This is a genomic window from Azovibrio restrictus DSM 23866 (assembly GCF_000429665.1).
Lineage (GTDB): Bacteria > Pseudomonadota > Gammaproteobacteria > Burkholderiales > Rhodocyclaceae > Azovibrio > Azovibrio restrictus.
On the sequence record NZ_AUCH01000014.1, the window covers coordinates 1 to 162,781 of the forward strand.

Consider the following 162,781-nt stretch of genomic DNA (forward strand, 5'->3'; position numbering starts at 1 on the left):
CATACGCTCGGATGTAGGCCGCCGGCAGCAACTTCACCGGGATGCCCAGTCGATTGAGCCAGCGCCCCCAGTGGTGGGCGGAGCCGCAGGCTTCCATCACCACCAGCCCAATGCTCCGGTTCTGGAACCAGCGCTCGAACTGGTGTCGGGTCAGCCGCTGCTGCTCGACAAGCTTCCAATTGCCATCTGCAATAGCGATTTGGAATACACTCTTGGCCAGATCCACTGCAACGGTAGTAGCATGCATTTCGGACTCCTTTCGTCGAAACCCGATCCCCATCCCCATGAGCACCGGAGGCGCTTATTCCGCGCCAAAAAGACGGGGGAGTCCATCCCATCAGCCAAGGCAGCTCCCTTTGGTCGTTGGGCGCTGCGCGATAAAGCGTCACGCAGCGCTCCTTACCTACAACGTTGGGGCTTGCATGAATAGGCGTATCTTTCTTGACCTGCCTTCAAAGGCCGATATCTTCGAATACTGGAAGGAACGGCTATTCAAGCATGGCCTACTCATTGACTGGTGCGAACCAAGTTGCTGGGTTTGTGGCTTCTCTTACGGCACTAAGTACGACATCAGGCGCTCGGATGCTAGTTGGGACGAAATTTACGAGTGCTGGGAGCGGATGCCGCTTCAACGGTGCCATATAGTTCCTCGATCGCTTGGTGGAGCCGACACAGTGGAAAATCTATTTCTCATGTGCCGCGAATGCCACGATACCGCGCCGAATACAAACATCCCAGAAATATTCTTTGAATGGTCGCGTTCGCAACACTGGCAAAAGCGAGAACACGCCAAGGTCATTCAAGCGCTGGAAGCGTTCTCCGTTCCCAAACGTGATTACCGGAAATTCATGCGAACCATGGAATCGCCGCTCTTTCAAGAATGGATGCAGGACAAAATCGGCCTTCATTGGCCGCAATCAAACTACGCACCAAGGTCATCTCGTCTTACGCCAGCCACTATCGTCGGGCTTGTCGTGCACTATTTTCGCCAGCAACCGCATGCCCCAACCCGGCGCTCAACCAGATCTGCGCGGAAAGCCGCGCAGGTCGGTTAGCTCAAACCTTGGGCGTCATGAGCAGCTACATCGAGAAAACTGGAAGGGCGCCGGACTTTCGGGTTGCGTACGAGCGGCTGCCTGCGCGGCAGCGCCTCTTTCAGCACATGCGCAGCAACGTGCATTGGGCTGCTGACCACGACCCCACTCGGCAATGGTCTATCTGGCCAGAGTTCGAGTCGGCGAAGCGCGAACCAATTCCTGAGAGCGACGAGCCTCTGGAGCGTAGTACCGCCACCATGTGGGTATTGTTCGACCAGCCAGAATACCGCCGGGATCTGAGGCAGTGGCTGCGCGTAGGTCAGGAGGGGTTCTTCATGGCCGGTGCTGAAAGAATCGCGCATTTCACTGTTCTGGAGCTTCTCGGCAGCGAAGCTGACGCCCAAATGACCTTAGACATCGAAAGTCACCCATGAAGCGCATCATGTACATCGAATGCAAAGCTCGCGGCCTGGACGGGGTTGCCCGCATTGGCTGGGTTGAGTTTTCACGCTCTACGCGTTCGTTCTACTACGGCGGTCGACGATTCGAGAAGACCAAGTCTGGTTACAAGTACAACTGCTTTGACGTTGAGACGGGGGAGAACTACTGGATATCAGGCCCAAAGAAGAACGGCCAAGACAAACTCTACGGGGGCGTCGTCGAAATTGATGAGGACGCAAGGGTTCAGTATTGGAGTGAAATTCGTAATGCCCCTGAGTTGGCACAACTTACCAGGTATCGGTCGTAAGTCGATGCCTAGTATTTCCGTCGAGAGGGACCGTACCATGTGCCAATGCTTCGTAAGCCCCCGGCAACCCCATCTATGAATTGACGCGTTAGACCGCGAAGATGGACACCCGCTCAGCGGCTCGACAAGTCAGGTGAGGCGGCCTATATTGCTCATGTGAGCCGATTGTTCGGATCAAAAGGAGATGTTCATGCCATCCACGAATTCTGCCAGGGGGCTGCAGGACGCTGGGGCTGCTGAGCGGGTTTCTGCGGGTCAGCGCCAGGCTGGGCCGGGGGCCAGTCCCTATGTGCGGTTGTTCCGGGCCACCCCGTTCGAGCGTATCGACATCATCCGCCAGGGGGTTTCGGCGCATGAGGTGGTCGTGACCGGCGAGGCCATGGGAATTCCCAAGGAGCGGATGTTCAGCCTGCTGCGTTTCACGAGGGCCACCGTCAATCGGCGGCTCAAAGGCAGCGAGACTTTGCCCAGCGAGTATTCGGAACGGATCATCGGCTTGCAAAAGCTGATCGGCCAGGTGGAGGTCATGGTGGCCGAGTCCGGCGATCCCACCGGTTTCAACGCGGCGCACTGGGTTGCCGAATGGCTGGAAACGCCGATGCCTGCCCTCAATCAGGCGCGACCGGCTGAGTTCATGGACACCATGGAGGGACAGGAGCTGGTTTCCTCCCTGCTGGACAAGATGCAGTCGGGAGCCTATGCATGATCGAAACCTGGCGCATCGCTACGGATACGCCGGATTACACGTCCGATGATATGACGGGAGCCGGGGCCAAGATGACGGGGGGGCGCTGGAATCGTAAAGGCAACGCCGTGTTGTATACCTCCAGCAGCCGGGCCCTGGCCTGTCTGGAAACTGTGGTGCATTTGCGGGCCGGGGGCCTGCCCCTTAATCGTTATCTGGTGCGGATGGAGATTCCGGAGGAGCTGTGGTCGCAGCGCCTGAGCCTGACTGAAGCGACTGCGCCGGTGGGCTGGGATGCCCTTCCGGTCGGCCAGGTGAGTCTGGATGTTGGCGACCGGTGGCTGGGGGGCGGGGCGAGTTGCTTGCTTGAGGTGCCTTCCATCATCGTGCCGGAGGAATTGAATGTGCTGATCAATCCCGCCCATCCCGACGCCGTCCGGATCAGGGCGGTGAAGGTGCGCCGGTGGCGTTACGACGGCCGGCTGCTGTCCTGAGCGCCTGGTCTTCTGCTGCCGGACTCGGGCCAGCTGTTTTTCGGCGCTGGTGCCACAAAGCAAAACGCCTCCACTCGGGAGGCGTTCTGCTTACCTGTGGCTGATGCCTCTTACAGGATCATCCCCGCGCCCACCGTGTTGTTGTTGCTCTCATCGATGATGATGAAGGCGCCGGTGCTGCGGTTTGCCTTGTAGGGGTCGGCGAACAGGGGGTGGGCGAGCTTGAACTGGACCTGGGCGATGTCGTTCATGGCCAGTTTTTCCGCCGGGAGCTTTTCCTGGGTGTTCACGTCCAGCCGGTGGTCGATGGCGGCCAGTTTGGCTTTCACTTCCCGGGTGGTGTGGCGGATCAGGTAGGTGCGGGCCCGGTCCATGGGGGTTTCGGCCAGCCAGCAGACGGTGGCGCTGATCTGCTTGACCGGGGTGGGGGCCTCGTCGGTCTTGACGATCATGTCGCCCCGGGAGACGTCGATTTCGTCCGCCAGCAGCAGGGTCACCGATTGTTCGGTGATGGCGCTGCCGATGTCCCGGCCGCCCAGCTGCACGGCCTTGACGGTGGTGCTGAGGCCCGAGGGCAGCACGGTGACGGCGTCGCCCACGGCGATGGCGCCGGATTCCACCTGGCCCATGAAGCCCCGGTAGTCGTGCAGTTCCGGGTTGGCGGAGTCCTGGGGCCGGCAGACATACTGGACCGGGAAGCGGAAGGGTTCGGCGTGTTCCGTGTGGGCGGCGGGGGCGGCTTCCAGGATCTGGATCAGGGTGGGGCCGTCGTACCAGGCCAGTGCTTCGCCCCGTTCCACCACCATGTCGCCGTTGAGGGCGGAGAGGGGGATGAAGCGCACGTCTTCAATGCCCTGGCGGGCGGCGAATTCCAGGTAGTCGGCCTTGATCTTCTCGTACACCGCCTGGTCGTAATCCACCAGGTCCATCTTGTTGATGGCCACCAGCAGGTGGGGAATGCCCACCAGGTGGGCCAGGGTGGAGTGGCGCTTGGTCTGGGTCAGCACGCCCTTCCGGGCATCCACCAGGATGATGGCCAGGTTGGCGGTGGAGGCGGCGGTGACCATGTTGCGGGTGTACTGCTCGTGGCCCGGGGCGTCGGCGATGATGTACTTGCGCGTGCCGGTACTGAAGTAGCGGTAGGCCACGTCGATGGTGATGCCCTGTTCCCGCTCGGCCTGCAGGCCGTCGGTGAGGAGTGACAGGTCCACCGCGCCCAGGCCGCGCTTTTGCGAGGTCTTTTCGATGGCGGAGAGGGTGTCGGCCAGGATGGCCTTGGTGTCGTACAGCAGGCGGCCGATCAGGGTGCTCTTGCCGTCATCGACGCTGCCGCAGGTGAGAAAGCGCAGCAGGCCGTGGTCTTCAATGTGTGTAGTCATGGGAGTCGAGAGTCGAGAGTTGGGGAGTCGAGAGTGAGTGGCGTCGTTCTCGACTCTCCACTCATCTCTCTCGACTGCTTCAGTTAGAAATAGCCTTCTTTCTTGCGTTGTTCCATGGAGGCCTCGGAGGTCTGGTCGTCCAGACGGGTGGCACCCCGTTCGGTGATGGTGGTGGTGGCGGTTTCCACCACGATCTTTTCCACCGTGTCGGCATCGGATTCCACCGGGGCGGTGCAGGAGATGTCGCCCACGGTGCGGAAGCGCACCTGCAGCTCGACGATCGCTTCACCGGCCTTGGGCAGGTTGGTGAGCTCGCCGGAAACCAGCGGCACATTCACTGGCACGATGGCGCCGCCGCGGATCACCACGGGCCGCTGGTGGGCGAAGTAGATGCTGGGGAGCTCCAGCTTTTCCCGCTCGATGTACTGCCACACGTCCATTTCCGTCCAGTTGGAAATGGGGAAGGCGCGGATGTTCTCGCCCTTGTGGGCCCGGGCGTTGTAGAGGTTCCACAGCTCGGGGCGCTGGTTCTTCGGGTCCCATTGGCCGAACTCGTCGCGGAAGCTCATGATGCGCTCCTTGGCCCGGGCCTTTTCCTCGTCCCGGCGGGCGCCGCCGATGCAGCAGTCGAAACCGAATTCCTCGATGGCTTCGAGGAGCGTCACCGACTGGTGCTTGTTGCGGGATTCGCCCTCATGCTTCAGCACTACGGTGCCGCGCTTCATGGAATCTTCCACGGAGCGCACGATCAGGCGCTCGCCCAGCTCGGCGGCGCGCTTGTCGCGGAAGGCGACCACTTCCTGGTAGTTGTGGCCGGTGTCGATGTGCATCAGGGGGAAGGGGAACTTGCCGGGGCGAAAGGCTTTTTCGGCGATGCGCAGCATGCAGATGGAGTCCTTGCCGCCGGAGAACAGCAGCACCGGATTGGCGCACTGGCCGGCCACTTCGCGCATGATGTGGATGGCCTCGGCTTCGAGCCAGTCCAGATGGGAAAGGGGTTGTTGCGTCAGGGTCGCGCTCATGGAAATTCAGTCCGACATGGGGATGGAGGGCATTCTACTAGGGGCTTAATAATCGATTAAGAATTCTTTTATATCTTTATAGCGCATCTGGTTATAAAGCCTTCGGGGAGCATCAGGGCGCCGGGTTGCTGTGGCTCAGGTGGATCTGCTCGATGGCGGCTGCCAGTTCCGGGCTGAGCGGCCGGCTGCAGGCTTCCAGGTTTTCTTCCAGTTGGGCCCGGGTGGAAGCCCCAATGATGGCGCTGGTGACGAAGGGGCGGGAGGTCACGAAGGCCAGGGCCAGTTGGGTGGGGCTGAGGCCGTGCTGGCGGGCCAACGCGGCGTAGGCACTCACTGCCAGGGGGACGCCGGGCTTTTCGTAACGCTGGCCGAAATGAGGGAACAGGGTGATCCGCCCCTGGGCCAGGGGGTTGTCCAGGTACTTGCCGGTCAAGTGGCCGAAGCCCAGCACCGAATAGGCGAGCAGGCCTACCTGCTCCCGCCAGCAGACCTCGTCCAGGCCGTATTCGAACTTGCGGTTCAAGAGGCTGTAGGCGTTCTGGGTGGAGGCGATGGCGGGCAGGCCGTGTTCCTTGGCCAGCCGCATGAATTCCATGATGCCCCAGGGATGCTCGTTGGAGACGCCGATGGCGCGCACCTTGCCTTCCTTCACCAGTTCCCCCAGGGCCAGCAGCTGCTCCAGCATGGGGGTGCAGTCCCGTTCCGTATCCGGGTTGAACTGCCACTGGCCGAACATGGGCTGATTGCGTTCCGGCCAGTGCAGCTGGTAGAGGTCGATGTAGTCGGTGCGCAGGCGCTGGAGCGAACCCTCCAGGGCGCTGCGGATGTTGTCCCGGTCCATGGCCCGGGGGCCGCCGCGAATCCAGCCCATGCCCCGGGCGGGGCCGGCCACCTTGGTGGCGAGAATGATCCGCTCCCGGGGCTGGCGCGCCAGCCAGTTGCCGACGATGGTTTCCGTGGCACCGCTGGTTTCCGCCCGGGGCGGCACCGGGTACATCTCGGCGGTATCGATGAAGTTGATGCCCCGGGCCAGGGCCAGGTCCAGCTGGGCATGGGCTTCGGCTTTCGCCGTCTGCTGGCCGAAGGTCATGGTGCCCAGGCAGAGGGAGGGAACGGTCAGGCCGGAAGTGCCGAGGGGACGATGTTGCAGCATGGGAATCTCCAGAAGATGAGGCTGCCAGCCTATGAAAAGCCTGGCCTCGGGGCAATCGGTAATGGCTGTGGTAATGGCTGTAATGGCCGCAGGGCGCTTCAGCCTCGGGGCAGGCGGGCGATGATGGCTTCCACCTGACGCCGGTGGGCCAGGGTGTGGATGGCCACCAGGGCGTGCCAGCCCCGCAGGTCCAGGGGACCGAACCAGGGGTGGGCGTGGCGTCGACCGGAGGCGGGCCGGGCCTGGGCGCTCCAGTCCAGGTAGGCCCGGGCGGCGGCGCGGAACCGTTCGGCCTGCTCGGGGCCGGCGCCGGGGTCGGGTTTCACCTCGGCGATGCGCACTTCCCGGTCGAAATCCTGGTCCCGGGCCAGCGTTCTGGACAGCTGCAGGATGCCGGAATCCACGATGTCCAGATGCTGCAGCACCATGTACACCGACCAGTGCCGGCTGCTGTCCTCCAGCCCGGTCAGTCGCGGCGTCAGCACCTGCCGGCGGCCCTGGTCCGCATCCAGGCGGGCCGCCAGGGCCAGAATCTTGTCCGTTTCGGCGGCGATCCAGCGGTTCAGGGTCGCCGGGGAGAGGCTGGCCCGCAGGGTCTGCAGCACGGCGCTGGAGACCTGGCGTTCCAGCCAGGGCAGGCCGGCACCGGGGCGCTCCAGCTTGATTTGATCGCTCATGGTTTCGTCCGGGGTGAGGAAGGGCATAGGATGCGGTGTCGGCGGGCCGGGCGCAAGTTTGGCGCCATGTTCCGGGTATTTGCCCCCAGGCACGGCCGGCCGGCGCTGCCCTGTCGGCGCCAGGCGCCTCCGGCTACAATGCCAACCCCCTGCGCAACCTGGTCTGCCCCGTGTCCCTCGCCATCCTCTACGTCGACGCCCACCTGCTGGTGGTGGACAAGCCTGCCGGACTCCTGTCCGTGCCCGGGCGGGGGGAGGACAAGCAGGATTGCCTGACGGCCCGGGTCCAGGCCGAGTTTCCCGACGCCCTGGCCGTGCACCGGCTGGACATGGCCACCTCGGGCCTGATGCTCATGGCCCGGGGCAAGGCCATGCAGAGCGCCCTGAGCCGCCTGTTCGAGCAGCGCCGCATGGACAAGGCCTACGAGGCGATGCTGGAGGGAAGGCTGCAGGCCGAGGCGGGGTTTGTGGAACTGCCCCTGATCTGCGACTGGCCCAACCGGCCCCGGCAGATGGTGAGTTTCGAACACGGCAAGCCGTCCCTGTCCGAGTTCCGCCGCCTGGGCCTGGAGGGTGAGGCCAGCCGGGTGCGGCTGATCCCCCACACGGGCCGTTCCCATCAGCTGCGGGTGCATATGCAGGCCATCGGCCACCCCATCCTGGGGGACGAGTTCTACGCCACACCCACGGGTTACGCCGCCGCCCCCCGCCTGCTGCTGCACGCCTGTCACCTGGCTTTTGCACACCCGGCCGACGGGCGCGCCCTGGTCTTCGGCTCGACCGTTCCGTTTTAGGGGTCCGCCCCGGAGGCGGTCGGCCGCGTCGGGATGGGGCCAGGCCCCGGGACGAACTTGATGCTGCGGGCCGGGTCTTAGAAGGGACAGTGGCTTTGCGCCGTTTGGCGCGGTTTCCCGGAAGGGAGGTGCATCATGCTCGACGCTCCTGTTGTTGCCGTCCATATTCCCCCTCTGCTGCGCCAGTATTCCCATGGTCAGGATGCCGTGACCGTGAGTGGAGAAACCGTGGGCGAGGCCCTCGAAGCCCTGGATCACGAATGCCCGGGCATCCTCCATGAACTCCTGGATGGCAAGGGCGGCTTGTCGCCCCGCATGGAGGTATTCCTCGGCGGCCAGCCCCTCGACACACTGACCGGCCTCTCCACCCCCATCGAACTGGAGGAGAGCATCTACCTGATCCGGCATTAGGAGAAAGCAGCCCGGCTTGTCCGGTCTGCTTCTGGTTTCGCGTGATGAGGTGGCGGATTTGCTGCCGGAGGCCGGATGTCCTCAAGTATCCGGAATACGTTAATCCGGCAGGGGAAATGACGATAGAATCCCTGGGACAAAAACCAGGGAAATCTGCATGAAATACCTAGAGGCCTCCGTCGCGCCGGCGAATGTGACACCTTTCTGGCAGCGTCTGCCGCTCTTCTTCCGTTATCCGCTGCACTGGCAGCCCTTGCTCTACATGGCGCTGCTCTCCATCGCCACTCTCCTAGGTTTTGTCCTGCCGATCCCGACTCCCTTTGATCATGTGCTGGTTCATTTCGGCGTCTGGCTGGCTTTCATCCGTTATGCCTACAAAACCCTGGATCAGACTGCTCAGGGTCTGCTGACACCGGATCAACACGAGAACTACGATGCTGCCGAGCGCGTCAATCTGCCCTATAAACAATTTGCCATTCTCGTGGTGGTCAGCTTCGTGCTGGGGCTTGCTGAGTCGGCAGGGGCCCTGGTCTTTGGCGTGACCATGATTTTCGCCATCCTGGCGTTGCCGGCCAGCGTGATGATCCTCTCCATCACCCAGAGTTTCTGGGCCGGGCTTAATCCTTTTGCTGCCCTGGGCATGATGCGCATGATCGGCATGCCCTACCTCGGGTTGTGCGCGTTCCTGTTCCTGCTTTCCGGCAGCCAGCAGATTCTCCTGATGGGGCTGTTGCCGCGGCTTTCCAACTGGTTGCTACTGCCGACCCTGAACTTCGTGTCGATGTATTTCACGCTGATCATGTTCAACATGATGGGTTATGTCATCTACCAGTATCACCACGAACTCGGTGTGCCGATCAGGACCGTTCCTGATGGCAAGCCCGAAAGTGACGGGGATATTGGCCAGTTGATCGGGGAAGGGCGTATCAAGGAGGCGCTGGAGATTGCCTATGAAGCACAGCGCTTGGCACCCGATGATATTGCGGTGAACGACCGCTATCACAAGTTGCTGGTATTGGCGGGCCGTAGTGACCGGATGCTGTCCCACGGCCGGCGTTATCTGGGTTTGCTGCTGAACAAGGAGCGGGGCGAAGAGGCCCTGGCCCTGTATCGGAAATTGACGGAGCAGGACGCAGATTTTGTTCCTGAGCAGCCGGCACATCTGCTGCGCCTGGCCGAAGTGGCCCGTCGGCAAAGGGATTTCTCCCTGGCGCTAGCTTTCATCAGGGGCTTTGACAAGCGCTTCCCGAAGCATGCAGAAATCCCGGCTGTCTATCTTTTTGCCGCCCGGGTGCTGTGCGAGAACCTGCATCAGGATGCGGCAGCCCGGCAGATTCTCTCAGGGCTGCTGGTGAACTACCCCGACCATGCTCTGGCCGGTGAGGCGCGACAACTGCTTGCCGTTCTTGACAGGCTTGCCAGCGCTGCTGCGACGGGTTGAGTTCAGTTGCTGACGATGCTGGCGTTGCGGGCTGCTTCACTGTCTGGAAACTCGGCCTTCAGGCGGTTCAGGGTAGCATCGCACATGGTTCCGTTGCCGGCGCGCCGGAAAGCCTCGGCAACAACGAGCAGCAGGGCCGGGAGCTGCTGTTCCTGGGGGGCTCGACGGGCAAGTACCCGGCTCAGCCGTTCTGCATCGTCAGCATGACCACTACGTGCCAGACGGCGGATTAGCACGATCAATTGGGGGACACTGAAACGAACGGTGGGCTTGGCCAGGCGCAGATACTCGAGAAAGGTCTGGTGAATGAGTTCAGTGCTGCCGGGGTGGGTTTCGGGCAGCGCAAAAATGAGGGCTGCTGCATGGTGATAGTCCTCTTCTGATGGCTCATTGCGTGCCACCTTGTAGAAGCGTCTGAGTACCAGCAGGTCGTGGGGGTGGGCGTCTGCCAGACGACGCAATGCCCGGCGTGCCTCATCAATGCGCAATGCGTTGAGTAGCGTGTCGATGCGGGCCAGCTCTCCGGGCAACGGGTCGGTGCGTTCCTCCTGTTCGGGAGCCTCAACCCGGGCCTTGCTGAAAATCCGCTGGGCCCCGATCAACAGGGCGCCCGTTATGAACCCCCCCAGGTGCGCCATGTAATTGACCGGGCTGCCGTGGCTGAACAGGTACTGGTACAGCTCGTTGATTATCCACAGAGGCAGGATGACGATGGCCGGGGCCCGGAAAAAATCGAAATAGAACAGTACCCAATAGAAAAAGCGGATCTTGCGCATGCCATAGAGCGCCACGAACATTGCCATGACCCCCGAGATGGCACCGGAGGCGCCAATGCCCGGCACTATCCGGCTGGCGTTGAACACCAGATCGAAACCTGCTGCACCGATACCAGCCAGCAGGTAAAAGGCAAGGTAACGACGTTTGCCCAGCGTTTCCTCAACTAGGTAGCCGACGATGAACAGGATCACCATGTTGCCCAGCAGGTGGTCGAAACTGCCGTGCAGGAACATGTGCCCGATCAGGCTGGCCAATGTCGGTTCGGCTGGTTTGAACCCCAGCCGGTTGGTAAGGCTGGCTTGCCGCAAACGGTCGAACTCGTCGCGCTGCTGACGCCAGCGCGGATAGTCCTCCGTATCGGCAAGGACTACTTTGCCGGCCCGCAGGCGTTTCATGAATGCCGCATCTGTTTCCATCATCATCAAGACCTGGGGCCAGTTTTCATGCTCCAGGGCCGTCGATGCCGCCAATGCGTCGCTATTGCGGTGATTTTGCTCGAGATAGTTGATGTAGCCCGGTAGCTCGATAGCGCCCAGGCTCGATTCAGCGTAGTAGTCGAAAGCCGCTGCTTCACGCTTTCCATCCCCACTCTGCAGCCCGAAATAGATCAGGCAGTTGAGCAGGATCAGTAGCAGGGTGACGAGCGGCGGTTTTCGCCAGTCGGGGCGGCGGCCTACGGGAATGATCAGCATGGGCGGATTATGCCATTGGAGATATGGCTGTGGGCATACTCTGTATGAATCAGCGGCCTGTGTCAGCTACTGCACTGCGGCTGGTGGTCGGGATGGGGAGTTGCCCTGGAATCGCAGTCTGTTTCTGTTATTGCTTTTGCACCCTTCTTCCAATTCAAAATGAAATTTTGTGAACGAGTAACTTGGGCTGCGAATAACCTTGCATCCATTCTCGCTTGTTATTCGGTAATTTTTCTCAATCGGAGAGTTGGTCTTGATCCAAGAGCCGTCATCTGAGCATTTGAAGGTCTCGCTGCACAAAGTTTTGGTGCTAAAGAATTTTTCCGCCTGTCTATCCATGCTCGCATAGATGCTTGAAAAGCAGAAAAAATAGGCCACGGCAATCAAATTGGAAAGCAATGGTATGAACAGAAGTGAATCACAAAAATGAACTTTTTTTATGAGAAGGTAAATTCGATTTGCAAGAATGTATAGTGCATAGAAGAATGCATAAGCAATTGAAAATACAAGAAAAAGGCTGACAAAAAATTCGCTCAAAAATAGCGAGGCGACCGAGATGAATGTGACAAAGATCAGATTGGCAAAAAACCATGGTTTGGTCACCTGGATTCCTTCTTGTTTCTGTTGGTTTTTCTAAGTTTTAAATGCAGCTCCAATGTGGAGATTTTTTCGGTATAAGTGGCGTGTCTGGTATGGGGCTTATTTCTTGGGAGGGGGTTTTGTTTTATATATCCGCAGAACGTTCGGTTTGTGTCGAGGGGATATCTCGTCGCGATCTTTTATTGCGTGTTTGACCAAAATTAGACGGCGCGGGTAGCTTTGATTGTTGCGGAATACGAGAGCAAAGACCCTGGTGAATAGGGCGTCTTCTCCTGCTTGGCTGTTTCCATCTTCAACAGTCGCCGGGCCGCGTCTGCGGATGAATCCGTTGCAAGCACGACAGCATAAGGAGCTGGGGTTTTCATGTCCAGCGGGTGAGGCCACATGGAAGGCGCTACCCAGGCGGGATGGGAGGCGGTAGCTGGAAATGAGGGTTTGCCGGGGACCTGGTCTGCGCGCTGTGTTCCCGCTGACCTTCCCGGTGCAAGTGCTAGGCGGCGGCTTCCAGGGCCAGGAGTTCCGTGTCGCTGAACAGGCGGGAGAGGATGATGAAGCAGTAGCCCAGTCCCGCTTCCAGGGAAAAGCTGTCGCCCCGTCCGGGGACCACGTCCAGGGTCAGGTGGCTGTACTGCAGGTAGGTGAACTGGGAGGGGCTGGTGTAGAAGCGGGTGTTTGATATCTGGCCCAGGAGCACGTCCTGGGGGGTGATCTGCAGTTCCCCCTGGCGCAGGCAGAGGGGGGTACTGCCTTCGCAGCAGCCGCCGGACTGGTAGAGCAGTAGGGCCCCGTGTTCGTCCTCCAGGCGCTGGATCAGGGTCAGGGCGGCGGCGGTGGCGCACAGTCGTTCCATGGGCGGGTCTCCAGAAAAAGCGGGTGGGACTAGGCCCACCCGAACCGCAGAAGCAGAGGAAGAAAAGGTGCTGCCTTACATGGCGGCCTGGAAGATGGCCTCGATTTCCGCCTGGGTGGCCCGGCGGGGATTGGTCAGGCCGCAGGCATCCTTCATGGCGTTGGCGGCCAGGGTGGGAATGTCTTCAGCCTTGGCGCCCAGGGTGGTCAGGTTGGCGGGAATGCCCACGTCGGCGCTCAGCTTGCGGATGGCCGCGATGGCGGCCTTGGCGGCGGCTTCGGGGGCCAGGCCGGCGGTGTCCGCTCCCAGGGCCTTGCCGATGTGGCCCAGACGGCTGGCGGCGACCTGGGCGTTGTAGTCCTGCACGTGGGGCAGCAGCACTGCGTTGCAGACCCCGTGGGGCAGGTCGTAGAAGCCGCCCAGCTGGTGGGCCATGGCGTGCACATAGCCCAGGGAGGCGTTGTTGAAGGCCATGCCCGCCAGGAACTGGGCATAGGCCATCTGTTCCCGGGCTTCCATGTCCTGGCCGTCATGGACGGCCCGGCGCAGGTAGGCGGCGATCAGTTCCACCGCCTTCAGGGCGCAGGCGTCGGTGATGGGGGTGGCGGCGATGGAAACATAGGCTTCCACCGCGTGGGTCAGGGCATCCATGCCGGTGGCGGCGGTGAGGCCTTTGGGCATGCCGGCCATCAGTTCCGGGTCGTTGACCGAGAGGATGGGGGTGGTGTGCCGGTCCACGATGGCCATCTTCACGTGCCGGGCTTCGTCGGTGATGATGCAGAAGCGGGTCATCTCGCTGGCGGTGCCGGCGGTGGTGTTGATGGCCACCAGGGGCAGCTGGGGCTTGGCGGACTTGTCCAGCCCTTCGTAGTCGGCGATGGAGCCGCCGTTGGCGGCGCACAGGGCGATGCCCTTGGCGCAGTCGTGGGGGGAGCCGCCGCCCAGGGAGACAACGCAGTCGCAGTTGTCCCGGCGCAGGAGGGCCAGGCCTTCTTCCACGTTGGTGATGGTGGGGTTGGGTTTGGTGCCGTCATAGACGGTGACGGCGACGCCGGCACCGGCCAGCAGGTCGGCCACTTTGCCGACCACGCCCAGGTTGTTGAGGGGCTTGTCGGTGACGATCAGGGCCCGCTTGAAGCCCTTGCTGCGGATGACCTGGACCGCGTCGGCCAGACAGCCGGCGCCCATGAGGTTTTCATTGGGAATGAAGAAGGTGCTCTTTGCCATTGTTGTGTGACTCCCTTGTCGCTGCTCCGGGGAATTCCGGGGCGTGAAGGAATTCCGGACCGCCTGGGCGGTCCGGAACGAAGGTGGATTTCAGAAGAAGCCCAGGGCCTTGGGGCTGTAGCTGACCAGCAGGTTCTTGGTCTGCTGGTAGTGGTCCAGCATCATCTTGTGGGTCTCGCGACCGATGCCGGATTCCTTGTAGCCGCCGAAGGTGGCGTGGGCCGGGTAGGCATGGTAGCAGTTGGTCCACACCCGGCCGGCCTTGATGCCGCGGCCCATGCGGTAGGCGGTGTTGCCGTCCCGGCTCCACACCCCGGCGCCCAGGCCGTAGGGGGTGTCGTTGGCGATTTCCAGGGCTTCGGCTTCGGTCTTGAAGGTGGTCACGGCCAGCACCGGCCCGAAGATTTCCTCCTGGAAGATGCGCATCTTGTTGTGGCCCTTGAACAGGGTGGGCTGGATGTAATAGCCGCCGGCCAGCTCCCCGTCCCGGTGTGCCCGGTCGCCGCCGATCAGGCACTGGGCGCCTTCCTGGCGGCCTACTTCCAGGTAGGACATGATCTTGTTCATCTGCTCCTGGGAAGCCTGGGCCCCCATCATGGTTTCGGTATCCAGGGGGCTGCCCTGCTTGATGGCCTTGACCCGGCCCAGCACCCGTTCCATGAACTGGTCGTAGATGGATTCGTGGATCAGGGCGCGGCTGGGGCAGGTGCACACTTCGCCCTGGTTGAAGGCGAACAGCACCAGGCCTTCGATGGCCTTGTCGAAGAAGTCGTCATCCTGGGCCGCCACGTCGGCGAAGAAGATGTTGGGGGACTTGCCGCCCAGTTCCAGGGTGGCGGGGATCAGGCTCTGGGCGGCAGCCTGGGCGATCACCCGGCCGGTGGCGGTGGAGCCGGTGAAGGCGATCTTGGCGATGCGGCGGCTGGTGGCCAGGGGCATCCCGGCTTCCCGGCCCAGGCCGTTTACGATGTTGAGCACGCCCGGGGGCAGCAGGTCGGCGATCAGCTCGGCCAGCACCAGGATGGAGATGGGGGTGGATTCGGCGGGCTTCAGCACCACGCAGTTACCGGCGCCCAGAGCCGGGGCCAGCTTCCAGGCGGCCATCAGGATGGGGAAGTTCCAGGGGATGATCTGGCCCACGACGCCCAGGGGCTCGTGGAAGTGGTAGGCCACCGTGTGTTCGTCGATTTCCGAGAGGCCGCCTTCCTGGGCCCGCAGGCAGCCGGCGAAGTAGCGGAAGTGGTCCACGGCCAGGGGGATATCGGCGTTCAGGGTTTCCCGGATGGCCTTGCCGTTATCCACGGTTTCCACGTAGGCCAGCATTTCCAGGTTGGCTTCGATGCGGTCGGCGATCTTAAGCAGGATGTTGGCCCGCTCGGCAGCGGAGGTCTTGCCCCACTTGTCGGCGGCGGCGTGGGCGGCATCCAGGGCCAGCTCGATGTCCTCGGCGCCGGAGCGGGCGACCTGGGTGTAGGGCTTGCCGGTGATGGGGGTGAGCACGTCGAAGTACTCGCCGCGTACCGGGGCGACCCACTTGCCGCCGATGAAGTTGTCGTACTTGGCCTTGTATTGGTGCTTGGCGCCGCTGGTGCCGGGCAGGGTGTAAATCATGGGTTTGTCTCCTTGGTTGTTGGGCAGGGATACAGCTGGTGTTCCCTGCCTGACCCTATTCAAGGCCCGTGCCAGCCTGATGTGAATTCGTCATTGGATTGATTTCTCAGTGTTTAATCTGTCACGGGGGAAATTGCTGCAAAGCAGCATCGGCGGGGCCTCTGTGCTGTTCCGGGGCAGGGGTGTCACGGGAGTGTCACGAAATGGAACAGTTGGCTATCCGGGGAGGTTCCGGGGCTTGTATTCAGCGCCGGGCTCCCTATACTCGGCTGCTCATCCCCGTAGCCGGCCCGTCAGAGGCTGGAATCAGAAAGGAGGAGACCATGGTGGCTCAAGTCCGCCCTCAGGAAGCCCTGCTGCGCCAGGCGCGGCGCATCTTCCTGGACCAGTCCGAACTGCCCCCGGGCCTGATCAACGAACGTCTGGCCCGTTCCTGGCAGCGCAGCCGCAACGCCGGCCTGTCCCCGGTGGGCCGTTTCCAGGATGTGCCCCGCCTGGCCGAACCGGCCCTGCGCCAGAACCTGGAGGGGCACCGGGACTTTCTCGCCCACGCCCGGCCGGTCATGGAACATCTGTTTGCCCAGGTGCGCGATTCCCAGAGCATGGTGATCCTGGCCGACCGCAGCGGTCTCTTGGTGCATGCCCTGGGGGACCCGGACTTCCTCTCCAAGGCCGAGCGGGTGGCCCTGACCCCCGGCGCCTTCTGGCAGGAGCAGTACCGGGGCACCAATGCCATCGGCACGGCCCTGGTGGAAGGGGTGCCGGTGGAAATCCGCGGTGCCGAGCATTTCCTCGAACGGAACGGCTTTCTGACCTGCACGGCGGCGCCCATCTTCGATCCTTCTGGCCAGGTGCTGGGGGTGCTCGACATTTCCAGCGACCAGCGCAATCACCACCCCCACACCCGGGGCCTGGTGCGCACGGCGGCCCAGATGATAGAGAACCGGCTGCTGCTGTCCCGCCATGGCCGCAGCCTGCGCCTGCACCTGCACCATCAGCAGGAAGGCATAGGCACCTTCGCCGAGGGCATCCTGGCGGTTTCCGAGGATGGCTGGCTGATCGGCGCCAACCAGGCCGCCCTGGCCCAGCTCGGGCTGGGCCCAGGGGATCTGGGCGCCACTCCCCTGCAGCGCATCTTCGACATCCGTCCCGGCGAGCTGCTGGCCTGGGGGCGGCGCCATCCGGGGCAGGCCCTGCGGGTGGGGCTGCATCGGGGCGGGCAGCTGTTCGTGCAGTTCCAGGGCGACGCGGCCCCCATCCCCGTGGCAGCGGAACCCCGGACCAGCCTGGCCCGGCCGGTGCCCGGGGACGCCCTGAGTCCCCTGGATACCGGCGATGCCCAGCTGGCGGCGGCCATCGCCAAGGCCCGGCGGGTGCTGGACAAGCCCATCCCCCTGGTGCTGCACGGGGAATCCGGGGTGGGCAAGGAGCTGTTCGCCCAGGCCATCCACGCTGCCAGCGCCCGCAAGGATCAGCCCTTCGTGGCGGTCAATTGCGCTGCCCTGCCGGAGCCCCTGATCGAGGCGGAACTGTTCGGCTATGCCCCGGGGGCGTTTACCGGCGCCCGCAAGGAGGGCTCCCTGGGACGTCTGCGCGAGGCCCACGGGGGTACCTTGTTCCTGGACGAGATCGGCGACATGCCCCTGGGGCTCCAGAGCCGCCTGTTGCGGGTGCTGCAGGAACGCCAGGTGACACCCCTGGGAGAAGGGCGGCCGGTGCCCGTGGACTTCGCCCTGATCTGCGCCACCCACCGGCAGTTGCGGGAGGAATCCGAGGCCGGTCGTTTCCGGGCCGACCTCTATTACCGCCTGAACGGTCTGACCCTGAACCTGCCGCCCCTGCGCCAGCGTTCAGACCTGGACCGGGTGGTGGCCCGGATGCTGGCGGAGCTGGCCCCCGGCCAGGGGCTGGAACTGCATCCGGAAGTGGCGGCGGCCTTTGCCGCCTATCACTGGCCGGGCAACCTGCGGCAGCTGGCCAATGGTTTGCGCACGGCGGTGGCGCTCCTGGACGGGGGCGAAGCATGGATAGGCTGGGAGCATCTGCCCGACGATCTGGTGGAGGAGCTGCGGCAGGAGCGGGAAGAAGCGGTGGTGGCGCCGGTAGCGACCCTGGCCACCAGTCTGGCGGATCTGTCCCGGGCGGCCATAGATCGGGTCCTGGCCCAGGAGCGGGGGAATGTTTCGGCGGCGGCCCGGCGTCTGGGGATCAGCCGCAATACCCTGTACCGCAAGCTGCGGCGGGACTAGGTGGGGCTAGGCTGGGGGATGGTTAGCGTTCGACGGGGCAGACGCCGCTGATGATCTGCAGGTCGTTGTCCTGGGCGAAGTTCAGGAGAAAGCGGTAGGCCATGGGTTCCACCACCTGCAGGCGGCCATCCACGAACACGGCCTTTTCCCCGTTGTAATCGCCGGGGCCCACATAGGGGGAGTACTTCATCTTCTTGGAGGCGCCGAAGGCGGACATGACGCCGCAAAGCCGGTCGGCCCAGTCGCTGGGGCGGAATTTCTTTCCCTGGGTGGTGAGGCCGACAATGATGAAGGTGTGAATTTCGGGTTCGCTCATGTTCCTCGTCGCCTTGGCGTGGTGTGGCCCGGAGGCCTCGTTTTTTTGCCCCAGATTCTAGCAGAAAGGCCGTCCTTGTAAGGCATATACAAGGCAGGCCTTTTGTCTTAAACTCGTGCCCTCCCTCCGGGAGCACGGCGGCTCTGGCCGCCATTATTGTTTTCTCGGGGCACCGATTTTTTCCCAATTTGAGGCGATTCCCGATGTCGCATCTGATGAACACCTATGGCCGCCAGCCCGTGGCTTTCACCCATGGCAAGGGCTGCCACCTGACCGACACCGAGGGCAAGGTTTACCTGGATGCCCTGTCCGGCATCGCGGTCAATACCCTGGGCCATGCCCATCCCGCCTTTGTCGCTGCCCTGGCTGAGCAGGCCGGGCGCCTGCTCCATGTTTCCAACATCTACCGGGTACCCCAGCAGGAACAGCTGGCTGATGCCCTGGCCCAGCGCTCCGGCCTGGCAGAAGTGTTCTTCTGCAATTCCGGTTGCGAAGCCAACGAGGCCGCCATCAAGCTGGCCCGCTTCTACGGCCACAAGCGCGGCATCGAGAATCCCACCGTCGTGGTCATGGAAAAGGCCTTCCACGGCCGCACTATGGCGACCCTGTCCGCCACCGGGAACTACAAGGTCCAGGCCGGCTTCGAGCCCCTGGTGTCCGGTTTCCTGCGGGTGCCCTACGGGGACCTGCAGGCCCTGAAGCAGGTGGCCGAACACCATGGCAACGTGGTGGCGGTGATGCTCGAGATCATCCAGGGTGAGGGCGGCATTTACATGGCCTCCAGCGAATACCAGCAGGGGGTCCGCCAGCTTTGCAACGAGCACCAGTGGCTGATGATCTGTGACGAGGTCCAGTGCGGCATGGGCCGTACCGGGGAATGGTTCGGCTACCAGCACGCCGGGATCCTGCCCGACGTGGTGACCCTGGCCAAGGGCCTGGGGTCCGGGGTGCCCGTGGGCGCCTGTCTGGCCGGTGGCCGGGCGGCGGGCCTGTTCGGGCCCGGCAACCACGGTTCCACCTTCGGCGGCAATCCCCTGGCCTGTACCGCGGCCCTGAAGACCATCGAGCTGATCGAGGCCGAAGGCCTGCTGGCCAATGCCGAACGGATCGGCGCCCTGATCCGTTCCGAGCTGGCGGCGGCCCTGAAGGACGTGCCCGGGGTGGTGGAATTCCGGGGCAAGGGCCTGATGCTGGGCATCGAGCTCGACCGTCCCTGCGGCGAGCTGGTGGGCCGGGCCCTGGCCGCGGGCCTGCTCATCAACGTCACCCACGACAAGGTGATCCGCCTCCTGCCCGCCCTGATCTTCGGTGAGGCCGAAGTGCGGGAGCTGGTGGACAAACTCGCGCCCCTGGTGCGCGATTTCCTCAAGGGGTGAACATGGATCTGCGTCATTTTCTCCAGTTCAAGGACTTCTCCCGGGAAGAATTCGACTACCTGTTCGAACGCACCCGCTGGATCAAGGACAAGTTCAAGCGTTACGAGCCCTACCATCCCCTCTTCGATCGCACCCTGGTGATGATCTTCGAGAAGGCCAGCACCCGTACCCGGCTCTCCTTCGAGGCCGGCATGCACCAGCTGGGCGGTTCCGCCATCTACCTGAACACCCGGGATTCCCAGCTGGGCCGGGGCGAGCCGGTGGAAGACGCGGCCCAGGTGATTTCCCGGATGAGCGACATCGTCATGATCCGCACCTTCGAGCAGGACATCATCGAGCGTTTCGCCGCCAATTCCCGGGTGCCCGTGATCAACGGGCTGACCAACGAATACCATCCCTGCCAGATCCTCGCCGACATCTACACCTTCATCGAGCATCGGGGCTCGATCCAGGGCAAGACCGTGGCCTGGGTGGGGGACTCCAACAACATGTGCAACACCTGGCTGCAGGCGGCCGAGGTCCTGGACTTCAACGTCCATGTGTCCACGCCCCCGGGCTACGAGGTGGAGCCGGAGCGGGCCGGCCTCTACGGCACCGACAACTTCGAGCAGTTCGCCGATCCCATGGAAGCCTGCAAGGGCGCCGACCTGGTGACCACCGACGTGTGGACCTCCATGGGCTTCGAGGCCGAGAACGAGGCGCGCATGAAGGCCTTCGCCGACTGGTGCGTGGATGGCGACATGATGCGGGTGGCCGCAGCCGACGCCTTGTTCATGCACTGCCTGCCGGCCCACCGGGGCGAGGAGGTGACCGCCGAGGTGATCGACGGACCCCATTCCGTGGTCTGGGACGAGGCCGAGAACCGCCTGCATGTGCAGAAGGCGTTGATGGAATTCCTGCTGGTGGGACCGGTTGAAACCTGAGAACCTTTACCACAAAGGCACGGAGACCAGAGAGAGAGGTGGATCAATGAAAGCTCTCGGTGTTTTCTCGGTGCCTCTGTGTCTCTGTGGTTAATTTTGTTTTTTTCGGAAGCTGAACATGTCTGATATCAAGAAAGTCGTACTGGCCTATTCCGGCGGCCTGGACACCTCCGTGATCCTGAAGTGGCTGCAGGACACCTATCAATGCGAAGTGGTGACCTTCACCGCCGACCTGGGGCAGGGCGAGGAGCTGGAACCGGCCCGCCAGAAGGCCCTGAAGTTCGGCATCAAGCCCGAGAACATCTTCATCGACGACCTGCGCGAAGAGTTCGTGCGCGACTTCGTCTTCCCCATGTTCCGCGCCAACACCGTCTATGAAGGCGAATACCTGCTGGGCACCTCCATCGCCCGCCCCCTGATCGCCAAGCGCCTGATCGAGATCACCAACCTGACCGGTGCCGATGCCATCTCCCACGGCGCCACCGGCAAGGGCAACGACCAGGTGCGCTTCGAGCTGGGCGCCTACGCCCTCAAGCCCGGCGTCAAGGTCATCGCCCCCTGGCGCGAATGGGACCTGCTGTCCCGGGAAAAGCTGCTGGCCTACGCCGAAAAGCACGGCATCCCCGTGGAAATGAAGCACAAGCAGGGCGGTTCTCCCTACTCCATGGACGCCAACCTGCTGCACATCTCCTACGAAGGCCGTCACCTGGAGAACCCCGCCGCCGAGGCCGAAGAAGACATGTGGCGCTGGACCGTCTCCCCGGAGAAGGCGCCCGATGCTGCCGAATACCTGGACCTGGAATTCGTCCAGGGCGACCTGGTCTCCATCAACGGCCAGAAGATGAAGGCCCACGAACTGCTGGCCAAGCTCAACGAGCTGGGTGGCAAGCACGGCATCGGCCGCCTGGACCTGGTGGAAAACCGCTACGTGGGCATGAAGTCCCGGGGCTGCTACGAAACCCCGGGCGGCACCATCCTGCTCAAGGCCCACCGGGCCATTGAATCCATCACCCTGGACCGGGAAGTCGCCCACCTCAAGGACGACCTCATGCCCCGCTACGCCAGCCTGGTGTACAACGGCTACTGGTGGGCCCCCGAGCGTCGCGCCCTGCAGACCCTGATCGACCACACCCAGCTGAACGTGAATGGCACCGTGCGTCTCAAGCTCTACAAGGGCAACGTCATCGTCGTGGGCCGGGACTCCAAGACCGATTCCCTGTTCGACTCCACCATCGCCACCTTCGAGGACGATGCCGGCGCCTACGACCAGAAGGATGCGGGCGGCTTCATCAAGTTGAACGCCCTGCGCCTGCGCATTGCCGCCAACCTGAAGAATCGCAAGGGTTGATGCATGGAAGGCACCCTGTTCGGGTTCACCGAAGAGCAGATTGGTCACTTCGGGGCAACCTGGGGTATTGGTGCCTTCATCCTGTTCATGCTCTTCATCATCGGCGAGATTGCCTGGAAGTCGAAGGCGGGCAAGACCGGGACCTTCGTCCTGTTCTTCGTCCTGGCCTTCGGCATGGTGGGCTTCATCGCCAAATCCATCATCGAGAAAATTTGGGGTATCTAATGTCTCAGTTCGACAACGTTTCCGTGGTCAAGGCGGCCAATGTCTATTTCGACGGCAAGTGCGTCAGCCACACCGTGATCTTCGCCGACGGCTCCAAGAAGACCGTGGGCGTGATCCTGCCCGCCAGTCTGACCTTCAATACCGGCGAGCCTGAAATCATGGAGACCGTGGCCGGTGCCTGCCGCTACCGCTTGAAGGGTGAAAGCGAGTGGAAGACCTCCGGTGCCGGCGAGTCTTTCAATGTGCCGGGCAATTCCAGCTTCGACATCGAAGTGACGGGCGAGCCCTACCACTACGTTTGCTATTTCGGCTGATTTCCTGCCAGGACCGGGGCGGCGCGGCATCGGTCCGCGGCCGCCTTTTTTCATGCAATGAGATTGGAGATTGACCATGCCTTCCTTTGACTTCACTTCCGAAGCCGACATGGTGGCCCTGAAGAACGCCGTGGACGTGGCGGCGCGCCAGATCGACAACCGCTACGACTTCAAGGGCACCGCCGCCAAGGTGGAAATCGACGAGAAGAACAAGACCATCACCCTGCACGGGGATTCCGAATTCCAGCTCGACCAGATCAAGGACCTGCTTTTCCCGGCCATGGAGAAGAAGGAGAAAGACAGCGTCAAGCGCCTGGACGTCCAGAAGCTCCAGAGCGTTTCCGGCAACAAGGTGAAGCAGGAAATGAAGATCCGCGACGGGATCGACAGCGATCTGGCCAAGAAGATCGTCAAGCTCATCAAGGACGCCAAGCTCAAGGCCCAGGCCTCCATCCAGGGCGATGCGGTGCGGGTGAGCGGCAAGAAGATCGATGAACTGCGCGAGGCCATCACCCTGGTGCGTAGCCAGATCACCGATTTCCCCATCAAGGACGGCAATTACCGGGACTGAGCCGCACTTGCTCCCCGACTCGAGGCGCCTCCAGGGGCGCCTATTTTTTTGTATTGAGCAGCCCGATTTCACGGGCGGTCATGGGGCCGATCATGGTTTGCCAGAGGCCATCGGGGATCTCGGCCTGGCTGGGGCTGGTGGGGGTACGTCCGCCCATGATTTCCGCCTGTTGCTGGGGATACAGGGGGTTTTGCTCCGGCTCCGCGTAGCCATCCGGATAGCGGGGCTGCAGGGTGGCCATGTCGTACTTGTCCGTGGCGCCGAAGGTGTGCAGCAGTTCGTGGCTGATGATCACCGCGTTCTGCCGGTGCTGCTGGCGGCTGGCAAAGGCGTGGATGATGGCGATCTTGCCTTTCTCCAGGCCGGTGGAGTGGGGCAGGGCAGGGGTGCGGTTGGGGTCGTGGTAGAGCACGAACAAGCGGATCAGGGGCTTCATCTTGCCGATGTGGCTGTAATCGCTGGCCCACCAGCGCAGCTTGAGGCTCCAGAGCATGGCTTCCAGCATGCTGGCCGGTAGGGGCGGCAGGGGCGGTTTTTCCTGAATCGTGGGGGCCAGCCAGATGTCGGCCACCTCGTGCCGGCCCTGACCGTAGTCCCCGGCCTGTTCCTGCAGCCACTGCTTGATTTCCTTGAAACTGTCCGGATCGAGATTCCTGAGGTACTGGGCCGTGGCAGGGGAATCGTCGGCGGCGATGGGGTAAATGCCGATGTTCACCGTCCTGTCCCAGCCGGTGGTCCGGTCATGGGACCGCCAGGCCTCCAGGCCCACCGTCGCCAGGATGAACAGCAGGATCAGGATGCGGAATTTGCGGAACATCAGCGCGCCAGACCCTGGACCCAGACGCCGTAGAGCTGGTCGGCCAGCTGGCGCATCACCGGCAGGCGGGCGGGAATGCCGGTCTGCATGGTTTCGGGGCTGTCCACCGAAGGCAGGTGGGCCACGGCGGCGGCTTCCTCGGCCCACTGGTCGCACCAGCAGGCGATCATCTCGGGCAGCATTTCCGTGTGGCACTGCATGCCCAGGTGGGGCCCCAGGGCGAACATCTGGTTGGCGCAGTATTCATTGCCCACCAGGCGGGTGGCGCCCGGGGGAATGCTGAAGGTTTCCCCGTGCCACTGGAACACGGTCAGCTCCCGGTCGGCAAAATCACCGAGCCAGTGGCGGCTCACGGCATCGTCATGGCCCCTGGCACTGGCCCAGCCGATCTCCTTGACCGGGTTCCGGGTCACCTGGCCCCCCAGGGCCTTGCTCATCAGCTGACCTCCCAGGCAGTGCCCGAGGACGGGAATGTTCTTCTCGACCGCATCCTGGATCAGGGCGCAGACCGGGGAAATCCAGGGCAGGTCGTCGTTGACGCTCATGGGACCGCCCATGAAACACAGGCCGCTGTAAGCTTCGGCACTGGCCGGCACCGGGGCGCCTTCGTCCAGGGCAATCAGGGTCCAGGGGATCCGGTGGCTTTCCAGGAATATGGCAAAATAGCCGGGACCTTCAGTAGGGGAGTGGCGAAAAATGGCAACAGGGCGCATGGCAGTGAATCCAGGCAGGTTGGGGAGGCTCGATTGTAGAGCCTGCCTGCTGCTTTTGGGGCTGTGGTCGGGACTGGCCGGGGCCACCAACGTGGGCTTGGCCGGGGTGTTGGGCAGCAAGGCCATCCTGGTGATCGACGGCAGTTCGCCGCGCACCCTGGCCGTGGGCCAGGAGTATGGCGGCGTCAAGCTGCTGGCGGTCCAGGGCGACAGTGTCCAGGTGGAGATCGAGGGCAAGCGCCGCTCCCTGCGGGTAGGCCAGAATGCGGTGGGAGAGGCCTCCAGCGGCAACAGCTCCCTGGTGCTCACCTCCGACAGCCAGGGGCATTTCCAGACTACCGGCAGCATCAACGGCTTCACCATCCGCTTCCTGGTGGATACGGGCGCCACCTCCATTTCCCTGGGGGCCGGCGACGCCAAGCGCATGGGGCTGGATCTGAGCAAGGCGGAGCGGGGCGTGTCCCAGACCGCCAATGGCCAGACCGTGGTGCACCGGGTCAAGCTGGCCACCGTCAAGGTGGGCGACATCGTCATGCATAACGTGGATGGGGTGGTCCATTCCCAGGAAATGCCCTTCGCCCTGCTGGGGATGAGTTTCCTCAACCGGACCGACATGCAGCGGGAAGGTGATACCCTGACCCTGAAAAAGCGCTTCTGAGCGCCGTTGCCGAGTGCCGCAACAAACCCATAAAAGAACAACAGGAGAGAGAAGATGCCCCACCAACAGGAAGCCACCATGCTGCGCCAGGAACTGGAAATGCTCATGGAGGAACGGCAGTTGCTGCTGCGGGTGACGGGGGCGGCCGCAGCCCTGATTGCCAGCCTGGATTCCCGCCGTCTGCCCGTGGGAGCCGTGGAGTCCGCCGACCTGGTGGCCACCACCCTGAATGCCTTGAACGAGGAAACCCTGCAGGACGCCCTGGCGGCTGTGCATGCCCATATGGAGCCGGCCGACGGCAAGCGCGCCTGAGCCATGGATCTGCAGCATCTGCAGGCCTGCCTGCTGGCAGCGCCGGAGTCCGTGCCTTCGGAAGGGGATCAGGGCGCCGGTTTCGAGGGGCTGACGCCCGCCGCCGTCCTGGTACCCCTGGTGCCCCGTCCCGAGGGCTACCAGCTCTTGCTCACCCGCCGCACCGACCATCTGCGCGACCATCCGGGGCAGATCAGCTTTCCCGGCGGCCGGGTGGAGCCGGAGGATGCCTCCCCCGCCCATACGGCCCTGCGCGAGGCCCAGGAGGAGATCGGCCTGGACCCGGGCCTGCCGCGCATCCTGGGCTACCTGCCCACCTACCGCACCGGCACCGGCTTTCATGTCTTTCCCGTGGTGGCGCTGCTGCCGCCGCCCTTTGACCTGAGCCTGGATGCGTTCGAGGTGGCCGAGGCCTTTGAAGTGCCCCTGAGCTTCCTGCTGGACCCGGCCAATCACCACCGGGAGCGTATGCACTACCGGGGCGCCCTGCGGGAATACACGGTGATGCCCTACGGGGAGCGCCGCATCTGGGGCGCCACCGCCGGCATGATCCAGTCCCTCTGGCGCCGGCTGCAGACCCCGGGTGGCCTATGAGCCCGGCCTTTCCTGGCGTTATGATGGAGTCTTTCCATCACCTGACGGGTTGAACTGTCCTGATGAGCCTCTTTTCCCTCATCGTCGTCTTCCTGCTCGAACAGCTGCGCCCCCTGGACTATGCCCGCTGGGTGCTGCGTCCCTTCCATGCCTGGGCGGATTTCCTGGAGCGCCGCTTCAATGCCGGCAGCTACCGCCAGGGCATCCTGGGCTGGTGCCTGGCGGTCCTGCCGCCCCTGGCCCTGGTGGCCGGGGCCTACGCCCTGCTGTACTGGGTCAGCCCCCTGCTGGCCCTGGTGCTCAATGTGCTGGTGCTGTACGCCACCATGGGCTTCCGCCAGTTCAGCCATTTCTATACCGACATCCAGCTCGCCCTGCGCCTGGGGGACCTGGAACGGGCCAGGAGCATCCTGGCCGAGTGGCGGGGCGAGGCGGTGGCGCCCCACGGCCCCAGCGACATCGCCCGGCTGGCCATAGAAACGGCCCTGGCCGCTTCCCATCGCCATGTGTTTGCCGTCCTGCTCTGGTTCGTGCTGCTGCCCGGTCCCCTGGGAGCCCTGCTCTACCGCTTTTCCCACATCCTGGCGGAACACTGGCGCCAGCACGGGGCGGGTGGGGAGTTTGGCAAATTCTCGCAACAATTGTTCGCTATCGTGGACTGGTTGCCGGTCCGCGCCAGCGCTGCTGCATTTGCGGTGGTGGGCAATTTCGAGGATGCTGTCTATTGCTGGCGTAATCAGTCGTCCCGCTGGGATGATCCCGAACTGGGCATCGTCCTGGCCAGCGGGGCCGGCGCCCTGGGGGTCCGTCTCGGTGTTCCCGACATCGAGGCTGAAGCCCTCGCCGAAAGTGGCGAGCTGGGTGTCGGCGAAGCGGCTGACGCGGATTTCATGCAAAGTGCGGTGGGCTTGGTCTGGCGTGCCATCGTGCTATGGTTGCTGATGTTGTTTTTGCTTGGGCTTGCCAGTCTGGTGGGCCGCTGATTCTTAGAAGAGGAGATGTGCATGAGTAAGGATATCGTTGTTCTGAGTGCTGTTCGTTCCGCCGTCGGTGCCTTCAATGGTTCCCTGAAGGACATGGAACCTGCCGAGCTGGGTGGTGTGGTGGTCAAGGAAGCCATCGCCCGCGCCGGTGTCGATCCCAAGCAAGTGACCTTTGCGACCGTGGGTAACTGCATCCCCACCGAGTCCCGCTATCCCTACGTGGCCCGGGTGGCCACCATCCAGGGCGGCATGAGCATGGACTCCGTGGCTTTCGCGGTGAACCGCCTGTGCGGCTCCGCCCAGCAGGCCATCGTCTCTTCCGCCCAGGCCATCATGCTGGGTGATGCCGACTTCGCCGTGGCCGGTGGCGTGGAAGTCATGTCCCGGGGTGCCTACCTGCTGCCCGCCCTGCGTGCCGGTGCCCGCATGGGCGACACCAAGGCCATCGACGCCATGGTGTCCGTGCTGACCGACCCCTTCGGTGTCGGCCACATGGGCATCACCGCTGAAAACCTGGCCACCAAGTGGGGCATCAGCCGCGAAGAGCAGGACGCCTTCGCCCTGGAATCCCAGAAACGCGCCGCCGCTGCCCGGGAAGCCGGTTACTTCAAGGGCCAGATCGTGCCCATCACCTTCCAGACCCGTAAGGGCGACGTGGTGTTCGACACCGACGAGCACCTGAAGCCCGACACCACCCTGGAGTCCCTGGCCAAGATGAAGCCGGCCTTCAAGAAGGACGGTTCCGTCACTGCCGGCAACGCTTCAGGCATCAATGACGCCGCTGCCTTCCTGGTGCTGGCCGATGCTGCCAAGGCTGCTGCGGCCGGCTACAAGCCCATGGCCCGCCTGGTGTCCTACGCCATCGCCGGGGTGCCCAACGATGTCATGGGCGAAGGTCCGATCCCGTCTTCCAAGCTGGCCCTGCAGAAGGCTGGCCTGACCCTGGACCAGATGGACGTGATCGAATCCAACGAAGCCTTTGCCGCCCAGTCCATCGCCGTGGCCAAGGGCCTGGGCCTGGATCCCGCCAAGACCAACGTGAACGGTGGTGCCATCGCCATCGGTCACCCGGTCGGCGCCACCGGCAGCGTCATCGTCACCAAGCTGCTCCATGAAATGCACCGTCGTGGTGCCCGTTACGGCATGGCCACCATGTGTATCGGCGGCGGTCAAGGGATCACCACCATCTACGAACGCCTGTAATCCACCAGGTTTTTTGACCTGCATAAACGGCGCCTATGGGCGCCGTTTTTCATGGGCACGAAATATGCACTCCCTACGCTATGATGTTCGCGCTATGTCGAACGGCGTAATCAGGGAGGGTTGGTTGTGAAAAAGAATTTGCCCGTCACCCAGAAGGAAATCCCATTTCCAGCAGGGCGCTACATCGTTTCCAAGACCGATCTGAAGGGGACGATGACCTATGCCAACGATACCTTCGTTGAGCTGAGCGGCTTTGGCCGGGAGGAACTGGTGGGGCACAACCACAACGTGGTGCGCCATCCGGACATGCCGCCCCAGGCTTTTGCCGATCTGTGGGCCACCGTGAATGCCGGGCTGCCCTGGCAGGGTATCGTCAAGAACCGTTGCAAGAACGGCGATCACTATTGGGTGGATGCCCTGGTGGTACCGGTGCGCAAGAACGATCAGACCACCGGCTACATGTCGGTGCGCACCGCCCCCAGCCGGGAGCAGGTCCGCCAGGCCGAGCAGCTGTATGCCCAGCTCAATGGCAGCGGCCGCAGCCTGCCGGCGCCGCGTCCCCAGCTTTCCCTGCGCACCAAGCTGATCGGTCTGGCGGTGCTCCTGGTCCTGCTGCAGCTCTCTTCCAACTTCCTCGGCCTTTTTGGAGGCAGCAGCAGCCTGGCCACCTGGGTCGGGCACGGGCTGGGGCTCTCCGGCATACTCGCGGGCATGCTGCTGGTCCGCTGGCAGCGCCAGACCCTGGCGGGGGTGGAGCAGGCCACCCGGCTCATGGACCACATCGCCCAGGGGGACCTGACCGACCGGATTCCCAATCACCGCCGGGACGAGCTGGGGCGCATGTACCACGCCATGATCACCATGCAGGCCCACCTGAAGGTGATGCTGGCGGAAATCGCCGAGGCGTCCCAGCGGGTCAAGGGGGACGCCAGCCAGCTGGAAGGGGAGATGGGCACCATCCATGGGGAGTCCACCCAGCAGTCCGAATCCGTGGCCCATATCGCCGCCAATGTGGAGGAACTGAGCACCGCTGCCCGACAGGTGGCGGCCGGGGCCGGGGATACGGCCACGGCGGTGGACGAATCCCGCCGGGTCCTGGCCGAGGCCATGGCGCGCATGCGCGATGGCCGTGCCGCCTCCCGCCAGGTGGTGGAGACGGTGCAGCGGGCCAGCCAGACCATGCATCAGCTGTTCGATTCCATCCACCAGATTGGTGCGGTATCCCGGGGCATCCGGGAGATTTCCGAGCAGACCAACCTGCTGGCCCTGAACGCCGCCATTGAGGCGGCCCGGGCCGGGGAGGCCGGGCGCGGCTTTGCCGTGGTGGCCGATGAGGTGAGGAAGCTGGCCGAGCGGGCCGGCAGCCAGACCAGCGAGATCAGCCGCACCGTGGCGGACATCCAGGCCGTGACCCAGGAGGCCCTGACGGCCATGGAGCAGGCGGGGGCCCAGGTAGGTGACGCGGACCAGGCCATGGACCGCTCCGACGCGGGCCTGGCCCAGGTATCCGAACGTTGCGATGCCATGAGCGTCATGTCCCAGCACATCGCCCAGGCCGCCGCCGAGGAGTCCCAGGCCACGGACGACATCGCCAACCATCTGGCCCGCATCCTGAACGGCATCGAGGGCAACGTGGGGCATCTGCAGAGTGCCCACCAGCGTACCGTGGGCCTGACCCAGGTGGCCGACGAACTGCGGGAGCTGATCGCCTACTTCCGCTTCAAGCAGGGCTGAGGACTGTGCCGTTCTGGTGCATGGCCGATCCGGACGGGTTTGCCTGCACCAGTTCTGTGCGTTTCCCGGGGGCGGTGGCTGGTGGTAATCCAGGATTGTTTGTAAATTATTGAATTTTAAACATTTGTACAGGCTGGCATGGTGCATGCTGTAGTCCTTGTGTTCGCTTCCCAAAACGAGAACGTCCATGGCCTACTACAACGAAATGCACGACGCCGACGGCAGTGTCCGGCCCCACTACCGTCCTTATTCCCACTGGCTGGAAACCACCTCTCCCGAACGTATTGCGAGAAAACGCGCCGAGGCTGACCTGGCCTTCCGGCGGGTGGGCATCACCTTTGCCGTCTATGGGGAGGAGGCCGGCAAGGAACGGCTGATCCCCTTCGACATCATTCCCCGCATCATTCCCGCCGCCGAGTGGAGCGGCATGGCGGCCGGCCTGCGGCAGCGGGTCAAGGCCCTGAACGCCTTCCTGCACGACATCTACCATGACCAGGAAATCCTCAAGGCCGGGCGTCTGCCCGCCGAGCAGGTGCTGAACAACGGCCAGTACCGGCCCGAGATGCAGGGGGTGGATGTGCCCGGACAGATCTACGCCCACATCGCCGGGGTGGACGTGGTGCGCGCCGGGGCAGGGGAGTTCTACGTGCTGGAGGACAACCTGCGGGTGCCGTCCGGGGTCTCCTACATGATCGAGGACCGGAAGATGATGATGCGCCTCTTCCCGGAGCTCTTCGCCCGGCACAAGGTGGCGCCGGTGCAGCACTACCCGGACCTGCTGCTGGACAATCTGCGCGCCGTGGCGCCCCTGGGGGTGACCGATCCCACCTGCGTGGTGCTGACCCCGGGCGCTTACAACAGCGCCTATTTCGAACACACCTTCCTGGCCCAGCAGATGGGCGTCGAGCTGGTGGAAGGCCGGGACCTGTTCGTCAAGGACGACACGGTCTACATGCGCACCACCCAGGGGCCGAAGCGGGTGGACGTGATCTACCGCCGGGTGGATGACGACTTCCTTGACCCGGAAGCCTTCCGGGCCGATTCCATGCTCGGGGTGCCGGGCCTGCTCCGGGCCTACAAGGCGGGCCGGGTGACCCTGGCCAACGCCATCGGCACCGGGGTGGCGGATGACAAGTCCATCTACCCCTACGTGCCGGAGATGATCCGCTTCTACCTGGGCGAGGAACCCATCCTCAACAACGTGCCCACCTACATGTGCAGGAAGCCCGAGGACCTTAAGTACGTGCTCGCTCACCTGCCCGAACTGGTGGTCAAGGAAGTGCACGGGGCCGGCGGCTACGGCATGTTGGTGGGGCCTGCCGCCACAAAGGCCGAGATCGAGCATTTCCGCCAGTTGCTGGAGGCCAAGCCCGAGGGCTACATCGCCCAGCCCACCCTGGCCTTGTCCAACTGTCCCACCTTCGTCGAGAGCGGCGTCGCCCCCCGGCACCTGGACCTGCGTCCCTTCGTGCTCTCGGGCAACGGCATCCAGATGGTCCCCGGCGGTCTGACCCGGGTGGCCCTGCGCGAAGGTTCCCTGGTGGTGAATTCATCCCAGGGCGGCGGCACCAAGGACACCTGGGTGCTGGAAGATTGAGTTGAGAGTGGTGGGTCGAGAGTGGAGAGAGGAGCCCCCGGGTTTTGCTCTCGACTCATCACTCTCTACTCACTAAAGCTTTCAAGAGAAGTCGCGAGTGTTCAGGGATTGGAAGTGGTGAGACGAGGGGGATTCTCTCGACTCACCACTCCCAACTCTCCACTCACCAAGAGGAGAACAACATGCTGAGCCGTACCGCTGACCACCTGTTCTGGATGTCCCGCTACATTGAGCGGGCCGAGAATCTTGCCCGCCTGCTGGATGTGACCTGGCAGATGTCCATGGTGCCCCAGTCCCTGGAGGCCGCCAACCAGAACTGGTATGCCGTGATCGTCCTGAACAGCCTGGAGGAAGCCTTCGCCCGCAAGTACAGCGAGGTGAATGCCGACAACGTGCTGCGCTTCATGGTGAGCGACCCGGACAATCCCGCCTCCCTCTTTTCCTGCCTGCGCATGGGCCGGGAGAATGCCCACGCGGTGCGTGGCACCATCACCGCAGAGATGTGGGAAACCCTGAACTCCACCTGGCTGGAACTGCGGGCCCAGAGCTATGAGCAGCTCACCGCCAACGGCCCCGGGGATTTCTTCGAGTGGGTCAAGATCAAGTCCTCCCTGATCCGGGGGGTCACCATCGGCACCATGCTCCAGGACGAGGCCTACAACTTCATCCGCCTGGGGACCCTGCTGGAACGGGCCGACAACACGGCGCGCATTCTGGACGTCAAGTACCACGTGCTCAAACCCAAGGAGGAGGAGGGCACCAGCGACTTCTACCAGTGGGGCGCCCTGCTGCGCTCCGTGTCCGCCTTCGAGGTGTACCGCAAGACCTACCGGGCCGTGATCAATCCGGACCGGGTGGCGGAACTCCTGATCCTGCAGCCGGACATGCCCCGCTCCCTGCTCTTCTGCCTGAAGGGCGTGGTGAAGAACCTGGAGCTGGTGGCCAATGACCAGTCCGGGGAAACCCTGCGCCGGGCCGGGCAGCTGTTCTGCGAAATCCGCTATGCCCGCATCGAGGACATCCTGGAGCACGGCCTGCACGAATACCTGACCGACTTCATGGACCGCATCTACGACCTGGGCAACGGCATCAGCCGCGACTTCCTCGTGCCGGTGTCCACGCAGACGCAGGAGGCCGCATGACCTATTGCGTTGCCATGCGCCTGGACGCAGGCCTGGTGTTCCTCTCCGATTCCCGCACCAATGCCGGGGTGGATCACATCAACAGCTTCAGGAAGATGCATTTTTTCCAGAAGGAAGGGGATCGGGTCCTGGTGCTGATGACGGCCGGTAACCTCTCCATCAGCCAGTCGGTGGTGAACCTGCTGCGGGAGAAGCTGGAAATCAAGAAGGGCCCCAACCTGCACAAGGTCAAGAACATGTTTGAGGCGGCCCGGCACGTGGGCGACTGCCTGCGCGAGATCCACAATCGGGATGCGGCTGCCCTCAAGGACTTCGGCATCGAATTCAACGCTTCCATCGTCCTGGGGGGGCAGATCAAGGGGGAGGAGCCCCGGGTGTTCATGATCTACGCGGCCGGCAACTTCATCGAGGCCACCAAGGAGACCCCTTATTTCCAGATCGGCGAGTCCAAGTACGGCAAACCCATCATCGACCGGGTGGTGAGCCGCAAGACCGGCCTGGACGAGGCGGCCAAGTGCGCCCTGATTTCCATGGATTCCACCATCCGTTCCAACCTCTCCGTGGGCCTGCCCCTGGACCTGCTGATCTACGAGCGGGATGCCCTGAAGATCGGCCACCATCACGTCATCGACCAGGACAACGCCTACTTCAACCACATCCATTCCCAGTGGGGCCAGAGCCTGCGCCAGGCCTTCGCCGAGTTGCCCGACCCGGACTGGAAGCATTTCAAGTGACGTCCTCCATCATTCACCGCGCTTAGGGAGTTCCTGTGTCCATTCACGTCGCCCTCAATCACGTCACCCACTACAGCTACGACAGGCTGGTGAACCTGGGACCCCAGGTGATCCGCCTGCGGCCCTGTCCCCATTCCCGCACCCGGATCCTGTCCTACAGCCTCAAGGTCACGCCGGAGACCCACTTCATCAACTGGCAGCAGGATCCCCAGTCCAACTGGCTGGCCCGGCTGGTGTTCCCCGAGCCCACCCGGGAATTCCGGGTGGAGGTGGACCTGGTGGCCGAGATGTCGGTGATCAACCCCTTCGACTTCTTTCTGGAGCCCTACGCCGAGAAGATTCCCTTCGCCTACGAGGCCTGGCAGCGCCACGAGCTGGCCCCCTACCTCTACCAGCGCAGCGAGCCCGATTGCGGCCCGCGCTTCCAGGCCTACCTGGATTCCGTCTCCCGGGCGCCCACCCCGAGCGTGGATTTCCTGGTGGTCCTGAACCAGAAGGTGCAGCAGAGCGTTGCCTACACCATCCGCCTGGAGCCCGGGGTGCAGACCCCGGAGGAAACCCTGGAAAAAGGCTCCGGTTCCTGTCGGGATTCCGCCTGGCTGCTGGTGCAGCTCCTGCGCCACCTGGGCCTGGCGGCCCGCTTCGTGTCCGGCTACCTGATCCAGCTCACCGCTGACGTGAAGAGCCTGGACGGCCCTTCGGGCCCCGAGGCCGACTTCACCGACCTGCACGCCTGGTGCGAGGTATACCTGCCCGGCGCCGGCTGGGTGGGGCTGGACCCCACTTCCGGCCTCTTTGCCGGCGAGGGGCACATCCCCCTGGCCTGCACCCCGGAACCTTCTTCTGCGGCACCCATCACCGGGGCGGTGGACCAGTGCGAATGTGAATTCGGCCACACCATGAATGTGACCCGCATCTGGGAAGCGCCCCGGGTCACCAAGCCCTACACCGAGGAAGAGTGGGCCCGGATCGAGGCCCTGGGCCACCGGGTGGACGGGGACCTCTCGGCCATGGACGTGCGCCTCACCATGGGGGGGGAGCCCACCTTCGTCTCCGTGGACGACCCGGACGGGGCCGAGTGGAACACCGACGCCCTGGGGCCGCAAAAGCGCATCCTGGCCGCCGAGCTGTTTCACAAGCTGCGCGACAAGTACGCCCCCCAGGGGCTGATGCACTTCGGCCAGGGCAAGTGGTACCCGGGGGAGCAACTGCCCCGCTGGAGCCTCAACTGCTTCTGGCGCCGGGACGGGGAGCCCCTGTGGCGTAACCCCAGCCTGTACGCCAACGAAAAGCTCGATTACGGGGTCACCGAACTGCACAGCCTGCAGTTCCTGGCCCGGGTGGCGGAAAACCTGGGTCTGGACCCCAAGCATGTTTTCCCCACCTTCGAGGACGTGTTCTATTACCTGTGGCGGGAACGCCGCCTGCCGGCCAACGTGGACCCCTTCGACTCCCGGGTGGATGACCCCCTGGAGCGGGAGCGCCTGCGCAAGGTCTTCGAGCAGGGGCTGAAGCAGACCATAGGTCACGTGTTCCCGGTCATGAAGAACGCCGCTGGCCAGTGGCAGAGCGGCCCCTGGTTCCTGCGCGACGAGCGCTGCTACCTGTTCCCCGGGGATTCCCCCATGGGCTACCGCCTGCCCCTGGATTCCCAGCCCTGGGTGGCCAAGTCCGACTACCCCTACATGCACCAGCCCGACCCGGCCCAGCCTTTCCCGCCCCTGCGTTCCCATGCGGAGATCCGCCGCCAGTTCGTCCGGGCCGGGGGTGACGCCATGGCCGCCCAGCTCAAGGCCGCCCTGGCTGGCGCTTCCGGCAAGGGCGGCGCGGCGACCGGCGCGGCGGATGCCGAACGGGCCCCCCTGCCCAAGGAGTCCGCCGCCTGGATCACCCGGCTGGCCATGTGCGCCCAGCCCCGGGACGGCAAGCTCTACGTCTTCATGCCCCCCACCCAGGCCCTGGACGACTACCTGGAACTGCTGGCCGCCGTGGAGGCCGCCGCCGAGGAGCTCAAGCAGCCGGTGCTGCTGGAAGGTTACGAGCCCCCCTCCGACCCGCGTCTGGCCCACTTCCGCGTCACCCCCGACCCGGGGGTGATCGAGGTGAACATCCACCCCTCCCATTCCTGGGATGAACTGGTGGAGCGCACCACCCACCTCTACGACGCGGCCCACCAGACCCGGCTCACCACCGAGAAGTTCATGGTGGATGGCCGGCATACGGGTACCGGCGGCGGCAACCACTTCGTCCTGGGGGGGCAGACGGCCCTGGATTCCCCCTTCCTGCGCCGGCCCGACCTGCTCAAAAGCCTGATCGCCTACTGGCACAACCACCCCAGCCTCTCCTACCTGTTCTCGGGCCTGTTCATCGGCCCCACCAGCCAGGCGCCCCGGGTGGACGAGGCCAGGAACGACAGCCTCTACGAACTGGAAATCGCCTTCCGCCAGATCCCGGAACCTGGCGCCCATGTGCAGCCCTGGTTGGTGGACCGGGTGCTGCGCAACCTGCTCATCGACGTGACCGGCAACACCCACCGTTCCGAGTTCTGCATCGACAAGCTCTATTCCCCCGACGGCCCCACGGGTCGCCTGGGCCTCCTGGAACTGCGGGCCTTCGAGATGCCGCCCCACGCCCGCATGAGCCTGACTCAGCAGCTCTTGCTCCGCTCCCTGGTGGCCCGCTTCTGGAAGGAACCCTACGACCCGCCCCGGCTGGCCCGCTGGGGTACCGAGCTGCACGACCGCTTCATGCTGCCCCATTTCGTGGAGCAGGACTTCCGCGACGTGATGGAGGAAATGCAGGGAGCCGGCTACCCGATCCAGGCCGAGTGGTTCGCGCCGCATCTGGAATTCCGCTTCCCCAAGTACGGCGATTTTGCCGTCAAGGGCATGGAGTTCGAGCTGCGGCACGCCCTGGAGCCCTGGCATGTGATGGGGGAGGAGGGGGCGCCCGGCGGCACCGTGCGCTATGTGGATTCCTCCGTGGAGCGGGTGCAGGTGAAGATGAACGGCATGGCGCCGGACCGCTACGTGCTCACCTGTAATGGCGTGCCCGTGCCCCTGCAGCCCACCGGCCAGGGCGGCGAGTTCGTCGCCGGGGTGCGCTACCGGGCCTGGCAGCCGGCCTCGGCCCTGCATCCCGGCATCGGGGTCCATGGGCCCCTGGTGTTCGACATCGTCGATACCTGGATGCAGCGTTCCCTGGGCGGTTGCCAGTACCACGTGGCCCACCCGGGGGGGCGCAATTTCGAAACCTTCCCCATCAACGCTTTCGAGGCCGAGAGCCGCCGCCTGGCCCGCTTCTTCCGCTTCGGCCACACCCCGGGCAAGCTGCAGGCGGCGGCACCGACGATGAACGCCGAGCATCCCTTCACCCTGGACCTGCGCCGCCCCTAGGCGCCCGGCTTCAGGATCAGCAGACCGGGAGGGCCGGGTTTACAGGGTAGAATCAGCGCCCTTCGCCCCGCCCTCCCGACTTCCCCCCCGCTCCCGCCATGGCCCGTACCCTCCTTGCCATCTATCCCCGTCCCGGCCATCGCTACGATGAGATGCTGGACGAGGACGGCCGGGTGCGGGAGCACTGGCGCAACCTGTTCATCCACCTGGACGGGGTGGCCCCGGAAACCATGCGCCAGCGCCTGGAGTTCGTGGACCGGCGCATCCAGGAAAACGGGGTGACCTACAACATCTATGCGGACAGCCAGGGCCAGGACCGGCCCTGGGTGCTGGACCCCCTGCCCCTGATCATCCCGGCTGGGGAATGGCAGGCCCTGTCCCGGGCTGTGGCCCAGCGGGCCCGGCTGCTGAACGCCATTCTGGCGGACCTGTACGGGCCCCAGACCCTGCTCGCCGAAGGCCTGCTGCCGCCGGCCCTGGTCTATGGCCAGCACGGTTTTCTCTGGCCCTGCAAGGGCATCCGCCCCCCGGGGGATGTGTTCCTGCACAACTACGCGGTGGATCTGGCCCGTTCCCCGGACGGCCGCTGGTGGGTGATCGCCGACCGCACCCAGGCCCCCTCGGGCGCCGGCTACGCCCTGGAAAACCGGCTGATCGTCTCCCGGGTGTTCCCGGAGCTGTTCCGGGACATGCGGGTGCAGCATCTGGCTTCCTTCTTCCGGGCGCAGCAGGAAAGCCTGGAGTGCTGGGCCCCCACGGACCCGGGCGAGCGGCCCTTCATCGTGCTCCTCACCCCGGGGCCCTACAACGAAACCTACTTCGAGCATGCCTATCTGGCCCGCTACCTGGGCTATCCCCTGGTGGAGGGGCAGGATCTCACTGTGCGGGGCGACACGGTCTACCTGAAGACCCTCACCGGCCTGAAGCGGGTGCATGCCATCCTGCGCCGTCAGGACGATGACTACTGCGATCCCCTGGAGCTGCGCGGCGACTCCGCCCTGGGGGTGCCGGGTCTGCTGATGGCCGTGCGCGCCGGGCGGGTGCTGGTGGCCAATGCTCTGGGCAGCGGCCTCCTGGGTTCCGGGGCCCTGATGGGTTTTTTGCCCGCCATCGCCCGGCGCCTTCTGGGAGAAGAGCTGTCCATGCCCTCGGTAGCCACCTGGTGGTGCGGCGAAAAGCCGGCCCAGAAGTTTGCCCTGGAGCACCTGGACGACCTGGTGATCAAGCCCGCCTATCCCACCCAGCGTTTCGAGCCCCTGTTCGGCCGGGACCTGAAGGGGGCGGCCCGGGCCGAGATGATCCGCCGCATCGAGGCCAGGCCCCACGCCTACGTGGCCCAGGAGCTGGTGAACCTGTCCCAGGCCCCCACCTGGAGCCGCGACCACGAGCGCCGGCTGCTGGCCCGGAGCGTCGGCCTGCGCCTTTACGCGGTGGCCACGCCAGGAGGCTACCAGGTGATGCCGGGCGGCCTGTCCCGGGTTTCCAGCAGCGCCCAGGCCCTGGTGATCTCCATGCAGCGGGGCGGCGCCTCCAAGGACACCTGGGTGCTGGCGGACGGGCCCGTCAATACCTTCAGCCTGCTGAAGCCGGTGCTGGGCACCCCGGACCTGGTGCGGAGCGGCAACAACCTTTCGTCCCGGGTGGTAGAGAACCTGTTCTGGTTCGGCCGCTACACGGAGCGCTTCGACGATACCGCCCGGCTCCTGCGGGTGGCCCTCTCCAGGCTGGTGGATGCGGGGGGCGAGACCACCCCGGAGCTGGAAGCCGTGGTGGAGCTCTGTGTTCTGGCCGGCCTGGTGGCACCTGGCCGGGAGGGCAAGGACGGGGCCTGGGTGCCCGTGGAAAGCCGGCTGCTGGCGGCCATCTTCGATGCCGGGGCGGAGAACAGCCTGGCCGCCGCCATCCGCCGCCTGCTCTGGTCCGCCGCCCAGGTGCGGGAACGCCTCTCGGGGGATCACTGGCATTCCCTCAACCGCCTGCAGCGCAACCTGCAGGCCGGTCAGGGCCGCCGGGAAGACCTGGGCGGGGCCCTGGCCTTCCTGGACCAGGTGCTGCTGGTGTCCTCCTCCCTCACCGGCTTTTCCATGGACAACATGACCCGGGACCACGGCTGGCGTTTCCTGGTGGTGGGGCGCCGCATCGAGCGCCTCTCCTTCCTGGCCCGCACCCTGGGCGCCACCCTGCACCAGTTCTGCAGCCAGGAAGGGCGCGGGCTGGAGTGGCTGCTGGAACTCACCGACAGCATCATCACCTACCGCTCCCGCTATTCCCGCCAGCCGGAGCTCCTGTCCACCCTGGATCTGGTGATCTTCGACGACAGCAATCCCCATGCGGTGATGTTCCAGGTCCAGGAAGTCCTGCGCGACCTGGAGCGCCTGGGCCGGGGGCTGGGGGACATTCCCGGCGAGGCCCTGGCCCGGGAGGCGCGCAGCTTCAGCCAGTTCGACCTGGGCCTGTTCCAGCTGGCGCCCCGGGACGCCTGCGCCCAGCTGGCGGAACAGCTGGCCCGCCTGGCAGCGGCGGGACACGAACTCTCGGACCTGCTGGGCATGCGCTTCTTCACCCACGTGGATGCTGTCACCCACCAGACCCTGGCGATCTGATCATGGCCCGTTACCACGTCCTGCACGAGACCCGCTACACCTACGGCAGCGCCGTTTCCCTGTCCCAGCAGCTGCTGCATCTGGTGCCCCGGCTCAGCCCCTGGCAGACCTGCCTGGACTTCGAACTGGGGCTGGAGCCGGAGCCTTCCTGGCGCCAGCGGGGCGAGGACGCCTTCGGCAACCCGGTGGAATGGCTGGCCTTCTACCAGCCCCATGACAGCCTGCTGGTGCGGGCCGAGATGGAGGTGGAAGTGGTGCCCCATCTGCCCGCCGACCTGGACCAGGGCCCCACCCGGGAGGAACTGGTGCAGCGCCTGGCCTACCGTTCCGAGCCGCCCCCGGCGGCAGACCTGGCGGCCAAGCGTTTCCTGTTCGAATCTCCCCATGTGCGGGTCAAGCATGAACTGGCGGCCTACGCGGCCGACTGCTTCGCCCCCGGCCAGGCCCTGCTGGAATCGGCCCGGCAGCTGATGGAAAAGATCTACACGGAGTTCGAGTTCGACCCGGAGGCCACCACCGTGGCCACCCCGGTCCTGGAGGTGCTGGAACAGAAACGGGGGGTATGCCAGGACTTTGCCCACCTGATGATCGCCTGCCTGCGGGCCCAGGGCATTCCCGCCCGCTACATGAGCGGCTACCTGCTCACCCAGCCGCCCCCGGGGCAGCCGCGCATGGTGGGGGCCGACGCTTCCCATGCCTGGGTGGCGGTCTATGCCCCCGGGGCCTCGGCGCACGACTGGGTGGACTTCGATCCCACCAACAACCTGCTGCCCGACACCCAGCACATCACCCTGGCCTGGGGCCGGGACTTCAACGACGTCTCGCCCATGCGCGGGGTGATCCTGGGGGGCGGCGGCCACGAGCCGGAAGTGGCGGTCACGGTGACGCCCCTGGAAGACTAGCGCTTCACCTGTCCTGATCTGCCCTGACTTTGCCCCTGGCTTGGCCCATGACAGCTGATCCTGCCGATCCCGCTTATGGGGGGGCAAGGATTTTTCATGGCCGGTTTTCCTCGTATGCATAAAATGCCCTGTCCGGCAGGAGTTCGGGCGGGCTGCGGCCCGGCCGCCGGATTCATCCATAAACCTAAAAACCTCACCACAGAGACACAAAGACACAGAGAAGTTCAAAAAAAACAATGGCTTGCATTATCTTCTGCGCTCACCTAGAAAGTGACCTGGCCTTCCAGGACAAGTCTTTGTTTTTCCTCGGCGTCTCTGTGCCTCTGTGGTTTAACTGAGGTTTTAAGGATAAAACCAAGCAGGAACCCGGGCCCGGGGCGGGCAGGGCACAGGGGCTTTGATCCACAGGGGGCTTTGCGCATGACCGGCCGGCTGTGGACGGCGTCCCCGGTGCTCTCTGACCCGGGGCGGGTTCCGGACCAGAAACGCCAGAGGAGCCAACCATGAGCATCAGAGAGCATTACCGGGTACTACCCCAGATCAAGGCCGCCACCACCCCCTGCTACGTGATGGAGAGCATCGACATCGAGTCGGTCACTGCCGATTCCCCGGCCCTGCAGGCCATGACCGACCTGTCCCTGGTGCCTACGGCCACCACCTCGCCGCACTTTCCCCTGGAGCAGGCCAACAGCTCCATGATCCAGCACGGGGTACGGCTCCTGGTGGTGACCGGCGAGAGCGGGCGGATCGTCGGCCTGATCACCTCCACCGACATCCTCGGGGAGAAGCCGGTGCTGGTGGCCCAGCAAAAAGGCGTGCGGCGCGGTGAGCTGACCGTGGCCGACGTGATGGTGCCGGTGGACGCCATCGACATCCTGCCCTTCGAGGACGTGCGCAAGGCCAGCGTGGGCGACGTGGTCGCCACCCTCAAGTCCGCCGGCCGGGCCCATGCCCTGGTAGTGGCCGAGGGGCGGGATGGCCGGCACCTGCTCGGGGGCATCTTCTCCGCTTCCCAGATCGCCCGGCAGCTGGGGCTGCCCATCCAGACCCACGAACTGGCCCGGACCTTTGCCGAGATCGAGGCAGTGATCGCCGGCGTCTGAGTTATTTCGTAGTCATCGGCCGGGGCCCTGGTGCCCCGGTTTGTCATGAGCCCTGGACCCGCCCCGGGGCATGGGTGAGAATGGGTTCATGCCATGATCCAAGCAGAGGAGAACACCATGTCGAATCGCAGCCTGCGGGAAGTGATAGAAGGCCAGCGCCTGGTTTCCGGGACGGAGCAGATGAGTGTGCGTGAAGCCGCCCGCCGCATGGTGGAGCACCGGGTCGGCGCCCTGCCCATCCTGCGGGGCCAGGCGATGGTGGGCATCTTTACCGAACGGGACGTGCTGGCCCGGGTGGTGGTGGCCGGCCTCGATCCGGATCGCACCACGGTGGCCCAGGTGATGACCCACAACCCCCTCTCCATCTCCATCGAAGCCCCCCTGGAGCGGGCCCTGCGCATGATGCGCAGCCACAGCATCCGGCACCTGCCGGTCCTGGAAGGCACCCTGCCCGTGGGGGTGGTCACCACCCGGGATGCCCTGGGCGAGGAATGGGTACGCTTCGAAGCGGAACAGGACCTGGAAGACCAGGTGGCGGCGCTGCTGCGCTGAGGGCGTGCAGCTGCCGGACAGTGGCCTGGTTGTTCCGGGGCTGCAAGGCCGCTGCCCCGGACTTCAGGCCGGAGGACAGTTCCGGCGAGGGCCGGGGGGTTCCGGCGGCAGGACGATGCAGGCCAGATGGAATCCCAGTTTTTCCAGCCGCTGGTGTTCCTCCACGCTGTGTACCAGCCGGGACAAGTCCTTCAGGGGGCGGTGGGCCTGGTCCAGGCACAGCCTGCGCCAGTGCCAGGGCAGGGCCGGGCTGCGGCAGCTCTGGACCAGCAGGGCGAATTGATACTCGGCGGCTTTCCAGGCATCGACGCTGCCGTTCCGGGCCAGCCGCCGCCCTTCTTCCAGGAAGCTGTCGATCAAGCCGGGAGTGTCGGGGAAGAGGGCCAGGCGGATCTGGAACCCCTGCCACAACCAGTGTTCCAGGGGGCCGGTGAAGAGGGGCGGCGTTGCCATGGCAGTTTCCTTGGGCTCAGCTGGCCCGGGCGGCACCGGCTTCCGGCCCGCGGCCCCGGAGCCCCCACCAGAGCAGGGGCAGCAACAGCAGGGCGGCCTGGGCGCCCAGGCCCTGCAGGGTGGGGGCCACCCCCAGCCAGCTGATGTGGGGGAAGCCGGGCAGGTGGATGCTGGCAATCCAGCCGGCTGCCTGGAGTTCGACGATGGCCTGGCCCAGGAAGACCACGGAGAGCAGGTAGAGGAGCAGGGCCGTGCTGCCGAAGAACAGGTGGAAGGGCAGGCGCAGGGCCGCCAGGCGCATGACCAGGTAGAGGCCTGCCAGCAGCACCAGAGCGGTGGCGCAGCCGGCTGCCAGGGCCAGGCCCTGGCCCGGGGCCGAACCGGCCAGGGCCTGGTAGAACAGCACGGTTTCCGCTCCCTCCCGGTACACCGCCAGGCAGGCGGCGCCGCCCAGGGCCAGCAGGGAGCCCGTGCCCAGGGCCTGGTCCATCTGGCTGGCCACCCAGGCCTCCCAGCGCCGGGCTTCCCGCTTGGCGAACAGCCAGCAGCTCACGTAGAACAGCACGGCGGCGGCGGCCAGCATGGTCACCCCTTCCACCACCGCCAGGGGGGCGCCGATGGCCTGCAGGATGCTGCTCACGGCCCAGCCGGTGAGCAGGGACAGGGGAATGGCCAGGACCACCCCGGCATGGATCACCCAGACCTTGTCCGCCGCCCCCGCCCGGCGCAGGTAGGCCGCCAGGGCGCCCACCACCAGCATCGCTTCCACCCCTTCCCGGAGCAGGATCAGCAGGGCCTTGAGGAACACCGAGAGGCTGCCGTCCTGTTCCTGGCCATAGTGTGTTCTCGCCTCTTCCAGCTTGTTCCGCAGCGCCTGCCAGGAGGCTGCCAGCCTGTCCCTGGGCACGCCGCGCATGGCGTTGCCGTTGAGGGCGCCGAACAGGACTTCCAGCTCGGTCTTCAGGCCCGGGTCCTTGATGCCCAGGTCCAGCTCCATGCCGGAGGCTTCGAAGATTTCGAAATAGAGGGCGGAAAATTCTCCCGCCGTGGCCAGGGGCCGGGCCGGGTCATAGGCGCTTACCGCCGCCTCGCCCCGCTCCAGGATGGCATCTATGGTGCCCGGGCCGTCGGTGGCTGCCTGCAGGGGCAGGGCGAAGCACAGGCAGAGGAAAAGCCAGAAGGGGCGCATGGGGTTCCTTTCAGGTGTTTTGGCGGTCCGGGCCGGTATCGGCCATGACCAGGTTGTAGAGGCGGCGGGCGGCCGCCTGCAGGCGGACGGGGGCATCGTCGCAGCCGGGGGCGTAGCGCCAGTCCGTATAGGCGCTGGCCAGGTCGGCCAGGGGGGCGGCCCACAGGGGACGGGCCTGGCCCACCCGGAGGGCGTAGTGGCGGGGGCATTCCCCGGGCCGGGGTCCCAGTCCCCGGGAGGCCAGCAGGCGGCAGAGCCGTTCCCAATGGCGCCGGGGCGGGGGCAGGCGGCGTAGTTCCCGCCAGCGCCCCAGGCCCAGTCCGGCCGCCAGAACCAGGGCGCTGCCCAGGGCCGCCAGGAGCAGCAGCCAGACCCAGGCCAGGCCGCCTCCCTGGCCGCCCAGCAGGGCCTGCTGGGTTTCTCCGTCCAGGCGGAAGATCCAGCGGCCCATGAACCGGCCCAGGTCCGGCCACTGCCAGCCGGTTCCGGGCGCCGCCGCCGGGGCCATGGCCTGGACCTGGAACTGGCCGGCCTGGGGGCCGGGGCCCTGTTCCTGCCGGGCCGGGGCCGCCGGTTTGGGTGGCGCCGCCGGGGCGGGCTGGGGCGCGGCCCGGGGTTTGGCGGCGCTGCCGGCGAAGCGTTCCGGGGCGATCAGATCCACCGGGTCCACCCGCTGCCAGCCCCTGGTTTCGTCCCAGATTTCCACCCAGGCATGGGCATGGCTGCGTTTGACCACCACGTAATCGGTGAGGGCCATCAGCTTGCCGCCCCGGTAGCCGGTCACCAGCCGGGCCGGGATGCCGGCGGCCCGCATCAGATAGACGAAGGTGCCGGCGTAGAGGTCGGCGTTGCCTTCCCGGCTGTCGAACCAGAAGCGGTCCAGGGCATCGGGCCCGGCCTGGAAGTCAAAGCGGTCCCGGAGCTTGTAATCCCCCTGGCCCAGGGGCCCCAGGGCCAGGCGCAGCAGGCGGGTCCGGTCCGGGGCGGCGGCCAGTTCGCGGCCCAGGGCCCGCAGCCGGGGATTACCCTCGGGAGGCAGGGCCAGGGCCCGCTGCCGCACCGGCTCGGCGAGCTGGCCGCCTCCTTCCCAATCCAGGTAGGAGGACAGCTCGTAGCTCATCTCCGTCTCCACCGGCCGGTGCGACAGGACCTGCCAGTCCGGCCCCACGAAGGATTCCGTGGTCAGGCTGGCGGGCAGATCCAGGCCATAGAGCCAGAGGCGCTCGTGGGGAGTGAGGCGGATCTTGTAGCGGACCTCCTGGTTTTTCCGCCGCAGGGTGTCGGTGAATTCCTGGATGCGGCTCCAGCCCTGGCGCATGATGCTCCGCCCCTGGCTCTCGTAGGCCGGGTCCAGCCGCCACTCCTGCCCGTCGAAGTCGTAGTAGACCGGGCCGCGCCAGTAGAGCAGGCTGGTGGGGGGGACCCAGTGCTCGAACTCCGCCACCAGCACCGGCTGGCTTTCCCGCACCCCGGCCTGAGTCTGGCTCTGGCCCGGTTTCAGGCGGGTGGACACCCCCAGCCCCTGGCTGGACTTCTCCACCGAGAGAGACAGGGGCAGGCCGAAGCTCAGGCCGATGTCCCACAGGGGGCCGGGGATGCGGGGGAAGAACAGGAACAGTACCGCGGTCATGGGCAGGGCCAGGCCCAGCCGCCCCAGGTTGCGACGTAGCAGGGACCAGGCCGGCGGGAATGGGGCGGCCGATGCCGGCGCCCCGGCGCCGGGCGCCAGGCTGGCCAGATCCAGTACCACCAGGAACAGCAGGGCCTGGAGCAGCAGCAGGGCCAGCCCCGTGCCCTCGCCCCACTGGAGCAGGCCGATGGCCCCGGCCACCAGGGCTCCGGCAGCCACCCCCACATATTCCCCGGGGCGCCGGGCCTCGGCCCATTTGAGCGCCAGTACCAGGAGCAGGCCGAGGCGCAGGGTGGGACTCTCCAGCCAGCCCCACTGCCAGCCCGCCAGCGCCAGGCTGAGACCCAGGAGACCCAGGCGCAGGGCGGCGCTCCAGGGCCGGGGGGGCAGCCGCCGGCTGACCAGGGCCAGGACCAGGGCCCCCCAGGCCGGCAGGGCCAGGGCGGGCAGCTGGCTGCCCAGGGCCGGGAGCAGGAGCAGCAGGCACCAGCCGGCCAGGGAAAGCCTGGGTAAAGCCAGGTCCGGCAAAGACCGGCGCGGCAGTGGCAGCCCTGTCATCAGCGGCCTCCGTAGAGGTTCCAGACCACCACGTCATCCTGGCTTTCCACCCCGTCTGGCCCCAGGGAGAACAGCTCGTAGGTGTGGGCCTGGCCCGGGTAGCGGTACTGGTAGGGACGGCCCCAGGGGTCCAGGGGCAGCTGCTTCAGGCTGCCTTCCCGGACCAGGGTTTCCAGGCCCTGGGCCGTGTCCGGCAGTTGCGGACGTTCCGGGACCGGCAGCAGCAGGGCGCTGCGCAGGGCACGCAGGTCGTCCCGGGCCTGGCTGTAGGCCAGGTCCCGGGCGTCCGGCAAGCCCTGGGCCAGCCACAGGGCGGCGGCCAGGGTGGTCGCCAGGGGCAGGCCCAGGGCCAGGGTTTCCGCCAGGCTGGGCAGGCGGTGGCTGAGGTTGACGCTGTGCTTGAGGCGGTGGTCGTTCATGGTTGTTCCTTGACGGCCAGGCGCTGGCCCTGGGTGGCTACCGTGAGGCTGGCTTCTTGCAGCAGCACCGGGGGAATCACCGCATCCACCCGGCCCAGGCCCTGGCGTTCGATGTTTTCCAGGATGTCCTGGAGGGCTAGGCGGTACCACAGCCGTACCTTGATCTGATAGGGACCGCCCGGGGCCAGGGGCAGGTGGTAATCGACCCGGTCGGTGGCTCCGGCGGGAATGGGCTTGCGGGGGTAGTGCAGGCGTTCCGCATCGAAGAGGATATGGCGCCGCTCCGGTTCCCCGGCGGTGTTGGTGATCTCCTTGATCCAGATCGGGGCAGCCGGGTCCACCTGCCCGGTGCGGGCATCGAAGGCGCCCTGGTGGAACAGGGACTGGCCCTGCTGGTCCAGCACCTCCACCTCCAGCCACATGTGCCGCTGATCCAGGGGGCCGGTGGGCAGGGCATGGCCGGCACCGACGTTCTTCACCCCCACCTGGAGTTGCAGGCCGCCGGGTTCCGGGTGGGCTGCAAGTCCCAGTTCGGCGGCTTCCCGCAGCAGGGCCAGGATGGCCCCGTGGGTGCGGCCCAGCTCCTGGTTGAACTGCTGCCGGTCGAAGAGCCGGTTGATGCCCGGTGGCGAACCGCCGCGCAGGGCGTTGAGCAGGGGGGCGGGCAGAGAGGTGTCGGCGAGCAGGTAGTTGTTGCCGACGAAACGGTGGGAAACGCTCCTGGCCGGCCGCTCTCCCCGCTTCAGGGCGGCCACGAAGGCGGCCGGGTCCCGGGACATGTGGCAGTCCTGGCACTGGATGCCTTGCCTGGCCCAGGGGGAGCGGCGCCATTCGTCGTAGGTGTCCTGCAGGTTCATGGGCTCCTGGCCGTGGACGCTGGTGGGACGGATTTCCGTGTGGCAGGCGCCGCACAGGGCGCTGTCCTGCATCAGGGGCTGCTCCCGGGCGGCGCGCATGTCCCGGGCGTGGCGGGAGGGGGCGGCGGCCAGCAGGGCCGGGTGGCCGTAGCGGAACACCCCGTTGATGTCCAGCTCCAGGGCCCCGTTGCCCGCCAGGGGCTGGGCGTGATTGACCGTGTGGCAGACGATGCAGGAGGTGCCTTCCTCCAGGGCTTCGGTTTCCTGGACGCTGGTGACCGGGCTGACCAGGCCGGCCAGGGTGCCCAGGGGGTTGTGGCAGGCCTCGCACCAGCGCCCCTTTTCCAGGCCGTGGTGGCGGGCCGCCTGGGAGGCGGATTCGTTTTCCCGCACCGAGCTGTCGTAGATCAGGTCCTTGTCCGATATGGCGTGCAGGGAGGTGGCCCATTCCAGGGTTTCCTGCAGGTGGCATTCGCCGCAGCTGCGGGAATCGGGCACGGCCCGCCAGTTCAGCAGGCGGCCGTCGGGGGTGCTCAGCTCCCCCGGGTAAAAGGGATTGTCGGTGCCGAAGGGCAGACTGTAGTAGGGCATCTGCCGGGCCTGGTCCACCCCCAGGGCCGGACTGGGCGGCAGCAGCCAGGCCAGCAGCAGGAAGGCGCCCAGGGTCAGGCCCAGGAGCAGCAGAAAGCGCAGGGCGGGAATCCGGCTCATGTCCGCTCCTTCCAGGGAAAGTGCAGGAGCAGCAGGCCCAGGCAGGCCAGGGTTGCCCCCTGGTGCAGGTCCAGGAGCAGGTACTGGCTGCCGTAGGGCAGGGTGACCGGCCGGCCGGCCAGGTAGGCCACGGCGGGGAGGGCGATGAGGAGGCCGCTGCCCAGGGCCAGGAGCAGGCTCCAGAGCAGTCCATGGCCCAGGAGCCGATGGCGCGCCACCGGCTCCTGCAAGGCGGCCGGCAGCAGACGCCAGGGCTGCAGCAGCAGGCCCAGGGGTTCCCGGCCGTCCTGGAGGTGGATGACGACGAAGGGCAGGAAGAAGATGCCGGCCAGGACTCCGGCGCTCAGATGGGTGCACAGGGCCACCAGGATCAGGTGGTCATGGGGCGGGGAGAGCCAGAGCACCAGCCCGCTGGCGAGGCAGAGGGCGAGGCTGGCGATGCTGGCCTGGAGCAGGTGCCGGGCGGAGTCCCGGGTGCGCCAGACCAGGGTGGCGCTGGCAGGATTCGATGCTTGCAACATGTTGGTGTACCTCCCTGGATGGAGTCGGTTAAAGGACTTTCCGCCCGGCCGCAGGCGGGTCAGGAAAGAGGGCCTGGGGCGTGGCCGGCGCCGGGAGGGCCCCGCTTGCCGCTCCAGGGCCAGGTCAGGAACGGGTGGAAAGGCATCACGGCTGTTCCGCCCCGTAGCCGGCCAGGGCTTCCAGGCAGCGCTGGCGTTGCCGGGGCCCCCGGCCCGGCGGGCAGCTCCATGCCCCCAGGCGCAGGCCGTACTCCCGGCCCTGGTGTTCCGCTTCCAGCACCTGGCCGGCCAGGCGGGAAAGCCGGGCCTCCAGGTCGCCGCTGGTCCGGGCCAGGTCCAGCCACAGGGTCTGGCCGCCCCGGCCGCCGTCGAAGCTGTTGACCGCCAGTTCTTCACGGCGGCTGAACACCCGCCAGTTGATGCGCCGGGGTGAGTCCCCCGGGGCATAGGGGCGCAGGCCCTGGAAATCGTCGGCTTCCTGGTGCCGGTGGGCCGGGTTCGGGCTCTCCCCGGGCAGGGCAGCCCCGGCTTCGGGCTGGGGATAGGCCCAGACCTGGAGCGGCGGCAGGGGCAGCCGGGCCTGCCAGAACCCCAGGGGGTAGGTGGAGCAGAGCTGCAGCGCGTCAATTTGCCGGCGGCCCCGGGGCGGGCAGGGCAGGCTGAGGCCCAGGCGCCCTGTCTGGTGCTCCGGGCTGGCCGTCTCGTTCAGGTCCAGGGCGGGGCCCAGGAACAGGGGGCGGCCCAGCCTGCCTCGCCCCTGGGCCAGGCGCAGTTGCCGGTGGCTGCGGCCGCTGCCGGGTAGGGGATGGCCGCCCAGTTCCAGCCGGCTGCCGGCAAAGCCGGCCAGGCCCGGGGCCGGCTGCCAGCCCAGCCCGGCCAGATTGCGCCAGCAGGACCAGGCGCCCTGGAGCCACAGGGAGAGAAGCAGGAAGGCCAGGAAGAACACCAGGTTGTTGCCGTAGTTGATGGCCGTGGCCAGCAGGGCCAGAACCGCCAGCAGGCAGCAGGCCCCCGTCAGGGTGGGGCGCAGCCGGGGGCGCATGGGGCGGAATTCCCGGAGCATCAGGGCAGGGGCACGGCGGCCAGCAGTTCGGCGGCGGCCCGCTCCGCTTCCCGGGCATCCCCCAGGCCCAGCCGGTGCAGGGCCACGGCGGGGAAGACTGCCTGCACGTCGCCGGGCAGCACGTGGTCGCGGCCGTCCAGCAGGGCCCAGGCCCGGGCTGCCGCCAGCAGGGCCTGGCTGCCCCGGGGGGACAGGCCGTAGCGCAGGCCGGCCCCGTGCCGGGTGTGTTCGGCCAGGGCCCGGACGTAGGCCAGCAGGGGCTCGGCGGCGTGAATGTCCCGGGCCAGGCGCTGTAGGGCCAGGAGGCGGGTTTCGTCCAGAGCCGGCGCCAGGTTTTCCAGCAGTTCCCGCCGGTCCTCGCCGCGCAGGATTTCCAGTTCTGCCGCCGCATCCGGATAGCCCAGGGAGAGCCGCATCAGGAAGCGGTCCAGCTGGGCCTCGGGCAGGGGGTTGGTGGACATCTGGTCCACCGGGTTCTGGGTGGCGATGACGAAGAAGGGCCGGGGCAGGGGACGGCTGCAGCCGTCGCTGCTCACCTGCTTCTCCTCCATGGCTTCCAGCAGGGCCGACTGGGTCTTGGGTGAAGCCCGGTTGATCTCGTCGGCCAGCAGCACCTGGGTGAAGATGGGGCCCGGATGAAAAACGAAGCCCCCCTTGTCCCGGTCGAATACCGGCGCCCCGGTCAGGTCCCCGGGCAGCATGTCGCTGGTGAATTGCACCCGGTTGAAGCCCAGACCGGTGACCCGGGCCAGGGCGTGGGCCAGCACCGTCTTGCCCATGCCGGGCAGGTCTTCCAGGAGCAGATGGCCGCCGGCCACCAGGCAGGCCAGGGCGAGGCGGACGGCCTCCTCCTTGCCCAGGAGGATCTGCCCCACCCGCTGGCGGGCTGCGTTCAGGTCCGGGTGGGCAGGGAGGGGCGTGTTGGCGGGCTGGGTCATGGGATCTCCGTGGGTGAGGTGGGCGCGGGCGGGGAATGGCTAGTCGCAGGCGCCCGGTCTTGGGGCTTTTCGGCGGGCTGCTGGTCCTTGTCCTGCAGGTGCAGCTGGGCTTCCTTCTGGCGGGCCAGGGCGTCGCTTTCTTCCGGGGTTTCCAGGACCCGGGGGGTGATCAGCAGGACGATCTGGCTGCGGCTGTTTTCCTTGACGGTCTTCTTGAACAGGACGCCCAGGCCGGGGATGTCGCCCAGCAGCGGCACCTTGTCCACCCCGTCGCTGCGGGTCTGGCTGATCATGCCGCCGACCGCCACCGTGAGCCCGTCCCGGGCGTGGGCGGTGACCTGCAGGTTGGCGGTGTTCACCGTGTCGATGGGGAACTGGTACAGGGTGCCGTCGGGCAGGGCCAGGGGCAGCACGGTGGCGCCGGTATTGATCCGGGAGCTGTCCTGGTCGATGGTCAGGGTGACCGAGCGGTCGGCATTGATGCGGGGCAGGATGATCAGGGTCTGGCCCACGTTGCGCTGCTCCGTTTCCACGGTGATGGTGGTGTTGGTGGCGCCCGTGGTGCCCGTGGTGCTGTCCGCCGAGGCCCCGGTCACCAGCACCTGCTCGTCGCCGATGAACAGCCGCGCCGGCTGGTTGTTGGCGGCCACCACCATGGGCGAGGCCAGGACATTCACCTTGTTCTCGCTTTCCAGCAGCTGCAGGCGCAGGCGCAGGTTGTCGCTGACGTACTGCCAGACCATGGTGGGGTCGTCCAGGGCGGCGAAGTTGCCCAGGGTGGCGGCGTTGCGGGGATAGACGGTCTTGCCGCTGCTGTCGGTGATGGCCCCGGAGACGGTGCCGAAGCCCAGGCCCAGGGGGCCGGAAGAGGTCTTCTGGCCGCCCAGGCCGATGTCGAACACGGAGCGGAAGTCGTTGCCCAGCTGCACTTCGATGATCTTCATCTCCAGCAGCACCTGGCGGGGGGGGCGGTCCATTTCCCGGATCAGGGCTTCGATGTCCCGCACGGCGGTATCGTCGCCGCTCCGGAGCAGCAGCAGGTTGTGCTGCTTGTTGTAGGTGATGTGGATGGGCGGGCCGGTGCGCGAGGCGGCGCTGAGCAGGGCGGCGGCGCCCAGGCTGCCGCTGCCGTCGTCGTTCAGGGCGGCGCTCAGGCCGTCCTGGGAGAGGTTGCCCAGCTCCTTGCGCGGATCCGCCTGCTGCTGGGCCGTCGTACTGCCGCCGAAGCTGCGGCTGACGCTGCCTTCCGGGCTGATGCTGGTGTTGAGCCCCTGCAGGCCGCTGCCCTGGCTGTTCGGGTTGTTGCCACTATTGTTGCCGCCGGCACTGCTGCGGTTGCCGCCGCTGCCCGTGCGGTTGCTGGCAGAGCCGCCGCTGGTGCGGCTGGTGCCGCCCAGGCTCACCGGCGGCATTTCCTCCACCGGGTTGCTCAGCAGCACCCGGGTTCCGAACAAGGCCTTGACGGCATGGGCCACGGCCACCACGTTGTGATGCCGGAGCACGTAGCTGCGGGTGATGTCGTCCCGGGTGATGGCCACGTCGCGCTGGTACTCCTCGGCGCTCATCAGCAGGTAGGTGGCGGTCTGGGGGTCGAAGCGGTACCACACCCCGGCGGCCCGACACAGGTTCTTCACCATGCCTTCCACATTCACGTCGCGCAGATAGAGGGAGACCACCTGCTCCGAAACCTTGGCGGTGACCACGATGCTGGTCTTGCCGATCTGGGAAATGAGCCGGGCCGCCTCATCCAGGCGCACCTGGCTCAGGTAGATGTCCCCCGGCCCGGCCTGCTTCTTGAGCGGGGCAGCCAGGGCGGCGGGGGAATGCAGGAAGGTGAGCAGCAGGAAAGGCAGCAGCAGGGAAGAGAACAGTTTCATCCGCGAGGGTTTCCGGTGGGAAAGGACGGCAGGGCGCCGGCAGGGATTCATCGCACCAGCATCCGGAACTGGGGGGCCGCCGAGCCCCGGAGCAGGAGGCCGTCCCGTTCCACGTGCACCGTGTAGGGAATGCCATCGACCACCAGCTCGTCGCCGTCGCGCACGGTGACCACATCCTTGCCGGCCTCCAGTTGGGCGATGCCGCCTTCCGGACCCCGGGCCATGGCGCGGATGCGCAGGTGCCGGTTGATGGCACCGCCGGCCCCGCCCAGGGTGGAGCCGGGACGGTTGCGCAGGCTGCTTTCACGCAGCTGGGGCGAAACCTCGAAGGGGTCCCGCTCGCTGCCGGCCTGGGCCGAGGAAGCCGGCGTCGGGCTGGCGGCCGGGGCAGCTGGAGGCGGGCTGCCCTGGCTGCGGCGGTTCACCTCGTCGGCGTAGCGTTGCAGGGTTTCCAGGTCCTGCTGCATGGCCGGCGGGACCCGGGCCTGGGCCACGGCCAGGCCGGGCAGGGCTGCGAGCAGGGCCGGCAGGATCAGGAGGGCGGGGCGCCGGGGCAGGGAAGAAAGGAACATCGGTGCTCAGGCTCCGGTGGAGACGGCCAGCATGGCCTGGAAAAAGGCGTAATAGACGAAGCCCACGACCCCGCCGATCACCACCGTCAGGGCCGGCTCGATCATGGCGGCCAGGAGCTTCACTCGGGCATCCAGCTCTTTCTGGTAGTGCAGCCCCAGGGATTCCATGACCGTGTCCAGCTGGCCGCTCTTTTCCCCCACGGCGGCCATGTGCCGCACCAGCCGGGGCAGGGCCGGCTGGTCCAGGGCCGAGGCCAGGGTGCGGCCCACCAGCACCTGGTCGGCGGCCCGGGCGAAGGCCCGGGAGAAGCCGGCGTTGGCCACCACCTGGGTGCAGGTGCGCAGGGCTTCCAGCACGGTGAGGCGGCTTTTCACCAGCACCCCGAAGGTCCAGGTGGCCTGGGCCATGGCCGCCGAGGTGATGGCGCCCCCCAGGACCGGCAGGCGCACCACCAGCCGGTCGATCTGGAAACGGGCGGCGGGAATGCGGCGCAGCAGGGGCAGGCTGATGCCCAGGCCGATGACGCCCATGCCGATCAGCCAGCCCCATTGGCCGAGCCAGTCGGCGCTGTCGAGCATGGTCTGGGCGGCCCAGGGAATGGCCTTGCCCCGGCCCGTGAGGAAGGTGGCGAAGCGAGGCACCACCGAGAGCACCAGGAAGGAGATCACGCCGATGGCCGCGAGCAGGACGAAGCCCGGATAGACCAGGGCGGTGATCAGCTGGCGCCGCACCTCGCCGCGCCGTTCCAGGAGCATGGACAGGCGCTCGAACACCGCGTCCAGCTCCCCCGAGGCCTCGCCGGCTTCCAGGAGCTTCCCGGCCAGCCGGTTGAACAGCTCCTTCTCGCTGCTGCAGGCGGCGGACAGACTGCTGCCCCGCTGGATGGCGGCCGCGATGCGGCCCAGGGCATCCACCATGCGCCCCTTGCTGCTCAGGTGGGCACAGGCAGTCAGGGCTTCCAGCAGGGTGTGGCCGGCCCTGAGCATGAGCTGCATTTGGCGGTAGAACAGCACCAGGTCGCCGGTGCCGATGGAGCGCATGCGCGACAGCCAGTGGCCCAGGCGTCCGAGCTGCTCGCGCCAGTTGCCGCCCAGGCGGCCTTCGGCCAGGTGCAGCACCTTCAGGCCCTGGGCCTTGAGGATGCTGCGGGCTTCCGTTTCCCCGGCCGCCTCCAGCTGGCCGCGCAGTTCCTGGCCCTGGGCTCCGAGGCAGAGGTAGGCGTACTGGCTCATGCCCCCACCTCTTGCAGATAGACCCGGGCTTCTTCCAGGCTGGTCTGGCCGGCCAGGACCTTGGCCCGGGCATCGTCGGCCAGGCGCCAGTAGTCCCGGGCCCGGGCCGCCAGTTCCCGTTCCCCAGCTCCGGCGGCGATGGCGGCCGCCAGCTCCGCGTCCACCCACAGGGCTTCGTAGAGGCCGATCCGGCCCCGGTAACCCGAGCCCAGGCAGCGGGGACAGCCCGCCGGCTCCCAGAGCCGCAGCGGCGCATCCGCCGGTTGCTGGAGCAGCTGCCGGGCGGCGGCATCCGCTTCCACCTCCCGGCGGCAGTGGGGGCAGAGCTGGCGCACCAGGCGCTGGGCCAGGATGCCCCGCAGGGTGGCGCCGAGCAGGAAACGCTCGCAGCCGATGTCCTGGAGCCGGGTGATGGCCCCGGGGGCGCTGTTGGTGTGCAGGGTGGACAGCACCATGTGCCCGGTGGTGGCGGCCTTCAAGGCCACGTCGGCGGTGTCCAGGTCGCGGATCTCGCCGACCAGGACCACGTCCGGGTCGTGCCGCAGGAAGGAGCGCAGGGCGCTGGCAAAGCCCACCTTGGCATTGACCTGGACCTGGGAGATGCCGGGAATCACCTGTTCCACCGGGTCCTCGGCGGTGAGGATGTTGAGGCTGTCGGCGTCCAGTTCGCGCAGGGCGCAATAGAGCGTGGTGCTCTTGCCGCTGCCGGTGGGGCCGGTGACCAGCACGATGCCGTGGGGGTGGCCCAGGGCATCCCGCAGGCGTGCCGCCATGGCCGCCGGCAGCCCCAGGGCATCGAGCTTCTGGCGGTTGGGGTCGCTCTTCATCACCCGCAGGGTGAGCCGCTCGCCGAACTTGATGGGGATGGAGGCAACCCGCATTTCCACCGGCTCGCCCCCCTCGCGCACCGGGTAGGCCAGGCCCCCGTCCTGGGGCGCGCGGCTTTCGGCGATGTCCATGCCCGAGAGCACCTTGACCCGGGAAATCAGGGCATCCCCCAGGTCCCGGGCCAGGGGGGCGCCCAGGGCCTCCATGCGGCCATCCACCCGCAGGCGCACCTGCACCCCGTTCTTGATGGCTTCGATGTGAATGTCCGAGGCGCGCCGCAGGCCGGCTTCCCGGACGATGCGCTGGAACAGGCCCACCGGGTCCTCGCCGGCCCCTTCCTGGCTGGCTTCCCGGCCGCGCAGCCGGCGCAGCAGGGCGGCCAGTCCTTCCGGTTCGGCCAGGGCCAGAGGCAGGTTGCCCACCACCCGGCGGGCGGTTTCCACCCCCAGGGCGTCGTCCGGGTTGGCCACCACCAGGTGCAGGCGGCCTTCCGGATCGCTCAGGGGGGCCATGGGATGGCGCTTCAGCAGGGTGGCCGGCAGGCGGCCCAGGGCCCCTTCGTCCACCGGCCAGCTGCCGAGCCGGGCATAGGGCAGGCCGCGCACCTGGGCCAGGGCCAGGTAGAAGGCGGTCTGGGGCAGGGACAGCTCCCCGGCCAGGGCGTCCAGCAGGCTCTGGCGCTGGGCCCGGGCCAGGGGGCGCAGGCGCGCCACCTGGTCATTGTCGAACAGACCGGCCTGCAGGCCGGCCTGGATCAGGGTGGCTTCGGCCAGCTCGCTCATGGGCGGGCTCCCGGGAGCTGGCCGTGCTTCACCAGCCAGGCCAAGCCGTCGGGGTTGCGGGCCAGGGGCTGCACCGTGTCGGCGTCCACCTGGCGCTCCCGGACCAGCTGGGCGAAGGACTGGTCGTAGGTCTGCATGCCGAAGTCGGCCCCGGATTCCATGGCCGAGTAGATCTGGGCCGAGCGGCCGGAGACGATCAGGTTCATCACCGCCGGGGTGCCGCGCAGGATTTCCACCGCCGGTACCCGGCCCCGGCCGTCCAGGCGGGGCAGCAGCTGCTGGGCCACCACGGCCTTCATCACCAGGGACAGGCGCCGCCGGGCCAGTTCCTGCTCTTCCCCGGGGAAGGCGCCGATGAAGCGTTCGGCCGCCCCCACCGCGTCGGCGGTGTGCAGGGTGGAAAACACCAGGTGGCCAGTCTCGGCGGCGGTCAGGGCGGCGCGCATGGTTTCCGTATCGCGCAATTCGCCCACCAGGATCACGTCCGGGTCCTCCCGCAGGGCGGCGCGCACGGCCAGGGCGAAGTCCGGGGTGTCGGTGCCCAGCTCCCGGTGGCTGATGATGCTCTGCCGGGGCCGATGCACGAACTCCACCGGGTCCTCGATGGTGAGGATGTGGCGCCGGCAATGGGCATTGATCTCGTGGATCAGGGTGGCCAGGGTGGTGCTCTTGCCGCTGCCGGTGACCCCGGTGACCAGCACCAGGCCGCTGGGCAGGTAGGCCAGTTCCTTCAATACGGGCGGCAGGTGCAGTTCCCCCAGGCTGGCGAAGCGTTCCGGCAGGTGGCGGGCCACCAGGGCCAGCCGCCCCAGGGTGCGGAACAGGTTGAGGCGGAAGCGCTCCCCCGAGGCCGAGCTGTGGCCCAGGTCGGCGCTGCCGCTGCGGGCGAAATCCGCCTGCCGGGGCGGGTCCAGGAGCTGCGCGGCCACGGCCTCCAGCTGGGCATCCTCCCAGTTCGCCTCGTCGCAGCATTCCAGTTCCCCGTGGCGGCGCCAGTGGGGACGGCTGCCGGCGGCCAGGTGCAGGTCCGAGGCGCCTGCCGCGGGCATCGCGGCGAGCAGGGCCTGGAAACGACTCCAGTGCTGATTGATGCAGGTTTCAGACGGCAAGACGGATCTCCACTTCCAGCCATTGTTTGGGGGTGCTGCTGCCTTGCAGGGGATTGCCGTCCGGGTTGGGCTTGGCGCTTTGGACCTGGATCTGGCTCCACACCGGAGCGGCAATGTGGGTCAGGGACCCCAGACCATCGAGAAACTGCATCAGGCCCCGGTAGCTGGCCCGGGCCTTGAGCCGCAGCAGGGGGCGTTTGTAGGGATTGGCCTGGGCGGCTTCCTTGAGCAGCTCCACGGTGGGAGGGCGGTCCCGGTCCTCTTCCTCCCGGTAGATGTGCTCCAGAGCCACCACTTCCATGTCGCCGCTTTCCGCCAGGCGGGTCAGCTCCGACTTCAGGGCCTGGAGGGATTCCAGATCCTCCAGGGGGATGAAGCGGCCGTTCAGGCGCTGCTGTTCCGCTTCCAGCTGTCCCAGGGAATTGTGCACCCGCTCCAGCTCCTGTCTGGCCTGGCCCGGGTTGAGGCCCCCCAGGTCCAGCACCGCCGGGGGCTTGCCGTCGCTCTTGCCGCTCGTCTTCAGGCGCACGGCCATTTTTTCTTCCTGGTACTGGAGTTTCTGCAGCGCCTGGCGGCCGGGGTACCAGAGCAGCAGGCCGTAGAGCAGGGCCAGGGCGCCGCAGAGGCCACCGACCCAGAAATGGCGCTGCCGGGGAGGCAGGTTCTTCCAGCGGGAACTCAGGGGTTTCATGGCTGGTTTTTCTCCAGGGGATGGGTGCCTTCCAGGTCTTCTTCCACGGGCACCAGCCAGAAGGACACGCCGTAGCCGGGCTTGCCTTCCCGCCCGGGCCTGGCGCTGACGTCGGTGTTGGCCACCCCGTAGCCCTGGTCCTGGGAGACCAGTTCCTGGACCCGCAGGGCGAAGGCCTGGGCGGCGCCATAGTCGGGGGACCAGCCGGTTACCCGGATGCGGTTCATGTCGCTGGTGCCGACCTTGGCGTTGTGCACCGATTCCAGCACCACCTGGTCGCCGACGCCCCGGGCCAGGGTGCGCAGCAGCCGGGGCAGGTGGGCGCCCATGGCTTCGATGGTCTGCAGCCGCTCCACCTCCGTGAGCAGCCGGGCCAGTTGCTGCCGGCCCTGGTCCAGGTCCTTCTTGACCTGCTGCATTTCCTGGTTGAAGCGGATTGTGGTCTGGGCCAGTTCCAGATTTTTCTTCTCGGTGGCCTGGATCGTGGCGAAGTGGGTTTCCAGCTTGTGGATCTGCCAGCGCTGCCAGGCTTCCAGCCCGCCCAGGGCAGCCAGGGTCAGGCAGGGCAGCAGCAGGTGCCAGAAGCCGGGGCGCCGCACCAGGGGCTTGGCCGGCCGGCCTTCGCGGATCAGAGGCAGGGCGGGCTGGCGCTGCCGGAACTGGCCGGCCTGGTGCTGCAGCAGGGCCTGCCAGGTCTGGCCGTAGTCCCGCAACTGGGGGGCGTGGCCGTAACGGGTGCCGATCTGCTCCAGGATGTCCTGCAGGGTCGGTTCGTCCCGTTTTTCCAGGCAGACCAGTTCCAGGTCCTGGATGCCCATGGCCCGCCAGTCCTGGATCAGGCGCCCCAGCCAGTCGGCGGCCAGGGGGCGCTCCAGCCGGCCCTCGCTGCGGGCCGAGGCCACGTGTCCCCGGTGGCGCAGCACCGCCACCACGTCTTCCCCGTGGATTTCCAGGGCCATACGGCTTTCGCTTTCCCCCGGGGTTTCGCTGGCGGCCCAGGCCAGGGGGCTGGCAGCCACCAGGCGCAGGTTGCGCTGGCGGCAGGCTCGTTCCCATTGCTCCCAGGTGCTCAGGCCGGTGGCGCAGGCCAGCCAGACCGGGGTCTGCCCCTCAGCCGGAACGTGGCCGGCCCAGCCGCAGGCCAGGTCGCTTTCCAGCATTTGCAGGCTTTCCTGAACCTTCAGGGCGTCCTCCAGCTGGCTCTGGCTGATCATCTCCAGTTCCAGGGCCACCCGGCCGAAGCTGACGGGATTGCCGGATTGCTCCCGGCGTACCGCCAGTTCCAGCACCACCTGTTCCCGTTGCGCGGCGTCGATCAGGCCCCGGGCCTCCAGCACGGCGCCCAGACTCCAGAGGGCGCCGAATTCCGCCACCACCGGCTCCATCTCGCTGCGCACCAGCTCCCGCATCTGGGCCGCCGGGCGGGGGGATTCCGGGTCCACGGGCAGATCCACCAGGGCTGGCACCACCAGCCGGGACAGGAGCCAGCAGTGGCGGGGCGGGGCCACCCCCTCCTGAAGCAGGTGGGCCAACACCTCGTCCAGGGCATGGCCGAAATCGGTGATTCCCGAACAGACCGGGGGGGAGAGCTGCCATGCCTCGTCCCGGGCGCCTTGTTCCGCCACCACGCCGCTCAGGCCGCCCACGTCCCAGGCCAGGATCAGCAGGCGCTGCCGCAGCAGGGTCCGGAGGCTTGCGCCAGGGGTGCGCTTGCCGGGACTCGCGGCCGCTTTGAGACGGGACCAGAAGGGCATCAGCGGACCTCCAGGACGGCGGCGGGCCGGTCGGCACCGGGATGGAAGGCCACCTGGGCGACGCTCGGGGCGCTGCTGGAGTGGATGTCGCTGCCGTTGAGCAGGACCAGCAGGTGGCGGCCCATGGGCACCAGGTTTGCCGGGTTGCCCGTGCCACAGCTGGAAGTGGGGCCGAAGCTCAGGGTGCAGCTCTCCCCCGGGGCCAGGTCGCTGCTGCAGCTGTTGCCGCTGGTGGTGTAACGCAGCCACTGGGGGCCGGCGGCGCCGTTCTGGAACACCAGCAGGGCGGCCTTGAAGGAGGTAGTGGTAGTAATGGGCGAGCTGCGGCGATTCCTGAGCGTCACGTTCCAGCCATCCAGGCTTAGCTGCCAGTCGGCGGCGACGATGTCCATGCCCTGGTCTGCCTCGGCCGGACTGCTGCCCCCCGTCGTGTTGTCGGCCCCCAGGCTGGTGATGCTGAGGGACTGGCTGCCGGAGCTGTCCACTGCCCAACCGAAGTTCTCTCCGTCGTCGTTCAGGGACTGGTTGCCCCAGCCGTCCCGAAGCTGGCCGTTATGGGCCCGGCCGCGCAGGTAGCTGCCGGCATGGCCCTTGATCAAGGTGGCGTCGCTGCCCCAGCTGACCGAGGCCGGGGTGCCCGTCTGGATGCAGGTGCCGCCGCTGAAGCTGGTGCTGAACACCGGGGTGACGCTGTCCCGCTCCGCCAGGGCCGGGGGTCGGGTGGTGAGGGCCAGCAGGTTCTCGGGCAGCACCCCGTTATCCGCCACGTAGCCCGAGAGCCGGACTTCGCCGCCGTAGGCGGGTCCTTCCAGCCCCAGGATGCTGCGTCGCAGGAGCTCCAGGCGGTTGCGGGTGTCATCCAGACGCACCTGGGCCCGGTCCTCGGCGGCAAAGCTGAAGGCGGCCACGGCGGTGGCGGAGAGGATGGAGACCACCACCAGCAGTTCGATCAGGGTGAAGCCTCGGGCCTGCATGGACTCAGTTGCCGAAGGAGGTGATCACCAGGGCCGGCCCCTGGCGGTTGTTGTAGACGTGGTAGGCGTAGAAGGTGCGGCTGTCGCCCACCTTCAGTTCCTGGTTGATGCGGCCGGCGGCGCTTTCCTCCACGTAGGCGGCCAGGGGCTTGTCGCCGCCGTAATCGAGCACGACCCGCTGGCTCACCCTGGGCAGGGGGGAGATGCCCATCATGCCCATCACCTGCTGCAGGTATTCGGCCTTCTGGGGGCTGGGACCCTGGGCCAGCCTGGCCTGGAAGCGCACCCCCGTGGGGGCGAAGATGGCGCGGCGGCCGTCCGTCATGCGGGAGGCGGGCACCAGTTCCTGGAGCTGCACGCTCCGGTAGCTGTCCCGGGGGTCGCTTTTGCTGGAGGCGGCCGGGGCCGGTTCGGCACTCCAGGCCGGCAGGGGGGCGGCCAGGAGGCCGCAGGCCAGGGCCAGGATCGTCAGGGAGGAGGACAGGGGGCGCGGGTTCATGATCATGGAGGGGTAGGGTTCAAAGGCAGATCACCTGGTCATCCAGGCCGTCCGGGTCGGTGCCGTTGGGCAGGCAGGGGTCATCGGGGTGGGTGCCGCCGTAGCGGCCGTCGGGACCCCAGTAGATCACCCGGGGATGGTTGTTGCTGTCCAGACCCAGGGTCAGGAAGGGCCGGGCGTGGGTGAGGAACTCGTGCTGGCCGGCGTCGTAGCCGGCACTGCTGTCGGGTAGGCTACGCCAGCCCAGGTAGCAGCCGGGCAGGGCGCTGTCGCAGGACTGGTAGCCGTTGTCGGCCGGGGCAAAGCGGGGGCCGCTGGCGAAAGCGGGGATGTTGGCGGCCTTGGTGCCGGTGATCGGGGTGGTACTGCCCAGGTCCACCCAGTGGCGGTTCTGCAGGGGCAGATAGGGGCCGTTCCAGCCCCGGCGCTGTATCGGGTCCCAGTTTTCCAGGTGGCCCAGGGGATGATCGGGGCACAGGGCCGGACGCTGATAGAGCAGGGCCAGGTTGGCCGGGGAGAGGAACCAGGTGTCCCGTTCCCCATCATCGGCGGGCAGGGCCCAGCTGCGCTCGATGGCGCCCCCGGTGCCGCTGCAGGGTTCGGCGCTGGCCAGGGTGAAGGGACCTTCCCCGGGCCAGTAGCCGGTATCGGCCCTGAAACGTTTCAGGGCATCGGCCAGATGGAGCAGTTCCACCCGGGCCAGTTGATCTTCGGTACGCCGGTCCACGTCCCCGTACATGCCCCAGGCCAGCATGGAGACGGCAGCCAGGAGGCTGCAGACGACCAGCAGTTCGATCAGGGTGAAGCCGGAAAAGGCGCAGCAGGACCTGAGGCCCGGCCCGCCCGGGACATGGGTTGCGTACATGAGGTCAGTTCAGGGTCAGGAGCTGAGGTGGCCGGCACCCGGAGGTGCCGGCCGGGGATGGGAGCCCCGCAGGGCTCCCGCGCTATGAACCAGTTGCTTAGGTGCGGCGGACGTTGTCCACTTCACCCAGTTCTTCGTCCTTGGTGTCGCCTGCGCCGTCGATGATGGCCTGGAAGGTGGCCTGACCACCGGCGGTGGAAACGTTCCACAGCACGACGAAGCGGTTGTATTCGTCATTGCTCACGTGACGATAGACGGGCACGTTGGAGAGGGCGCCGATGGTGGTCGGGTTGAACAGGGAAGCATCCGCGCCAACCCCGAAGGCCACCAGTTTGTTGGTGGAACCGGAAGGCAGGCCGGCTCGCTCCGGACCGCCGCTCCACACCATCACGGCGTCGCCGTCGGCCAGGGTGGCATTGGCGGCATAGCCGCAACCATTGGCGGTGGCAGGCCGGAAGATGTTCTGGGCCGTGACGTTGTTGCCCTTGTCGGTGATCGTGGCCTTGATGCTGGCATCAGCACAACCGCCGGCAGCCACGTCTTGCGGGGTGGCTGTGGGGTCCAGCACCCGGGCGGTGGTGATGCCCACGTTTTGCAGCGCGGCCAGGTCGGCTGCAGTCAGGGTGCCTGCAGTGAGGTTGCCGACCAGATCAGTGTTGAGCACGGAAGAGACGGTGGCGCCGGCCAGGGAGTTGGTGGCATTGAACATCAGGGAGTCCCAGTTGTCGGGATAATTCCCGCCGTTCAGCACGCGGAAGGTCTGGATGCCCTTGGAGAGCTCATCCATCATGGCCACGTGGGCAGCGGCGGCGCCCTTGCGGTCGGTATCCTGCAGCATGATGGTGGCGGTGCCGGCGATGGCGGCCAGGATGGCCACGACAACCAGCAGTTCCAGCAGGGTGAAGCCGCCTTCCTTCTTGCTGCGGATGGTTTCGAACTTGCGGCGCAGGGCACGGCCCTTGACGGCGGAAATGTCCAGGGCTTGCAGCTTGGACTTCAGTTCGGCCTTGGACATGGCCATGAGTTTGGTCAACATCAGTACAACTCCTTGCGGATGATGGTTCCGGATTTCCCCTCCGGGAAACTCCTGCACCAGGTTTTTTAACGAAAGGTCCGGCGCCATTGCCGGAAAATTTCGCCGCGACCCCTCGTCGCCAGCCTGTAAATCGTGCTCATCCGCCAGGCTCACCCTGGCCGGAAAAGGTCAGACCACGCCTAGTGGCAGGATGCCGTGGCGGGTGTGTAGTCCACTACGAACCGGTACTGTTTTCCGCAGTGCAGAATGACCTCTTTTTGCCCCCGCCGCAGGATGCGGATTTCCACCCGGATCTCGGCAAACCCGTCGTGGGCAAAGGCTTCCTTGTAAAGGTCGTTCAGCTTGGAAAGTACCTGGGCGTTGGACAGGGCGGCCTTGCTGGCCGCTGCCTTTTCCAAGGTTTCCATAAAGTGTGTGGTGCCTCACAGGTGATGATGTATGGGTGGATGATAATAACTATTATTCGCGTGGTCAACTTTTTGTTGAGTGTTTTTCAGAGAATTTCTCTGAAACTTTCCCCTGGCCCCGCCTCCTCCAGGCAGGGCCAGGGCTGGCCAGCGGCCATATCGTTGGAAGCAGGCGGGGTTCAGCCCCGGCGGGTTTCCCGGGCCAGGGTGGTGAAGAGCTGCAGTCGTTCCGGGTGGATGTGGCCGGCGGCGGCGGCGGCCTGGAGGGCGCAGCCGGGTTCCTGCTGGTGCTGGCAGTTGCGGAAGCGGCACTGGCCCAGGTAGGGCGCGAATTCCGGGAAGGCCTGCTCCAGGTCGCCCTGGTCCAGGTGGCCGAGGCCGAATTCCTGCAGGCCGGGGGAGTCGATGATGTGGCTGTCCCGGTCCAGGTGGTAGAGGGTGGCGTGGGTGGTGGTGTGCTTGCCGGAATCCAGGGCGGCGGAGATTTCCCGGGTGGCGGCCCGGGCTTCGGGGATCAGGGCGTTGATGAGGGTGGATTTGCCCATGCCCGACTGTCCCACCAGAACGCTGGTCTTGCCCTGCAGATGGGGAAGCAGGGGGGCAGCCCCCTGTCTGGCGCTGAGTTCCAGGACCGGGTAGCCCAGCTGGATCAGGGTGGCCAGGCGCTGGCGGGCGGGGCCCAGGCGTTCTTCCAGGTCGCTCTTGTTGAGCACGATCAGGGGGGCAATGCCCTGACTGTCCGCCGCGATCAGGCAGCGGCTCACCAGCAGTTCGGAAAAGGCCGGTTCCGTCGCCACCACCAGGATCAGTTGATCCACGTTGGCAGCAATCAGCTTCTGGCGGATTTCGTTGGAACGGTAGAGCAGGCTGTGCCGGGGCTCCACCAGGTCGATGACCCCCTGTCCCTCGCCGGTTCCCTGAACCTGGACCCGGTCCCCGCAGACCACCTCGCTTTTCTTGCCCCGGGTGTAGCACAACAGGGTTTCCCCGTCCGGGAGTTCAACCCGGTACTGGCGGCCATGGGCGGCGACCACCAGGCCGGTGAGGGGGGCGCTCAAGCGCCGTGCCGGCGGCAGGCCGGATGGAGTTGGGTCGAAGTCATTGTTTGAATTGGTAATACTGTTGATTGAGATAGCGGGCCACGTGGGCTTCCTCGTCCGGGAACCAGCCGGTGTTCATCTGGGCATTGCAGGCGGCCACCCGCTGCAGCAGTTCCAGCTTGTCGCTCAGGACCCGCCCGTCGCGGGTATAGATGCGGGAGCCGTCGCCGCCGTACATGCGCTGGTGGCAGCTGATGCAGTCCTTGTCGTGCAGGGCCTTGCCGGCCGTCGGGTCCCCCTGATCCAGTTCGGGGGCGCCATGGGCCAGCAGGGGAAACAGCAGGGCAGGCAGGATGAGGGTGCGCATGATGGTCTCCTAGGCGGGGGATGGGGGGGCGTGCAAGGGAGCGTGCAAATGGGCGATGCGCTGGGCGGCAGGAGGGTGGGAGTCGTAAAAGAGGGAATGCAGGGGGTCCGGGGTCAGGGTGGCGGCATTGTCCTCGTAAAGTTTCACCAGGGCGGCGCTCAGGTCCTCGGCGGCGGCGAGCCGGGCTGCGTAGGCGTCGGCCTGGAACTCGTGCCGACGGGACAGGGCGCTGAACAGGGGGGTGAGGGGAAAGGTAAACGGCGGTATCACCAGGGCGAACAGCACCAGGGCCAGGGCCGTGTTGCCCTGTTCCAGACCCAGGGCCTGGTAGAACCAGGGGGCCTCCAGCAATTGCCCGAGCAGGGCCAGGAAGACCAGGGACAGGCTGAAGATGCCGATGATCCGCTTGACGATGTGGCGATGGTGGAAGTGCCCCAGCTCATGGGCCAGGACGGCTTCCACCTGGGGCGGGGAGAGCCGTTCCAGCAAGGTGTCGAAGAAGACGATGCGGCGCGCCTTGCCGAAGCCGGTGAAGTAGGCGTTACCGTGGCTGGAGCGGCGGGAGCCGTCCATCACGAACAGTTCCCGGTTGCCGAAATGACCCCGCTGCAGCAGGGCCTGGACCCGCGCCTTCACCTCGCCGTCGGCCAGGGGGGTGAAACGGTTGAAGAGGGGGGCGATCCACAGGGGGTAGGCGAACAGCACCAGCAGGTTGAAACCCATCCACAGCAGCCAGACGTACAGCCACCAGGCCTGTCCCATGGCGTCCATGAGGCTGAGCACGGCAGCCAGCAGGGGGAGGCCGAGGAGGGCGGAGACCAGGGTCTGCTTGATCAGATCGGAGAGGAACAGGGTCGGGGTCATGCGGTTGAAGCCGAAGCGGGCCTCCAGGCGGAACTGCCGGTACAGGTCCAGGGGCAGATCCACCAGGCTGGTGATGATCACCACGCTGGCGATCAGGGCCATGCCGTAATACAGGCCTTCCAGATGGGCGGACCAGAATCCGTGCAGGGCCTGCAGCCCGCCGCCCCAGGTCAGGGCCAGGAGCAGGGCCAGCTCCACCCCCAGGGCCAGCCGCCCCAGCCGGGTCTTGGCCACCGTGTAATCGGCGGCCCGCTGATGAGCGGCCAGGCTGATGTGTTCCCTGAACGCGGCGGGGACCTGATCCCTGTGGCTCCGGACGAAGCGCTCCTGGCGCCAGGACAGCCAGAGGCGCAGAATGGCGGAAAGCCCAAGGGCAAGGAGGAAGGCGACGCTAAAGGTTGGAGTCAGGATGTGGTCCATGAGGATATGACACAATATCGACTTTCAGGTTTCGGGCAATTATATGGCACGTGATGCAACAAACCTCGTCTGGCTGGATATGGAGATGACGGGGCTCAATCCGGATTCCGACCGGATCATCGAACTGGCGATGGTGGTGACCACGTCCACCCTGGACGTGGTGGCGGAGTCCCCCGTCTGGGTGGTGCACCAGCCGGAAGCGGTGCTGGATGCCATGGATGACTGGAACAAGAAGACCCATGGCCGTTCCGGGCTGATCGAGCGGGTGCGGGCGACCCGGCATACGGAAGCCCAGGTGGAAGCCGAGGCGCTGGCCTTCATGCAGCAGTACGTGCCCCAGGTCACCTCGCCCATGTGTGGCAATTCCATCTGTCAGGACCGTCGCTTCATGGCCCGCTACATGCCGGCTCTGGAGGCCTGGTTTCACTACCGGAATCTGGATGTGAGCACCCTCAAGGAACTCTGCAAGCGCTGGACTCCGGCGGTGTACAAGGGTTTCCAGAAAAAGGGGACCCACGTGGCCCTGGCCGACATCTACGAATCCATCGAGGAACTGAAGTACTACCGGGAACACTTTATACGGTGCTAGGCGCCGGGAGGAGAAGCTGAAATGAAGCGCAACATGCGGCGCACACTGGGGCTGGCCCTGCTCGCCGGGCTGGTATTTCCCGCCTATGGGGCTGACGCCAGGTTACAGGCCATCCAGGCAGACCCCGCCGCCGTGCAGGCTGCGGTGGAGGCCGGGCGCAAGGCCTCCTTCTTCTGCGCCAACTGCCATGGGGACAACGGCGTCAGCCGCTTGCCGGAAGTCCCCAACCTGGCCGGCCAGAACCCGGCCTATCTGCTGGAGCAGATCCGCAAGTTCGGCAGCGGTCAGCGCAAGGATGAGTTCATGCAGGGGCTGATCAAGGTCCTGAAGGATGAGGAAAAAATCCAGATCGCCCTGTTCTATGCGGGGCAGCAACCCACCCCGGGGCAGCAGGAAGCCGCTCCGGTGGCCGCCGGCCGGCAGGTCTATGTGAAGCTCTGTGCCCGTTGCCATGGGGACCAGGCCCGGGGTAACGAGACCATCCCCCGCCTGGCCGGGCAGCATCCGGTGTACCTGAACCGCTCCATCACCCGTTACCGGGACAAGACTGGTGAACGGCTGGATCCCCAGATGTCCAGCGCCGTGGCCCCCTTGAAGAACGAGGACATCAAGGCCGTGGCGGCCTACCTCAACACACTGCCCTGATTCGGAGGCTCAATCGGCGCTGCGCCGGTAGAGGCGGAAGCGCTCCTTGCGGTCCCCGGGCCGGTTGCCTTCCCAGACCCGTTGCCAACCCCGGCCCGGCGGATTCAGCTCGGTCCGGGAATGGCCCTGGACCAGCAGCCAGCGGCAATGGGTATGCCCGTCCCCGTCCAGAGGGGTGAAGCGCAGGCGTTCGAAGTAGGCAAAGGAAGCCCGCTGGGCATCCCCCAGATTCAATTCCGCGATGCAGCCCTTCCGGTCTGGCATCTGGGCCGCCAGGGTGGCAGCCAGCTTGCGGTAGCTCTTGCCGTAATCGATCCAGGGCAGCCACAGGGATACGGTCAGCAGCCAGGCCGTGGCCAGTCCTGCGGTCCAGCGGATCAGGCTGCGGTAGGGAGAGCGGGGCAGGCCGGGCAGGGTCCAGATCCACCACAGGCTGACCAGCAGGGCGAGGCCGAAGAAGAAGGGATCGAAGCGGCCCTGGAAACCGGGTTCCAGTTCCACGGCCCGTCGGGCCAGTCGTTCCGGCCAGCCGAAGATCATGGCCGACCAGCCCACCCAGAGCAGGATGGCGAAGACACTGAAAGCCATGCCCGAGAACCAGTCGAAGGCGTTGGCCGCGCCCCGGCGCAGGGACAGGACCCCGGGAGTGGCCAGCAGGGCCAGGGGGGGGAGAAGCAGGATCGCGGTGGTTTCCTTGGCGCTCAGGGTCAGGGGCAGCAGCAGCAGCAGGGCGAGCAGCAGGGTCAGGGGCAGCAGGATGGCCGGGGTCCGCCACTGCCGGCGCTGCTGCCACAGGCTCCAGCCGGCCAGGGGCAGCAAGGGCCAGGAAAACCAGGGCAGCATGCCCAGCAGCCCGTAAAGGTCGCTCAGGTAACGGGGAGGTGTGGCGAACAGGGTCCATTCCCGCAGCAGCCAGGCGTCCAGCCACAGGGGGGCAAGCTTGGCCAGGAGCAGGCCGCAACCCAGGAGCAGGAGGCTGCCGCCGACCAGGCTCAATCCCAGGGGCAGCAGGCTCAGCCGGGGCTGGGCCTGGAGCAGGGCGACAGGCAGGAACAGGACTAGCAGGGGAAGCAGGCCGGCCAGGCCGCAACCCAGCCCGGCCAGGGCCAGGGATGCCATCGCGAGGAGGGCTGCAGCCCCGGGTTTTCTGGTGAGCAGGCTGGCCGCCAGCAACAGCAGACTGACGGCGGCTAGCAGCAGGAGCATGGGCTGGGCCTCGTGGGCCCGCACCAGCAGCCCGAAACTGCCAGCCAGCAGCAGGGGGGAGGCGGCGGCGCTGTCCTGGCCGTAGAGTTCGCGCCCGGTGTAATAGACGGCCGTCAGGGTCAGGGCTGTCCACAGGCCGCTGGCCAGGCGCAGGGCGTCGTGGATGGGCAGCAGCCAGCCGAACAGCTTGCCGGTCAGGGCCGCGCTCCAGTAATACAGCGGTCCGGCCAGGAAGGGCTGGCCCGCCAGGGAGAGGCCCAGGCCATGGCCTGGATCCAGGAAGTCCCGGGCCACGGCCAGGTGGATCACATCCTCGGTCTTCCACGGGTCGTGACCGAACAGTCCGGCCAGGATGTAGAAGGCCAGCAGGCCAGCCAGTGTCCAGCCTGACGGAGGGAGTTTCAGCGTGCGGGGCAGTCCGGGCATGGGGTCGGGAGGTGGGGGAAATCAACAAAAAAGGCAGCCAGGGGCTGCCTTTTTTATGGGATCGGGACGAAGCCTCAGGCAGACTTGCGCAGGGCGCCGAACTTCTGGTTGAACTTCTCGACACGACCGGCGGTGTCCACGATCTTCTGCTTGCCGGTGTAGAAGGGGTGGCAGGCGGCGCAAACTTCCACGTGCAGGGCCTTCTTCATGGTGGACTTGGTGGTGAAGGTGTTGCCGCAGGAGCAGGTCACCTGGATTTCTGCGTAATCGGGGTGGATACCGTTTTTCATGTCTGGGTCCTTGAAAATAGCGGTCGGCGATATTGGCCGACCTTGGAAAGCGCGTGATTATCCCGGAAAAGCCCCGGGAATGCAAAGCTTTATTGCAGTCCGGTCTCAGCCGCGGCGCATGGCGTCGAAGAACTCGTTGTTGCCCTTCGTCGCCTTGATCTTGTCGAGCAGGAATTCCATCGCCTCCAGATCGTCCATGGGGTAGAGCAGCTTGCGCAACACCCACATCTTCTGCAGCACGTCGGGTTTCAGGAGCAGCTCCTCGCGCCGGGTGCCGGAGCGGTTCACATTGATGGCCGGGTACATGCGCTTTTCCGCCATGCGCCGTTCCAGGTGGATTTCCATGTTGCCGGTGCCCTTGAACTCTTCATAGATCACGTCATCCATGCGGGAGCCGGTTTCCACCAGGGCGGTGGCGATGATGGTCAGGGAGCCGCCTTCCTCGATATTGCGGGCAGCACCGAAGAAGCGCTTGGGCTTCTGCAGGGCGTTGGCGTCCACGCCGCCGGTCAGCACCTTGCCGGAGGCGGGCTGCACGGTGTTGTAGGCCCGGGCCAGGCGGGTGATGGAGTCGAGCAGGATGATCACATCCTTCTTCATTTCCACCAGGCGCTTGGCCTTTTCGATCACCATCTCGGCCACCTGGACGTGACGGGTGGCGGGCTCGTCAAAGGTGGAAGCCACCACTTCGCCGCGCACCGTGCGGGTCATTTCCGTCACTTCCTCGGGGCGCTCGTCGATCAGCAGCACGATCAGCACGGCTTCCGGATGGTTGGCGGTGAGGGCGTGGGCGATGTGCTGCAGCATCACGGTCTTGCCGGACTTGGGCGGGGCCACCAGCAGGCCCCGCTGGCCGGCGCCGATGGGGGCGATCATGTCGATCACCCGGCTGGTGATGTTCTCCTCGGCCTTGATTTCCCGTTCGAGTTTCAGGTGACGCGTCGGGTGCAGCGGCGTCAGGTTCTCGAACATCAGCTTGTTCTTGGTGGCTTCCGGCGGTTCCCCGTTGATCTTGTCCAGCTTGGTCAGGGCGGAATAGCGTTCGCCATCCTTGGGGGTGCGGATCTCGCCTTCGATGCTGTCGCCGGTGCGCAGGTTGAAGCGCCGGATCTGGGACGGAGAGACGTAGATGTCGTCCGTGTTCGCCTGGTAGGAGGTATCCGGGGAGCGCAGGAAACCGAAGCCGTCGGAGAGGATTTCCAGGGTGCCGTCGCCGTAGATGGGCTCGCCTTTCTTGGCGTGGGCACGCAGGATGGCGAAGATCAGCTCGTGTTTGCGCAGCCGGTTGGCTGCGTCGATGTTGAAGCCGGCAGCCATTTCAACCAGCTGGCTGACGTGTAACGACTTGAGTTCGGAAAGATGCATGTGCGTTGACGCGAAGGGAAAAGGATGGCGCCGGAGACGCCGGGGAGATTCTGGAAAAGGGAGGGGAACTGCAGACGGGCCTGAATCTGGACTCAGGCCCGCAGGGTAGGGGAATTACAGATTGCTGTCAATGAAAGCGGTCAGCTGGGATTTGGACAGGGCACCGACCTTGGTGGCTTCCACGTTGCCGTTCTTGAAGATCATCAGGGTGGGAATGCCGCGGATGCCGAACTTGGCCGGGGTAACCTGATTGTCGTCGATGTTGACCTTGGCCACTTTCAGCTTGCCGGCGTATTCGGCGGCTACTTCGTCGAGGATGGGGGCGATCATCTTGCAGGGGCCGCACCATTCGGCCCAGTAGTCCACCAGCACCGGTTGCTGGGATTGCAGCACCTCGGTTTCAAAGGTGTCATCGGTAACGTAATGGATGTGCTCGCTCATGGGATTCCTCTTGCGGGTTTGCAGTAGCCGATCCGGCATGGAAAATGCCAACGGGTGTAGGCGGCAATCCTAACCAAAAACCTTGGGTGTGGGAAGCGGAAGGAGGCTTTTTGACGGCTTTCCCTATCGCGGCAGATGTTCTAACATGGCCCGCACTCCAACCATAGTCATAATTTCTAGAGAGGTCAGCCATGCAGGTAAGGGAAATTCTGAGGATCAAGGGGTCCTCCCTGTTCACCACCAGCAGTGAGGCATCCCTGACCGGGGCCGTGGCCATGATGTCCGAACTGGATACGGGCTCCTTGGTCGTGATGGAGGGGGAGCGCATGGTGGGCATGCTGACTTTTCGCGAGGTGCTGGCCGCCATCGCGGCCCACCAGGGTTCCACCGACGGAGTCCGGGTGGGGGAGGTGATGGTCAGGGATCCCGTGACCGTGGCGCCCACGGTGGAGGCCAATGAGCTACGCCGCCTGATGGTGGAAAAGCACATGCGCTATTTGCCTGTCACCGATGGTGGGGAGCTGCTGGGCGTGATTTCCTTCCTGGATGTGGCCAAGGCCGTCCTGGAGGAGCAGAGCTTCGAGAACAGGATGCTCAAGAATTACATCAAGAACTGGCCGGAAGGTTCTGCTGCTGCCTGATCCGGCGGCTGTGGGGATGCACCAAGTGCCGGGCGGCTTCTGGCACGTCCGGCCACCTCTGAGGCAGGTCGGGTGTAGAAGCCTACTGCTTGAGGGCAGGGGAGACTGAGGAAATGTTTCTCTCCCGGGGCTTGGCGGGGCTGCTGACGCGAATGGGGTTGGTGCTGGCCGGGTGACGGGGCTGGTCTTGGTTCAGGGGGATGCGGGCAACTTCCAGCAGGTCCTTGACCACGCCGTGGGCATTGATGAGGGGAATGCGGGCGTCGGCGGCAATGCAGAGCATGCCCAGGCCGGCGGAATCCATGCCCTTGCACTGGTTCAAGTCGATGGCGGCAAGGCTGCCTCCCCGGACCAGGTGCAGGAAATCCCGGCTGAGGGGCAGGGAGAGATGGCCGATCACATCCAGTTGCAGCTTGTCCCCCTGGCGGCGCAGGCTGATGCCGCCGGTCTTGGGGTCCTGGATCACCAGCTCCACTGTTTCCCTGAGGGGGGCGGGGTCGTCATAACGGGTTTCCAGGGCAATGCCAACGCTGATGCCGCCGCTGCGGGGGTTGAGGTGAGTGATGCTGCCGCTCCAGGAGCGGCTGCCCCCTTCGGTGTGCAGCTCCCCTTTGATGCTCTGTCCCTGTTTCAGGCCCCGGCACAGGGCTTCCGGAAGCTGGACTTTGAACCCCCGGCTGGAGACGTCTTCCACCCGCCCCCGCAGCTCCGTGTGGCCGTTTTCCATGACTGCGGCCGGATCGGGGAGCAGGGTTGCCTGCAGGGTGGCACCCGGATGGAAGCGGGTCTGTTGGCGTCGTTCCAGCATGGAAGTCTCCGTTTTGTTACCGAGGTATGATTCTAGAATAATTCTGATGGGCTGCAAGCTGATTTTGCAGATGTCCTGAGCTTTGTTGGCACAGGGGGGCGGGGTAGGGCCGGGCGGGCCTGGCCCCTGTGATAAACTGCGGCCCCTCCGTTCATCTGTCCGGTGCGTCCTGGTGCCGGTTTTTCTCGCAAGGTTCCCATCATGTCCGGTAACACTTTCGGCACCCTGTTCACGGTCACTTCCTTCGGCGAATCCCACGGCCCGGCCATCGGCTGCGTCGTCGATGGCTGCCCTCCCGGGCTGGAGCTGACTGAGGCCGACATCCAGGCCGAACTGGACCGGCGCAAGCCCGGCACCTCTCGCCACGTCACCCAGCGGCGGGAGCCGGATACGGTGGAGATTCTTTCCGGCGTCTTCGAGGGTAAGACCACCGGCACGCCCATCGGCCTCCTGATCCGCAACCAGGACCAGCGCAGCAAGGACTACGGCAACATCGCCAGCACCTTCCGTCCCGGCCATGCCGATTACGGCTACACCCAGAAGTACGGCTTCCGTGACTACCGCGGCGGCGGTCGTTCCTCCGCCCGGGAAACCGCGGTGCGCGTAGCCGCCGGCGCCATCGCCCGCAAGTGGCTGCAGCAGCGCTACGGCATCAGCATCCGGGGCTGGATGAGCCAGCTGGGCCCCATCGAGATTCCCTTCGTGGACGCCGCCGCCATCGACGGCAATGCCTTCTTCGCCCCCAACACCGCCATCGTGCCGGAACTGGAGGTCTACATGGACGCCCTGCGCAAGTCCCTGGATTCGGTCGGCGCCAAGATCACCGTCACCGCTACCGGCGTGCCGCCGGGCTGGGGCGAGCCGGTCTATGACCGCCTGGATGCGGAAATCGCCTACGCCATGATGGGCATCAACGCCGTCAAGGGTGTGGAGATCGGCGCCGGTTTTGCCAGCATCGCCCAGAAGGGCAGCGAGCACGGCGACGAGATGACTCCCGCCGGCTTCCTCTCCAACCACGCCGGCGGCGTTCTCGGCGGCATTTCCACGGGCCAGGACATCGTGGTGAACATGGCCATCAAGCCCACTTCTTCCATCGCCCAGCCGCGCCGTTCGGTGGATGTGCAGGGCAATGCGGTGGAAGTGGCCACCGAAGGCCGCCACGACCCCTGCGTCGGCATCCGCGCCACGCCCATCGCCGAGGCCATGCTGGCCCTGGTGCTGATGGACCATGCCCTGCGCCACCGCGCCCAGTGCGGCGACGTGGTGCCGCCCCTGGCGCCCCTGCCTGCCCGGGGGTGAGGTCCTTGCTGCGCCGCAGGGTCGACCCGCCCGGAAGGGCGGGCCTATACTGGGGCTGCAACCATGACCAAGAGAAAGGATCTCCATGCAAGTTGAGCATCATGATCTGCATCACGAGTTTCCCGAAATGCGCGAAACCATTCTTGAGTTGAAGGGCTGCAATGCCCATTTCGCCCGTCTGTTCGATGCTTACCATAGTTCCACCAACCGGGTGGAGGCCCTGGAGGGGCAGGATGTCCCCGTGGATGACTTCACCATCGAGGCCATGAAGAAGGAGCGGGTCAGGCTGAAAGACGAGCTCTACCAGATGCTGGTGGCTGCCCAGGCGGCCTGAGCGTCCATGTGATCAACAGCAGCGGCCGACCCAGTTCGGCCGTTTTCTTTGGCGGTTCCATGCAATTGCCCTACTGGCGCCTGTCTGGCTACTACTTTTTCTACTTTGCCTTCGTAGGTGCCTTTTCCCCCTATTTCGGGCTTTATCTGCAGTCCCTGTCCTTCTCCGCCTGGGATATCGGCCTGCTCATGTCCCAGATGCAGTTGATGCGCCTGGTCGGCCCTTACCTTTGGGGCTGGCTGGCCGATCAGGGGCACCGGCGCATTACCATCGTGCGCCTGGCCGGGGTCATCAGCCTCTCGGGCTTTCTCGCCTTTTTCTGGCTGGAGCGTCTGGGCAGCATGCTGGTGGCCATGGCGGTCCTGGCTTTTTTCTGGAGTGCCGCCCTGCCGCTGGTGGAAACCCTGACCTTTGACCACCTGCGCGAACAGGCGGCCCGCTATAGCCGCATCCGCCTCTGGGGCTCGGTGGGTTTCATCGTCACCGTGCTGGGCACGGGGGCTCTCCTGGACCGGGTGGCGCCGGGCGGGGTCCTCTGGGTGTGTACCCTGATCCTGGCAGGCATCCTGCTGTTTGCCCTGCTGGTCCCGGAGGCGCCGCCCCGTCCAGGGGCAGAGGATGCGGCGCCGGTGGGCAGCATCCTGGCCCAGCCCCGGGTGCGGGCCTTGCTGGCAGCCTGCTTCACCATGTCTGCCGCCCATGGGGCCTATTACATCTTCTACTCCATTCATCTGGCGGATCATGGCTACAACAAGTCGGAGGTGGGCTTCCTGTGGTCTCTGGGGGTGGCGGCGGAGATCCTCATCTTCGTGTTCATGCCCCGTCTGACCCAGCGTTTCGGCCTGCGCCGGATCCTGCTGCTGAGCTTTGCCGCCGCAGCCCTGCGTTTCCTGCTGATGGGCTGGGGGGTGACCGTTCCGGTACTGGTGGTTCTGGCCCAGTTGCTGCACGCCCTGACCTTCGGTGCCTACCATGCCGCTGCCATTGCTGCCGTGAGTCGCTGGTTTCCAGGCAGCAGCCAGGCTCGGGGGCAGGCGCTTTATTCGAGCATGTCCTTCGGTGCGGGCGGGCTGCTGGGCGGGCTCCTGAGTGCCTGGATCTGGGATCGGGTGGGCGCTGGCTGGACCTATACCTTGAGCGCCCTGTTCGCCTTGGCCGGCTGGTGGCTGGTGTGGCGCTGGGTATGGGAGCGGGATTCCGAGCTGGGGACAGGCTGAGCCCAGGTGCTTCCGGCTTGCCCTCTGCCCGGGGTGCTGTGCCATAATTCAAGGCTTTTCCGGCCCGGGATTCTGCTTATGCCGCAAACCCTTTACGACAAGCTTTGGGATAGTCATGTGGTCCACCAGGAGGCGGACGGCACGGCCCTGATTTATATCGACCGGCACCTGGTGCATGAGGTGACCAGCCCCCAGGCCTTTGAAGGCCTGAAGCTAGCCGGGCGCAAGCCCTGGCGGGTTTCCTCCATCGTTGCCACCGCCGACCACAACACCCCCACCGACCACTGGGACGAGGGGATCAAGGACCCGGTGTCCCGGCAGCAGGTGGAAACCCTGGATGCCAACATCCGCGAGGTGGGGGCGCTGGCCTATTTTCCTTTCAAGGATCTGCGGCAGGGCATCGTGCATGTGGTGGGGCCTGAAAACGGCGCCACCCTGCCTGGCATGACCGTGGTTTGCGGCGATTCCCACACCTCCACCCATGGCGCGTTTGCCTGCATGGCCCACGGCATCGGCACTTCCGAGGTGGAGCACGTGCTGGCTACCCAGTGCCTGATCCAGAAAAAGTCCAAGTCCATGCTGATCCGCGTCGAGGGCCGGCTGGGCAAGGGCGTGACCGCCAAGGACGTGGCCCTGGCCATCATCGGCAGGATCGGTACTGCCGGCGGCACCGGCTATGCCCTGGAGTTTGGCGGTTCCGCCATCCGCGGCCTGTCCATGGAAGGGCGGATGACCCTGTGCAACATGGCCATTGAGGCGGGCGCCCGTCTGGGACTGGTGGCCGTGGATGAAAACACCATCAATTACCTCCGGGACCGTCCTTTCTCTCCCCGTGGTGCGGCCTGGGATCAGGCGGTGGACTATTGGCGCACCCTGCATTCCGACGCGGGGGCCTGTTTCGACTGCACCGTGGATCTGCGGGCCGAGGACATCCTGCCCCAGGTCACCTGGGGGACTTCCCCGGAAATGGTGGTGCCGGTCACGGCTGCGGTGCCGAATCCCGCCAGGGAGGCCGATCCGGTCAAGCGCGAGGGCATGGAGCGGGCCATTCAGTACATGGGGCTGACGCCGGATGCGCCCATTCAGTCCATCAAGATCGACAAGGTCTTCATCGGTTCCTGTACCAATTCCCGTATCGAGGACCTGCGCCAAGCGGCCGCCGTGCTCAAGGGGCGCAAGAAGGCGGACAGCGTCAAGCTGGCCCTGGCGGTGCCGGGTTCCGGTCTGGTCAAACGCCAGGCCGAGGCCGAGGGGCTGGACAAGATTTTCGTGGCGGCGGGCTTTGAATGGCGCGAGCCTGGCTGTTCCATGTGCCTGGCCATGAATGCCGACCGCCTGGAGCCGGGGGAGCGTTGTGCTTCCACCTCCAACCGTAATTTCGAAGGTCGTCAGGGGCCGGGAGGGCGTACCCACCTGGTGAGCCCGGCCATGGCGGCAGCGGCTGCCATCGCCGGCCATTTTGCCGATGTGCGTGACATTCTCTGAACCTCATCATGCTGCGTACCGGATATCTTTTGCTGCTCTGCTCACTGCTGGGGGCCTGCCATACCGCCCAGGGAGTGAAGCAGGATGTGCGCGAGGGGGTCGAGGTGGCGGGTGAGGCTATCCAGAAGGGTGGCGAGTCCGTCGGCAAGGCCTTGCAGAAGGGCGGCGACGCCGTGGGTGAAACCATGAAAAAGGGCGGCGAGGCCGTCAAGAAGGCAGTGGAATAATGGATAAATTCGTCAAATTCGATGGGCTGGTGGCTCCCCTGGACCGCAATAATGTGGACACGGATGCCATCATTCCCAAGCAGTTCCTCAAGTCCATCAAGCGTTCCGGCTTTGGCCCCAACGCCTTCGACGAGTGGCGCTACATGGACCACGGCGAGCCGGGTATGGACAACTCCCAGCGCCCCCTGAATCCCAATTTTGTCCTCAACCAGCAACGCTACCAGGGCGCTTCCATTCTGCTGACCCGCAGCAACTTCGGCTGCGGCTCCAGTCGGGAACATGCCCCCTGGGCCCTGGGGGATTATGGCTTCAAGGTGATCCTGGCCGAATCCTTCGCCGACATCTTCTTCAATAACTGCTTCAAGAACGGCATCCTGCCCCTCGTTCTGCCCAAGGCCGAGATCGACGCCCTGTTCGGTCTTACCGAGTACAGCCCTGGTTTCAAGCTGACCGTGGATCTGGCTCAGCAGCAGGTGGTGCGTCCCGATGGACATGTCATTCCTTTTCAGGTGGACCCCTTCCGCAAGGAGTGCCTGCTGAACGGCTGGGACGACATCGGCCTGACCCTGCGCCATGCGGACAAGATCCGGGAGTTCGAGGATCGCCGCAAGCAGCAGCTGCCCTGGTTGTTCGCCTGATCTGTCATTCATCTGTCGCGGCCTGCCGACTTCGTGTCGGGGCCGCGTTTTTCCGAGAGAGAACATGAGCAAGAAGATTTGTGTGCTGCCGGGTGACGGCATCGGTCCCGAAATCATGGCGGAAGCCGTGCGTGTGCTGGAAGCCCTGAACCTGGGCTTCGAGATGGAAACCGCCCTCTTGGGCGGCTGCGCCGTGGACGCCACCGGCAACCCTTATCCGGAAGCCACCCAGAAACTGGCCCAGGCCGCCGATGCCGTGCTGCTGGGCGCCGTGGGTGGTCCCCAGTGGGACACCCTGCCCCGGGAACAGCGTCCCGAGCGCGGCCTGCTGGGCATCCGCAAGCAACTCAACCTGTTTGCCAACCTGCGCCCCGCCATCCTCTACCCGGAACTGGCCAATGCCTCCACCCTGAAGCCCGAAGTGGTGGCCGGCCTGGACATCCTCATCGTGCGCGAACTGACCGGCGACATCTACTTCGGCCAGCCCCGCGGTATCGAGGAGCGCGAGATCGACGGCCAGAAGCAGCGCTTCGGCTTCAACACCATGCACTACAGCGAATCCGAAATCCGCCGCATCCTGCGCGTGGCCTTCGAGGCCGCCAGGAAGCGCAACAAGAAGCTGTGCTCGGTGGACAAGATGAATGTGCTGGAAACCACCCAGCTGTGGCGCGACATCGCCAACGAACTGGCCCCCGAATACCCGGATGTGGAACTGTCCCACATGCTGGTGGACAACGCCGCCATGCAGCTGGTGCGCAATCCCAAGCAGTTCGACGTGATGGTCACCGGCAACATGTTTGGCGACATCCTTTCCGACGAAGCCTCCATGCTCACCGGCTCCATCGGCATGCTACCCTCCGCCTCCCTGGACGCCAACAACAAGGGCCTCTACGAGCCCTCCCACGGTTCCGCCCCGGACATCGCCGGCAAGGGCGTGGCCAATCCCCTGGCCACCATCCTCTCCGCCGCCATGATGCTGCGCTACACCTTCAATATGGAAGAAGCTGCCGTGAAGGTGGAAAACGCCGTGAAGAAGGTGTTGGCCCAGGGTTATCGCACCGGCGACATCTACGAGCCGGGCACCACCAAGGTGGGCACCCGGCAGATGGGCGACGCCGTCCTGGCCGCCTTGTAATACCGGGAAAACCCCCGGGCGCGGCAGAGGTGGTAAACCCTGCCGCCTGTGATACCGTTACACATTCGTTAAGTTCTTACCCAAGGAAGCAGTGATGAAGCGAGTTGGTCTGGTTGGTTGGCGCGGCATGGTCGGTTCCGTCCTCATGCAGCGCATGGTGGAAGAGGGCGATTTCGCCCACATCGAGCCCGTCTATTTTTCAACCTCCAACGCCGGCGGCAAGGCCCCGGTGTTCGGCGGCAAGGAAGCTGCGGCTCCCCTGCAGGACGCCATGTCCGTGGATGCCCTGAAGACCTGCGACATCATCATCACCTGCCAGGGTGGCGACTACACCAAGGAAGTCTTCCCCAAGCTGCGCGCTGCCGGCTGGAACGGCCACTGGATCGACGCCGCCTCCGCCCTGCGCATGGCCGACGACGCCGTGATCATCCTCGACCCGGTGAACAAGAACGTCATTCAGGATTCCCTGGCCAAGGGCGGCAAGAACTGGATCGGCGGCAACTGTACCGTCTCCCTGATGCTGATGGGCCTGGGCGGGCTGTTCCAGAACGACCTGATCGAGTGGGCCACCTCCATGACCTACCAGGCCGCGTCCGGCGCCGGCGCCCAGAACATGCGCGAGCTGATCGCCCAGATGGGGACCATCCATGCTTCCGTGGCCGACCTGTTGGCCGACCCGTCTTCCGCCATCCTGGAAATCGACCGCAAGGTGGCCGAAACCATCCGTTCCGACGCCTTCCCCAAGAAGAACTTCCGCAACACCCCCCTGGCCGGCAGCCTGATCCCCTGGATCGACGTGCCTGTGGAAAACGGCCAGTCCAAGGAAGAGTGGAAGGGCGGTGCCGAATGCAACAAGATCCTGGGCAAGCCCGCTTTCCGTAGCCAGGGCTCCATTCCCATCGATGGTCTCTGCGTGCGTATCGGCGCCATGCGCTGCCACTCCCAGGCCCTGACCATCAAGCTGAAGAAGGATGTGCCCCTGGACGAGATCAGCGACATGCTGGCCAAGGCCAACCAGTGGGCCAAGGTGGTGCCCAACGAGCGCGAGATTTCCGAGCGTGAGCTGACCCCCGCCGCCGTCACCGGCACCCTGACCGTGCCCGTCGGCCGTCTGCACAAGATGGCCATGGGTCCCGAGTACCTGGCCGCCTTCACCTGCGGCGACCAGCTGCTGTGGGGCGCTGCCGAACCCCTGCGCCGCATGCTGCGCATTCTGCTCGAAGCCTGATCGGGCTGGAAAACAGCTGGCCGGGGAAAATCCCCGGCTTTTTTCTTGTTTTCATTTTTTCCAGGTACCCAAGCAGAATGCGAACGTGCTAAGCTTTCAGAACAAAGGTTAGCTTGCACGGCTAAGTGCATGATGTTATTTTAAAACGTCGATTTCGGCGCTCAGGGTGGCAGCGTGAATAAAAAATACTCCCTTTCCAGCAAGCACAGTGTCATGGCCTTGGCCCTGGCCTCGAGTTTGTCCTTGACTCCCATGTGGGCTGATGCAGCCGGCCTGGGGCGTATCACGGTCTATTCCGCCCTGGGCCAGCCCTTGCGCGCGGAGGTTCAGGTCTCTGCCACCCGGGAGGAACTGCCCGGCATGACGGCGCGCCTGGCTCCCGTGGAATCCTTCCGGCAAGCCGGTGTGGATTACTCCACCAGTCTCCTGCAGCTGCGCTTTGCCGTGGAAAAGCGGGCTGGCGGCACCGTGATCAAGGTGACCTCGGACAAGCCCATCAACGATCCTTTCCTGGACTTTCTGGTCGAGCTGAACTGGCCGGCCGGTCGTCTGGTGCGGGAATACACCTTCCTGCTGGACCCTCCCGAGGTGGCTGCCCAGGCCTCCCGCCGCCAGGCGGTGGTGGAAGCCCGTACCGTACCGGTGCTGCCGGCGGGTACCGAGCAGGGTGAGCTGATCAGCAAGCCCGGCAAACCGGCTCCGGCTGCCAAAACGGGCGGGCGCAGTGCTGACAAGGCGGCGCCCGAGAAAGCCCCGGAGAAACCCGCCGACAAGCCTGCCGAGAAAGCCGAACAGCCTGCCGACGGGGCTGCGGCCAAGCCGGCTCCCAAGGCCACGGGCGCTGCTGGCGAACATGTGGTCAAGCCGGGTGAGACCCTGCGCCGTATCGCCACCGAAAACCTGCCGGCCGGGGTTTCCCTGGAGCAGATGCTGGTGGCCCTGTACCGCAACAACGCGGACGCCTTCAATGGCAAGAACATGAACCGGCTGCGGGCCGGTGCCGTGCTGCAGATGCCCGCCCAGGCCGATGTGGCCGCCATTCCCGAGGAGGAGGCGCGCAAGGTGTTCCGGGCCCAGTCCTCTGACTGGAACAGCTACCGGCGCAAGGTGGCGAGCGCTGCCGAAGGTGCGCCGGTGGCCGAGGAGTCCGGCAGCCGGGCCTCTTCCGGCAAGGTGAGCGCCAAGGTGGAGGAGAAGCTGCCTCCGGCCGAGCAGGGCAAGGATCAGGTCAAGGTGTCCCGCACCAACAAGGCGGCTGCAGGCAAGGGCGGGGCGTCCGAAGAGGACCTGATCGCCAAGGAGAAGGCCCTGAAGGAGTCCCAGGAGCGTCTGGTGGCCCTGGAAAAGAACGTGGCCGAACTGCAGAAGCTCCTGGAAATGAAGAACCAGAGCCTGGCCGAGATGCAGAAGCAGCTTGCCAGGAAGCCCCAGGCCAGTGCTGCCCCGGTTGCTCCCGCTGTGCCCCCGGTCAGCAAGCCCGAAGAAAAGCCGGTAGCCAAGCCCGAGGTCAAGACTGAGGTCAAACCTGAAGCTGCTGCACCCAAGCCCCAGGTGGAGGCCAAGCCCGAAGCAGCGCCCACCCCGGCTCCCGAACCCAAGCCGGAAGTGAAGCCGGAGGCTGCTGCGCCCCAGGAGGCTCCGAAGGCCGATACGCCAGCGGAAGCTGGCGAGGCTGCCAAGCCTGCCGAGGCGGAAGCCCCCAAACCTGTGGAAGCCCCCAAGCCGGAGGCGCCCGCGCCTGCCGCCAAGAAACCTGCCCCGCCGCCGCCTCCGCCGGTGGAGGAGCCCGGCTTCTTCGACGACATGGATCTGCTGCCGGTCGTCGGTGGTGGTGGGGTGCTGGCTGCCCTGCTGGGTTACCTCTTCATCCGCCGCCGCAAGGGCAAGGCCCAGGCCCAGACGGACACCCTGTCCCAGGAGCTGCCCGAGCCCACCTCCACCCTTGGGCCCAACTCGGTCTTCCAGACTGCCGGCGGCCAGAGTGTGGATACCACCCACACCACGCCGCCCACCACTGATTTCAGCCAGGCTGGGCCTGGAGCCATCGATACGGACGAGGTGGACCCGGTCGCCGAGGCTGACGTGTACATGGCCTATGGCCGGGATGCCCAGGCAGAAGAAATCCTCCTGGACGCCCTGCAGAAGGATCCCCAGCGTACGGCCATCCACAGCAAGCTGCTGGAGATTTACGCCAACCGCAAGAGTGTCAAGCAGTTCGAGACCCTGGCGACGGAGCTCTACGCCCAGACCGGTGGTCATGGGCCGGAATGGGACAAGGTTGCCGCCCTGGGGCGGGGTCTTGATCCTTCCAACCCCATCTATGGCGGTGTAGGTGCTGCCGGGGGGGCTGCCCAAGGAGCTGCCGCTGCCCTGGCGGCTGCCGCTGCGGCCGTGCCGACCTTCGATGCCGATGCCACCCTGGTGGTGAAGTCTCCCGACGCCCTGGCGGCCCTGGCGCCCGAACCGGCTCCTGTCTATGAGCCGGAACCGCTGCCTGAGCCCAGCTTCGACTTCGTCACCAAGACCCAGCCCATGGCGGAAGACCCGCTCCTGTCCCTGCCCCAGGAAGAGGAGCCTGCCGATTCCGGCGTGCTGGACTTCGATCTGGGCGGTGCTGCACCCGGGGCTTCGGCTCCGGCAGCCCCCGAAGCCGAAGCGGATGGGTTCGTGGATACCATCACCAATGCCGATCTGGCCGCCGAAGGCGCCCTGGACTTCGATCTGGAGGCTGCGCCCGGGGAAATCTCCGGCCGGGCCGACATGTCCGCCACCATGGTCAATCCCGATGCTGCCCTGGAGGCCATGGACTTCGATCTGGGAACCCAGGTCGAAGCTGCCGATGCCAGCTTTACCCCCGAGGGAACCCTGGTGGATAGCGATGTGGCCCGGATGTCCGGTGCGGAGACCCTGGTAGGGGCCGACTTCAAGGCCGCCGTGACCGCTCCCGAGCCCGTTGCTGCCGCGCCCCAGGAGCCTGGCCTGCTGGACTTCGAATTGAGCGTGCCGGAAACCGTGGCCCCCGCAACCCCCGAATTGCAGGCAGGTCTGCCTGCCGCGAAAGAGGAAGATATGACCAAGACCCAGGTGATGTCCCTGGAGCCTGATGAGGACATGGAGTTCGATGTGCGCCTGACGGATTCCACCATCCTTGGCAATCCCGGTGGTGGCGGCTTCGACCTGTCCGGCATCGATCTGGATCTGGGGAGTGAGGCGGCTGCTTCGGCGCCTGGTGCTGGCGCAGCTGGCGGGGAAGTTCCCGACGCCCGGCGCGAGGAGGTCAATACCAAGCTGGATCTGGCCAAGGCCTACGAGGACATGGGCGATCTGGAAGGCGCCCGGGAATTGCTCGGCGAAGTGCTGAGTGAAGGGGCGCCGGACCAGGTAGCCCAGGCCCGGGCCACCCTGGACCGGTTGAGCGCCTGAACCGTATAATCCGCCCAGCGCAACCATAGCCCCGCAAGGGGCTATGTTCTTTTGAGGCCTGCCTGTTGCTTTCCTTTCTTCATCCTGCTGCCCGTCTGCTGATCTGGCTGCTCCTGGCCGTATTCCTGCAACTGGCTCCCGGGCCGGTCCTGGTGCTGCTCGGGCTGGGCCTGCTGCTCGCCGGAGAGGGCTTGCGCCGGCATTGGTGGCGCCTGTTCAGGCGCACCCGCATCCTGCTGCTCACCCTGTTCCTGGTCTTTGCCTATGGCCTGCCGGGCCCCAGTCCCTGGGGGCTGGAGTGGCTGCCCAGCCATGAGGGGCTGGCCGAGGCCACCCTGCATGTGCTGCGCCTCCTGGTGCTGCTGGGCGGCCTGGCCTGGCTGCTGGTACCGCTGCCCCATCAGGCCCTGATGGGGGGCTTGTGGTTTCTGCTGCGCCCTTTCCAGATCCTGGGGGTGCCCATGGACCGGAGCGTGGTGCGCCTTTCCCTGGTGCTGGAGTACATGGAACAGATGCCGGCCCGGCAGGGCTGGCGCCAATGGCTGGCGCCCCAGCCCGTGGCGGGGGAACTGGCGCCGGTGATCGTGGCCCTGCCGCCCTGGCAGGCCCGGGACTCCGCTTGCCTGCTGCTGTCGGGCGGCATCCTGCTGGCGGGGGGGCTGTCTTGGCTCGCATAGTCCTGGGGTTGGAATACGATGGCCGGCCCTTTCACGGCTGGCAGCGGCAGAAGGCCCTGCCCACCCTGCAGGAATCCCTGGAGCTGGCCCTGGCGCAGATTGCCAACCATCCGGTCAGCACCCAGGTCGCGGGCCGCACCGACACCGGGGTGCATGCGGCCTACCAGGTGGTGCATTTCGATACCACGGCCCAGCGTCCCCTGTCGGCCTGGGTGCGGGGCGTGAATTGCCTGCTGCCGCCGGCCATGGCGGTGCGCTGGGCCCGGGAGGTGGAGGAGGGCTTCCATGCCCGTTACTCGGCCTGCCGGCGCCGTTACCGCTATCTGCTCCTGAACCGGCCCCAGCGTCCGGGGTTGTGGGCCGGTCGGGTGGGCTGGTTTCATCCCCCCCTGGAGCTGCAGCCCATGCAGGAGGCCGCCCAGTGCCTGCTGGGCTGGCATGATTTCTCCGCCTTCCGGGCCGCCGAGTGCCAGGCCAAGACTCCGGTGAAGCTGCTGACCCAGGCCGAGGTGCGCCAGGATGGGGAGCTGTTCATCTTCGAGTTCGAAGCCAATGCCTTCTTGCATCACATGGTGCGCAACCTGGTGGGCAACCTGCTGTTCGTCGGCAAGGGGGCCTGGCCGGCCAGCCACCTGAAGACGGTGCTGGAGAGCTGCGATCGCAGCTGTTCGGCCATGACCTTCACCCCTGATGGCCTGTACTTCCTGGGTCCCCGTTATGATCCCGCTTTCGAGCTTCCCGAGCCCAGCATGCTCTCCCTGTTCTGAGGTCACCATGATCAAGGCCCCCGGGCGTACCCGAATCAAGATTTGCGGCCTGACCCGTCCCGAGGACGTGGACGCCGCCGTGGCGGCAGGGGCCGATGCCATCGGTTTCGTGTTCTATCCCAAAAGTCCCCGCTACGTGACTCCCGAGCAGGCTGCCGCCCTGGTGCGCCGCCTGCCGCCTTTCGTCATGGCCGTGGGGCTTTTTGTTAATGAGACCCCGGCCCGGCTGGCAGCCAGCCTGGAACAGGTGCCCTTGAACCTGCTGCAGTTCCATGGGGACGAAAGCCCGACGGACTGCAGCCGCTGGGGGAGGCCCTACATCCGGGCGGCCCGGGTTCAGCCGGGGCTGGATTTGGTACAATACGCGGCCGATTTCGGCGGGGCCCGGGCCCTGTTGCTGGATGCCTTCGTGGAAGGCTACGGCGGTGGCGGCCATGTCTTCGACTGGCGCCTGATCCCGCCGCAACTGGACCTGCCCGTGATATTGTCCGGCGGCCTGAATCCGGACAACGTGGGCGACGCAGTGCGCCGCGTGCGCCCCGTGGCCGTGGACGTGTCCAGCGGCGTCGAGGCCGCCAAGGGCATCAAGGATCATCAGCGCATGGCCGATTTTGTCGCGGCGGTGCGGGCGGCAGACCAGGGCTGACCTGGCTGCGCAACCTAGGAGTCTTTCCATGCAGAACTACAACCTGCCCGACGACCGAGGCCATTTCGGTCCCTACGGCGGGGTTTTTGTGGCCGAAACCCTGATTGCCGCCCTGGGCGAATTGCAGCGTGCCTACGCCGCCGCCCAGGCGGATCCGGCCTTCCAGGCCGAGTTCGAATACGAACTCAAGCACTACGTGGGCCGTCCCAGCCCCATCTACCACGCCAAGCGCCTGTCCGAGAAGCTGGGCGGCGCCCAGATCTACCTGAAGCGGGAAGACCTGAACCACACCGGCGCCCACAAGGTGAATAACTGCATCGGCCAGGCCCTGCTCGCCAAGCGCATGGGCAAGCCCCGGGTCATCGCCGAGACCGGCGCCGGCCAGCACGGGGTGGCCACCGCCACCGTGGCGGCCCGCTACGGCTTCGAGTGCGTGGTGTATATGGGCTCCGAGGACGTCAAGCGCCAGGCTGCCAACGTCTATCGCATGAAGCTCCTGGGCGCCACCGTGGTGCCCGTGGAGTCCGGCTCCAAGACCCTCAAGGATGCCTTGAACGAAGCCATGCGCGACTGGGTCACCAACATCGAGAACACCTTCTACATCATCGGCACCGTCGCCGGTCCCCATCCTTACCCGGCCATGGTGCGGGATTTCCAGACCGTGATCGGCAAGGAATGCCTGACCCAGATGCCGGAAATGCTGGGACGCCAGCCAGACGCGGTGATTGCTGCCGTGGGCGGCGGCTCCAACGCCATCGGCATCTTCCATCCCTACATTCCGTACGAATCGGTCAAGCTGATCGGCGTCGAGGCGGCCGGGGAGGGCATCGAGACCGGGCGCCACGCCGCGCCCCTGACCGCCAACGCCAAGGTGGGCGTGCTGCACGGCAACCGCACCTACCTGATGCAGGACGAGGACGGCCAGATCATCGAGACCCACTCCATTTCCGCCGGCCTCGATTACCCGGGCGTCGGCCCCGAACACGCCTGGCTGAAAGACAGTGGCCGGGCCGAGTACGTGGCCGCCACCGATGCCGAAGCCCTGCAGGCCTTCCATGACCTGTGCCGCTTCGAGGGCATCATTCCCGCCCTGGAATCCTCCCATGCCCTGGCCCACGCCATGAAGCTGGCGCCCTCCCTGCCCAGGGATCAGGTGCTGCTGGTCAACCTCTCCGGCCGCGGGGACAAGGACATGCATACCGTGGCCGAAAAATCCGGGATCCAATTCTGACCATGTCACGCATCAAGAACACTTTCGACGCCCTTCAGGCCCGCGGCAAGAAGGCCCTGATTCCCTTTGTCACCGCCGGCTTTCCCCGGCTGGATCTGACCGTGCCCGTGATGCACGCCCTGGTGGAAGCAGGCGCCGACATCATCGAACTGGGGGTGCCGTTCTCGGACCCCATGGCCGATGGACCCACCATCCAGCGCTCTTCCGAAAAGGCCCTGGCCAACGGCATGAACCTGCGCAAGGTGCTGGAAGCGGTGGCCAACTTCCGCGCTGACAACAGCGAAACCCCGGTGGTACTGATGGGCTACGCCAACCCCATCGAGGCCATGGGCCTGGAGACCTTTGCCAAGGCGGCCCTGGACGCTGGCGTGGATGGGGTGCTGGTGGTGGATTACCCGCCCGAGGAATCCGAGGCCTTCGCCCGGGCCATGCTCGACCAGTCCATGGACCCCATCTTCCTGCTGGCCCCCACCTCCACCCCGGCCCGTTTCGAGCAGGTGGGCCGGCTGGCCCATGGCTATGTCTACTACGTCTCCCTGAAGGGGGTGACCGGCTCCGGGCAGCTCAACATCGCCGAGGTGGCGGCCCGGATTCCCGAGATCCGCGCCGTTGTCGGCCTGCCCGTGGGGGTCGGCTTCGGCATCCGCGATGCGGCCACGGCCGCCCAGATGGCCCAGGTGGCAGATGCCGTGGTGGTGGGCAGCCGCATCATCGAAGAACTGGAAAAATCCCCGGCCGGCGAGGAGCTGGCCCGGGTGGAAGCCCTGGTGCGCGAACTGCGCCGGGGTGTGGATAGCGTAGGGAGTCCCACATGAGCTGGCTGAACAAGCTTCTGCCCCCCAAGATCAAGCGCGAACAGGGTGCCCAGCGGCGCAGCAACCTGCCCGAAGGGTTGTGGAGCAAGTGCCCGGCCTGCGAGGCGGTGCTCTATGCCACCGACCTGGAAAGCAATCTGCAGGTCTGCCCCAAGTGCGGCCACCATCATCGTCTCAAGGCCCGCCAGCGGCTGGACATCCTGCTGGACCCGGAAGGCCGTCAGGAAATCGGCGCCGAGGTGCTGCCCACCGACAGCCTCAAGTTCAAGGACAGCAAGACCTATCCGGCCCGCCTCAAGGATGCCAGCGAAAGTTCCGGCGAAAGCGACTCCATGGTGGTCATGCAGGGCAGCATAAAGACCCTGCCCGTTGTGGTGGCCTGCTTCGAGTTCGACTTCATGGGCGGGTCCATGGGCTCGGTCCTGGGTGAGCGGTTCGTGCGCGGGGTCCGGGTGGCCCTGGAGCAGAACATCCCCTTCATCTGCATCACCGCCTCCGGCGGCGCCCGCATGCAGGAAGGCCTGTTCTCCCTGATGCAGATGGCCAAGACCACGGCGGCCCTGAGCAAGCTTTCCGAAGCCGGGCTGCCCTTCCTTTCCATCCTCACCGACCCCACCATGGGCGGGGTTTCCGCCTCCTTCGCCTTCGTCGGTGACGTGGTGATCGCCGAGCCCGGCGCCCTGATCGGCTTTGCTGGTCCCCGGGTGATCGAGCAGACCGTGCGGGAAAAACTGCCGGAAGGCTTCCAGCGTTCCGAGTTCCTGCTGGAAAAGGGGGCTGTGGACATGATCGTGGATCGCCGCGAGATGCGCGACCGGGTGGCCCAGCTGCTGGCCCTGCTGCAGAAACTTCCCGCCGCCGCATGACTCAGGCAAGCCCCGGCCAACCCGCCGACCTGGCGGGCTGGCTGCAACATCTGGAAAGCCTGCATCCCCGAGGCCAGGCCGGCATCGAACTGGGTCTGGAGCGGGTCCGTCAGGTGAGCCAGGCCCTGGGGCAGGCCCCCTTCTGCCCGGTGATCACCGTGGCCGGCACCAATGGCAAGGGTTCCACGGTGGCCTACCTGGAATCCATCCTGCACCGGGCCGGCTACCGGGTGGGCTGTTACACCTCTCCCCATCTGCTCCACTACAACGAACGGGTGCGCCTCCAGGGCGTACCGGCCGACGATGCCGCCCTGTGCGCCGCCTTTGCCCAGGTGGAGGCGGCCCGTCAGGCGGCGGGCGTGTTCCTCACCTATTTCGAGTTCGGCACCCTGGCGGCCTGGCAGCTCTTTGCCGCGGCCGGCTGCGAGGTGCTGGTGCTGGAAGTGGGCTTGGGCGGACGCCTGGACGCCGTCAATCTCTATGATCCCGACCTGGCCCTGGTGACCACCGTGGACCTGGATCACCAGGACTGGCTGGGGCCGGACCGGGAATCCATAGGCTTCGAGAAGGCCGGCATTTTCCGGGCCGGCCGGCCGGCCCTGTGCGGCGACGCCGATCCCCCCGCCAGCCTGGTGGCCCATGCGGCCCGGCTGGGGAGCCCGCTGCAACTGATCGGCCGGGATTTCGGTTTCCAGAAGGATGACGAGAACCGGCTCCAGTGGCGCTACTGGGGGCGCCGGGCCGATGGCAGCATGCAGCGCCGCAGCCTGGCCTACCCGGGTCTGCGGGGCGGGGTGCAGCTGAAGAATGCGGCCCTGGTGATTGCTGCCCTGGATGCTCTGGCGAGCCAGCTGCCGGTCTCCATGCAGGCGATCCGGGAGGGGCTGATCCATACGGACATTCCCGGCCGCTTCCAGGTCCTGCCGGGGCGCCCGGCCATCGTCCTGGACGTGGGGCACAACCCCCAGGCCCTGGGGGTGCTGGCCGAAAACCTGGGGGGCATGGGCTTTTTCGACAAGACCTACGCGGTGCTGGGCATGCTGGCGGACAAGGATGTGGCCGGCAGCATGGCCGCCCTGCGGGGCCGGATCAGCCACTGGTTCCTGGCCGACCTGGAAGGCCCCCGGGGGCTCAAGGCCGAGGCCCTGGCGGCCCAAGTGGCGGAGGCGGATCCCGGCGTGTCCTGGAGCTGCCACCCGGACCCGGCCGCGGCCCTTGCTGCGGCGCAGGAACTGGCGGGTGAAAATGATAGAATCCTCGCCTTCGGATCCTTCTACACGGTGGCCGGCGCCCTGCGGGCCCTGGGCAGGGGATGAGTGACGCGGGACGAGGGCCCCGGAGGCCAAGGAAAACCCCAAGCATGATCGACGCTGACGACGTCCAGCTGCAAATCAAGAAAAAGGCCCGCCGCCGCCTGGTGGGGGCCGTGGCCTTTGCCGCCCTGGCCGCCCTGGTGCTGCCCATGGTCATGGACCAGGAGCCCAAGCCCCCGGCCCAGGAGGTGGAAATCCGCATCCCAGGCCAGGATGGCAAGCCCTTCCAGCCCAGTCTGGCGGCTGTGCCCGTGCCCCAGGAAGTTCCGGCGCCCCAGTCGGCACCGGCCGCGGCTCTGCCCGCCGTGGTGCCGCCGCCGGTGCCTGTCCCCGTGACTGCGCCCCAGGCCGACCCTCAGCCCGCCCCCCCGGCCAGGCCCGTGGCCCAGGTGATCGAGACCGTGCCGGCCCGGGCCGAGCCGCCCAAACCGGCGGCAAAGCCGGAGAGCAAACCCGAATCCAAGCCTGAAGCCAAACCCCCGGTGAAGCCGGAGGCGAAGCCTGCCAGCAAACCGGAAAGCAAGCCGGAGCCCAAGCCGGCCAAGGTGGACAACGACGAGGCCAAACGGGCGGCGGCCATCCTGGCGGGCAACGAGCCGGCTGCGGCCGAGCCGGCCGGCAAGGGGCCCCATGTGGTGCTGATCGGGGCCTTTGCCAATGAGGCCAATGTGCAGAACATCAAGACCAAGCTCGGGGAGCTGGGGATCAAGGTCTATACCGAACCCCTGGATTCGCCCCAGGGCAAGAAAACCCGTGTCCGTGCCGGCCCCTTCCCCAGCCGCGAGGCGGCTGACAAGGCCCTCGAGAAAATGAAGCGCATCGGGGTTTCCGGGGTTGTCGCTGCCAAATAATGACCTTCTTCGATTACGGGGTCATCGCCATCGTCGGTGCCTCCCTGCTGCTGGGCCTCTGGCGTGGTGTGGTGGGCGAACTGATCGCCCTGGCCGCCTGGATTCTGGCCTTCTTTGCCGCCCGGGAGTTCGGGCCCCAGCTGGGGCAATCCCTGTTTACCGGTATCAGCGACCCGGCCATCCGCACCCTGGCGGGCTGGGCGGCCGTATTCATCGGCGTCCTGGTGCTCATGTCCCTGGGACGGCTGGCAGCCAGCAGCATGATTCGGGCCCTGGGGCTGGGTTTGTCCGACCGGCTCCTGGGGCTGTTCTTCGGCCTGCTCCGGGGCCTGCTGATCGTACTCATCCTGGTGGCCGTGGGCGGCATGACCGCGGCGCCGAAACAAAACTGGTGGTTGCAGGCCCAGCTGTCCCCGCCCCTGGAAACCGCCGTACTGGCAGCCCGGCCGTGGCTGCCCGAAGATGTGGCGAAACGAATTAAATTCAGATAGTTAGGAAATTGCTATGTGCGGTATTTTGGGTGTAGTCGCAACCACTCCGGTCAACCAGCTGCTCTATGACGGCCTGATGGTGCTGCAGCACCGGGGGCAGGATGCAGCAGGGATCGCCACGGCGGAAGGGCATACCTTCCACCTGCACAAGGGCCCGGGCCTGGTCCGGGACGTGTTCCGCACCCGCAACATGCGGGCCCTGCCGGGCAACTGGGGTATCGGCCACTGCCGTTATCCGACCGCTGGTTCCGCCTGGAACTTCGCCGAGGCCCAGCCCTTCTACGTCAATTCGCCCTTCGGCATCACCCTGGCCCACAACGGCAACCTGACCAATTCCGAGGAATTGAAACGGGTGATGTTCGAGCAGGACCTGCGTCATGTGAACACCAATTCCGATTCGGAGGTGCTCCTGAACGTGCTGGCCCATGAGCTTCAGGCCCATGCCAAGGGTCCCCGGCTGGACCTGGACACCATCTTTGCCGCCGTGGCCGGGGTGCACCGGCGCTGCAAGGGCGCCTACGCGGTGGTCGCCATGATTGCCGGCTATGGCCTCCTGGCCTTCCGGGACCCCTACGGCATTCGTCCCCTGGTGGTGGGCACCAACGAAACCATGGCCGGCACCGAGTACCTGGTGGCTTCCGAATCCGTGACCCTGGATACCCTGGGGTTCCAGGTGATGCGCGACGTGGCCCCCGGCGAAGCCGTGTTCATCGACCTGAACCTGAAGTTCAGCGCCCGCCAGTGCGCCGAAAAGCCCATGCTGGCGCCCTGCATCTTCGAATACGTCTACCTGGCCCGGCCCGATTCCATGATGGACGGGGTGTCCGTCTATGAAACCCGGCTGTCCATGGGGGAATTCCTGGCCGAGAAGGTGAAGAAGTTCATCCCGGTGGAGGAGATCGACGTGGTCATCCCCATCCCCGATTCCAGCCGCCCCTCCGCCATGCAGCTGGCCCAGAAGCTGGGCATTCCCTATCGGGAAGGCTTCGTCAAGAACCGCTACGTGGGCCGCACCTTCATCATGCCCGGCCAGGCCATGCGCAAGAAGTCCGTGCGCCAGAAGCTCAATACCGTGGGCCAGGAATTCAAGGGCAAACGGGTGCTGCTGGTGGATGACTCCATCGTGCGCGGCACCACCAGCCGGGAAATCGTGGAAATGGCCCGGGCTGCCGGGGCCCTGAAGGTGTATTTCGCCTCCGCCGCGCCCCCGGTGCGCTACCCGAACGTGTACGGCATCGACATGCCGACCCGGGCGGAGCTGATCGCCACCGACCGCACCGGCGAGGAAATCGCCCGGGAGATCGGTGCCGACGCTCTGGTGTACCAGGACCTGGAAGCCCTGGAGGCCTCCATCACCGCCCTGAACCCGGACCTGAAGGTGTTCGACACCTCCTGCTTCAACGGCTGCTACATCACCGGCGACGTGACCCCCGAGTACCTGAACCACGTGGAAAACAAGCGCAACGGCAAGGCCAAGTCCAGTGACGAGGACGGCACCGGTTCCCGTCAGATGGTGCTGGGCCTGGCCCCCGACGAGGGGCAGGACTGATGGACACTGAGTACCAGCTGGAAACCCTGGCCGTGCGCGCCGGCCAGGAGCGCAGCCAGTTCGGCGAGCACGCCGAAGCCCTGTACCTGACCTCCAGTTTCGTCTTCGAGAACGCCGCCCAGGCGGCCGCCCGCTTTTCCGGGGCGGAGGCCGGCAATGTCTACGCCCGCTTCTCCAACCCCACGGTGAGCATGTTCCAGCAGCGCCTGGCGGCCCTGGAAGGGGCCGAGGACTGCGTCGCCACGGCGAGCGGCATGTCGGCCATCATGGCCCTGTGCCTGGCCCATCTGAAAGCCGGTGACCACATCGTCGCCTCCAACGGTCTGTTCGGCGCCACCCTGCAGCTGTTCGGCAACATCCTGTCCCGCTGCGGCATCAGCTGCACCACCGTGCCCCAGACCGATCCGTCGGCCTGGGAAGCGGCCATCCGTCCCGAGACCCGGCTCTTTTTCCTGGAGACCCCCTCCAATCCCCTCACCCAGGTGGCAGACATCCGCGCCCTGGCGGAGATCGCCCACCGGCGCGACATCCTGGTGGCGGTGGACAACTGCTTCTGCACCCCCATCCTGCAGCGGCCCCTGGAGCTGGGGGCGGACCTGGTGGTGCATTCGGCCACCAAGTACCTGGATGGTCAGGGCCGGGTCCTGGGGGGCGCTGTGTGCGGCCCGAAGAAATACACCGAGGAAGTGTTCAAGTACCTGCGCACGGCGGGCCCCACCCTGTCGGCCTTCAATGCCTGGGTACTCTTGAAGGGCCTGGAAACCCTGAAGCTGCGCATCGAGGCCCAGTCCGCCAACGCCCTGGCCCTGGCCACCTGGCTGGAAGCCCATCCCCGGGTGAGCCGGGTGTTCTACCCGGGGCTCGCCTCCCATCCCCAGCATGACCTGGCCATGCGCCAGCAGCGCCTGGGCGGGGCCATCGTCAGCTTCGAAGTCCAGGGCAGCCGGGCTGAAGCCTGGCGGGTGGTGGATTCCTGCCGGCTCCTGTCGATCACCGCCAACCTGGGTGACACCAAGACCACCATCACCCATCCGGCCACCACCACCCACGGCCGCATCAGTCCGGAAGCCCGGGCGGATGCGGGCATTTCCGAAGGCCTGCTGCGTATTGCCGTGGGCCTGGAGGCGGTGGAGGACATCAAGGCTGACCTGGAGCGGGGCCTCTCGGCTGCCTGACCCCAGGATGGAGCGCGCCCATGCCCGCCGTTGATGTGGATCGCCTGCAGCCCGGGGTCTTCATCTGCCTGGCGGAGCTGGGCTGGCTCAACCATCCCTTCCTGCTCAACCAGTTCCGCATCGTCAGCGACAAGCAGATCCATGCCCTGCGGGAAATGGGCATCCGCCAGGTGGAGTGGGACCCGGCCCGCAGCAGCGCCGAACCCCTGCCGCAGCCCAGCACCGACGAGGGGGAGCTGGACTTCGGCGGCATGGCCCTGGCGGGCATGCTGGACGAGAAGCGCCAGCGCATCGCCCGGGTCCAGGCCCAGCGGGACCGGCTCGCCCGGCGGGAGCGGGAGTTCGAGCAGGAGGCGGCGTCCGCCTCCGAAGTGTTCAAGGAAATCGCCGCCCGTCCCCAGGAGGCCCACCACAAGGCCCAGGCCATGGTGTCGCGCCTGGTGGATGGCCTGCTCGGGGCCGAGAGTGTCGCCATTCATCTGGTGAACATGAAGGGCAAGGACCACGGCCTGGCCTTCCACGCCCTGAACGTGATGGTGCTCTCCCTGCTCCTGGGGCAGCGCCTCAAGCTTTCCGCCGAGGAGCTCAAGAGCCTGGGCCAGGGGGCCCTGTTCCACGATGCGGGCAAGGCGGAAATCCCGCCCCGCATCCTCCGGGCCGCCAGCCGCACCCCGCCCGAGGAAGAGTTCTACCGGGCCCACGTGGGCTACGGCATCAAGGCCGTGGCGGGCATGAAGAACCTGCTCACCCCGGCCCGCAACATCATCGCCTGCCACCATGAGCAATGGGACGGGGCCGGCTTTCCCAACCGCCTGGCCGGGGAGAAGATTCCCCGCCTGGCCCGCATCGTCGCCATCGCCAACCGTTACGACAACCTCTGCAATCCCTTCGACCTGAAGCAGGCCAGGACGCCTGCCGAGGCCCTGGGGCAGATGTTCCGCCAGGAGGGCGGGCGCTACGACCCGGAGCTGCTGCAGCAGTTCGTCAAGACCCTGGGAGTGTTCCCTCCCGGCAGTTTCGTGCAGCTGGACAACGGCGCCCTGGGCCTGGTGGTGGAGAGCAATGCCGGCGACCTGCTGCATCCTCTGGTGATGCTCTACGACCCGGACGTGCCCCGGAACGAGGCGATCCTGGTGGACCTGCGCGACACGGACCTGAAGGTGGAATCCGCCGTCAGCCCCGCCCGCCTGCCCGTGGATGCCGTCGAATACCTGGCTCCCCGGGGCCGCATCGATTACTACATCGAAGGCAGCAAGTAGGCCTGTCCCGGCCTCAACCCTGTTCCCCTCCGCCGCCCAGGGCCTTGTAGAGCCCGATGGCATTGCGGATTTCCTCCCGCCGCAGTTCCAGCAGGGCGAGTCTGGCCCCGTAGGCCTGGCGCTGGGCGTCCAGCAGTTCCAGGCGGCTGTCCAGCCCGGCCCGGTAACGCAGGGTGGAAAGCTCCCGGCGCCGCTCGGCACTGGCCACGGTCTTTTCCTGCGCCTCGATCTGGCGGCCGAAGGTGGCGCTACCGGCCAGACCGTCCTGCACCTCCCGGAAGGCTCCCTGGATGGCCCGTTCGTATTCGACCACGGCGGCGGTGCGGCGCAGTTCGGCCAGGCGCAGTTCGGCCCGCAGGCGACCGGCGGTGAAGATGGGCTGGGTGATCTGGGGCGTGAAGGCCCAGGTCCTGTGATCGCCCTGGAAGAGCGAGCCGAAGGAGGGGCTGATGGCGCCTACGGAGAGGGTCAGCAGCAGGCGCGGGAAGAAGGCGGCCCGGGCAGCCCCGATATCCGCGTTGGCCGCCCGTAGGGATTGTTCTGCCTGCAGCAGGTCGGGACGTTGCAGCAGCAAGGCCGAGGGCAGTCCGGCTGGCAGTTGGGTGATTACCGGGTGGGCATCCAGCGCCAGGGGGGGCGGCAGTTCCGGGGGCTGGGGCGTGCCTGTCAGCAGGGCCAGGCCATGGCGGGCCTGGGCCAGGGCGCGGCGCCGGCTTTCCAGGTCGGCTTCGGCGGTAGCGACCTGGCCTTCCGCCTGGGCCACGTCCAGGCCGCTGTTCTGCTGGGCCAGTTTCAGCTTGCGCGCCAGTTCCAGGGACTGGCGCCAGTCTTCCAGGGTCAGTTCGGTCAGACGCAGTTGTTCCTCCGCCAGGCGTTCGGCGAAATAGGCCTCGGCCACCGCCCCGATCAGGCTGATACGGGCCGCCCGCAGGCCGTGCTCACTGGCCAGGTAGCGGGCGAAGGCAGCTTCCGAAAGGGCTCCGACGCGACCGAACAGATCCACTTCGAAGGCCGTGATGCCCAGGGCGGCGCTGCGGGAATCGCTGATGCCTGTCTTCGTCTCGGCGTCGGCGGAACTGCGCTGGCGGCTGGCGCCCAGACCTGCTTCCAGGGAAGGCAGCCGGGCGCTGCCCGCCATGTCGTACTGGGCCTGGAGCTGGGCCACCTGGAGCAGGGCCAGGCGCAGGTCGTGGTTGTGTTCCAGGGCCAGGGTGATGAGCTGCTGCAGGCGGGGATCGGGGAACATCTGGCGCCAGCCCAGGGCCGCCGCCGAGGAACTGCTGTCGATGGGGGTCCCGGCGCCAGGCAGGGCAGGCCGGTACTGGGCAGGCAGTCCGGCCTGGGGCTGCGGCAGTTCCGGGATCAGGGAGCAGCCCCAGAGAAGCTGGGAGAGCAAAAGGCCGGCGGCAGCTGCCCGGCGGGTGCATGGGGGGCGCATGTTCACTCCTGGTTCCCGCGCTGCAGCAGGCGTCTGAGGGCGGGAGGCAGGCTCAGGCGTTCCCACAGGCCGAGAACGAAAACGAAGAATATGGGGACAAAAAATATGGCCAGCACCGTGGCGGCCACCATGCCGCCGAACACCCCGGTGCCGATGGCCTGCTGGGTTTCGGCGCTGGCGCCGCTGGCCAGCATCAGGGGCAGCACGCCCAGGGCGAAGGCCAGGGAGGTCATGAGGATGGGGCGCAGGCGTAGCCGGGCAGCGGCGGCGGCCGCCTCCATCAGGTCCATGCCTCGTTCGTGCAGCTGCTTGGCGAACTCGATGATGAGGATGGCGTTCTTGGCCGAGAGGCCGATCACCGTGATCAGGCCCACCTTGAAGAAGACATCATTGGGCATGCCGCGCAGATACACGGCCAGGATCGCGCCGATCAGCCCCAGGGGCACCACCAGCAGCACCGCCAGGGGAATGCTCCAGCTCTCGTACAGGGCCGCCAGGACGAGGAACACCACCAGGATGGAGAGAGCCATCAGCAAGGGAGCCTGGGCCGCCGACTGGCGTTCCTGCAGGGACTGGCCGGTCCACTCCACGGCGAAGCCGGGGGGCAGTCTGGCGGCCAGGCGCTCCATCTCGGCCATGGCTGCGCCGCTGGAGGCGCCGGGAGCGGCACTGCCGGCGATGCGCACCGACGGGTAACCCTGGTAGCGGATCATCTGCAGGGGAATATCGCTCCATTCGGGGGTCACCATTTCCCCGAGGGACACCATGCCGCCGGCGTTGTTGCGCACGTAGAGGCGCAGGATGTCTTCCACCTGCATGCGGGCGCCGGCCTCGGCCTGGATGATCACCTGCTGCATCCGCCCCTCGTTGGGGAAGTCATTGACATAGAGGGAGCCCATGGCCGTAGACAGGGTGTCGCTGATGCTGGCGAAGGAGACCCCCAGGGCCTCGGCCTTTTGCCGGTCGACGTTGAGCTTGACGCTGGTGCCCGGCGGCAGGCCCTCGGGATAGACATCGGTCACCAGCTGGCTTGCCGCAGCCATGGCCAGCAGCTTCTGCTGGGCAGCCATGAGGGCGGCGTAGCCCTGGTTGGCCCGGTCCTGCAGGCGCATGGAAAAGCCGGAAGAGGTGCCCAGCTCTTCGATGGCCGGCGGCATCAGGGTGATCACCATGCCTTCCCGGGTACTGGTCATCGCTTCCTGGGCCGCCGCCACCTCGGCGCCGGCGCTGGCGCCCTGGCGCTCCTTCCAGTCCTTCAAGGTGGTGAAAATGATGGCGGCGTTGGGGCCGGAGCCGGAAAAGCCCCAGCCCATCACTGTCTGCACGGCCTCGATGCCGGGGCGGCCAACGGCGTGCGCCTCGAAACGCTTGACCACATCCAGGGTTCGCTCGGTGGTGGCATCGGAAGGCAGCTGGATGGAGGTGATGAAATATCCCTGGTCTTCCGCGGGCAGGAAGTCCGAAGGCAGGTACCAGAAGGCCAGGATCAGCGTCCCCACGAGGCAGGCGAATACCGCCATGGCCCGGCCACCGCGCCGCACCAGCGCCATCACCCGGCTTTCATAGCGGCCGGTCAGGCGCTCAAAGTTGCGGTTGAACCAGCCGAAGAACCCCCGTTTTTCGTGATGGGACGGGTCCACCGGCTGGAGCAGGGTGGCGCACAGGGCTGGCGTCAGGGTCAGGGCGAGAAAGGCGGAAAAGAGGATGGATACCGCCATGGACAGGGTGAACTGGCGGTAGATGACGCCCACAGAGCCCCCTGCCAGAGCCATGGGAATGAACACGGCGATGAGCACCAGGGTGATGCCGACCACGGCGCCGGAGATTTCCTCCATGGCCTTCAGGGTTGCCTCCCTGGGAGACAATCCTTCCGTGACCATCAAGCGTTCCACGTTTTCCACCACCACGATGGCGTCGTCCACGATGATGCCGATGGCCAGCACCATGCCGAACATGGTCAGCACGTTGATGGAGAACCCGGTCGCCAGCATCACCGTGAAGGTGCCGAGCAGGGCGATGGGCGCCACGATGGCGGGAATGAAGGTGTAGCGCACGTTCTGCAGGAACAGGTACATCACCAGGAACACCAGGACCATGGCTTCCACCAGGGTCTGGGCCACCTTCTCGATGGAAATCTGCACGAAGGGGGCGGTGTCGAAGGGGATGGAATAGCGCATTCCCGGCGGCAGGCTTTTGCTCAGTTCGGCCAGCCGTGCCCGTACTGCGGCGGAGGTCCGCACCGCGTTGGCTCCGGGAGACATCTGCACCCCCAGAGCGGCAGCCACCTGGCCGTTTTCCCGGTTTGATTCCCCGTAGCTCTGGGCCCCCAGGACGACCCGGGCCACATCGCCCAGGACGACCTTGGAGCCATCGGGATTGGCGCGCAGGACGATGGCGGCAAACTGCTCGGGATTGGTGAGTTGGCCATCCACGGTGACCGGGAAAGTGACGCGCTGTCCTGCGATAGTGGGGGCTCCGCCCACCCGCCCCGGGGCGATCTGGGCATTCTGGCGCTGCACGGCGTCGCTCAGGTCGCTCATGGAAAGCTGGTAGGCGATCAGCTTGGCCGGGTCCACCCAGATGCGCATGGCGGCTTCGGAGCCGAACAGCTGCACCCGGCCCACTCCTTCCACCCGCCGCAGCTCATCGACCACGTGCCGGGCCATGTAGTCATTGAGCGTGATCTCGTCGTGGCCGCCGTCTTCGGACTTGAGACTGATGAACATCAGGAAGGAAGAGGCTGCCGATTCGAACCGCAGGCCGTTTTGCCGGACCACGGCAGGCAGGCGCGGCTCCACGGCCGTGATCCGGTTCTGCATGTCCACCTGGGCCAGCTCGGGGTTGGTACCGGGCTTGAAGGTGGCCGTGATCTGGGCTGCGCCGGAGGTATCGGTGGCAGATTCGAAGTAAAGCAGGTTCTTGACGCTGGACAGTTCCCGCTCGATGAGCTCCACAACCGCATCGTTCATGGTCTGGGGCGAGGCTCCCGGGTACACGGCATAGACCGATACCATGGGCGGCGCCACCGTTGGGTAGCGGGCGATGGGCAGCTGGGGAATGGCGATTAGCCCCAGGAGGACGATGAACAGGGCGATGACCCAGGCAAAGATGGGACGCCGCACGAAAAAGGCTGGCAGTTTCATGGCTGCACCACCCGGCCATCCGGCCCCAGGGACCAGGGCTGAGGCGTCACGGTGGCGCCGGGCTGAAGCCGGTCCTGGCCTTCCACCACCACCTGCTCTCCGGCCGTGACGCCGCTGCTGACCAGATACTGGCGCTGCACCAGCTTGCCCAGGGTGACGCTGCGTTGTTCCGCCTTCCCTCCGGGGCCCACCACCCACAGCAGGGGCTGGCCGCTGGCACTGCGCTGCACGGCTTGCTGGGGGACCAGCAGGCCCTGGATTTCACCGCCCTGGGGAACCCGGGCGCGCACGAACATGCCGGGCAGCAGGGTCCGCTGGGGATTGTCCACCCGGATGCGGATCACCACGTCGCCGGTGCCGGCATCCACGTTGATGCCGGAAAACAGGATATGGCCCTGGACCGGGTAGGGCCGGCCCTGGCTGTCGAGGATCTGCACCTGGCCAGCTTTTGCATCGGCAGGAGCGGACTCACCTGCCGACTGGCGGATGGCTTCGAGCATGGAGGCCGGCTGGCGCACATCCACATAGACCTGGTCGATCTGCTGGATGCGGGCCATGGGCGTGGGATCGGTCTGGGCTACCAGCGCTCCTTCGGTGACCAATTCCTCGCCGATGCGTCCGGAAACCGGTGCCCGCACGGTGGCAAAATCCAGGTCCAGCTGGCGCCGGGCCAGGGTCGCTCTGGCCTGGGCCACATCGGCGGCGCTCTGGTTGTACTGGGAAAGGGCGTCATCGTAGAGCTGCTGGCTTACTGCGTCCGCATCCACCAGGGGCTTCAGACGGTCCACCTGCAGTTTGGCCCGGGCTGCGGCGGCTTCCGCCCGTTTCAAGGCCGATGCGGCGCTATCCGCTTCGGCCTTGAACGGGGCCGGATTGATCTGGAACAGGGCTTGCCCGGCCTGGACTTCGGTACCCTGCTCAAAGAGGCGGCGGACCACGATGCCTCCCACCTGGGGCCGGATTTCCGCAGTGCGCAGGGCGCTGACCCGGCCGGGCAGTTCCTCTTCCAGGGTGACCGCCCGGGTTTCCAGGGTGAGGGTGGAGACGGTGGGCGGGGGCAGGTTTTCCGGAGCCGCCTCGGGGGAACAGGCGCTCAGGCCCAGGCCCAGGCTCAGGATGAGGAGGGCGATGGGAATGGGGCGTGCTTGGGGTAAGCTAGTCTTCATTTTGTCTTGTATGGATGGCGGCCCCCGGTCTCGGGGCGGGACGGACTGATGACCGGGCCAGTGTAGGCGGCGATAATTGAAGACCCGTGGTGAGTTTGTGGAGAAATGATGGAGATGGGCCGGGAATTCCGGGTGGGAGCCTGGATGGCAGGACGGCAGGGCGGGGCATGAGTTCTGCCGAGGCTCTGGTACTGATTGCCGAGGATGAGCCGGAGATCGCCGACATCCTGGGGGCCTACCTGGCCCGGGAGGGCTTGCGTTCGGCCCATGCGCTCAATGGCCGGCAGGCCCTGGAGCTGCAGGCACAGCTCAAACCGGACCTGCTGCTCCTGGATGTGCGCATGCCGGTGCTGGATGGCTGGCAGGTGCTGGCCGAGGTGCGCCGCCGCGGCAGCACGCCCATCATCATGATCACCGCCCACGACCAGGATGTGGACAAGCTCTCGGCCCTGCGCATGGGGGCCGATGACTATGTGGTAAAGCCGTTCAACCCGGCCGAGGTGGCGGCTCGGGTCCGGGCGGTGCTGCGCCGCACCCGGGCCCAGGGGGGCGCCGATCAGGGGGGGATGCTGCGGGTGGGCCCCCTGGAGATCGACCTGGAGGCTTTCCGGGTCAGTGTGGACACGGGCAGCGGCCCCCGGCTCCTGGCCCTCACCCTGACCGAATTCCGGCTGCTTGCCCATCTGGCCCGAATGCCGCGCCGGGTGTCTTCCCGGGGGGAGCTGCTGCAGGCCTGCCTGCCCGAGAGCGAGGCCCTGGAGCGGACCGTGGACAGCCACCTGAGCAAGCTGCGGCGCAAGCTGGAGGAGGCCGGTGTCCAGGGTCTGCCGGTCAGCGTGCGCGGGGTCGGTTACTGCCTGGAAGGAGGCTGCTGATGTTTTCCGGCAGTCTCAGCCGGCAGCTGGTCATCTCCATGTCGGCGGTTGCCCTGGGAGTGACCCTGTTCATCCACATCAGCTTCTACATTTTCTATGCCGTGGCCATGGAGGTGAATCCGGCCATGGTGTCCTCCAGCCCTGATGCCTGGCCCCCGACCGGCCCCGAGTGGGGCTGGATGATCGGCGTCACCTTGGTGGGGCTGCTGGGGGCTGTGTATACCGCTTCCAGCCTGGCCCGGCGCATCCTGCAGCCGCTCAATTCGGTGGCCGACAGCGTGCGCCGCCTGGCCCATGGGGATCTGGATGTCCGGGCGGTGGCGGAATCCGGCTCCCTGGGGGAGACCGCCGACCTGGTGCATGATTTCAACACCATGGCCGAGCGCCTGCAGCGCATGAGCAGCGACTTTTCCACCTGGAATGCCGCCATCGCCCACGAACTGCGGACCCCGGTGACCATCCTGCGCGGCCGCCTGCAGGGGCTGGCGGAGGGCGTCTTCGCCCCGGACCCGGTGCAGTTCCACAGCCTGCTCACCCAGGTGGAGGGGCTGTCGCGGCTGATCGAGGACCTGCGGGTGCTGAGCCTGGCGGATAGTGGTCACCTGAGCCTGCAGCTGGAGGCTTGTGATCTGGCCGGGGAGATGCGGCGCGCTGCCAGCCTGCTGGAGCCCGAGCTGAGGGCGGCAGGTTTCCGTCTGCATCTGCAACTGGAAGCCGTGCCGGTGTGCTGCGACGTGACCCGGCTGCGCCAGGTGCTGCTGGCCCTGCTCGACAACACGCGGCGCTATGCCCAGCCCGGGGAGATCACCTTGCGCAGCAAGCCGGCGGAAGGAAGCTTTGTTTTCGAGATCGAGGACGACGGGCCAGGGGTTCCTGCATCCCTGCTCCCCAAGCTCTTTGATGCCTTCTACCGGGGCGAGGATTCCCGCAGCCGTGCTAGCGGCGGCAGCGGTCTGGGGCTGGCGGTGGCCAGGGCGGTGGTGGAGGCTCACGGAGGCCATATCCGCTGTCTGCCTGGCAGTCGGGGCGGCGCCCTGTTTCAGGTGAGCCTGCCCCTGGCGGGCCCGGGTTCTGAATGACAAGGAGCGTCGGATGGAGGCGGCTGAAGTGGACAAGACGGTTCCCCCCTTGATCGCCAGCCTGATGCGGCCCGGCCTGCTGCCCGGCAGCGGGGCGGGGGTGCAGCTCCTGGAAACCCATGTTTCCTGGGTGCTGCTGGCCGGCGAAACGGCCTGGAAGCTGAAGAAGCCGGTGAACCTGGGCTTTCTCGATTTCTCCACCCTGGAACTGCGGCACCAGGCCTGCCAGGAAGAGCTGCGCCTCAACCGGCGCACGGCGCCGGAACTGTACCTGGGGGTGGAGCCCATCACCGGGAGCGAGGCGGCGCCGCGGCTGGGCGGTCCGGGTCCGGTGCTGGAATACGCGGTGCGGATGCGCCGTTTTCCCGATGCCGCCCTGTTATCCACCCGGCTCGACCAGGGGCAGCTGGAGCCGGCTCTGTTCGAAACCCTGGGCCGGCATGTGGCGGCATTTCACGCCGCCGCGCCCCAGGCCAGGCCGGGGCAGGGCTATGGCGACGGGGCCGCGATCCATGGGCCGGTGCGGCAGAACTTTGTCCAGATCCGGGAACGGCTGCAGGCGCCAGCGCTGCTGCAGCAGCTGGCGGCGGTGGAAGCCTGGGCCGAAGCGAGTTTTGCCCGGCTCGCCCCCCTGTGCGCCGAGCGTCTGGCCCGGGGGCGGGTGCGGGAATGCCACGGGGACATGCACCTGGGCAACATGGTGCTCCTGGACGGAGCGCCGCGCCTCTTCGATGCCCTGGAATTCAATCCCGCCCTGCGCTGGACCGACGTGATGGCCGACGTGGCCTTTCTGGTCATGGATCTCCAGGTTCACGGCCAGGCCGGTTACGGCTGGCGCTTCCTCAATGCCTGGCTGGAGCAGAGCGGCGACTACGAAGGCCTGGCCCTGCTGCCCTATTACCTCTGCTACCGGGCCATGGTGCGCGCCAAGGTGGCGGCCATCCGCAGCAGCCAGTGCACAGGCAGCGCCGCCGATGCGGCCCTGGAGGAATGCCGCCGTTACCTGGATCTGGCCCTGGCCTGCACTCGGCCGGGGACGCCCCGGCTGCTGATCACCTGCGGGGTTTCCGGCTCCGGCAAGAGCAGCCAGAGCCTGGGGCTCCTGGAACTGCTGGGCTTGGTACGCCTGCGTGCCGACGTGGAGCGCAAGCGTCTGGCGGGTCTGGCGCCGGAGGCCAGCAGCGCTTCCGCCCTGGGGCAGGGTATCTACGGGGCGGCCATGACCGGGCAGACCTATGCCCGTCTGGAATCCCTGGTCCGCACGGTGAGCGCCGCCGGTTTTCCCGTGCTGGTGGATGCCACCTGCCTGGCCCGGGCCCAGCGGGATCGTTTCCGGGAACTGGCGGCGGCCCTGGAGCTGCCCTTTGCCATCCTCGCGTTCGAGGCGCCCCGGGCCCTGCTGGAAGCCCGGGTGCGCCAGCGGGCCGCCGCCGGCCAGGATGCCTCGGAGGCTGACCTCCAGGTCCTGGTGCGGCAGCTGGAAGCCCGCGAGGCCTTCGCTCCGGAAGAACTGCCCCGGGTCCTGTTCCTGGATTCCAGCCAGCCTCTGGATTGGCAGCGGCTGCTGCCCGAGCTGGAGCGCCTGGGCTAACCCGGCTGGCAGTTCAGTTGGCTGGGGAGCGTGTTAGGCTGCCCCCTTCTCGATGACAAGGAGCAATTCCATGTGGTGGTTTCCCGACTATTGGAGCGGTTACCTGGATTACTGGCAGCGCAGCTGGTGTGAAGTGATGGGGCTCTGGGGCCTGCCCGGGGTTGCCGGGCGTGATCTGGGGACTATGCCCCAGGACTGGCCCCTGGCGGCCTGGCAGCCCTTCCTGGCGGCGCCGACGGCCCAGGCCTGGTGGCCCCGGGTGGAGGCCCGCATCGAACCCCTGGAGGCTCCGGAGGGCGAGGCGGCCCGCCTCTCCATGCGCATCTTCATGCCCTGGGGCGGCGCCCCGGTGTGGGTGGAAGCCCTGGTGGGCCGGGATCAGCCGGCCCCGGCGGCGCTGCTACCGGAGTCGGTGCTGCCTCGCCTGGGGCGGCCCTGAGGTAGGGGCGGCTCAGCCTTCCCGGTCCGGGTAGGGAATGCCCAGGGCCTTCCAGCCTTCCAGGCCCAGTTTCTCCACGGTCTCGATGTTGCGCTCGTAGATGGCCTCCGGGTCCGGATAGGCGGCCACGGCTTTTTCCAGGCTGCTTTCCCGGATCAGGTGCAGGGTGGGGTAGGGGGCCCGGTTGGTGTAGTTGCCCATGTCCTCCGGGTCCGTGTCCTCGAACTGGAAGTCCGGGTGGAAGCTGGCCACCTGGAGGATGCCTTCCAGCTCGTGTTCGGGCACGGCGGCTTCGGCCATGCCCACCATGTCGTTGAAATGGAGGAAGTCGGGGAACAGGGTGGGGTGGATCAGCAGGGTGGTATCCACGGCTTCCGGATCGGCGCTGGCGAGAAAATCCAGTTCCGCGTCCAGCTCCTCCAGGAAGGCGTCCAGGTGGCGGGCCCGGCTCACCACGAAGCGAACCTGGTCCTTCACATAGACGGACTTGGCGAAGGGGCACAGGTTGAGGCCGATCACGGCTTTTTCGAGCCAGATGCGGGTGGCTTCGATGACCTGGGCGTCGGTGGGAGCTGGCATGGGTATGTCCTCTGGCGGGAGCGGCGAATGGGCCGGGAGTATAACCCGGCCCGCCCGCTTCAGCCCCGCAGCCAGCGGCGGCTGGACTGGGAGCGCTGCAGGTCTTCCAGGGTCTGCATGCCCTGGGCTTCGGCCCGGTCCAGGGCGACCAGGAACAGCTGGGCCATGGCATAGACGTCGGCCAGGGCGTGGTGCTGGCCGATGACCGGCAGCTCCAGGGCCCTGACCCAGTCCAGGAGCCCCGCCTGTTCGGTCAGCTCGCCGCCGTACAGGGAGGGCAGCAGCCAGAGCAGGTCCAGCCACGATTCCTGGGCCAGGCTGGGGGCGCCCAGTTTTTCCAGGAAGGCGTTCAGCATGGTGGCCACGAAGGCGCTGTTGTAGGTCACCAGGGGCAGCTTGCCGATCCGCTGGAACAACTGGGCGGTGGCGGCAATGGCGGCCTCCCGGTCGGCCGGATCGAAGGGCAGGTGATGCAGCTGGCCCATGTCCAGACTATCTCCTTCGATGATGGCCACGGCAAAACCGGTGACCTGATCGTGGCGCAGGCTGGTGCCAGTGACATCCACATCCACCAGGGCGAAGGAGACCTTGCCCAGCAGGGTCCGGGGGTCGGGCCGGGGCAGTGCCTGCCAGGTGAGCATGGCTTCCTGGAGGCCCTGGGGCAGGGGGGCGGTGCTGCGAAACAGCCGGGTGCTGAAGATCATCCTGGTTTCCTCGTGGGGGCGGCGTCCGGGATCAGGCCCGGTAGTCCAGGCGCAGGCGCTCCTGCAGCAGCTGGGCCTGGCGGAAGGATTCCTGCAGCACCCGCTGGTCCAGTTCGTTCAGGCTGTAGGGGTCGATCCGGTTCGGGTCCTCGCCGGTTTTGGCCAGCAGCTGACCGCCCATGCGGATGGCCTGGATGAACTCGAAGGCGGCGATGTCGGCCTCGATGAGCTTCGCGTTCCGTTTGAGTTTCTGACCCCCCAGGCGCAGACGCTGGATGGTGTTGGTGGCCCTGACGCCATGCCTCAGGGCGTAGATGCGGGCGATGTCCACGAACAGCCGCACCCCCATGGTCTTCAGGTCCACCGTGTTCTGTTTGGCCTTTTCCGTGTTGAAGCGGGAGAACTTGCCCAGGGGCGGGATGGCCGTCAGGGCGTTCTTGGCCATCATGTGCAGGAAGATGGAGTTTTCCTGGCTCAGTCCGAACAGGTGGTCGCGCAGGGCCTCGGCCAGGCTGGCCTCCCCGTGCAGGGGGCGAAAGTCGAAGAAGATGGAGGCATTGAGCAGGGCTTCCGGGGTCGGGCTCCTGACCCAGCGGGAGAAGCGCTGCTGCCATTCTTCCAGGGTCAGGCACCATTCGGGGTTCCTGGCCATGATGTTGCCCTTGCAGAGGGGAAAACCCACCTGGTCCAGGGACTGGTTGACCTGATCGGCGAAGGCCAGGTACTGCTGGCGCTCCGCTTCCTGCTGTTCCGCACTGCTGGGCACGAAGATCAGGCCGTTGTCCTGGTCCGTGGAGAAGGTCTGCTCCATCCGTCCTTCGGAACCGAAAGCCAGCCAGCAGTAGCTGCCAGGCAGCTCGTGGGCTGCTTCCACCAGGGCCAGGATGCGCTCGGCCACCCGGTCGTTGAGGGAGGAGATCAGGTTGGTGAGCTGTACCGCACCCATGCCCTGCAGGTACATGCCCCGGCCGGATTCGCGGATGGTGGCGACGATGGGGGCCAGGGCGGCCACCGATTCGGCCTGTTCGATGGGGGCGGCCAGGGTGCCGAAGCCGGCCCGCTGGCGCATGAAGATGTCCCGTTCCGAAACCACCCCTAGCAGCAAACCTTCGTCATCGACCACGGGCACGTGGCGGATGCCCCGGGAGGTCATCTCCAGGGCGGCTTCCGCCAGGGTGTGGGTGGCATTCAGGGTGACGGGCCGGGGGCTCATGATCCCGGCCGCCGTCAGGTCCTGGGCGCCGCCCAGGGCCAGGGAGCGGCGTACCAGGTCGGTCTCGGTGATGATGCCCACGGGCCGGCCCTGTTCCACGACTACCACCGAACCCGTCTTCTCCTCGGCCATCAGGGCCTGGACGGCAGCGCAGGATTGCTCGGGCGCCACGCTCAGGGGGGCGCGCCGGAGCAGGCTGCCCAGGGGCAGACAGAGGACCTGTTCGGCCAGATAGCGGGCTTCCCGGTCCCGGGCCTGGCGTTCGCGCAGCTGTTCCAGGCCCCGCCAGGATTCTTCCAGCAGCCAGCGCCAGAGCTGGGGCGACTGCTGCAGGGCTTCCTGGGCCTTGCGGCCCAGCTGCCAGCAGAAGGCGTCGTCAGCCGCCAGGTAGATGTAGGCCGGCGGCCGTTGCCCCAGGGCCCATTCGCTGCCGAACAGGCTGCCCGGTCCGAGCTCGGCTTCCGGCGCCCCCAGGTGGGCGTTTTCCTGGCTGTCGGACATGTGCAGGGCAATCCGGCCCTGCTTGACGATGAACAGGGTGGACAGGTCGCTCCCCAGATCCGGATGGGCCAGGTGAGCGCCCCGGGGATAGAACACCAGCCGGCTGTCCTGGAGCACCAGGGCGAGCAGGGACTCGGGCAGCCCCGCCAGGGGAGGGAGCTGCTTCAGGGTCTCCAGCTCATGGTCGATGATCATTTGCACGTCGCGGTTCATGAACCTGTTCCTCAGGGTGATGGGGCTTGCCGGTACCGTTCCTCAGGGCGTTTCCCGTCCTGGTATGCCGGTATTTTATTGCGCTTTGGTCGTTGTTTTGCTTGATAAATTTTTTGAATGTTTACCATATAAAAATCGTTTATATGAATTTTATATCTGTAAGCAGGCTGTAAGTTCCGGGCTTCGATAATGGGTCACCGGAGATTACCCAAGGTGTTTCCGGGCGTAGCACCCACATATCTAATAATGGAGGAGTACAAATGGACGACAAAAGCGCTGGCTACTGGTCGGCAACCCTCGGGTTGCTCACCAAGATCCTGATCGTCTGGTTCCTGGTCTCGTTCGGCGCCGGCATCCTGTTTGCCGATGCCCTGAACAGCATCCATCTCGGGGGTTATCCCCTGGGCTTCTGGTTTGCCCACCAGGGGTCGATCTACATCTTCATCGCGCTCATCTTCTTCTATGCCAAGAAGATGGGTGACATCGATGAAAAGTTCGACGTACACGAAGACTGAGAGGACCGACCATGGATCTGCAAACTACTACCTACCTGGTGGTCGGTGCCAGCTTCGCGCTGTACATCGGTATCGCCATCTGGGCTCGCGCCGGTTCCACCAGCGAGTTCTATGCTGCCGGCGGCAGCGTGCACCCCGTCACCAACGGCATGGCCACGGCGGCGGACTGGATGTCTGCCGCTTCCTTCATCTCCATGGCCGGTCTGATCGCCAACATGGGGTACGGCGGCGGCCTGTTCCTCATGGGCTGGACCGGGGGTTACGTGCTGCTGGCCATGCTGCTGGCACCCTACCTGCGCAAGTTCGGCAAGTTCACCGTGCCCCAGTTCATCGCTGACCGCTTCTACTCCAAGAGCGCAGCCACTGTGGCTGTGGTCTGCCTGCTGACCGCTTCCACCACCTACATCATCGGCCAGATGACGGGTGTGGGCGTGGCCTTCTCGCGCTTCCTGGGGGTTTCCAGCGATACCGGCATCTACATCGGCCAGGCCATCGTGTTCCTCTACGCCGTGTTCGGCGGCATGAAGGGCATCACCTACACCCAGGTGGCCCAGTACATCGTGTTGATCGCTGCCTACCTGGTGCCGGCCATCTTCATCTCCCTGAACCTGACCGGCAATCCCATCCCGCAGCTGGGCCTGGGTTCCGATCTGTCCGGCAGCGACATCTCCCTGCTGGCCCGTCTGGATCAGGTGGTGACCGACCTGGGCTTTGGCCAATACACGACCACCACGGCTGGCAGCACCCTGAACATGTTCGTGTACACCATGTCCCTGATGATCGGGACTGCGGGTCTGCCCCACGTGATCATGCGCTTCTTCACCGTTCCCAGCGTCAAGGATGCCCGTGCTTCCGCCGGTTGGGCCCTGATCTTCATCGCCCTGCTGTACACCACCGCGCCCGCCGTGGCGGCCATGGCCAAGTACAACCTGCATGCCACCGTGAATACCGCGGTAGCCGGCAAGGGTGACCTGTACGCCGAGGAATCCAGCCTGAAGGTCGAGGATCGTCCCGCCTGGATGGCCCGTTGGGAAAAGACCGGTCTGCTGAAGTTCGAGGACAAGAACGGTGACGGCCGCATCCAGTACTACAACGACAAGACGAAGAGCGCCGATGCCAAGGCCAAGGCCGAAGCTGCCGGCTGGAAGGGCAACGAACTGACGGTGAACGCCGACATCATCGTGCTCGCCAACCCGGAAATCGCCCTGCTGCCCAACTGGGTCATCGCCCTGGTGGCTGCCGGCGGTCTGGCTGCCGCCCTGTCTACCGCTGCCGGTCTGTTGATGGCTATTTCCTCTGCCGTCTCCCATGACCTGGTGAAGGGGGTGTTTGCGCCCGACATCAGCGAGAAGAACGAGCTGCTGGCCGGCAAGATCGCCATGGCCGTGGCCATCGTGATCTCCGGCTACCTGGGTCTGAATCCCCCGGGCTTCGCGGCCGGCACCGTGGCCCTGGCCTTCGGTATCGCTGCCTCCTCCCTGTTCCCGGTCATCATGATGGGCATCTTCTCCAAGAAGATGAACAAGGAAGGCGCCATTGCCGGGATGCTGGCGGGTCTGTTCGTGACCCTGTTCTACGTGTTCGCCCACAAGGGCATCCTGTTCATCAAGGGCACGGAGTTTGTGGACCTGATCGGCGGCCCCAACAGCTTCTTCGGCATCACGCCGGAAGCCTTTGGTGCCATCGGCGCCCTGGTGAACTTCGGTGTGGCCTACGTGGTCTTCAAGATGACCAAGGCGGCCCCCGATCACATCCAGCACCTGGTGGAAAGCGTACGTATTCCCCGGGGTTCCAAGATGGTGGATGGCGCCCACTAAGCGCCTGGCGTCACGGGCCTCAGGCCCGTGACTTCAGCCCGGGCCCGGCATTCTGCCGGGCTCGGGGCTTCAATGAATGCTGACCCTGGAGCACAAAATGGTATTCGACATCAACGTCGCTATGACCTGGATCCTGTTTCTCGCCCTGTTCCCCATTGCCTTCTTCTGGCTGCGGCGGGCCTGGCGGATCTTTGCCCGCCAGGACTTCTCCGAAGTGGGCCTGAAGCGGGGCCTGCCGCCCGCCCATCCGGAAAAATTCGCACCCTACACGGGGGCCTTGAACCTGGTCGGGGGCGTGATCATCGCCTTCAACATCCTGGGGGTCGTCACCGGCTCCTTTGCCTACGATACCTGGAGCGCCATTGCAGGGATCACCATCTGGTGCAAGTTCTTCATGGATTTCATCATCAGCCGCCATGCCCATCCCACGGTCTGGGGGCGCAAGAAGCCGGAAGCGGGCAAGCCTGCACCGGGACTTTAGGCATGAGAATCTGTCGCTGACGGGAGTGTTTCTCCCGATCACGGCGCCTCTGTCCTGTTGGTGACATCAAACAGGCTCTCCCTAAAGACAATTTTATATCTTGGCATCAATCCAACAAATTTCAGGGCAATGAATTAAAAAGGGTTTTATGTGATGTTTATATAAAAAAGGGCTGGTACGCCTGTTGCGATGGATAGGCCGTGTTTAATCCATCCGGAGATTCTCATGGCGTACAAGATCATCGCTTCCCAATGCACGGCCTGCGCAGCTTGCGAGTCCGTCTGTCCCAACCTGGCCATCAATGAAAAAGGTGGCGTCTTCGCCATCACGGCAAGCAAATGCACCGAGTGTGTCGGCCATTTCGATGAAGCCCAGTGCGTCATCGACTGTCCCGCCGACTGCATCGTGATCGACAAGGCTGTTCCCCGCTACGCAGCGGCCTGAACACCTCCAGGGAGATCACCATGCACAGCGTCGTCTGCATCAAGCAGGTGCCGGACTCGGCCCAGATCCGGGTGCACCCGGTCACCAACACCATCATGCGCCAGGGCGTCCCGGCCATCATCAACCCCTACGACCTGTTCGCCCTGGAAGAGGCCCTGCGCCTCAAGGACAGGTTCGGCGGCACGGTCACCGTGGTCACCATGGGCCCGCCCATGGCCGAGGCGGCCTTGCGGAAATGCCTGTCCTACGGGGCCGACGACGCCATTTTGGTGTCCGACCGGGCTTTCGCCGGCTCCGACACCCTGGCCACCTCTTTTGCCCTCACCTCGACCATCAGGAAGATCATGGAAAACATGCCGGTGGACCTGATCTTCACCGGCAAGCAGACCATCGACGGGGATACCGCCCAGGTGGGCCCTGGCATCGCCAAGCGGCTGGATTGCCAGCTGCTCACCTACGTTTCCAAGATCGTGGATGTGGATCTGGAACAGCGGGAAATCCAGGTGGAGCGCCGGGCCGAGGGGGGCGTGCAGTTCCTTAAGACCGCCATGCCCTGCCTGATCACCATGCTCGAAGGCACCAACGAGATGCGCTTCGGCGACCTGGACGACCTGTTCCGGGCTGCCCGCTACGACCTCAAGGTGTGGAACAAGGAGGCCGCCGGCATCGACGACGCCGAGATGATCGGCTTGAAGGGCAGCCCCACCGTGGTCAGCAAGGTGTTCGCACCCCGGCCCCGCAGCCAGCGGGCCGAGATGATCGAGACCCAGGACAACGACCCGAAGAATCTGGCCGTCACCCTGCTGGCCAAGATGTTCACCCAGCATCCCAAACTGGAAAAAGAAATCGCCAAGCGGGCCCGCTGACCTGAACCGAAAGGAGAACAGCATGAGCGAACAAGCGAAAAAACCAGCGCGCAAAAAGGTCGAACTGGACCCGCGCTTCATCAATTACCGGCACGTCTGGGTCTTCGTGGAAAGCGAGCGGGGCGAGGTGCATCCGGTCTCCTGGGAGCTGCTGGGCGAGGGTAGGAAGCTCGCCGACGCCCTGGGCGTGCAGCTCTGCGGCGTGGTCATGGCCGGGCCTGGCGAGCGGGGCCGGGGCATCTGCGCCGAGGCCTTCCACTACGGCGCCGACCAGTGCTACCTGGTGCAGGACCCGGTGCTGACCGACTACCGCAACGAGCCCTACACCAAGGCCCTCACCGACCTGGTGAACACCTACCAGCCGGAAATCCTCATGCTCGGGGCCTCGACCCTGGGCCGGGACCTGGCCGGTTCCGTGGCCACCACCCTGAAGACCGGCCTGGTGGCCGACTGTACCGAACTGGTGATCGACGCCGAGAGCCGCAACCTGGCCTCGACCCGGCCCACCTTCGGCGGCTCCCTGCTGTGCACCATCCTCACCCAGCGGCACCGGCCCCAGATGGCCACCGTGCGGCCCCGGGTGATGGGCATGCCCGAGGCGGACACCAGCCGCAGCGGCCAGATCATCGAGGTGCCGTTTTCCATGCTGGAGACCTCGATCATCACCAAGGTGCTCGAATTCATCCCCGACGATACCCGCGACAAGCCCAACCTGCCCTTCGCCGACATCATCGTTTCCGGCGGCCGGGGCCTGAAGAAGCCGGAGAACTTCCAGCTGGTGTGGGACCTGGCCCAGGTCCTGGGCGCCGAGGTGGGTGGTTCCCGCCCCGTGGTCCAGGCCGGCTGGATCGAGCTGGACCGGCAGGTGGGCCAGTCGGGCAAGACCGTGCGGCCCAAGCTCTACATCGCCGCCGGCATCTCCGGCGCCATCCAGCACCGGGTGGGCATGGACGGGGCCGACGTGATCATCGCCATCAACTCGGACCCGAACGCCCCTATCTTCGACTTCGCCCACTACGGCATCGTCGGCAACGCCATGACCATCCTGCCGGCACTGACCGAAGTCTTCAAATCCCACCTGGCCCAGGCCAGGAAAGCCGGTTGAGAGGAGCACAGACCATGGCTGAAAAATTCGACGTGATCGTGGTGGGGGCCGGCATGGCCGGCAACGCTGCCGCCTACACCCTGGCCCAGGGCGGCCTCAAGGTGCTGCAGATCGAGCGGGGCGAAACCCCGGGCTCGAAGAACGTACAGGGCGCCATCCTCTACTCGGACGCCATCGAGAAGATCATCCCCGACTTCCGCGACGAGGCGCCCCTGGAGCGGCACCTGATCGAGCAGCGGGTCTGGGTGCTGGACGATACCTCCTACATGGGCACCCACTACCGTTCCGAGGACTTCAACAAGCCCCCCTATAACCGCTACACCATCATCCGCGCCCACTTCGACCAGTGGTTCAACAAGAAGGCCAGGGAAGCCGGCGCCCTGACCATCTGCGAAACCACGGTTACCGAGCTGCTGCTCGACGGCAAGAAGGTGGTGGGCGTGCGCACCGACAGGAAGGGCGGCGAAATCTACGCCGACGCGGTGATCCTGGCCGACGGGGTCAATTCCCGCCTGGCGGTGAAGGCCGGTTTCAACAGCGAGATCAAGCCCAAGGACGTGGCCCTGGCAGTCAAGGAAATCCACTTCCTGCCCCAGGAGACCATCGAGGCCCGTTTCAACATCGGCGAGGAAGAGGGCGTGGTGATCGAGATGGCCGGCAAGATCTCGGCCGGCATGATGGGCACCGGCTTTCTCTACACCAACAAGGAGTCGATCACCCTGGGGGTGGGCTGCATGCTCTCCGACTTCAAGGAGCAGCAGGTCACCCCCTACGAGCTGCTGGACCGGATGAAGGCCCATCCTTCCATCGCCCCCCTGATTGCCGGCAGCGAGATGAAGGAATACGCCGCCCACCTGATCCCCGAGGGCGGTTACAACGCCATACCCCAGGTCTATGGGGACGGCTGGCTGATCGCTGGCGACGCGGGCCAGTTCGTGAACGGCATCCACCGGGAAGGCTCCAATCTGGCCATGACCACCGGCATGCTGGCGGCCCGGACCCTGGTGGAACTGAAGGCGGCGGGCAAGCCCTTCAGCGCCGCCAACCTGTCCCGCTACAAGGCCAAGCTGGACGAGAGCTTCGTCATGAAGGACCTGAAGAAGTACCGGCGCATGCCGGACATCTTCCACAACAACAAGCAGTTCTTCACCACCTATCCCGACCTGCTCTCCAAGGCAGCCCAGACCCTGATCCGGGTAGATGGGGTGGACAAGAAGAGCAAGGAAAAGTCCATCAAGCAGAGCTTCATCAATGCCCGTACCCGGCTTGGCCTGATCGGCGACGCCTTCAAGTTCTGGCGCGCTGTCGAGTAAAAGGAGATCCATCATGTTGAAAGTCGAAGAGAAGCTGTTCCAGGACCGCTACCGGGTGGATGCGGGGCGCCCTCACATCAAGATCAAGGATGCCGAGACCTGTACCCACCAATGCAAATCCCAGCAATGCACGGTCTGCTGCCCAGCCGGCTGCTACATCCAGGAAGGCAACGGCAAGGTGGTGTTGATCACCGACGGCTGCCTGGAATGCGGCACCTGCCGCATCATCTGTGACGAGCATCGCAACGTGGATTGGGAATGGCCACGGGGTGGGTTCGGCATCCTGTTCAAATTCGGGTGAGGCGGGCCATGGACGACATCCACTTCTTCCTCGCCCACGCCATCCAGCTGGAGCAGGAATCGGCCCGCCGTTACGAGGAACTGGCGGATGAGATGCAGACCCTGGGGTCCCCGGAAGTGGCCGACTTCTTTCGCCAGATGGCCCATTACTCGCGCCTGCATCTGGCAGACGCCATGGCCCGGGGCGGCTTTCATTACCCGCCCAAGCTGCGTCCCGAGGAATATCGCTGGCCTGACGGCACCAGCCCCGAGGCGGCTGCCTGGGGCGGTGTGGACGCTTTCATGGATGTGGCCGGTGCCCTGGCGCTGGCCCTGGATGGGGAGCAGCGCAGTTGCGTCTTCTACCGGGAGATCGCCGGACAGACCGTTAATCCCAATGTGCGCTTGATGGCGGAGGAGTTTGCCGGGGAAGAGGCCGGGCACGTGGCCCAGCTGGAGGCCAGGATTGCCCGCCTGGCCGCGGACTGAGACAGGGACTCCGCCGGCCTCCGGGCCGGCGGGGGAGGGCTCAGCCGAATTTGAACAGCACGCCGAAGCCGGCCCGGGGATAGTTCCAGTCCACGTTGCCGTGGGTGTCGCAGACCACCCGGCAGGTACCGCATTCCAGGCAGCCGTCGGTGATCAGGCCGATCTTGCCCTCCTCGAAGGACCAGCAGCCGGCCGGACAGCAGACGACGCAGGCCCGGCTGACGCAGCCGTCGTTGCAGACGGATTCGTTCTTGATGCGGATGTGGGGCCGATCCGCATCGACCCGGTAGCGGTTCTGGAACAGCTTTTCTTCGACTTTCATCATGATCTATATCCTTTCCTCAGCGGGTGGCGCGCCACAGGCGGTAGGCATCGCCCAGCAGCCCCAGCAGGCTGCGGCGTTCGCGGAAGGCGTTGAAGATGGCCTTTTCCTTGGTCGCCTTGTCCTGTCCATCCACGGTGAAGAACTCGTGGGCGGCGCCGTTGAGCAGGGCCGGGTAATCGGAGAGGAACTGGCGCTGGCTGTGCAGGGTATCCGGGATGTTGCGGTACTTCTTCAGGTCCTTGAGCACGATGCTGTCCTCCAGCCTGGCCTTGTAGCGGGCCAGGTTGGCGGCGGTGGAAGGCAGGCCCTTCTCCCCCAGTTCCAGCAGGGTTTCGGCGGCAAGGCGACCGCTGGTCATGGCCAGGTTGGAGCCTTCCCGGTGCACGGCGTTCACGAAACCGGCGGAATCCCCCACCAGCAGCCAGCCTTCGCCGTACAGCTCGGGCAGGGCGTGGTAGCCGCCTTCGGGAATGAGGTGGGCGGCGTATTCCCGGGTCTCGCCGCCGGCGATCAGGGGTGCCACGGAAGGATGCTGCTTCAGCTTTTCCAGCAGTTCCGCCGGGGTGGTGTTCTGCGCCTTCATGTCAGAAAGCATGCAGCCGATGCCAAGGGAAATGGAGTCCTTGTTGGTGTAGAGGAAGGCAGTACCGGCCATGCCCTGGCTGATGCTGCCCAGCATCTCGATCACCACACCCTCGCTGCCCTTCAGGTTGAAGCGGGCCTCCACGGTTTCCTTGGGCAGGAAGATGGTTTCCTTCACCGCCAGGGCCACGGCGGCGGGCTTGATGTCATCCCGCAGGCCGGCCCGGCTGGCCACCAGGGAATTGACCCCGTCCGCCAGGATCACGGTGTCGGCGTAGATTTTGCCGTCCTCCCGGTCCACTTCGACGCCGATGACCTTGCCGGCGGCATCCCGCAACAGGGCGATCACCGTCATTTCGCAGATCACCAGGGCGCCGGCCTTCTGCACCTGCTCGGAGAACCACTTGTCGAAACGGGCCCGGATGATGGTGTAGCGGTTGCCCGGCATCTGGTTGAAGCGGTCGGAACGGAAGGTGGTGCCGACGTAGGACTCGTCCTCCATCACCCACATGCGCTGCTCGATGACGGTACGCTCCAGGGGGGCGGAGTCGCGGAAGTCGGGGATGATCTTTTCCAGGGCGTCGGCGTAGAGGATGGCGCCCTGCACGTTCTTGGAGCCGGGATACTCGCCCCGCTCCAGCTGCAGCACCTTCTTGCCGGCCTTGGCCAGGGTGTAGGCAGCGGCATTGCCGGCGGGGCCGGCGCCGACGACGATGACGTCGAATTTTTCGATGTTCTGGGTCATGGGGATTCCTTAGCTGCCTTGGTGCGCCAGGTAGCCGGCGAAGGTGCGGCCCAGGGCCGGCAGCACCTGGTTGCAGTCGCCGACGATGGCGTAGTGGGCGAAGTCGAAAATGGGGGCGTTGGGGTCGTTGTTGATGGCGATGATGCAGTCCGCCCCTTCCATACCCACCCGGTGCTGGATGGCGCCGGAAATGCCGGCGGCGATGTAGAGGGCCGGGCGCACAGTCTTGCCGGTCTGGCCCACCTGGCGGTCGGCGGAGATCCAGCCGGCGTGGATGGCGGCCCGGGAGGCCCCCACTTCGCCGCCCAGGACCTTGGCCAGATCCCACACATGCTTGAAGTTCTCCGCCTTGCCCAGGCCCTTGCCGCCGGAGACGACGATTTCGGCGTAGGGCAGCTGGGGCTTGTCGCGCTGGTCGTCGGGGATGAATTCCAGCACCTTGGTGACGATGTCGGTCTCGATCAGGCCGGCCTCGAAGTCCACGATCAAGCCGGTCCGTTCCGGTTGCGGGTCGGGCATGGGCATCACCCGGTGGCGCACCGTGGCCATCTGGGGCCGGTAGTTGAGGGTGACGATGGTGCACAGCAGGCTGCCGCCGAAGGTGGGGCGGGTGGAGAGCAGGCAGCGGTCTTCCGGATCGATGGCCAGTTCGGTGCAGTCGGCGGTAAGGCCCGTTTTCAGGGTGGTGGCGACGGAACCGGCCAGGTCCCGGCCCAGGGTGGTGGCGCCCAGCAGCAGGATTTCCGGCTTGTGGGCATTGACCAGGTCGGTCAGGGCCCGGGTGAAGGGCACGTTGCGGTACTCGGCCAGCACCGGACTGGCGATACGGTAGCAGCGGTCGGCGCCGTAGGCGAAGGCGGCCTGGCACTGGGCTTCCAGGTCCGGCCCCGGGGCGCCCATGACCACGCCGCACAGCTCCACCCCCAGCTGGTCCGCCAGACGGCGGCCCTGGCCCATCAGCTCCCAGGAGACGGGATGCACATGGCTCCGCTCGCTCTCGACGAAGACCCAGACGCCTCGGTAGGCCAGCAGTTCTTCATCCAGCTTGATCTTGCGCTTCTTGATGGGCTTGTCGGTCTTGGCTTCACTCATGGCGCTCTCCTGCAGTACGGCTAGCCCGCTTGTTGTCGCGGGTTTGATCCAATTGCTTTTTGACCTTGGGGATTTCCACCAGCACCTTGTCCAGCAAGGCCTGGGTGGCGGCTTCCGGGTTGGCGGCGTCGAACTCGATCTGCTGGGCCTTCTGGGCCCGGGGGCTGGGCACGAAGACCCGGCTGACGATGGTGGGGCTGCCCTTCAGGCCCACCTTCTTGATGTCCTCGATGCCAGCGGCGTTGCGGTCCCAGACGCGGACTTCGGCCCGGGCGGCGCGGAACATGTCGGGGGCGCTGCCGAAGCGGATCTCGTTGCTGCCTTCGAGCATGGTGATGAGGGCCGGCAGGCGGGTCTCCAGCACCTGCACCCCGCCCTCGGCGCGGCGCTCGACGCGGATGCTGTTGGCGGCCTGATCCACGCTGACGATGCGGGAGACGTAGGTCAGCAGTTCCAGTTCCAGGCGCTTGGCGATGCCCGGGCCCACCTGGGCGGTGTCGCCGTCGATGGTCTGCTTGCCGGTGAACACCAGGTCCACCGGGGTCTCCTGGTGCAAGGTTTTGATGGCCGAGGCCAGCACGTAGGAGGTGGCCAGGGTGTCGGCCCCGGCGAAGAGCTTGTCGGTCACCAGCACGGCCTCGTCGCAGCCGAAGGAGAGGGCCTTCTTCAGGGCCGGCTCGGCCTGGGGCGGGCCCATGGTCAGCACCGTGACCTTGCCCCCGAACTGGTCCTTGAGGGCCAGGGCGGCCTCGATGGCGAACAGGTCGTAGGGGTTGATGATGGCCGGAACGCCCTGGCGCATGATGGTGTTGGTGACCGGATGCACCCGAATCTGGGCGGAATCCGGCACCTGCTTGATGCAGACGACGATGTGCATGGTGATGAATTTCCTGGAAGGAAAGGGGGGAGTCAGGGTTGAAAGCGGTAGCCGACGCCGATCTCGGTGAGGATGTGCCGGGGCTGGGCCGGATTCTGTTCGATCTTCTGGCGCAGGTGGCCCACGTAGACCCGCAGGTACTGGTGGTTGTCCACCGCGTGGCCGCCCCAGACCTGGAGCAGCAGCTGCCGGTGGGTGAATACCCGGCCGGGATTGGACGCCAGGAAGATCAGCAGGCGGTATTCGATCTGGGTCAGGTGCAGGGCTTCGCCCTTGCGCGTGACCACCCGCTTGACGCAGTCGATGCGGAAATCACCGAACTGGATCACCGGGTCCGCATCGTGGCGTTCCTGATGGCGCCGGCGCAGCAGGGCCCGGACCCGGGCCAGGAGTTCCGAGACCCCGAAGGGCTTGCTGAGGAAATCATCGGCGCCGGCATCCAGGGCCTTCACCTTTTCGGTTTCCTGGGTCCTGGCCGAGAGCACCAGGATGGGGGCCGAGGACCAGGCCCGGAAGTCCTGGATGAAATCCTGGCCGTCCCGGTCCGGCAGGCCCAGGTCGAGGATCAGCAGGGCCGGGCGGATGCTGCCGGCCTGTACCGCCCCGTGCCCTGCCGTGCTGGCCTCGTGGACCGTGTAGCCCTCGCTTTCCAGGGCGATGCAGACGAATTCCCGGATCTGCCAGTCGTCTTCCACCAGGAGGATGGAGTCAGGAGGGGTCATAGCTTGTCATCCAGTTCTGCAGGGTATTGGGCGCGGGCCACGGGCATGCGCAGGGAAAAGCAGGCGCCACCCCCCAGGCGGTTTTCCGCCAGGACCTCGCCGCCGTGGGCTTCGGCAATGGTGCGGGCAATGGCCAGGCCCAGGCCGACGCCCGGGATGCTGGATTCCGGGCAGCCGCGCCGGAACATGCCGAACAGCTCCTCGTTGTCCTGCTCCGGCAGTCCCGGCCCCCAGTCGCAGACCGAGATCACCACCCGGCCCTCGCGCATGCGCACGGACAGTTCTATGGGCGTGTCGGCGGGGGAGTACTTGATGGCGTTCTCCAGCAGGTTCCACAACACCCGTTCCATCAGCACCGCGTCGTAATAGAGGGGCGGCAGGTCCGGTTCGATGTCCAGGGTGATTTCCCTGTCCTTCCACTGGGTCTTGACCTGCTGCAGGGTGACGCCGATGACTTCTTCCACCGGCTGCCAGGCTTCGTTCAGCTCTATGGTGCCCGAGCGCAGCTTGGCCATGTCCAGCAGGTTGGTGACCTGTTGGTTGATGTTCATGGCCTGGGTTCTCAGGGTTTCCAGCAGGGCCTGCTGGCGTTCCGGGGAAATCCTGCCCCGGGCCAGGGTCTCCGCCATGCCCAGCAGTCCCGTGAGCGGGGTGCGCAGGTCATGGGAGAGGGCGGCCAGGATGGAGTTGCGCAGCACCTCGGTGGAATGGCGTACCTCGCTTTGCCGCGCCGCGTCGGCGAAATGGGTGCGTTCCAGGGCCACCGCCGTGAGGGAGGCGATGGTTTCCAGCAGTTCCCGGGTGGCCGCGGAGGCCGCCTGGGGGCCGGAGAGGTCGCAGACCATGATGCCGTGCAACCCGGTGGAGGCAATCAGGGGGACCAGCAGGCGGGTCCCGGTTTCCCCCTGGCCCACCGTCATCAGGGTCTGCTGCCGCTGTTGCAGTGTTTCCCGCAGGGCGCTGGGCAGGGGCGGGCTCAAGGTGGCGCAGTCATCCGGGTCTATGATCCGGACCTGGCATCCCGGGACGGCATCGCCGAGGAAGCGGGCCGTGGTGCTTTCCACCTCTGCCTGGGTCAGGGTGGCGGCCAGGCTGCGGGCCAGTTCATACAGGGCCCGGGACTGGCTTTCCCGGGCCTGCACCTGGCGGGCCGTATTCTTCAGGGAGGCGGTCAGGTGGCCGACCAGGAGGGCCACCACCAGCATCACCCCGGCGGCCAGCAGGTACTGGACCTCGGTGATGGCGAGGGAAAACAGGGGCGGGACGAAGACGTGGGCGTAGAGCAGGGAGGAAACCAGGGCCGCCAGGATCGCTGGTCCCCGACCCAGAACGCTGGCGGTGAGCACGACCAGCAACACGTAGAGCAGTGCCGTGTTGGGCAGGAACGAGGGTTCCTGGATCGGCAGCATCAACAGCGTGGCAATGACGCTGATGAAGAGGACGAACAGGTAGCGATTGAAAGGCAAAGGAGGGGGAGCTCCGCAGGAAAAGCATTTCAATCTTACCGGGACAGGTATAAAAAAGCCCTCAAAAACTTGGGCTTGGCTCAGACCGTGTGCTCGGCGGCCTGGGGGGTGGGCGCGGTCCGGGCCGCCGCTTCCCGTTCGGCCTTGCGCCGGGCTGCGGCTTCTGCCTTTTCCCGGGCCTCCCGGGCCAGGCGCTCCTGGCGGGCCCGGGCCAGCTTGGCGGCGGCTTCGCCGCGCAGTTTCTCCCTTTCCCGGGCTGCCAGGGCGCCTTTGGCGTGCTGGAAGTACTGCACCAGGGGGATGTGGGAAGGGCAGACATAGGCGCAGCAACCGCAGGCGATGCAGTCGGTCAGTCCCAGTCCGACGCTGGCATCCAGGTTGCCGACCCGGATCTGGCCGCTCATTTCCAGGGGCAGCAGCCCCATGGGACAAGCCCGGACGCAGCTGCCGCAGCGGATGCAGTTTTCCTGCGCCTGTTCCCGGGCTTCATGCTGGTCCAGCAGGAGGATGCCGCTGGTGCCCTTGACGATGGGCACTTCCAGATGGGGCAGGCGGATGCCCATCATGGGCCCCCCCATGACCGCCCGGGCAAAGCCGGGGCCAGTGCCGCCGGTAAAAGCCACCAGATCGCTGACCAGGGTGCCCAGGGGCACCCGGTAATTGCCCGGATTGGGACAGCTGCCCCCGTTCAGGGTCAGCAGGCGGCTGATCAGGGGGCGCCCCAGGCAGATGGCTTCATGGACTGCGTGGGCCGTGCCCACGTTATGCACGATCACCCCCACATCGGCGGCGCGGCAATCGGACGGCACTTCCCGGCCGGTGAGCTCGATGATCAGCTGCCGGTCCGAGCCCATGGGGTAGCGGGCCGGCACCGGGCAGATGCGGATATGGGCAAACCGGGCGGCCGCTGCCGTCAGGGCGGCGATGGCTTCGGGCTTGTTGTCCTCCACCCCCACCAGGGCCTGGCTGGCGCCGGTGGCCGCCAGCATCAGCCGGATGCCGGACACGATACCGTCGGCCCCGTCCCGCATCAGCCGGTCGTCGCAGGACAGGTAGGGTTCGCATTCGCTGCCATTGACGATCAGGGTGTCGATCCCGGAACGGTGTCCCAGGTCCAGTTTCACTGCGGCGGGGAAGGTGGCGCCGCCGAGGCCGACGATGCCGGCGGCGGCGACCCGGGCGGCGATTTCCTCCGGCGGCAGCTCGTAGGGGCGCTCGGGCACCTCGGCCGCGCACCACTGCTGCTCGTCATCCGGGACGATGCTGATGGCCTGCACCGGCAGGCCGGACATATGGGGGGCCGGGATTTCCCCGATGCGGACGATGGTGCCGGAGACCGATGCATGCACCGGCGCCGAAATGCGCCCCTGGGCGGCGGCGATGAGTTCTCCCTTGCGGACCTGCTGGCCCACCAGGACCACCGGCCGGGCCGGGGCACCCACGTGCTGGGCCAGGGGCAGATGCACCCGGGGCGGGGTGGGGATGCTGCGGGCGGGCAGGTCGGCCACCGGGCGCTTGTGATCGTCGGGGTGTACGCCCCAGTGCTGGCCGGCAAGGATTTTCTTGAACTGTTGCATGAGCCCCATGGCTGCTTCCCTTCGTGGATATGTCGCATGACCCGGATGCACCAGGTTTTGCAAGCCCCGTGCCATCCCGGCTTTTATGGGGTTTTGGGGGAAAAGTCCTTGTTAAACAATTTGTTGAGGATTGTTTTTTTTATGCCTATTGTGACCAAGGCGACAGAGCCGGGCGGTGGAATCGGAGGGAGAACATGCACAAGGGATGGGGCTGGAGGCTGCTGCTGGGACTCTTTGGGGGACTCTGCCTGTTTGGCTCCGGCATCCGTGCCGGGGAGGCGCCGCCCCTGCTGCTGGCCCAGCGCTACGAGGGCCAGGTGGATCCAGCCCTGTATTGGGTCAGCGAAAAATACGACGGGGTACGGGCCTACTGGGATGGACAGGTGCTCCGCTTTCGCAGCGGCAATCCGGTGCCGGCCCCGGCCTGGTTCCTGGCGGCTCTGCCGGAACATCCCCTGGATGGGGAGCTGTGGCTGGGCAGGGGGCGTTTCCAGGAGCTGGTGGGGCTGGTGCGCCGGGAACAGCCCGTGGATGCGGAGTGGCGCCAGGTGCGCTACATGCTTTTCGAGCTGCCCGGAGCGCCAGGCGGCTTCACGGAACGGCTGCAGGCCCTGGAACGCCTGGTGGCGGCTGCCGGACTGCCTTGGCTGCAGCTGGCGCCCCAGTTCCGGGTGGCCGGCCACGACGCCCTGATGCAGCAGCTGGAAACGGTGCTGGCTGATGGTGGCGAAGGCCTGATGCTGCACCTGGCGGAGGCGCCTTACCTGACGGGGCGCAGTCCGGTCCTGCTCAAGGTGACGCCGGAGCGGGAGGCGGAGGCCCTGGTCATCGCCCATGTGCCGGGCAAGGGGAGATTTCAGGGGCTGCTGGGGGCCCTGCGGGTGCGCAGCCCCGAGGGCAGGGAGTTCCGCATCGGCACGGGCTTCAGCCTGGAGGACAGACGGCAGCCCCCGGCACCGGGCAGCTGGGTGACCTACCGATACCGGGAACTGACCCGGGCAGGGCTGCCCCGCTTTCCCCGTTATCTGCGGCCCTATCAGCCTCTTTAGCAGCCCCTCTAGCCGCCTCGTTGGCTGCCTGCCGCCAGGGGCCGCTGGTCCGCATGAGGCCAGGACCAGCCCAGGCGCGGTAGCAGTGCGGCAAAGTCCGGGGCCAAGGGCGCCTGGAGCGCCAGGGGGGCGCCGCTTTCAGGGTGCTGCAGGCTCATTTCCAGGCAGGCCAGGAGCAGGCGGTGACTGTCGAAATGCTGCTGGAAGAAGCGGTTGTGGATGCCCTTGCCGTGGGTGGCGTCGCCGATGATGGGGTGGGCCAGGTGCTTCATGTGGCGGCGCAGCTGGTGCCGCCGTCCGGTCAGGGGCTCCAGCTCCATCAGGGCGTAGCGGCTGGCCGGGTAGCGGTCCACCTGCACCGGCAGTTCCACCGTGTCCAGGCGCCGGAACCGGGTCAGGGCCGGCTGGGCGGCCTGGCTGCTCTCGGCGCCGCTCCACTCGTAGTCGTCCCGCTGGCGGCTGAGGGGATGGTCGATTTCCCCGGCCAGGGGCGGGTGGCCCCGGACCACGGCCAGATAGCGCTTGCGCACCAGGCCGGTTTCGAACTGGCGGCCCAGGTCCCGGGCGCTGGCCTCGTCCAGGGCAAACAGCAGTACGCCGGAGGTGCCCCGGTCCAGCCGGTGCGCCAGGTGCACCCGCTGGCCGATCTGGTCCCGTACCAGCTGCAGGGCAAAGCGGGTTTCGTGGCGGTCCAGGACGGTGCGGTGGGTGAGCAGGCCGGCGGGCTTGTGCACTGCCACCAGCCATTTGTCCTGGTAGAGGATGTCCAGGGGGGCCGCAGCCTCGGACATCAGGAGAAGAAGCGCAGGCTGACCGGCTCGGGCAGTTCCATGCCGGTGGCCCGGGCCCGCTTGGTGAGTTCCCAGTAGTAGCGGTAGGAGGCCCGGTCGTGCAGCTTGCCGCCGTGCTGGATGGGGCCCCAGTCCGCGTCCTGGGCGGCGCAGAGGATTTCCCCGGCGGCCTCCACTTCGGAAAAGTCCGGACGCATGGCGGCGAGGATGGGCTGAATCTGGTTGGGATGGATGCTCCACATGCGCAGGTAACCGAATTCCTGCCGGGCCCGGCGGGCGTCCGCGTGGATGTAGTCCGTGTCTTTCAGCTCGGTGGTGACATTGTGGGCGGGCACCACGCCACAACCCAGGGCGGCCGCAGCGATCTCGCACTTGGCCCGGGCCACCAGGGGGTGTTCGAACTGGCCGGGGCTTTTCATGGCGCTGCCGGGGATGGCGCCGTGGTGGCCGGAAACGAAGTCCATGAGGCCGAAGTCCAGGCTTTCCACCCCGTCCAGGGCAGCGATTTCCCAGACTTCCCGCAGGGCTCCGTGGGTCTCGATCAGCACGTGCACAGGGATGTTGTGCTTCAGGCCATGGACCGCCTCGGTCTGGCGCAGCACCAGGATCTGCCGGCGCACGTCGTCGGCGCTGCGGGGCTTGGGCAGGGTGATGAAGGGCAGGCGGCTGCCGGCCTGGCCCACCAGGATCTCCAGGTCCTTTTCCCAATGGGGATGGGTGACGTCATGGATGCGGACGCCGACCCGGTTGAAACGGTTTTCCTCGCCCATGATCAGGGCGGCGCACATCTGCGCGTGTTCGGCCTCGGCGCCGGCATGGGCGCCGTCCTCGCAGTCGCAGGTGATGTCGAACACGGGCCCCATTTCCTGCTGCAGGGCCAGGGCCTTGGTGATCAGTTTTTCCGAGCCGGCGTAATGGTCCACGGCGGGGAGGATGGGGAAGGGCTTTTCACCGGCAAACAGCACGTCGTTGGGATGGCGCATGATGCGAACCTCGCAAAGTGAAGGACGATGGAATTCTAATCCGCCTTGCGGGCGGGCAGCGGTGGCAGACCGTTCATGGCGAGGGCCACGGCTTCGGCCATCTTGATGCCGTCCACCCCGGCGGAGAGGATGCCGCCCGCGTAGCCGGCACCCTCGCCAGCCGGGTACAGGCCCCGGGTGTTGATGCTCTGCAGGTCGTCCGGCTTGCGCTTGATGCGCACCGGCGAGGAAGTGCGGGTTTCCACCCCGGTCATCAGGGCGTCGGCCATGTCGTAACCACGGATCTGGCGGCCGAAGGCGGGCAGGGCTTCGCGGATGGCCTGGACCACGAAATCCGGCAGGCAGAGGGACAGGTCCGTCAGGTGTACCCCCGGCTGGTAGGAGGGCTGGACGCTGCCCAGGGCGGTGGAGGGCCGCCCGGCCAGGAAGTCGCCCACCCGCTGGGCCGGAGCCTGGTAGGTGCCGCCGCCGGCGGCGAAGGCTTGTGATTCCCAGTGGCGCTGGAACTCGATGCCGGCCAGGGGATGGCCGGGGAAGTCCGTTTCCGGCGACACATCCACCACCAGGCCGCTGTTGGCATTGCGCTCGGCGCGGGAATACTGGCTCATGCCGTTGGTCACCACCCGGCCGGGCTCGGAGGTCGCCGCCACTACCTGGCCCCCGGGGCACATGCAGAAGCTGTAGGCGGTGCGGCCGTTCCTGGCGTGATGCACCAGCTTGTAGTCGGCAGCGCCCAGGAGCGGGTGGCCGGCAAAGGGGCCAAAGCGGGCCTTGTCGATCAGGGTCTGGGGGTGTTCGATGCGCACCCCGATGGAGAAGGGCTTGGCCTCCATGTAGACGCCCTTTTCATGGAGCATCTGGAAGGTATCCCGGGCGCTGTGGCCCACGGCCAGGACCACGTGTTCGCTGTGCAGGGTCTCGCCGCTGGCCAGGCGTACGCCCTTGACCTGGCGCTGGCCGGCGGCATCGGTGTCGATCAGCACTTCTTCCACCCGGCTTTCGAAGCGGATCTCGGCGCCCAGGGCGAGCATGGTGGCGCGCATGGCTTCCACCATCTTCACCAGGCGGAAGGTGCCGATGTGGGGCTTGCTGATGAAGAGGATTTCCTCCGGGGCCCCGGCCTGGACGAACTCCTCCAGCACCTTGCGGCCCAGGTGGCGCGGGTCCTTGATCTGGCTGTAGAGCTTGCCGTCCGAGAAGGTGCCGGCGCCGCCCTCGCCGAACTGGACGTTGGAATCCGGGTTGAGCTGACCCTGGCGCCACAGGCCCCAGGTGTCCTTGGTGCGTTCCCGGACGATCTTCCCCCGTTCCAGGATGATGGGCTTGAACCCCATCTGGGCCAGCACCAGGCCGGCAAAGAGGCCGCAGGGGCCGGTGCCGATCACGATAGGGCGGCGCTGTTCATCGGCTGCGGCCCGGGTGACGAAACGGTAGGTGGTGTCCGGGGCCGGGCCGATATGGCGGTCGCCCGCATGGCGCTGGAGCAGGGCCGCTTCGTCGCGGACCTCCACGTCCAGGCTGTAGATGAAGAAGATGTGGGTGGACTTGCGCGCATCGTAGGCCCGCCGGAACACCCGGCAGGAGAGCAGCTCTTCCGCGTCGATGCCGAGCCGTTCCAGAACGGCGGCCCTGAGCTCGCTTTCGGGGTGGTCCAGGGGAAGCTTGACTTCGGTGAGGCGCAGCATGGGGAAATCCGTGATTTTTCGGGGGGCGCCTATTCTACGTCAGGCGCCGGGGGAAACAGGCAGCATGAAAAAAGCCGCAGCACAGGCTGCGGCTTTTCGGGGAAGCAGTGGCAGGCTTACTTCAGCATGTCGGCCACGGCGGCGCGCTCGTCTTCCAGTTCCTTCAGGGTGATGGCGATCTTGCCCTTGGAGTATTCATCGATCTCCAGGCCCTTGATCAGGGTGAAGGTGCCGTTCTTGCACTCGCAGGGCAGGCCGAACACCAGGCCTTCGGGGATGCCATAGCCATTGTCGGCGGGGGCGGGGATGCCCATGGTCACCCATTCGGAGGAACCCAGCACCCAGTCGCGGATGTGGTCGATGGCGGCGTTGGCAGCGGAAGCGGCGGAGGACAGGCCCCGGGCGTCGATGATGGCGGCACCACGCTTGCCCACGGTGGGCAGGAACACGTCGTTGTTCCAGGCTGCGTCATTGATGATGGCCTTGACGTTGTCGCCGTTGGAGGTCACGAAGCGGTAGTCGGCGTACATGGAGGGGGAGTGATTGCCCCACACCACCAGCTGCTTCAGGGAGGACACGGGGCGGCCGGACTTCTGGGCCAGCTGGGTCAGGGCCCGGTTGTGGTCCAGGCGCAGCATGCCGTGGTAGTTGTTGGGGTTGGTGCGGCCCACCTTGATGGCGGCAGCGCGGGCGATGTAGGCGTTGGTGTTGCAGGGGTTGCCCACCACCAGGACCTTCACGTCTTCCTTGGCGTTTTCGGCGATGGCCTTGCCCTGGACGGTGAAGATGGCGCCGTTGGCCTGCAGCAGGTCAGCGCGTTCCATGCCGGGGCCGCGGGGACGGGCACCCACCAGCAGGCAGACGTCGGCGTCCTTGAAGGCCACGTTGGGATCGTCGGTGGCGATCATGCCGGCCAGCAGGGGGAAGGCGCAGTCGTCCAGTTCCATCATGACGCCCTGCACGGCCTTCTGGGCCTGGGGCAGGTCGAGGAGTTGCAGGATGACCGGCTGGTCTTTACCCAGCATTTCGCCGGAAGCAATACGGAACAGCAGGCTGTAGCCGATTTGGCCGGCGGCACCGGTCACAGCAACGCGCATGGGGGCTTTGGACATGTAACTTACTCCTGTAGTAAGGACTTGATTTGTTCGGATGATCCCCGGGGGATCGCAGCTGCGCCGGGCGGGCTCGGAGGCGCTGGCGGCACAAGCGGATTATGGTAGGAGTTAGCCCCGGCAGTGTCAATGTGTGATTAGATGTCTTATATAAGATAGCAATAATTGGACGGCGCCCCGGAATTGTGTTGAAATCGCGGCCCATGTCCCGTCCCCCCCTCAAGCCCTCGAACCGCGCACCGATCCGTCAGGCCGCCATTTCGCCGACGTTCAGCCCCCTTTACCGGCAGATCAAGGAGCTGATGGTGCGGGCCCTGGGCGCTGGCGAGTGGGCGCCGGGGGCTGCCATTCCCAGCGAGTCCGAGCTGGCGGTGCGCTTTGGCGTCAGCCAGGGCACCGTGCGCAAGGCCATCGACGAGATGGCGGCCGAGAACCTGCTGGTGCGGCGCCAGGGCAAGGGGACCTTCGTGGCCTCCCACAACGACCCCCGTTCCTTCTACCGTTTCCTGCGCCTCACCCCCGACGATGGCGCCGTGCGCCAGGCCCGCAGCGAGCCCCTGTCCTGCCGTAATGCGGCGGCCACCGATACGGTGGCCCGGGTGCTGCAGCTCCAGGTGGGGGATCCGGTGGTGGTGCTGGAGCGTCTGCTCCGGTTCGACGGGGATCCTGTGGTGCTGGATGAAATCATCCTGCCGGCCGACATCTTCGGCACCCTCACTCTGGACATGCTCAAGCATGCGGACCGTTCCCTCTACAGCGTTTTCGAGAGCCAGTTTGCCGTGCGCATGATCCGGGCCGAAGAGCGGCTGCGGGCGGTGGCGGCCGATGCCCAGGTGGCTTCGCTGCTGGGGGTGGCGGAAGGTGATCCCTTGCTGCTGGTGGAGCGGGTGACTTACACCTACGGTGATCGTCCGGTGGAGTGGCGGCGTGGCCGCTACGCCACAGGCCATTACCATTATTTCAATGAGCTCAGTTAGGCCTGGAGAGCGATATGGGCGCTACAGTGCCGGTGCTTTGAATGTATAATTATGGCTCTTTTTTGTACCACTTCGCGCGGGTTTTCCGCGTCTTCCCCAATCTCCTAGGATGACGTTCATGGCAGAGATGAGCATCAAGAAACAGCGTCCAAAAAACCTGGACCTTACCAGTATCAGATTGCCCCTTCCGGGCAAGGTATCCATTCTTCACCGCGTCAGCGGCGCCGGCATTTTCCTCATGTTGCCCCTGCTGCTCTGGATTTTCCAGGCCAGCGTGACTTCCCCCGAGAGCTTTGAGGCCTTCAAGGCCGTGGCCAGCCATCCCCTGGCCAAGCTGATCCTGGCGGGCCTGATCTGGGCTTACATGCATCACTTCTGTGCCGGTATCCGTTTCCTGCTCCTGGATGTGCACGTGGGCGTCGAGCTGCAATCCGCGCGTCAATCCGCTGCTGTCGTTCTCGCCGTGAGCCTGGTGCTGACTGCTGTTCTGTGGGGGGTTCTCCTGTGGTAAATCGTATCGTTGTCGGGGCCCATTACGGCCTCAAGGACTGGATCGCCCAGCGGGCTACCGCCGTGGTGATGGCCGTTTATACTGCCCTGATCGTGGCGGTGATCCTGGTGGCGCGGCCCGCCGATTTCGAAGCCTGGCGCGCCATCTTCGCCCACGGTTTCATCAAGTTCGCCTCTTTCCTGTTTGCGCTCAGCCTGTTCTATCACGCCTGGATCGGCATGCGTGACCTGTGGATGGATTACATCAAGCCCACGGGTCTGCGTCTGGCCCTGCATGTGCTGACCATCCTGGCCCTGGTGGGTTACGCCGGCTGGGCTGCTTCGATTCTCTGGAGACTGTAAGCGTGAATATTCCTGTCCTCAAGTTTGACGCGGTGATCGTGGGTGCCGGTGGCGCCGGCCTGCGTTCCGCCATTCAATTGTCCGAAGCCGGCCTGAAGACCGCCGTGCTCTCCAAGGTTTTCCCCACCCGCTCCCATACCGTGGCTGCCCAGGGTGGCGTGGCCGCCTCCCTCGGCAACTCCGAGGAAGATCATTGGCGCTGGCACATGTACGATACCGTCAAGGGTTCCGACTGGCTCGGCGACCAGGACGCCATCGAGTTCATGTGCAAGAAGGCCGTGGAAGTGGTGGTCGAGCTCGAACACTACGGCATGCCCTTCGACCGTACCGACAACGGCAAGATCTATCAGCGCCCCTTCGGCGGCCACATGTCCAACTTCGGCGAGAAGCCCGTGCGCCGTTCCTGTGCTGCTGCTGACCGTACCGGTCACGCCATGCTGCACGCCATGTACCAGCGCAACGTCAAGGCCAACACCCAGTTCTTCGTGGAATGGATGGCCCTGGACCTGATCCGTGACAGCGAAGGCCATGTGGTCGGCGTTACCGCCATGGAAATGGAAACCGGCCAGGTGGTGATCTTCCACACCCGTGCCACCATCTTCGCCACCGGCGGTGCCGGTCGCATCTTCCATTCTTCCACCAATGCCTTCATCAACACCGGTGACGGCCTGGGTATGGCTGCCCGCGCCGGCATCCCCCTGGAAGACATGGAATTCTGGCAGTTCCACCCCACCGGCGTGGCCGGTGCCGGCGTGCTGATTACCGAAGGCGTGCGCGGCGAAGGCGGCATCCTGCGGAACAACAGCAAGGAACGCTTCATGGAGCGCTACGCGCCCAACGCCAAGGACCTGGCTTCCCGTGACGTGGTGTCCCGCGCCATGGCCACCGAGATCAAGGAAGGTCGCGGCTGCGGTCCCAACAAGGACTACGTGCTGCTGGACATCACCCACCTGGATCCGGCCACCATCATGAAGCGCCTGCCCGGCATCCGGGAAATCTCCATCCAGTTCGCCGGTGTGGACCCCATCAAGGAACCGATCCCGGTCGTGCCCACCTGCCATTACCAGATGGGCGGCATCCCCACCAACTACGCCGGCCGCGTCATCGTGCCCGACAACGGCAGCTTCGACAACGTGGTGCCCGGCTTCTATGCCGCCGGTGAGTGCGCCTGCGCCTCCGTACACGGGGCCAACCGCCTGGGGACCAACTCCCTCCTGGATCTGCTGGTGTTCGGCAAGTCCGCAGGCGACTCCGCCGTGGAAGACCTCAAGAACGGCAAGGCCCATCGTGACCTGCCCGCCAATGCGGCCGACTACTCCCTGTCCCGCGTGGCCGCCATCGACAGCCGCAAGGGTGGCTCCAGCGTCGCGGAAGCCCGTCTGGCCATTCAGCGCACCATGCAGGATCACGCCGGTGTGTTCCGCTTCAATGACATGCTGAAGAAGGGCGCTGCCCAGATTCTCGAAGTCGAGAAGCAGGTCCTGAACCTGGAAATCAAGGACAAGTCCCAGGTCTGGAACACCGCCCGGATGGAAGCCCTGGAAACCGAGAACCTGATCGAAGTGGCCAAGGCCACCATGATCTCCGCCGAGGCCCGCAAGGAGTCCCGTGGCGCCCACGTGCGCGACGACGCGCCGGATACCCCGGAATTCCCCAATGGCCGTAACGACAAGGAATGGCTGAAGCACACCATCTGGCATCGTGACGGCAACAAGATCGAATACAAGCCGGTCAATCTCAACCCGCTCACGGTTGAGACGGTCGCCCTCAAGACCCGGTCGTACTAATTGGAGTCCAGCATGACGAAACGCACGGTTCAATTCAGCATTTACCGCTACGATCCGGACAAGGACGAGCGTCCCTACATGCAGGACATCTCCGTGGAACTGGATTCCACGGACCGCAAGCTGCTGGACGCCCTGACCAAGTTGAAGGCCCTGGATGACGGCATTTCCTATCGCCGCTCCTGCCGCGAAGGGGTCTGCGGTTCCGACGCCATGAACATCAACGGCAAGAACGGCCTGGCCTGTCTGACCGACATCGACAGCCTGAAGCAGCCCATCGTGCTGCGGCCCCTGCCTGGCCTGCCGGTGATCCGCGACCTGATCGTGGACATGACCCAGTTCTTCAAGCAGTACCACTCCATCAAGCCCTACCTGATCAACAACGATCCGGCCCCGGAGCGCGAGCGTCTCCAGTCTCCGGAAGATCGGGAAGAGCTGAACGGCCTGTACGAGTGCATCCTCTGCGCCTGCTGCTCCACCTCCTGTCCCTCCTTCTGGTGGAACCCGGACAAATTCGTGGGCCCCGCCGGTCTGCTGGCTGCCTACCGCTTCCTGGCCGATACCCGTGACCAGGCCACCAACGAGCGGCTGGACAACCTGGAAGACCCGTACCGCCTGTTCCGTTGCCATACCATCATGAACTGTGTCGATGTCTGCCCCAAGGGTCTGAACCCCACCAAGGCGATCGGCAAGATCAAGGAAATGATGGTCAAGCGGGCGATCTGATGGAACGAGCAGCTTACGAGCGCCTGCGCTGGCGCAGTATCCGCCGGGGTCTGCTGGAGGTGGATATCGCCCTGACCCGCTTCCTGGACGAAGAGTTCGGGAAGCTGTCGGAAGCCGAGCAGCAGGCGTTCGCGGAGCTGGCCGATTATGAAGATCTGGAATTGTGGCATCTGATCAGTGGCCAGGCAGAGTGCGAAGATGCTCGCCTGGCCCCGATCGTCGCCATGTTGCGTAAGAGTTGAGTAAGGTAAGCGCTCTACCCTGAGCGTTTGCCTGCTTGATACTTTTGCTGATGTACCACTTTTTTGCAGTGCAATTCATCACCTGAACAGGGAAGACACTATGACGACCGAACGCAAGGCAACACTGAACATCGAAGGGCAAGGGCCTGTCGAGTTTCCGATCATGACCCCCACCCATGGCAACGACTGTATCGACATTCGTACCCTGGGCGGCAAAACCGGCTTGTTCACTTACGATTCCGGTTTTCTGTCTACTGCCAGCTGCAAGTCCAAGGTCACCTTCATCGACGGTGACAAGGGTGAACTGCTGTACCGTGGTTACCCCATCGAGCAACTGGCCGAGAACTGCAACTTCCTGGAAGTAGCCTACCTGCTTAAGAACGGTGAGCTGCCCAATGCCACCCAGAAGGTGGATTTCGAGAACACCATCAAGAAGCACACGATGGTCCATGACCAGCTGACCCGCTTCTACAACGGCTTCCGCCGTGATGCTCACCCCATGGCCGTGATGACCGGCGTGGTCGGTGCCCTGTCCGCCTTCTACCACGAAGCCATGGACTTCTCCGATGTGGAGCATCGCAACATCAGCTTCAACCGCATCATCGCCAAGCTGCCCACCATCGTGGCCATGGCTTACAAGTACAACACCGGGATGCCCTTCATGTATCCCCGCAACGACCTGGGCTACACCGAGAACTTCATGCACATGATGTTCGGCACCCCCTGCGAGGAATACAAGCCCAACCCCGTGCTGGTCCGCGCCCTGGACATCATCTTCACCCTGCACGCCGATCACGAGCAGAACGCTTCCACCTCCACCGTGCGTCTGGCCGGCTCCTCCGGTGCCAACCCCTTCGCCTGTATCGCTGCCGGTATCGCCTGCCTGTGGGGTCCTGCCCACGGCGGTGCCAACGAGGCCTGCCTGAACATGCTGGAAGAGATCGGTGACGTGTCCCGGGTGCCCGAGTACATCAAGCGTGCCAAGGACAAGAACGATTCCTTCAAGCTCATGGGCTTCGGTCACCGGGTCTACAAGAACTTCGACCCCCGCGCCAAGCTGATGCGCAAGGTCTGCAACGAGGTTCTGACCGAGCTGGGCCTGGAAAACGACCGCCTGTTCAAGCTGGCTATGGAACTGGAAAAGATCGCCCTGGAAGACGAATACTTCGTCGAGAAGAAGCTCTACCCGAACGTGGACTTCTACTCCGGCATCGTGCAGAAGGCCCTGGGCATCCCCACCTCCATGTTCACCTGCATCTTCGCCCTGGCCCGTACCGTGGGCTGGATGACCCAGTGGGAAGAAATGCTCACCGATCCCGAGTACAAGATCGGCCGTCCCCGTCAGCTGTACATCGGCGCTGCCAAGCGCGACGTGGTACCGCTGGCCCAGCGTTAAGCACCCCGGAAAAAAGGCGGCGCCTGCGCCGCCTTTTTTCCAATTCACCCCCGGCCACAAGCCGACCAATTCATAAAACAGAGAACCCATCCCAAAAGGGGACGAGATGATGATGCAGAAGCTCGAATCCACGCTTTTCTTCGGTGGCAATGCGCCTTTCGTCGAAGAGCTTTATGAAAACTATCTGGAAGACCCGGCCTCCGTGCCGGAACAGTGGCGCGCCTACTTCGACAAGCTGGCCCAGCAACCCGGCTACGTGGCCAAGGATGTGCCCCACGCCCCGGTGATCGCCGCCTTTGCCGAACAGGCCAAGCAGGGCGGTTTCCGCCAGGCTGCTCCTGCTGCTGCCGATGACGGCAAGCAGGTTTCCGTGCTGCAACTGATCAACGCTTACCGCTTCCTGGGCAACCGCAAGGCTGAACTGGACCCCCTGAAGCGCCTCGAGCATCCTGCCGTTCCCGAACTGGACCTGTCCCACTACGACCTGTCCAACGCCGACCTGAACCGCAGCTTCAACACCGGCTCCTTCCGCATGGGCGCCGACCACGCCCCCCTGAGCAAGATCCTGGAAGCCGCCAAGGAGACCTATTGCGGCTCCGTGGGCGTGGAATACATGTACCTGACCTCCACCCAGGAAAAGCGCTGGATCCAGGAGCGCCTGGAGCCGATCCGCGCCCGGGCCACCTACAGCAAGGAAGACAAGAAGCGTCTGCTGGAGCGGGTGACCGCGGCCGAGACCCTGGAGCGCTACCTGCACACCAAGTACGTGGGCCAGAAGCGCTTCTCCCTGGAAGGCGGCGAGTCCCTGATCGCCTCCATGGATGAACTGATCCGCGAATCCGGTATCCATGGTGTTCAGGAAGTGGTGATCGGCATGGCCCACCGGGGCCGCCTCAACGTGCTGGTGAACACCCTGGGCAAGAAGCCCTCCATGCTGTTTGCCGAATTCGAAGGCAAGAAGGCCTCCGACCTCTCTGCCGGCGACGTGAAGTACCACATGGGCTACTCCTCCGACGTGGGCACGCCCGGCGGTCCGGTGCACCTGACCCTGGCCTTCAACCCCTCCCACCTGGAAATCATCAACCCGGTGGTCGAAGGCTCCGTCTATGCCCGTCAGCTGCGCTACGGTCCCGACGGCAAGAAGAAGATCATTCCCGTGCTGATCCATGGGGACTCCGCCGTGGCTGGCCAGGGCGTGAACCAGGAAATGCTCAACTTCGCCCAGACCCGGGGCTACGGCACTGGCGGCACCATCCACATCGTGGTGAACAACCAGATCGGCTTCACCACCTCCGATCCTCGCGACTACCGTTCCGGCTACTACTGCACGGAAATCTTCAAGATGGCCGAAGCCCCGATCTTCCACGTCAATGGTGACGACGTGGAAGCCGTGGCCCTGGTGACCAAGCTGGCCGTGGATTACCGCCAGCAGTTCGGCAAGGACGTGGTCATCGACATCTACTGCTACCGCAAGCTGGGCCACAACGAGCAGGACGAGCCCATGGTGACCCAGCCTCTGATGTACAAGAAGGTGCAGGCTCACCCCGGTACCCGCAAGGTCTACGCCGACAAGCTGGTGGCCGAAGGCACCCTGGCTGCCGACGAGCCGGACAACATGATCAAGGAATACCGGGCCCACCTGGACAAGGGTGAGCTGCTGTACAACCCGGTTCTGTCCGACTACAGCCGGACCCACGCTCAGGACTGGAAGCCCTACCTGACCAAGAAGTACATCGAGACCTGCGACACCAAGGTGCCCGCCAAGGAAATCGCCCGTCTGTCCGAGCGGCTGACCGCCCTGCCGGACGGCTTCACCCTGCACAGCCGGGTCAAGAAGATTGTTGAGGACCGGCGCGCCATGGGCGAAGGCAAGCTGCCCTTCGACTGGGGCATGGCCGAGAACCTGGCCTACGCCACCCTGCTCACCGAAGGCTTCGGTGTGCGCCTGTCCGGCGAAGACGTGGGCCGTGGCACCTTCTTCCACCGCCATGCCGCCTTCCACGACCAGAATCGGGCCCACTGGTCCGAGGGGACCTACCATCCCCTGGCCAATCTCCAGGAAAAGCAGGGCCGTTTCCAGTGCTATGACTCCGTGCTCTCCGAAGAGGGGGTGCTGGCCTTCGAATACGGCTACGCCACCGCCGAGCCTAACGAACTGATCATCTGGGAAGCCCAGTTCGGCGACTTCGCCAACGGCGCCCAGGTGGTGATCGACCAGTTCATCTCCTCCGGCGAAGCCAAGTGGGGCCGTGGTTGCGGTCTGGTGATGCTGCTCCCCCATGGCTACGAAGGCCAGGGCCCCGAGCACTCTTCTGCCCGCCTGGAACGTTACATGCAGGCCTGTGCCGAAATGAACATGGAAGTGTGCGTGCCCACCACGCCCTCCCAGATCTACCACCTGCTGCGCCGTCAGGCCGTGCGCAAGCAAAGGAAACCCCTGGTGGTGATGACGCCCAAGTCCCTGCTGCGCCACAAGGACGCCATCTCCTCCATGGACGAGCTGGCCAACGGCGAATTCAAGCGGGTCATCGGCGAAGTGGATGCCATCGACGCCAAGAAGGTCACCCGGGTGGTGCTCTGTTCCGGCAAGATCTACTACGATCTGCTGGCCGCCCGGCGGGAGAAGAAGCTCAACAACATCGCCATCGTGCGTATCGAGCAGCTCTATCCCTTCCCGGAAGAGTCCTTCGCCGCCGAAATGGCCAAGTACCCCAAGGCTACCGAGATCGTCTGGTGCCAGGAAGAGCCCCGCAACCAGGGGGCCTGGTACTGGTTCGCTTCCCGTCAGCACCTGGCCCGCTCCGTCGGTCCCAAGCAACACCTGCTGCTGGTCGCCCGTCCCGCTGCCGCTTCCCCGGCCGTGGGCTACCTGGCCAAGCACAATGAGCAACACAAGGCATTGATCGAGTCCGCCATGGGCAAGATTGACTACTAAAACAAGATACGAGGAGTGAATATGATCATCGAAGTCAAAGTCCCGCAGCTCTCCGAATCCGTTGCCGAAGGCACCCTGGCCTCCTGGAAGAAGAAGGTTGGCGAAGCCGTCGCCCGTGACGAAATCCTGATCGACATCGAAACCGACAAGGTCGTGCTGGAAGTGCCCGCCCCCGATGCCGGCGTGCTGGTGGAAATCATCAAGGCCGATGGCGATACCGTCGTCTCCAATGAGCTGATCGCCAAGATCGACACCGCTGCCGTTGCCGCCGCGGGTGCTGCCGCTCCTGCCGCCGCCGCTGCTGCGCCTGCCGCCGCTCCGGCTCCGGCCGCTGCCGCTCCGGCTGGCACCGCCAGCCCCTCCGCCCGCAAGATTCTGGACGAGAAGGGTATCGCCGCCGCTGACGTGGCCGGCACCGGCCGTGGCGGTCGCGTCACCAAGGAAGACGCCGTGGCCGCCGCCCCCAAGGCTGCTGCCAAGGCCGCCGCGCCTGCCGTGGCCGTGCCCCTGGGCGAACGTGCCGAACAGCGCGTGCCCATGAGCCGCCTGCGCGCCCGCATCGCCGAGCGCCTGCTGCAGTCCAAGAACGAAAACGCCATCCTGACCACGTTCAACGAAGTGAACATGGGACCGATCATGGCGCTGCGTAAGCAGTACGGTGAAAAGTTCGAGAAGACCCACGGCGTGCGCCTGGGCTTCATGGGCTTCTTCGTCAAGGCCGCCTGCGCCGCCCTGGAAAAGTTCCCCATCCTGAACGCTTCCGTTGATGGCAACGACATCGTCTACCACGGCTACATCGACATCGGTATCGCTGTCGGTTCCCCCCGTGGCCTGGTGGTGCCCATCCTGCGCAATGCTTCCGAAATGTCCATCGCCGACATCGAAAAGCAGATCGCCGAGTTCGGCAACAAGGCCAAGGACGGCAAGCTGACCATCGAAGAACTGACCGGTGGCACCTTCTCCATCTCCAATGGCGGTGTGTTCGGCTCCATGCTTTCCACCCCCATCATCAACCCGCCCCAGTCCGCGATCCTCGGCATCCATGCCACCAAGGACCGGGCCGTGGTCGAGAACGGTCAAGTGGTGGTGCGCCCCATCAACTACCTGGCCATGTCCTACGACCACCGCATCATCGACGGCCGTGAAGCCGTGCTGGGTCTGGTGACCATGAAGGAAGCTCTGGAAGATCCCACCCGCCTGCTGCTGGGTGTGTAAAACCTGTCACCACAGAGGCACAGAGACGCAGAGATCAACCCTCTGTGAGCACTCTGTGCCTCTGTGTCTCTGTGGTTAGTTGAGGATTTGATATGTCCAAACAATTCGACGTGCTCGTCATCGGTGGTGGCCCCGGCGGCTACGTGGCGGCCATCCGCGCTGCCCAACTGGGTTTCAACACTGCCTGCTGTGAATCCAATCCCTATGCCGACCCCAAGGGCGAACCCCGCCTGGGCGGCACCTGCCTGAACGTGGGCTGCATCCCCTCCAAGGCCCTGCTGCACACCTCCCACCTGTTCGAGGAAGCTGGTCACGCCTTCGCCGACCAGGGCATCAGCGTGGGCACCCCCAAGATCGACGTGCCCAAGATGATCGCCCGCAAGGCCGACATCGTCACCAAGCTGACCTCCGGCATCAAGGGCCTGTTCAAGAAGAACAAGGTCACCTCCCTGAACGGCCACGGTGCCTTCGTGGGCAAGGAAGGGGACCTGTGGAAGGTCAAGGTTGGCGCCGAGGAAGTGCTGGCCAAGCAGGTCATCGTCGCCACCGGCTCCAAGGCCCGCCACCTGCCCGGCATCGCCGTGGATAACCAGATCGTCTGCGACAACATTGGCGCCCTGGACATCAACGCGGTGCCCAAGAAGCTGGCCATCATCGGCGCCGGCGTCATCGGCCTGGAGATGGGTTCCGTCTGGCGTCGCCTGGGTTCCGAAGTCACCGTGCTGGAAGCCATGCCCGACTTCCTCGCCGCCGCCGACGCGGATCTGGCCAAGGAAGCCCTGAAGCTTCTCACCAAGCAAGGTCTGTCCATCAATATGGGCGTCAAGATCGGTGAGGTGAAGGCCACCAAGAAGGGCGTTTCCATCGCCTACACCGACAAGGATGGCAAGGACACCAAGCTGGATGCCGACCGTCTGATCGTCTCAGTGGGCCGCGTGCCCAACACCGACGGCCTCAATGCCGAAGCCGTGGGCTTGAAGCTCAACGAGCGCGGCATGGTGGAAGTAGACGGCCACTGCAAGACCAACCTGCCTGGCGTCTGGGCCATCGGCGACGTGGTGCGCGGTCCCATGCTGGCTCACAAGGCCATGGAAGAAGCTGTCATGGTCGCCGAAATCATGGCGGGGCAAGCGGGCCACTGCAACTTCGACACCATCCCCTACGTGATCTACACCGCCCCCGAAATGGCCTGGGTGGGCAAGACCGAGCAGCAGCTGAAGGCCGAAGGCGTCGCCTACAAGGCGGGCAAGATCCCCTTCCTGGCCAACGGCCGGGCCCTGGGCATGGGCGCTCCCGAAGGCTTCGTGAAGATGCTGGCCTGCGCCAAGACCGACCGCATCCTGGGGGTGCACATCATCGGTGCCGGTGCCTCCGACCTGGTGGCCGAAGCCGTGGTGGCCATGGAATTTGGCGGTGCTTCCGAAGACCTGGCCCGCATCTGCCATGCTCACCCGACCCTGTCCGAGGTGATGCACGAGGCTGCCCTGGCCTGCGACAAGCGGCCCCTGCACTTCTGATTGCCGGATTCCGGTGCATCAGCCAAAGGCGGGGCAACCCGCCTTTTTCTTTTTGCTGATGGAAAAACAGGGACTTTGAGCTACCATGGGAGTGTGTAGTCCGTTTCACCAGTAGAGGCAAGATCATGGAACTCGCTCGTTTAGGTTTGCAAACCGCCTACGGCAACTCGAATGCCACCACTGCCGGTAATGCCCTCTCCGGTGCGGGTGCGGCCAGCCGCCCCGAGGGTGCCCGTGAAGCTGCGGAGAACGAGAGCGCGGCCCCCCCTGCCAGCACCCGTGTCAGTCTGAGCCCGGCCGGCCAGTCCCGCCTTGCGGCGGAGCAGCAGGCCAGCGCCCAGGTCCAGGCCACGGCGGCCCAGGAATCGGCTGCCGTGCCCCAGAACATTCCGGTGCAACAAAACCAGCAGGCTGCCCAGGGGGGGAACGAGCCCAACTACACGGCAGGCGCCACTCCCACCCAGGCCGCCGCCCAGCCCCTGCAGAGCGCCAGCGTCACCACGCCTACCGGCAGTGCCGTGCCGGCAGCTACTCCTCCCGCCTCCAGTCCTGCTGAAGAAGCCAGCGAACCTGCTGCCACTCCCCAGGTGGTCGGTTCCGGGGCTGCAGCCACGACCCGCGCCAGCCAGTCGCCGGATACCGGCAACAGCTCTGGCTCAGCCCCTGACAGTCAGGCTGCGCCGGTGCGGCAGCAGACCGAGCAGGTGGCCCAGCAGGAGCGGGCCCGCCAGGATGACGCGGCCCGGTCCCGTCAGGATGTCAGTCCCGTGCTGGCCCAAGGCGGGGTGGCCGCTTACCGGGAAGTGTTGTCCATCTGATCTGAGTTGTTCCCCGGGGAGCCGATCTGCGCTCCCATCAAGCTTCGCCGCGACTGCCCTCCAGCAGCGCGGCGAAGTCGTTTTCAGGCATGGGTTTGCCGGTCAGGTAGCCCTGGACCTGGTCGCAGCCGTGGCGCAACAGGTAATCCCGCTGGGCCATGGTTTCCACACCCTCGGCCAGAGTGGATAAGCCCAGGGCCCGGGCCATGTCGATGATGGCCCGGGTGATGGCGGCGTCGTCCTGGTCCGCGGGCAGGTCCTGGATGAAGGAGCGGTCGATCTTGAGCCGGTCCAGGGGGAAGCGTTTCAGGTAGGAGAGGCTGGAGTAGCCGGTGCCGAAGTCGTCGATGGCCAGGCTGACGCCCATGGCTTTGAGGGCCTGCAGTTGCTGGGTGATCCGGGTTTCGTCCTCGGCCAGCACGCTTTCCGTGACTTCGATCTCCAGGAGCTCCGGGGCGATGGCACTCTGCTCCAGGGCCTGGGCCACGCTGCGGGTGATGCTGCCGTTGCGGAATTGCAGGGCCGAGACGTTCACGGCCACCGGCCTTACCGGCAGGCCGGCCTGTTGCCAGCGGGCAATCTGCTGGCAGGCTTGATGCACCACCCAGTCGCCTATGCTTTCGATCAGGCCGCTTTCTTCGGCCACCGGGATGAAGCGGGTCGGAGGAACGGCCCCCAGCTCCGGGCTGGTCCAGCGCAGCAGAGCTTCGCTGCCGGTCAGGGCTCCGCTTTCCAGGTCGAACTGGGGTTGGTAGTGGAGGCTCAGCTGGGATTGGGCCAGGGCCTGGCGCAGCCCCTTTTCCAGCAGCAGGCGTTCGTTGAAGCGCTCGTTGATGGAGGGGGTGAAGAACTGGCAGTTGTTCCGGCCCTGCTGTTTGGCGTGATACATGGCCGCTTCGGCGTTCTTGAGCAGGGTTTCCACATCGTCCCCGTCGCCGGGGAAGAGGGCGATGCCGATGCTGGGGGTCACCGACAGGAGCTGGTTGCCCAGCTGGGCCGGGGCGCCGATGTGGCCGAGGATCCGGCGGGCCATCAGGGCCGCCTGATCGGCGCTGTCCAGGTCGGTGAGCAGAACCGCGAATTCGTCGCCTCCCAGGCGGCTGACCGTGTCCCGGGCGCGGATGCACTGGTGCAGGCGCAGGGCGGTTTCGATCAGGAACTGGTCGCCCACCCCGTGGCCCAGGGAGTCGTTGATGATCTTGAAGCGGTCCAGGTCCAGGCACAGTACGGCCAGCATGTCGCCATCCCGGCGGGCCAGGGGCATGGCCTGCTGCAGGCGTTCTCCCAGCAGGCTCCGGTTGGGCAGGTTGGTGAGCGGGTCATGTTCGGCCAGGTGGCGTACCCGGGCCTCGCTGTCCTTTTGTGCGCTGATGTCCGAGAAGGCGGCGATGTAGTGGGTGGTGCGGCCCAGGGGATCGGTGATCCGGTTGATGTTGAACCAGGCAGGGTAGAAGCTGCCGTCCTTGCGCCGGTTCCAGATTTCTCCGGACCAGGCCAGTTCATGCTCCAGGGCATACCAGATGGCTTCGTAGAATTCCGGGCCGTGGCGTCCGGACTTGAGGAACATGGGGTCCCGTCCCAGCATTTCCTCCTGGGTATAGCCGGCGATGCGGGTGAAGGAGTGGTTGGCCGCCATCACCCGGTTGTCCTTGTCGCACACCAGCATGGCTTCCTGGCCGCTTTCGAAGACATGGGCGGCGAGCCGGGAATGGGCTTCCTGTTCCTTGCGCAGGCTCACGTCCCGCAGGATGGCGCAGCTGTAGCTGTGTCCCTGGTAATCGGCGGGGGCCAGACTGATTTCCAGGGCATATTCCCGCCCCGCCGGGTCCTGGTAGTCGATTTCCACCGACTGCTGCCGGGGCAGGCCGCCCAGTTCCGGCAGTCCCAGTTCGGCCATGCGGGTGCCGGGCAGCTGTTGCCGCTGGAAGAATAGTTCTGCGGTCCGGTTGGCGTAGACAATGCGCTCTTCCTCGTCCAGCAACAGGCAGATGTCGCTGGCATGGTCCATGAGGAACTTGTTGAAGTGGAGCTGCTGGTTACTGGCCTCCAGGGCCTGGTTGCGTTCCGCCAGGGTCTCCTGGTAGCGCTGGAACAGCCCCTTGAACCAGCGTGAATAGAGAGCCGAGAAGGCCAGGGCCAGCAGCGCCGCCAGGGCCAGGATCAGGAGGCTGCCCAGCAGGGACTGCTGCAGCTCCCGGGCCTGGCGCCGGGCCTGTTCTTCCAGGGTCTGGCTGATCTGGTCCAGATGAATGCCGCCCACCAGAATCCAGTTCCACTCGGGAATCACCTGAACGTAGGACATCTTGCGGCTCAACTTCCCGGTGCCCGGGTTGACCCAGTCATAGCGCACCATGCCGCCCCCTTTTTGAGCCTGGGCCAGGATGGCCTGGATGGCAGCCTGTTCCGAGGGGGGCAGGGCGCTGGGGGGCTGGTGCTCGGAGGCGGGCCGGGAGGGGGAGAGCAGGGGCGTGCCATCCCGGGCGAGGATGGCCACATAGCCGTCTTCGCCGAAGCTCAGGGCCCGGACCCGGGCCAGGGCTTCCCGCTGCAGGGTTTCCTCCACCTTGAAAACGTATTCCCCGGTTCCTACCAGCCAGCCGTAGGGGGCAAACACCTGGGCATAGGCGATCTTGTCCTGCATGCCGCTGCGGCCGTTCACGTACCAGCGGTAGCGGGCGAAACCGGCCCCCTCGGGGTTATCCACCGCCCGCAGGAGCTCGCGCATGATCAGGGTGCCCTGGTCATCCTGGTTGTTCAGCAGGGAGCTGCCCTCCCGTTCGGGATTGATGGGCAGCAGGATGCAGTTGCCCTGCAGGTCATCGATGAAGTAGTAGCCCCGGCCTTCCAGAAAGCGGATGGGGCGCAGGCTTTCCGCCAGCAGCCGGCGCAGATCTGCCTCCGGCATGCGCTTCCTGTTGAGCTGGTAGAGCTGTTCCAGCAATTGCAGGGCCTGGTGCACCTGGTCCTGGATCTGTTCCTGGAGCACGCTTTCCGTGCGGGAGCGCATGTGCTGCAGGTAATTGCCCACCTCCTGGACCTGGGCCTGGAGCAGGGCCTCCTGCTGGCGCAACAGCTCGGTTTCCAGGCGGCGGCTTTCCGCCTGCTGGGAGAAATGGCTGGCCACCGTGAAATACACGCCGGGCAGCAAGGTCAGCAGCAGGGCCAGGGCCATCATGCCCCAGCGCTGCAGGCGGGGCAGGCTGCGTTCGTCGATGCGGATGTTCAAGATGGAAGGTGGGAGGGTTTATGACTAAAGTCGTGATCCGAGTATAAACACTTTCAGCTTTCTGCGGAGAGGTTCCGATCTGCTAACATTCTGGCCACTCTGCGAAGGCCCCCCGACTTGGACTCCCCGAATTCCCTCAGCGCCGCATTTTCTCCTTCTGGTTCCCTGGCGACCGCGATCCCCGGCTTCCGGGTGCGCCAGCAGCAGGTGGAAATGGCGGAGCGCATCCTTGATGCGATCCGTCACCAGAAGGTGTTCATCGCCGAGGCGGGCACCGGCACCGGCAAGACCTTCGCCTATCTGGTGCCCGCCCTCTCCGCTGGCGGCAAGGTGATCATCTCCACCGGCACCAAGACCCTCCAGGACCAGCTCTTCAACAAGGATCTGCCCCTGGTGCGGGATGCCCTCAAGGCGCCGGTGCAGGTGGCGCTCCTGAAGGGTCGGGCCAATTACGTCTGCCACTATTACCTGAAGCGGGCGGTGGAGGAGGGGCGTTTTCACAGCCGGGAGGAGGTCAGCCACCTGGCCAAGATCCAGCGCTTCTTCAAGGTCACCCGCACCGGTGACAAGGCCGAATGCGGCGACGTACCCGAGAGTTCGCCGGTCTGGAACGCGGTCACCTCGACCCGGGACAACTGCCTGGGCCAGGAATGCCCGGACCACAAGGACTGCCACGTCATGGCGGCCCGGCGCGAGGCCATGGAGGCGGACCTGGTGGTGGTCAACCACCACCTGTTCTTTGCCGACGTGATGCTGCGCGACGAGGGCATGGCTGAACTGCTGCCGGCCTGCAACACGGTGATCTTCGACGAGGCCCACCAGCTTCCCGAGGTGGCCACCCTGTTCTTCGGGGACAACGTTTCCACCTCCCAGGTCATCGACCTGGCCCGGGATGCCAAGGTGGAAGGCCTGGCTTCGGCCCGGGACTGCCTGGACCTGCAGAACATCCTCCCCGGCCTGGAAAAGGCGGCCAAGGACCTGCGCCTGGCCGTGGGCGTGGACAGCGGCCGTTTCTCGGCCCAGCAGCTGGAGGAAAAACCCGAATTCCTGCCGGCCCTGGAATACCTGCTGCAGCTCCTGGAGCATACCGGCGCCATCCTGGAAACCCAGGCCCAGCGGGCCGAGGGCCTGGAAAAGTGCTGGCAGCGGGCGGTGGAGCTGCGCCAGCACTTCGCCGCCTGGCAGGAAGGCAGCGGTGAGGGCATGGTGCGCTGGGGTGAAGCCTTCAGCCAGTCCCTGCAGCTCAATGCCACCCCCCTGTCGGTGGCCGACATCTTCAAGAAGCAGATGGGCGGGCACCCCCGGGCCTGGGTGTTCACCTCTGCCACCCTGGCGGTGCAGGGGCGCTTCAACCATTACCAGGCGGAGCTGGGCCTGTGGGACGCGGAAACCGGCTTCTGGGAAAGCCCCTTCGATTACGACCGCCAGGCCATCCTCTACGCCCCCCAGGCCATGCCCGAACCCAACTCCTGGGGCTATACCGACGCGGTGGTGGAAGCCGCCCTGCCGGTGCTCAAGGCCTGCGGCGGCGGTGCCTTCTTCCTGTGCACCAGCCTCAGGGCCATGCGCCGCACCCATGAGCTGCTGCAGCAGTTTCTGGAGGAGGAAGGGCTGGAGATGCCCCTGTTCCTCCAGGGAGAGAGCGGCAAGAACGAGCTGCTGGAGCGCTTCCGCCGGGCCGGCAACGGCATTCTGGTGGGCAGCCAGAGTTTCTGGGAAGGGGTGGATGTGCGCGGTGAGGCCCTGTCCCTGGTGGTGATCGACAAGCTGCCTTTCGCGCCCCCCGACGACCCGGTGCTCTCGGCCCGGATCGAGGAGATGAACAAGGCCGGGCGCAACGCCTTCGTGGAATACCAGCTGCCCCGGGCCGTGATCAACGTCAAGCAGGGCGCCGGCCGCCTGATTCGCACCGAGTCGGACCGGGGCGTGCTCATGATCTGCGACCCGCGCATGCTCAACAAACCCTATGGCAAGCGGGTCTGGCGCAGCCTGCCGCCCATGAAGCGCACCCGGGAACTGGCCGTGGTGCTGGACTTCTTCCGGAACCCCGGGAACATGGAACCCTCATGCAAGACCTGATCGCCTCCCTGCCGGGAGACAGCCGCGCGGCGGCGAGCCGCCTCAACCGGGAATGCGTCTGCCTGTCCACCGACCAGAAGCTCCTGCAGGCGGCCCTGGAAGCTGGCGGCGGCCTGGATTACCAGGCCCTGCGCCATACTCATCCCCATCTCTTTTCCGACACCGTGGTGTTCGTGGGCCAGGCCTGCCTGGGGGCCATGGCTGCCCTGGTGGCGGCCATTGAGGCGGTGACGGCGCTGCCCGCTTACCGGGAAGCGGTGCTGGCCTGGGCCCCGCCCATCGCCCGCCACGATCCCGGCCATCCGGGGGTATTCCTGGGCTATGACTTCCACCTGGACCAGGGCGGCCCCCGGCTCATCGAGATCAACACCAACGCCGGTGGCGGCCTGCTCAACACCCGCCTGGCCCTGGCCCAGCGGCAATGCTGCGGCGCCCTGGCGGAGCTGCTCGGCGGTCCCCGGGACGGCCGGGCCGTGGAAGCGGAATTCCTCGCTATGTTCCGGGAAGAGTGGCGCCTGGCCCGGGGCGGGCAGCCCCTGGCGCGGATCGCCATCGTGGACACGGATCCGGCCAGTCAGTACCTGGCCCCCGAGTTCGAGCTGTTCCGCCAGCTCTTTGCCGCCGCTGGCCTGGATGCGGTGATCGCCGATCCCCGGGAACTGAGCTGGGACGGCCGTTGCCTGCAGCACGCCCGGGGCCCCGTGGACCTGGTCTACAACCGGCTCACCGACTTTGCCCTGGCAGAGCCGGGCCAGGAAGCCCTGCGCCAGGCCTGGCTGGCCGATGCGGTGGTGCTCACCCCCCACCCCCGGGCCCACGCCCTGTATGCGGACAAACGCAACCTGATGCTGCTCTCCGACCCGGCCTGGCTGGCCACGGCCGGGGTGCCCGAGGCCCTGCAGCGCACCCTGCTGGCCGGCATTCCCCGCACGGTGCCGGTGGATGCTGCCCAGGCCGACTATTTCTGGCAGAGCCGCAAGTCCTGGTTCTTCAAGCCGGCGGCTGGATTCGGCAGCCGTGCCGCCTACCGGGGCGACAAGCTGACCCGGCGGGTGTTCGAGGAAATCCTGGCCGGCAACTACATCGCCCAGGCCCTGGTGCCCCCTTCGGAGCGCCGCCTGGAAGTGGCCGGCGAGGCCAGGGACCTGAAACTGGATCTGCGCAACTATGTCTACCAGGGCCGGGTGCAGCTGGTGGCGGCCCGGCTCTACCAGGGACAGACCACCAACTTCCGCACCCCCGGAGGCGGTTTCGCCGCTGTTCTGGAAGTGCCGGAAGTGCACAAGGAGGGGGCGTCGCCATGAACCGCAAAACCTTGTTTGAACCACGGAGACATAGAGGGCACAGAGGAAAGGCAAGTGCAGGGCAAGTGGATGAAGCCTTGAAATCCTGCTTTTCTCCCTGCCTGCGGGCTTTCTTGGTAAGGAGTTCAGGATGAAAGTCTTCGGCATCGCCGGCCGTTCCGGTTCCGGCAAGACCACCCTGCTGGAACAGCTGCTGCCCCGCTTCAAGGCCCGGGGGCTGACAGTTTCCATCATCAAGCACACCCACCACGGCTTCGACATCGACAAGCCCGGCAAGGACTCCTGGCGGCACCGGGAGGCCGGGGCCCAGGAGGTGATGCTGGCCTGCAATGCCCGCTGGGCCCTGATGCGGGAGCTGCGCGACGAGCCGGAGCCGGACCTGAACGCCCTGCTGGCGCGCCTGGCCCCCTGTGACCTGGTGCTGGTGGAGGGGTTCAAGCAGGAGCCGGTGCCCAAGCTGGAGGTTTACCGTCCCGCCTGGGGGCAGCCCCCCCTCTACCCGGAACGGGCCGACATCAGCGCCGTGGCCACCGACGCCGTGCTCGACACCCGGCTGCCCTGTCTGCCCCTGAACGAGCCGGAAGTCATCGTCCAGTTCATCATCTCCCATCTGAACCTGCAGGAGTCCCCATGCTGACTTACCCGGAAGCCCTGGAGCGCTTGCTCTCTGCTGTCCTGCCCGTAGACGAGGTGCGCCGCCTGCCCCTGGCCGCCGCGGCCGGGCGGGTGCTGGCCGAGGCCCAGGTGGCCACGGTCAATGTGCCCCCCCTGGACAACTCCGCCATGGACGGTTACGCCCTGCGTCTCGCCGATGTGCCGGCCCCCGGGGTGTGCCTGCCCGTGTCCCAGCGCATTCCTGCCGGCAGCGTCGGCCAGCCCCTGGAACCCGGCAGCGTTGCACGCATCTTCACCGGCGCGCCGGTTCCCCCCGGCGCCGATGCGGTGGTGATGCAGGAGCGCTGCGAACCCTGCGCCGCCGGGGTGCTGATCCAGCACCAGCCCCGGGCCGGGGAAAACATCCGCCGGGCCGGGGAAGACATGGCCGCCGACCGGGAGGTCCTGCCCGCCGGCATCCTGCTGCGGCCCCAGGAGCTGGCCGTGGCCGCCGCCGCCGGTCTGGCCGAACTGCCGGTGCGCCGCCGCCTGCGGGTGGCCCTGTTCTGTACTGGCGACGAACTGCACCTGCCCGGCCAGCCCCTGCCGCCGGGAGGCATCTACAACTCCAACCAGTTCGCCCTGCAGGCCCTGCTGGAAGGCCTGGGCTGCGAGGTGCGCAACCTGGGGTTGGTGCCCGACGCTCTGGACGCCACCCGGGCCGCCCTGCGGGAGGCGGCCCAGGGCAATGACCTGATCCTCACCAGCGGCGGTGTTTCCGTGGGCGAGGAAGATCACGTGAAGCCGGCCGTGGAGGCAGAAGGCAGCCTGGACCTGTGGAAGATCGCCATCAAGCCGGGCAAGCCCCTGGCCTTCGGCCAGGTGCGCAGCGCCACCGGCCAGGCCTGGTTCGTGGGCCTGCCGGGGAACCCGGTGTCTTCCTTCGTCACCTTCCTGATGCTGGTGCGGCCCTTCATCCGCAAGCTCCAGGGCCTGGCTAGTACCGCTCCCGGCAGCTACCGGCTGCCAGCGGGCTTCAGCTGGGAAAAGGACAGCCCCTTGCATGAGTTCCTGCGTGCCCGCCGCAACGGGGCCGGGCAGCTGGAACTTCACGGCCACCAGGGGTCCGGGGTGCTCACCTCCCTGATCCACAGCGAGGGGCTGGTGCTGAAGCCGCCCCACGCCCTGATCCAGCCGGGCGACCCGGTGGAATTTTTCCCCTTCACGGAGTTGCTCGCATGAGTGTGCGCATCCTTTATTTCGCCAGCCTGCGGGAGCATCTGGGCATGGGCAGCGAAGAGCTGGAACTGCCCGAGGGGCTGGGCACGGTGGGGGAACTGCGGGCCTGGCTGACCAGCCAGGGGCGGGAAGCCCTGGCCGCGGTGCCCAACCTGCGCTTTGCCGTGAATCAGGAAATGGCCCGGGCTTCGGACCCGGTGCTGGACGGGGATGAGGTGGCCTTCTTCCCCCCGGTGACCGGAGGCTGACCATGCCGGTACGGGTACAGCAGGAGGATTTCGATCTGTCCTCGGAAGTGGCGCAGCTGCGCGCCGGTGACGCCCGGGTCGGGGCAGTGGCCGCCTTCGTGGGGCTGGTGCGGGACATGAACGAAGGGGCAGGGGTCAGTGAAATGGCCCTGGAGCACTACCCAGGCATGACCGAGAAGGCCCTGGAAGCCATCGTGGCCGAGGCCAGGGGGCGCTGGGACCTGTTCGATGCCTTGGTGGTGCACCGGGTCGGCACCCTGCAGCCCCAGGATCAGATCGTGCTCGTGGCCGTCACCTCGGCCCACCGGGGCGAGGCCTTCGCGGCCTGCGAGTTCATCATGGATTACCTGAAGACCCGGGCCCCGTTCTGGAAGCGGGAAGTCACCCCGGCCGGGGCCCGCTGGGTAGACGCCCGGGAGTCGGACGAAGGGGCGGCGGCGCGCTGGGCCCGGTAGGAAACCGGGCTTAGGGGGTCAGGCTCAGGGGGCCAGGCTCAGGGGGCCAGGCTCAGGGGGCCAGGCTCAGGGGGCCAGGCTCAGGGGCCGGGCCCTGGCCCTCAGCCCGTCTTGAACTTGCTCACTGCCTGATGCAGGGAGCGGGACAGGGTCTGCAGGTGGCGGGCGGCCTCAGCCGTGTTGGTAACCGCATGGGCGCTTTCTTCCGACATCTGGGCGATCTGCTCGATGTTCCGGGCGATCAGGGTGCTGGTCTGGCCCTGTTCCCGGATCGCGTCGGTGATGCCGTTGACCACCTCGGTGACCCGCTGGGAGCCGCTCTGGATCTGGTTGATGGAATCCCCGGCCTGGGTGGCCAGTTCCACCCCCTTGCTCACCTGGGTCACCCCGTCTTCCATGCTGGTCACCGCGTTCCGGGTGCCGCCCTGGATCTTGTTCACCATGGTGGTGATCTCGGTGGTGGACAGGCTGGTGCGCTCCGCCAGCTTCCTCACCTCGTCGGCCACCACGGCAAAGCCGCGCCCCTGTTCCCCGGCCCGGGCCGCCTCGATGGCGGCATTCAGGGCGAGCAGGTTGGTCTGGTCGGCGATTTCCTTGATGGTGTTCACGATGGAGCTGATCTGGTCCGACTGCTGCCCCAGTTCCTCGATGATGCGGGAAGAGGCCTGGACCGATTCGGAAATCTGGCGCATCTCGCTGGCGGCATTGTGGATGATGGCGGCGCCCTGCTGGGAGATGCCGCCCGCTTCCCGGGACAGGTTGCTGGCTTCCCGGGCGTTTTCGGTGACCTGGTCCATGCTGGTCACCATTTCCTCCACCGAGACTGCCATGGAGGAGGCGGCGCTGCTCTGCTGGCGGGCCCGCTCGGCCACCTCCTCGGAGGCGGTGAGCAGCTGGCCGGCGGCGCTGGAAACCTGTTCGGCGTCCTGGATGACTTCGGTGATCATGGCCCGCAGGGTCTGCTGCATGTTCCTCATGCCGGCCAGCAGGCTGTCCGTATCCCCGGGGCGGCAGGCCACCTCGGTGGTCAGGTCCCCGGCGGCGATGCGGCGGGTGATTTCCCGGGCGTAATCCGGTTCGCCGCCCAGGGCGCGGCCCAGGTTGCGGGCAAACAGAGCCAGGGGCACGGCGATCAGGAGGCCGATGCCCAGGCCGACGCCAAGCAGCAGCAGGGCGCTCTTCCTGAACAGGGCATCCACGTCATCCAGGTAGATGCCGGAGCCGACGATCCAGCCCCAGGGAGCGTAGCCCTTGACGTAGGAAATCTTGGCCACCGGCGCTTCGGAGCCGGGCTTGGGCCAGTAGTAATCGACGAAGCCGGCGCCGTTCTTCTTCACCTCGTTGACGAACTCCACGAACAGCAGCTTGCCGTTCGGGTCCTTGGTGGCGGACATGTCCTTGCCCTGTAGCTCCGGTTTGATCGGATGCATCAGCACCCGGGGCTGGTAGTCGTTGACCCAGAAATATTCGACCTTGTCGTAGCGCATGGCGCGCAGGGTATCGAGGGCCAGGGTCTTGGCTTGGGCCTCGTCCAGCTTGCCTTCCTGGACCAGCCGGGCGTGGTGCTCGATCACCGCGTGGGCGGCTTCCACCAGGTTGCGCACCTTTTCTTCCCGGTCGCGCATCAGGTTGGAGCGCTCCATGGAGAGCACCATGCCGAAGAGCATGATCAGGGCCACGACGGTGACCAATATCAAGCCCGTGAGCTTGGCCTTGAGCGTCATCCCTTGTTGCTGCATTTGGGTCCCTCCCGGGGAAAACCTTGATTTCCCGCAATTCTATGGGGAATTTCAATAATTCACCAAAAGTAAACGAGTTGTACCAATGACCGGCGTAAGCTGCCGCCATTTCCTGCAGTTTCCAGGGAGCCCGCTTCCAGCGCAAGGGCTTGCCTCTTTCACGGTTCCCCCTGTGTCCCATTTCCCGGGGCTTCGGGAGCCAGGACGGCCCGGGCCCCGGCTGTAGTGAATTAGGCTATATGTAATAATGGATTGGTCTACACGGAAATGAATTGGCTCCCGATAGGGAAGATGGACGGCTCCACTTAAAATGCATGGATTAGCTGTTTGGCATTGGCTGGGGCAGTTCCGGCCGGGGTTTTCCGGTGGGGCGAGGTGGTGCGATGGTTTCCGGCGGATGCGGGGTCCGTCGCAGGGGGGGATGGACGAGGGGCCGTGGCCGGCGTTGCCTGGCCCACGTCCGGGTGGTGGCTTCATTTTTCAGCAGTTTTTTCCGAGCATGTACAGATGAAATTCCAGCTTCCCGGCGCGAGCTGTTCGTTCAAGGTCTCCGGACCACCGGGCGGGCTGGAATGAGTGCCGAGTGGATCGCCCTGTTCTTGGTGGCCACACTGCTGTTGCTCCTGTCCTGCCGCCTGTTCCGGCGCCGGACCAGCGGCTGGGGCCTGCGGCGTCCTGATTGCCTGTGGCAGAGCCTGCCCCGGGAAGCTTCTCTATTCATGAACAGTGCCCGGCTGGGACTCTGGTGTTACGAGCCGGCCGGGGACGCCATGACCCTGGATGACCGGGCCCGGCAGCTGCTCGGCGCCGCGGAAGACCTGATCAGCAAGGCGGGTCTGCTGGCCCGGGTGCATCCCGAGGATCAGGAAACCTTGCGCCAGGCCTGGGAGAATTGTTGCCGCCAGGGGGGCGCCCTGGCCATGGAGTTCCGCGCTCTGGGGGAGGACGGCCTGTGCCGGCATCTGAGCCTCAGTGCCCACGCCTTGAATCCCCTGAGCTGCCGGGGCTGCCAGGGGCCGGTGATCCGGGGAACCCTGCAGGATGTGAGCGAGCAGCGGCGCCTGGAAAACTCCCTGCGGGAGAGCGAATCCCGCTTTTCCGCGGTGTTCCAGGCCAGCCCCGCCGGTGTCGGTATCAGCCGTCTGGAAGACGGGGTGCTGGTGGATGTGAATCCCGCCTTCCTGGAGATTCTCGGGCTGCCCCGGGAGGAAGTGCTGGGGGTTTCCTCCAGCGACCTGCATCTCTGGGCTTCCCCGGAGGAGCGGCGCTCGGTGATCGAAACCCTCCTGGAAGCGGGGCGCAGCTACAGCGGCGAGCATCGCCTGCGGCGTCGGGACGGGCAGTGGCGCCACCTGCTGGGTTCGGTGGATATCGTCTGTCTGGACGGGGCGCAGCATCTGCTCTGGGTACTCCTGGACGTGACGGAACTGCGCCACAGCGCCGCCCTGATCAACCGTAGCGAGAACCTGACCCAGGCGGTGATGGATTCCCTGCCCGTGGCGGTGGCGGTGCTCGATCGCCTGGGGCACATCCTGCGGGTGAACCGCAAGTGGTCGGAATTCGCCCTGGACAACGGGGCCCCGGGGCGGCTGCAGCAGGGGGAGGGGCTCAATTATTTCGAGATCTGTCTGCGCACCTTTCCCGAGGAGTCGGCCCGGGAGGCCCTGGAGGCCATGCAGGCGGTCCTGGCCGGCAAGGTGGCCGTGGCCAGCATTGAATACCATTGCGAGAACCCCGTGCGGGAACGCTGGTTCCTGCTCCAGGTCTCGGCCCTGGGGAAGGGGGACGAGGGCATCGAAGGGCTGGTCACCATCCATGTGGACATCACCGCCCGGCGCCAGGCCGAGGCGGTGCTGCAGCAGCGGCTGGAACTCCAGTCCCAGCTCGCCAAGGTGGCGGATTCGGTGCCCGGGGTCATCTGCTCCTTCCGGCGCCGGCCCGATGGCCGCTACTGCATGCCCTATGCCCTGCGGGGCCTGAAGGACATCCTGGGGGTGGAGCCCGAAGCCGTGGTGGAGGATTTCGCCCCGGCCCTGGGCATGCTGCATCCCGAGGACCGGCCCCGGGTGATCGATACGGTGGAGGCTTCGGCCCGGGACATGAGCCCCTGGTTCTGCGAGTTCCGGGTGCTGCATCCGGAACACGGCCTGCGCTGGGTGGAGGGGCGCTCCATTCCCTGTGCCGAGGCGGAGGGCGGCGTGCTCTGGCACGGTTTCATCCATGACATCACGGCCCGCAAGCAGGCCAACGAGGAAATCATGCAGTCCAGGGATCAGCTGCGGGCCCTGACCGAGCGCCTGCAAAGCGTGCGGGAGGAAGAGCGCACCCGCATCTCCAGGGAGATTCACGATCAGCTGGGGCAGAATCTCACCATCTTGAAGCTGGACGTCCAGTGCCTGCGCCATGGGCTGCGGCCGGAGCAGGAGGAGCTGGCGGCCAAGGTGGCGGCCATGGGCAGCCTGATCGATGAAACCCTGAAGACCGTGCGCACCATTTCCTGGGACCTGCGCCCGGGCATCCTCGATACCCTGGGCCTGGGGGCCGGCATTGAGTGGCTGGTGGATGATTTTCGCCGGCGCCTGGGCATACGCTGCACGGTGACGGTGCCGGAAGAACGTCTGGAATTGAACGATTGCCTGGCCACCCATCTGTTCCGCATCTGCCAGGAGCTGCTCACCAACGTGGCCCGCCACGCCCGGGCCAGCCGGGTGGAGGTGAGTCTGGCCTGCAATGCCGAAGGGGTGCTCCTGGAAGTCTGTGACAATGGCCTGGGCATGGCCGCCCTGCCGGCCAATGGCCATTCCCTGGGGCTGCTGGGCATCCGGGAGCGGGCGGTCCAGTGCGGTGGTGTGGTCGAAATCGCGACCGTGCCGGAGATCAGCGGCACCCGGGTCCGCGTACAAATTCCCGTAACGGGTGTGGAAAAGGAAACAAGGTGATGAACATTATCGTCGTGGATGACCACCCGGTGGTCCGGCAGGGCATCTGCCTGATCCTGGCGGCGGAGGCAGACATGCAGGTGACCGGACAGGCCGGGTGCATGGACGAGGCCCTGGCCCTGTTGCGGCAGCAGCAGTTCGACGTGGCCGTTCTGGACATCAACCTGCCCGGCCGCAACGGTCTGGAGGCCCTGGCCGACATGCAGCGGGCTTCGCCGGGTCTGCCCATCCTGGTGTTCAGCGTCCATTCGGAAGAGCACCTGGCCATGCGGGCCCTGAAGAACGGGGCCAACGGCTTTCTCAACAAGGAGCATGTGCCCGAGGAGCTGGTCAAGGCCATCCGCAAGCTGGCCCAGGGCGGGACCTATGTGAGTCCCCGGCTGGCCGAGTGGCTGGCCCTGGAGGTCAGCGGCCGGCGCCGCAACCTGCCCCACGAGTGTCTTTCCGACCGGGAATACCAGGTCATGTGCCAGCTCGCATCGGGGAAGTCGGTTTCCCAGGTGGCCGAGAGCCTGCACCGCAGCCCCAACACCATCAGCACCTACCGGGCCCGCATCCTCACCAAGATGGGCATGCGCAACAACGCCGAACTCACCCTGTACGCCATCAACAACCGCTTGGTGAGCAGCCCTTCCGTGTCCTCCGAGTAGGCCCGGACTGTTACAGCGCTTGTAGTGCATTCCATGAGGGCTGTTGAGTCCGGGAGTGACAGGGGAATCAGCGTTGCCCTGCTAGCCCGGCTCATCCATTCGCCATAGATTGTGCACTGACAAAAGACAGACCAGGGTGGTGGTCGTGCAGGACCACCGGTCAGCACTGCCGACGGCTCTGGTTGCCGCTCTGCCCGCCCCCTGGGGACGGGAGAGAACAGTATCTGAAACCCCGCCACAGAGGCAGTGCTGCATCAGGCATGCCGGCAGAGGGCTCCATCTCCCTTGCTTGCCGGCCCCGAACGGGTTTCAGGTCAAAGGAGAGATCGTGGAAGAACTGCCCCTGCTGCGGCGTGGCGCCCTGGTATTTTCAGCCATTGCCCTGCTGACCGGCTCCGTGGTGTATTGGGGCCATGAGACCTACCACCGGGTGGCCAACGAGGATTGGGGGCTGTCCAGCCGCTTCGTCGATTCCGTCGGGTCCCTGCTGATCGTGATCCTGGCCTTCCTGGCCCACTACATCCTGTCGCACCTGTTCTTCCGGGATTTTGTCCTGGGCACCCGGGTCTGGGCCCAGCGCCTGCGCCAGCGGGCCGAAACCCGCCTGTCCCGTTCCCGGGAGCTGGCCGGCCGGGTGGCGGAGGTGGGCAGCGTCGGCGAGATGACCCGCAGCCAGCTGGAGCAGCTGGTGGGGGAAACGGAAGCGGCGGCCTACAACATCATCAGCCAGTGCGAGAAGCTGGACGGCACCATGAACGAGCTGAAGCAGGTGGTGGCCCGGGCGGCGGAGCTGAGCGCCTCCCTGACCGCGAGCACCGAGGCCCGCCTGGCCCACAACCGGGGCATCGTCACCCAGCTGGAGTCCTACATCAGCGAGCGGGCCCAGGAGGCGGAACGGGACCGGCTGCGCACCGAGCAGGTGGTGCGGGAAACCCAATCCTTGAAAGGATTGGTGGACGTGATCCGGGGCATTTCCGGCCAGACCAATCTGCTGGCCCTGAACGCCGCCATCGAGGCGGCTCGGGCCGGTGAAGCCGGGCGGGGGTTCGCGGTGGTGGCGGACGAGGTGCGCAAGCTGTCTGCCGCCGTGGATGACGCCGCCGGCCAGATCCAGGCCGGCATGGGCAGCATGAGCGAGATCATCCAGTCCCACTTCCAGATGCAGCAGGCGGGCCAGCAGGCCGAGGAAGAGCGCCGTTCCCTGGGGGCGATCACGGCCCAGCTGGAAGAGCTGGCCCACGGCATCCAGCAGGCCATAGACGGGGAAGCCAGCGCCGTGCAGCTGGTCTACGACGGGGCGGGGATGCTCGATGAAGCCATCCTCCAGGTCATGGGCAGCATCCAGTTCCAGGACATTACCCGGCAGCAGATCGAGCGCATCCAGCAGGGCATGCTGAAGATGGAGACCCGGGTGGAACAGCTGGTGCGCCAGCTGGAGTCCCTGGAATTCTCCCCGGAGCAGGAAGAGGATTCCCTGGCCCTGGAAGTGGCGGACCTGTACGCCGGTCATGGGCGCCAGTCCCTGGCCGGCTCCAGTGCTGCGGTGGAACTGTTCTAGGAGCCGGCGTGGAGCGTGAATCCAGGGGGGAACCCCTTGTTGTCGCAGCCTCGGGACCGGAGCGTCGTCTGGCCCTGGGCCTGGCCCTGCTTTATCTGGCCTGTGGCCTGGCCTGGGTGGCCCTGGGGCGGGAGCTGCTGGACCAGTGGCTCAATGCCGGGCAAACCCTGTCGGGATTCAAGGACGGGTTCTTCCTGCTCCTCAGCTCCCTGCTGGTCTATGCCCTGTTCCTCTGCCGCCGGGGCGCCTGCAGCCAGCCCCTGCCCGCTGCCGGCGTGGCCCAGGACGAGCGCCGGCAGCGCCTGGCGGCGGCGGTGTTTTCCGCCACCCAGGAAGGCATCGTCATCACCGACCTGGAAGGGCGGGTGGAGGCGGTCAATCCCGCCTTCTGCGCCATTACCGGCTACGAGGAGGCGGAGCTTCTCGGGGAGAACATGCGCATCCTCAAGTCGAACCGCCAGGAGCCGGCCTTCTACCAGGCCATGTGGCAGACCCTGACGCTCACGGGCCACTGGCAGGGGGAAATCTGGAACCGCCGCAAGGATGGGGAAATCTATCCCGAGTGGCTCACCATCAGCACCGTCCGGGACGGGGACGATGCCCCCATCAACTACGTGGGGGTGTTCCTCGACATCTCCCAGATCAAGACTTCCGAACAGCGCCTGCAGCACCTGGCCCAGCATGACCCCCTCACCGGCCTGCCCAACCGGCAGCTGTTCCTGTCCCGCCTGGAGCATGCCCTGGAGCGCAGCGCCCGGCAGCAGGGGGGCGGGGCGGTGCTGATCCTGGACCTGGACCAGTTCAAGCACGTCAACGACAGCCTCGGGCATCCGGCCGGGGACGAGCTGCTGCAGGTGGTGGCCAGCCGCCTGCGCCGCTCCCTGCGGGACCAGGACACCCTGGCCCGCCTGGGGGGCGATGAATTCCTGATCCTGCTGGAAGACCAGCGCGATGCCCAGGGGGCCGCCGTCGTCGCCGACAAACTGCTCCAGGGCCTGGCGCTGCCCTTCCACATCAGCAGCGGCAACGAGGTGTACATGGGGGCCAGCATCGGCATCTGCCTCTATCCCCAGGACGGGGACCATGCCGCCACCCTGATCCAGCATGCGGATTCCGCCCTGTACCAGGCCAAGGCCCTGGGGCGCAACAACTCCTGCTTCTACGACGAGGACCAGACCCGCCGGGCGGATGCCCGCCTGAGCCTGGAGGCGGCCCTGCGCCGGGGCCTGGAAAACGGCGAATTCCGGCTCCACTACCAGCCCCAGGTGGACCTGCTCAACGGCCAGCTGGTGGGGGTCGAGGCCCTGGTGCGCTGGCAGCGCAACGACGGGGTGCTGGTGTGTCCCGACGATTTCATTCCCCTGGCCGAGGAAACCGGGCTGATCCTGCCCCTGGGCGACTGGGTCCTGGAAGAAGCCTGCCGCCAGACCCAGGCCTGGCTCGCCGCCGGCCACGGGCTGGAACGGGTGGCGGTGAACCTCTCGCCCCTGCAGTTCCGCCAGCAGGACCTGGTGGCGCGCATCGAGGCGGCCCTGGCCCGCACCGGCCTGGCCCCGACCCGGCTGGAACTGGAAATCACCGAGAGCATGCTGATGGATGGCGGCCCGGCGGACAGCGACGTGGCGCGCAAGCTGCACGCCCTGGAGCGCCTGGGCATCCGCCTGGCCATTGACGATTTCGGCACCGGCTATTCCTCCCTGGCCTACCTGAAGCGCTTTCCCCTGCATGTGCTGAAGGTGGACCGCAGCTTCGTGCGGGATATCCAGGCGGACCCGGTGAGCCCCAAGATCGTCACCGCCATCCTGGACCTGGGCCGCAACCTGGAGCTGGAGATCATGGCCGAGGGGGTGGAAAACCGGGCCCAGCGGGACTTCCTGCTGGCCCACGGCTGCCGCACCTGCCAGGGTTTCCTGTATTCCCGCCCTATCCCGGCCGGGGAACTGGAGCGCTACTGGCTGCCGGGAGATGCTGCCGGGCGATGATTCCCTGATTGCGGAGTTGAAATGCCGGCTTCCTGTCCCCATCTGGGGTGCAATCCACAGGAAAGGACACCGCCATGCGACTCGACAAGCTCACCACCATCTTCCAGCAGGCCCTGGCCGACGCCCAGAGCCTGGCCATCGGCAACGACCAGCAATTCATCGAACCCCTGCACCTGCTCCTGGCCCTGCTCAACCAGGAGGAGGGCGGCAGCGCTTCCCTGCTGGCCCGGGCCGGGGTCAATGTGCCCGGCCTCAAGCAGGACCTGGACGCCGCCATCAAGCGCCTGCCTCAGGTCTCCGGCCACGGCGGCGACGTGACCATAGGCCGGGACCTGGGCAACCTGCTCAACCTGACCGACAAGGAAGCCCAGAAGCGGGGCGACCAGTTCATCGCCTCGGAAATGTTCCTGCTCGCCCTCTCCGAGGACAAGGGCGAAGCCGCGAAGCTCGCCAAGCAGCACGGCCTCGCCCGGCGTCCCCTGGAAACCGCCATCAACGCCGTGCGCGGCGGCCAGGGGGTGGATAGCCAGGACGCGGAAGCCCAGCGGGAATCCCTGAAGAAGTTCTGCATCGACCTCACCGAACGGGCCCGCCAGGGCAAGCTGGACCCGGTGATCGGCCGGGACGACGAAATCCGCCGGGCCATCCAGATCCTGCAGCGCCGCTCCAAGAACAACCCGGTGCTGATCGGCGAACCCGGCGTGGGCAAGACCGCCATCGTCGAAGGCCTGGCCCAGCGCATCGTCAATGACGAGGTGCCCGAGACCCTGAAGGGCAAGAAGGTGCTGGTGCTGGACATGGCCGGCCTGCTGGCCGGGGCCAAGTACCGGGGCGAGTTCGAGGAACGGCTCAAGGCCGTGTTGAAGGAAATCGCCCAGGAAGAGGGCCGCATCATCCTCTTCATCGACGAAATCCACACCATGGTGGGCGCCGGCAAGGCCGAGGGTGCCATCGACGCGGGCAACATGCTGAAACCCGCCCTGGCCCGGGGCGAGCTGCACTGCATCGGCGCCACCACCCTGGACGAATACCGCAAGTACATCGAGAAGGACGCCGCCCTGGAGCGCCGCTTCCAGAAGGTGCTGGTGGATGAGCCCTCCGTGGAATCCACCATCGCCATCCTGCGCGGCCTGCAGGAGCGTTACGAGTTGCACCACGGCGTGGACATCACCGACCCGGCCATCGTCGCCGCCGCCGAATTGAGCCACCGCTACATCACCGACCGCTTCCTGCCGGACAAGGCCATCGACCTGATCGACGAGGCCGCCGCCCGCATCAAGATGGAAATCGACTCCAAGCCCGAGGTGATGGACAAGCTCGACCGCCGCATCATCCAGCTGAAGATCGAGCGGGAAGCGGTGAAGAAGGAGAAGGACGAAGCTTCCAAGAAGCGCCTCGCCCTGATCGAGGAAGAAATCGCCAAGCTGGCCAAGGAATACTCGGACCTGGAAGAAATCTGGAAGGCCGAGAAGGCCCAGGTCCAGGGCTCCGCCCACATCAAGGAAGAAATCGAGAAGGTGCGCCTGCAGATGGCCGAGCTGCAACGCCAGGGCGCCTTCGACAAGCTGGCCGAACTCCAGTACGGCAAGCTGCCCCAGCTCGAAGCCCAGTTGAAGGCCGCAGAAAAAGCCGGGGACGGGGAGCAGAAGCAGAACAAGCTGCTGCGCACCCAGGTGGGCGCTGAGGAAATCGCCGAAGTGGTGAGCCGCGCCACCGGCATTCCCGTCTCCAAGATGATGCAGGGGGAGCGGGACAAATTGCTGAAGATGGAAGAGCGCCTGCACAACCGGGTGGTGGGCCAGGACGAGGCCGTGCGCCTGGTGTCCGACGCCATCCGCCGCTCCCGCGCCGGTTTGAGCGATCCCAACCGGCCCTACGGCTCCTTCCTGTTCCTGGGTCCCACCGGCGTGGGCAAGACCGAGCTGTGCAAGGCCCTGGCCGAATTCCTGTTCGACAGCGAGGAACACCTGATCCGCATCGACATGAGCGAGTTCATGGAAAAGCACTCCGTGGCCCGCCTGATCGGCGCCCCTCCGGGCTACGTGGGCTATGAAGAAGGCGGCACCCTCACCGAAGCCGTGCGCCGCAAGCCCTACAGCGTCATCCTGCTGGACGAAGTGGAAAAGGCCCACCCGGACGTGTTCAACGTGCTCCTGCAGGTGCTGGACGACGGCCGCATGACCGACGGCCAGGGCCGCACCGTGGACTTCAAGAACACCGTGATCGTCATGACCAGCAACCTGGGTAGCCAGATGATCCAGCAGATGGCCGGCGACGATTATCAACTGGTGAAGCTGGCGGTGATGGGCGAGGTGAAGAGCTACTTCCGCCCCGAGTTCATCAACCGCATCGACGAAGCCGTGGTGTTCCACAGCCTGGACGAAAAGAACATCCGCAACATCGCCAGGATTCAGCTCGGCTACCTGGAAAAGCGGGTGCAGCAGTTGGAAATGCAGCTCCAGGTGGAAGACAGCGCCCTGGACGAACTGGCCAAGGCCGGCTTCGACCCCGTCTTCGGCGCACGCCCCCTGAAGCGCGCCATCCAGCAGTTCATCGAAAACCCCCTGGCCAAGCAGATTCTCGAAGGCAGGTTCGGGCCCAAGGACACCATCCGGGTGAATTGCGAGGGCGGGGTGATGCGGTTTGCGAAGGGGTGATCTGCGACGCAGGTTGTAAATGAAAACAGCAGAAAACGGCGGGCCCTGAAAGAATCAGGCCCGCCGTTTTGGCTTGGGGGACTCGCTTAGTCGGCGACCCAGTTTTCCAGCAGCAAACCCGGCACCCGCTGGAATTCCCGTAGATTATGGGTCACCAGTACCAGCCCCCGGCTGCGGGCCTGGCTGGCGATATGCAGGTCGTTAACGCCAATGGGCGTGCCCTGTTGTTCCAGAACAGCCCGGATGTTGCCATAGTGGGCTGCGGCAGCCATGTCGTAGGGCAGCACTTCCAGGCGGCTGCAGAAGTCCTCGACGACCGCCAGATTGCGGACCGGGTCACTGGGGGTCAAGCGCCAGCAAATCGAAACCCTGCTGCTGGGAGCGGCAGCCTACGACCCTTTGCGGACGTACTGGATTTGGAAAGCAGTCGTTCAGGAACGTACGAATTCAGCGGATGGCAAAAAGCGCAGCTTTTTGACGGCCCGCTGGAATAATTTGTTATGCATTTACTTGCGAGCAATCGCGCCTACGGACGCGCCAGTGGCTTGACCATATCTCTGATAGCACTAATTACCACTTCTGGTTTGTCATTTTGGATGAAGTGTCCGCTATCAACCCATAGCTGTTGAGCGTTTGGATACAGGCGGCCCAAATCAGCTTTCTTTTCGTTGAGGAATTGAGCGCTTTCGGAGTCCGAATCCAATTTTGCGCTCAAGATAACTACTTTTTTATTTGATAGCGCCGGTGAACGTAATACTTGCCCCCCTGTCTCCTTCGCCGCCAATAACTCATTCTCTTGAGAAGAGTTCAAAAATAGCTTCAGAAATTTTGCCCAGACCGGCCAGTTTTCAATTGCTCCAATGCCTTCAAGTTGCGATGGGTGAGAGGAGTCAACCAGAACCATGCCAACAATTTCATCTGGATATTTACGCGAGAAGAGTTGTACATAAAGGCCGCCCAATGAATGCCCAACCAAAACATAGGGCGGATGCAACCCCCTGCTGCGCAGGAGAACTCGCAACTCATCAACTACGGTAGCTCCATCTCGCGGTGAGATTGCTTCACTGCTGTTTCCGTAGCCTGGTCGATTATAGGCAAACACTGTTACGTCTTTTCCTATTTCGGAGAAGACGTTTCTCCAGCTATCCATGGATGCGCCGAGGCCGTTTTCAAAAACTACTACAGGCGCGCTCCGATTAATTTGCGCATACTCAGTTGTCTTATTGTTCACTGTTTCCAAGCTGGCCGAAGGTAACGATGCACATCCCGATAAAGTGCAAAGCAAAATTATTCCAAAAAGAAGTAAAAGGTTGTGCCTCATGCTCATAAACTGGGTCTCAGGTGAGGGCTGCATAACGTTTGAGTTCACCGGACTGCGCGGCTTTTCGCGCAGGTCCGGTGGAATGATGGGATGGACTCCCCCGTCTTTTTGGCGCGGAATAAGCGCCTCCGGTGCTCATGGGGATGGGGATCGGGTTTCGACGAAAGGAGTCCGAAATGCATGCTACTACCGTTGCAGTGGATCTGGCCAAGAGTGTATTCCAAATCGCTATTGCAGATGGCAATTGGAAGCTTGTCGAGCAGCAGCGGCTGACCCGACACCAGTTCGAGCGCTGGTTCCAGAACCGGAGCATTGGGCTGGTGGTGATGGAAGCCTGCGGCTCCGCCCACCACTGGGGGCGCTGGCTCAATCGACTGGGCATCCCGGTGAAGTTGCTGCCGGCGGCCTACATCCGA

General features: G+C 65.7%; 149 protein-coding genes and 2 pseudogenes. 90 read left to right on the plus strand and 61 right to left on the minus strand.

The window, feature by feature from the left end; translation table 11 throughout:
* A pseudogene (locus tag G474_RS23425) lies at positions 1-247 on the minus strand (IS110 family transposase); the annotation flags it as partial.
* Positions 248-422: 175 nt separating this feature from the next.
* Here G474_RS23425 and G474_RS22820 point away from each other — a divergent pair.
* From G474_RS22820 to G474_RS0112015, 5 genes are all read left to right on the plus strand, one after another.
* Positions 423-1,055, plus strand: coding sequence for an HNH endonuclease signature motif containing protein (locus G474_RS22820; RefSeq protein ID WP_169729517.1), 633 nt, complete (start codon positions 423-425; stop codon positions 1,053-1,055).
* A 17-nt stretch (positions 1,056-1,072) separates the two neighbouring features.
* Positions 1,073-1,471, plus strand: a complete 399-nt coding sequence (locus G474_RS0112000; RefSeq protein ID WP_043464287.1) for a hypothetical protein — start codon at positions 1,073-1,075, stop codon at positions 1,469-1,471.
* Positions 1,468-1,785, plus strand: a complete 318-nt coding sequence (locus G474_RS20605) for a hypothetical protein (protein ID WP_043464252.1) — start codon at positions 1,468-1,470, stop codon at positions 1,783-1,785. Before G474_RS0112000 ends, G474_RS20605 begins: the two co-directional genes overlap by 4 nt.
* Positions 1,786-1,969: 184 nt before the next feature.
* The gene (locus G474_RS24160) at positions 1,970-2,491 is read left to right on the plus strand and encodes an antitoxin Xre/MbcA/ParS toxin-binding domain-containing protein (RefSeq protein WP_084513735.1); all 522 of its coding nucleotides are present in this window, start codon (positions 1,970-1,972) and stop codon (positions 2,489-2,491) included.
* Entirely contained in the window at positions 2,488-2,964 is a 477-nt protein-coding gene (locus G474_RS0112015) for an RES family NAD+ phosphorylase (RefSeq protein ID WP_026687189.1), read from the plus strand. The genes G474_RS24160 and G474_RS0112015 overlap by 4 nt, the downstream gene beginning before the upstream one ends.
* Positions 2,965-3,074: 110 nt before the next feature.
* Here the strand turns inward: G474_RS0112015 and G474_RS0112020 are convergent, their stop codons facing one another.
* The 4 genes from G474_RS0112020 to G474_RS0112035 all read right to left on the minus strand — a co-directional run bounded on the left by G474_RS0112020 (position 3,075) and on the right by G474_RS0112035 (position 7,195).
* Positions 3,075-4,343 (minus strand): sulfate adenylyltransferase subunit 1, encoded by a 1,269-nt coding sequence (locus tag G474_RS0112020; RefSeq protein WP_026687190.1) that lies wholly within the window; start codon positions 4,341-4,343, stop codon positions 3,075-3,077.
* Positions 4,344-4,426: 83 nt separating this feature from the next.
* On the minus strand, positions 4,427-5,365 hold the full coding sequence (cysD, locus tag G474_RS0112025; protein WP_043464255.1) for a sulfate adenylyltransferase subunit CysD: 939 nt from the start codon (positions 5,363-5,365) through the stop codon (positions 4,427-4,429).
* A 112-nt stretch (positions 5,366-5,477) separates the two neighbouring features.
* On the minus strand, positions 5,478-6,518 hold the full coding sequence (locus tag G474_RS0112030) for an aldo/keto reductase (RefSeq protein ID WP_342663581.1): 1,041 nt from the start codon (positions 6,516-6,518) through the stop codon (positions 5,478-5,480).
* Positions 6,519-6,616: 98 nt separating this feature from the next.
* Positions 6,617-7,195 carry a DinB family protein gene (locus tag G474_RS0112035; RefSeq protein WP_169729518.1) on the minus strand — a complete coding sequence of 193 codons (579 nt, stop codon included), beginning with the start codon at positions 7,193-7,195 and terminating at the stop codon, positions 6,617-6,619.
* A gap of 170 nt (positions 7,196-7,365) precedes the next feature.
* Here G474_RS0112035 and G474_RS0112040 point away from each other — a divergent pair, with 170 nt between their 5' ends.
* The 3 genes from G474_RS0112040 (at position 7,366) to G474_RS0112050 (ending at position 9,841) form a co-directional block, all read left to right on the plus strand.
* Positions 7,366-7,989: a pseudouridine synthase gene (locus G474_RS0112040; protein WP_245589357.1), complete on the plus strand. Its 624-nt coding sequence runs from the start codon at positions 7,366-7,368 to the stop codon at positions 7,987-7,989.
* A gap of 135 nt (positions 7,990-8,124) precedes the next feature.
* Positions 8,125-8,400: a ubiquitin family protein gene (locus G474_RS20610; protein ID WP_051282251.1), complete on the plus strand. Its 276-nt coding sequence runs from the start codon at positions 8,125-8,127 to the stop codon at positions 8,398-8,400.
* 157 nt (positions 8,401-8,557) lie between these two features.
* Complete coding sequence (locus G474_RS0112050) at positions 8,558-9,841, plus strand: tetratricopeptide repeat protein (RefSeq protein ID WP_026687195.1); 1,284 nt, start codon at positions 8,558-8,560, stop codon at positions 9,839-9,841.
* 2 nt (positions 9,842-9,843) lie between these two features.
* Here G474_RS0112050 and G474_RS0112055 read toward each other — a convergent pair whose 3' ends face one another.
* The 4 genes from G474_RS0112055 to adh all read right to left on the minus strand — a co-directional run bounded on the left by G474_RS0112055 (position 9,844) and on the right by adh (position 15,598).
* Entirely contained in the window at positions 9,844-11,310 is a 1,467-nt protein-coding gene (locus tag G474_RS0112055; RefSeq protein WP_026687196.1) for a rhomboid family intramembrane serine protease, read from the minus strand.
* 1,090 nt (positions 11,311-12,400) lie between these two features.
* Complete coding sequence (locus G474_RS0112060; protein WP_026687197.1) at positions 12,401-12,760, minus strand: DUF779 domain-containing protein; 360 nt, start codon at positions 12,758-12,760, stop codon at positions 12,401-12,403.
* Between the two features lie 75 nt (positions 12,761-12,835).
* Positions 12,836-13,987, minus strand: a complete 1,152-nt coding sequence (gene yiaY / locus G474_RS0112065; protein WP_026687198.1) for an L-threonine dehydrogenase — start codon at positions 13,985-13,987, stop codon at positions 12,836-12,838.
* Between the two features lie 90 nt (positions 13,988-14,077).
* The gene (adh, locus tag G474_RS0112070; protein WP_026687199.1) at positions 14,078-15,598 is read right to left on the minus strand and encodes an aldehyde dehydrogenase; all 1,521 of its coding nucleotides are present in this window, start codon (positions 15,596-15,598) and stop codon (positions 14,078-14,080) included.
* 323 nt (positions 15,599-15,921) lie between these two features.
* Between adh and G474_RS0112075 the strand changes: the two genes are divergently transcribed.
* On the plus strand, positions 15,922-17,847 hold the full coding sequence (locus tag G474_RS0112075) for a sigma-54-dependent Fis family transcriptional regulator (protein ID WP_026687200.1): 1,926 nt from the start codon (positions 15,922-15,924) through the stop codon (positions 17,845-17,847).
* A gap of 22 nt (positions 17,848-17,869) precedes the next feature.
* Here the strand turns inward: G474_RS0112075 and G474_RS0112080 are convergent, their stop codons facing one another.
* Positions 17,870-18,163, minus strand: a complete 294-nt coding sequence (locus tag G474_RS0112080) for a DUF3579 domain-containing protein (protein ID WP_026687201.1) — start codon at positions 18,161-18,163, stop codon at positions 17,870-17,872.
* A gap of 203 nt (positions 18,164-18,366) precedes the next feature.
* On the opposite strand from G474_RS0112080, the gene G474_RS0112085 reads away from it, so the two are divergent.
* The 6 genes from G474_RS0112085 to G474_RS0112110 all read left to right on the plus strand — a co-directional run bounded on the left by G474_RS0112085 (position 18,367) and on the right by G474_RS0112110 (position 22,920).
* Positions 18,367-19,539: an acetylornithine transaminase gene (locus G474_RS0112085; protein WP_026687202.1), complete on the plus strand. Its 1,173-nt coding sequence runs from the start codon at positions 18,367-18,369 to the stop codon at positions 19,537-19,539.
* A gap of 2 nt (positions 19,540-19,541) precedes the next feature.
* Positions 19,542-20,462 carry an ornithine carbamoyltransferase gene (gene argF, locus G474_RS0112090; protein ID WP_043464259.1) on the plus strand — a complete coding sequence of 307 codons (921 nt, stop codon included), beginning with the start codon at positions 19,542-19,544 and terminating at the stop codon, positions 20,460-20,462.
* Between the two features lie 118 nt (positions 20,463-20,580).
* Positions 20,581-21,810, plus strand: a complete 1,230-nt coding sequence (locus tag G474_RS0112095; protein WP_026687204.1) for an argininosuccinate synthase — start codon at positions 20,581-20,583, stop codon at positions 21,808-21,810.
* Positions 21,811-21,813: 3 nt separating this feature from the next.
* The gene (locus tag G474_RS0112100) at positions 21,814-22,035 is read left to right on the plus strand and encodes a DUF2788 domain-containing protein (RefSeq protein WP_211228110.1); all 222 of its coding nucleotides are present in this window, start codon (positions 21,814-21,816) and stop codon (positions 22,033-22,035) included.
* Positions 22,035-22,349, plus strand: a complete 315-nt coding sequence (ppnP, locus tag G474_RS0112105; protein WP_026687206.1) for a pyrimidine/purine nucleoside phosphorylase — start codon at positions 22,035-22,037, stop codon at positions 22,347-22,349. Before G474_RS0112100 ends, ppnP begins: the two co-directional genes overlap by 1 nt.
* A 76-nt stretch (positions 22,350-22,425) precedes the next feature.
* Positions 22,426-22,920, plus strand: coding sequence for a YajQ family cyclic di-GMP-binding protein (locus tag G474_RS0112110; protein ID WP_026687207.1), 495 nt, complete (start codon positions 22,426-22,428; stop codon positions 22,918-22,920).
* 40 nt (positions 22,921-22,960) lie between these two features.
* Here G474_RS0112110 and G474_RS0112115 read toward each other — a convergent pair whose 3' ends face one another.
* Both G474_RS0112115 and G474_RS0112120 read right to left on the minus strand, forming a co-directional pair.
* Positions 22,961-23,737, minus strand: a complete 777-nt coding sequence (locus G474_RS0112115; RefSeq protein WP_026687208.1) for a hypothetical protein — start codon at positions 23,735-23,737, stop codon at positions 22,961-22,963.
* Positions 23,737-24,450, minus strand: a complete 714-nt coding sequence (locus G474_RS0112120) for a type 1 glutamine amidotransferase (RefSeq protein WP_026687209.1) — start codon at positions 24,448-24,450, stop codon at positions 23,737-23,739. The genes G474_RS0112115 and G474_RS0112120 overlap by 1 nt, the downstream gene beginning before the upstream one ends.
* Between G474_RS0112120 and G474_RS0112125 the strand changes: the two genes are divergently transcribed.
* The 14 genes from G474_RS0112125 to G474_RS0112190 all read left to right on the plus strand — a co-directional run bounded on the left by G474_RS0112125 (position 24,449) and on the right by G474_RS0112190 (position 41,962).
* A complete protein-coding gene (locus G474_RS0112125; RefSeq protein WP_026687210.1) occupies positions 24,449-25,108 on the plus strand; it encodes a retropepsin-like aspartic protease family protein in 660 nt (219 codons plus the stop codon). The two genes, G474_RS0112120 and G474_RS0112125, sit on opposite strands and share 2 nt — an antisense overlap.
* Positions 25,109-25,162: 54 nt before the next feature.
* Positions 25,163-25,420, plus strand: coding sequence for a hypothetical protein (locus G474_RS23430; RefSeq protein ID WP_026687211.1), 258 nt, complete (start codon positions 25,163-25,165; stop codon positions 25,418-25,420).
* Positions 25,421-25,423: 3 nt separating this feature from the next.
* Positions 25,424-26,014: a CoA pyrophosphatase gene (locus G474_RS20615; RefSeq protein ID WP_051282252.1), complete on the plus strand. Its 591-nt coding sequence runs from the start codon at positions 25,424-25,426 to the stop codon at positions 26,012-26,014.
* A gap of 62 nt (positions 26,015-26,076) precedes the next feature.
* Positions 26,077-26,997 (plus strand): CobD/CbiB family protein, encoded by a 921-nt coding sequence (locus tag G474_RS0112140; protein ID WP_026687212.1) that lies wholly within the window; start codon positions 26,077-26,079, stop codon positions 26,995-26,997.
* 21 nt (positions 26,998-27,018) lie between these two features.
* The gene (locus G474_RS0112145; protein ID WP_026687213.1) at positions 27,019-28,200 is read left to right on the plus strand and encodes an acetyl-CoA C-acyltransferase family protein; all 1,182 of its coding nucleotides are present in this window, start codon (positions 27,019-27,021) and stop codon (positions 28,198-28,200) included.
* A gap of 126 nt (positions 28,201-28,326) precedes the next feature.
* Positions 28,327-29,934 (plus strand): methyl-accepting chemotaxis protein, encoded by a 1,608-nt coding sequence (locus G474_RS0112150; RefSeq protein ID WP_026687214.1) that lies wholly within the window; start codon positions 28,327-28,329, stop codon positions 29,932-29,934.
* Positions 29,935-30,121: 187 nt separating this feature from the next.
* On the plus strand, positions 30,122-31,531 hold the full coding sequence (locus G474_RS0112155; protein ID WP_026687215.1) for a circularly permuted type 2 ATP-grasp protein: 1,410 nt from the start codon (positions 30,122-30,124) through the stop codon (positions 31,529-31,531).
* Between the two features lie 182 nt (positions 31,532-31,713).
* Positions 31,714-32,673: an alpha-E domain-containing protein gene (locus G474_RS0112160; protein ID WP_026687216.1), complete on the plus strand. Its 960-nt coding sequence runs from the start codon at positions 31,714-31,716 to the stop codon at positions 32,671-32,673.
* Positions 32,670-33,407, plus strand: a complete 738-nt coding sequence (locus G474_RS0112165) for a proteasome-type protease (RefSeq protein ID WP_026687217.1) — start codon at positions 32,670-32,672, stop codon at positions 33,405-33,407. The genes G474_RS0112160 and G474_RS0112165 overlap by 4 nt, the downstream gene beginning before the upstream one ends.
* Before the next feature lie 35 nt (positions 33,408-33,442).
* Positions 33,443-36,802, plus strand: coding sequence for a transglutaminase family protein (locus G474_RS0112170; protein ID WP_026687218.1), 3,360 nt, complete (start codon positions 33,443-33,445; stop codon positions 36,800-36,802).
* Positions 36,803-36,900: 98 nt separating this feature from the next.
* Complete coding sequence (locus G474_RS0112175) at positions 36,901-39,405, plus strand: circularly permuted type 2 ATP-grasp protein (protein WP_051282253.1); 2,505 nt, start codon at positions 36,901-36,903, stop codon at positions 39,403-39,405.
* 2 nt (positions 39,406-39,407) lie between these two features.
* Positions 39,408-40,307: a transglutaminase family protein gene (locus G474_RS0112180; RefSeq protein WP_051282254.1), complete on the plus strand. Its 900-nt coding sequence runs from the start codon at positions 39,408-39,410 to the stop codon at positions 40,305-40,307.
* A gap of 503 nt (positions 40,308-40,810) precedes the next feature.
* Entirely contained in the window at positions 40,811-41,410 is a 600-nt protein-coding gene (locus G474_RS0112185; RefSeq protein WP_026687221.1) for a CBS domain-containing protein, read from the plus strand.
* 117 nt (positions 41,411-41,527) lie between these two features.
* A complete protein-coding gene (locus G474_RS0112190; RefSeq protein ID WP_026687222.1) occupies positions 41,528-41,962 on the plus strand; it encodes a CBS domain-containing protein in 435 nt (144 codons plus the stop codon).
* Between the two features lie 63 nt (positions 41,963-42,025).
* Here the strand turns inward: G474_RS0112190 and G474_RS20620 are convergent, their stop codons facing one another.
* The 23 genes from G474_RS20620 to G474_RS0112305 form a co-directional block, all read right to left on the minus strand.
* Positions 42,026-42,415 (minus strand): hypothetical protein, encoded by a 390-nt coding sequence (locus G474_RS20620; RefSeq protein WP_051282255.1) that lies wholly within the window; start codon positions 42,413-42,415, stop codon positions 42,026-42,028.
* Positions 42,416-42,431: 16 nt separating this feature from the next.
* A complete protein-coding gene (locus tag G474_RS20625) occupies positions 42,432-43,604 on the minus strand; it encodes an FTR1 family iron permease (protein WP_051282256.1) in 1,173 nt (390 codons plus the stop codon).
* Between the two features lie 10 nt (positions 43,605-43,614).
* Positions 43,615-45,792, minus strand: a complete 2,178-nt coding sequence (locus tag G474_RS0112205; protein WP_026687223.1) for a transglutaminase TgpA family protein — start codon at positions 45,790-45,792, stop codon at positions 43,615-43,617.
* Positions 45,792-46,211 carry a type II secretion system protein GspG gene (locus G474_RS22130; protein ID WP_051282257.1) on the minus strand — a complete coding sequence of 140 codons (420 nt, stop codon included), beginning with the start codon at positions 46,209-46,211 and terminating at the stop codon, positions 45,792-45,794. The genes G474_RS0112205 and G474_RS22130 overlap by 1 nt, the downstream gene beginning before the upstream one ends.
* Complete coding sequence (locus G474_RS0112215; protein WP_026687224.1) at positions 46,208-47,779, minus strand: multiheme c-type cytochrome; 1,572 nt, start codon at positions 47,777-47,779, stop codon at positions 46,208-46,210. Before G474_RS0112215 ends, G474_RS22130 begins: the two co-directional genes overlap by 4 nt.
* Positions 47,776-48,300, minus strand: coding sequence for a hypothetical protein (locus G474_RS0112220; protein WP_026687225.1), 525 nt, complete (start codon positions 48,298-48,300; stop codon positions 47,776-47,778). The genes G474_RS0112215 and G474_RS0112220 overlap by 4 nt, the downstream gene beginning before the upstream one ends.
* A gap of 145 nt (positions 48,301-48,445) precedes the next feature.
* Positions 48,446-49,342: a DUF58 domain-containing protein gene (locus tag G474_RS0112225; RefSeq protein ID WP_026687226.1), complete on the minus strand. Its 897-nt coding sequence runs from the start codon at positions 49,340-49,342 to the stop codon at positions 48,446-48,448.
* A gap of 20 nt (positions 49,343-49,362) precedes the next feature.
* Positions 49,363-50,301, minus strand: a complete 939-nt coding sequence (locus G474_RS0112230; RefSeq protein ID WP_051282258.1) for an AAA family ATPase — start codon at positions 50,299-50,301, stop codon at positions 49,363-49,365.
* On the minus strand, positions 50,298-52,178 hold the full coding sequence (locus G474_RS0112235) for a type II secretion system protein GspD (RefSeq protein ID WP_026687228.1): 1,881 nt from the start codon (positions 52,176-52,178) through the stop codon (positions 50,298-50,300). Before G474_RS0112235 ends, G474_RS0112230 begins: the two co-directional genes overlap by 4 nt.
* A gap of 47 nt (positions 52,179-52,225) precedes the next feature.
* Complete coding sequence (locus tag G474_RS0112240; RefSeq protein WP_026687229.1) at positions 52,226-52,750, minus strand: hypothetical protein; 525 nt, start codon at positions 52,748-52,750, stop codon at positions 52,226-52,228.
* A 6-nt stretch (positions 52,751-52,756) separates the two neighbouring features.
* Entirely contained in the window at positions 52,757-53,983 is a 1,227-nt protein-coding gene (locus G474_RS0112245; protein ID WP_026687230.1) for a type II secretion system F family protein, read from the minus strand.
* Complete coding sequence (locus tag G474_RS0112250) at positions 53,980-55,593, minus strand: GspE/PulE family protein (protein WP_026687231.1); 1,614 nt, start codon at positions 55,591-55,593, stop codon at positions 53,980-53,982. Before G474_RS0112250 ends, G474_RS0112245 begins: the two co-directional genes overlap by 4 nt.
* Entirely contained in the window at positions 55,590-56,702 is a 1,113-nt protein-coding gene (locus G474_RS0112255) for a type IV pilus twitching motility protein PilT (RefSeq protein ID WP_051282259.1), read from the minus strand. The genes G474_RS0112250 and G474_RS0112255 overlap by 4 nt, the downstream gene beginning before the upstream one ends.
* Positions 56,692-57,393 (minus strand): hypothetical protein, encoded by a 702-nt coding sequence (locus G474_RS0112260; RefSeq protein ID WP_026687233.1) that lies wholly within the window; start codon positions 57,391-57,393, stop codon positions 56,692-56,694. Before G474_RS0112260 ends, G474_RS0112255 begins: the two co-directional genes overlap by 11 nt.
* On the minus strand, positions 57,390-59,147 hold the full coding sequence (locus G474_RS24435) for a hypothetical protein (protein WP_026687234.1): 1,758 nt from the start codon (positions 59,145-59,147) through the stop codon (positions 57,390-57,392). Before G474_RS24435 ends, G474_RS0112260 begins: the two co-directional genes overlap by 4 nt.
* Entirely contained in the window at positions 59,147-60,121 is a 975-nt protein-coding gene (locus G474_RS0112270; RefSeq protein ID WP_026687235.1) for a prepilin-type N-terminal cleavage/methylation domain-containing protein, read from the minus strand. Before G474_RS0112270 ends, G474_RS24435 begins: the two co-directional genes overlap by 1 nt.
* Positions 60,122-60,125: 4 nt before the next feature.
* Entirely contained in the window at positions 60,126-60,626 is a 501-nt protein-coding gene (locus G474_RS22135; protein WP_051282260.1) for a hypothetical protein, read from the minus strand.
* A 13-nt stretch (positions 60,627-60,639) separates the two neighbouring features.
* The gene (locus tag G474_RS20640) at positions 60,640-61,485 is read right to left on the minus strand and encodes a type IV pilin protein (RefSeq protein ID WP_043464263.1); all 846 of its coding nucleotides are present in this window, start codon (positions 61,483-61,485) and stop codon (positions 60,640-60,642) included.
* 97 nt (positions 61,486-61,582) lie between these two features.
* A complete protein-coding gene (locus G474_RS0112285) occupies positions 61,583-62,521 on the minus strand; it encodes a type II secretion system protein (RefSeq protein ID WP_026687236.1) in 939 nt (312 codons plus the stop codon).
* Between the two features lie 179 nt (positions 62,522-62,700).
* Positions 62,701-62,928, minus strand: a complete 228-nt coding sequence (locus tag G474_RS0112290) for a hypothetical protein (protein ID WP_051282261.1) — start codon at positions 62,926-62,928, stop codon at positions 62,701-62,703.
* A gap of 179 nt (positions 62,929-63,107) precedes the next feature.
* Positions 63,108-63,986, minus strand: coding sequence for a ribosome small subunit-dependent GTPase A (rsgA, locus tag G474_RS0112295; protein WP_026687238.1), 879 nt, complete (start codon positions 63,984-63,986; stop codon positions 63,108-63,110).
* 40 nt (positions 63,987-64,026) lie between these two features.
* Entirely contained in the window at positions 64,027-64,335 is a 309-nt protein-coding gene (locus tag G474_RS0112300) for a c-type cytochrome (protein ID WP_026687239.1), read from the minus strand.
* Between the two features lie 9 nt (positions 64,336-64,344).
* A complete protein-coding gene (locus tag G474_RS0112305; RefSeq protein ID WP_211228111.1) occupies positions 64,345-65,619 on the minus strand; it encodes a M48 family metallopeptidase in 1,275 nt (424 codons plus the stop codon).
* A gap of 43 nt (positions 65,620-65,662) precedes the next feature.
* On the opposite strand from G474_RS0112305, the gene orn reads away from it, so the two are divergent.
* Both orn and G474_RS0112315 read left to right on the plus strand, forming a co-directional pair.
* Positions 65,663-66,208, plus strand: a complete 546-nt coding sequence (gene orn, locus G474_RS0112310; protein WP_026687241.1) for an oligoribonuclease — start codon at positions 65,663-65,665, stop codon at positions 66,206-66,208.
* Between the two features lie 21 nt (positions 66,209-66,229).
* Positions 66,230-66,853: a c-type cytochrome gene (locus tag G474_RS0112315; RefSeq protein WP_026687242.1), complete on the plus strand. Its 624-nt coding sequence runs from the start codon at positions 66,230-66,232 to the stop codon at positions 66,851-66,853.
* A 9-nt stretch (positions 66,854-66,862) separates the two neighbouring features.
* Here G474_RS0112315 and G474_RS20645 read toward each other — a convergent pair whose 3' ends face one another.
* The 4 genes from G474_RS20645 to trxA form a co-directional block, all read right to left on the minus strand.
* Positions 66,863-68,485 (minus strand): ArnT family glycosyltransferase, encoded by a 1,623-nt coding sequence (locus G474_RS20645; protein ID WP_043464266.1) that lies wholly within the window; start codon positions 68,483-68,485, stop codon positions 66,863-66,865.
* A gap of 74 nt (positions 68,486-68,559) precedes the next feature.
* The gene (gene rpmE, locus G474_RS0112325; protein WP_026687243.1) at positions 68,560-68,775 is read right to left on the minus strand and encodes a 50S ribosomal protein L31; all 216 of its coding nucleotides are present in this window, start codon (positions 68,773-68,775) and stop codon (positions 68,560-68,562) included.
* Between the two features lie 105 nt (positions 68,776-68,880).
* Complete coding sequence (gene rho, locus G474_RS0112330) at positions 68,881-70,140, minus strand: transcription termination factor Rho (protein WP_026687244.1); 1,260 nt, start codon at positions 70,138-70,140, stop codon at positions 68,881-68,883.
* A 114-nt stretch (positions 70,141-70,254) separates the two neighbouring features.
* Complete coding sequence (gene trxA, locus G474_RS0112335; RefSeq protein WP_026687245.1) at positions 70,255-70,581, minus strand: thioredoxin TrxA; 327 nt, start codon at positions 70,579-70,581, stop codon at positions 70,255-70,257.
* 191 nt (positions 70,582-70,772) lie between these two features.
* Here trxA and G474_RS0112340 point away from each other — a divergent pair, with 191 nt between their 5' ends.
* A complete protein-coding gene (locus G474_RS0112340; protein WP_026687246.1) occupies positions 70,773-71,222 on the plus strand; it encodes a CBS domain-containing protein in 450 nt (149 codons plus the stop codon).
* A gap of 82 nt (positions 71,223-71,304) precedes the next feature.
* Here G474_RS0112340 and G474_RS22140 read toward each other — a convergent pair whose 3' ends face one another.
* Entirely contained in the window at positions 71,305-72,030 is a 726-nt protein-coding gene (locus G474_RS22140; protein WP_026687247.1) for a PilZ domain-containing protein, read from the minus strand.
* A 201-nt stretch (positions 72,031-72,231) separates the two neighbouring features.
* On the opposite strand from G474_RS22140, the gene aroC reads away from it, so the two are divergent.
* The 21 genes from aroC to G474_RS0112450 all read left to right on the plus strand — a co-directional run bounded on the left by aroC (position 72,232) and on the right by G474_RS0112450 (position 94,656).
* Positions 72,232-73,329, plus strand: a complete 1,098-nt coding sequence (gene aroC, locus G474_RS0112350) for a chorismate synthase (RefSeq protein ID WP_026687248.1) — start codon at positions 72,232-72,234, stop codon at positions 73,327-73,329.
* Between the two features lie 85 nt (positions 73,330-73,414).
* Positions 73,415-73,663, plus strand: coding sequence for an HP1242/YdcH family protein (locus tag G474_RS0112355; RefSeq protein ID WP_026687249.1), 249 nt, complete (start codon positions 73,415-73,417; stop codon positions 73,661-73,663).
* 59 nt (positions 73,664-73,722) lie between these two features.
* The gene (locus G474_RS0112360) at positions 73,723-74,880 is read left to right on the plus strand and encodes an MFS transporter (protein ID WP_026687250.1); all 1,158 of its coding nucleotides are present in this window, start codon (positions 73,723-73,725) and stop codon (positions 74,878-74,880) included.
* Positions 74,881-74,958: 78 nt separating this feature from the next.
* Positions 74,959-76,365 carry a 3-isopropylmalate dehydratase large subunit gene (gene leuC, locus G474_RS0112365; protein WP_026687251.1) on the plus strand — a complete coding sequence of 469 codons (1,407 nt, stop codon included), beginning with the start codon at positions 74,959-74,961 and terminating at the stop codon, positions 76,363-76,365.
* An 8-nt stretch (positions 76,366-76,373) separates the two neighbouring features.
* On the plus strand, positions 76,374-76,592 hold the full coding sequence (locus G474_RS0112370) for an entericidin EcnAB (protein ID WP_245589358.1): 219 nt from the start codon (positions 76,374-76,376) through the stop codon (positions 76,590-76,592).
* Entirely contained in the window at positions 76,592-77,230 is a 639-nt protein-coding gene (gene leuD, locus G474_RS0112375) for a 3-isopropylmalate dehydratase small subunit (protein ID WP_026687253.1), read from the plus strand. The genes G474_RS0112370 and leuD overlap by 1 nt, the downstream gene beginning before the upstream one ends.
* Before the next feature lie 64 nt (positions 77,231-77,294).
* Positions 77,295-78,365, plus strand: coding sequence for a 3-isopropylmalate dehydrogenase (leuB, locus tag G474_RS0112380; RefSeq protein WP_026687254.1), 1,071 nt, complete (start codon positions 77,295-77,297; stop codon positions 78,363-78,365).
* Between the two features lie 94 nt (positions 78,366-78,459).
* On the plus strand, positions 78,460-79,593 hold the full coding sequence (asd, locus tag G474_RS0112385; protein WP_026687255.1) for an aspartate-semialdehyde dehydrogenase: 1,134 nt from the start codon (positions 78,460-78,462) through the stop codon (positions 79,591-79,593).
* A 252-nt stretch (positions 79,594-79,845) separates the two neighbouring features.
* Positions 79,846-83,016, plus strand: coding sequence for a motility hub landmark protein FimV (locus G474_RS0112390; protein ID WP_051282262.1), 3,171 nt, complete (start codon positions 79,846-79,848; stop codon positions 83,014-83,016).
* A 65-nt stretch (positions 83,017-83,081) separates the two neighbouring features.
* The gene (locus G474_RS20655) at positions 83,082-83,693 is read left to right on the plus strand and encodes a hypothetical protein (protein ID WP_051282263.1); all 612 of its coding nucleotides are present in this window, start codon (positions 83,082-83,084) and stop codon (positions 83,691-83,693) included.
* On the plus strand, positions 83,681-84,460 hold the full coding sequence (gene truA, locus G474_RS0112400; protein ID WP_026687257.1) for a tRNA pseudouridine(38-40) synthase TruA: 780 nt from the start codon (positions 83,681-83,683) through the stop codon (positions 84,458-84,460). The genes G474_RS20655 and truA overlap by 13 nt, the downstream gene beginning before the upstream one ends.
* Positions 84,461-84,467: 7 nt before the next feature.
* Positions 84,468-85,106, plus strand: coding sequence for a phosphoribosylanthranilate isomerase (locus tag G474_RS0112405; protein WP_026687258.1), 639 nt, complete (start codon positions 84,468-84,470; stop codon positions 85,104-85,106).
* A gap of 28 nt (positions 85,107-85,134) precedes the next feature.
* The gene (gene trpB, locus G474_RS0112410; protein WP_026687259.1) at positions 85,135-86,337 is read left to right on the plus strand and encodes a tryptophan synthase subunit beta; all 1,203 of its coding nucleotides are present in this window, start codon (positions 85,135-85,137) and stop codon (positions 86,335-86,337) included.
* 2 nt (positions 86,338-86,339) lie between these two features.
* Positions 86,340-87,152 carry a tryptophan synthase subunit alpha gene (gene trpA / locus G474_RS0112415; protein WP_026687260.1) on the plus strand — a complete coding sequence of 271 codons (813 nt, stop codon included), beginning with the start codon at positions 86,340-86,342 and terminating at the stop codon, positions 87,150-87,152.
* Positions 87,149-88,018, plus strand: coding sequence for an acetyl-CoA carboxylase, carboxyltransferase subunit beta (gene accD, locus G474_RS0112420; RefSeq protein ID WP_026687261.1), 870 nt, complete (start codon positions 87,149-87,151; stop codon positions 88,016-88,018). Before trpA ends, accD begins: the two co-directional genes overlap by 4 nt.
* On the plus strand, positions 88,015-89,334 hold the full coding sequence (gene folC / locus G474_RS0112425) for a bifunctional tetrahydrofolate synthase/dihydrofolate synthase (protein WP_043464273.1): 1,320 nt from the start codon (positions 88,015-88,017) through the stop codon (positions 89,332-89,334). Before accD ends, folC begins: the two co-directional genes overlap by 4 nt.
* 44 nt (positions 89,335-89,378) lie before the next feature.
* Entirely contained in the window at positions 89,379-90,182 is an 804-nt protein-coding gene (locus G474_RS24440) for an SPOR domain-containing protein (RefSeq protein ID WP_026687263.1), read from the plus strand.
* On the plus strand, positions 90,182-90,673 hold the full coding sequence (locus G474_RS0112435) for a CvpA family protein (protein ID WP_026687264.1): 492 nt from the start codon (positions 90,182-90,184) through the stop codon (positions 90,671-90,673). Before G474_RS24440 ends, G474_RS0112435 begins: the two co-directional genes overlap by 1 nt.
* Positions 90,674-90,686: 13 nt before the next feature.
* Entirely contained in the window at positions 90,687-92,222 is a 1,536-nt protein-coding gene (gene purF / locus G474_RS0112440; protein ID WP_026687265.1) for an amidophosphoribosyltransferase, read from the plus strand.
* Positions 92,222-93,397, plus strand: a complete 1,176-nt coding sequence (locus G474_RS0112445; RefSeq protein ID WP_026687266.1) for an O-succinylhomoserine sulfhydrylase — start codon at positions 92,222-92,224, stop codon at positions 93,395-93,397. Before purF ends, G474_RS0112445 begins: the two co-directional genes overlap by 1 nt.
* Positions 93,398-93,417: 20 nt before the next feature.
* The gene (locus tag G474_RS0112450; RefSeq protein ID WP_026687267.1) at positions 93,418-94,656 is read left to right on the plus strand and encodes a cyclic di-GMP phosphodiesterase; all 1,239 of its coding nucleotides are present in this window, start codon (positions 93,418-93,420) and stop codon (positions 94,654-94,656) included.
* 13 nt (positions 94,657-94,669) lie between these two features.
* Here the strand turns inward: G474_RS0112450 and G474_RS0112455 are convergent, their stop codons facing one another.
* Genes G474_RS0112455 through G474_RS0112465 form a run of 3 tightly spaced genes read right to left on the minus strand, consistent with a single transcriptional unit; the run spans position 94,670 to position 100,403 of the window.
* Positions 94,670-96,094: an efflux transporter outer membrane subunit gene (locus G474_RS0112455; RefSeq protein ID WP_043464276.1), complete on the minus strand. Its 1,425-nt coding sequence runs from the start codon at positions 96,092-96,094 to the stop codon at positions 94,670-94,672.
* Between the two features lie 2 nt (positions 96,095-96,096).
* Positions 96,097-99,237: a multidrug efflux RND transporter permease subunit gene (locus tag G474_RS20660; protein ID WP_281171729.1), complete on the minus strand. Its 3,141-nt coding sequence runs from the start codon at positions 99,235-99,237 to the stop codon at positions 96,097-96,099.
* Positions 99,234-100,403, minus strand: coding sequence for an efflux RND transporter periplasmic adaptor subunit (locus tag G474_RS0112465; RefSeq protein ID WP_043464278.1), 1,170 nt, complete (start codon positions 100,401-100,403; stop codon positions 99,234-99,236). The genes G474_RS20660 and G474_RS0112465 overlap by 4 nt, the downstream gene beginning before the upstream one ends.
* Positions 100,404-100,570: 167 nt before the next feature.
* On the opposite strand from G474_RS0112465, the gene G474_RS0112470 reads away from it, so the two are divergent.
* The 4 genes from G474_RS0112470 (at position 100,571) to G474_RS0112485 (ending at position 104,387) form a co-directional block, all read left to right on the plus strand.
* Entirely contained in the window at positions 100,571-101,278 is a 708-nt protein-coding gene (locus G474_RS0112470; protein ID WP_026687270.1) for a response regulator, read from the plus strand.
* Positions 101,278-102,357 (plus strand): ATP-binding protein, encoded by a 1,080-nt coding sequence (locus G474_RS0112475; protein WP_026687271.1) that lies wholly within the window; start codon positions 101,278-101,280, stop codon positions 102,355-102,357. The genes G474_RS0112470 and G474_RS0112475 overlap by 1 nt, the downstream gene beginning before the upstream one ends.
* 13 nt (positions 102,358-102,370) lie before the next feature.
* A complete protein-coding gene (locus G474_RS20665) occupies positions 102,371-103,948 on the plus strand; it encodes a bifunctional aminoglycoside phosphotransferase/ATP-binding protein (RefSeq protein ID WP_051282264.1) in 1,578 nt (525 codons plus the stop codon).
* A gap of 70 nt (positions 103,949-104,018) precedes the next feature.
* Positions 104,019-104,387 (plus strand): hypothetical protein, encoded by a 369-nt coding sequence (locus G474_RS0112485; protein ID WP_026687272.1) that lies wholly within the window; start codon positions 104,019-104,021, stop codon positions 104,385-104,387.
* A 12-nt stretch (positions 104,388-104,399) separates the two neighbouring features.
* On the opposite strand, the gene G474_RS0112490 is transcribed toward G474_RS0112485, so the two are convergent.
* From G474_RS0112490 to G474_RS0112500, 3 genes are read right to left on the minus strand one after another with little or no spacing between them, the layout of a single operon-like run.
* Positions 104,400-104,966 (minus strand): DUF1415 domain-containing protein, encoded by a 567-nt coding sequence (locus G474_RS0112490; protein WP_043464280.1) that lies wholly within the window; start codon positions 104,964-104,966, stop codon positions 104,400-104,402.
* Between the two features lie 59 nt (positions 104,967-105,025).
* A complete protein-coding gene (locus G474_RS22145; RefSeq protein WP_051282265.1) occupies positions 105,026-105,670 on the minus strand; it encodes a 3'-5' exonuclease family protein in 645 nt (214 codons plus the stop codon).
* Positions 105,671-105,701: 31 nt separating this feature from the next.
* The gene (locus tag G474_RS0112500; RefSeq protein ID WP_026687274.1) at positions 105,702-107,597 is read right to left on the minus strand and encodes a DUF294 nucleotidyltransferase-like domain-containing protein; all 1,896 of its coding nucleotides are present in this window, start codon (positions 107,595-107,597) and stop codon (positions 105,702-105,704) included.
* A gap of 260 nt (positions 107,598-107,857) precedes the next feature.
* Between G474_RS0112500 and G474_RS0112505 the strand changes: the two genes are divergently transcribed.
* From G474_RS0112505 to G474_RS0112545, 9 genes are all read left to right on the plus strand, one after another.
* Positions 107,858-108,112, plus strand: coding sequence for a DUF4212 domain-containing protein (locus tag G474_RS0112505; protein ID WP_026687275.1), 255 nt, complete (start codon positions 107,858-107,860; stop codon positions 108,110-108,112).
* 11 nt (positions 108,113-108,123) lie between these two features.
* Positions 108,124-109,929 (plus strand): sodium:solute symporter family protein, encoded by a 1,806-nt coding sequence (locus G474_RS0112510; RefSeq protein WP_026687276.1) that lies wholly within the window; start codon positions 108,124-108,126, stop codon positions 109,927-109,929.
* Between the two features lie 97 nt (positions 109,930-110,026).
* On the plus strand, positions 110,027-110,410 hold the full coding sequence (locus G474_RS0112515) for a hypothetical protein (protein WP_026687277.1): 384 nt from the start codon (positions 110,027-110,029) through the stop codon (positions 110,408-110,410).
* Between the two features lie 225 nt (positions 110,411-110,635).
* Positions 110,636-110,854: a 4Fe-4S binding protein gene (locus G474_RS0112520; protein WP_026687278.1), complete on the plus strand. Its 219-nt coding sequence runs from the start codon at positions 110,636-110,638 to the stop codon at positions 110,852-110,854.
* Between the two features lie 20 nt (positions 110,855-110,874).
* Positions 110,875-111,720, plus strand: a complete 846-nt coding sequence (locus tag G474_RS0112525) for an electron transfer flavoprotein subunit beta/FixA family protein (RefSeq protein ID WP_026687279.1) — start codon at positions 110,875-110,877, stop codon at positions 111,718-111,720.
* Positions 111,721-111,742: 22 nt separating this feature from the next.
* Positions 111,743-112,825, plus strand: a complete 1,083-nt coding sequence (locus G474_RS0112530) for an electron transfer flavoprotein subunit alpha/FixB family protein (protein WP_026687280.1) — start codon at positions 111,743-111,745, stop codon at positions 112,823-112,825.
* Between the two features lie 14 nt (positions 112,826-112,839).
* Positions 112,840-114,138: an FAD-dependent oxidoreductase gene (locus G474_RS0112535; RefSeq protein ID WP_026687281.1), complete on the plus strand. Its 1,299-nt coding sequence runs from the start codon at positions 112,840-112,842 to the stop codon at positions 114,136-114,138.
* Positions 114,139-114,151: 13 nt separating this feature from the next.
* Complete coding sequence (locus G474_RS0112540; protein WP_026687282.1) at positions 114,152-114,439, plus strand: ferredoxin family protein; 288 nt, start codon at positions 114,152-114,154, stop codon at positions 114,437-114,439.
* Positions 114,440-114,447: 8 nt separating this feature from the next.
* Positions 114,448-114,906: a ferritin-like domain-containing protein gene (locus tag G474_RS0112545; RefSeq protein WP_026687283.1), complete on the plus strand. Its 459-nt coding sequence runs from the start codon at positions 114,448-114,450 to the stop codon at positions 114,904-114,906.
* Between the two features lie 40 nt (positions 114,907-114,946).
* Here G474_RS0112545 and G474_RS0112550 read toward each other — a convergent pair whose 3' ends face one another.
* The 7 genes from G474_RS0112550 to rsxC form a co-directional block, all read right to left on the minus strand.
* Positions 114,947-115,231, minus strand: coding sequence for a ferredoxin family protein (locus tag G474_RS0112550; protein WP_026687284.1), 285 nt, complete (start codon positions 115,229-115,231; stop codon positions 114,947-114,949).
* Between the two features lie 16 nt (positions 115,232-115,247).
* Positions 115,248-116,558, minus strand: coding sequence for an FAD-dependent oxidoreductase (locus G474_RS0112555; RefSeq protein WP_026687285.1), 1,311 nt, complete (start codon positions 116,556-116,558; stop codon positions 115,248-115,250).
* A gap of 9 nt (positions 116,559-116,567) precedes the next feature.
* Positions 116,568-117,650 carry an electron transfer flavoprotein subunit alpha/FixB family protein gene (locus G474_RS0112560; protein WP_026687286.1) on the minus strand — a complete coding sequence of 361 codons (1,083 nt, stop codon included), beginning with the start codon at positions 117,648-117,650 and terminating at the stop codon, positions 116,568-116,570.
* Positions 117,643-118,527, minus strand: coding sequence for an electron transfer flavoprotein subunit beta/FixA family protein (locus G474_RS0112565; protein ID WP_026687287.1), 885 nt, complete (start codon positions 118,525-118,527; stop codon positions 117,643-117,645). The genes G474_RS0112560 and G474_RS0112565 overlap by 8 nt, the downstream gene beginning before the upstream one ends.
* Positions 118,528-118,559: 32 nt before the next feature.
* On the minus strand, positions 118,560-119,249 hold the full coding sequence (locus tag G474_RS0112570) for a winged helix-turn-helix domain-containing protein (RefSeq protein WP_026687288.1): 690 nt from the start codon (positions 119,247-119,249) through the stop codon (positions 118,560-118,562).
* Positions 119,246-120,715, minus strand: a complete 1,470-nt coding sequence (locus G474_RS0112575) for an ATP-binding protein (RefSeq protein WP_026687289.1) — start codon at positions 120,713-120,715, stop codon at positions 119,246-119,248. Before G474_RS0112575 ends, G474_RS0112570 begins: the two co-directional genes overlap by 4 nt.
* An 80-nt stretch (positions 120,716-120,795) precedes the next feature.
* Positions 120,796-122,301 (minus strand): electron transport complex subunit RsxC, encoded by a 1,506-nt coding sequence (gene rsxC, locus G474_RS0112580; protein ID WP_026687290.1) that lies wholly within the window; start codon positions 122,299-122,301, stop codon positions 120,796-120,798.
* Between the two features lie 185 nt (positions 122,302-122,486).
* Here rsxC and G474_RS0112585 point away from each other — a divergent pair, with 185 nt between their 5' ends.
* On the plus strand, positions 122,487-123,341 hold the full coding sequence (locus G474_RS0112585) for a DNA ligase (protein ID WP_026687291.1): 855 nt from the start codon (positions 122,487-122,489) through the stop codon (positions 123,339-123,341).
* 8 nt (positions 123,342-123,349) lie between these two features.
* On the opposite strand, the gene G474_RS20675 is transcribed toward G474_RS0112585, so the two are convergent.
* The 4 genes from G474_RS20675 to G474_RS0112605 form a co-directional block, all read right to left on the minus strand.
* Positions 123,350-124,132, minus strand: a complete 783-nt coding sequence (locus G474_RS20675; RefSeq protein WP_051282266.1) for a pseudouridine synthase — start codon at positions 124,130-124,132, stop codon at positions 123,350-123,352.
* Complete coding sequence (locus G474_RS0112595) at positions 124,132-125,115, minus strand: HpcH/HpaI aldolase/citrate lyase family protein (protein ID WP_026687292.1); 984 nt, start codon at positions 125,113-125,115, stop codon at positions 124,132-124,134. Before G474_RS0112595 ends, G474_RS20675 begins: the two co-directional genes overlap by 1 nt.
* A 35-nt stretch (positions 125,116-125,150) precedes the next feature.
* On the minus strand, positions 125,151-126,800 hold the full coding sequence (locus tag G474_RS0112600) for an NAD(P)/FAD-dependent oxidoreductase (protein WP_026687293.1): 1,650 nt from the start codon (positions 126,798-126,800) through the stop codon (positions 125,151-125,153).
* Positions 126,801-126,916: 116 nt separating this feature from the next.
* Positions 126,917-127,912, minus strand: a complete 996-nt coding sequence (locus G474_RS0112605; RefSeq protein WP_026687294.1) for a malate dehydrogenase — start codon at positions 127,910-127,912, stop codon at positions 126,917-126,919.
* Positions 127,913-128,115: 203 nt separating this feature from the next.
* On the opposite strand from G474_RS0112605, the gene G474_RS0112610 reads away from it, so the two are divergent.
* The 11 genes from G474_RS0112610 to G474_RS0112660 all read left to right on the plus strand — a co-directional run bounded on the left by G474_RS0112610 (position 128,116) and on the right by G474_RS0112660 (position 140,374).
* Positions 128,116-128,889: a GntR family transcriptional regulator gene (locus tag G474_RS0112610; protein WP_051282267.1), complete on the plus strand. Its 774-nt coding sequence runs from the start codon at positions 128,116-128,118 to the stop codon at positions 128,887-128,889.
* Between the two features lie 118 nt (positions 128,890-129,007).
* Positions 129,008-129,400 carry a succinate dehydrogenase, cytochrome b556 subunit gene (sdhC, locus tag G474_RS0112615; protein WP_026687296.1) on the plus strand — a complete coding sequence of 131 codons (393 nt, stop codon included), beginning with the start codon at positions 129,008-129,010 and terminating at the stop codon, positions 129,398-129,400.
* On the plus strand, positions 129,394-129,741 hold the full coding sequence (gene sdhD / locus G474_RS0112620; protein ID WP_026687297.1) for a succinate dehydrogenase, hydrophobic membrane anchor protein: 348 nt from the start codon (positions 129,394-129,396) through the stop codon (positions 129,739-129,741). The genes sdhC and sdhD overlap by 7 nt, the downstream gene beginning before the upstream one ends.
* Positions 129,742-129,743: 2 nt before the next feature.
* Positions 129,744-131,528 carry a succinate dehydrogenase flavoprotein subunit gene (gene sdhA / locus G474_RS0112625; protein ID WP_026687298.1) on the plus strand — a complete coding sequence of 595 codons (1,785 nt, stop codon included), beginning with the start codon at positions 129,744-129,746 and terminating at the stop codon, positions 131,526-131,528.
* 12 nt (positions 131,529-131,540) lie between these two features.
* Entirely contained in the window at positions 131,541-132,251 is a 711-nt protein-coding gene (locus G474_RS0112630) for a succinate dehydrogenase iron-sulfur subunit (protein ID WP_026687299.1), read from the plus strand.
* Positions 132,251-132,493 carry an FAD assembly factor SdhE gene (locus G474_RS0112635; protein WP_026687300.1) on the plus strand — a complete coding sequence of 81 codons (243 nt, stop codon included), beginning with the start codon at positions 132,251-132,253 and terminating at the stop codon, positions 132,491-132,493. The genes G474_RS0112630 and G474_RS0112635 overlap by 1 nt, the downstream gene beginning before the upstream one ends.
* Positions 132,494-132,593: 100 nt before the next feature.
* Positions 132,594-133,889, plus strand: a complete 1,296-nt coding sequence (gene gltA, locus G474_RS0112640; protein ID WP_026687301.1) for a citrate synthase — start codon at positions 132,594-132,596, stop codon at positions 133,887-133,889.
* Between the two features lie 109 nt (positions 133,890-133,998).
* Positions 133,999-136,824, plus strand: a complete 2,826-nt coding sequence (locus tag G474_RS0112645) for a 2-oxoglutarate dehydrogenase E1 component (RefSeq protein WP_026687302.1) — start codon at positions 133,999-134,001, stop codon at positions 136,822-136,824.
* Between the two features lie 21 nt (positions 136,825-136,845).
* The gene (gene odhB / locus G474_RS0112650) at positions 136,846-138,039 is read left to right on the plus strand and encodes a 2-oxoglutarate dehydrogenase complex dihydrolipoyllysine-residue succinyltransferase (protein WP_026687303.1); all 1,194 of its coding nucleotides are present in this window, start codon (positions 136,846-136,848) and stop codon (positions 138,037-138,039) included.
* Positions 138,040-138,131: 92 nt separating this feature from the next.
* The gene (gene lpdA, locus G474_RS0112655) at positions 138,132-139,556 is read left to right on the plus strand and encodes a dihydrolipoyl dehydrogenase (protein ID WP_026687304.1); all 1,425 of its coding nucleotides are present in this window, start codon (positions 138,132-138,134) and stop codon (positions 139,554-139,556) included.
* Between the two features lie 125 nt (positions 139,557-139,681).
* Positions 139,682-140,374 (plus strand): hypothetical protein, encoded by a 693-nt coding sequence (locus tag G474_RS0112660; RefSeq protein WP_156919250.1) that lies wholly within the window; start codon positions 139,682-139,684, stop codon positions 140,372-140,374.
* Positions 140,375-140,411: 37 nt separating this feature from the next.
* Here G474_RS0112660 and G474_RS22150 read toward each other — a convergent pair whose 3' ends face one another.
* On the minus strand, positions 140,412-143,600 hold the full coding sequence (locus tag G474_RS22150) for a bifunctional diguanylate cyclase/phosphodiesterase (protein WP_051282268.1): 3,189 nt from the start codon (positions 143,598-143,600) through the stop codon (positions 140,412-140,414).
* A 117-nt stretch (positions 143,601-143,717) separates the two neighbouring features.
* On the opposite strand from G474_RS22150, the gene yoaA reads away from it, so the two are divergent.
* From yoaA to moaE, 6 genes are all read left to right on the plus strand, one after another.
* A complete protein-coding gene (gene yoaA / locus G474_RS20685) occupies positions 143,718-145,679 on the plus strand; it encodes a DNA repair helicase YoaA (RefSeq protein WP_043464284.1) in 1,962 nt (653 codons plus the stop codon).
* Positions 145,667-146,983 carry a hypothetical protein gene (locus G474_RS23435; protein WP_026687306.1) on the plus strand — a complete coding sequence of 439 codons (1,317 nt, stop codon included), beginning with the start codon at positions 145,667-145,669 and terminating at the stop codon, positions 146,981-146,983. The genes yoaA and G474_RS23435 overlap by 13 nt, the downstream gene beginning before the upstream one ends.
* A 130-nt stretch (positions 146,984-147,113) precedes the next feature.
* Complete coding sequence (gene mobB, locus G474_RS0112680) at positions 147,114-147,620, plus strand: molybdopterin-guanine dinucleotide biosynthesis protein B (RefSeq protein WP_026687307.1); 507 nt, start codon at positions 147,114-147,116, stop codon at positions 147,618-147,620.
* Entirely contained in the window at positions 147,614-148,819 is a 1,206-nt protein-coding gene (locus G474_RS0112685; RefSeq protein WP_026687308.1) for a molybdopterin molybdotransferase MoeA, read from the plus strand. Before mobB ends, G474_RS0112685 begins: the two co-directional genes overlap by 7 nt.
* The gene (gene moaD / locus G474_RS0112690; protein ID WP_026687309.1) at positions 148,816-149,064 is read left to right on the plus strand and encodes a molybdopterin converting factor subunit 1; all 249 of its coding nucleotides are present in this window, start codon (positions 148,816-148,818) and stop codon (positions 149,062-149,064) included. The genes G474_RS0112685 and moaD overlap by 4 nt, the downstream gene beginning before the upstream one ends.
* A 2-nt stretch (positions 149,065-149,066) precedes the next feature.
* Complete coding sequence (gene moaE / locus G474_RS0112695; protein WP_026687310.1) at positions 149,067-149,519, plus strand: molybdopterin synthase catalytic subunit MoaE; 453 nt, start codon at positions 149,067-149,069, stop codon at positions 149,517-149,519.
* A gap of 101 nt (positions 149,520-149,620) precedes the next feature.
* Here moaE and G474_RS0112700 read toward each other — a convergent pair whose 3' ends face one another.
* Positions 149,621-151,258, minus strand: a complete 1,638-nt coding sequence (locus G474_RS0112700) for a methyl-accepting chemotaxis protein (RefSeq protein WP_026687311.1) — start codon at positions 151,256-151,258, stop codon at positions 149,621-149,623.
* Between the two features lie 572 nt (positions 151,259-151,830).
* On the opposite strand from G474_RS0112700, the gene G474_RS0112705 reads away from it, so the two are divergent.
* From G474_RS0112705 to clpB, 5 genes are all read left to right on the plus strand, one after another.
* Positions 151,831-154,197 (plus strand): PAS domain-containing sensor histidine kinase, encoded by a 2,367-nt coding sequence (locus tag G474_RS0112705; RefSeq protein ID WP_026687312.1) that lies wholly within the window; start codon positions 151,831-151,833, stop codon positions 154,195-154,197.
* The gene (locus tag G474_RS0112710; protein ID WP_084513744.1) at positions 154,197-154,847 is read left to right on the plus strand and encodes a response regulator; all 651 of its coding nucleotides are present in this window, start codon (positions 154,197-154,199) and stop codon (positions 154,845-154,847) included. Before G474_RS0112705 ends, G474_RS0112710 begins: the two co-directional genes overlap by 1 nt.
* A 328-nt stretch (positions 154,848-155,175) precedes the next feature.
* Positions 155,176-156,405, plus strand: coding sequence for a methyl-accepting chemotaxis protein (locus G474_RS0112715; protein ID WP_026687314.1), 1,230 nt, complete (start codon positions 155,176-155,178; stop codon positions 156,403-156,405).
* An 8-nt stretch (positions 156,406-156,413) separates the two neighbouring features.
* Complete coding sequence (locus G474_RS20690) at positions 156,414-158,387, plus strand: putative bifunctional diguanylate cyclase/phosphodiesterase (protein WP_051282269.1); 1,974 nt, start codon at positions 156,414-156,416, stop codon at positions 158,385-158,387.
* A gap of 74 nt (positions 158,388-158,461) precedes the next feature.
* Positions 158,462-161,044 carry an ATP-dependent chaperone ClpB gene (gene clpB / locus G474_RS0112725; protein ID WP_026687315.1) on the plus strand — a complete coding sequence of 861 codons (2,583 nt, stop codon included), beginning with the start codon at positions 158,462-158,464 and terminating at the stop codon, positions 161,042-161,044.
* Between the two features lie 86 nt (positions 161,045-161,130).
* On the opposite strand, the gene G474_RS20695 is transcribed toward clpB, so the two are convergent.
* Together G474_RS20695 and G474_RS22830 are read right to left on the minus strand one after the other, a co-directional pair.
* Entirely contained in the window at positions 161,131-161,394 is a 264-nt protein-coding gene (locus tag G474_RS20695; protein ID WP_281171731.1) for a type II toxin-antitoxin system VapC family toxin, read from the minus strand.
* 176 nt (positions 161,395-161,570) lie between these two features.
* Positions 161,571-162,371, minus strand: a complete 801-nt coding sequence (locus G474_RS22830; protein ID WP_169729520.1) for an alpha/beta fold hydrolase — start codon at positions 162,369-162,371, stop codon at positions 161,571-161,573.
* Between the two features lie 170 nt (positions 162,372-162,541).
* Here G474_RS22830 and G474_RS0112735 point away from each other — a divergent pair.
* Positions 162,542-162,781 (plus strand): annotated as a pseudogene (locus G474_RS0112735) (IS110 family transposase); the annotation flags it as partial.

Excerpts from the sequence above, each read along its gene's own strand:
- G474_RS0112120 (WP_026687209.1), bottom strand. The coding sequence starts at position 24,450 with ATGCGCCCTGTTGCCATTTTTCGCCACTCCCCTACTGAAGGTCCCGGC.
- cysD (WP_043464255.1), bottom strand. The coding sequence starts at position 5,365 with ATGAGCGCGACCCTGACGCAACAACCCCTTTCCCATCTGGACTGGCTC.
- rsxC (WP_026687290.1), bottom strand. The coding sequence starts at position 122,301 with ATGGGGCTCATGCAACAGTTCAAGAAAATCCTTGCCGGCCAGCACTGG.
- leuC (WP_026687251.1), top strand. The coding sequence starts at position 74,959 with ATGCCGCAAACCCTTTACGACAAGCTTTGGGATAGTCATGTGGTCCAC.
- G474_RS0112455 (WP_043464276.1), bottom strand. The coding sequence starts at position 96,094 with ATGCGCCCCCCATGCACCCGCCGGGCAGCTGCCGCCGGCCTTTTGCTC.
- G474_RS0112505 (WP_026687275.1), top strand. The coding sequence starts at position 107,858 with ATGGACGACAAAAGCGCTGGCTACTGGTCGGCAACCCTCGGGTTGCTC.
- trpB (WP_026687259.1), top strand. The coding sequence starts at position 85,135 with ATGCAGAACTACAACCTGCCCGACGACCGAGGCCATTTCGGTCCCTAC.
- G474_RS0112485 (WP_026687272.1), top strand. The coding sequence starts at position 104,019 with ATGTGGTGGTTTCCCGACTATTGGAGCGGTTACCTGGATTACTGGCAG.
- G474_RS0112095 (WP_026687204.1), top strand. The coding sequence starts at position 20,581 with ATGTCTGATATCAAGAAAGTCGTACTGGCCTATTCCGGCGGCCTGGAC.
- G474_RS0112155 (WP_026687215.1), top strand. The coding sequence starts at position 30,122 with ATGGCCTACTACAACGAAATGCACGACGCCGACGGCAGTGTCCGGCCC.
- G474_RS0112535 (WP_026687281.1), top strand. The coding sequence starts at position 112,840 with ATGGCTGAAAAATTCGACGTGATCGTGGTGGGGGCCGGCATGGCCGGC.
- G474_RS24440 (WP_026687263.1), top strand. The coding sequence starts at position 89,379 with ATGATCGACGCTGACGACGTCCAGCTGCAAATCAAGAAAAAGGCCCGC.
- clpB (WP_026687315.1), top strand. The coding sequence starts at position 158,462 with ATGCGACTCGACAAGCTCACCACCATCTTCCAGCAGGCCCTGGCCGAC.
- G474_RS0112165 (WP_026687217.1), top strand. The coding sequence starts at position 32,670 with ATGACCTATTGCGTTGCCATGCGCCTGGACGCAGGCCTGGTGTTCCTC.
- G474_RS0112205 (WP_026687223.1), bottom strand. The coding sequence starts at position 45,792 with ATGACAGGGCTGCCACTGCCGCGCCGGTCTTTGCCGGACCTGGCTTTA.
- G474_RS0112390 (WP_051282262.1), top strand. The coding sequence starts at position 79,846 with ATGTGGGCTGATGCAGCCGGCCTGGGGCGTATCACGGTCTATTCCGCC.
- G474_RS0112490 (WP_043464280.1), bottom strand. The coding sequence starts at position 104,966 with ATGCCAGCTCCCACCGACGCCCAGGTCATCGAAGCCACCCGCATCTGG.
- G474_RS0112290 (WP_051282261.1), bottom strand. The coding sequence starts at position 62,928 with ATGGAAACCTTGGAAAAGGCAGCGGCCAGCAAGGCCGCCCTGTCCAAC.
- G474_RS20620 (WP_051282255.1), bottom strand. The coding sequence starts at position 42,415 with ATGGCAACGCCGCCCCTCTTCACCGGCCCCCTGGAACACTGGTTGTGG.
- G474_RS0112185 (WP_026687221.1), top strand. The coding sequence starts at position 40,811 with ATGAGCATCAGAGAGCATTACCGGGTACTACCCCAGATCAAGGCCGCC.
- G474_RS0112570 (WP_026687288.1), bottom strand. The coding sequence starts at position 119,249 with ATGACCCCTCCTGACTCCATCCTCCTGGTGGAAGACGACTGGCAGATC.
- G474_RS22830 (WP_169729520.1), bottom strand. The coding sequence starts at position 162,371 with ATGAGCATGAGGCACAACCTTTTACTTCTTTTTGGAATAATTTTGCTT.
- G474_RS0112635 (WP_026687300.1), top strand. The coding sequence starts at position 132,251 with ATGGAACGAGCAGCTTACGAGCGCCTGCGCTGGCGCAGTATCCGCCGG.
- G474_RS0112475 (WP_026687271.1), top strand. The coding sequence starts at position 101,278 with ATGTTTTCCGGCAGTCTCAGCCGGCAGCTGGTCATCTCCATGTCGGCG.
- G474_RS0112560 (WP_026687286.1), bottom strand. The coding sequence starts at position 117,650 with ATGAGTGAAGCCAAGACCGACAAGCCCATCAAGAAGCGCAAGATCAAG.
- G474_RS20625 (WP_051282256.1), bottom strand. The coding sequence starts at position 43,604 with ATGCGCCCCTTCTGGCTTTTCCTCTGCCTGTGCTTCGCCCTGCCCCTG.
- G474_RS0112630 (WP_026687299.1), top strand. The coding sequence starts at position 131,541 with ATGACGAAACGCACGGTTCAATTCAGCATTTACCGCTACGATCCGGAC.
- G474_RS20605 (WP_043464252.1), top strand. The coding sequence starts at position 1,468 with ATGAAGCGCATCATGTACATCGAATGCAAAGCTCGCGGCCTGGACGGG.
- argF (WP_043464259.1), top strand. The coding sequence starts at position 19,542 with ATGGATCTGCGTCATTTTCTCCAGTTCAAGGACTTCTCCCGGGAAGAA.
- G474_RS0112030 (WP_342663581.1), bottom strand. The coding sequence starts at position 6,518 with ATGCTGCAACATCGTCCCCTCGGCACTTCCGGCCTGACCGTTCCCTCC.
- G474_RS0112450 (WP_026687267.1), top strand. The coding sequence starts at position 93,418 with ATGCCCGCCGTTGATGTGGATCGCCTGCAGCCCGGGGTCTTCATCTGC.
- G474_RS0112660 (WP_156919250.1), top strand. The coding sequence starts at position 139,682 with ATGGAACTCGCTCGTTTAGGTTTGCAAACCGCCTACGGCAACTCGAAT.
- G474_RS0112545 (WP_026687283.1), top strand. The coding sequence starts at position 114,448 with ATGGACGACATCCACTTCTTCCTCGCCCACGCCATCCAGCTGGAGCAG.
- G474_RS0112305 (WP_211228111.1), bottom strand. The coding sequence starts at position 65,619 with ATGGACCACATCCTGACTCCAACCTTTAGCGTCGCCTTCCTCCTTGCC.
- trxA (WP_026687245.1), bottom strand. The coding sequence starts at position 70,581 with ATGAGCGAGCACATCCATTACGTTACCGATGACACCTTTGAAACCGAG.
- G474_RS20645 (WP_043464266.1), bottom strand. The coding sequence starts at position 68,485 with ATGCCCGGACTGCCCCGCACGCTGAAACTCCCTCCGTCAGGCTGGACA.
- G474_RS0112075 (WP_026687200.1), top strand. The coding sequence starts at position 15,922 with ATGGTGGCTCAAGTCCGCCCTCAGGAAGCCCTGCTGCGCCAGGCGCGG.
- G474_RS0112315 (WP_026687242.1), top strand. The coding sequence starts at position 66,230 with ATGAAGCGCAACATGCGGCGCACACTGGGGCTGGCCCTGCTCGCCGGG.
- G474_RS24435 (WP_026687234.1), bottom strand. The coding sequence starts at position 59,147 with ATGCCCTTCTGGTCCCGTCTCAAAGCGGCCGCGAGTCCCGGCAAGCGC.
- G474_RS0112540 (WP_026687282.1), top strand. The coding sequence starts at position 114,152 with ATGTTGAAAGTCGAAGAGAAGCTGTTCCAGGACCGCTACCGGGTGGAT.
- G474_RS0112250 (WP_026687231.1), bottom strand. The coding sequence starts at position 55,593 with ATGAGCGAGCTGGCCGAAGCCACCCTGATCCAGGCCGGCCTGCAGGCC.
- G474_RS0112600 (WP_026687293.1), bottom strand. The coding sequence starts at position 126,800 with ATGCTGCGCCTCACCGAAGTCAAGCTTCCCCTGGACCACCCCGAAAGC.
- G474_RS0112515 (WP_026687277.1), top strand. The coding sequence starts at position 110,027 with ATGGTATTCGACATCAACGTCGCTATGACCTGGATCCTGTTTCTCGCC.
- G474_RS0112140 (WP_026687212.1), top strand. The coding sequence starts at position 26,077 with ATGAGCCTCTTTTCCCTCATCGTCGTCTTCCTGCTCGAACAGCTGCGC.
- G474_RS0112435 (WP_026687264.1), top strand. The coding sequence starts at position 90,182 with ATGACCTTCTTCGATTACGGGGTCATCGCCATCGTCGGTGCCTCCCTG.
- G474_RS22820 (WP_169729517.1), top strand. The coding sequence starts at position 423 with ATGAATAGGCGTATCTTTCTTGACCTGCCTTCAAAGGCCGATATCTTC.
- G474_RS0112260 (WP_026687233.1), bottom strand. The coding sequence starts at position 57,393 with ATGAAACCCCTGAGTTCCCGCTGGAAGAACCTGCCTCCCCGGCAGCGC.
- G474_RS0112020 (WP_026687190.1), bottom strand. The coding sequence starts at position 4,343 with ATGACTACACACATTGAAGACCACGGCCTGCTGCGCTTTCTCACCTGC.
- G474_RS0112445 (WP_026687266.1), top strand. The coding sequence starts at position 92,222 with ATGGACACTGAGTACCAGCTGGAAACCCTGGCCGTGCGCGCCGGCCAG.
- G474_RS0112645 (WP_026687302.1), top strand. The coding sequence starts at position 133,999 with ATGATGCAGAAGCTCGAATCCACGCTTTTCTTCGGTGGCAATGCGCCT.
- rho (WP_026687244.1), bottom strand. The coding sequence starts at position 70,140 with ATGCATCTTTCCGAACTCAAGTCGTTACACGTCAGCCAGCTGGTTGAA.
- G474_RS20665 (WP_051282264.1), top strand. The coding sequence starts at position 102,371 with ATGGAGGCGGCTGAAGTGGACAAGACGGTTCCCCCCTTGATCGCCAGC.
- G474_RS0112710 (WP_084513744.1), top strand. The coding sequence starts at position 154,197 with ATGAACATTATCGTCGTGGATGACCACCCGGTGGTCCGGCAGGGCATC.
- G474_RS0112685 (WP_026687308.1), top strand. The coding sequence starts at position 147,614 with ATGCTGACTTACCCGGAAGCCCTGGAGCGCTTGCTCTCTGCTGTCCTG.
- G474_RS0112060 (WP_026687197.1), bottom strand. The coding sequence starts at position 12,760 with ATGGAACGACTGTGCGCCACCGCCGCCGCCCTGACCCTGATCCAGCGC.
- adh (WP_026687199.1), bottom strand. The coding sequence starts at position 15,598 with ATGATTTACACCCTGCCCGGCACCAGCGGCGCCAAGCACCAATACAAG.
- G474_RS0112245 (WP_026687230.1), bottom strand. The coding sequence starts at position 53,983 with ATGAGCCAGTACGCCTACCTCTGCCTCGGAGCCCAGGGCCAGGAACTG.
- G474_RS0112015 (WP_026687189.1), top strand. The coding sequence starts at position 2,488 with ATGATCGAAACCTGGCGCATCGCTACGGATACGCCGGATTACACGTCC.
- G474_RS23435 (WP_026687306.1), top strand. The coding sequence starts at position 145,667 with ATGCAAGACCTGATCGCCTCCCTGCCGGGAGACAGCCGCGCGGCGGCG.
- G474_RS0112340 (WP_026687246.1), top strand. The coding sequence starts at position 70,773 with ATGCAGGTAAGGGAAATTCTGAGGATCAAGGGGTCCTCCCTGTTCACC.
- leuD (WP_026687253.1), top strand. The coding sequence starts at position 76,592 with ATGGATAAATTCGTCAAATTCGATGGGCTGGTGGCTCCCCTGGACCGC.
- G474_RS0112370 (WP_245589358.1), top strand. The coding sequence starts at position 76,374 with ATGCTGCGTACCGGATATCTTTTGCTGCTCTGCTCACTGCTGGGGGCC.
- trpA (WP_026687260.1), top strand. The coding sequence starts at position 86,340 with ATGTCACGCATCAAGAACACTTTCGACGCCCTTCAGGCCCGCGGCAAG.
- G474_RS0112125 (WP_026687210.1), top strand. The coding sequence starts at position 24,449 with ATGGCAGTGAATCCAGGCAGGTTGGGGAGGCTCGATTGTAGAGCCTGC.
- G474_RS0112085 (WP_026687202.1), top strand. The coding sequence starts at position 18,367 with ATGTCGCATCTGATGAACACCTATGGCCGCCAGCCCGTGGCTTTCACC.
- G474_RS0112230 (WP_051282258.1), bottom strand. The coding sequence starts at position 50,301 with ATGACCCAGCCCGCCAACACGCCCCTCCCTGCCCACCCGGACCTGAAC.
- G474_RS0112555 (WP_026687285.1), bottom strand. The coding sequence starts at position 116,558 with ATGACCCAGAACATCGAAAAATTCGACGTCATCGTCGTCGGCGCCGGC.
- G474_RS0112530 (WP_026687280.1), top strand. The coding sequence starts at position 111,743 with ATGAGCGAACAAGCGAAAAAACCAGCGCGCAAAAAGGTCGAACTGGAC.
- leuB (WP_026687254.1), top strand. The coding sequence starts at position 77,295 with ATGAGCAAGAAGATTTGTGTGCTGCCGGGTGACGGCATCGGTCCCGAA.
- G474_RS0112700 (WP_026687311.1), bottom strand. The coding sequence starts at position 151,258 with ATGCAGCAACAAGGGATGACGCTCAAGGCCAAGCTCACGGGCTTGATA.
- G474_RS0112050 (WP_026687195.1), top strand. The coding sequence starts at position 8,558 with ATGAAATACCTAGAGGCCTCCGTCGCGCCGGCGAATGTGACACCTTTC.
- G474_RS0112235 (WP_026687228.1), bottom strand. The coding sequence starts at position 52,178 with ATGAAACTGTTCTCTTCCCTGCTGCTGCCTTTCCTGCTGCTCACCTTC.
- G474_RS0112500 (WP_026687274.1), bottom strand. The coding sequence starts at position 107,597 with ATGAACCGCGACGTGCAAATGATCATCGACCATGAGCTGGAGACCCTG.
- G474_RS0112595 (WP_026687292.1), bottom strand. The coding sequence starts at position 125,115 with ATGCGCCATCCCAACGACGTGCTGTTTGCCGGTGAAAAGCCCTTCCCC.
- G474_RS0112175 (WP_051282253.1), top strand. The coding sequence starts at position 36,901 with ATGGCCCGTACCCTCCTTGCCATCTATCCCCGTCCCGGCCATCGCTAC.
- G474_RS0112510 (WP_026687276.1), top strand. The coding sequence starts at position 108,124 with ATGGATCTGCAAACTACTACCTACCTGGTGGTCGGTGCCAGCTTCGCG.
- odhB (WP_026687303.1), top strand. The coding sequence starts at position 136,846 with ATGATCATCGAAGTCAAAGTCCCGCAGCTCTCCGAATCCGTTGCCGAA.
- sdhC (WP_026687296.1), top strand. The coding sequence starts at position 129,008 with ATGGCAGAGATGAGCATCAAGAAACAGCGTCCAAAAAACCTGGACCTT.
- G474_RS0112565 (WP_026687287.1), bottom strand. The coding sequence starts at position 118,527 with ATGCACATCGTCGTCTGCATCAAGCAGGTGCCGGATTCCGCCCAGATT.
- rpmE (WP_026687243.1), bottom strand. The coding sequence starts at position 68,775 with ATGAAAAACGGTATCCACCCCGATTACGCAGAAATCCAGGTGACCTGC.
- G474_RS0112080 (WP_026687201.1), bottom strand. The coding sequence starts at position 18,163 with ATGAGCGAACCCGAAATTCACACCTTCATCATTGTCGGCCTCACCACC.
- G474_RS0112705 (WP_026687312.1), top strand. The coding sequence starts at position 151,831 with ATGAGTGCCGAGTGGATCGCCCTGTTCTTGGTGGCCACACTGCTGTTG.
- G474_RS0112215 (WP_026687224.1), bottom strand. The coding sequence starts at position 47,779 with ATGAGCCGGATTCCCGCCCTGCGCTTTCTGCTGCTCCTGGGCCTGACC.
- G474_RS0112100 (WP_211228110.1), top strand. The coding sequence starts at position 21,814 with ATGGAAGGCACCCTGTTCGGGTTCACCGAAGAGCAGATTGGTCACTTC.
- G474_RS0112300 (WP_026687239.1), bottom strand. The coding sequence starts at position 64,335 with ATGCGCACCCTCATCCTGCCTGCCCTGCTGTTTCCCCTGCTGGCCCAT.
- G474_RS0112000 (WP_043464287.1), top strand. The coding sequence starts at position 1,073 with ATGAGCAGCTACATCGAGAAAACTGGAAGGGCGCCGGACTTTCGGGTT.
- G474_RS20675 (WP_051282266.1), bottom strand. The coding sequence starts at position 124,132 with ATGTCCGAGGCTGCGGCCCCCCTGGACATCCTCTACCAGGACAAATGG.
- G474_RS22130 (WP_051282257.1), bottom strand. The coding sequence starts at position 46,211 with ATGAACGACCACCGCCTCAAGCACAGCGTCAACCTCAGCCACCGCCTG.
- G474_RS20615 (WP_051282252.1), top strand. The coding sequence starts at position 25,424 with ATGGATCTGCAGCATCTGCAGGCCTGCCTGCTGGCAGCGCCGGAGTCC.
- ppnP (WP_026687206.1), top strand. The coding sequence starts at position 22,035 with ATGTCTCAGTTCGACAACGTTTCCGTGGTCAAGGCGGCCAATGTCTAT.
- G474_RS0112145 (WP_026687213.1), top strand. The coding sequence starts at position 27,019 with ATGAGTAAGGATATCGTTGTTCTGAGTGCTGTTCGTTCCGCCGTCGGT.
- orn (WP_026687241.1), top strand. The coding sequence starts at position 65,663 with ATGGCACGTGATGCAACAAACCTCGTCTGGCTGGATATGGAGATGACG.
- G474_RS0112220 (WP_026687225.1), bottom strand. The coding sequence starts at position 48,300 with ATGTTGCAAGCATCGAATCCTGCCAGCGCCACCCTGGTCTGGCGCACC.
- purF (WP_026687265.1), top strand. The coding sequence starts at position 90,687 with ATGTGCGGTATTTTGGGTGTAGTCGCAACCACTCCGGTCAACCAGCTG.
- G474_RS0112190 (WP_026687222.1), top strand. The coding sequence starts at position 41,528 with ATGTCGAATCGCAGCCTGCGGGAAGTGATAGAAGGCCAGCGCCTGGTT.
- aroC (WP_026687248.1), top strand. The coding sequence starts at position 72,232 with ATGTCCGGTAACACTTTCGGCACCCTGTTCACGGTCACTTCCTTCGGC.
- G474_RS0112465 (WP_043464278.1), bottom strand. The coding sequence starts at position 100,403 with ATGAAGACTAGCTTACCCCAAGCACGCCCCATTCCCATCGCCCTCCTC.
- G474_RS0112610 (WP_051282267.1), top strand. The coding sequence starts at position 128,116 with ATGTCCCGTCCCCCCCTCAAGCCCTCGAACCGCGCACCGATCCGTCAG.
- G474_RS0112355 (WP_026687249.1), top strand. The coding sequence starts at position 73,415 with ATGCAAGTTGAGCATCATGATCTGCATCACGAGTTTCCCGAAATGCGC.
- gltA (WP_026687301.1), top strand. The coding sequence starts at position 132,594 with ATGACGACCGAACGCAAGGCAACACTGAACATCGAAGGGCAAGGGCCT.
- mobB (WP_026687307.1), top strand. The coding sequence starts at position 147,114 with ATGAAAGTCTTCGGCATCGCCGGCCGTTCCGGTTCCGGCAAGACCACC.
- yiaY (WP_026687198.1), bottom strand. The coding sequence starts at position 13,987 with ATGGCAAAGAGCACCTTCTTCATTCCCAATGAAAACCTCATGGGCGCC.
- G474_RS0112240 (WP_026687229.1), bottom strand. The coding sequence starts at position 52,750 with ATGTTCCTTTCTTCCCTGCCCCGGCGCCCCGCCCTCCTGATCCTGCCG.
- G474_RS0112180 (WP_051282254.1), top strand. The coding sequence starts at position 39,408 with ATGGCCCGTTACCACGTCCTGCACGAGACCCGCTACACCTACGGCAGC.
- accD (WP_026687261.1), top strand. The coding sequence starts at position 87,149 with ATGAGCTGGCTGAACAAGCTTCTGCCCCCCAAGATCAAGCGCGAACAG.
- G474_RS22135 (WP_051282260.1), bottom strand. The coding sequence starts at position 60,626 with ATGATCATGAACCCGCGCCCCCTGTCCTCCTCCCTGACGATCCTGGCC.
- G474_RS0112550 (WP_026687284.1), bottom strand. The coding sequence starts at position 115,231 with ATGATGAAAGTCGAAGAAAAGCTGTTCCAGAACCGCTACCGGGTCGAT.
- G474_RS0112360 (WP_026687250.1), top strand. The coding sequence starts at position 73,723 with ATGCAATTGCCCTACTGGCGCCTGTCTGGCTACTACTTTTTCTACTTT.
- G474_RS0112035 (WP_169729518.1), bottom strand. The coding sequence starts at position 7,195 with ATGAGCGATCAAATCAAGCTGGAGCGCCCCGGTGCCGGCCTGCCCTGG.
- folC (WP_043464273.1), top strand. The coding sequence starts at position 88,015 with ATGACTCAGGCAAGCCCCGGCCAACCCGCCGACCTGGCGGGCTGGCTG.
- G474_RS0112110 (WP_026687207.1), top strand. The coding sequence starts at position 22,426 with ATGCCTTCCTTTGACTTCACTTCCGAAGCCGACATGGTGGCCCTGAAG.
- G474_RS0112270 (WP_026687235.1), bottom strand. The coding sequence starts at position 60,121 with ATGCAGGCCCGAGGCTTCACCCTGATCGAACTGCTGGTGGTGGTCTCC.
- G474_RS0112605 (WP_026687294.1), bottom strand. The coding sequence starts at position 127,912 with ATGTCCAAAGCCCCCATGCGCGTTGCTGTGACCGGTGCCGCCGGCCAA.
- G474_RS20640 (WP_043464263.1), bottom strand. The coding sequence starts at position 61,485 with ATGTACGCAACCCATGTCCCGGGCGGGCCGGGCCTCAGGTCCTGCTGC.
- lpdA (WP_026687304.1), top strand. The coding sequence starts at position 138,132 with ATGTCCAAACAATTCGACGTGCTCGTCATCGGTGGTGGCCCCGGCGGC.
- G474_RS0112585 (WP_026687291.1), top strand. The coding sequence starts at position 122,487 with ATGCACAAGGGATGGGGCTGGAGGCTGCTGCTGGGACTCTTTGGGGGA.
- G474_RS20610 (WP_051282251.1), top strand. The coding sequence starts at position 8,125 with ATGCTCGACGCTCCTGTTGTTGCCGTCCATATTCCCCCTCTGCTGCGC.
- asd (WP_026687255.1), top strand. The coding sequence starts at position 78,460 with ATGAAGCGAGTTGGTCTGGTTGGTTGGCGCGGCATGGTCGGTTCCGTC.
- G474_RS20660 (WP_281171729.1), bottom strand. The coding sequence starts at position 99,237 with ATGAAACTGCCAGCCTTTTTCGTGCGGCGTCCCATCTTTGCCTGGGTC.
- G474_RS0112520 (WP_026687278.1), top strand. The coding sequence starts at position 110,636 with ATGGCGTACAAGATCATCGCTTCCCAATGCACGGCCTGCGCAGCTTGC.
- G474_RS0112285 (WP_026687236.1), bottom strand. The coding sequence starts at position 62,521 with ATGTTGACCAAACTCATGGCCATGTCCAAGGCCGAACTGAAGTCCAAG.
- G474_RS0112055 (WP_026687196.1), bottom strand. The coding sequence starts at position 11,310 with ATGCTGATCATTCCCGTAGGCCGCCGCCCCGACTGGCGAAAACCGCCG.
- G474_RS0112470 (WP_026687270.1), top strand. The coding sequence starts at position 100,571 with ATGAGTTCTGCCGAGGCTCTGGTACTGATTGCCGAGGATGAGCCGGAG.
- G474_RS0112160 (WP_026687216.1), top strand. The coding sequence starts at position 31,714 with ATGCTGAGCCGTACCGCTGACCACCTGTTCTGGATGTCCCGCTACATT.
- G474_RS0112405 (WP_026687258.1), top strand. The coding sequence starts at position 84,468 with ATGATCAAGGCCCCCGGGCGTACCCGAATCAAGATTTGCGGCCTGACC.
- G474_RS0112115 (WP_026687208.1), bottom strand. The coding sequence starts at position 23,737 with ATGTTCCGCAAATTCCGCATCCTGATCCTGCTGTTCATCCTGGCGACG.
- G474_RS22145 (WP_051282265.1), bottom strand. The coding sequence starts at position 105,670 with ATGATCTTCAGCACCCGGCTGTTTCGCAGCACCGCCCCCCTGCCCCAG.
- G474_RS0112525 (WP_026687279.1), top strand. The coding sequence starts at position 110,875 with ATGCACAGCGTCGTCTGCATCAAGCAGGTGCCGGACTCGGCCCAGATC.
- G474_RS23430 (WP_026687211.1), top strand. The coding sequence starts at position 25,163 with ATGCCCCACCAACAGGAAGCCACCATGCTGCGCCAGGAACTGGAAATG.
- G474_RS0112225 (WP_026687226.1), bottom strand. The coding sequence starts at position 49,342 with ATGCGCCCCCGGCTGCGCCCCACCCTGACGGGGGCCTGCTGCCTGCTG.
- G474_RS22140 (WP_026687247.1), bottom strand. The coding sequence starts at position 72,030 with ATGCTGGAACGACGCCAACAGACCCGCTTCCATCCGGGTGCCACCCTG.
- G474_RS24160 (WP_084513735.1), top strand. The coding sequence starts at position 1,970 with ATGTTCATGCCATCCACGAATTCTGCCAGGGGGCTGCAGGACGCTGGG.
- moaE (WP_026687310.1), top strand. The coding sequence starts at position 149,067 with ATGCCGGTACGGGTACAGCAGGAGGATTTCGATCTGTCCTCGGAAGTG.
- moaD (WP_026687309.1), top strand. The coding sequence starts at position 148,816 with ATGAGTGTGCGCATCCTTTATTTCGCCAGCCTGCGGGAGCATCTGGGC.